This window comes from Pararhizobium sp. O133 (assembly GCF_051669845.1).
Taxonomy (GTDB): Bacteria; Pseudomonadota; Alphaproteobacteria; order Rhizobiales; family Rhizobiaceae; genus Pararhizobium.
Genome location: NZ_CP196427.1, coordinates 113,465 through 344,150, shown reverse-complemented (window position 1 = coordinate 344,150; position 230,686 = coordinate 113,465). Strand labels below are relative to the sequence as shown.

Sequence of the window (230,686 nt, the reverse complement as noted above, 5' to 3'; positions counted from 1 at the left end):
TGGAAATGCAGGGCGCATCCCTTAGCATCTTCCACCTGGATGCGGAGTTGAAGGCTTTGCTCGCCGCGCCGGCGGACTGCCCGTTCTGGAGGGTTGGCTGATGTCTATTGACGTATCCCGGATCGGTGCCGCTATCGATCGCGCGGCAGGGGCAGTGCAGTCCCTGGAGCAGGAGCTCAACCAGGCGGACGCAAAGCTCGGAGACGGCGACACGGGCTCAATGCTGGCGCGTGTCGTCGGAGCAATGGCGCAGAGCGGGGCGGCCGAAGCAACGGATGCGAGCGATGCCTTCGGCAAGCTTGCGCGAGCCGGAATGTCTGCCACCGGATCCAGTCTTGGTACCCTGATCTCGGGCGCGTTCCTGTCTCTCTCCAGGCAGACGAAGGGTCGCGCCACCGTCGATTGGAGCGATCTGTCCGGACTGCTGGCCGTTGTGCTCGATGGCATGATCGCGCGGGGCGGTGCCAGCCTCGGCGACAAGACCGTGCTAGACAGCGTCCACGCCCTCGTTCTGGCGCTGGCCGATGTCTCCGACGGCCCCCAGGCCGCGACGGCGGCGCGGGTGTCGGCGAACGACGCACTTCATCGCTACCGCGACCTGCCTTGCCGCATGGGTCGGGCGAAGTTTTTTGGCGACAAGAGTGTTGGATTGGATGACCCCGGCATGCTCGCATTTGCGAAATTGGTCAATGCGGTTGCCGGCTCTGAAGCCGGACCGGCAACATAACAACCTAACGACAATAACCAGGCGGGCTCCACTTGCTCGACAAGTCGCTATAAGACGCTGATCTTCGGGAATTTTCTTAAAAAAATTCCCAAAAGCGAGATTTATCTTGATGTTTGTTAGGTAATGAGATTGATTGTTGATGCTTCCTGTTAGGTTGGCAAATTGAACGGCAGGCCCGGAGGAGGGGTGCCGTGGAGGAGAAGTAGATGGTGGCCCATCACGTTGAGCCTGCGGGCGGCTTTGCCGTCGCGGTCGATGACAGCAATGATGTCGAGCGTCGCAACGCCTGGATAAAGTTCCAGGATCGCATCTTCGTGCCGCTGACGATCGTGCCGACAATGCTGGCCAGTGCGCTGGTTTTCGGCATTCCACTGGTATTTTCGCTGCTGCTGAGCTTTCAGGGCTGGACGATCGACAGCGCCCTGTTCGGCGGACGTTTCGTTGGTCTCTCGAACTATCAGGATCTGTTTAGTGACCCTCTGTTCCGGTCCAGCCTGATGCTGACGATTGCCTATACCCTTGCGACGGTTACCGGCGAGCTGGTCCTCGGCCTTGGTGTGGCGCTTCTTCTCAACAGTCGCGTACCCTTCGTCCGTGTCTTTCGAACGGCACTGATCATCCCCATGATGATCACGCCGATCGTGGCCGCATTGACCTGGAAGCTGCTGTTGGATCCGAGCTATGGCCTGGTCAACGCGCTGCTCGGCACGAAAACCGTCTGGCTCGGCGATCCCGATCTCGCATTGTTCGCGGTGGGCATCGTCAATGTCTGGCAAAACACGCCGTTCGTGGCCATCCTGCTGCTGGCCGGATTGCAATCCCTTCCGAGCGAACCGGTGGAGGCTGCCGCCGTTGACGGCGCCAATCGCTGGCAGACTTTCCGCCATGTCACGTTGCCGCTGTTGATGCCGTATGTGGTCGTCGCGGTGCTGTTGCGCACCATCTTCGAGTTTCGCTCCTTCGAAAATATCTGGGTGATGACCGGCGGCGGTCCGGCCAATTCGACAAAGCTTTTGTCGGTCTACACCTTCGAAGCGTCGTTCCTGTCGTTCGACCTGACGCTGGCGGCCGCCGCATCCTGGGTCATGCTGCTGATCGTGTTGATCTTCTGCGTCCTTTTCATACTCGCAACCAAGCGCAAGGAGATCCAGTAATGTCAGGTTCCTCGCTCGGAAGACGCCGCAAGGCGATCCGCTACGGTCTCACCTATGCCGGCCTCGCGGCCCTGCTCGTGATCTTCCTCTTTCCGCTGCTTTGGATCGTCGGGATATCGCTGAAGACACGTGAGGAAATCTTCACCAATCCGCCGATCTTCCTGTGGGTGCCGACCTTCGAGAACTACGCCCAGGTGCTGACTCAGTCGGATTTCCTGTCGTCGTTCTCCAACTCGCTGATCGCCACGACCTGTTCGGTCCTGTTGTCATTGATCATCGGCATTCCGGCATCATACACCTTCGCCCGCTTCAGCTTTCGCGGCCAGGGCGTCACGATGATCTTGCTGCTGATCATGCGAATGCTGCCTCCGGTCGCGATCCTGCTGCCGCTCTTCGTCCTGTTCAAGGCAGTCGGTCTGTCGAACACGCGGTTGTCGATCATCATCGCCTACACGACCTTCAGCCTGCCGCTGATCGTCTGGGTCATGAAGGATTACTTTGCCAATCTTCCGAAGGAACTGGAGGAAGCGGCCTATATCGACGGCGCCTCGCGAATGCTCGCCTTCCGCAAGATCGTCCTGCCGCTGGCCCGGCCCGGTATCGTCACAGCCGCGATCCTGTCGCTGTTGCTGGCCTGGAACGACTTCATCTTCGCGGCGATCCTGACCAACAATTCGACGCGGACCTCGCCGGTCCTGCTTGCAGCCTATGCCGGTGGGGAGACCGGCACCAATTGGGGAGCGATTACCGCCACCGGCGTACTCGTCGTCATCCCCGTCATCATCTTCTCGATGATCGTCCAGAAGCACCTTGTGCAGGGCCTGTCATCGGGAACGGTGAAATAGCGAACTTCAACGGAGGAGGAGAATACCAATGGAAAAGAACAAGGGAATTTTGAACGGACCGAAGGTTTCGCGTCGCAATTTGCTGATAGGGTCGGCGGCGACGGTGGCAGGCGTCGGCCTCATGAGCTCCACGCTTTTCACGCCGGCCCTGGCGCAGAGCAAGCCGGCAAAGCTGACCGTGCTGGGCGACAGCGCGCCCTGGAAAGGCACGATCATCGAGGACGCGATCCCGGCTTTCACCAAGGAAACCGGCATCGAGGTCGAATATATCCAGCTTCCAAACGAGCCGCTGGTCACCCGTGCCCGCGCGGAACTGACGAGCGGCAGCGCCACCAGCTTCGACGTCATGCAGATGGGCGCATCCATGATCGGCTGGATGCACCCCTACATGGCTGACGTCAACGAACTGATGAAAACGGCAGGCGGCAAATATGCAGCCGATTTCGGCATGGACGAATTCTCGCAGGCTTCCATCGATCTCGCCTCTATCGATGGCGTCCAGCGCGGTATTCCCTATCGCAGCACGACCTACATCCTGCACTACCAGCCCGAGCTTCTGGAACAGGTCGGACTGAGCGCTCCGCCCAGCAATTTCGCGGAATACCTGGATGCGGCGCACAAGCTGACCGAGGCGGGCAAACCGAACCGCTTCGGCGTGGGCTATTGCGCCCGTCAGGGCGGCGCGATCGTCGACCATTTCGGTCCCTATCTGTTGTCGTCGGGTGGTGGCTTCTACGACAGCAAGACCAAGGAAATCCTGATCAACAATGCGGAATCGGTTGCAGCCGTCGATTATTACGCAAGCCTTCTCAACAAGCACAAGGTCGTGCCGGAAGATGCGCTGACCTGGGAATGGGATGAAATCATCGCCAATGCCCAGAACGACCGCTACGCCATGGGCATCACGCTCAACGCCTCCGCGACGCCGATCAACCGCTCTGACAAGTCCAAGACCAAGGGCCGCTGGCAATGGGCGCTGGTGCCGGGTCGGGAAACCATCGCCGACAGCCGCTCGTCGCTCGGCGGCTGGAGCTTTGCCGTGCCTTCGGCCGGTGCCAACAAGGAATGGGCCTTTGAGTTCGTGCAGTTCATCACCAGTCGCGAATGGGCAAAGCGGTCCATGGAAAAGGGCAATGCCTCGGCGCGCCTGTCGGTCCTGAACGACCCGGAGGTGATTGCAAAATATGGCTTCACCAAGGTGATGGCGGATCAGCTGAAGACGGCCATCGCCAATCCGCGCGATGCCTATTGGGGCGCGGTCGAAGCTCAGCTTCGCGCCGGCCTCTCCAAGACGCTGCTGGGACAGGCGTCGCCGCAGGATGCCATGGATGAAGTGGCGGCCGGTTGGGAACGCACCATGCGGCGTGCCGGCTGACACTCGCTGCCGGGCGGTTTGCCGCCCGGCACATTTCGAACGACAGGAGAAGAGCCATGGCTTCCGTGAAGATGACGGGCATCAAGAAGAAATACGGCACGTTGGATGTCATTCACGACATCGATCTGACGATCGAAGATGGCGCGTTCGTGGCCCTGGTCGGACCGTCCGGCTGCGGAAAATCGACCCTGTTGCGGATGATCGCCGGGCTGGAGGAAATCAGCGGTGGCGAGATCGCGATCGGCGACCGGATCGTCAACGACCTGACGCCGCGCGAGCGCAATATCGCGATGGTTTTTCAGAACTACGCGCTTTATCCGCACATGACCGTGGCCGAAAACATGGGCTTCAACCTGAAGCTGGCGAAGAAATCCCCGGCCGAGATCGAGGCCCGCGTCGGCGAGGCGGCCCGCATGCTCGGTCTGACGCCGCTCCTTCATCGTCGACCCTCGCAGCTTTCGGGCGGCCAGCGTCAGCGTGTCGCGATGGGACGTGCCGTTGTCCGCAATCCCTTGGTGTTCCTGTTCGACGAACCCCTGTCGAATCTCGACGCGAAGCTGCGCGTACAGATGCGGACCGAGATCAAGGCGCTGCACCAGAAGGTGAAGACGACCTCGATCTATGTGACCCACGACCAGATCGAGGCCATGACCCTGGCCGATCATATCGTCGTGATGCATGGAGGCCGCATCGAACAACAGGGCCACCCCCTGGAGCTTTATCGCAGGCCTGCCAATCTTTTCGTCGCGGGGTTTATCGGCACGCCCGCCATGAACTTCATAGAAGCCGTTGGCGGCAACGATGACCGGGGAGCGGTTGCAACGCTCGCCGACGGCGGCACGATCCGCGTAGGTGGCATGCAGCTGGAAACGGGCAGGCCCGTGACGCTCGGCGTTCGCCCCGAACACCTCGTCGCACAGGGCGACGGATCCCGGCTGTCCGGCTCGGCGCGCTTCGTGGAGCCGACGGGAGCGCTGACCCACGTCACCTTCGATGTCGGTGGGCGTGACCTCGTCGCGGTGATCGACGGTGAACGCACGATACGCGCCGGCGAGCCTTTCGAGGTCTCCGTCGCACCCGATCTCATCCATGTTTTCGACAGTCGGTCCGGCCACAGGCTGAATGCCGCCTGACGACAAAAATTGACTTAAGGGGTCGGGTCCCAAGACCGGCCTTTCAACCAGGAGATTGAAAGTGAACAAGGCCATCAATTCGGCTGAGGCCATCGAGGCTGTGGAGAACGCCGTCCGAATCCACTCCCGTCCGTCCGACATCCGGATCACGGACGTGCGGATCGCTGTGGTGACGGGCATCTGCTACTATCCGTTGATCCGGATCGATACCAATCAGGGCATTTATGGCCTGGGCGAGGTCCGCGATGGCGGGCACCCGGAGAGCGCGTTGCGGCTGAAGCATTTCCTGCTCGGCCAGAATCCCTGCAATGTCGACATGATCTTCAATGCTCTGCGCCTTTATGGGGGAGACGGGCGGGAAGGGGGCGGCATTTCGGGGATCGAGATCGCCTTGTGGGATCTTGTCGGCAAGATCTATGGCGTGCCGTGCTACCAGTTCTTCGGCGGGAAGTACCGTGACAGCGTTCGCGTCTATGGCGATACGCCGGCGCCCGAGCAACTCACTCCGGAGGCCTATGCCAAGGCGGTACGTGCCCGGGCCGACATGGGACTTACCTTCATCAAGTTCGACCTGCCGCCCAAGCTGTTCGAAACGACCGAAGACGCGTTGGTGGGGTCTGCGACCCGACATGAATATCCGCTCGGCAAGAGCACCCGGGTTGCGGGGTCCGGCCGCGGCGCCAAGATTTCCGAAAAAGGGATCGAGACCGCCGTCGAGATTGTGCGGGCCGTTCGCGCCGAGGTCGGCAGCGAGGTGTCGCTCTGCGTCGATCATTTCGGCGAAGGCTATGTGACCGCCGATGAGGCCATCCGCATCGGCAAGGCGCTGGAGCCCTTCAATCTTGCCTGGATCGAGGATCCGGTCATCTGGCATGACATCAAGGGCCACAAAAAGGTTGCCGATGCGCTGCTGACGCCGGTGGCAGGCGGTGAGGATCTCTACCTCCTCGACGGTTTCCGCGAGGCGATCGAAACGCAGGCCTTCGATGTACTGCATCCCGATCTGTTGACGTCAGGCGGTATGCTCGAGACCAAGCGGATTGCCGATTACGGTGCCCGGCATGGCTTGGCGACGGCTCTGCATTCGTGCTGCTCGCCGATCGGCTTCATGGCCAACGTGCATTGCGGGGCAGCGATCGGCAGCCTGATGGCCGTCGAGCATCATGGCCTCGATGTGCCTTTCTGGGAGGAACTGGTAACGGGTCTCGAGCCGAACTATCTGGATGACGGTTATGTCAAGGTTCCAGACCTGCCGGGCCTGGGTCTCGACCTCAATCTGGATGCGATCAAGGCCAATCTTCGCGACCCCGACAGCTTGTTCATGCCGACGGAGGAATGGAACAAGTGCAAGGCGGGCTTCGAGAGGGTCGATCCGCCACGCTACCAGACGCAATTGCTCCGTTAGAGCGGGATGATTTTAGGCGGAATCGCAATTTGGATTCCCATTTGGTCGCAAATCAGATTCTTTCTTCTGGCCTTTAACGGGGCATTTCATGAGCAGGCGGTTTCGGATAACAGTCGCTCTGGCGCAGCAGGGGCGCCTCGGCGAAATTGGCGAAAGCGTGGAGGACCATACCGGTTGGAACGTCGAGGTTTCGGGCAATGCCGACACCCTTCAGCACACCTCCGCGTTTGTCGGGATCCCGTTCTCTGAAGGAACCACCATCACCGAGCCCGCAATACTGGGCTCGGATCGAGCCCAGTATTGCGGGCCAGTGTGAATCGCGCATTGAAAGCAATCGTTCCGCCGCCGCTCACTTCCCCGTCGACGGCGACCGCCTGACCAAGGGCGCCCGGTCCCTGACTGCTGCATAAATCCTTAGATCGGAATCGATTTAAGATAAAATCATGCAGCATATTTAAAATGTTACAGCGACCTTTGCGCGTCATATTTGACGCGCGGCAATGTAACGATGAATTGGGGCATGGCCGCGGTGATCCTCAGTTCAATCGTTTGCCGGTCTCGTCGAAGAAATGCAGGCTGTTGTGGTTTGCATGAACCGTCAGTTGCTCGTCCACAGCAATCCTTGATCGTCCCGGAACGCGAAACACGATTGGTTGCCGGTTTGGCAGGATGCCGTGTACATAGCTTTCGGCGCCCACCAGTTCGACGGCTGCGACGGTTGCGTTGATCTTAAACCCGGTTTCCGGTCGGCCCGGTTCCAGGAGATACAAGTCCTCCGGGCGCACGCCGAGCGTTACGGCCCTCGAAGGAGCCACCGCGCTTTCCGCAAGCGACCAGGATGCAGAAGCTTCTATTGGCAGGAGATTCATCGAAGGCGACCCGATGAATGTCGCGACGAACGTCGTTTCCGGTTTCTCGTAAAGTTCGATCGGTGTACCGACCTGCTCGATTAGGCCGGCATTCAGCACCACAAGTCTGTCGGCCAGGGTCATGGCTTCCATCTGGTCATGGGTGACGTACACGCTGGTCGTCGCCAGCGAGCGCTGGAGCCGCTTGATCTCGACCCGCATCTGGACGCGCAGCTTTGCATCGAGATTGGAAAGGGGCTCATCGAACAGGAAGGCAGCCGGTTCGCGTACGATGGCGCGCCCCATGGCGACGCGCTGACGCTGGCCGCCGGAAAGCTGGCGCGGTTTGCGCTCCAGAAACGGTTGGATTTCCAGGGCACTGGCGGCAGCGGCAATTCGCCGATCGATCTCGTCCTTGGGCGTATTACGGTTTTTCAGGCCATAGGCGAGGTTCTGCCGCACCGTCATATGGGGATAGAGCGCATAGTTCTGGAACACCATGGCGATATCGCGCTCCGACGGCTCCAGATCGTTGACGACCCTGGCACCGATCGAGATTTCACCGCCGGTGATACTCTCCAGTCCTGCGATCATGCGCAGTAGCGTTGATTTTCCACATCCTGACGGGCCAACCAGCACCACGAACTCGCCATCGGCGATATCCAGCGAAACACCCTTGATCGCATCGACGGAACCATATTTCTTGCGAACGTCATGAAGAACAATATCGGCCATTATTTCTCCGTCTCCACGAGACCTTTGACAAACCAGCGCTGCATCAGCACCACGACGAGGATTGGCGGAATGATGGCGAGGATCGCCGTCACCATGACATAGTTCCAGGGCGTCGATGCGTCCGTGAAATCCACCATGCGCCGAAGCCCGATGATGATCGTGTTCATCTTCGCGTCGTTGGTAACAAGCAGCGGCCACAAATACTGGGTCCATCCATAGATGAACAGGATGACGAACAGGGCGGCGATATTGGTGCTGGAGAGCGGCAACAATATATCGCGCATGAAGCGGAATGGCCCGGCATTATCGATGCGCGCGGCCTCCACCAGTTCACCGGGAATGGTCAGGAAGAATTGCCGAAACAGGAAGGTCGCCGTCGCCGACGCCATCAGGGGCAGGGTCAGTCCGGCATAGGTATCGATCAGGCCGAGATCGACGATGACCTTGTAGGTCGGCAGAATACGGACTTCCACGGGCAGCATCAGCGTGATGAAGATCATCCAGAAGAAGGCCATGCGAAAGGGAAAGCGGAAGAACACGATGGCAAACGCCGACAGGAACGAGATGACGATCTTGCCAAGGGCAATCGCGATCGCAACGACGAAGGAGTTCAGGAGCAGCCGTTCGAGACTGACGCCAACGACACGTTCGACGCCTCCCGACATCGCCTCCGTATAGTTCTCGACCAGATGGCCACCCGGAAGCAGTGACATTGGCGGGCGGATGATCGCCTCGGATGTCGTCGACGAGGCGATAAAGGTATAATAGATCGGGAATGCGACGATGATGATCCCGATGATGAGGATGAAGTGGCCAAACAGGCTGGCGATGGGACGTTTCTCGATCATTTCGCACCCTCAGCCATAGTGGACCCGTTTTTCGACGAAGCGGAACTGGAAGGCTGTCAGGGCGATCACGATGATCATCAGGATAACGGATTGCGCGGCAGAAGACCCAAGGTTGAGATTGACGAAACCGTCGTTGTAAACCTTGTAGACCAAGGTCTCCGTCGCCTTGGCCGGGCCGCCGCCAGTAACCGCATGGATGATGCCGAACGTGTCGAAGAATGCATAGACGGTGTTGACGACCAGAAGGAAAAACGTCGTCGGTGCGAGCAGGGGAAAGACGATGGTCCAGAAGCGCCGGTTGCCGCGCGCGCCATCGATTGCGGCGGCTTCGATGAGCGATTTCGGAATGGCCTGAAGTCCCGCCACGAAAAACAGGAAATTGTAGCTGATTTGCTTCCAGGCGGCCGCAACGACAACCAGCGCCATTGCCTGGTTGCCGTTCAGGAGCGGATCCCAGGCAAGGCCGTTGCGTCGAAGCAGATAGGCGAGCGTGCCCATGGCCGGATTGAACATGAAAAGCCAGAGCATGCCGGCCACGGCGGGCGCGACCGCATAGGGCCAGATCAGAAGCGTGCGATAAAAGCCTTGGCCGCGAATAACCTTGTCGGCCGCGGTCGCCAGAAGCAGAGCGACGCCCATCGAGACCACCGCGGTCAACAGGGTGAAAACGACTGTGACCTGGACCGCATGGATATAGTTCGGATCGGACAGCACGTTTTTGAAGTTGGCGAGACCGACGAAGCCGCTCTTCAGGCCAAACGGATCCTGACGCACCATGGACTGGTAGAGCGCCTGACTGGCCGGCCAGAAGAAGAAAATGAGTGTCAGCACGATCTGCGGCGCCACCAGCAGGTAGGGCAGGATCTTGTTGGGAAACGCGACAGTATGCACGGCTTCATCCTCGGACAACGGGGCGACGAACAGTGGACCGAATTGCCGCCCGTGGGTTAATCGGGCGGCATGGGATCGAATGTTGTGCCTTAGTTGCCGATGGCTTCGGCGATCGCCGCATTGCCACGTTCGACGGCCTTGTCGAGGGCTGCCTTGGCATCCTGCTTTCCGGCCAGCATCGCCTCGAACTCCTCGTTCATGATGTCGCGGACCTGCGGCAGGTTGACGAGGCGCACGCCTTTCGAATTTTCCGTCGGGGCCTTGCCCATCATCTGCAGGATCGGCGTTTCCCGGCCCGGATTCTTGTCGTAGAAGCCGGATTTCTTGGTTTCTTCATAGGCGGCGTTGGTCACCGGCATATAGCCCGACACCTGATGCAGACGTGCCTGAATCTTGGTCTGCGAGAGGAAGTTGAAGAACTGCGCGACGCCCTTGTATTCCTCGTCGCTCTTGCCGCCGAACACCCAGAGGCTGGCGCCGCCCGGAATGGTATTCTGCGGCCCATGCCCTTCATAGTAGGGCAACTGGCCAATGCCGTATTTGACGCCCGACTTGATGATGTCGCCGAGACCACCGGACGATTCCGTCAGGATCGCGCATTCGCCCGACATGAAGAGTTGCTTGGCTTCGGACGTGCGTCCGCCGTAGCGGAACGTGCCGTCCTTGGCCAGATCGGCGATTGCCTGGAAATGCTCGACGAACAGCGGCGAATTGAACTCCAGCTTGACGTCGTTGCCGCCAAGGCCGTTCTCGTTCGTTCCGTAGGCGACATTGTTCCAGGCGGCGAGATTCTCCGTCTGAATCCAGGTCAGCCATGTCGACGTGAAGCCGCAGGATGCCGCGCCGCTGGTCTTGATCTTCTTTGCAGCCTCGAACACTTCGGGCCATGTCTTCGGTGGGTTCTCCGCGTCCAGGCCTGCCTTCGCGAAGATATCCTTATTGTAATACATGATCGGCGAGGATGAATTATACGGGAATGACAGCATGGTGCCGTCAGGCTTGGAATAGTAGGCTACGATACCCGCCAGATACTGCGACTTGTCGAACGTGTAGCCGCCTTTCTGCAGCACGTCCGCCGCGGGCATGATGGCACCCTCAGCTCCCATCATGACACCGCTGCCTGCATCGAAAACCTGAATGATGGCCGGGGCCTGATTGGAGCGAAACGCCGCGATACCGGCGTTCAGGGTTTCGGGATAGGTACCCTTGAAAACGGGTGTGATCGTATAATCGCTCTGGCTCTCGTTGAATTCCTTGGCCAGTTGATTGACGACCTCGTTGTTGGCGCCGGTCATGGCGTGCCACCATTGCAGATCGGTGGCAGCGTCGGCGTCGACAGGCAGCGCCAAAGTGAATGCGAAAAGGGCCGTCGAGGCAGCCAACGAACGTTTGAACATGATTTTCCTCCACTAACGATGAAACAGAATGCAGTTGTTCTGCAATTCCCGTGGCAGTCCTCCTCGACCGACACGGAAACCTTTGGCATCAGGCTGGCACCGCCGCCATCACACGATCTCAAAATTCACATAGAAGCGAAGTGGCATTTGTCCAGGAGTTGAAGATCTGGTCGCAACGCAAGCCCCCGCGACCACCTTGAAAGGGACCTCCATCCCATTTCCTTTTGCAATCGTGTGCAAATGCTGCATCAGATGAGTCGGTGTGTCAAACTCTTTTGCTTTGGAATATTGTGGTGGGTGTTAGATAAAGTCTTGCACGCAATTGCAAAATTGCGCGAGGATCAATCGTCCGAGAAATGATCGCTGCGGGTTCGTTGCGTACGATCACAAAGCTGTCGCTCTGAATATATCGATTGATCTGGCAACCATGCTGGTGGCCGAGAGGCTTTGGCGGTGTGCCGCTTGATCGCCGTCTGTTCGAAAATGTTTCTTGAACATCTCCCGACGAATCATGACTCCATCGGAAGCTACGGGCGGCATGGAGCCGCCCGCTTCATCCGTCCGTTGATTCAAGGAGAATCACGCCGCCTTCTTCGCGCCCTTGGGATTAGCCTGGGTTTCGCCGAGCTTGGTGAGCTTGGTGAGCAGCTTGTCGGTTGCCAGCTCTTCCTGCAGGTTGGCGTCGAACAGCGCCACGGCGTCCTTGTAACCAAGCTGCGTGGCCCAGGATTTCAGCGTGCCATAGCGGGCGATTTCATAGTGCTCGACGGCCTGAGCCGAAGAAATGAGGCCTGCATCCAGTGCGACGGAATCCTTGAATTCGTCGATGATTTCCTCGCCTTCGGCAATGATCCCCTGAATTGCCTCGCAGGTCTTGCCGCGGGCCGGCTTGCCGATCATCTCGAACACCTGCTGCAGCCGCTCGATCTGCCCTTCGGTTTCATCCTTGTGCTTGAGGAAAGCGGCCTTGCCTTCTTCCGATTTCGCGGCACGCGCCATTTTCGGCAGCGTCTTCAGAATCTGTTTCTCGGCGTAGAAAATGTCCTTGAGGGTATCGAGAAACAGGTCGTTCAATGTCTTTTCTGCCATCGTGTTCTCCTTTGATGATCGGAAATGCGCGACTCAACCAAGCCAACGGCATTTGGTTCCCAAAGAGATGAACCTGAATCTCCCTCGGTCGACCGGTCAGGTGGTCTCCTTCGATACCCATCCTCAACATCAGACAGTTTTGACCGCGGAGGATGAATGGGACGGCAGGGTTGGATAGAGTTCGGCATACCGTCTTGCAGCGGTCGAGGGCAGGCTTGCCGTCATGGATGTTCAGTCCAGACGTCTTGGCAGTAGGGAAGGGCGGGATGCATTATCCCGCCCTTCCAGATCAATTCAGCTTTACCGAGGGCTCGCGCGCCCAGACCCGAAGCTTGCCGATCTCCTCGAAGAAGGTGGCAATGGTTTTCTTGTCCGTGAGTTCGATCGTTCCTTCATCGAGATCGCCGGCGATCCCGGCTTTCTCCAGAAGCGGCAGGGCATCGCCGACATAGCCGATATATTTGCAATGCGTAAACGCGTCGGCGACGAAGTCGCGCGCTGTTGCCTCCTTGAGGAGATCGGTCACGCCATCCGCCGATACAACGAGCGCCACGGCGTCATAGAACACGGACGGGCCGCCATCGATCATCTGTTGCCCATCGACCCAGCTTCCATCCGACATGGTGACACCGCCGACCTTTGGCGCGATGACCTCGAAGACAGCCTTCTGCTTCTTGAGATTATCGTGCAGTGTCTGGAACACTTGAATATCGGCGCCGTCTGTCAAAAGAATGCCGAGCTTGCGGCCTTCGAAACGCTGGGGACCGCGCTCGACGATGCTGAGCGCCGGCGAAGGTTCAAGATCCTGCCGCGTCGGGACGGCGGCGTCGGCGGGCTTTGGCATGACGTTCAACCCAAGTCCATGCGCGACCTTTCCCGCAAGCGTCTCGTCGATGTTCATCAGGTGGGACACCATGCGTTCGCGGATTACCGGTGTCTCGACCTTCGACAGTTCGAAGATCAGCGCAGCGGCGATGTGGCGCTGTTCCGGTGGTGTTTGGCTGATGAAGAACTGTCGCGCCTGGCTGTAATGATCGGCAAAGCTCTCCGGCCGCAGCCGTATTTTCGGGCCGCGTTCTTCTGCCGGGAAGTGGCGGTAGCCTTGCATCGGCGACTCTCGCGGCCCTTCGCCGAAGGAATTCGGCTGATAGTTCACCCGGCCCACGGGATTGCGCATGGCCATATGCCCATCCTGCTGGAAATGGGCGAAAGGACATTTCGGTGCGTTGATCGGCAGATGGGTAAAATTCGGGCTGCCGAGACGCTTCAACTGCGTGTCCAGATAGGAGAAGTTACGGCCCTGCAACAGCGGATCGTTGGAAAAGTCGATGCCCGGCGGCACGTTCTGGGTCATGAACGCCACCTGCTCGGTCTCGGCGAAGAAATTGTCCGGCATCCGGTCAAGGACGAGACGGCCGATCGGCTGGGGCTTGAGAATTTCTTCCGGAATGATCTTGGTCGGATCGAGCACGTCGAAGTCGAAATTGTCGGCGAAGTCCTGGTCGAAGAGCTGAACCTGCAGTTCCCATTCCGGGAAATTGCCGGACTGGATCGATTGCCAGAGATCACGCCGGTGGAAATCCGGATCCGCTCCGTTGATCTTGACCGCTTCGTTCCAGGCAACCGATTGCAGGCCCAGTTTCGGTTTCCAGTGGAATTTCACGAAAGTGGATTCATCCTTCGCGTTGACGAAGCGGAACGTGTGAACGCCAAATCCTTCCATGAACCGGAATGCGCGCGGAATGGTGCGGTCCGACATGATCCACATGACCATATTCATGCTTTCCGGGGTCAGGCTGATGAAGTCCCAGAACGTGTCATGTGCCGTCTGTGCCTGCGGAAACGCCCGGTCCGGCTCCGGCTTCGCGGCATGAACGACATCGGGAAACTTGATGGCGTCCTGGATGAAGAAGACAGGAATGTTGTTGCCGACAAGGTCCCAATTGCCCTCCTTCGTGTACATCTTCACGGCAAAGCCGCGGACATCGCGCGCAAGGTCGGCAGAACCCTTGCTGCCGGCAACCGTCGAGAAGCGCACGAAGACAGGCGTTCGTTCGCCGGCGCGCTGAAAAAGGTCGGCGCGGGTATAGGCTGCCAGGGAATCGTAGGTCTCGAAAAACCCGTGGGCGCCATAGCCGCGTGCATGCACGACCCGTTCGGGAATGCGCTCATGGTCAAAATGGAAGATCTTTTCGCGGAAATGGAAGTCGTCCATGAGAAGCGGACCGCGCGGGCCCACACGCAGTGAGTTCTGGTCATCGGAGACCGGGCCGCCCTGCGCGGTGGTGAGCACCGGCGCCCCGTCCTCGGCAAACTGGTGAAGCTCACCGCCGTCTCCTCGATGCAGTTTCTGGTCGTGAACGGTGGCGATATTGGCGGTCGCTGTCGGTGTGGATTTTTTAGCCATGGTGGAATCCCCGTCTGGAAGTGAACGGATGACAATCAGCGAAGCGGCATTTGGTTCCGGGTTCCGGCGGGAAGGGCCTGGTTGAGGTCGTCGAATATCGGGTTCAGCAATATGGACAGCCCGTTGACGTTTCAGCAGGCGGGCACACCTTCTGCCGGCCACGGTTTGCGCCACCAGCAGAACGGCTTCGTTGGACTGTGATTCTGACCGCCCAACGGATACCTTGCCAGTTTGGGGAAATATGATACGAGTACTCAACTATTTTTAAGGTTCGATGCTGTCCAATCACGTCCGTTGCGATGGCTCCCAACGGCAATCTGACCTCTCAAAGGAAGAAGTGACGGCGCATGAGCTTCTGGCATTCCATGTCCTGGAAAACCGAAGGCATCCGGGTCACGGCTCCGGTTCAATGGCGGCAATATGACGGGTTTGTCAGCGTGCTTTGGGAGGCGGAAAGCCAGGCTGGCGCCAGTGGCTACTATCTTGCTGACGATCCTCGTATCATGTTCTTTTTCAACGATGTTTCGTCCAACGTCTGCATCTCGAACGAAAACGATAATTTTGCGAGGAATTCACGCCCGATGGCGCGGGCGGTCTATGTTCCGGCCGGCGTTCCGTTGTGGACCGGCAGTCGCAAGACGCACAGCTTCAGTCATCTCAATCTGCACCTCCATCGCGATCGGGTGCTGAGGTATCTCGCTCCATCGATTGGTGCTTCCGCCGCACAGACGGCCTTGCGCCGTCCGGTGGAACTTCAGGATGTGTCGGCGATCGACGCCTTGGCGAAACTGCTGGTCGACGAGATCAAGAATCCTTCCAGACATGCAGTCTATGCGGAAAACCTTGTCGGCAGCATCGTCGCGGGGCTCCTCGATATTCCCCCGGAAAGGGAAGAGAGCGGTAGCGGAAGGCTGACGCAGGCTCAGATGAACAAGTTGCTGGCGCATATCGACGGCCTGGGCGATTGCCGGATGTCCGTCGCCGAAATGGCAGCGATCGTCGGGCTTTCCGAAAGCTGGTTTGCCAGCGTTTTCAAGCAGACCACCGGCAAGACCCCGCTGCAATGGCAGTTGACCAAACGCGTCGAACTTTCGAAGCAACTGCTCGGCGAAAGCGATCTCACCGTGGCCAGCATCGCCGCCCAGCTCGGGTTTTCCGATCAGGCGCACCTGACAAAGGTGTTTCGCCAGATCGTCGGCGAGACACCGGCCGCCTGGCGGCGCATGCGGCAATTGCGGCGGGCATAAAGCCCCGTCCGCGATGATACGGACGGGACCATTTTCTTTTACCAGGTCTGGCGCAGTGTCGCCTTGATGGCGCGGCCCGGGTTGTAATAAACCGCGCCGAAGTCCTGGCTGGCCACGTGTTTCTCATCGAACACATTGTTGACGTTCAACTGGAACGTCGTGTTTTCCTGGACCTTGTAGGTGAAGGCCGCATCGAACACCACTGCGCTTTCCGATTTCGTGGAGTTGTCGAGGTTCGTGTAATACGAGTCGGTGTACCGTGCTCCCAGCCCGAACATCATGTCGCCGCGTGCGCCCTGACCCTCCAGCGTATAGGTGCCCCACACCGAGGCCAGATGCTTGGGCACGCGCATGAGGCGGTTGCCGTCATTGGCGCCGCCGGGCTCGATGACCTTGGAATCAATGTAGCTGTAGGCGGCGATGACGTTGATATTGTTTGTCACTTCCGCCTTGGCTTCGAGTTCGAAACCACGATGCCTGACCTTATCGACCGTCTCCGGTATATAGGTGACCTGGTCGAACACGGTGATGTTGCCCTTCGTCAGGTCGTAGACGGAGGCGGTGATCAAGGCCGGGAAGGCCTCCGGCCGATATTTGATCCCGACTTCATACTGCTTTCCGGTCGTCGGCTCGGCGCCGGAGGCCGGTGGTGCGGCCGACTCGGCGTAGCTGATATAAGGAGCCAGTTCCTCGGTGATCTTGTAGCTGACACCGAACCGCGTGGTAAATTCGCTGTGGTCCCCGGCCTGAGTCGTTCCTGCCAGAAGATCGGTTTCGCTGAGGTCGAGCCAGTCGTTGCGCAGACCGGCGCTCACCGTCAGCTTGTCGAAGAAGGTCAGGTCCTGCTGCAGATAGATTGCGTTGGTCTGCTGGTCGTTGTTCGTGCTGGCGTAAGGTGACATGGAACCGGGTCCGCCTGAATAGATCGGATTTTCCCAATCGATCGAAGGCGCCGCCGTGTAGAAGTTATTGCTGTCGGACTCGTACTTGTTGTAGTCGGCTCCCAGGAGCGTGCGGCTCTCGACATCGTTAAAATTCGTTTCGTAGACCAAATTTGCATCAATGACGAACTGCTCGGTCGATTTCCCGTTTCCGAAGAAGTAGCGGCCGGCCACCGTCGAGCCGTCGGTTGGCGTGCTGCCGATATAGGCACTGCCGAAACCGTCGTTCAGGTTGCTGTAGCGCGCATTGGAACTGAAGCTCAGGCCATTGCCGAAGTCATGGTCGAACATGACGCTGTAGGTGTTGCGGTTCGTCTCGCTGAAGTAATAGTCCGGCTCGCCAAAAAACTTGTCCCTGTCAAAATCGGTCCCGAGCGGATGGCCGCCGCTACCGGGAACCCCATCCTTGTCGAGGTGATCGAAAGTGAACGTCAGGCTTGTTGCGTCGGTGGGACGCCATGTCAGGCCGCCGAGGAAGAAATTCTCGTCATCCTGGGAATAATCATATTCGGCATCCGCTCGTTGGAATTTGCCGGTCAACCGGTAGGAGAGCGTATCGTCCTCGGTGAAGTTATCGCCAAAATCGAAGCCCACTTCCTTATGCGCAAACGATCCACCGGTGCCATAGACTTCCCCGAAACGCTCGCTCTTCGGGGTCTTCGTGACATAGTTGACCGATCCGCCAGGCTCAGCCGCGCCAAAGGCCGAGGAACTGGCGCCCTTGAGCACCTCGATGCGCTCGAAGGCATAAGGCTCTTCCCGAACCCCGGCGAACGTCCTGCCAATGGCCAAGCCGTCGCGATAGGTGTACGGGGTGAAGCCACGAATGTCGAAATAATCATAGCGATCGTCCGAGCCGTAGAAGTCGCTGGTCACGCCAGCCGTATATTGCACGACCTGTTCGACGGTGTCGGCGGCGCGCTCCTCGACTTCCTTGGACGTGATAACGGAAACGGATGCGGGTGCAACCAGGATATCGGTCGGCAGCTTGCCGGCGCCCGTCGTTTCGGTGGCAACGATCGTCTTCGAATCGTTCTCCGTGTTGAGGACGGTCCCGCCGGTTCCACCCTGGACCACAAGCGTCTCCAACTGGGTCGGGCTTGCTTCCTGCGCAAACGAGAGGGCAGGCGTCAAGGCGATGAGGGCCGTGCAACCGAGAAGAAATGCGTTTCGGTAACGCATAGGCACTCGCGTCGAGCAGCGGCCGGTTTGATCGATGTCCATGTTCATGTTCCAATTGACTTAAAGACTAAAAAGCGGTCAGCTCCATCGCTGAAGCTATGTGAGACCGTCGAGCAATCCAGCGTCCGGCTCACAGCGCATGCTCCGCGCTCAATCCGCCCCGGCCTGAAGTCGTCGTCCCCAATGACCCGCTATTAACTGGAGTGGATTTGTATAGTATTGTACATTTCCCCGGTTTTGTACGATCCGCTGGCAATCTCCACGCACTTTCCGGATATAAGCCGCTTTGCCGTTGACGCCACGCAATTAAGCTGAGAACTGGGGTCAACTTATAATGTTGAATGGAGTGTGGCGATGAAGCTGTTCCGTTTCGCCGTACTGGCACTGATCGTTTCCCTCTGGATTGGCGTGCACGACACCGCGCTTGCGGCAGAGAGCGTTTCCTATCCCATCACCATCAAGCATGCGTTCGGTACCACCGTCATCGACAAGAAGCCGGAGCGGGTCGCAACCGTCGCCTGGGCGAACCATGAAGTGCCGCTGGCGCTGGGCATCGTGCCGGTCGGCATGGCGCGCGCGAATTTCGGCGATGACGACGGCGACGGCATCCTGCCTTGGGTCGCCGCACGACTGGACGAACTCAAGGCCGAAAAGCCGGTTCTGTTCGACGAGGGTGACGGGATCGATTTCGAGGCGGTCGCCGCCACCCGTCCCGACGTCATTCTCGCGGCATATTCTGGTATCAGCCAGGCGGACTACGATACGCTGAGCCAGATTGCGCCCGTTATCGCCTACCCGCAGGCGCCCTGGTCGACGGATTGGCGGGAAACGATCCGGCTGGACAGCGCGGGTCTCGGCATGGCTGGCGAAGGCGAAGCGCTGATCGCCGATATCGAGGCCGATATTGCCGGCACGCTGGCGGCGCATCCTGAGCTCAAGGGCAAATCGGCGATGTTCATCACGCATTTGAGTGCATGGGATCTCAGCATCGTCAACTTCTACACGACCAACGATACGCGGGTGAAATTCTTCGCCGATCTCGGGCTCACGTCGCCGAAGAGCGTGAACGATGCGTCTCTGCCGGGCAAGTTTTCCGGATCCGTGAGCGCAGAGCAGATCGATGCCTTCGACGATGTCGATATCCTCGTCACCTATGGCGACGGCATGCTTTTCGACGCGCTGAAGACCAATGCTTTGATGATGCATATGCCGGCGGTGACACAGGAATCGATTGTGCTGCTGGGAAACAATGCGGTCGGCACCGCCGCCAATCCGACGCCGCTGTCGATCCGGTGGATTTTGAAGGACTATGTGAAGCTCTTGAGCGAGGCGGCCAAGAAGTCGAAATGACCGCGGGTATCCTGAAGACATCCAATGGGCGATGGTTGGCCGCATCCGGCTCCAACCGGACACGAAGCCTTTGGCTGGTCGGCCTGTTCGCACTTCTGGCCGTATTTATCGTGCTCTCCGTGACGGTTGGAACGCGTAGTGTCGCCTGGGCCGATATCATCGCGGCCATTGGCGGTGCGCAGGACAATATCGGTCGGGCATCCGTCGCCCTGCGCATTCCGCGAACGCTGCTGGCGTTACTTGCAGGAGGAGCGCTGGGGTTGTCCGGTGCTGTCATGCAGGGCGTCACCCGCAACCCGCTGGCCGATCCCGGCATTCTCGGCGTCAATATGGGGGCCTCGCTCGCCGTCGTCGTCGGGGTCGCCTGGTTCGGCATGTCGTCCGCCTATGCGTATATATGGACCGCGATTCTCGGCGCCTCATGCGCCGCGATCTTCGTCTATGCCATCGGCTCGATGGGACGAGGGGGTGCCACGCCTCTGAAGCTGGCGCTCGCCGGCGCCGCGACATCGGTTGCGTTTTCATCGCTGGTGATCGCCATCGTCTTGCCGCGCGGCGATATCGCCGGTGGCATCCAGTCCTGGCAAATCGGCGGCGTCGGTGGCGCGACCTATCAGCGTATTCTGCCGGTCCTGCCGTTTCTCGCTGTCGGTTTCGCGGTCAGCCTGCTCTCGGCCAGGAAGCTGAATTCCCTTGCGCTCGGGGATGATCTGGCGGCCGGCCTTGGAGAAAATGTCGCGGTGGCCCGGGCTGTCGCGTCTCTCGGAGCCATCCTGCTCTGCGGCGCAATAACGGCCGTCTGCGGGCCGATCGGTTTCCTGGGCTTGGTCGTGCCGCATATCTGCCGGCTGTTGATCGGCGTCGATCACCGCTGGCTGTTGCCGTTTTCGGCGCTCGGCGGCGCGTGTCTGCTGCTTGCAGCGGATGTTCTCGGGCGCATCGTCGCGCGTCCAGCCGAGATCGATGTGGGCATCGTTACCGCACTGGTCGGCGCGCCATTCTTCATCTGGATCGTCAGGCGCCAGCGGGTGAGGGACCTGTGACCATGCAGACCTTCACCATCGATGTTGTCATCGCGAACCGTCGCCGCCGCGCGCGCCGGTATTTTGTTGTCCTTGCGGTGTTGCTGGCCCTCGTCGTGTCGATCTTCGCGGTCACGCTGTCGGTGGGGCAAACGATCACGCCGCCTGGTGATGTCCTGCGCGTCCTGCTTGGTGAGCCCGTTCGGGGAGCCGCCTTCAATGTCGGGCAATTGCGGCTGCCACGCGCGGTGCTGTCTGTTCTCGCCGGGCTTTGCTTCGGACTGGGTGGGGTGGCGTTTCAGGTGATGCTCCGCAATCCGCTTGCAAGCCCGGATATCATCGGTATCACCTCCGGTGCCGGGGCTGCGGCAGTCTTCGCCATTGTCGTTCTGTCGATGAGCGGGCCGATTGTGTCGGTTTTCGCCATCGTTGCCGGTCTTGGCGTTGCGCTCCTCGTCTACGGGCTTTCGTTTCGCAACGGTGTCGCCGGAACACGCCTTATCCTCGTCGGCATCGGCGTATCGGCCATGCTGCAAAGCATCATCGCCTATATCCTGCAGTCCGCGCCGGCTTGGAGCCTGCAGGAGGCAATGCGCTGGCTGACGGGCAGCGTCAACGGCGCGCAACTCGACCAGGCTCTGCCGCTGCTGCTTGCTCTTCTATTCTTCGGCGGTCTTCTCGTTAGCCGCAGTCGCGATCTGGATGCCTTGCGCCTCGGAGACGACATGGCGGCCGCCCTCGGCACCTGCGTCTCGCAAACCCGGATGCTGGTGATGATCGCAGCCGTCGGCTTGATCGCATCGGCGACCGCCGCAACAGGGCCGATCGCCTTCGTCGCCTTCCTGTCGGGCCCGATTGCTGGCCGGATCGTTCGAAACGCCGGACCGCTCCTGATCCCGTCGGCGCTGACGGGCGCCGTCCTCGTCCTTGCTGCAGATTATGTCGGGCAACACTTTCTGCCAGGCCGATACCCCGTCGGGGTCGTCACCGGCGCGTTGGGGGCACCGTACCTGATTTATCTCATCATTCGCGTCAACCGGATCGGAGGCTCGCTGTGACCGATCATCTGCTCGTCGCCAGCGGCCTGTCTGCCGGCTATGACAAAACCGAAATCCTGCATGGGCTGGACCTGACCATTCCGCCCGGCAAGATCACCGTGATCGTCGGCGCCAATGCCTGCGGCAAGTCCACATTTCTCCGCACGTTGTCGCGGCTGATTTCGCCAAGCCAGGGGCAGGTCCTTCTGGACGGCAAGTCCATCCATCGCATGCCTTCGCGAGACCTCGCACGGACATTGGGCCTTTTGCCACAGTCGCCGATCGCGCCGGAGGGCATCACCGTCGCCGATCTGGTCAGCCGCGGGCGGCATCCGCATCAGAGCCTGTTTTCCCGCTGGACCCGGCGGGACGACGAAGCGGTCGACAGCGCGCTTGCGGCCACCAAGATTTTCGAGCTCGCCGAGCGGCCGGTCGACGAACTCTCCGGTGGCCAGCGGCAGCGGGTCTGGATCGCCATGGCACTGGCGCAGCAGACGGATATCCTGCTGCTCGACGAGCCGACGACCTTTCTCGATATCAATCACCAGATCGAGGTGCTCGATCTCCTGGTGGATTTGAACGGCACGCGCGGTACGACCGTGGTCATGGTCCTGCATGACCTCAACCTTGCCGCCCGTTATGCAGATCATCTCGTCGCTCTCGCGGACGGCCGCGTGCACATGTCGGGCGCGCCGGAAGAGGTGCTGACCGAAGAGACCGTGCGGTATGTCTTTGGTCTCGACAGCCGGGTCATCAAGGATCCGACATCCGGCCGCCCCATCATGTTGCCAATTGGCCGACACCGGATGGCGGCGTCCGATGACGAGGCCAGCAGTCCGTCACAAGAGGAGAAAACCGCATGAACGAATACACGTCCTTCAAGCTGTCCGGCGTGGCCGCTCCCAGCAATGCGGTCGATATGCTCGACGAGATCTGCGAACATTTTGTCGAACATGCCGATGTGGATCGAGTAGGTGATCTGGCCGTGCTGAAAAGCGATGTCGGTATTGCGCGTATCGAGATCGACAGCGGCCGCCTTTTGATCAATCTCGATTGTCCGACGGCCGAAACCTTGCAGATGAGCCGTACGATCCTTGCGGAGCACCTTTTCTATTTCGCCGAGGATCAGCCTTTCGAGCTCACCTGGTCGGAAGCGACGTCCTTGTCGAGGCCGCCGAATCTACAGGCAATAACGGTCGTGTCGGCGGAAGACATCACCCCGCATATGCGTCGTGTTGTCTTCTCCTGCGCCGACATTACGCCATTTGTCGGCGGCGATATGCATGTTCGCCTGCTGGTGCCGCCAAAAGGCAGAGCGCCTGTCTGGCCGGGTTTTCGTGACGACGGCCGCCTTGCCTGGCCGGAAGGCGAGGACGAGCTTGTGGTTCGCGTCTACACGATCCGAGCGGTCGATACCGCGCGCGGCGAATTGTCGATCGACTTCCTGCAGCATCCGGCCCCCGGGATTTCGACGCCCGGTGCCGATTTCGCGCGTGACGCACGGCCCGGAGACGTGGCGGCTCTCATTGGGCCAGGCGGCGGCAGTCTTCCAGTGGCAAAAACCATGCTTCTGATCGGCGATGAGAGCGCCTTGCCGGCCATCGCGCGGATCGCGGCCGAAGTTCCTGCCGGAACGCGGATGCGGGCCATCGTCGAAGTTGAGGACGAGGCGGAAGAGCAGTCGCTTCCAACGGCCGGTGTGCTCGACATGCGCTGGCTGCACCGGTGCAGCTATCCTGAACACGCCACCGGGCATCTTTTGGCCGAGGCCAAAGCCGTGATCGACAGCGTCGATCGGGAGACGTTCGTCTGGGCCGCCTGTGAAAAACAGGACATCCGCGCCCTCCGATCGTTCCTCAAGGAACGGCGGCATGACCGAAAGAAAATGTATGTCGCCTGGTATTGGGAGAGAAGTTCTCCGTGAACCATCGGCGGGGCAGGGGCAGATCCAGTTGCAGTTATATCCGAGGCCGTCGTGGTCGTGCGCGAATAACGTGTCTTCCATGATTGAAGTCGAAGGTTCAGCGGCAGGCCGGAATGATGGCACAGGCATGCATTGCCGGCAATCTCAGCGAACGGAGATGTCCGAAACAGCGTTCCTGACGATCGTACCGTCCAGAGTCACCGAGACGTCAACCTGATACTGCCCTGCAGGCAATGAACGCTTTTTTCCGGCGAAAGCGGAATAGGCAGCCTTGTTCCGCTCAAGTGGCTCGCCGGTATGGTCGATAAGGGTATCGCCGTTCAGATCCTTCAGCACGAACCTGATCGCACTGCCTTTTTTCAGATTGGCAAACCACGCCCATGTGACGAACACAGTGTCCGTGGCCGAAACGACCGGCGGTGGCCCCTCCCGGACGAGCGCTTCGTAGACGACGGGTTTTCCCGCTACCCCGATGGCAAGGATATCCGGCTTCGTCGGATCCAGCTTTGCGACAATCTCCGGCGCGAACAGCGATTCCCCTGACCGAAATGTCGATGCGCAACCGTCCGAGAGTTTCCGGCCTGTCAGCGGGTCGAGCGTATCGCCGTGCCGGGTGACCGTGATGTGGACATGGGGAAACTGTGCCAGGCCGGATGCGCCGATCTCGCCGAGCCGGTCACCGGCACGGACAGTGTCTCCCGGCTTGACCGCCAGGCTGTCCTTTTGCAGGTGGCAATACTGGACTTCGTAATCATCCTGAAGCTGCAGGACCAAACCGTTGCCACACTCCCGTCCGGCGACACTGGCTCTGTCTGCTTCGGTTTCGACCAGATGGTCCGTTTCCTGGTCGCGAATCCGTAGCACCGTGCCGTCGCCGACCGCGATGACAGGAAATCCCGTTTCCATATCCTTCAGCGAAAGGATGCGCAGGTCCGTCCCGGAATGACCGTCATATGTCATGCCGCCGCAGAGCGGATCGGCCACCGCATTGCCGGCTGCCATGTCGGCATATTGTTGCATGAAGCAGGTTTTTCCGAGTTCGCACTCCGCCGGCAATCGAAGTTCGATGGCAGAAGCGGACGAGCCGAGAAGCACGGCGGTAAATATGCCGAATATCGAACGGTGTATGAGACTAAGCAACGGCCGCCCCGGCTTCAGGATGATGAGTTCGCAGCCTATCACAACTCGGAGATTAACGAGCGCTTTTCCGTTCGGCTAACCGAGGTGGGTTCAGGTCGCGACAATTTGTGTGGACAGCCAGAACGGCAATTCGCTGGAAACGAGCGGCACGTTACGGCAACCCAGGACGTGCTGCTCGAAGCCGCCAACCGGCCCCGACCTCCGTTGCCAGCCGCCGCAAACGAACTCCCGGCGCTGGCACAATGTACCAACACGCCGGGAGCCGTCACCGTCAAATCACGATGAAGTCGGAGGCGGTCAGGGACAGGCCTGTTGCCAGCGACGCGAATTTCACGGCGGTCGATGCGCTGCCCAATCCGTCGGCGTCGTAGAACAGCGAGCCGGTGTTGGAATTGTAGATGATCTTGTCATCCGCATCCCGCGGCGCCAGGAAATTGTCCTTGAAAAGCGTCGCGGCCAGCGTGCCGACCGTTGTCAGGGTGGTGAAGATCGCGTTTTCGAGCTTGATCGTATCATCAGTGACATTGAAGTCGAGGATCTTGTCGACATTGTTCGGGCCCAGCGCCGTGTTGAACACGAACGTGTCCAGGCCGCCAAGGCCCTTCAACGTATCGCTGCCGCCCTTGCCGTTCAGGATATTGTTGCCGGCATTGCCGGTGATCGCCTGGACGAATTCGTTGCCGGTGAGATCGATGCCGGATAGTCCCGCCGATCCGTTCGTCGTCATGATCTCGACGCGCACGCCGGCGCCGAGGGTATAATCGACGGCCGCCATCACCCGGTCCGCGGTGTCGCCAGCAACCGTTTCGACGATCGTCGTCGTCTTGGTATAGATCTGGTATGTATCGTTGCCAGCGAGCCCCTTCAGAAGGTCGGCGGCGCCCGCGCCGTCCCTCAGGATGTTCGCGCCATAATTGCCGGTAATCTCCTGATGGAGCGCATTGCCGGTCAGGTTGATCGCCGTGGTGGCCGTGGAGGACACCGTCGTCATCACTTCGATATCATCGTCGGCGGCCAGCACATAGCTTGCCCGCGCCGAGACCCGGTCGGCGGTGCCTTCGCCCGCGACCTCGTTGATGACATCGCCGGCATTATCGACGATATAGTGATCGTTGCCGATCCCACCCGTCATCGTGTCGATTCCAATGCCGCCGTCCAGGCGGTCATTGCCGATGCCGCCGTCGAGGGTGTCGGTGCCGGCGCCGCCGTTCAACGTGTTGTCAAAATCGTTGCCGGTTATCGTGTCGTTGCCGGAGCCGCCGATCGCGCTGTCAATTCGCGTTCCTGCGGCGATGGCGACGTTGTTGATCAGGCCGCCAACGCTGCTGAAAGCACCTCCATTCAGGTTGATCGTCGCTGCCTGGCTGTATCCGGAAACATCAAGCGTATTGCCGACGCCCAGATTGAACAGCGTCACGACCGGAGATGTGTTTTCGGTGAAATCGAAGAAGCGAGCGATCGGCCCTGCGATATTGTTATTGAAACCATAGGTCTGCCCGCCGCTCAGCGGGGAGCTATCCGAAGCGCCGTAGAGTTGCTGGATAGCCTGAACATCCAGCATCATCATCGTATGCGGCGCCTGGCGATTATAGCTGTCGATCGTCGTTCCCCAGTTTGTGCCGCCGTTGGGGTTTTCGTTGTAATACTTGCCATTGGTGTTGGCCCAGTAGATGTATGACATGATCGTATACTGGCGATCGTCGAAGGCACTGTATTGCTGAGTCGAAGGTGACACGGCCCCATTGTAGGTCCCGCCGTGACCGAGCCCCAGCAGATGGCCGACTTCATGGATGATCGTGCTGATGCCGTAACCGCCGACAGTGTCAAACGACCCCGTCAGTTCAAACCCGATCTGGCTGTTATCGATCGAAAGGAGCGAACTCACGATGGTTCCAACCGTCGAGCCGCTCCCGGTTGTGGTTGAGGAACTGACATAGGCACCACCATCGGTGCCGCGCCGGATGGTCGTCGCGCCATTGGCGTCTTCAACGAAGTGAACATCGGCGACCGATTCCCAGAGGGCGAAAACGCTCTGATAAACCGCTTTTTCACTGGCGGTCAGGTTGGAGGCAGCGTCAAACTTGTAGGTGATCGTTCCTTCGGTTCCAGCCGCACCACCACCCCATTTCTGTGCCGTCCGGCCTGTGCTGGACCAATAGGAAAGAGCCGGATCGGTAATCACCGTTCCGTTGGGATTCAAGCCCGTCAGGAACGAGACTTCCTGCGTCTGCGTCGGGCCGATCAGTGAATCGGCTTGCTCGCTCCGATCGATCGATCCGTCGAACAGTTTTCTGTCGAACGGAATCATCGAGGAACTTGGAGTGGAGAAACTTGCTCCACCGGAGAAGGGGTCATCGGAAGAAGAGTGAAACGACGACCAATCCGTCTTGTCGCTCGAACCGTCGTTCTGATCGAAAAACTTTCCGCGAAAATACTTTTTCATTAAAATCCCGCCCTTGGTTGTAAAAAACTGCGCAAGTGAATAACTTTAACTTGTAGAAGTCAATTCTGTCTTGAACGTGAATCTTTATTTGGGTCAACGTCTGTAACGCTTGATCGACAACGTGCCCGTTCTGCACCTTGGCCATGATAATGTCCAATCAAACAATCACTGCAGTCGCTGACAATCAAAAGGACGTCATCCGGAAGGGCGGCACCTTTGCCGCATGAGTACAGACTGTCGCCTCCTGCTTGAGGCAATTCTTATGCAGCTATTTATGCACCTGAGCCCAGTGCGGATAGGTGACATAAGCTGTCACAGCCCCTTCGTCTTCCGTCGCGATGGTTACGGTCTCTCCCTTTGGCATGTAGACGATATCGCCCGGACCTGCGGTCACGGTATCGCTGGCAGCCGAAACAGATAATCGCCCTTCAAGAACGATCATCACATCATCCACAGCCATGGCCTCGGTGAGGGTTTGATGGGGCGAATAGCGACCATATCCGATCGTGACCGGGCCGCCATGTCTCTCGTCGACCAGATTGCCGACATAAATATCCCCATCCTGTCCCGGGGACCGAACGAGATTCGCGTCGGTGATGCTGAATTTCTGGACCTTCATCGTTTGCTCCTTTGTACTGGGACGAGAAGTAGAGCCGTTTTGACCGTCTCCAAGAGCGTGTGGCAATGACGGAATTTGACACGCAATCCGAGTGAGGGATCTCGCTCGGATTGCCTTAATGGTGTTAGTGCGCGAGCGGACGTTTCGCTCGGCGGGAAATTTACCCCGCGGTGGCGGTGAGCCGTGTACGCCCGGCAAACCCGATCAGCATTGCACCCAAGAGGGCGGCCAATCCGGCAAAGGCGAAGACACCGGCCGGGCCGTGGGTGCCGACGATCAGGCCGCCGAACACCGCGCCACTCGAAATCGCGACCTGGAAGGTGGTGAGGGTCAAGGCACCGGCACTTTCCGCTTCATCCGAAGCAGCCTGGGTGACGAAGCTCTGGACGCTGACCGGCAGTGCACCGAAGGCAAAGCCCCAGAATGTCGTGGCAATGGTGGCGACGGCCGGCGAGGCGCCGGCGAACGCCAGTATAAAGGCGGCGATCGCGATGCCGCTGGCCGCCAGCGTCATCGACAGCGCGGTGTTCCGCTCGGAAACGAACCCTCCTGCAAAATTTCCAAGGAAGCCGCCGATGCCGAACGCCAGCAGGACCCCGGATACGCCTTCGACGCCAAAATGCGAGACATCCTCGAGAAACGGACGAATAAAGGTGAAACCGGCGAAATGGCCGGCGACGGCCAGAAGGATGGTTAGGAGACCAATTCGAATGGCGGGCCGGCGCAGGACGGTTGCCATCGTGCCGAGATTGGCCGGACCGCTTGATGGCATGGCGGGAAGCGTCAGAGCCTGCATCAGAAACGCGAAGACCCCGAGTGCAGCGGTAATGACGAAGGCGAAGCGCCAGCCCATCAGTTCGCCCACCCAGGCGCCGACCGGGGCCGCGCAGACGGTCGCGGCGGAAACGCCGCCCATGATGATGGCCATCGCCCGAGGCATCAGCCGTTCCGGCACGAGCCGCATCGCCAGAGCAAGCGACATCGCCCAGAACCCGCCAAGGCCAATCCCGAGCAGGGCGCGTGACAGCAGCAGCATCGGCATTCCGCTGGACAGGGCCGCCAGCATGCTGGAGAGGATCAGGAGGGCGGTCAGACCCAGAAGCGTATAGCGCCGATCGAAGCGGCTGGTGCCGACCACGACCGCCGGCCCAGCGAACGCGCCGACCACGGCGGTCATGGTCACGGATTGTCCGGCTGCGCCGATGCTGACGCCAAGATCATGTGACATGGGCGTCAGCAGGCTTGCAGGCAGGAATTCCGCCGTAACCAGTCCGAAGACGCCGAGGGAAAGAGAAATTACGCCCGCCCACAGAGGCTTGGTGTGTTCGTCATCGTCCCGAAAGCCAGTTGCTTGTTTGTCGTTCATCTGCTGTCTCCATAAGTGTTGGCAGAAGGCTAAACGGGATGCTCTGGTGTTTCTATGCTGAAAAATCTATAAGAGATGATCATTCGTCCAAATGAAGGAATGCGCCGTGACGCCCGATCCGTTGACCGAGATGCTGCGTGGGTTGCGCCTCGATGGCGTGGAATACGGCCGCTGCCAGCCGTCTGCTCCCTGGGCGACGGCTTATCCGGCAAAGGACGAGGCGCAGTTTCATTTTCTCGCAGCCGGAAGCGCGTTCCTGCAGTCATCATCGGGCGAGTGGACCGAATTGCACGCCGGTGACGCTATCCTCTTGCCGCGCGGGGATACGCATGTGCTGGCGAGCGAGCCGGGCCTGCCGCCCATATCGGTGGAATGCATGGCCCGCAAGCGTCTTTGCGATGGCATCGTCGATCTGCAATGCGCCGATCGGGACTCAAGCAACCTGTTGTTCTTTGCGGTGATGCGCTTCAACGTCGACAAGCGCCATCCGCTGCTCGAACTGATGCCGGAAGTCATGCGCACCAGCGATCTGGCCGTCAGCGAACCGACGATCCCGCTTCTCCTCGACGCCATGCTGCGCGAAGTCGAGATGAATCGCGTCGGGGCAGGGGGCATCCTTTCCCGTCTCGCCGATGTCCTGACCGCCACCCTCATTCGGACCTGGGTCGAGCATGGTTGCGGCGATTCGACGGGCTGGCTGGCTGCGGTCCGCAATCCGGATGTCGGCCGGGTTCTGGCGGCGATCCACCTCGATCCGTCGCATGACTGGAGCGTCGGTGAACTCGCGCGGCATATGGGGGCATCGCGCTCCGGCTTTGCCCACCGCTTCGCCACCGTGGTCGGTGAGACGCCCGCCCGCTACGTCGCCAGAATGCGCATGCATCAGGCGCACCAGTGGCTGCAGGAAGGCCAGCGCGTCGCCGTGATTGCCGAGCGCCTCGGCTACGAATCCGAAGCTTCCTTCAGCCGCGCTTTCAAACGCATCATCGGCGCGTCACCCAGTCGGTTCCGAGAGCATCGGAAGATGAACGGGATTTCGTCTGTTTGATCGGAGCGGAGTAAAGCGTTCGATCGCGCGGCTTCACGAATTGGGAGTGTCCGCTCTCCTGCGTGGACAGGGTCGAATTTCGCATGCTAGAGATTCGGCTCTCCAATCCGTCATTGTTGGCGCGGATAGGGTAAGCAGGACGACGGGCGTAGATTTCAAGACATGTCGAAACGGAACGATGTCTCCAGCGCGGGCTCAGGTTCGCATGCTTCTAGTGGAAGATTGTCCGGATGGCCTGCCCACATCCTGTGCCTGTTCGTGATCTGTCTTTCGATCCTGACGACGCTTCTGGTCGGGAATGACCCGATTGCCATGTCGGCGTTCGTATTCCTGCCGGCGCTGCTGATCATTTCGGTCATCGGTGGACTTTTCCCTACATTGGCAGCCGCCGGAATTTTTTGCGTCCTTGCGATCATCATCGATGCGCAGACGCTCGGGTTTGCTGACATGCCCTGGCCACGGCTGGGGCTGTTCATGGTTGTCGCCTGCGGGATTGCGTTCATCGGGGAAAGACTTCGCACCGCGTCCGCAAATGCCAAGCGCGCCCGAACGGCGCTCGACGTCAGTCAGGCGCATCTGAAGTCTGTTCTCGATACCGTTCTTGATGCCACGATCGTCAGTGCGCCGGACGGCACGATCGTCTCGTTCAACGCGGCGGCAGTCCGACAGTTCGGTTATACCGAGACGGAAGTCGTCGGACAGAATCTTCGCATGCTGATGCCCCAGCCTTATCGTCGGGAACACGATGGCTACATGAACCGTTACCTTGCCACAGGGGAAAAGCGGATCATTGGCGTCGATCGCGTCGTCGTCGGTCAGCGCAAGGATGGGTCTACCTTTCCGATGAAGCTTGCGGTTGGCGAGATGCGGTCGGGGGAAAAGAGATTTTTTACCGGTTTCATCCGCGATCTTACCGAGCGGGAAGAATCGGCCGCGCGCCTTGAGGAAATCCAGGCGGAGCTGGCGCGCCTTGCGCGGCTCAACGAGATGGGAGAGATGGCCTCGACCTTGGCGCATGAACTCAATCAGCCGCTTTCAGCCATTGCAAATTACGTGCATGGCTGTTCTCGCCTGCTGCGCGACATGGATACGGATGTCGCGGTGATGATGCGCGACGCCCTCACTCAGGCCGGGAACCAGTCGCTCCGGGCCGGGCAGATCATCAAGCATCTGCGCGAATTCGTGACAAAAGGCGAAACGGACAAGGCCCCGCAGAATATTCGTCAACTTGTCGAGGAAGCGGGAGCGCTGGCGCTGGTCGGCTCCCGCGAGAAAGGGGTCAGGACCGTCTTCGATTATCACCCCGGCGCCGACATGGTGATGGCCGATCGCATCCAGATCCAGCAAGTGCTGATTAACCTGATGCGAAACGCCGTTGAAGCCATGAAGGACGCGCCTGAAAAGAATCTCGTCGTGCGCATTCAGCCGGGTGAACCGGGAGAGATCACGATCACCGTCGAGGATACGGGCTTTGGCATTCCGGAGGAAATCTCGGCGCAATTGTTCAAGCCGTTCACGACGACGAAACCCGGAGGAATGGGCATCGGGCTGTCGATATCGAAGCGGATCGTCGAGGCCCATGGTGGAGTGATGACCGTGTCGCACACGGCGCGAGGCGGCGCTTGCTTCCAGTTCACCCTGCCGGCCCACGAAGAAAGAGAAGACCATGTCGAGTGATGATTTTACCGTTCACATCGTCGATGACGAGGAAGCTGTGCGGAAATCGCTTGCCTTCATGCTGACAATAAACGGATTTGCGGTTCGGGTGCACGAATCCGCCACCGCCTTCGCCCACTTTGCGCCCGGCGCGCGCGACGCCGTTCTGGTTACGGATTTGCGCATGCCGGACATGACGGGCGTAGACCTGATCCGGGTCGTGTCGAAGCTTCCGAACAAAATTCCCTCCCTTGTTGTTACGGGGCATGGGGATGTGCCGATGGCTGTGGAAGCCATGAAGGCCGGCGCCATCGACTTCATCGAGAAGCCGTTCGATGACACTGTGATCATTGAAGCCATCCGCCGGGCCGCTGACCATCTCCGTGACAGGACTGTTACGAGTGAATCGGCGGCGGATGTCCGGGACAGGCTGGCATCACTCAGCGATCGTGAACGGCAGGTTCTGTCCGCCGTTGTCGCCGGTTTGCCGAACAAGACGATTGCCTATGATCTCGACATCAGTCCACGCACCGTCGAGGTTCATCGCTCAAATGTCATGGGGAAGATGAAGGCCAAGAGCCTTCCCGAGCTTGTTCGCATGGCCCTGGCGGCGGGCCCCGTCGCCTGATTTTCGAAACCGATTGATCCAGAACAAGGTGGCGCAGCGGCTCGCACGCTACCCAGATTGTCTGCCGCACAGTTTCGGTTGCGGATAACGGACAAGAACATTGCAAACGCCTCAGTCCATCGTCGCGATCGCCAATGATGATGCCTTGCTGCGTTCATTGGCGTTTGCGCTGGGCGTGGAGGGATATGCCGTCCAACCCTGCGGCTCCTGGCAGGCCGCGCGCGACCTGATCCCGCTATCGGCTTGCGTGATCGTCGATGTCGATATCTGCCGCAAGGATGCGGATGCCAGGAATGCCTTGCTGAAGCCGGAAAATCGCATTGTCATGCTCACCGACGGCAGGCCGCAACCGGATGTCGCCGCCACCATTCGCCTGATCCCCAAACCCCTGGACGGGGGTGACATTGTCGAGGGCGTCAGGCACTTCCATCGGGCACGTACGTAAAATCCCGTAGTGGTACAACCGAATTTCCCGGATGGAATCGCAAGGCCATAGTCGCCTCAGATTCAACGGGGAAACGACAATGTTTTCAAGCGTACGCAAACCCACCCAGTCCGATACTCCAGCAGCCTTGCGCCCGCTTGCCGGCTCCTATCCGCCCTGTGTCGGGCAAATCACCCTGTTTGCCCCTGACACCGAAATCTTCGCGCAGGGTGACAGGGCCGGCTCCCTGTACCGGGTCGAATTCGGCGCTGTCCGTGTCTACAGGCTGCATGCCGATGGCCGGCGCCAGATCGTGGCGTTCCATCTTGCCGGAGAAACATTCGGACTGGAGGCCGGCGGAACGCATCGCTTCTTCGCTGAAACGACGGTTCATGCGGGTTTGTCCAAGGTCTCGCTTGTCGCCGGTGAAATGGTGTCGCAGGACCTGATGGCGCTTGCGCTTGGCAGCATGCTGCATGCACGCGAACATCTGCTGGTCGTCGGCCGCCAGAGCGCGCTGGAAAGGCTCGGGGCGTTTCTGGTGGATCTTGCCGAACGCCTGGGCGATGTCGATACGATCGATCTGCAGATGACCCGCGTCGATATCGGCGACTATCTGGGACTGACCATCGAAACGGTCTCCCGCGGTTTTTCCAAGCTCCGGGACGAAGGCATTCTCAAGTTTCATGGCGTCAAGACCATCGAAATCGTCCAGCCTGAGCGCCTTGCCCTGCTGTGCGGCTAGAGCATCGTTCCCTTAATACGGCCCATTCTGTTGGCTCAAAACGGCCGATCCACAAGAAGGATGGCGCAGAGCGATGCGACATCCATCGGTCCAGCCATCCGCCGCAGTGGGCGGCCGTTTTCAGCCGACCCGAAGGGCTGGATGAATTTTGGCCACTACCGGCGGTGGCCGTCTCAACCGCAGCTTTTGCTGCGCTTTTCGCCAGCCGCCTTGGTTCTGGCCAAAATTCCTTCCAGCAGAATGGGGCGTATTAAGGGAACGATGCTCTAAAGGTCCACGAATACCGAAACGATCGTTCTGTCTCCGTTGTTTGATCCCCATCAAAGACCCCCGCATGGCCTGCGAGCATCTTGTGATGCGCAATATGTGTGAAGGAAATGCGGCGATGGATGATCTCAACCTGCGGGCCCGGGTGCTCGAAACTCTGGAATGCCTGCCCCTCATCACACCGTCCGAGATCGGGGTTGCCGTGCATCAGGGCGTCGTGGTCCTGACCGGGCATGTCAGCGAGGCCAGTCACAAGGGAATGATCGAATTCGCTGTCCTGAATCTTCCGGATGTTCGGGGGCTGGCCCAGAAAATCCATATTGCCGCCGACCTGGAATTCCTCGATACCGATGAGGAGATCGCGCGCCGGATGTTGAGGATGGTCGAGTGGAACCTCCAGATGAAGGGGCGGGACGTGCGTGTCCGCGTCGAGGGCCGGTGGGTGACACTGACCGGCCATGTCGGTTGCAGCGACGATTTCGAAAGGGCCGAACAGTTCGCCAGGATGGTTCGCGGCTGTGCGGGATTCGACAATCATCTGGTAGTCTCGTCCTCGCGGCGGGCGGATGCGGGCGCTCTGGAGAGTGCCGGCTGATTGCGGGTATGGCGCCATCACCTGTGCCGCACATGACGGAAGCCGCGACCAAATGAAGCTTCTCGGCGGACTGGATGCTGCCCGGAAATTGATCTGGATCAAACCGCCGAAAACCCGCTCTCGCCTATACCTTTCCTATCAGCCAGAAAATGGCATGCCAGGATGGATTTGCGATGAATGACAGATGTGAGAAGCGTATGTCCGATGTTCCGGTCCTCTGTGCCGCCTGCCAGGTCCGGCAACACGGGGTCTGCGCTGCGCTCGATACGGTGCAGTTGAGTGCCCTCTCCAGGACCTCGACAAAGAAGCGGCTGGACATGGGCTCCGAACTGATCGGTGATGCAACGGTGGTCGAAGGATATGCCAACATCCTGTCCGGCGTGGTCAAGCTCGTGAAAGGGTTGCCCGATGGACGCGAGCAGATTGTTGGCCTGCAGTTTGCTCCCGATTTCCTGGGGCGGCCGTTTCAGGCCGAAAGCACGGTGACGGCGCAGGCCGCCACCAATGTGGTTCTCTGCTCCTTCCCCAGGCGATCGGTCGAAGCGTTGATCAATCAGTCGCCGCAACTCAAGCAGGGCCTTCTGAAACAGGCCTTGCGCGAACTCGACGGCGCCCGGGACTGGATGTTGACGCTGGGGCGAAAAACCGCGCTCGAAAAGGTCTCGAGCTATCTGCTTCTGATCGCCAGCGCGAGCGAACCGGCGGCGAAACCGCATGGTGAGGCCGTTGAATTCGACCTCCCGATGACACGACAGGAAATCGCCGATTTCCTTGGCCTCACCATCGAAACGGTCAGCCGTCAGTTGACGCGGCTGCGGATCGACGGCGTCATACGGATCGTGCAGACGCGCCACATTGTCGTGGACAATCCCGCTCGTTTAAGGATCTGTTCGGGGGCGTGAACGCGCTATCGCACACAAGGGGAGCGACGTGCTCTCTTTCGAAGGCCACATGGCGCCGAAGGCTGTCGAAGAAGCCGCGCAACATGAAGCCCAGGGTTTCCGGCTGTTGGACGGTGCCGCCGTGCCCGATGTCAAGCAATATCCCGGTGAGATCCGCCGCGAAGCACGCGTCGGCAATGTGCTCGCCGCGCAGCCTGTCGGTGGACGGGGCGCGACCGCTGTCCGCGACCGCCTTTTCGTAGGCCGGGAAGACCACGGTTTCTTCATAGTCATGCGCCAGCCGCAACGTCGGCAGGAGCGTCGCCGCGACCTGCAGGCATGTCAGGTGATCGATGTTGGCGGGCAGGCAATCGGCGATGGTTTCGAGTTCCGCGCAGATCGCGATCTTCCTGTGGTGGATTCGCGTCATCGCCTCGGTTACGCGGAGCCTTCCGAGCGCCTCGCTCGACAGGCAACTGGATTCACATGGCCCTAGACAGGCGGTCGCTTCGTTCCGGTTGATCCACATGCTTCTCGCTCCTGATCCCTCGACATACACACTGCTCCCGCTCGAATGCGAAATCCTTGACCTAAATCAAGGCGACCTTGGTTCGGATGGAGGAAATCTCCGGCTATCCAAAAGTCGGGGAATTTCTCATGAGGCATGCAACGTCCATCATCAGTCTGGGGATATTCAGCTTCCTCGCAATTCTTGCCGCAGCCTTCGCGCATGACAAGGCGTTCGCAAGCCATATGTGGATCCTCGCGGCCGTGCTGGTCATTTCCGTGATCGTTCTCCTGCGGCGGGAAAACTTCCAGCCCGCAGTCGCGGTCGATCCGTCCGCCTATATGGACGAGCCCATTCGCTACGGCGCCATCGCCACCATGTTCTGGGCGGTTGTCGGCCTGCTCGTCGGTGTCATCGTCGCCTTGCAGCTCACCTATCCCGCGCTCAACATCGAGCCCTGGTTCAATTTCGGGCGCATGCGGCCGCTGCACACATCGGGCGTCATCTTCGCGTTCTGCGGCAATGCATTGATCGCGACCTCCTTCTACGTTGTCCAGAGAACCTCGCGTGCGCGGCTCTTCGGCGGCGATCTGGCCTGGTTCGTCTTCTGGGGCTACCAACTCTTCATCGTCATGGCGGCGACGGGCTACCTGCTCGGCATTACCGAGTCGCGCGAATATGCCGAGCCCGAATGGTATGTCGATCTCTGGCTGACCATCGTCTGGGTTGCCTATCTCATCGTCTTCCTCGGCACGATCGTCAAGCGCAGGGAACCGCACATCTACGTGGCGAACTGGTTCTACCTGGCCTTCATCGTCACCGTCGCCATGCTCCACATCGTCAACAATCTGAGCCTGCCGGTCTCGTTCCTCGGCTCGAAGAGCTATTCGGCATTCTCCGGCGTGCAGGACGCATTGACGCAGTGGTGGTATGGCCACAATGCGGTCGGCTTCTTCCTGACCGCCGGCTTCCTCGGCATGATGTATTATTTCGTGCCCAAGCAGGCCAACCGTCCGGTCTATTCCTATCGCCTGTCGATCATCCACTTCTGGGCGCTGATCTTCCTCTACATCTGGGCCGGCCCGCATCATCTGCACTTCACGGCGCTGCCCGATTGGGCGCAGACGCTCGGCATGGTGTTCTCGATCATGCTGTGGATGCCCTCCTGGGGTGGCATGATCAACGGCCTGATGACCTTGTCGGGCGCATGGGACAAGCTGCGCACCGATCCGATCATCCGCATGATGGTGGCCGCCATCGCCTTCTACGGCATGTCGACCTTCGAAGGCCCGATGATGTCGATCAAGACGGTGAACTCCCTGTCGCACTACACGGACTGGACCATCGGTCACGTTCACTCGGGCGCCCTTGGCTGGAACGGCCTGATCGCTTTCGCCGCGATCTACTACATGGTGCCGAAACTCTGGGCGCGGGAACGTCTCTACTCTCTGCGCATGGTCAGCTGGCATCTGTGGCTGGCGAGCCTCGGAATTGTCGTCTACGCCGCCGTCATGTGGGTTTCGGGTATCCAGCAGGGCCTGATGTGGCGCGAGCACGATGAGCAGGGCTTCCTCATCTACTCGTTCGTCGAAAGTGTCGCGGCTCTCCATCCCTATTACCTGATCCGGGCGCTGGGTGGAGTTCTGTATCTGTCGGGAGCGCTGCTGATGGCCTTCAACATCACCATGACCATCCTTGGACATCAACGCGACGAAGCGCCGAGCGGCGGAAAGCTTCCCTACCCACAGCCGGCCGAATAGGAGCGCCCCATGGCCATTATGGATAAACACGCGATCATCGAGCGCAACGCCACCCTTCTGCTGATCGGTTCGCTGCTTGTGGTCACCATCGGCGGCATCGTCGAGATCGCCCCTCTCTTCTATCTGCAGAACACGATCGAGAAGGTGGAAGGGATGCGCCCCTACACGCCACTCGAGCTTGCCGGACGCAACATCTATGTCCGCGAGGGCTGCTATGTCTGTCACAGCCAGATGATCCGGCCGTTCCGCGACGAGGTCGAGCGCTACGGGCATTACAGCCTGGCGGCGGAATCGATGTACGATCATCCGTTCCAGTGGGGCTCGAAGCGGACGGGACCGGATCTCGCCCGCGTCGGCGACCGGTACTCCAACGAATGGCATGCGCAGCATCTCGTCGATCCGCAGTCCGTCGTACCGGAATCCATCATGCCGAGCTATGCCTTCCTGAAGTCGACGCCTCTCCCGATCAACGACCTGTCGGCGCATCTGTCCGCCAATGCGGGTGTCGGCGTGCCCTATTCGAAGGACATGATCGATACAGCGGTGGAGGATGCGAAGACGCAGTCCACGCCGGACGCGGATACGTCGGCCTTCGAGGCCCGCTATCCCAAGGCCAAGACCGGTGATTTCGACGGGAATCCCAGTGCCATTACCGAGATGGATGCGCTGATCGCCTACCTGCAGATGCTGGGCACGCTGGTGGACTTCAAGACCTATGACGAGACCGGCGGCGACCGCTGAGGAGGCAAGCATGGATTATCAGACAATGCGGACATTCGCCGACAGTTGGGGGCTTCTCGCGATGCTGATGTTTTTTCTGGCCGCGTCAGCCTTCGTCTTTCGTCCCGGCAGCCGCGACGTGAGCGCCGAGGCCGCCCGTATTCCCCTGAAGGATGACAGCGATGAGCGATAAGCAGGTTGACGAAATTTCCGGCGTATCGACCACCGGCCATGAATGGGACGGCATTCGAGAACTCGACAATCCGATGCCGCGCTGGTGGGTGTGGACCTTCTACGCAACGATCCTCTGGGCGCTTCTCTATGCGATTGCCTATCCGGCTTGGCCGCTCCTGACGAGCTCGACGCAGGGTCTTCTCGGCTTTTCGAGCCGCAGCGAGGTCCGAAAGGACCTTGCCGCGGCCGACACCGCGAGAAGCGGCTACACGGCGGCCATCAAGGAGAAGTCGATCGACGATATCCTCGCCGATGACCAGCTTCGCAGCGTGGCTGTCGCCGCCGGCGGCGCCGCTTTCAAGATGAACTGCGTGCAGTGCCACGGTTCCGGCGCCGAGGGCTCCCAAGGCTTCCCGAACCTTAATGACGACGACTGGCTCTGGGGTGGAACCGCCGAACAGATCAGGCAAACGGTCGCACACGGTATCCGCTTCGCCAAGGATGGCGAGACGAGGGATTCCATCATGCCGCCCTTCGCCGATGTTCTCGATGGCGAACAGATCTCTCAAGTCAGCGCCTTCGTCGCAAGCCTTTCCGCGCCGGTGAAAAATGTCGAGCTGGTCGAACCCGGCAAGGAGGTCTTCGCGCAGAACTGTGCCGCCTGCCACGGCGACGACGCCAAGGGCAACAGGGAGATGGGGGCGCCCGATCTGACCGATGCCATCTCGCTCTATGGAGCCGGAGAAGAAGCGATCGCGGCCCAGGTCCGCACGCCGAGGGCCGGTGTCATGCCTGCCTGGGAGGACCGGCTCGGAGATGCCGCTGTCAAGGAACTGGCCGCCTTTGTGTACTCGCTTGGCGGCGGCGAAAAATAGATTGCTTGATCCTGATCAAGGTCGAAAATCACCTCGGCTGGCATGGTCCAATCCATGCCAGCCATTTTTTTAACAAACCGGCTGGTCTGATGCGCATGCGAGGTCAGCGGTTATGGACAAGAGTGATGTGACGAGGCTGGATGTCGTCGCCAGCAATGCGGCCGCCAACCGTCAACCGCTTTACGCCCGCCGCAAGAAGATCTTTCCGAAGCGCGCGTCGGGCGCCTTCCGGCGGTTCAAGTGGATCGTGATGGCGATCACGCTCGGTATCTATTATCTCGTTCCGTGGATTCGCTGGGACCGGGGGCCCTTCGCCCCCGATCAGGCCGTTCTCATCGACCTGTCGAGCCGCCGCTTCTATTTCTTCTTCATCGAGATATGGCCGCAGGAGTTCATCTACATCGCCGGCCTGCTGGTGATGGCGGGGATCGGGCTTTTCCTCGTCACATCGACGGTCGGCCGCGCCTGGTGCGGCTATGCCTGTCCCCAGACCGTCTGGGTCGATCTCTTCCTGGTCATCGAGCGCTATTTCGAGGGGGATCGCAACGCGCGGATCAAGCTCGATGCCGCGCCCTGGTCCTTTGCCAAGATCCGTATCCGGTTCGTCAAGCACGCCACCTGGCTTGTCGTCGCCGTCCTGACGGGCGGGGCGTGGATTTTCTATTTCGCCGATGCCCCGGCGCTCGCCAGGGATTTCGTCACTGGCGATGCCATTCCGACGGCTTACGCGACCGTGGCCATCCTGACGGCGACGACCTACATATTCGGCGGACTGATGCGCGAACAGGTCTGCACCTATATGTGTCCCTGGCCGCGTATCCAGGCCGCCATGCTCGACGAGACGTCGCTGACCGTGACCTATAACGACTGGCGGGGCGAACCGCGCACGCGGCATGCCAAGAAGGCGGTCGCCGCCGGCGCGAGCGTCGGTGATTGTGTCGATTGCAATGCGTGCGTCGCCGTCTGTCCGATGGGAATCGACATCCGGGATGGCCAGCAGCTCGAATGCATCACCTGCGCGCTGTGCATCGATGCCTGCGACGACATCATGGACCGGATCGGCAAGGAGCGGGGCCTGATCAGCTATTCGACACTGAACGACTATAACGCGAACATGGCCGTCGCCACGGCCGGCGGGACATCCGCAGTGACGCCGGAGCTGGTCCGCAATGCCGATGGATCCTTCTCCGACAGGCTGGCGCATTTCCACATCCGTAAACTGCTGCGTCCGCGCACCTTCATCTATTTCGGGGGGTGGAGCGCCATCGGCGTGGCGATCGTCCTCGCGCTGGCAACGCGGGACCGTCTCGAGATCAATGTTCTCCACGATCGAAACCCGCAATTCGTCCGGCTGTCCGACGGGGCGATCCGCAACGGATATACGGTCAAGCTGCTCAACATGGTGCCGCAGCCGCGAACGGTTACCCTCGAACTTGGCGACGAATTCTCCGATGCATCCATGACCGTGGCCGGTCTGGACGACGCCGGCGTGCGGAAAACGGAGGTCATTCTCGAACCGGACAGGCTGAAGACGATCAAGGTGTTCGTCAAAGCCGATCCCGAGGCGCTTTCGTCCGGCGGGGCCAAAACGTTCGCCTTCGTCGTCATTGATCCATCCACTGGCGAACGCGCCGAATACACCGCCACGTTCAATTCACCGGAGACACTGCAGTGAGTATGCAAAGGCAGACCAAGGAGTTTACCGGGTGGCACATGCTGCTGATCATGGTGGCGTTCTTCGGCGTCATCATCGCCGTCAATATCACGATGGCGCGGTTCGCCGGTTCATCGTTCGGCGGGCTGGTCGTGGGAAACAGCTACGTCGCAAGCCAGGAGTTCAATGGCAAGCTGCAGCAGGGGCGCGAGCAGGTCGCGCTCGACTGGACATCCGCCTTCTCGATCACGGACGGTACGGTCCGCTACCGGCTGACGGATCGTGACGGCAAGGCGGTACCGGTCACCTCGGTCTCGGTCCGGTTCCACCATCCGTCCTACGAGGCGGCCGACTGGACGATAGACTTGCAGCTGAAGGGAGACGGAGCGTTCGAAGCCGCGCATGTCGCGCGCGACGGCACCTGGAATGTCCAGATCGACAGCGAGGTGGGCCGCAAGGTTCCCTATCGCGATATCCGCCGGATCGTGATCCGCAACGGAGAGTTTCAATGACCTGCTGCGCGCCATCCGCCGAAGTGGCGACGGATATCGAATCCCTGAAGGCGGCTGGGCCTGCCACCGATGAAATCCTGTTTGCCGCGAAAAACCTGGGCGATGGCCTGCGCCAGACGGATCTGTCCGTTCCCGCGATGCACTGTGCGGCGTGCATGTCGCTGATCGAGACGGAACTGACAGGGCTCGGAAACGTCATCTCGGCGCGCGTCCATCTTTCGACCAAAAGGGTCTCCGTCAAATGGACCGGAGCCGAGCCCCCGCCGATGATCCAAACATTGAACGCGCTCGGCTATGCGGCGCATCTGTCGGACGAGCTTGTTCCAGGAAAGGACAAGACGCTTTCGGAGTTGCTGCTGGCCGTGGCGATTTCCGGATTTGCGACCGGCAACATCATGCTGCTTTCGGTGTCGGTCTGGTCCGGTGCCGAAGGTGCGACCCGGGACCTCTTCCACTGGATTTCGGCGCTGATCGCCATTCCCGTCATCGTGTTTGCCGGACGCATCTATTTCCGGTCGGCATGGAATGCCGTACGGCATGGCCGGATGAACATGGACGTGCCGATCGCCATCGGCGTTTCTCTCGCCTACTCCACCAGTCTCTATGAAACCGCAACACATGGGGAGCATGCCTATTTCGACGCCTCCGTCTCGCTGCTCTTCTTCCTCCTGATCGGACGTACCCTCGATCATGTCATGCGCGACAAGGCGAGGGCGGCGGTGAACGGGCTGGTCCGCCTGTCGCCGCGCGGTGCCGTCCGCCTGATCGCCGGCGGCGGGCGCGACTATCTGCCGATCGGACAGATCGAGCCGGGAATGGATCTTGTGATCGCCGCAGGCGACAGGATTCCGGTCGATGCGACGGTCGTCGAAGGCGTATCCGAACTCGATTGCTCCCTGGCGACCGGTGAAAGCGCGGTGCGTGACGTCTCACCGGGCGCCGATATTCTTGCGGGAACACATAATCTTTCCGGCCTGCTCATCGTCCGTGCCACCGCGGCGGCCAAGGATTCATTCCTTGCCGAAATGGTCGGGCTCATGGAAGCCGCCGAGCAAGGACGGGGCACCTACAGGCGCTTAGCCGATCGTGCTTCTGCATTGTATTCGCCCGTCGTTCACCTGACCGCTCTTCTCAGTTTCATTGGCTGGATGTTCGCGACGGGCGATTGGCACCACGCGATTACAGTTGCAACCGCCGTCCTGATCATCACATGCCCCTGCGCTCTCGGTCTTGCTGTCCCGATCGTCCAGGTCGTTGCCGCGCGCAGGCTGTTCGACAACGGGATCATGATGAAGGATGGCGGTGCGCTCGAGCGGCTGGCCAAGATCGATACCGTCGTCTTCGACAAGACGGGGACGCTCACCAATGGCAGCCCGATCCTGCGGTCGGCTTCCGATGTGCAGGAAGAGGCGCTGGGCGTTGCGGTTGCGCTTGCACATTCATCCCTCCATCCCGTTTCCCGTGCCATTTCCAAGGCGCATAGCAATGTTTCGACCAACGTCCGGCTGCAAAATGTCCGCGAGTTCGCCGGACTTGGGGTCGAGGGACTGGCCGCTGGCCGCACCTGGCGGCTTGGCCGCGCATCCTGGGCAACCAGCGCCACGGCGCCGGACGGTTCGGTGGCTGGCACCGTGTTGTCGAAGGATGGACTGGTTGTTGCGACATTCGATTTTATCGACGTGTTGAGGCGGGAGGCGGTCAAGGCTGTGAGCATGCTTGGCAGCGATGGCCTGCGGATGGAGGTTCTGTCCGGAGACAAGCAGGCAGCCGTCGCGCACGTTGCGTCGCAACTGTCCATCCGCGATTTTTCCGCCGGAGTCCTGCCGGCCGACAAGGTGAACCGCCTTCAGGCTCTGGCGACGACGGGAGCGCGGGCGCTGATGGTGGGTGATGGTATCAATGACGCGCCGGCGATGATGGCCGCGCATGTATCGATGGCTCCATCATCGGCAGCGGATATCGGTAAAAGCGCTGCCGACTTCATCTTCCTGCACGACAGCTTGGATGCAGTACCGCTGGCCGTCAATGTCGCACGCCAGGCCGAGCGGCTGATCAAACAGAATTTCGTCATGGCGATCGGCTACAATCTGATCGCGGTCCCGATCGCGATCCTCGGACATGTCACCCCGCTCATCGCGGCGATCGCCATGTCGGGTTCGTCGCTGCTTGTCATCGGCAACGCGATGCGCCTGAGCGCGGACGAGGGCTGGCTTCGGCGTGTGTGGCGCTCGCTTCATCTTCGTCGCAAATGGGTGGAAGCCTGATGGATGTCCTTCTTTATCTCCTGCCGATTGCCCTCGTGCTGGGAGGCCTTGGCCTTGTCGCCTTTGTCTGGGCGCTGCGCTCCGGGCAGTACGAAGACATGGACGGGGCCGCGCAGCGGGTGCTCATCGACGACTGACGGGTGAGGCTTGCCGCCGCCAGCACCATCTGTTGATCACAATGAGATGATTGCCGCAGCCGTGTTCGACCACCTAATCTAACGACTGGGGACGATTTTGGGTTTAGCCGGTCGTCGAAAGAAGGTCGCTGTATCTGTCTTTGCGGTGCCAAGGCCGTGAGCATCCTGGACTATGGAGAGTGCCTTGTGGTTTGATAGCGATGGATGTCTCCGCATGGGGTGTCGCTGTCAACATCCGACCGCACCGGCTCGCCCTCCCGGAACCAAGCCTTCAAGCGCGAGTTGATATGCCAACCGGAGGGTTCCATCATGAAGACCATTGTCGCCACTCTTGTATTCGTCATCGCCGCGACGCCGGCCCTGGCGATCTCACGTTACAATCCCCTGTCGATGACGTGCGAGAAGGCGCGGGCAACCGTCCATCGGCAGGGGGCCGTGATTTTTCGCTGGACATCGCCGAGGGGCCTGCCGATCTACGACCGGTTCGTTCGCAACAGCGGTTATTGTGACGTCAACCAGTACGCGGAGTGGAAGAATATCCCGACGCGAGACGACCGAACCTGCCCGGTGCTCAATTGCCAGAGCATCGATAATCTCGATGGCACATTCATCATTCCGAACCGTCGTCTTTAGCTGTCATTGGCGACTGCGCGTTCGAAGTGCTTCGCTGGATAGGAACAGGACAATTCGGTTCAGGAAAGGGCGATAGCCTGAGCGATCGAGGCGAGCCAGACGATGACGGCAGCGAGGGCGACAAGCCGTTCCGGGTGTTTGCGAAAAAGGTGGATATGCATGGGACTTGCTCCTGAAAATGTTGCAGCCCCAATAGTCTGAAATGGGTTGGCAGCAGGTTACCAGAGGAACACCCGTTTACAGCGCCGCGCGTCAAACATGACGCGCAAAGGTCGCTGTAACACTTTAAATATGCTGCATAGTTTTGTCCTTCAATCGATTCCGATTTAACGAATTATGCAGTAGTGTGATTGCGCACATCGGGTGAATAGGCCGACTTTCTATCGCTCGAACGGCTCGCCCAGCGAGGCGACGCCGTTCAGCTTCAGCAGGCGGCGGTCGGCGGAGATAATGCCGAGCACGATGATGGTGACGAGGTAGGGTAGGCTGGAGAGGAGCTGCGAGGGCAGGTCGAGGCCGGTCGCCTGCGCGGCGAGGCTCATCAGTGACACCGCGCCGAACAGGCATGCGCCGAGGAAGATGCGGCCCGTCAGCCAGGTGCCGAAGACGACCAGCGCGATCGCAATCCAGCCGCGGCCGGCGATCATGCCGTCGGCCCAGAGCGGGGTGTAGATGACCGAAGCATAGGCGCCGGCAAAACCCGCCATCATGCCGCCGAAGGCGATGGCCGCAACGCGCACTGCGATGACAGGGTAGCCGATGGCATGGGCTGCCTTCGGGTTTTCGCCGACGGCGCGGATGACGAGGCCGGTCTTGGTGAAGGCGAAGGTCGCCCAGATTGCGAGCGTCGCGAGAAGAGAGAACCAGACGACGATATCCTGCTCGAACAGGCCGCCGATGACGGGTATGTCGGAGAGGCCGGGAATGGCGATCTTCGGCAGGCCCTTGACCGTCAGGCTTTCATAGGTCTTGCCGAACAGGGCGGAGAGGCCCTGGCCGAGAATGCCGATGGCAAGGCCGGTCGCCACCTGATTGGCGCGGAAGCCGAGCGCGACAAAGGCGAAGCCGAGCGACAACAGGGTTGCGCTCAGACCCGCGGCGATGAAGGCAAGGAAATGGCCGCCGCCGTGATAGACGACGATGAAGGCGATGACGGCGCCGAGCGCCATCAGCCCTTCGACCCCGAGATTGAGCACGCCGGCGCGCTCCGTCACCATTTCGCCGAGGGCGGCGAGCAGGAAGGGTGTGGCGGCCGCCAGCATGCCGGCAAGGATGAACTCGATGGCGTTCATGTCGGGCTCCGCTGGATCTTATGCGGCCATTCGAGGCGGTAGCGCACGAAGGCGACGGCGATGAGATAGGCGAGTAGCAGGCTGCCCTGGAAGACGCGCACGGCGGCGATCGGCAGGTTGGCCGAGACCATGGCGTTGTCGCCGCCGATATAGATGACGGCCATCACCAGCGAGGAGATGATGATGCCGATCGGATGCAAGGCGCCGAGATAAGCGACGATGATCGCGGCGTAACCATAACCGGTGGAGATCGACCGCTGCAGCTGGCCCAGCGGCCCGGCGACTTCCGCCGCCCCCGCAAGTCCGGCCGCAAAGCCGCCGATCAGCAGCGACAGCCAGATGGCCCGGCTTTCCTTGAAACCGGCATAACCGGCGGCGCGCGGGGCGAGGCCGCCGACCTGCAGCTTGTAGCCCATGAAGCTTTTTTCCATGAACACCCAGGCGGCGATGGAGAGGGCGAAGGCGATCAGCAGTGAGACATTGACGCGGGTGCCGGCAAAAAGCGTTGGCACCATCGCGTCATACTGGAACATCACCGATTGCGGAAAGTTGAAGCCGGCCGGGTCCTTCCAGGGGCCAAGCAGAAGATAATAGAGGAACTGCGCGGCAACGAGGCTCAGCATCAGCGAGACGAGGATTTCGTTGGCATTGAGTCGCACACGCCAGAAGGCGGTGAGCGAGGCCCAGAGCGCACCGCCGATGGCGCCGAGCAGCAGCATGACAGGCCAGATCCAGCCGCCCGTCGCCTGCGGAAACCAGACGGGGATGGCGGAGGCGAAGATCGCGCCGAGGATGAACTGGCCTTCCGCGCCGATGTTGAAGACTTTTGCGCGGAAGCCGATGGCGAGGCCCTGTGCGATCAAGAGTAGCGGCCCGGTCTTCAGCAAAACCTCCGAGAACGATGCCCAGGAGAGGAAGGGTTCGAGGATCATGGCGTGCAGTACGGCCAGCGGATCGCGGCCCATGATTACATAGAGGATGAGATTGAGCACGATGGCCACGGCGAGCGCGGCCGGTGGCGCGATCAGCGTGGCTTTCAACGAGGCGCGCTGGCGGCGTACGAGGGTCGGCAGGGCAAACGAACTCATGCGAGGGCTTTCTCGGGTTTCGCCCCGATCATGTAGCGGCCGATCTCTTCGGCCTTCGTATCGCGTGTTACCAGCGGCTGACTCAGGGTGCCGTGGTGCAGCACCTGGATGGTGTCGGAGAGTTCGAACAGCTCTTCCAATTCCTCGGAAATGACGAGGATCGCCATGCCTTCGTTGCGCAGCGCAATCAGCCGCTGGCGGATGGCCGAGGCTGCGCCGATATCGACGCCCCATGTCGGCTGCGCCACGAACAGCAGTTTCGGGGCCAGCATGATTTCACGGCCAACGATGAATTTCTGCAGGTTGCCGCCGGAAAGTGCGCCGGCCTCGGCTTCCGGGCCGGGGGTGCGCACGTCGTAGTCGCGGATGCAGTCATTGGCAAAGGCTGTGGCACGGGCCTTGTCGACGAGGCCACCTTTCACGAGCTTCAAAGGATGGGCGGTCAGCAGACTGTTGAGGACCAGCGACATTTCAGGCACGGCGCCGCGGCCGAGCCGGTCTTCCGGCACGAAGGCGAAGCCGAGTTTGCGGCGGGCCGCGGCGGAAAGCTGGCCGACATCCTTGCCCATCATGAAGATGCGGTCGTGCTGATCGCGGCCCAGAACGGTTTCGCCCGAGATCAGCGCTGCAAGCTCGCTCTGGCCGTTGCCGGAAATACCGGCAATGCCGATGATTTCGCCGGCGCGCACATGAAGGCTGATATCGGAGAGCGACGTGGCGAAGGGATCATCCGGTGTGTAGCTCAATCCAATGATCTCAAGCTGCTTGTCGCCGCCTCCGGTCTCCACCGCCGGCATCGGCTCGGGCATGTCGCGGCCGATCATCATGCGGGCGAGATCATGGGCGTCATGCTCGCGCGGATCGATATGGCCGGTGACGCGGCCGCCGCGCAGGATGGTGGCGCGGTCGCAGATCGCCCGGATTTCCTCCAGCTTGTGGGAAATGAAGAGAATGGAGACACCGCCGTCGCGCAGGCGCCGCAGCGTGTCGAACAGTTTCTCGACCAATTGCGGCGGCAGGACCGAGGTCGGCTCGTCAAGGATTAAGAGCTTCGGATTGGTCATCAGGCAGCGGATGATTTCCACCCGTTGCCGCTCGCCGACGGAGAGCGCATGCACATGAGCGAGCGGATCGACCTCCAGCCCGAAATCGCGGCCGAGCGCACGGATGCGCTCGGCAAGCTCGCTTTTCCGGCCCGATACAACGAGCTGGATATTCTCCACCACCGTCAGGGTCTCGAACAGCGAGAAGTGCTGGAAAACCATACCGATGCCCCGGCGTCGCGCATCGGCTGGCGAGGTGAGGTGCAGTGCTTCGCCCTGCCAGACGGCGTTTCCGCCGTCCGGCTGTTCGACGCCGTAGATGAGTTTCATCAGCGTCGATTTTCCCGCCCCGTTCTCCCCGAGGATCGCGTGGATCGAGTTTTCAGCCACATCAAGGTCAATCTCCTGATTGGCCTTGATTGGTCCGTAGCTCTTGGAAATGCCGCTGAGCGACAGGAGCGGGGCGATCATGGGCGGCTTACTTCGGCAGCGGTGTGGTCACGCCCTTGACGTGCCAGTCCATGGCGACGATCTCGGCATCGGTCATCGTTGCGCCTGATGCCACACCGTCCGAACCGTCAGCTTTAGCAATCGGACCGGTGAAGGGCGAGAAGCTGCCGTCGGCGATCTTGGCTTCGATTTCCTTGATCTTGGCCATGGTATCGGCCGGGATGGCGGGGTTCCAGTCGGTGACCTGCACGACCTTGTCGGCAACGCCGAGGAAGGCGTTGGCGCCCTTGAAGCTGCCGGCGAGATGTGCATCGACCGAAGCCTTGAAGAAAGGCGACCAGTCGGTGGCGACGCAGCCGAGATAGGTCTTTTCGGCGTACTTCTTCATCGAGGAATTGAGGTTGAAGGAATAGACACCGGCTTCTTCGCAAGCCGCGACAACGGACGGGGTATCCTGCGCGTTGGAGAAGATCACGTCGCAACTCTGCGCGATCAGCGCCTTGGCGGCCTCCTGCTCCTTGGCCGGGTCGAACCAGGAGTTCACCCAGACGACCGAGACTTCAATATCGGGGTTGACGGCCTGGGCGCCGAGCGCGAAGGCGTTGATCGAGGTGATCAGTTCCGGGATGGCGAAAGCCGAGACCGAGCCGAGCTTGCCGGTCTTGGAAAGGGCGGCTGCGGCCATGCCGAGCAGGTAGGTGCCCTGGAAATATTTGGCGGCGAAGGGCGAGAAGTTCGGCGCGACCTGGAAGCCGGAAGCGTGAAGAACTGTGACACCAGGGTCGCGGCGGGCGATCTGCAGCGCGCCGTTCTGGTAGCCGAAGGAGCCGGCGATCAAGAACTTGTTCCCGTCGGCGACGGTCTTGTTCATGATGCGGTCGGCGTCGGGGCCTTCCATGATGTTTTCGAGGATGGTGACCTTTACCTTGTCGCCATAGGCGGCCTTGATCGGCTCGAGACCGGCGGCAAGCGCGTGGCCCCAGCCGACATCGCCGATCGGCGAGGGAACGACGAGCGTGATGCCTAAAGGCTCGTCAGCTGCGAAAGCCATGCGGCCACCGAAAGCGCCTGCAAGACCGGTGGCGGCTGCAGCCTTCATCAATGTTCTGCGGGTGACGTTGGTCATGATTTTATTCCCTCTGTTGGTTTTTATCAGAATTTTACGGTGGCAAGCGCCGCTTCGGCGTCGGCTGCAAGCTTGGCTTCATCGAGCCCCGGAAACGCGCCGTCCTGCCAGACGATGCGGCCGTTGATCATGGTCATGTCGGTTGCCATGCCGATGCCGACGCGCGGGATGAGGCTCAAGGGATCGTGCCGGGTGCCGACATAATCCATGCGGCGCGTGTCGATGGCAAAGAGATCGGCCGCCATGCCAGGCGCGAGACGGCCGATATCGGTACGGCCGAGCAGGTTTGCGCCACCCGTTGTGCCGTAGCCGAGGAAATCGCCCGGCGGCGGAACCGGGTGGCTGCGCGTCGAGGCGACGAGGCATTGCAGCATATAGGCCGAATGCAGGCAGTGCATCAGGTTGGAATTGTCGTTGGAGGCTGCGCCATCGCAGCCGAGGCCGACGCGGACGCCAAGGGCTGCCATGGCCGGGATGTCGGTCACCTCAGCGCCGACCAGATAAACGGGTTCGGGGCAATGCGAAACGCCGGTTCCGCTTGCTGCCATGGTGCGCAGCTCGTCATGGGTCAGTTCCCAGCAATGGGCGTAGAAGGCGTCGGAGCCGGCAAAGCCGATTTCCTCGAGATAATCGACGGTACGCTTGCCGTGGCGGGCGAGGATGACCTGGCTTTCGCCCTCGCCGACATGGGTGTGCAGGAAGACGCCCTTGTCGCGGGCGAGTGCAACAGATTCCACGAAGGTCTCGCGGTAGCAGTTGACCGGCTGGCAGGGTGCGACGACGACCTGGCGCATGCTGAAGGGGTTGGCGTCATGGTAGGTGTCGATGAGGCGGGCGCAATCGGCGATGAACTCGTCCGTCGTTTCCAGCATCTCGTCGGGTATGGTGGAGCCTTCCGACTTCGGCAGTGTGTTGCCGCCGCGGCCGGCGTGGAAGCGCATGCCGAGCAGGTCAGCCGCTTCGAACTGGCGGTCGATCAGCCGCTTTCCGGCATGGCGGGGGAAGTTATACTGGTGATCGAAGGCGGTGGTGCAGCCGTGCTTGATCTGCTCGGCCATCGCGGTGACGGAGGAATGATAGAAGCATTCCTCGTTGAGCTGCGAGAAGATCGGGTAGATCTTGTCCAGCCATTCGATGACCGAAAGCTTGGTCCAGTCGAGATCGGCGCGGTTGCGCACGAAGCATTGGAAGAAATGGTGGTGGGTGTTGACGAGGCCGGGATAGACGAACCAGCCGGTCGCATCCTGAACCGTGGTGCCGGCGGGGGCGACGAGGTTTTCGCCGATCGCCTTGATGGCCGGGCCATCGGTCAGCAGATCGACATTGCGCCGCACCGTCGGGCCTTTGCCCTCATCGACGATCACGGCCGCGCAGTTCTTCAGGAGAGTGCCGCTCATACCTTGCTCTCCTCGACCGTCGGTTCGGCCTTCAGTTCGTGCAGCCGGTGAATGCCCGGCATTTCGATGAAGCCATCGAGTGATCGCAGCGCCCGCGACCAGAGGCGGATCGCCGGATAGGGATCGAGCGACACGCCGCCATCCGGCGCCAGCGCCACATAGGGGAAGCAGGAAATGTCCGCGACCGTCGGCCGATCTGCCGCAAGGAAGCGCATGCCGCGCAGGTTCTGCTCGACAAGACCCGCTTCGAGTTCGCGCAGCGCCGCGATGCCCTGGGCCTGCAGCGCATCGAGATCGCCGGGCCGCAGCAGCATTTCATGCAGCCGCGCGCCGCCGAGATTGGCCGTCAGGCGGCCGGAGAAGGACAGCCATTGCTGAACCCGTGCGGCCTCTTCCGGCTTCGCGCTGGCCAGCCAATCCGGCGCTGCTTGTGCCGCCAGATAGACGAGGATCGCCGAGGATTCCGTGAGGATCAGGTCGCCGTCTTCGAGGATCGGGATAGAGCCTGCGGGGTTGAGCGCCAGCAGTTCGGGACCGCGATGCTCAAGGCCGGGATGGAAATCGACGGGACGGAATTCGAGTTTCACGCCGGTCAGCGCCGCCATCAGGCGAACCTTGTAGCAGCTGGGCGAGAGGATGTAGTCGTAGAGCTTCATTATTGTGCCACCAGCTGCGCGCCATAGGTATAGTTGTGGCGTTTCAGCCAGCGGCGATAAGCGATCGAGGTGAGGTCGGCCCGTGTGGGGATTTCCATGCCGGGATCGAGCGGCAGCAGGCGCGGGATTTGGTTTTCCAGGATCGAGCGGTCCTGCAGGAAGATCGTCTGCTGGAAGTGGATGAGATCCGTCATCGACGTCTCGTCATCGAACAGCGCCATCCATGGCCAGACGTCGCAGAGTTCCTCCGTCAACGGCTGCACGAAGAGCGTGATCACATCCCATTCGCTCGGGCGTGGTGGGCAGGTCTTGTAGAGCACCGTGCAGGTCGGGGCGGCGACGCGGTACATATATTCCGTGGTGATGCCGCCGCTTGCGGATTTCGCCGCCTGCGGCTGGTAGAATTTCACCTGCGTCGCCCAGACTTCATCCACGTCCTCGCGGATTTCCACCTTGTAGTTCTGCACTTCCGTATGCGGCTCGGCGCCGAGGATATCGGTATGCACGAAGGGGAAATGGGCGACGTCGAGGAAGTTTTCGACCGCGCGCAGCGGCGAGCAGCGCACGCGCACCACGCCGACATCGACGAACCGGCGGCCGGGCTGGTCTGCCTCGGGGATAGGGAAAAGGTCTTTCTTCGGTTCGCCGAGCGAGGTCCAGACGTGACCGTAGCGTACTTTCACCGGCAGAGAGCGGCCATTGCCGCCCGTCACCCTGGCATTTCCACCGGCGTCGGCGGCAACGACGATCGGCTCGCCCATCAGCATGGTGTTGCGGCCGGCAGGGTCAAGCTGGGCGGCAATGCCCACCGGATACCATTCATCGATCATCGCCTGAATGCTCATGCCGCGATCCCCTTCTTCTGAAGATTCTCGGCCTTGCGGCGCAGACCTTCCGCCACGCGCGATGCCGCGATGCGGGCAGCCGGGCTCGTCTCGCCCTTCAGGAGGACATGGATCAGCGTCTGTCCGTCTTCCTGCGCAGAAACGAGAAGACAGAGAGTGTCGGCATTTTCCCGGGGTGATACAAGTCCTTCGACGCTTGCCTGTGTGTCTGCCACAGCCTCGATCGCGGCAATGCTCGCATCCGCCGTCATCGAACGCAGGGGCGTCAGGCCTTCGAGGGCGGGTGGCTTGGCCGTAGCTTCATCTGTTGCCACCCAGATCACGCCGTTTACTTCCTCGATGGCAAAGGTCTTGGTGCGGATCGTTTCCGGCGGCGTCAGGCCCGGATGGGCGGGAATGCGGATGCAATTTCCAGCCTGGGCGTAGCTCCAGCCATGATAGATGCAGGAAAGAGATTCACCGCGCACGAAACCGTGCGAGAGGCTCATGCCGCGATGGGGACAGCGATTGGCTGTTGCAGCAGGACGCCCGCTTTCGCTGCGCCAGAGGGCAATTGTTCCGGCGGGAATACGCGCTGGCATGACGGTTCCCGCCGGCAGATCGGCGGAAAGGGCGACTGGCGTCCAGGAGCCGGCCGTATCGGGTTGCATGGATGGTCTTTCTGAATTATTTCAATATCTTGTCAAATTTTATCCGGACGCTGTCGCATCTCTCGTCAACTTGACCGCCAACACGTTTGCATAATTTTTTCGCATTGGCAATATTGATTAAAGGACGGGCAAATTCTGGTTGAGGCGGTTAAAGAGCACGCTCCGGACGCGCGTTGTTTTCATCTCCGACGGGTGTTCGATTGATCGTTTCGATCCAGACGTCGATCGGTCCAAGCAGGCATCCGACCTCCATCATGTCGATCAGTTCCACCGCGCCGGCGACGTCGAGCTCGATCCGGTCTGGGCCGGCATGCGCGATGGCCTGGGAGAGCCCCAGTTTGGCGGCATGTCGGCGAATCCACGGAACGAAGGAGGGGCCGTCGAGATCGCCGAGGATCGTCATCCGCTCCTGTCGATGGTTCTGCTGCGGCCCCATCACCAAAATCCCGTTTCTGTCCCAAGCATATATTGGAATGAACACACGGAGCAGAATCGTCAAGACGAAGGCCATGGACTTGAGGTCGTCATGGCAAGAATTCAGGGGGGCGGCGCCTGTGGAAGACCGGCGTTCGGCCGCCGAGCCCGTTGGCGGCTGTCAGAAAAATTAGGTGTTTCTGGCTGGGATTTTGACAGCGTCGCGGAGCTATCACGCCGGCACAACACGCCAATGATTTCAATGTTTCAGGTCGACGGCTATCCCGCGGTATGACCGGCCCGGGATGGTCCGTTTACGGCCCGGTTCCCGGCCGTGGCGCCGTCTCCATGGTTTTATAGGGGTGACAAAACGACGATTTCGACTAGATTGCTCGGCGGGGCAACCGGGCTCACAGGCAAGGCGAGGAGCAATGCCTGTGAAAAATTGGGGTGCAGCACGGCGCAAGCCGTAACTGAACACAATAGTCACAGAGGAGCCTCACGATGCCGAAGCCACGTCACATTCTTGACCAATGGTGGATCAACGATCAGACCCCCGACAACCCCTACGGAAAGAGCGAGGACTACGACTCCTTTCTCGATTATCTCGGGGCGCTGCCTCGCAGCCTGACGCCGGAAATCGCGGCGGAGACGTTGAGAATCAACGTTTCCGGACTCAATGATCATCCCGAATACAAGGCCGCCGCGATCGGCGCGCTGGAGATGTGGGCATCCGTCACGCCGCTGAAATTCGAGATCGTCGATGACGCGCCGTTTGACGAGGCAACCGACTGGATTGAGGTCGTCAGCCCGGAAGTGGGCGAGGAGGATGACGGCAGCGCCTATTCGGCCAACCGCTATGTCAGCATCGGCCAGCGTTTCCACGACACCGAGCCCAACAAGACGGATGTCGGCGGCTATGTCTTCGATTCCTTCATCCACGAATTCGGCCACGAATTCGGCCTCAACCATCCCGGCCTCTACAATTACAGCGGTCCGGGCGGCGTGCAGATCAATTATCTGAACAATGCGACCTGGACCTATGACCGCCAGCAATACAGCGTCATGTCCTATTTCGACGGGATCGATGTCGGAGAAACCAGCCGCTGGTCGGCCTCGACGCCGCTCATGGCCGATATCGAGGCGGTCATCCGCCGCTTTTACTCGACGGTCGATGACAATGGCGTTCGCACCTATCAGCAGATCGACCTCAATACCGGCAACAATGTCTACGGCTTTGGCGCCCCGCAGGGCGGCTACAAGCTGACCGTCGCGGGCATGCAGCATGATATCGGCTTTGCGATCCACGATACCGGCGGCACCGACACGCTCGACTTTTCTGGCTCAACAGCCGGTACGACCCTCGACCTGCGCGCCGGGCAGTTTTCCAGCGTCAATGGTCATCACAACAACGTCTCGATCTTCGCCGGGCATAATGCCGATGGCAGCGATTACTATGTCGAGAACGGCATCGGCAGCCGGTACGATGATATCCTGATCGGCAATGACGGCAACAACGTGCTTGACGGCCGGGGCGGCGCAGACCGGATGGCCGGTAATGGTGGCGACGACGTCTATTTTGTCGATTCCATCGACGACATCGTTCGCGAGGCCGCCAATGGCGGCAACGATACCGTCGTCCTCCTGTCCACGGGGCTGCACATCAAGCACATCGCCAATGTCGAGCACATCATCTATGCCAACAAGTCGTCGCTGAAGCCGGGTTATACTGGCGGCAGCGAGCCCCAGCCTGACATCGGCGACAACACGATGACCAGCATCATCTTTGGCGACAACGGCAACAACACGCTTGATGGCGGTGGCGGCGACGATACGATCTTCGGCAAGGGCGGTGATGACCTCATCATCGGCGGTCGTGACTCGCTCGCCAGCCGCGACATCAACAACACGATCGACATCGCCGATCTGGAAGATCAGACCGAAAGCGATGACGGCAACGACACGCTGTATGGCGGTGCCGGCAACGACACCATTCTCGGTGGCCAGGGCAATGATATCCTCGATGGCGGCAGCGGAAACGATACGCTGAGCGGTCAGGACGGCATCGACATCTTCCGCGGCGGCGCCGGCGTCGATACGGTTGACTACAGCAAGGAAAGCCCCTTCCAGCTGCTCGTCAATCTCGCCACGAACACCGCCAGCGGCGGCACCGCCTCGGGCGACACGTTCTTCAGCATCGAAAACCTGATCGGCTCCGATGACCGGATCGACCGCTTCATCGGCACCAATGCCGCGAACCATTTCTGGGGCCAGGGTGGTGGCGATTATTTCAACGGCGGCGGCGGCAACGACATCCTGGATGGCGGCAATGACGGCGACATCCTGTATGGGGAAGCCGGCAACGACACCATTATCGGCGGCGCCGGTCAGGACTATCTGGACGGCGGCTCCGGCAACGATACGGTCGTCTATGCGGGCAGTTCCGACGGTGTGACGATCGATCTGGCAAACGGAACGGCCAATGGCGGCGACGGCGATGGACCGGTCCAGATTGTCGGACGCGGCACGACGATCAAGCATGACATCCTCGTCGGCTTTGAAAACGCCGTCGGCTCGTCCTTCGATGACCATATCATCGGCACTGACAAGGCCAACGACCTCTCCGGCGGCGCCGGGGACGATGTGCTGACCGGGGGGCGTGGAGCCGACCGGTTGAACGGCGGTGCCGGCAGCGACACAGCCGATTACTCCGACGCGACCAGTGGTCTCAAGCTTTCGCTTAACGGACGCGGCTCCGGCGGAGACCGATATGTCTCGATCGAGAATCTCGCCGGCTCGGGCTTCAACGACCATCTGACCGGAAACAATGCGGCCAATGTGCTGACCGGCCAGGGCGGACGCGACAAGATTGACGGCGGCGGCGGCGATGACACCCTGCTTGGCGATTTCGCCTATCAGGGCGATGCGCCGCCGCGCCCGGGCCTCGGGACGGGTTATGCCACGCTCGGCCCCGACGCGACGAACAACTCGATCGCAACTGCTTTCGACATTTCCAACAACTTCTCCCTGACCGCTGACCCCGATATTTTCGATTCGACGACAGCCCTCCACACCACCGTCAACGCTACCGGCAATGGTCAGGGCGGTTATTACAGCATCGATCTGGCGGCCGGCACGGTCATTTCGATCGACATCGACCACATTGCCGATCCGAATGTTCACGACAGCTGGGTCAGGCTGCTGGACAGCAACGGCGATATTGTTGCTGAGAATGACGATGGCGGCGGCGATCCTGGCTCCACCAGCAGCCGGGATTCCAGCACGGTCTTCGTCGTCCAGGAAACCGGTACTTATTATATCCTGGAAGGCAGTTGGTCGCCGGACGCACCGGGCGATGGCTGGGATCCGGCCGTGCCGGACGGCTCCACCTATGAGCTGAATGTCTCGGTCGAGTTTCCGCCGGCCCCGGTCGAGCCGGGTATTGCCGGAGCCGATATTCTCGACGGTGGCCGTGGCAGCGACCTGCTCGACGGCGGACTGGCCGCCGATACGCTGACCGGTGGGGCTGGGGAAGACAGCTTCCGCTTCTCAACCGCGCTCGGAAGCGGCAATGTCGATCGGATCACGGACTTCAAGGTGGCCGACGACACGATCCTGCTCGACAACCTCATCTTCGAGGCCCTGGGTAGCAACGGAGCGCTGGCTTTGGGTGCATTCTACAAGAGTGCGGCGGGTGTTGCCCACGATGCCGACGACCGCATCATCTACGACACGGACAGCGGCGCCCTGTCCTATGACGAGGATGGGGGTGGAAGTGCTGCAGCCATCCAGTTTGCCCAGATGGGCAAGAACCTGCAGCTCTCCGCATCGGACTTCATCATGATTTGATGAACAGGGTTGGGGCGCTTCCTGGCGCCCCAACCTGCGATCCTTGGGACGGACGCATGCGTTGAGTGAGGCTTGTGGCTTGCAGGCTGAATAGTCAGGTACGAGTGCTTAAAAAATATGGAACGATCACGGAGGAAGCGGAATGACACGCGAGACCGACCGCCGGACAGTCTTGATGGTTGCCGGAGCGGCTGCCGTTGCAGCGGTTACCGGACCGGCCACCGCGCAGTTGGCCGAGATCACAGGCACGATCACGTTCGAGGGCGGTTCCGCCATCCCCGAAGGCCAGATCGAAATCTATCTCGAAAATCCCGCCGCCAAGAACAAGGCACGCGCAGCGCAGACCCGCATCGGCAGCAAAGGCGGCTCGAAAATGATCAACTTCGCCTTGGCCCAGCCCGAAGCCTCCGCCGCATCGGCGCCCCTTCGGATCGTCGCGCGCCTGGAGCGTGCGGACGGCTGGCTGCTGGCGCGTGGGAGCACGCGTTATCAGCCGGGAGCGCCGGTCGCGGTGGCGCTCAAGACCGTCATGTATTGATTATCTCGTCTTCGCGTGAAGCCTATCACGCAGGCTGTCGATCGTGATGCGAAGGGTATCGAGGGTCTCCGTATCCAGCGCAGCCGTTTCGCCGATGCACTGCATCACATCATCGGACTGATCCTGCAGGGCGCGGCCTTTTTCCGTCAGATGCAGCAGGACTTCGCGTTCGTCCTGCGGGTTGCGCGTTCTGCTGATCAGCCCGGCAGCGTCCAGGCGCTTAAGCAAGGGCGTCAGTGTGCTGGAATCCAAAAAGAGCGTTTTCCCCAGTTCCTTGACGTTCTGTCCGTCGCGGTTCCAGAGCGACACCATGACCAGATATTGTGGATAGGTGAGGCCAAGCTTGTCCAGCAATGGCCGGTAAAGCTGGGTGAACGCGTGGCTTGCGGAATAAAGGGAAAAGCAGAGCATTCCGGCGACTCCGGAATTATCGTCCAACTTCGTCATGGTTATCTCCTTTCCGTCCAAAATAATTTGTGCGCGATCTGTTTGCAAGCGGTTGACATTGCGATTTCAGACGCATATGTATTGTGTACAAACTAATCGCAGGCAAATTAATAACTCCCTCATACACAACCCCGAAAGGATATTGTCATGTTCAAGTTCGCCGCCACCGTAGCTTTTGCTGCCGCTCTTCTGTCCGGAAGTGCAATCGCCCAGCCTGCCAAGCCCACGGTCGTTCTCGTCCACGGTGCTTTCGCCGACTCCTCCAGTTGGAATGGCGTCACGAAGATATTGCAGAAGGACGGCTATACGGTCGTCGCAGCCGCCAACCCGCTGCGGAGTGTTTCCGGCGATGCCGCCTATGTCTCCGATATTGTCTCAAGCATCAAAGGATCGGTCGTCCTCGTCGGCCATTCCTATGGTGGCCAAGTGATCTCGACCGCAGCCAACGGCAAGGACAATGTCAAGTCGATGGTCTATGTGGCAGCCTTCGCTCCGGAGGCAGGCGAAGCCGCCGCCGATCTCGCCGGCAAGTTCCCGGGCGGCACGCTCGGCCAGGCCCTCGCTGCTCCGGTCAAGCTGGCGGGTGGCGGGGTCGATTTGTCCATCGACCAGGCGAAGTTTCACGACCAGTTCGCCCACGACGTTTCGGTCGAGGATGCCGCATTGATGGCCGCCGGCCAGCGCCCGATCACCGAAGCCGCCCTGACTGAAAAGTCCGGTGCCCCGGCCTGGAAGGGAGTGCCTTCCTATTTCATCTACGGTGACGGCGACAAGAACATCCCGGCACAGGCGCTCGGCTTCATGGCCGAACGGGCAGGCTCCAGGCATACCGTCGTGATCAAGGGTGCTTCCCATGTCGTCATGGTCTCGCAGCCCCAGGCTGTCGCCGACCTGATCGAAGAGGCAGCGCAATAATCGCCGCATACTGGTCGTGCGCGAAGGTCGTCACCCGAAAGGGTGGCGGCCTTGTCGTGTAGGTGTTAGGGCGACGCGATCCCGTCATGGGTTTTCAGCCCATCGACGGAAGCGGCGATCGGATCCCGTCGATCCTGTTTGGCAGGTGGGACTGACTTTGATCCTTCAGCCTGTCCGGCCGATGCGGGAGAGGAAGATGACGGGAAGGATGCCGATGGCGACGATGACAAGGGCGGCGATGGAGGCTTCTTCATAGGTGCCGCGCGCCGCCTCGCCGTAGAGATGAGTCGCAAATGTTTCGATGTTGAGCGGCCTCAGCAGCAGGGTTGCCGGTAGTTCCTTGACGCAATCGACGAAGACGAGAAGCCCGGCGGCCGTGAGCGCCGCGCGCGACAGCGGCAAGTGGACACGAACGAAAGTCCCCGTGGCGGATTGACCGAGTAGACGCGATGCCTGGTCGAGCGATGCGGGGATGCGGGCGAGGCCGGAATCGATCCCGCCGGCCGAGATCGCCAGGAACCGGACGGTATAGGCATAGACCAGCGCTATTCCCGAACCCATGAAGAGCAGGCCGGTGGCAAAGCCGAGCCATGTTGCCGCCGCGCGGTCGATCGTCTGATCCAGCGTCGCGAGCGCGATGAGAACGCCGAGCGCAACGACGCTGCCCGGCGCGGCATAGCCGATGGTCGAGAGCCGATAGCTCCAGGACGACATCGATCCCGGCCGCAAGCGATTGGCATAGGCGACGGCCAGTCCTGCGGCAAGGGTGCAGAGGGTTGCAAGCAGCGCCAGCAGGATCGTGTTGAACGCTTCGTCGAAGAAACGCTCGGAAAGGCCTGCGAACCGCACCCGCTTCCAGGCTTCCGAGGCGAGGTAAGATGCTGGAGCGATGAAGCCGATCAGGATCGGCAGGACGCCGGCGGCAAACAGGATCCAGCCCTTGAGCGGGGAGGGACGATGCGGTTCGAACCGCTGATGGCGCTGTGCACCGGTCGAGTAGCGTTGCCGGCGACGGGCCCAGCGTTCCACTGCGACCAACGTGACCACGACAAGGAGCAAGGCAAGCGCGATCTGCGCCGCGCCCGGCAGGTCGTTGCGGGTGATCCAGGTCGTGTAGATCGACACTGTCAGCGTGCGCACGCCAAGGAATTCCGCGGCGCCGATATCGTTCAGCGTTTCCATCAACGCCAGGCTGACGCCGACGGCGACGGCGGGGCGCGCCAGCGGCAGTGCCAGGTTCCAGAACAGGCCACGGCGCGAAATGCCGAGCGTGCGCGCCGCGTCGAGCAGGTTGCCGGATTGCGTCAGAAACATCGCCCGGGTCGGGATGTAGACATAGGGATAGAGAACGAAGCCGAGCAGGAGGATGCAACCCGTCATCGAGCGAATGTCCGGCAGACGGAACGCGCGCGGGCTGGCATAGCCCAACAGCCACCGGATCGCGCCCTGAACGGAACCGATGGGGTGCAGGATATCGAGATAAGCATAGGCGATGATGTAGGTGGGTACCGCCAGCGGCAGCAGCAGTGCCCATTCAAGCAAGCCGCGACCTGGAAAATCATAGGCCGTGACCAGCCAGGCAAGCGATGTTCCGAGAACGGCGGTGAGAATGCCGACGCCGGTGAGAAGGATGACGGTATCCCGGAGCGCGACGGGCAGGATGGTGTCGAACAGATGCAGCCAGAGGCCGGCCGAGCCCTGGATCGCCTGAATAAAAAGAGCCGCTATCGGGAGAAGAACGAGGCAGGCTGTCGCGCAGGCACAGGTGAGCCAGAGCGCGCCGCTGCGCTGCATCCGCCTGCCTTCCCCCACGCTCCATGTCATGCGATGCAACCCATACCGTGAGCACTTCAGCGATGAAGCGTTCTGATGCCACGAGGCGCCTGTGACCGTACAGGCGCCTCGTGCTGTGTTAGTTATCGAAGCCGACCTTGTCGATCAGTTCACTCGCCTGCTTGCGGTGGCTGACGATTTCCGCGAGCGACTTGTTGTCGATCTTCAGTTCGCCGAAGGAGGCGATGATCGGATCGGCTGCGATGCCGGCTTTCACCGGGTATTCGTAGTTTGCCTCGGCGTATATCTTCTGGGCTTCGTCGGAGACGAGATATTCGAGCAGCTTGACCGCTTCCGCCTTGTTTGGCGCATGCTTGGCGATCGCCGCGCCGCTGACGTTCACCTGCGTGCCGCCATCCTTGAAGGTCGGCAGGATCACCTTGATGGCGTTACCCCAGGCGGTCTGTTCGTCACCGCCCTTGCCCGAACGCATCAGGCCGACATAGTAGGAATTGGCGATGGCAAGGTCGCAGATGCCGCCGAGGATATCCTTGGCGCCGTCGCGGTCACCCCCGGCCGGCTTGCGGGCCAGATTGTCCTTGAGACCCGTCAGCCATTTTTCCGTTGCATCAGCGCCGTGATGGGCGAGGTAGTCGGCAATCAGCGCCGTGTTGTATGGATGCTGGCCCGAGCGGATGCAGACCTTGCCCTTCCATTTGGGATCGGCGAGATCTTCGTAGTTCAAGGTCGCAAGGTCCATGTCCTTCGGCGCATAGACGACGCGGGCGCGCATCGAGAGACCGAACCAGTTGCCGTTTGCATCGCGCAGTTCCGACGGTACGGCTTCGGTCAGCACCTTGGAGTCGATCGGCTGCGTCACGCCCTTATCGACGAGATCGACCAGATTGCCGGCATCGACCATCATCAGCACGTCGGCAGGGGAGCTTGCCCCTTCGGTTGCGACGCGCTCGGCCAGTCCATCCTTGAGGAAGACGGTGTTGACCTTGGTGCCGGTCTCCTTGGTGAAGGAATCCAGCAGTGGCTGGATGAGGCCCGGCTCACGGGTCGTGTAGATGTTCAGTTCGGCGGCGGAAACGGCGCCGGCGCTCGAAAGAAATACGGCTGCCAGAAGCGTCGATGTATTGCGCATTTGTTTCATGGGGGTTCTCCAGGTGAACAGGCCACGCTGTCGAACATTAATGGATAAACGCAGTCAAGTTTTTCGGCGCCAGTTTACCGTAATCTGTCACGTCACTGTGATCGAACCGGGCTCGGGATCGGCAAACAGCAGGTAACTTTCAGGCAGAACGGAAAGGCCAATGACATCGGCACCTGCCGGCAGCCGCTGCATGGTCCGGATGCGGAGCGGTTCGTCCAGGCCATCGACATCGATCGAGATCTGCTCGATCTCTCCCATGAGAACGCGGTCCCGGACGCGCCCCGAGAAGGTGGCGCCTTCCGCACGAACTGCGATCCCCTGGGGCCGCAGGTAGACAAGCGCCTGCGTCCCGTCGGCAACATCGAGTGCGTGGGGAAGGCGGCCGAGCGGTGTTTCGACATCGCCGCCGGAAAAGCGGCCGGGCACCTTGTTGAAGGCGCAGAAGAACTCGGCGGCATAGGGTGTCAGCGGCCGATCGTGGATATCGTATCCGGAGCCCTGCTGGACGACCCGCCCGTCCTTCATCAACACGACCCTGTCGCCGGCCGACAGCGCCTCTTCCGGATCATGGGTGACCATGATGACGGTGGTCTGCGTCTGGCGCAGCAGGGACAGGGTTTCGTTGCGAACTCTTTCCCTGAGCCCCTGATCGAGGTTGGAAAACGGTTCGTCCATCAGCAGGATGGCTGGCTTCGGCGCCAAGGCCCGTGCCAGCGCGACCCGTTGCTGCTCGCCGCCGGAAAGCATGTGCGGATAGCGCTTCGAGAGATGCGGGATCCCGACCTGGGCGATCACCTCCGTCGCGCGGCGGCTGGCGTCGGCTTTCGCCATTCCCTTGAGCCCGAACAGCACGTTCTGCTCGACGGTGAGGTGGGGAAAAAGGGCATAATCCTGGAAGACGAAGCCGATATTGCGGTTTTCCGGCTCGACGAACGCGTCGGGACCGGAGGCCTGCCGACCGTTCAGAAGAATGCGTCCCCGGTCGGGAATGTCGATACCGGCAATGATGCGCAACAGGGATGATTTGCCGCAGCCGGACTGGCCCACGAGGCAGATGATCTCGCCCTTGGCGACGCTCAACGTAACATCCGTCAAAGCGGCGGTGTCGCCGAACGATCTGCTGATTCCCTGAATGTCGAGCGCGCCCATGCGTTTTCGTGTCCGTTCCGATCCGTCGGAGCGCAGGTATCACAGACAGAAGCTTTCATCGAGAACCGATTTCGCCGATCGCGTCAACGTGCGGGGTTCTCCTGGCCGATGCCCTCGCATCCCCGAATGTGATTTCATGCCTTGAACCTGGAGGCGAAAGATTGAAAATCAGGCTCCCGCAGTGAAAGGCCATCTTGATGCTCCGCTTCCTCTTCGTGCTGCTGATCGCCGTTTTTCCGGCAAGCGTTTTCGCGGGTGACGCGCCACCCGAGGGGGCATGGACAATCGCATCGGGCATCCGGTTCTCCGAGGGAGGCGCGGTCGTCGAAGTGGAGAAGAACGGCGCTTATCTTGGCAAGACGATCCGGTTTTCCGCCCATGCGGTCGATGGGCCGTCTCCTTTCGGCTGCGGTGACGCGACGTTTTCCTGGTCGGACATGCCAGCCGAAGGTTTCTTCCAGGGCTTTGCCGAAAACGCCGAGAAAGCCGCCATCAATGCCAAGCTCCTGCAGCTTCCGAACCCGGCAAGGACGCTGGATGTGACCTGCGAGACCGGGATTTTCGATTTTCACATGCGCGACGAGAACACGATGCTGATCATGCTGGATCTGGTCGTCTACACCTTTGAACGGCAGAAGTGACGGCTGGACAGAACGGTCAAGCGAGAGGTCGAAGGCACCAAGCCGATGGCGATCGAATGGGGGCAGGCACGGTATTCTCGTGAACATGATCTGCCCGACTTTCATCCGCATGCCATTGGCAGAGCAGACTTTTCCATTCCGGATCGGGTGTGGCGGATGAAGGAGAAAATCCGGCTCGGCCGCGTCGGCGCGCTTGAGGATACCATGGGAGCGGTTATTTTCCTTGCCTCCGATGCCTCTGCCATGGTTACAGGGTTTGCACTTATGGTCGACGGTGGGTGGACCGCCGATGAATTCAATTCACAGGGATGGACAGATGAAGATATCGACACCACGGGAGGTGTTTTCGGGTGAGGCGCGTGTTGCGCTGACGCCGGAGAGTGCGTTGCAGTTGAAGAAGCTCGGGCATGAATGCCTGATCGAGACGGGTGCCGGGCTTTCGGCCGGCTTTTCGGACGACGCATATCGGGCTGCCGGCGTGACGGTGGTTGCGACGCGCGAGGCTGTTTATGCCGATGGCGACGTGATCGCCAAGGTGCGGCCGCCGGAGGCGGAGGAAGTGGCGTTGCTTTCGGCGGAGAAGGCGCTGATCTCGTTCTTCTATCCGGCGCAGAACAAGGAGCTTCTGGAGCAGGCGCGTTCGACCGGCGCCAGCGTCATCGCCATGGACATGGTGCCGCGCATCAGCCGCGCCCAGAAGATGGACGCACTGTCGTCGATGGCCAATATCGCCGGCTACCGGGCGGTGATCGAGGCGGGCAGCAATTTCGGCCGGTTCTTCACCGGCCAGGTGACGGCAGCGGGCAAGGTGCCGCCGGCCAAGGTCCTGGTGATCGGCGCGGGCGTGGCGGGCCTGGCCGCGATCGGCACGGCAACGTCCTTGGGTGCGATCACCTATGCCTTCGACGTGCGGCCGGAAGTCGCCGAGCAGATCGAGAGCATGGGAGCCCAGTTCGTCTATCTCGATTTCGCCGATAGTCAGGGTGGCGGGCAGCAGGATGGCGCCGCCACCGGCGGCTATGCCGCCCCGTCCTCGCCGGAGTTTCGCGAGAAGCAGTTGGCCAAGTTCCGCGAACTGGCACCGGAGATCGATATCGTCATCACCACGGCGCTGATCCCCGGCCGCGATGCGCCGAAACTGTGGCTGGAAGACATGGTCGCGGCGATGAAGCCGGGCTCGGTGGTGATCGACCTTGCGGCCGAGCGCGGCGGCAATTGCGACCTGACGGTTCCCGACCAGAAGATCGTCTCGCCAAACGGCGTTACCATCGTCGGTTATACCGACTTCCCAAGCCGGATGGCAGCCCAGGCCTCGACGCTCTATGCGACCAATGTCCGCCACATGGTCTCCGACCTGACGCCGGGCAAGGACGGGGTCATCGTCCACAACATGGAAGACGACGTCATCCGCGGCGCCACGGTCGTCACGGCTGGCGAGATCACCTATCCGCCGCCGCCGCCAAAAATCCAGGCGATCGCCGCGCAAAAGCCCAAGGAGAAGGTGAGGGAACTCACATCTGAGGAGAAGCGGGCAAAAGAGGTCGCCGCCTTCAAGGCGCAGACCAAGAGCCAGGGTATCCTGCTGCTGGTGGCGACGGCTTTGCTGCTGGTGGTGGGCGCGGTGGCGCCGGCGAGCTTCATGAGCCATTTCGTGGTTTTCGTACTTGCCTGCTTCGTCGGCTTCCAGGTGATCTGGAATGTCTCGCATTCGTTGCACACGCCGCTGATGGCGGTGACGAATGCGGTATCGGGCATCGTCATCCTCGGCGCGCTTCTTCAGGTCGGTTCGAGCCATTGGCTCGTCGTGACGCTGGCGGCGCTGTCGGTGCTGGTCGCCACGATCAACATTGTCGGCGGCTTCCTCGTGACGCGCCGCATGCTCGCCATGTTCCAGAAGTCCTGAGGTAAAGGCCATAATCATGACCATTGGTATTGTTTCGGCCGCCTATATCTCTGCGGCTGTTCTCTTCATCCTGTCTCTCGGCGGGCTCTCTGGCCAGGAAAGCGCCAAGCGCGCCGTCTGGTACGGCATTGTCGGCATGGCGCTCGCCGTCTTTGCGACCGTTTTCGGACCCGGCGTCGGCAACTGGTTCATCATCGTCTTCATGATATCAGGCGGCTCGGTGCTCGGATATTATGTCGCAAGCCGCGTGCAGATGACCGAGATGCCGCAGCTTGTCGCGGCGCTGCATTCCTTCGTCGGCCTTGCCGCCGTCTTCATCGGCTTCAACGCCCATATCGAGGCCGGTCAGGTCGCAGGCATGGATGAGGCGGCGCGTTCGGTGCTGTCCGGCTTTGCCGGCATCCTCGCCCACAAGAGCCCGGTCGAGCTTGCGATCATGAAGGTCGAGGTCTTCCTCGGCGTGTTCATCGGCGCGGTCACCTTCACCGGCTCGGTCGTCGCCTTCGGCAAGCTGGCCGGCAAGGTCGATGGCAAGGCGAAGAAGCTGCCCGGCGGCCATTTCCTCAATGCCGCCGCGGCCATCCTGTCGCTGCTGCTGCTCCTGATGTACGCCAACGGAGCCGGCGCCTGGACGCTGATCGCCATGACGCTTCTCGCCTTCTTTATCGGCTATCACCTGATCATGGGCATCGGCGGCGCCGACATGCCGGTGGTCGTGTCGATGCTGAACAGCTATTCCGGCTGGGCGGCAGCCGCGATCGGCTTCACGCTCGGCAACGATCTCCTGATCGTTACCGGCGCCCTGGTCGGCTCCTCGGGTGCGATCCTGTCCTACATCATGTGCAAGGCGATGAACCGTTCGTTCATCTCTGTCATCCTCGGCGGCTTCGGCGGTTCGACGGGACCGGCCATGGAGATCTCGGGCGAACAGATCGCCATCGATGCCGATGGCGTCGCCTCCGCGCTCAACGATGCCGACAGTGTCATCATCGTGCCGGGCTACGGCATGGCGGTGGCGCAGGCGCAGCAGTCGGTGTCCGAACTGACCCGCAAGCTCAGGGCCGCCGGCAAGACCGTTCGCTTCGCCATCCATCCCGTCGCCGGCCGCCTGCCGGGCCACATGAACGTGCTGCTCGCCGAGGCCAGGGTGCCCTATGACATCGTCATGGAAATGGACGAGATCAACGACGATTTCCCCTCGACCGACGTCGTCATCGTCATCGGCTCGAACGACATCGTCAACCCGGCCGCCCAGGAAGACCCGAACTCCCCGATCGCTGGCATGCCCGTGCTCGAGGTCTGGAAGGCACGCCACGTCTTTGTCTCCAAGCGTGGCCAGGGCACCGGCTATTCCGGCATCGAGAACCCGCTGTTCTACAAGGACAACACCCGCATGTTCTACGGCGACGCAAAGAAGAGCATCGATCAGTTGTTGCCATTGATCGCTTGAAAAGGGCGAACGAGAACAACACGAAGCATGATGATGGGGCCATATGGCCCCATTGTCGTTTCGAGGAGGAGATAGCTGTTTTAATTGACAATCCCGGTCGATGCCGCGTCGGCATCTGCAGGCGGCTTGTTCCCCAATTCAAGCGGCCGAAATCACGTCGATGTGGTCGGGTTCCAACCCCTGCCGCGCCCGGTCCACCATCATCGTGTAGGCTTTTTCCAGGTTGCGGGTGAAGAGGATTGTGTTGAAAAGCGGCGCCGTCCGGCGATTGGCGTCGAGCTTCCCTTTCAAAACACGGACCCGTTCAGGCGCTTCCGCAAGCGCCACGCATAGATCGACATAGCTTTGAGCATCGGCCGCCACCAGTTCCTCAAGGCCGATCGCCGTCAGCAGGCTTTCGCTGACGCGGGAGGCAAAATGGCTGCCCTTGTAGGTCGGAACCGGCAGACCGGCCCAAAGCTTGTCCGATGTCGTGGTGTGGCCGTTGTAAGGGAATGTATCGAGGCCGATGTCGGCGGCCTGCAGACGGGCGAGGTGTTCCGCATACTCGACAGGCTTGGCAAAAATGATGCGCTCCCGGCTGATCCCGGCGTTCTCCATCCATTCGGTGAAATTCTCGCGCGTAAACTGATCGGCGCACATTATCCAGAGCACGCTTTGCGGAACTCTCAGAAGGATATCCGCCCAGAGCTGCGCCGTATGCGATGTGATCTTACGGGCTGCGTTGAAGGAAGCGAAGACGATGCGGTCTTCAGGCAAGCCCAGTCGCGCGCGGGAGGCGGCGGGTGGGAGCGGCCTGTGGATATCGTCATTGGCCTGATAGCTGTCGGGAAGGCTGCAGATTTTTTCATGATAAAAGGGCCGGCTGCTTTCCGGCGTCACGATCCGGTCGCCAATGACATAGTCGCAATCGATCCCCGTTCCCGATCCGGGAAAGCCAAGATAGGCCGCCTGGATCGGGGCGGCACCCAGATTGACCACGCCCAGCCGCGCACCTTTGGTATGCCCCTTCAGGTCAACGAGAATGTCGATCCCGCGCTGGCGGATGAGGTTTGCGGCATCCCGGTCCGATAGATGGCCGATCTGCATCAGGTTCGGGTAACGCGCGCGCATCCCGGAATCCTTCCGGATGGTCGCCGCGTCGGTATGGCAGAACAGCGTCACATCGAACTTCGTCCGATCATGCTGGAAAAGCACGCCCTGCAACAGCCGCATGGTTGGATGATCATCCGAGAAATCGGCGGAAAGGTAACCGATCCGAATCTTGTCGGTGAACGCATGCGGAAAGGCGCGGCGTGCGGCTCTTGTTTCAGCGGTGAAGGCTGTTGCCTGGTGGATTTTCGTTTGGCGCGCATTCAGGCTTTCATCCGCGCACCAGAGAATGTGGGTGAACGGAAAATCAGTGCCAAGATAACGTGCGTCACTGGCGCGCATCCTGTCCAGAATCCGCTGATCGTCCATCAGTGTTTCGTCCAGGCAGAGAAATTCGTGCAGATACCGGCGGTAGCTCTCTTCCGCATGAGCATCGAATTCGCCTGATCTGGCCGCCACCCGCGCACTGTTCAGCGCTGCGTGTGATTCACTGGCCTCCCGCAGCATATTTGACGCCAGGGTCCGGAGCATGGCCTGCTTGGGGCCACCCCGGTCAGCCGCCTTTCCATAGAAATCAGCCGCTGCAAGGTGCTGGTTGGTCTTGGCATAGCATTGGGCTGCAATCAGAAGGATTTCCGTGGAAAGAGCATCCGGCTTTTTGAGCAGCGGAGCCAAGGCCTGCAGCGCTGCGCTGAAATTCTGCGCCTTGTAGTTCTGAAGCGCCCTTGGCAATGCCGACATGTCTTAACCCAGTTACAATTCGATCAGGTCCAGACTAGCCAAAGCAACTGGCGCAAAGCTGGTGGCAAGACGCAAGGTTGGCGCATCCGCTACATGCCATGAGTGGCCACGCTCATCTTGGATCACGGAATGACCCAGCTCTCCATCAGCATGCCGAGCAATCGGAACCTGTATAAGTCTCGTGCGGCAATCGAATCAGCGCTGGTCTATGCAGAAAAGACCGACAGCCAGCTGATTGTCTCCGATAATTCCGGGGATCCGGCCAAAAGGGCCTATTTCGAGCATCGTTCGCCACGCCTGATCTATATTGTTCCGGAGGGCGATGACGCGGCCGTCAACATGATGAACGCGCTGTCCCGCGTCGATACCCCCTTTGTCATGCCCATGGCCGATGACGACGACGTCTATCTGCTCGACAATATCGAGCCCATCAGTCTGGCTGACCTGCCCGAGGATACCGTCGCGGTCCGCCCGCGCAGCTATGCCTGGTCGATGCCGCAAGGCGTGCGAAAGGTGGGTCGGTTCTCCCTGTCGGCGAACGACGCGGCCGGCCGCCTGATGGAATACAATTCAAAAGCCAACGGCGATAACAGCATCTTCTACAGCATCTACCGGACCAAGGTGTTTCGCGGACTTGCAGTCCTCTTTCAGGACGCGCATCCGACGCGCGGTGGTTACTGTGACTGGGCGATGTCCTATGCCTTCGCCGCAGCCGGCAAGTTCGCTTACGATCCGGCGACGATCTACCGCTACGATCTCGGCAACTGGACCGGGAAGGATGGACTGGAAGCGTCGGTTGCGCGATTGTTCAAGCAGGCCGGTCTGCCGGAGGAAGCGGAACACTTCTCGGCCCTGCTGCGCTTTGTCGATGCGCATGTTTTCCTGGTCTGGGCCGGCTTGCCGATTTCAGACCATGAACGCCTGTCCGCTCAGGTAACCAATGCCCGTATTGCCTTGGGAACGTTCATCAGGAAGGTTGAGGGCGAGCCCGACCTTTATGGTGAGGAGGTTCGGTATCTGACCCAGATGCTGCAGGAGACGCCGGACATCGCGTCCGCTTTTCAACTCGCGATCCTGATCCTCGATCGCCTGTTGCCCGGGCTGTCCGCGCGCTACATCGATTTCTACAATACGGCAACAGCCAAGACGGCTTAAGCTGCCAGTGCTCGAATGCAACGAGCGGGATGGCCTCCCGCTCGCTCATTTTCTCGGCTTGATATGTCGATCACGCAGCCTGTTTTGGCGAGGCAGCTTCCACGGCCATCTGGCGGGCGGTGACAAAATCGACCTTGCCCGAACCCAGCACCGGCACCTTGCCGATGGTCACTTCGGCGGGGACCATCATGTCCATGGCGCCGTTGGCTTTCGCAAAGGCGATGAGGTCGGCGCGACTGGCGTTCGGGGCATCGGTAAGGAGGGCGAGGCGTTCGCCCTTCTTGGCATCCGGAATCGACGAGACTACGGAGAGGGCGTCCGGCCAGAGCTTGCCCGCCAAGGCCTCGACGGCGGCCAGCGAGATCATCTCGCCGCCGATCTTGGCGAAGCGTTTGGCGCGACCGCAAATCCGGACGAAGCCGTCCTCGTCGATGGTGACGATGTCGCCCGTGTCGTGCCAGCCGTCAGTCAGTGGCTCGAGGACGCCGGGATTTTCGGCGCGCAGGTAACCGGCCATCACGTTGGCGCCACGCACATGCAGGCGTCCGCCTTCGTCAATGCCGGGAACAGGTTCGAGCTTCCAATCCATGCCCGGCAGGATTTTGCCGACCGTGCCGGATTTGTTGAACATCGGCGTGTTGATGGAGATGACCGGCGCCGTCTCGGTGACGCCGTAGCCTTCCAGGATGCGCAGACCGAATTTCTCCATATAGGTCTGCCGTGTCGAGGCCTTCACCGGCTCGGCGCCCGAGAAGATGTAGCGGATCGAGCGGAAGTCATAGGGATGGGCCGTGCGGGCATACCCGTTGAGGAACGTATCCGTGCCGAAGATGATGGTCGCGTTCGAGGCATAGATCAGCTCGGGCACGATGCGGTAATGCAGCGGCGACGGGTAGAAATAGACCGGGACGCCGGAGATCAGCGGCAGGATCGTGCCGGCGGTCAGACCGAACGAGTGGAACACCGGCAGGATGTTGAACACCTTGTCGCCCGAGTGAAAGTCGATGCGCGAGGCGGCTTGGGCGGCGTTCGACAGGATGTTGGTGTGGGTGAGGACCACACCTTTCGGGCTTCCCTCCGACCCTGAGGTGAACAGGATGACGGCGGGATCGGTCGATTTTGCCTTGGCAAGTGGGCGGCTGCGGCGCAGAAGGCCAGCGATCTTGTCCAATGTCGTGATCGAGGCGCGCAGGTCGTCGAGCCAGACGATCTTCACGTGCTTCTCCAATTCCTCAATGACCGGGCCGAGCTTTGCCTGCGCCACGAAGGCGCGGGAGGTGAGCACATGCCTGACTTCCGCCGCCTTGCAGGCCGCCAGGATATTGCTGGCGCCGGCGGTGAAATTGAGCATGGCCGGAACCTTGCCGGCGGTCATGACGCCGAGAATGGTGGCGACCGCGCCGTTGGCGTTCGGCAGCATGACGCCAACAGTCTTTTCCGGGAACATCTTCTGAAAACGGGCGCCCAGCACGGCCGCGCCGGTCAGCAGCTTGCCGTAGGAGAGCGAACCGGTGACCGGGTCTTCCGTTGCAAGCCTGCCCATGCCGCGCTCGTGCGCGGTGTCGATGACGCGTTCCAGGACGGTTGTCGCCGTATTGGTGGTGCGGAAGAGCAGCATCGACATGACCTGATAGAGGGCAGCACCGGCGGCAATGCGGCGCTTGCGGCCCTTTAGGTCCGTCGGGACGTCGAGCTTGACGGGTTCGAGAATGGTGACCTTGACCTTCGGGAACAGGCGGCGGCGGACCTGTCCACCGGACAGGTGCGAGAAATAGCTCTTTTCCAAGCCGTCGATGCGGACCGGCACGACCATCGAGCCGGTCTTGTCGGCGACCATGGCGGCGCCGTCATAGACCTTCATCAGCGTGCCGGTGACGGTCAGGCGGCCTTCCGGGAAAATGCCGATCGAATGGCCGTCCTGAACGATCTTGATCAGGGAGCGCGTGGCCATCGGCTTCGTCGGGTCGAGCGGCAGGAACTTGCACATCTTCAGGAAGGGCTTGACCCACCAGGCCTGGGCGATCTTGTAGTCGACGGCAAAGACCGGCTCCTCTTCGGTGATGGCGAGCGCCAGCGCGCCGTCGAGGAAGCTGACATGGTTGAGCGCAATGATCGGCGCCTTGCCGGCCTTCTTGACGTTTTCCAGACCCTCGACCTCAAGACGCATGAAGGCACGAAACAAGATCGAGATGAAATCGCGGAAGGGATTGGTCGGCAGGGTTATCAGCATCAGCCAGGCGATGCCGACATTGAAAACCGACAGGATGAGAATGATCATCGGAATCGACAGGCCAGCAGCCTGGAGACCGGCCACCAGCGCCAGGCCCGTGGTGATGAACACAGCCGACAGCACGTTGGCGGCGCCGATGACCCGGGCACGGCGATCCTCATTCGCCCAGGTCTGCATGGCGGCGAACGTGGGTACGGCGAGGAAGGCGCCGCCGATCGCCATGCCGGCAAGATCGATCGCCACGCGGATGGTGTTCGGGCCGGCGAAGAAGTCGGCGATCGTGTGGGCTTCTGTGGTCGATTGCAGGCCCCAGAGGTTCCAGGCGAGATGCATGCCGAAGAGGGCGATGATCAGGGTTCCGACTGGTGCAGGCAGAAGCACGACACGGCCGGCCGACATCCAGCCGGCAATGGCCGAGCCGACGGCGATCGAGATGGCGAAGACGGCGAGATAGGCCGGCACCACGATTTCCGAACCGCCGAGGATTTCGGTTACCATGATTGGCAGCATGGACATGACGAAGGCGCCGACGAACCAGAACCAGGAATTCATCAGGGCCGAGCGCCAGATGCGCGGGTCCTCGCGCAATTCGTTGACGAGCGTGAAGCTCGAGCGCAGCACGTTTTTGTCGATGACAAGGCCGGGCGCTTTGGAGCCGGTCGCCGGGATCATGCGGGCGGCGATCCAGCAGAGGACGGACAGACCCATCATCATCGGGCCGAAGACCCAGACATTGTCGCCCCTGGTGAAGGCGAGCGCGGCGACGATCGTGCCGGTGAGGATGGCAATGAACGTGCCGCCCTCGATCCAGGCATTGGCTTTGGGCAGGTCCCTGCGTTCGAGGTGATCCGGCAGGATGCCGTATTTGATCGGGCCGAACAGCGCGGAGATGATGCCGAAGCCGAACAAAGCGAGCATCAGGATCGGGATGGAGGAGAAGGCAATGCCGATGACGGCGACAGCGGCGACGCCGATCTCGGAACGCTTCAGCAATTCGGCTATCCAGGCCTTGTCATATTTGTCGGCGAGTTGCCCGGCCATGGCCGAGAGCAGCAGGAAGGGCAGGATGAAGATGCCGCCGGCGATGGTGACGAGCGAGGCGCCTTCGGCGGCCATCTGCGCCAGGATCACGAACACGAGCGTCTGTTTCAGGAAATTGTCGTTGAAGGCGGAAAGGAACTGCGTCCAGAAGAGCGGCGCAAATTTCCTTGATGTCATCAGATTGCGTTGCATGGCGGGTCCCTCTTTCGATCCGGGCAGATAGCCACAGAGATGTTGCGCAACGGTTGCGGAGCGCAACAACTCTGTGGTGGTTAAGGAAGATCAATTTTCGCCGGTACGATTGAAATTGACGAGCAGCTTTTCGGTCTTGGCGTCTTCGATCTTGCGGATCAGCTTTTCGGATTCGGCATTGTCGCGCAGCGTCTTGGTGATGTTGACCGTGGTTTGCACGAGCATCAGGATGCCCATGGCCAGATAGCCTTTGCCCCAGAGATCGAGCGGCATCATGTACAGGCCGGCGGCCAGCATGAAGGCGGCGGTACCGAAGGAAACATAGGAGAAGCTGACCCAGCTGGAGGAGTGCTTCTGGAAACTGTCGTTCATTGTCGTGATCCTTTTTTGACGGGTGCCGGTTTCGGGAGAGGGTCAGGCGGCTGAATTCATCTGGCTGCGCAGGCGGGAAAGAACATCGTCTGCCGATACGCGCAGGGGAGTCCCGCAGCCGGCATTGGCAAGCTTCTCGATGGTACGCTCGGGCGCCAATCCCTCCAGTTCCTGAAGGGTGGCGGTGGTCACTTCAGTCTGCGCCTGCCGCATCCGAAGCCGCGACAGCGTTTCCTCGGCATCGGCGAGGGTGGCGAGCCGGCGGCCGATATGAACCCTGCCGAGCTTTTGAACCTCCTCGGTCGTACGCGCCAGACGCTCGCCACGCTGCAAGTCGTGAAAGCGGGCTTCGGCGGCCCGCAACGTGCCCTTTACCTTGTCGATCGCTGTCGAGAACTGCGTCTGGGCGGCAGTCGATGCGTCACGCTCAGCCTCCAGATGAGCGATCGTTTCGGCCGCCTCCCGTGCCAGCAGCGTATCGCCTTTTTGCAGGGCGGCAAGCGTGCGGGTTTCGAGGTTGGCGATATGGCCGATGATGACGGCGTGCTGCTTCTTTTCCTGCGCGTTCTGGGCGATGGCGACCGCAATGGCCCGGCGGGTCGACTGGATCGCGAGGCTTGCGTCGCGGATCTGCTGGGCGAGCAGCGGCACGGCATTGCGGTCGGCAAAGGCCTGCTCGGCCTCATGCGCCCGGCCACGCAGCAATGTGAGAATTAAATTGAACATGTCCTTCCTCCACTATATGAACAATGTTCATGAATATACGCGAAAATGAACGACGTTCAAGATATAAAATGAACGACGTTCATAATCTGGATTGGACATGATTAATGGCTGGAAAGCGGGAAGAAAAACGCGAGGATCTGAAGGCGAGGCTGATCGAGGCCGCGCGCAATCGCATTGGCACCGATGGGCTGGCGAACCTGCGTGCCCGCGACGTCACCCAAGATGCCGGCTGCGCGCTCGGAGGCCTCTACACGGTGTTCGCCGATCTCGATGAGTTGATCATTCACGTCAATTCCGGAACGCTGAAGGCGCTGGAGGCTTCACTCACCTTGCAAGAGGTGAAGGACCGGACACCGACTGACCGGATGCGCAATCTGGCGCGCGGTTATCTCGCCTTCGCGGTCAATCACCGCCATCTGTGGAAGGCGCTGTTCGAGTATCGTCCCGTGGAGCAGTCACCGGAGTGGCATCTCCAGGAACACATGTTCCTCATGGACGTCATCGCCGAACCGCTGGCCGAATTGCAGCCTAGTCTTTCAGCGGAGGACCGGGCCAGCCGCGCCCGCACATTGTTCGGCGCGGTACACGGCGTCATCAGCATCAGCCTCGAGGCCCGCTTCGTCGGCGTCCCCATGGAACGTTTGGAACGCGAACTCGACGAATTCGTGCTGACGATCGCCGCCGGATCGAAGGCCCGGCAGGCGGAGTGAGGACGCGATTGCAACCGCGTTCCCCGTTCACACCTCACGTGATGCGTCTGCGGTAACAGCTGTTTCCGCTATTGCGTCTTGGCAGATGCAAGACTGATCGTTCAGGCATACCGCGCGGCATACCAGGCCTTGAACAGCGCATACTGGTTTTCCAGATGCTTCTGCTGCGAGGCACTGAGCTTGTCGGTTTCGTTGAAATGCAGCGCGTATTCCGCATCACCGTTCAGCACCATCAGGTGCTTGTAGTGCAGGACGAGGTCCGGGCCTTCGTCATAGGTGGAGAGCACGGTCAGTGCTTCCTCGAGTTCAAGCGCTTCACGCCGCGCCGTGGCATCGCCCTTGGCGGCTTTTTCGCAGAGCGATACCAGATGCAGAACTTCTTTCGGCAGAGCATTGCCGATGCCGGTGATGGCGCCGCCGGCGCCGCAATTGACGAAGCCGTGATAGACGCCGGTATCGACGCCGATCATCAGGGTCAGGCTGTCATCGCCCGATGTGATGTTCTCGGCCGCATAGGTCATGTCCTTCTTCCCGCCGAATTCCTTGAAGCCGACAAGGTTGGAGAAACGACCGCGCAATTCGAAGAAGAGATCGGCGCGGGTGGCAAAGCCGTAGTAGGGGCTGTTGTAGATGACCGCCGGCAGATCCGTGGCGGCGGCGAGGATGGCCGAGAAGTGCTCGCGCTGGGCCGAAACGGACGTGCCGCGCGACAGGACGCGGGGGATGACCATCAGGCCCTTGGCGCCGACGCGCGCCGCATGCGCCGCATGGCTGACGGCCGATTTTGTGTTGATCGCGCCGGTGCCGACGATGACCGGCACGCCGGCCTCGGCCAGCCTGCGTACACCTTCCTGTCGTTCTTCATCGGTCAGCAGCGGCCAGTCACCCATCGAGCCGCAATAGACGACGGCGGACATGCCGGCCGCGATCAGTTCCTTGCCCTTCCGGACGAGCGCGTCGAAATCCGGTGTGCGATCAGGCTTGCAGGGGGTCATGAGCGCGGGAATGCAGCCGCTGAATATATTCGCCGTCATCGTAATCTCCTGAATGAGGGCCGTGTTAAATTAATCTAATATCATCTGATATATCAGAATGCCTATTGTGTGTCCATGAAATATTTTTAAATCAAACAAGGCTCCTAAGCAGCTAAAAAATATGGATTTATCGATTTCTTGCAGTGATATTTCAATTGCGGGATTCGGAACTTGCTGGCTGAATGTGGTCACCGACATGTCTGGCGCATCGACATGGCCGGAGCGCGGTGAAGCGTAAGATGAAGGGCGAAGCGACCGTGGCGACCGTGCCGGACAGCTTGGAGGTCAAGAGGCTTCAGCGGCAAAGGTGGGCACGCCCGTGTCCACTTCGATATCGACTAAATTACCGATTTTTTTAGTCTTTTCCGGCCGGTAAACATATTTTTGTTCGGAACATTTCCGCAGGTCGCTGGTTTTTGGGACCGAGGATCACTGACGATCCGAACGAGGAGAACCCCAATGAAGAACCTTCTTATGGCAGCAGCGGTCGTTGCCTTTTCCGCAACATCGGTATTCGCGCAGGAGACGAAACCTGCGGCCAATCCCGACGGCGATACGCCGGCGGTTGCAACGCCGAGCGACCAGAACGCTACGGCACCTGTCGAGGGCGCAAACAGTTTCACCGAGGACCAGGCCAAGGACCGCATCGTCGAGGCCGGTTATGCGGATGTCACCGAGCTGAAGCTCGACGACCAAGGCGTCTGGCAGGCCAAGGCTACCAAGGACGGCAAACCCGTCATGGTGTCGATGGACTACCAGGGCAACGTTGTCGCCAAGTGAGCTACCAACGACCAATCACAAAGAACAACAACAACAAGGAGATAGATCATGACAAAGACGGTTACGGGACTTTTCGACAATTATTCCGATGCAAGCTCGGCTGTTGATCAACTGAAGGCGGCCGGAATTTCCGACAGCGATATCAGCATCGTTTCCAACAATTCGGATGGTCGCCACAAGACGGACGACAATGACGCTGCCGAAGATGCAGGAACGGGTGCCGGCATCGGTGCGGCCGTCGGCGGTGTCGGTGGCTTGCTGACCGGTCTCGGCATCATGGCCATTCCGGGCGTCGGCCCCGTCGTTGCCGCTGGCTGGCTCGCCGCAACGGCGGCCGGTGCCGCGGCAGGTGCGGTCGTCGGCGGCGTAACCGGCGGCATCGTCGGGGCTCTGACGGATTCCGGCGTCGATGAACGTGACGCTCATGTCTATGCCGAGGGTGTTCGCCGGGGCGGCACGCTGGTGACGGCGAAGGTCGATGATGCGCGCCGCGCGGAAGCTGAAGCGATCCTGCAGCGTTCCAACTGGGTCGATCTCCCGGCCCGCCGGACCGCCTATGAAGGGCAGGGCTGGACCGGCTTCAACGAAAAGTCTGATCCGTATTCGCAAGCCGAGATCGATGCGGAACGGGGCCGTTATGCAGGTCGGGCGTCGATTATCTGAGGATAGACAATCGAACGGTGAATGATGAACGGGGCCTTTCGAGGCCCCGTTTCTATTTGAACGCAAGTTCTCGCGTCGCAACCCGGCCAGCGAATTTACGAAAAGCGATGAGACTGTGATCGCCTCCGGTATGCGGCTGAAATAGGTCGAAACGAGGCGTGAGCCGATGGCCCAAGCCTGCACTCCGATTCTGATCGCCATACCGCTCAGCCTCATGTCATCACGAAATCGCATTGCGTCATCAATTTCTTTCATTTCTCAGGACCGCTCCGTCGCTTGACTCGCGGGCTGGTTTCACTTCTACATTATGTTGTCTGACATCTTACAAAAATGGGATCGTGGCGAAAGCCGCTTAAGGGAGGAAGGCATGAGGAAGTTTCTCACACACCTGGCGATCGGCATCGCCGCTTTGGGTGTCATTACATCGGCACATGCGGGCGAAACGCTCGACCGCGTGATGGGGAAGAAGGCAATGGTCGTTGCCACCAACAGCGGTTGGCCACCCCAGAGTTATCTCGACGACAGCAATGAAATGGTCGGCTTCGATATCGACGTGTCGCGCGAGATCGCCAAGCGCCTCGGCGTCGAGGTGAGCTTCGAAACGCCGGATTGGGCAACGCTGACCGGCGGCCGCTGGCAGGGCCGCTACGATCTCGGCGTCGGTTCCGTCACGCCCACCAAGGCGCGCGCCCAGGTCATCGATTTCGTCGGCGTCTACTACTACAGCCCCTATGTCTACGTCGTTCACAAGGACAGCACCGCCAAGTCGGTCGAAGACCTCAACGGCAAGATCATCGGCGTTGAAACGGCGACAACATCGGAGGATTTTATCCGTCGTCAGCTGGAAATCGACGCGCCGGGCCTGCCGCCGATCGAGTACAAGCTTGAGCCGGGCGAGATTCGTACCTTCGCCGATTCCATGCTGCCGTTCGATGACCTGCGCCTCGGCGCCGGTGTCCGCCTCGATGCCGTCATCGCGCCGGAGCAGACGGCCGCGAATGCCATCAAGAACGGCTATCCGCTCCGCATCCTTGAAGGCGATTATGCCTTCAAGGAGCCGCTGGTCGTCATCGCCGAGAAGGTCGACCCGGAATGGACCGCCAAGGTCAGTGCGATCGTCGCTGACATGAAGAAGGACGGCACATTGGCAACGCTGACCACCAAGTGGTACGGCAAGGACTACGCCGCCGATTGATATCATGATCGCACGGGCGGTTTTCGCCGTCCGTGCGACCCTCCATGCGCAAGCCCGCGAGCAAGAACATGTCCTATCCCGATACCTATTACCGACGCACGATGATGGAAGAAAAGGTCAGGCCTGTGCTCAAGGGCGCGGCGGACTGTGACACGGTGATCATCGGCGCGGGGCTTGCCGGTCTGACAACCGCTCTGCAACTGGCGCGTGCCGGACAGGTCGTTGTCGTATTGGAAGCCGAGAGCGTCGGCTTCGGCGCTTCCGGGCGCAACGGCGGTTTTGTCAGTCCGGGATTTGCGACGGGTGGCGAAGAGATCGCCAGTATGGCCGGCCCGGAGAATGCGCGAAAGATTCACCTTCTGTCGATCGAAGGCGTCGATTTCGTTCGCGATACGATCCACGATCTCGCAATCGAGGGCGCTCGCCCGCAACCGGGCATCATGAGCGTATTGCGTCATGATGGCGGCTCCAGCCTCAAGGCCTATGCGGATCAGGTGGCGCGCAAATATAATTATCAACTCGACTATCTCGAGCGTGATGAGGTTCGCTCCGTCCTGAAATCCAGCCGCTATTACCAGGGTCTGCGGGATGCCAAGGCGTTCCATATGCACCCACTCAATTATCTACGCGCCATTGCCGTGGAAATCGAGCGGCTGGGCGGGCGGATCTATGAAAATTCCCCGGCCACGGCGACGACGCTGGATGGACCGGAAAAAATCGTCAGCACCGCGGATGGTCGCGTCAAGGCGCGCCATGTCGTCTTCACGACCGGTGGTTATACCGGGGCGCTCAACGGGCGCTTGAAACGCGCCTTCCTGCCGATCGCCACCTATGTGATGCTGAGCGAAGAAGCGCCGGACCTGATCCGTGAAGCGATCGTGACGACCGATGCGATCGGCGACAACCGTCGCGCAGGTGACTATTATCGGCTTGTCGATGGCGGCAAGCGCATCCTGTGGGGCGGGCGGATCACGACGCGGGCGGCATCGGCTTCGGCCCTTGCCGGCGAATTGCGCCGCGAGATGACGGGGACCTATCCGCAGCTTTCCGAATTGAAGACGGAACTCGCCTGGTCCGGCTTGATGTCCTACGCTCGCCATCTCATGCCCCAGATCGGCCAGATGCAGCCGGGTGTCTGGCATTGCACGGCCTTCGGCGGGCATGGGCTCAACACCACGGCGATCGGCGGCAAAATCGTGGCCGAGGGCATTCTCGGACAGAGCGACCGCTATACCCTGTTCAAGCCATTCGGGCTCGTCTGGGCGGGCGGCCTTGCCGGGCTGGCGGTCGCGCAACTCACCTATTGGAAATTGCAGGCTCAGGATCTCTGGCGCGAGCGCGCGGCCTGACGGCGGAGGATGGACATGATTGGCCGTTTGATACTGAATTATCCCGATGCCGCGCGACGCACGGCGATTGCCTTCGTTCTCTGCCTTATCACCCTTGGCCTCTATGCAATGGGCATCAGTTCGGCCTGGCTGGGGTATTTGATCCCGGCCAGCGCCGCGTGGCTGGCGGACAACATCGCTCTCGGGCGTCTCTTCGCCGCCGGCATGATCGCCCTGATTCTCGCCGCCAACTGGATGGCGCTTCGCCAGTTGACACGACGCCAGCAAATCATCGGCGTCTGGGTCGAATTGTTCTTGCTGCTGATGCTGTTCTTCTATTCCTTCAATCTTTCCCTGCCCTTCATCGGCAAGAAGATCGGATTCATGATCTCGCAGGGCGTGGTGACGACGCTCTATATCTCCGCCATTTCCATCGTTGTGGCGACCGGCATCGCGCTGGCAGGCGCGATTGCGAAACTGTCGAAGAACGGCGTGATCTACGGACTGGCGACATTCTATACTTCGCTGTTTCGCGGTCTGCCGCTGCTGATGCAGATCTACATCATCTATCTCGGCCTGCCGCAGGTCGGCTACGTCATCGGTGCGGTTCCCGCCGGCATCCTGGCGCTGTCGCTCTGCTACGGCGCCTACATGACGGAAATCTTCCGGGCCGGTATCGAGAGCATCCCGCGCGGACAGACCGAAGGCGCAACCGCGCTGGGATTGAGTTCCAGCCAGACCATGGCGCTTGTCATCCTGCCACAGGCGATGCGGGTCATCATTCCGCCGACCGGCAATCAGTTCATCGCCATGCTGAAGGACTCGTCGCTGGTCTCCGTCGTCGGCGTCTGGGAAATCATGTATCTCGCCCGCACGCAGGGCCAGACGGAGTTCCGGCATATCGAAATGCTGATCACCGCGTCGATGATCTACTGGATTCTGTCGATCGGGCTTGAATTCCTGCAGTCTCGCATCGAGGAACGCTTCGGGCGGTTCAATGCCCGCTGACATCATCTCCGGCCGGTCTCAAGACAGACCGGCCGCCTCATCCAATCTGCGCGCCGTCCTCGTCGTCCTCTTGGCCTTCTGCGTGTTCTCGGCGACGGATGCCCTGGTCAAGCTTCTGGCCCAGCGCTTCGCCGTGCCGCAGGTAACTTTCATGGTCACGGCCGCCGCTCTCGTGCTGATCGTGGCGCAGGCCGCGATCACCCGCAACGGCAGCATTCTGTTGCCGCGCTATCCGGGGCTGGCCCTTTTGCGGGCGCTGCTCCTGGCGGCCGACACGCTGCTCATCCACTATGCCTTCGCCGTGCTTCCGCTGGCCGAGGCCTATCTTCTCGCTTTTCTGACGCCGTTGATGGTGGCTGTGCTGGCTTTCGTCCTTCTCGGAGAGCGCCTGTCGATGCTTGCCTGGTCCGGTGTCCTGATCGGCTTCGTCGGCGTGACGGTCGCCTTGCGACCGGGCGTGGAGCCGCTGAACCTCGGGCATGCCGCTGCCGTCGGCTCGGCGCTCCTCTTCGCACTGTCGCTCATTCTCCTGCGGCGCGCCAAACCGGGCGAGTCCGATGGCGCGCTCGTCGCGACGCTGTTGGCTGTGCTGACCGTGCTGGCACTGGTGATCGCGATCATCAACGGTGGGCTGACGCCGGTCACCATGACCGATGTCGGTTTTGCCAGTCTCGCCGGTGCCTTCATGTTTGCCGGGCATATGCTGCTGGTCAGGGCCTTTCGTATCGGCAAGGCTTCGATCGTCGCGCCCTTCCAGTACAGCCAGATCATCTGGGGCATGGTCTATGGCGGATTGCTGTTTGCGACGCCGATCGGGTTTCACACGCTGGCGGGCGCCGCCATCATCATTCTATCGGGCTGGCTTGTCCTGAAATAACCCTTGGAGACATCGATGAACCCTTCCATGCAGAACGCGCAAATCGTACTGCGCAGCGTCCACAAATGGTTCGGCCAGTTCCATGCGCTCGACGACATCAACCTTTCGATCGCGCCGCAGGAGAAGGTGGTGATCTGCGGACCGTCGGGCTCGGGCAAATCGACGCTGATCCGTTGCGTCAACCGGCTGGAGGCGCATCAGCAGGGCCATATTCTCGTTGGCGGCGTCGAACTCGACGACGATGAACGCAAGGCCGATATGATCCGCCGAGGCATCGGCATGGTGTTCCAGCAGTTCAACCTGTTTCCGCACCTGACCATTCTCGAAAACTGCATCCTCGCGCCGATGTGGGTGAAGAAGCTGCCGCGCAAGCATGCCGTCGATATCGCCATGACCTTCCTGGAACGTGTGCGCATTCCCGACCAGGCACACAAATATCCGGGCCAGCTCTCCGGCGGCCAGCAGCAGCGCGTCGCCATCGCTCGGGCACTGTGCATGAATCCCAAGGTCATGCTGTTCGATGAGCCGACCTCGGCGCTTGATCCGGAAATGGTCAAGGAAGTGCTCGATACGATGGTCGAGCTCGCCGGAGAGGGCATGACCATGGTCTGCGTGACGCACGAGATGGGTTTTGCTCGCCAGGTTGCCGACCGGGTGATCTTCATGGACCGCGGTCGCATCGTCGAGGAAGGCAAGCCGGAGGATTTCTTCGCCCACCCGAAGACCGATCGCGCCAGCCTCTTCCTCAGCCAGTTGCTTCACTAGACAGGCAAACTCTGACGGCGGACGCAAGGTCCGCCGTCAGAGTTCATGCTCTTCGCGTCGAGATTAAAGCGGAGCCGGATCCTGCGGGAAGCCGCCGACATGGCCGCAGGTCAGCGCGGCTCGGTCTCGCCCGGCCTCGAGGCAGGATTCCAACGATTGGCCGCCGATATGGGCCGATAGAAATCCGGCAATGAAACTGTCGCCCGCACCGGTTGTGTCGATGACCTCGACGGGCGTAACGCCGGTTGTTGCCTGGTAAGAGCTATCGCTTGCACTGGAGCCGAGCGCGCCGCGCGTGACGACGGCAAGCCGGGCGCCTTGGCTGAGAAGGTCCGCCATCATCTTATCGGCCATCCCCTCGTCTTCGCCGGCAGACCCGAAAGCGATGGTCAGCCCATCGGCGCTGCGATTTTCAGGATCGGCATTGACGGACAGGTCCTGCGAGACACTGATGCCGGCGGAGGAGAGCATGCGTTTGAGCGCTCCACCATCGTCCAGCCAGCCGATATGGACATGATCCATCGCTTTCAGGATTTCGACCTCGGAAGGAGAGGGCGCATAACCGGCGCAGACACCGAAATCCTCGAAGGTCATGATACGGTCGCCCGATTCCAGCACGGCGATGTCGGTATAGGCGGTCACGCCCGTCCGATCCTGCAGATAATCGGTCAGAAGGCCGCTTTCTCGCAGAAGCCGACGTGTCCTTGCGCCATCAGGATCGGTGCCAACGGCGCCGAAGTAAAAGCAGTCGTGCCCAAGCGCCGCCAACTGGACCGCGACATTGACGGCGTTGCCGCCGACCAGCGACTGCCCGACCGGCGGCTGGAAGCGATCGATGCAATTGTCGCCGACGGTTGCGAAGCGGAGCTTTTTCATGCGGGTTCCCCGGCAGGGTTGCGACGACGAAGGCCGCGCATGCCTCTATGACACGCGCGGCCTTAAAGCGATTTCAGATCGGCCTCAATAGGCGACGCGCTTGTAATAGCGGCGGGTCGTCAGGGGATGGTTGCGCAGCACTTCGAGATGGGCGCTGATGCGCTCCAGAACCGTTGCCAGCAGCACCGGCGAAACCAGGGCGCGGACCTCGGCGGAAATGCCCGGCAGTTCGAAGGAGGCCGTGTCCAGTACAGTCAGCTTGTCGGTATAATTCGGAACGAAATTCTCGACGCGCTCGGCGAGCGGTCGAAGTGCGTCCTCTCCCTTGAAGAGGATGACGCTGACACCCTTTTCCACCAGTTCCAGCGTGCCGTGAAAGAAGTCCGAGGCATGGACCGGGCGTGTACGGATCCACTGCATTTCTTCCAGGATGCACATGCCGTAATAGAAGGCCTGCGGCCAGGCGTTTCCGGCACCGGTAACGATGTGATAGTCCGACGCCGCCAGCGTCCGAGCGAAATCTTCCGCCTTCGGTTCATAGGCACGCTTGACCTCGAGCAGCAATGCCGGGAGTTGCACGAGTTCGCCCACCAACTGGTCGTAATTGGTGATCTCGCCACGGTGCTTCATGATCGAGAGCGCAATGATCAGGGATTGCAGATAGAAAGATTCGCAAGACGTATCGTCCTCGGCAAAATTGACGAAGACATGGTCGCCGCCCTTGCCGAGCGGGGTTTCCGCATGGCCGACGAGCGTCAGCACGGTCGCACCGATCTCCTTGAGCTTGGCGAGCAGTGCCACGCTTTCCTTCGTCGTGCCCGACAGCGACGGCATGACGACGATTGATTTTTCCGTCAGGTTGGCCGAGCCGGTGACAACCAGCTCCGCCGGCAGGCCGTGAAAGGCCGGGAAGCGTGATTTTGTCTGCAGCAGCTGTACTGCCGGCTGCATGAGGATCGCCGCGCCGCCGGTCCCGAGAAAGAATACATTCTCCGCGCCGGACGAAAGGCAGGAGCCGATCACCTGGTCGAGCCGCGCGTGCAACCCCACGGCGCCATTCTGGATCCGCAGGAAACGTTGTTCGTCGAAATTGAGCATGGCGGGTCTCGCTTGAGCTGGGCCGTGAAGCCGCGTTGACTGAGGTTTATGTTGTAAGACAACTGACATCGTAGGTTTTTGTTGTCAACGGCAAGGTCGTGCGGATTTCGCATGGATTGATGCGTTGGCGCCATGGATAGGCACTGGAGCAGCATAAGGCGATGGTTGACGTTTTCGAATTTGTCAGACAAGAACAATCGGTGTCGGCATTAATTAGCAAGAGGTTATAATTGGACGAGCCTATTCGCGATACACGCACATTGGTCATCCAGCTGCGCGATCGTATTGCCAATCTGATCAAGGACGATGGTCTGAAGCCCGGCGACAAGCTTCCGACGGAAGCGCAGCTGACGCAGCGATTCAAGATCTCTCGTCCGGCCGTGCGCGAGGCGCTGAAGCTGCTCGAACAGGACGATGTCATCTTCGTCGAGCATGGGCGCGGCCGTTTTGTCTCGGCCATGTCCGCGGTCAGCGTCGAACGCCCGATCACGGTATTCGAAAGCGTCACCGACATGGCGCAGCACTATGGCTACAAGACCGCCAACCGGGTGCTCTCCATCGCCGAGGAGGAGCCGGACGCGACCACGGCCGCGCATCTGCAGTTGGCGCCCGAAGAGCGGGTGATCCGGCTGGAGCGCCTGCGGCTCCAGAACGACGAGCCGATCATGTACTGTATCGACTACGTGCCGAGGCAGATCATTCCGGCCCGCCTGTTCGATGTGGACTGGAGCGGCTCGCTTCTGTCCTTGCTGGAACGGTATCGCCATCGCCCCCGCATGTCGTCGGCCAAGGTCTCGGCCGTCATGCTGCCCCATGATGTCGCCGAACGCCACGACCTGCGCGGCTTCGGCCCGGCGCTGCTGATCCGCGAAACCTGCTTCAACGCCGCTGGCGTCCCGGTCATCCACGCCATTGATTATCACCGTGGCACCCACTTCTCCTTCAGTCTCGTGCGGAAGTAGGCGTCGAAAAGCGCTCTGGGCGGGGTAACTGCGCCCGACCAACTGAATAAATTTTTTTTGAACGGTGTGGAACAAACCCGTCTTCAGCGTATTTTCGCGTCAGGTCGATTTCTGTCGGCACCAGCACCGTGTTAACAACGATGAGGATGTGCAGATGAAGAACCTGTTGCCTGACCTTCATGAAGGTCATGCCCCCATTACCCTGCATCAACTGTTTCGGGACGCGCTTGAAACCTATGACGACTGGGCCGGCGGCGACGATGTTCCGGTGGTCTATCATCAAGGCATGCCCGTTTCGATCGCAGCCGTCTTTGATCGCATGCGCGATTGCACGGATATTCTTCCCAACAACATGGTCAGCGCAATCACCGAGCGCCTGACCAAGCCCTGGAGCAGCGACAGCCCGCTCGACGAAATGACGTTTTCGACGGCTGCGCGTGTCATGGGTATCATGGTGCGCAAGCGGCAGATGCGGCATAGCAACGGCGATATCGACGCCTTTCTCCGGCGTTTGGAAAAACCGCGCAACAGCCATATCGCGCGGTAAAATCCGCCGAATTGGCGCCGTTCCGCTGCGCGTGGAGCGGCGATTCCAGGGGCATGCGATATAAGATACGGAAATATTTCAGAGAATTTCCTCGCGTGAAAACGACTTGAAACCGGGGCTTCTCCGTGTCTAATATGACAAAATAGATAGAGTATGCCGGATATTTGGCGTTTGCATGTGGGTGCCCAGGTTCAACCATCCAGCCGCATGATGCGGGGAGCAAATGATATGACGGTACACGGTCTTTCGCCGCCCTTCGGTCTCAGGGACGAGCCCTTGCAGATCGCCATCGTCGGTCGCGGTTTTTCCGGCCTGATGATGGCGATCGCGCTTTTGAAGACGGTCAGCCAGCCTTTCCAGCTTCGCCTGTTCGATCCGCAGCCGATCGTCAGCGGCGGCCAGGCCCTTGCCACTTCGCGTTCAACCGAAATCCTCAACAGCCGCGCCCGTGATCTTTCGGTCTCGACCGGAGAGCCGAAGGATTTCACCCGCTGGCTGCAGGCCAACGCGCCATTTCGTGAGGCGGTCTCGGCGGCGATACCGGGGTTCGGCCAGATATTCGTGCCGAAATCCACCTTCAGCGACTATGTCTATCAGCGGTTTTCCGAGGCGCTCGCCCAACGTAAGGATGTCAGTGTCCAGATGTCCAACGAAGGCATCAGCAGGCTGCGCCGCGACGACAATGGTCTGTTTACCCTCGGTCTCGACGATGGAACCGAGGCGGCTTACGACACGGTGATCCTCGCGACCGGCTACGGTATGAAGCCCCTGGCGGAAACAGTGCGTGAGGATCGGCAGATTCGCTTGCTGCAGCCGGAGGGCGTGTCGCGGCATGTCGTTGTCATGGGCAATGGCTTGCGCGCCGTCGATCAGGTTCTGCAATTGCGCGATGGTGGCTTCACTGGCCGCGTCACTATCCTGTCGCGTCGCGGTTTCCTGCCACAGCCACATACAAGAATGCCGGCCGATGCCGTCTTCCCGACCCAGCCAATGCCGTCGCAATTGCGCAGCATCGTTCGTTTCGTCCGCAAGGCCTGTGCCCAGGCGGAGGAAAACGGCTGGAGCTGGCAGGCGGCGATGAATGGCCTGCGCAAGCGCGCCCGTTCGCTGTGGGCATCGTTGCCGCCGAACGAGAAGCGGCAGTTCAACCGACACCTGCGCGCCATCTATGACAGCCACCGCAACCGCCTGCCGGCTGACGTCCATGCGCGGCTGGAGCGTGAATTCGCCGGCGGTATGACGGAACTGAGGCGCGGGACAACGCTCAAGCATTTGCCCGACGGACTGCTGATCCGCTGGGCCGGCCAGTCCGGCGAGGAAAAGCTTCTTGCCGACGAGGTGATCGATTGCCGTTGCCTGTCGCCCGATCTGAAGGATCCGGTCGTTGCCGACCTGTTGCGGGCGGGTCTTGCAACCACCGACGAGCTTGACCTCGGCCTTGCTGTCAATCCCTCCGGCGAGTTGCTGACCGAGCGAGGGCGTCCGGTCGGCCTGTTTGCCATCGGCCCGCTGGGGCTTGGCTCGCTTCCCGACATCGATCTCGTCCCGGAAATCGTTACGCAGACCTATGCGGCCGCGACCCTGATCAACGCCCGATCGCAGCTGCAATTGCAGGCAAGCTGATCGGATCGGCACATGCCTGTCGCGCCTGCATTCTGCGACAGGCAATTTCCGGCATTGAAAAACTTCGCCGATGGCGCGCTTTTGTCCGCTGTGCCGCGATTAAACCGTGACCTTCAACCGTTAACCAGCGCAGAGACCACGATCGGTCGCTGCCCATCCTCGGTTGACAAACTCCAGGCGAGTCTCAAGAGTATAACCGGTCAGAACGGCAGCGTTGGGGAGGACTTATGTCTATGCGCGCGTTTATCCGATTTTCTGCGATCATCCTGAGTATTTTGGCATTCTCGCCCGCATCGCACGCAGCCGAGACCGGCCGTCATATCGTGACGACGGAGAATGGCGATTATTTCGGCTTCGATCTTCGCACGGAGCAGGATGTGTCGCTGGCGGAATGCAAGACCGTGTGCATCGCCGACTCCTCCTGCCGTGCCTTCACCTACAATCCGAAGGTGAAATGGTGCTTTCTCAAGTCCGACTACAACAAGCTGAACACCTTTAACGGTGCGATCGCCGGCAAGATCGCCGATGCGGCCTCGGCCGAACCTGATATCGGCGCGCCGCCGGCGCTGCCTTTCGTCACGGAACAGTTGCTGAGCGACGCCCGCGCGGCCAAGGACAATCTCATGGTCCTGAAGGACCAGGATGTCCAGGGCCTCTATGGCCGCATTGCTGCGGGCAACCGCGAACTGGCAGCCGGCAATGTCGCCCCGGCGCTCAAGGCCTTCCAGGGTGCGTTGGCGATCACCCCGGACAATGGCGCGCTTTGGCTGGAAGCCGCGCAGGCGGCAAACCGCGTCTACGGCAACACAGATTTTGCGGTGCAGGCATCGCTCGCCGCGCTGAACGCCTACCAGCTATCGCGCACGACGCAGTCGCGCGCCGAAGCGTTGGCTGCATTGGCAACCGCCTACAAGAATTCGGAAAATTTCCGCCCGTCGCTCGATGCATTCAAGGCGAGCCTTGCCCTTGCCGAGTCGAAGTCCGTTCGCGCGGCCTATCTCGATCTGCGCTCGCGCCAAGGTTTTCGCGTCACCGAACATACGATCGATTCCGACGGTGCCATCCCGCGCGTCTGCGTCCAGTTCTCCGATCCGCTGGTCAAGCTCGGCGTCGATTATACGCCTTATGTGACGCTTGATGGCGCTGCTCCAAAGGCGTTGGAAGCCAAGGGCAGCGAGATCTGCGTCGAGGGCCTGAGCCATGGCCAGCGCTACAAGCTCGCCTTCCGCGAAGGCCTGCCGTCCTCGATCACGGACGATCCGCTGGCAACGACGGTCAATCTCGACGTCTATATCCCCGATCGCACGGCCATGGTCCGTTTCACCGGCGACAGCTTCGTTCTTCCGGGCACGGCGCGGCGTGGTATTCCGCTCGTCTCCGTCAACACATCGAGCGCCAATCTTAAGCTCTATCGCATCGGTGATCGCAATATTGCCTCGCTGCTCACAACCTCGCAATTCCTGACCCAGCTTGACGGTTACAGCGCCCAGCGTATCCAGGACGAGAATGGCGAACTGGTCTGGCAGGGCACGATCGACACCGCCACCGACCTCAACAAGGAAGTGGTGACCAGCTTCCCGGTCGATGAAGCACTGCCGCAGCGCAAGCCCGGCGTCTATGCGCTGACCGCAGTCTCGGCAACGGCTCCCAGCAATGAATGGGACAGCCACGCGACGCAATGGTTCGTCATTTCCGATATCGGCCTGTCGACCTTCTCAGGCACCGACGGGCTCTCGGTTTTCGCCCGCTCGCTGGCAAGCGCGAAGCAGCTTGATGGTATCGAGCTGACGCTGCTCTCCAAGAACAATGAAGTGCTCGGCACAGCGACGACCGCTGCCGACGGCCGCGCGACATTCGACGCCGGCCTGCTGCGCGGCACCGCCGCCATGGTTCCAGCCGTCATCACCGCGAAGAGCGGCAATGACGATTATGTCTTCCTCGACCTCACCCGAGCCGGCTTCGATCTGTCGGATCGCGGTGTCACAGGTCGTGCGGCTCCCGGCGCGATCGACATTCTGACCTGGACGGAACGCGGCATTTATCGCGCCGGTGAAACGGTACATGTCTCCGCGCTTGCCCGTGACAGTGCGTCGGTGGCGATCGAGAAGCTGCCTCTGACCTTCGTCTTCATGCGTCCGGATGGCGTGGAAGATCGCCGTCTCGTCAGCGACGGCGGGCAGGCGGGTGGTTATGCAATCGACCTGCCGCTGCAGCCCAATGCCATGCGCGGCACCTGGATGGTGCAGATCTTCACCGATCCCAAGGGCACGGCGATCAGCGAAAAGCAGTTCCAGGTCGATGACTTCGTGCCGGATCGGATCGAGTTCGATCTTGCCAGCACGATGAAGCAGATCGAGCCGGACCAGCCGACGCCGGTTACCGTCGATGGTCGTTTCCTCTACGGCGCACCTGCGGCAGGATTGGAGCTCGAAGGCGAGATCAATCTCAAGCCGACGCGCGAAAGCCCGGACTTCAAGGGTTACTTTTTCGGCCTTGCCGATGAGGAAGCGACGGAAGACAGCAGGACGACGCTCGAAGGCCTTGAGCCGCTGGATGAAGACGGCAAGGCGAACTTCGATGTCGATCTGACCGACATGCCTTCGACGACGCAGTTGCTCAATGCCACGATCACCGTGCGCGTGCAGGAAGCCGGCGGTCGGGCCGTCGAGCGCTCGCTCAGCCTGCCGGTCAAGCCGACCGGCGAGACGATCGGCATCAAGCCGGAATTCACCGGCGAGCTTGCTGAGAACGCCGTTGGCAAATTCCACGTCATTGCGGTCGACGCCACTGGCGCGAAAATTGCCAAAGCCGGGCTGGGTTGGAAGCTTCTGCGCGTCGAGCAGGATTACCAGTGGTACCGCGACGGAACGTCGTGGAAATACGAACCGGTGATTTCGACCAAGCAGGTCTCCACCGGTCGCCTCGACGTGACGCAGGACGGCGGTGAGATTGCCGTGTCTGCCGATTGGGGCCGCTACCGGCTCGAGGTCGAAACGGCGGATCTTGACGGGCCGACATCGAGCGTCGAGTTCGATTCCGGCTGGTATGTCGCTGCGAGCTCAACCGAAACGCCGGATGGCCTCGAGATCGCCCTCGACAAGGAACACTATGCTGTCGGCGAGGCGGCAAAACTCAGGGTTTCGCCGCGCTTTGCCGGCGAGGTTCTGGTTACCATCGGTTCTGAAAAGCTGATCGGCACGAAGACCGCGACCATTCCCGCGACCGGCGGCGAAGTCGACATTCCCATCACGGCCGATTTCGGTGCCGGCGCCTATGTCACGGCCACGCTCTATCGTCCCGGCGATGCGCAGGAAAGCCGCATGCCGATGCGCGCCATTGGCGTGAAATGGCTGGCGGTTAACCCGGCCGACCGGAAGCTGTCGGTCAAGATCGATCTTCCGGAAAAGACGCTGCCGCGCCAGACACTGAACATTCCGGTCTCGGTGGCCGGGGCAGGGGTGGGTGAAGAGGCCTATGTCACGGTTGCCGCGGTCGATGTCGGCATTCTCAATCTCACCCGCTATGAAGTGCCCGATCCCGACGGCTGGTATTTCGGCCAGCGGCAGTTGGGCCTCGAAATCCGCGATCTCTATGGACGCCTGATCGACGGTTCGCTCGGCGCCACCGGGCGGCTGCGCACCGGCGGTGACGGCGGCGAAATGCCGCTGCAGGGAAATCCGCCGACCGAGCAACTGGTGGCGTTCTTCTCCGGACCGGTCGAGCTGGATGCCAACGGCAAGGCCATCATCAGCTTCGACATTCCGCAGTTCAACGGCACGGCGCGTGTCATGGCCGTTGCCTGGTCGAAGACCGGTGTCGGACATGCAAGCACCGATATCATCATCCGCGATCCTGTCGTGGTGACCGCGAGCCTGCCGAAATTCTTAGCCCCTGGGGACAAGGCCGAACTGCGGCTCGACATTGCCAATACCGATCATCCCGCTGGCGACCTGACCCTCAAGGTGAGCAGCAGTTCCGCCGTCGTCGTGGACGCGGCCGAGGCGCAGCAGACCTTCAGCGTCAAGCCGGACGGGAAGTTCGACCTGACCCTGCCGCTCTCCGGCGTGCATCCCGGCAACGCCGCCATCTCGATCGAGCTGTCGAGCGCGGATGGCCTCGCCCTGCAGCAATCTGTCTCCGTTCCGGTTCGCCCCGCCGCATTGCCGGTGACGACGCGCCATCCCGTGACCCTTCAGCCGAATGCCAGCCTCACGGTGGATGGCGAGCTTTTGGCCGAAAGCATGCTCCAAGGCTCGGCCGTCAGCATCAGCGTGACGCGCTCGGCGGCCTTCGACATCCCGGCGCTGCTAACGTCGCTCGAACGTTATCCCTATGGCTGCGCCGAACAAACGACCAGCCGGGCACTGCCTCTGTTGTATCTGAGCGAACTGTCCAAGCAATCCGGTCTGCCGGAGGACACGGATGTGCAGAAGCGGGTGCAGGAGGCAATCTACCGCGTGCTCTCTTACCAGTCCTCGACCGGTAGCTTCGGCCTTTGGTCTCCGGGCTCTGGCGATCTCTGGCTCGATGCCTATGTCACGGACTTCCTGACTCGGGCGCGCGAGCAGAAGTACCAGGTTCCGGATCAGGCCATGGTGCAGGCGCTCGACAACCTGCAAAACTCGCTGAGCTATGACAGCGACATCAAGAGCCAGGGCAACGAAATCGCCTATTCGCTCTATGTACTCGCCCGCAACCGGAAGGCTGCGATCAGCGATCTGAGATACTACGCCGATACTAAGCTGTCGGAATTCCCCACGCCGCTGTCGAAGGGGCATCTGGCTGCGGCCCTTGCCCTCTACGGGGATGCGCAACGCTCACAGAGCATCTTCGAGCAGGCGCTGGCGATGTCGACGGCCACGACCAATGTCAGCCTCGACCGATCCGACTACGGTTCGCCGCTACGCGACGATGCCGCCGTGTTGACGCTTGCTGCCGAGGCTCGTCCAGTGCCGACGATCATCCCGCAGCTGTCGAAGATCGTCGCCCGCGAATGGGAGCATCAGTCCTATACCTCAACGCAGGAGCAGATGTGGACGCTTCTGGCCGCACGCGCCATCCAGGGCGGTGACCAGGATCTGAAGCTCGATATCAATGGGACGGCGCGCAGCGGCGGCTATTCCGCCCGCCTGACCGGCGACGAGGTCCTCGACCAGCCGATCACCATCAGCAACAAGTCGAGTGACCCGGTAACCGCCGTCGTCACCACGCTTGCGGCGCCGGCCTTCCTGCTGCCCGCCGGCGGCAACGGCTTCAGCATCCAGCGCACCTATTACACGCTTGATGGCGAGGAGGCCAATGTCACCCAGGCCAAGCAGAACGAGCGGTACGTAGTTGTCCTCAATGCGACCGAAAGCAATGCCTGGTCGTCGCGCGTGCTGATAACGGACCTGCTGCCAGCCGGTTTCGAGATCGACAATCCAACTCTGGTCGATAGCGCCAAGCTGTCGAACTTCGAGTGGATCGGCGACGTCGAGGCGGCGCATACGGAGTTCCGCAGCGATCGTTTCGTCGCTGCCTTCGATCGGACGAGCGGCGATGACCGGGCGATCACCGTCGCCTATGTCGTCCGGGCCGTCACGCCCGGCACCTACGATCATCCGGCAGCCAGCATCGAGGACATGTATCGTCCGCAATTCTCCGCGCGCACCGCCATGGGGCGCATGGAGGTCCAGGCGGTCGAATAATGTCCATCTGGTGGAAGATCCCAGCCGCACTGACAGGCTCCGCACTGATCTGCGTCGCCCTGATGGCCGGCATCAAAGCTGCGGATCGCGCCTATCCGCCGCCGCTTGCCGAGGCCAGCACAGTCTCGGCGGAGGTGCTCGATGCCGACGGGCAATTGCTGCGTGCCTTTGCGACGCCGGAAGGGCGCTGGCGGCTGCAGACGAAGACCGCCGATGTCGATCCGCAATTCGTCCGCATGCTCGTCGCGTATGAGGACCAGCGCTTCTTCGAACACAGGGGTGTCGATCCCTGGGCGCTGATGCGGGCTGCCTACCAGTTCGCCACCCACGGTCGCATCGTGTCGGGCGCATCCACCTTGTCCATGCAGGTTGCGCGGTTGATCGAGCCGCGCGAGGGGCGTTCCTTCGGTGCAAAATTGCGCCAGCTTGTTCGCGCCGCGCAGATCGAGCGTCGGCTCAGCAAGGCCGAAATCCTCGATCTCTATCTCACCCACGCGCCCTATGGCGGCAATCTGGAGGGGGTTCGTGCTGCGAGCCTTGCCTATTTCGGCAAGGAGCCGCGTCGTTTGACCGTGTCCGAAGCGGCCCTCCTCGTCGCCCTGCCGCAATTGCCGGAACGGCGCCGGCCGGACCGGTACCTGAAAGCGGCTGAGGTCGCCCGCCAGCGTGTTCTGGAGCGCATGGCTGTTTCCGCGGTCATCGGGGAAGGGGAGGCTGAGCGGGCGGCGTCTTTCGCGGTACCGACGCGTCGATTGCAACTGCCGGCCTTCGCCGCGCATCTGGCCGAAGCGGCCCTGCGCAAGGAGCCGAAGGTGATGCAGCATCGCACGACGCTGCGCCGGCCGATCCAGAAAGGCCTTGAGACCGTTGCGCGGGAGGCGGCGGCGCGGTTCGGCCGCAAGGTCTCGATCGCCATGGTCATGGCCGATGCGCGGACCGGCGAGATCGTCGGCGAGGTCGGGTCCGCGGATTATTTCGATGCCAGCCGGTCCGGCTGGATCGACATGACCCGCATGCCGCGGTCTCCCGGCTCGACCCTGAAGCCGTTCATTTATGGCCTTGCCTTCGAGGAAGGCCTCGTTTCGCAGGAAACGATCATCGAGGACCGCCCGGCCGATTTCTTCGGTTACCGCCCTCGCAATTTCGACATGACCTACCAGGGTGACGTCAGCATCCGCCAGGCACTGCAACTGTCGCTCAACGTGCCCGCCGTCCGACTGCTCCACGCCGTTGGACCGAGCCGCCTGATGATGCGTTTTCGCCGCGCGGAGGTTCGTCCGATCCTGCCGCCGAACGAAGCGCCGGGACTGGCGATCGGTCTCGGTGGTCTCGGCATCAACCTGAAGGACCTCGTTCAGCTTTATGCGGCGCTCGCCAATCGCGGCAAGCCCGTCAGGCTCGGCGATGGCATCCAGGGAGAGCCCGGCTCGGTCGAGGGTGAACCGCTTCTCGATTCCGTCGCCACCTGGCAGATCGCCGATATCCTATCGGGCGTCTTGCCGCCGAAAGGCGCCGTCCAGCGCGGCATCGCCTACAAGACCGGCACGAGCTATGGCTACCGCGATGCCTGGTCGGTCGGGTTCGACGGTCGCTATGTGCTGGGCGTCTGGGTCGGGCGGCCGGATAATGGCGCGGTTCCTGGACTGACCGGCTACGGAACCGCAGCGCCGATCCTGTTCGAAGGCTTTGCCAAATCGGGGGTCGCCATCACGCCCTTGCCACGCGCGCCTGCCGGGGCGGTTCGCATCGCCCAGTCACAATTGCCGATCAGCCAACGCCGCTTCTCGCTCAATGCCAGTGGTCTCGTTTCTGCCTCGATCCGTGAAGCCGCACCGCAGATCGTCTATCCGCCCGAAGGCGCCCGCGTCGAGCTGGGTGTCGACACGGCGGGCTCCCCCATGCCGCTGGTCTTGAAGCTGCAAGGCGGCCGTGCGCCGTTCCGGTGGCTCGCAAACGGGAAGCCGCTGGCCGAGACATCGCGGCGGCGGGTCAACCAGTGGGTTCCGGATGGCGCCGGCTTCTCGACATTGACGGTCATCGACGCCGCCGGCAGGGCTGCGACCGTCCGGGTTTTCCTCAACTGAGGACATCCGAAGGTTGGCGTTCACCCAGCAATCACACCGTAAGTTAGCAACTCCAAATTGTAACCCTTCATGAATTGGGATTCACGAACGCGGTCGCATGATTTAACAGTGGCGATGATTAGACGTGTCGTGATTCGAAAAGACGATTCGGCACCGGCGGTTTCCGGGGAATAAACGGAGTTTTTTTGGCTTTTCCAGACGTCTCATTCTCGCGATCCGCCTTCACGGGCATTGCTCTGACTCTGGTTCTCACCGGTTGCGCCGCGCGCGAAGGCGTGCGGATGACCGACAGCGCGGTCACCGTTTCCGAGGATACGGCGATTGCCATGCCGCCACCCGGTGGGCCGGCCATCGTCAATATCGTCGAACGGCGCTTCAGCAATGCGACGCAGCAGGACATCTTCCTCTTCACTTCCGCCTCGACGCCTGGCCAGAACGTCATGCGGGTGCAACTGTTCGGCCCGGTCGGGTTCGAGCGCGACAGCGACAAGACGCTGCGCTATTCGTCGATCCGCGCCACCGACATCGCCAAGGAGATGCGCCGGGAATTGCCGGGCGTGGCGCTTCGCCAGTCGCCGCTTTACCTGCAGAACAATTACGGCCCCTTCAGCTACGCCTTCGGCAAGGGGCGCCAGAACGATTCCTGCCTCTACGCCTGGCAGCAGATCCGCTCGCCGGAGGCGGCCAGAACCGTCTTCCAGAATCGCGGCACGATCCAGGTTCGCCTGCGCATCTGCGAGGAAGATGCGAGCGAAGAGAAGCTGCTGGCGATCATGTACGGATACACGATCCGGGCCGGCTTCAGTGCTCCCGGATGGAATCCCTATGGTGAACCGCCGAGCGTCGATCCGACATTGGGGCAGACCGGAAATCCGATCTATCCGAAGACCGACGCGCTACGAAACGCGCCGTCCCTCACCGAGGACGAGCCGGAGCCGCGTGTTGTCGTGCGACAGGTTCGCGCTGCGCCAACCGTCAAAAAGGTGGAGGCGGTGAAACAGCCGGTCGCTGAAGAAACCATTCCTTTACCAACAACCACGGATATAGATGCAGTCGTTGTGCCGTCTCCAGACTGTGTGACACAGTCAGGCGGCGCCACGCAGTGCAAGTAGACTCGGCATAGTGCTGACTGTCCACGGCAGTTCGAGTCGCCGCGGCATTTCAGACTACCGTCGACCAGCATGTTTTACCGGTCGGCTTCGTGAAAGGCAGCAACCATGCGCAAAGTCGGCATTATTCTGTTCTGGGGAATAACGTCCCTTTGCCTGCTGGCTCTGGTCAGTCTGCCGATCAACCTGCAGACCCAATTGATCGCCAGCATCGCCGTCGTCACCTTCATGGCGGTCATCAAGATCCTGCGGGCGGAAGGGACCTGGCGCCTGACCGCGCTTGCCTTCGGTACGGCGATCGTCATGCGTTATGTCTACTGGCGCACCACCAGCACGCTGCCGCCGCTCAACCAGCCGGAAAACTTCATTCCCGGCTTCCTGCTCTATCTAGCCGAAATGTATAGCGTCATGATGCTGGCGCTCAGTCTGTTCGTCGTCGCCATGCCTTTGCCGCCGCGCCCGTCGCGCGCCGCATCCGAGGGTAAATATCCAAGTGTGGACGTCTTCGTGCCGACCTATAACGAGGATGAAGGCCTTCTTGCCAACACGCTGGCGGCCGCCAAGGCAATGGACTATCCGGCTGACAAGCTGACGGTCTGGCTGCTCGATGACGGCGGCACGGTGCAGAAGCGCAACTCAGCCAATCTGCTCGAGGATCAGGGCGCCAAGGCGCGCCACCATGACCTGCAGGAGCTCTGCAGGGAACTCGGCGTCAATTATCTGACGCGCGAGCGCAACGAGCACGCCAAGGCGGGCAACCTCAACAACGGCATGGCGCATTCGCAGGGAGAACTGTTGGCGATCTTCGACGCCGACCATGCGCCTGCCCGCGACTTTCTCCTGGAGACCGTCGGTTATTTCGAAGACGATCCGAAGTTGTTCCTCGTCCAGACGCCGCACTTCTTTCTCAATCCCGATCCGGTGGAGCGCAACCTGCGGACTTTCGAGCGCATGCCGAGCGAGAACGAAATGTTCTACGGCATCATCCAGCGCGGTCTCGACAAGTGGAACGCGTCGTTCTTCTGTGGTTCGGCGGCCGTATTGCGCCGCAAGGCACTGGATCAGACCGGCGGCTTCAGCGGTGTCAGCATCACCGAGGACTGCGAAACCGCCATCGATCTGCATGCCAGCGGCTGGAACAGCGTCTATGTCGATCGGCCGCTGATCGCCGGGCTGCAGCCGGCGACATTTGCCAGCTTCATCGGTCAGCGCAGCCGCTGGGCGCAAGGCATGATGCAGATCCTGCGCTTCAAGTTTCCGCCGCTGAAGCGCGGCCTGTCGATACCGCAGCGGCTTTGCTACACTTCGTCGACGCTATTCTGGCTGTTTCCGTTTCCGCGTACGATCTTCCTGTTCGCGCCGCTGTTCTATTTGTTCTTCGATCTGGAAATCTTCACCGCGTCCGGTGGCGAGTTCTTGGGCTATACGCTTGCCTACATGCTCGTGAACCTGATGATGCAGAACTATCTCTATGGATCGTTCCGCTGGCCATGGATTTCCGAACTCTACGAATACGTGCAGACGATCCATCTGTTGCCGGCGGTCATCTCGGCAATCCTCAATCCACGAAAACCGAGCTTCAAGGTGACGGCAAAGGACGAGTCCGTGCTTGTCAGCCGATTGTCGGAAATTAGCCGGCCGTTCTTCATCATCTTCGGCGTCCTGCTGTTCGCGCTGGCGGTGACCGTCTATCGTGTCTACACCGAGCCCTATAAGGCCGACGTCACGCTGGTGGTCGGTGCCTGGAACCTGCTGAACCTCGTTCTGGCCGGTTGCGCGCTTGGCGTCGTGTCGGAACGTGGCGAACTGAGCGCGACGCGGCGGGTCAAGGTGACGCGCCGCTGCGAATTCGGGCTTGACGATGAATGGTATCCCGCCACGATCGACGATGTCTCCGCCAATGGCGCCCGCATCAATGTCTTTGCCAAGAACCTGTCGTCGCCGCCGGTCGATACGCGCGGGCTGATCCGCTTCAAGACCCATGGCGGCGACATCGAGGAAATACTCCCGGTGGCGATCCGCAACACCCAGGTTGCCGGCGATATCATCACCATCGGCTGCCTCTACCTGCCGGAAGTGGCGCGCCATCACAGCCTCGTCGCCGATCTTATCTTCGCGAATTCGCAGCAATGGACCCAGTTTCAGCTGTCGCGTCGCGGCAATCCCGGCCTGTTCCGGGGCACCGTCTGGTTCTTCGGCCTTGCCTTCTACCAGACCACGCGCGGCCTCATTTATTTCTTCAGCAATCCGGGCGCGCGGGACAAGGCGCGCAAGCTGACGGAGGCCAGGAAATGAGACGTCCCGTTCTCCTGGCTTTCGCCCTGCTTGCGCTTTCAGGCGCTGTGATCCATGCCCAGACGTTGCCGTTCGACATGACGCCCGAAAGGCCGGCCGACAGTCCGATGTCCGACACGCCGGCGGTGACCGTTCCGGCGGACGGCGCGGGCGCGGCTGAAACGCCGGCTGTGAGCGTGACGGAAACCCCCATCGTGCAGCCGGCGACGGCCGAGCCGTTCCGGCGGTTTATTCTTCCCAACGGCAATCTGGGGCTGGCCGGTGAGTTCGACGACCGGACCTGGTCGGTTTACCTGACGCCGCAGCAAGCCGCGACCGGCACGAAGCTGAATATCGGGTACCAGAATTCGATCGTCGTCGCGCCGGAAGTGTCGCAGCTTTCCGTCGAGGTCAACAATACAAGGATCGTCGATGAGCCCGTGCGTTCACCGGATTCTGTTTCCGACCTCAGTCTCGACCTGCCGAAAGGGCTGCTGAAGCCCGGTTCGAACTTGATCCGGCTGCGTTCCAACCAGCGCCACCGCACCGACTGCACGGTGCAATCGACGTATGAACTCTGGTCGAACATCGAGGCCGAAAGAACCTATCTGAGCTTCGCCGACAATTCCGCGCAGGCTCTGCAGAGCTTCGACGACATCCGTGCAATCGGCGTCGATGAGGGCGGCTTCACCCGCTTCAATTTCGTCGTGCCGGCACTGGAACAGCCCGGCGCGACGATTCCGTTGATGCGGCTTTCCCAAGGGCTGGCGCTGCTTGCCAACATGCCGAACCAGGCCTTTTCCTTTGACACACAGGGCCTGCCGGCCTCCAAGCCGGGGGAAATAACGGTTCTGGTCGGCACGCCCGGCGAAATCCAGCCGCTCCTCTCTTCCCTGCCGTCAGGCGCCAGTTCGGCGCCCATTGCCGGGTTCGTCCCGGATCCGAAAACCGGATCACCAATCCTCGTGCTGAGCGGTCCGACCTGGCAAGCCATCCGCACCGCGATCGAAAGCATCGTCGCGCCGATGGATGTCGATGGCACCACGCGCCGCGATTTTCTGGCGACGCAGCGTTGGCGGTTCCCGGATGCCCCGTTCCTGTTCGGCGATACGCGGCTGAGCTTTTCCCAACTTGGCGCGAAGACGGAGCAGTTTTCCGGTCGCAGGTTCCGCACGGATTTCACCGTTGGCATTCCCTCCGATTTTTATGCGGACGCCTATGGCACGGCCGTCATCCTGCTCGATGCCGCCTATTCCGAAACGGTGCTGCCGGGGAGCCATATCGACGTTTATGTCAACGGCTCGATTGCCTCCACTGTTCCAATCACATCTTCCGGCGGCGGTATTCTGCGGCATCTGCCGATCAACGTGACGATGCGGCATTTCCGCCCCGGCGTGAACACGATCGTGATCGAGGCCATCCTTGAAACCGAGGACGACGAGGTATGCGCCCCCGGCGTGACCGGCTCGGATACGCCGCGCTTCGCCCTGTTCGACACGTCCGAATTCCACATGCCGGATTTTGCCCGGATCGGACAGCTACCGAATCTCGCCGCCCTGTCGGGGACGGGCTTTCCCTACAACCGGAGCCAGGGAGCCATTCCGCTCTCCATCGACCGGATCGACGCCGACACATTGTCCGCGGCCGCGACGGTGCTCGGGCGCATGGCGGTGGCCGCCGGTCATCCCATCCAGGTCGAAACAGTCGCATCGCCGGCTCTGATCGGCAACAGAAGCGCGATCTTCATCGGCTCGCTTTCGCAGATGCCGCAAGTGGTCTTCACCCAGATGAACATCGCGGAAGCGGCCCGCAACACATGGGGACCTGACCCCGGCGGTCAAGACGGAGGCGTCGATACGCAGACCGCATTCGACGAATGGCGGGATAAGCTGCGCGGCGGCCTGTGGAGCGGTCAGATCGGCGCCTTCGAGGATTGGGTCAAGCGGAATTTCGACATCTCGTTCGCGTCGCTGCGTTTCGCGCCCACTTCCGAGAGCAGCTTCACGCCGTCGAACGAAGCCTCGCTGCTGATCGCTCAAGGGTCGAGCCCGAACGGCACGGGCACATGGTCAGTGATCGCCGCACCCAGCGGTCGGGACCTGCACGAAGGCGTCGAGGCGTTGAGCACGCTTTCCAACTGGTCGCAGCTTGCCGGCCATATCACCACCTATCAGCGCGGCAAGAAAACCGTCGGGACGGTTCCGGTCAACGCCTTCAACTTCATCCCGACCCAGCCGGCATCGTTCTCCAATTACCGGCTGATCGCGGCCAACTGGCTATCGACCAACATCCTCTCCTACGCCGTGCTGCTGTCGGCACTCGGTGTTCTGCTGGGACTTGCGACCGCTGCGTTACTGACCAATCTCGGAAGGCGGAAATGATGGGAAAACTGCTTGCAGTCCTTCTTGCAGGCATGTTCAGCTTCTGCCTGACGACCGCTCCGGCGGTGGCGCAACAGCCCGTGATCGCCGCCGAGGCATGGAGTGCCTACAAGGCGAAGTTCCTGGACCCCGCCGGCCGGATCATCGATGACGGCAATGGCGGCATCAGCCATAGTGAGGGGCAGGGCTATGGGCTGCTGTTGTCGGTCCTTGCCGGGAGCCCGTCGGATTTCGCGTTGATCTGGTCCTTCACGCAGACCGAACTGCTGCTGCGCGACGACGGCCTTGCCGCGTGGAAATGGAATCTGAGCGCGAAACCGCATGTCACCGACATCAACAACGCGACCGACGGCGATATCTTGATCGCCTATGCCCTGGGGCTCGCCGGCCAGCAATGGTCGCGGCCGGACTATATCCAGGCCGGGACCCGCATCGCCCGCGCCATCCTGGACAAGACAGTTCTCCATCAGGGCGGACGAAGCGTGCTGCTGCCGGGGGCCACCGGGTTCTCCGCCGCAGACCGAGAGGACGGCCCGGTCGTCAATCCATCCTACTGGATTTTCGAGGCATTTCCGGTCCTCGACACGCTCGCGCCGTCGCCGGAATGGGCAAAGTTGCGCGACGACGGCGTGGCACTTCTCGGTGAGTTCCGATTCGGCCCGAAACAACTGCCCGCCGATTGGGTCTCCCTGACATCGCCGCCCAAGCCTGCCGCGGGCTTTCCGGCGGAGTATGGCTACAACGCCCTGCGTATCCCGCTTTATCTCGTGCGCGCCGGTATCACCGACCGGCAATTGCTCGACCATTTTCGCCGGCAAACGGCCGGTGCAAACGGCACATTCACAACTATTGATTTAGTAAGTGGAAACGTAAAGGACAACCTTTCCGATCCGGGTTATCGAATTGTTAACCATATTCTGGCCTGTGTAGCGGACAAGACCGCGCTACCGGCAGATCTCCAGCAGTTCACGCCGACGCTTTACTATCCTTCGACGCTCCACTTGCTGGGGTTATCTTTCATCGCTGCAAGGCAGCCGGAGTGCTTATGAAGTCGACCTTCATCGCATTGTCAGCAGCGGTTATTGCCGTCGGCGTTGTCAGCATGAAGAAGCCTGACTACGTGAAGCATGTCATGAGCGTGTTTTCGTCTGCGGACGAAGCGGAGCAGACACCGCTCTTGCCGCGCGCAATCGAACAGCAGGTCGCGCAGTCCACCGAGAACAAGCCGGCACCGGTCTTCCAGGAAATCAAGCGTCCGGCCCAGCTCGCCGTTGATACCGTCGTCACCGCGGCGATGGACAAGAAAGTAGACGAGAGCGCCCTGCGCTATTTTGCAAGTCGGGGCGATACGGTGCGGCTGCAGGCCGAAATTTCTCGCCTGAAGGCGCTTTACCCAGATTGGACGCCGCCCAAGGATCCGCTGGCCATTCCTCAGAACGAGGACAAACAGCTGGAATCCATGTGGGACCTCTACGCCCAAGGCCGCTATACCGAGGTGCGCAAGGCGATCGCCGACCGGCAGGCGGCAGAACCCGCCTGGAAACCGCCGGCCGACCTGATCGACCGGCTGACGGTCGCGGAAGCCCGCACACGACTGATCAATGCCTCGGACCTGAAACAATATGAGACCGTGGTCAGGATCGGTTCGGAAACGCCGAGCCTCCTGACTTGCAGCGAAGTCGATGTACTCTGGCGCGTTGCCGAAGCATTCTATCGCACCGACAAGGCCCAGCGCGCTACCGACGCCTATACCTACATTCTCAACAATTGTCAGAACAGCGCGGAGCGCCTGGCGACAGTCCAGAAAGCCGCCGCCATTCTTCCTGCCAGGGATGTCGAAACGCTTCTGACCAAGGAAAAGACGACGCCGGATGGCACGAAGGAATTCGACGGCATCCGCGACGATCTCGCGCGCCGGTTCGTTGCCGAAGCGAATGCCGATGGCAAGCTCGTCGTTTCGCCGGAATATCTGTCGCGCGTCGAACGGCTCGCCGAAACCGGCGGACTGGCGTCCGACGCGCTGCTGCTGGGCTGGTATCACCTGCCGCGCAGCGACATGGAAGAGGCCGAGAAATGGTTCCGCCGTGCCCGTGACAAGGAGGATTCCGCCACGGCATCGCAGGGGCTTGCGCTTGTGCTGATCGATCGCGGCGTTCCGCTCGATGCGGAAGACGTGATGTACCGGTGGCGTGACACCTCCGAAGATGCAAAGTCGGTCTATCTGGCGGCGACCGCAAACCTCCTGGCGCTCGATCCTCCCGTGTCGATCAAGGCCGAGGTCTTGAAGCGCATCGCCGCCGAGACGATCAAGTCGCGGGATGCCGCGACCGCCCAGCAATTCGGCTGGTATGCGCGCGCGCTCAACCAGCCGCAGACGGCGATCCAGTGGTTCAAGACCGCGCTCGGCTGGAAGTTGGACGACGAACCTTCCGCCTATGGCCTTGCCGTCACCTATCTCCAAGTGGAGGATGCCAAAGGCCTCGCGGAAATCCAGCACCTATGGGCCGGTCGCTCTGAGCGCATCGCCAGGGTCGGCGAAGTGGAGGAGCCGGAAGAAAAGAAGACGACGTTGCAAGTGCCGGCCGTCGAGGAAACCGTCGTCCGTCGGCAAGTGCGTGCGCCCGCCCGTACCATCGTGGTCTCTGAAGAACCGCGGGAAGCCGAGATCGTCATCGAGCGCACCCGCCCGCGCAAGACGGTCAGCACCGGACGTGGTTGCAAGACCACCGTCAACCCACAAACGCTGGCTCCGGAAGCGGCGCTGGCGCGCGGCTGGTGCCTGATGGATCTAAACAGGCCCATGGAAGCGGCGGCCGCCTTCGAGGTCGGCTTGCTTGGCTCGTCCGCCAAGACTCGCGAAGATGCGGCCTATGGCCAGAGCCTCGCCTATCTGCGCGCCGGGCTGGCAAGCAAGGCCGCCGTCTCCGCCGTCAAGGCGCCGCAGAACCGCAAGCGCGCTTATGAGTTGCAGAGTGCCATCCTGGCCGATAAGGCCGTGGCGGCATTCGATGCCGGCCGCGCGCGCGAAACACTCCTGGTTCTCGATCAGTTGAAGCAGATCGGGCCGGAGCGGACGGACCTCCTGTCGCTCCGTGGCTATGCCTATCTGAAGCTGAAGCGCTATGCCGACGCGCGCACGGTGTTTGAAGCTTTGGCAGCCGTCGGCAATCGCGACGGTCAGCGTGGACTTGGCATCCTCTACCAGATATTCAACGACAAGAATTGATTGCTCCGCGCCGCTTGGCCGGATGATCGCTTGTCCTTGTTATCGCAGCGGAGTGGAAAATCGTGACATCGTCCCCCTTGGATATCCCGGTCAGGACAGTGGATGGCAGCCAGACGACGTTGGAAGCCTATCGCGGCCGCGTGATGCTGGTCGTCAACGTCGCCTCGAAATGCGGGCTGACGGTCCAATATGAAGGACTGGAAAAGCTGTTCGAAGCCAAGCGTGACGAAGGCCTTGTCATCCTGGCGTTCCCGGCCAACGACTTCATGGGGCAGGAACCGGGCACCGAGGCCGAGATCGTCGAATTCTGCACCAGCACTTATGACGTGCAGTTCCCGATCTTCGCCAAGATCTCGGTCAAGGGCGCGACCGCCCATCCGCTGTACCAGACCCTGACGCAAACGTCGCCCGAAGCGATCGGCGAGGGGCCGATGCGCGAGCGCTTGAAGGGTTATGGCGTCGTCGCCGATGATCCGGCCGACGTGCTGTGGAACTTCGAGAAATTCCTGATCGGCCGTGACGGCAAGGTCGCCGCCCGTTTTTCCCCGGATGTCACGCCGGACGATCGCCGGCTCGTCACGGCGATCGAGAAGGAACTGGCGCGCCGCACCTGACGCGCCAACAGGAATATCAACGGGCGGTGCGGGCAAGATAATTCCGCACGACACGCGCGACCATTGCCAGCGACACCGCGCCGGCGTCGGGATGGCCGATGCTTCGCTCCGCAAGCGGACGGGCGCGGCCGAGCTTCGGCGTCAGCGCCGATGTGGCGTCTGCCGCGACAGTCGCTGCGTCTGCCGCCGCCGCCCAGGCTTCCGCCAGTGATGCTCCACCGGCAGCTACCCGTTCGAGCGTGTCAACGAACGGTACAAACGCGTCGACCATCGTCTTGTCGCCGAGTTTCGCCCGACCGAGGCGGGCAACGCCATCGAGTGCGAGCCGTGCGCCTTTGACTATCGCATCCTTTTCGATGCCTTCATTGTCGCTCAGCGGATTGCTCCAGGAGCGTAGCAGCAATCCCCAGATCGCCCCGGAGGTTCCGCCGGCGCGGTCGGCCCAGGCGTCGCCGGCGACGGCGAGAACGCTCGCGGCACCCGCTCCAGCCGCGACTGCGGCATTGGCGGCCTCCAGTGCTGCCGCCGAACCACGGCGCATGCCCTGCCCGTGATCGCCGTCGCCCGCCTGTGCATCGATGCGGCCAAGCTCGTCCTCGGCGTCCTTCAAGGCTGCGGCGATCTGCGTCAGCAGACCTGCGATGCACGCGCCCGCCGTCTTCGATGCTTCGGAGGCCGGGGCAAATGTGGTTTGAGCATCCACGTCTTCCGGCATATCGATGGCGCGTTCCGTGGCAAAGGAGGCGCCCCGGCGCAGCACAGGCGTATCGCAGGGCGCGGACCAGAGCGTTTCCAGTTCATCGTCCAGCCAGAGCAGCGTCAGCGAGCAGCCCTGCATGTCGAGGCTGGTGACGAATTCTCCGGCTTCCGGCGCCACCGTCTCCAGTCCAGCCTCCGTCAGCAGGCTGGAAATTGTCGTCCAGAGCACGAACAGTTCCTCGTATTTCGTCGCCGAGGCCATTGAGGATGACGCCGACTTTCTTAGTGCCGGTGGGACGTTCGGCGAGCAGCTTTCCCGTCAGCAGCCTGGCGAGATCTGAAGCCGAAACGATCTTTTCTTCCTTGATGCCCGGCTCGCCGTGGATGCCGAGACCGAGCGCCATTTGTCCCTGCGGCACGGTAAAGAGCGGGGCGGCTGCGCCGGGAAGCGTACAACCCTTGAAAGCGACGCCGAAGGAGACCGTGCGGCTGTTGGCAAGCCGCGTGACACGCTCGACCTCATCGAGGTTCATGCCGGCTTCCGCCGCCGCACCGGCAATCTTGAAGACCACTAGAGCGTCGTTCCCTTAGTACGCCCCATTCTGCTGGAAGGAATTTTGGCCAGAACCAAGGCGGCTGGCGAAAAGCGCAGCAAAAGCTGCGGTTGAGACGGCCACCGCCGGTCGTGGCCAAAATTCATCCAGCCCTTCGGGTTGGCTGAAAACGGCCGCCCACTGCGGCGGATGGCTGGACCGATGGATGTCGCATCGCTCTGCGCCATCCTTCTTGTGGATCGGCCGTTTTGAGCCAACAGAATGGATCGTATTAAGAGAACGATGCTCTAGGTCGCCGGCAATGCCGCGCCGCTTGGAACTGTCCTCGATCGCCGCACTCGCGACATCGTCCGTCACCGGCACGATCCGCACGTCGATTCCCTCGGCCCGCAGCCGTTCGGCCGCGACGCCGAAATTCAGCACGTCGCCGGCATAGTTGCCAAAACCGAGTAGAATGCCGCCACCCCGATCCGCATGGCGGCAGACGCGCGCCACGGCGGCCGTCGAAGGGGACGCGAAGACGTCGCCGGCCACGGCGGCATCGGCAAGACCCGGGCCGACATAACCGGCAAAGGCCGGGTAATGACCGGAGCCGCCACCGACGACGACCGAGACCTTGCCGTTCGGCACCCTTGTCGAACGAACCACACCGCCCTTCACATGGCGGACATAGCGGCTGTAGATCGCCGCGAAACCGGCCAGGGCGGTGGTGGCGAAGTCCTCTGGGGCATCGAAGATCGTGGTCATGACAGTGTCCTTGGTCGCGAGGCGGGATTTGCCTCAGATAATCGCGATTTGCCGCGCCGACGGAAGCCCTCGATCGCCATAAAGTTCGCGGACGGATCGCTCGGACGCTTGCCGCACCGGGCGCAAACGGATGTGCTATAGTCCGGCGACGGCATCAGAACCGCAAAACTGACCTGTCCGTCATGCGCATGCCATCGATCTGGAACCTAAGCTCGCCCCAGCCGTTCTCATTCCGTTGGAAGGTAGTCCCGATGAAGCACAAACACGCCACCAAAGACGATCTGCACAGCATCCTGGACCGGAAGATGACCGCGCTCTTTCGCGAAATGGAGGATGCGGACTTTAGCGCGGACGAGGTCGCCGTTGCGATCGATGACATTGTCAGAAGGCGATGGCTCAATCGGGCGCAATCGCTACAGGATGCGCGCGAAGCCATGCCAAGGAATTTCGTTTCCGATGGAAACGAAGGCTAGGCGAGCTTCTCGTCCTTGTCGAAAGGAAACGCCGATGGCAGCCAGTTTTCAGGTCATTGCCCTGAGTTCCCTTGATCCGGATGGAAGCGACCGGCGCGATGAGCCGCAACTCCCTTACCCCGAGGCGCTTGCTACTGCGCAGTCGCTGAAATTCCAGGGCAAGGCTTTTCGCGTGTTTGCCGAGGATCACCCTTCGGATGACGAGATGCAGGCCTTCCGCGAGCTTGGTGCGCTGACATAACCGCTACCTGTGCGACCGCATGCAACAATCGCACCCGGATACCGACATGCCTGCTGCATAATTCCTTAAATCGGGATAAAAAATACAGCATATTTTACTTCGAACAAAAAACGGCGGACCGAAAGCCCGCCGCCTTTATGTGTCGCCAAAGTTCCTCAGTGACGCTTCGAACGCGGAGCCTGCTTTTCGCCGGCGCCTTTGCCATCCGAGCTTCGGGAGCGCTCCTCGACACGATCGGCGCCTTTTGCCAGATCCGAGCCTTTTTGGGCTTCGACCTTGCGTTCTTCCGCGGCGGTGCTGCGATGCAGACCGCGCGCTGCTTCCTTGCCTTGTTTTGTCCGGACTTGTTCGACACCCATATGATCATCCTTCGTTCGATATCACGACTTGCTAAAACGGAGATCGCTCGGAATTGTTCCTTGCGGGTGGCGGTGAGGCAAGGCTCGGGTACCAATCACGCGTCAGCGATTTTTTCGGTCGAACGGAACGACTTCGCCACGGCTCCCGAAGATCGCCTGTGCGATGATCCTGCCCAGCGCCTCCTCGGTGAAGGGCTTGCTTATGGTTTCGTAGGAAGCAATTTCGCCGGGCAGTTCGGCGTAGCCCGTTGCGATCACGATCGGCAGGTTCGGTTTCTTGACGCGAATGGCGGCAGCCAGTTGCGCGCCGGTCATGCCTGGCATCGCATAATCCGTCACCAGGCAGGAAATTTCGGGATGGCGGCCGAAAAGATCCAGGGCCTCCAGCGCCGTCGTTGCGGAAAATACGGTCGCGCCCAGTTCCTGCAGCGTGGATTCGGTGTTGATGAGGATCAGAGCCTCGTCGTCGACGACAAGAATCGTCTGGCCATCGAGCCGCGGAGTATTACGAGGGACGATACCGGACTTTCCGCTTTCGTTTCCCGGTGAACTGGCCGCCGCCACCGGCAGCCAGATGCTGATCGTCGTGCCGAGACCCTTCTGGCTGGCAATGTCGAGCGCGCCGCCCGATTGGTCGGCAAAGCCGCTGGCCATCGATAGGCCGAGCCCGGTTCCCTTGCCGACGCCCTTGGTGGTGAAAAAGGGTTCGCGCGCCCGTGACAGGGTCGCCTCATCCATGCCGGCGCCGGTGTCAGTCACCCGGAGGCATACATAGGAACCGTCGCGCAAGGTCGGGGGAGCCGGAATCGGGCCGTCCGCCGCGATGGTGATCGTGCCGACTTCCATCGCATCGCGTGCGTTGACGACAAGATTGAGCAGGACCATTTCAAGCTGGTGCGGATCGGCAAAGACCGCCGGCAGCCGCTCGGGAAATTGGGTAAGCAAGGTGATCCTCGGCCCAAGTGAACGCCCGATCAAGTCATGCATGCCATCCACGAGGCCGCGGATCTGAACGGCTTGCGGGCTGAGGCTCTGGCGTCGGGAAAAGGACAGCATGCGCTGGGTGAGAGCCGCGCCGCGCTGCGCGCCCTCGATGGCATTCTCGACCATGCGAATCGCCCGGTCTTCCTCCGGAATGCGTTTGCGGATCATTTCGAGATTGCCGAGAATGATCGCCAGGATGTTGTTGAAGTCGTGCGCGACGCCTCCGGTCAACTGGCCGACGGCTTCCATCTTCTGGGATTGCCGGAGTGCTTCCTCCGCCCGCCGCCGCGCCGTCACGTCAACGAGGCCTCCGACCGCCCGGATGAAGACGCCATCGGCATCCCGCTCGATCCGAGACGTGGAAAGGACGTCGATGAAATCCCCTTTGCGAGTGACGAGCCGGTATTCCCGCTCGCGCATTTCGCCTTCGGCAAGGAGCCGTTGCCAGTCGCCAATCCTCTGCCGCGCCGATTCCTCCGTCATGAAATTGATGAGCGGGCGACCGATCACCATGTCGCGTTCGTAGCCAAGCATGGTGAGCCAGGCATCGCTGACATCCTCGATACGGCCGTCCGCGTCCAGCGAATGGAGAGGCAGCGGTGTGCGCCGGTAGAGCGAGCGGAACTGTTCGGCGCTTTCCTTCAGCGCCCGCGCCTCCTTCGATGCCAACGCCGCGAACCTCCGGTCGAAGATGGCGGCGACGATCGCGGCGACCAGGATCAGGAAGGTGATTCCGGAAATCGCCAGGGCCAGGCTGTTCTGGTTGACGCTGCCGCCGATCTCCGCCCCCATGTCGCCGTGCATGGTGAACGTCGCAGCCTTCATGCCGGCGAAATGCATGCCGGAGATCGCCAATCCCATGGCAAAGGCGGAAATGATCTTCTCGATAAAACGTGCGCCGCGAAAGGCGAGCCACAGCGCCGTGATAGAGGCGGCCATGGCGATGACGACGGAAATGAGGACCCAGACCGGATCATATTGCAGGCTGGCATGCATCCGCATCGCGGCCATGCCGACATAGTGCATGGCCAGGATGCCTGTGCCCATGAAAAGTCCGCTGAAAACCAGGGCCATCGGGCCGGTATCGGCGCGCGCCACGACCGCAAACCCGACCCCGGTGAAGACGATCGCGGTCAGGAGCGAGAGAACGGTCAGCCACAGATCATACGCGACCTCCATGCCCGGCAGGACATAGGACAGCATGGCGACGAAATGCATCGCCCAGATGCCGCCCCCCAGACAGATCGTTGCGGTTGCCAACCAGGCCAGCGAGGCGAGACGGGTGGCGGCCACGCTCATGCGGGACGCGAGATCAAGCGCGGTATAGGACGCCGCCATGGCGATCATGACGGCAAGGATCACAAGAGAAACGTCATGTGATCCGATCATTCCAGTACCTCCTGTTCATATCGACACCGCAGGCAACGGACTGCGCCACGCGCGATCAGACGGGCAAGTCTTGACGCTGAGCAGCCCGATTGCTTCCGATTCTGTCACGTGTGGTTGTTTTTGCCCATAGGCTTCATGTGAAGGTTCCTGCAAAAATGGACGACCATGGTGCCGGAGGGGCGCCCGTCTTCAGGTGGCTGGAACCGTAAGAAGCGGCAACCGGCCTGCCTGGTTGAGCCAACCGGTTTCGATGTTGTCGGTCTTTTCCGCAGATTTCGCGCGTGCATGCCGTCCAGGTCTTCTGCAGAGGGCGCTCTTCGAAAGGATCGAGCGCCCTTCGTGTTCTTGAGCCGGGCGGAGCATCGTGGCGACCTTGTTTTGGAAACGGCGCGTACATATTTCACAATCATCTGAACGACGAAATCGAGACGAGACAATGGATAAAACTGCCTTTGCGCGATCAATTGTTGCCGTGCGCGCGACCATTCCGGAAGATGCTTTCACCGCCGGTTCCCTCGGCACCCTGCGTGAGGGAAGTGGCGTCGTGATCCGCGCGGATGGTCTCGTGCTGACCATCGGATACCTGATGGTCGAGGCGGAAGAGGTCTGGCTGATGGGGCAGGATGGCAAGGTGGTGGCCGGCCACGCCCTGGCCTACGATCAGGAAAGCGGCTTCGGCCTTATCCAGGCGATGGGGCCGCTGAACTTCCCGGCTTTGGTGCTTGGTGACAGCGCCACGGCAAAGCGTGGCGATCCGGTCGTCGTGATCGATGGACACGGTCAGATGCAGGAGGCCGCGATCGTCGCCAAGCAGGAGTTCGCGGGCTACTGGGAATATCTTCTGGACGAGGCGATCTTCACTGCGCCTGCCCATCACTCCTGGGGCGGTGCCGCCTTGATCGATCAGGATGGCAGGCTGCTCGGGATCGGGTCCCTCAAGTTGGAAATGAGCCGCGGTGGACAGTCATCCGATATCAACATGATCGTCCCCATCAACCTGCTGCGTCCGATCCTGGACGATCTTCTGACCCGCGGAAGGGTGGACAAGCCGCCGCGTCCCTGGCTCGGCGCGATGGCCGCCGAAAGCAATGGCGATGTCGTGGTCATCAGCGTTTCGCCCGAAGGTCCGGCGGCTCAGGCCGGCTTGCAGGGTGGTGACGTGATTTCGGAAGTGCGCGACGAGGAGGTTGGCGGACTGGCCGACTTCTATCGACAGGTCTGGAAAAGCGGTCCGGCGGGCGCCGAGATCCCGGTGAGGGTGCTGCGCAACGGCCGTGAAACGTGGCTCAGAGTCAAATCCGCCGACCGCGACAGCTTCTTGAAACGACCCCAGCTTCAATAGGGCAGGGATGGCGGGTCTCATCTTCAGCAAGTCGCCTCGCTGATCTCCATGCCACGCCGAAGTCCTCCACCTTGTTTGAGCCCGCACAAAGATCAATGCCGCACAAAGCGGCATGATGGCGGCGAAGGAAAGGAGGGTTGATGATGGACGAGACCCTTGCCGCTGTCGACATCGCCCGGCTGGAAAAGCTTCAGGGTGAAGTGCTTGATCTCTGCCTGCGGCTCGAAGAGGCGGCGGCCGAGCCCGGCAGCGCGGAAGACCTGGTCGAGCTTGCCGAAGCGATCCTGCCGTTGCTGACAGTCGTTCACGATCTGGAGGAACGGCTGCTCTTCCCCGATTTCGACCGCCATGCCGGCTCCCATTTTGCCGCCGTGACCATCGAACGCCTGAAGGCGGAGCACCGCTGCGACCGACTTCAGGCGGAAGAACTGTCACGCACGATGAAGGCCATCGCGGACGGCCGCAGCAGGCTCTCGCCCGAGACCGTCTGGCGCATGCTCGGCGGCTTTCAGGAAAGCCTGCGCCGCCATGTCTTTTCCGAGAGGATGATTCTTGAAAGCCTGCTTGCCGCGAAGTCCGAGGTGCGCAGCATCTTCGGCTGATCCGGCTTTCACCCCTGCGCCACAGCGACACCGCGCCCGCGCGCCACCCATGCGGCGCCTTCTCGCTGATGCAGGAAGCCGTTGGAGAAACGCACACCTGGATAGACGGTCGCAAGCTCGGTTAGCGCCTCGTCTCCATCGATACGACCATCGAGCACCGCCCGGTAGATGGCGGCGACACGCACCATGTCGCAATCCTGCGGCGAGAGCCGGACACGGGCAAGGCCTGCAGCGACAAAGGGCGCGAGATCATCGAGCAGCACGGCGCAACTGTTGGACATGGTCTGCACACCGTTGAGCACAAGGAAGGATTGCCGGTCGAGCGTGCGCAGCGCCAGGCCATCCGGATCCTCTCCGCAGATGAACTGGCAATTGTCCTTGGTCAGCCCCTTCGAGCGCGCATGGGCGCAACGCGCGGAAATGGCGAGTGGCATGCGGCCGAAGGCGAAGAGTTCGAAGGAGAATCCCGGCATCTCCTTCAGCATCCGCTCAATGGAGGCGGCCGGCAGCTCCGGCGGCAGACAGATCGTGTTTGCCCCGCGCGCGGCGAGCGTACGTGCGGTCGCGGCATTGTAGACATTGACCAGCGGGCCGATCGAATGCGGCTGCCCTGCGAGCAGGCCGAGCGCCGAGAGGTCGTTCGCTTCCACCCGGTGGTCGCTGTCGCGGATGAGGTCGCGCATATGCCGGCTTTCACGCTCCAGCGTCACCATGGCGAGCGTCGAGAGCGTCACCTGCTTGCCAGCCGCCTCAAGCCGTTCGATGACATCGGCGACATGCGGCTCGCTGAAATGCTGGCGCTTGGAGCAGACGGTCTCTCCGAGCGTGACACATTCGATATCGGCCTCGTCGGCGATGCGGAAATAAAAATCCCGCCATTTCGGCCCGTCCCAGAGATAATAGACCGGTCCAAGGCTCAGCGCCGCTCGCTTGTTTTCCATCTGTCGTCTCCTATCGCCAGCGCTTGTCATAGGCGCCGGAGGTCGTGCGCTGCCCCTCGCTCATTGCCCGAAGCCGGGAAACGAGGACGGCGCGTTCGGCTGGGGTCGCTCGGAGCGCCTTCTTCAGCGAGGAAACCACTTCGGCGACATAGGCCTTGCCGCGCTGGCGTCCCTCGATCTTCAGCGCGGAAACGCCGGCCGCCCTCAAAGCGTCGATCTCGTCGATCACGTCGAGCGAGACCGGATCCTCAAAGGCATAGCCCTCCGTTCCGCCGACATCGAAACGCCCCTTGCAGAGTGTCGGGTAACCGGAGGCCTCGCCGGGCGCGAAGCGGTTGATCGTATAGGCGCCAAGCTCGGAAACGAGCGACCCGCCCTCGTCGCGGTAACGCACATGGCTTGCCGGCGAGCAGACGCCGTTCATGTTCGGCGATTTGCCCGTCGCATAGGAGGAGAGCGAGCAGCGCCCTTCCGCCATGACGCAGAGGCCGCCGAAGGCGAAGACCTCCACCTCGCAATCGACCTGCCGCGTCAGGCGGGCGATGTCCTGCACCGTCAGCACGCGCGGAAGCACCACGCGTTTGGCGCCGAAGGCCTCGACGAGGAAACGGATCGCATCCGGGTTGGAGGCGGAAGCCTGGACGGAGACATGCAGGCGCTGATCCGGATAGCGTTCGGCGACATAGGCCATCAGCCCGAAATCGGCGAGGATCAGGGCATCCGCCCCAAGGGCCACCGCATCATCGGCGGCACGGTACCAGAGCGCCTCATCTCCAGCCCGCATGAAGGTGTTGAGGGCGACGAAAGTCTGCACGTTCTTGCGGCGGGCAAGAGCGATCGACTGGCGCAGTTCCTCGCGGCTGAAGTTGAGGCCGGGAAAGTTGCGGGCATTGGTCTCGTCGCGAAAACCGCAATAGACGGCATCGGCACCGGCTTCCACCGCTTCGCGGAAGGCGGCCGGCGTGCCGGCGGGGCAGATCAGTTCCATGCGGTTTCCCTTCCTTCGAGCGCACGTTCCCGGATATGGCGTGCGACGCCGCGAACGAGCGGTGAAAACAGGCCGGCCAACGCGCCGAGTTCTCGCGGCAGGTCGATGGCGCTGTCATCGAGCGCATTGCGCAGCGCCAGCATCGCCTCCATGTCGCCGGTAACGGCCAGATCACGGGAGAAGAACAGCGCGTCGGCATCGCAGCGCCCTTCGAGCAGACCGAGGAGCAGCACCAGCGGCCCTTCGATGCGCGCGTCCGCTTGTGGTGGGACACCGCGGAAGACCGAGATTGCCTGCGCGGCCGGAACGACGCGGAAATGCAGCGGCAGGTCGGTGGGCGAGAAGCAGTAGCGGCTTTGCCGGTAGTCGCCGAGCCGGTCGAAGAGAGCGGAATGAGATTTCAGGACACCGGAAAAGATCGTCCGCGCCACGCGCTGGACAAGCCAGAGCGGTGCGATCTCGACGGGTTTCACCAGAAGCGGAGGAAGGTTGGGCATGAGCGGGCCTTGAAGGATCGATGCCACAACCTAGGCAGCGTCGCGCCTCAAGTGTTTGCGCCAGCACAAAGAACGCGCCGTTTTTTCCCGGCAAGGGTTCGCCATGAAAGCCGATATCCCCGTTCCGCGCCGCTATGACAGCCTCCAGGATTTCGTCGCCCTGCTGGAGCGGCGGGCGCGGCTGAAGCGCATTCGCGAACCTGTTTCGCTGGTCCATGAGATCACCGAAATCCACCGTCGTGTCCTGGCGCAAGAGGGACCGGCGCTGCTGTTCGAACGGCCGGTCGATGTGGACGGCAATGTCCAGCCGATTCCGCTTCTCGCCAATCTTTTCGGCACGCGCGAGCGGATCGAATGGGGTTTCGGGCTGGAGGCCGGCGGCCTGCCGCGCCTTGCCGCCTTCCTTTCGGACCTGCGCGATCCGAGGCCGCCGCGTTCGATGCGCGATGCCCTGCGAAAGCTGCCGCACCTGAAGGCCGCGCTGTCGATGAACCCGCGTCCTGTTTCCCGCATGCCTTGCCAGCAGACGATCTGGCAGGGCGATGCCATCGATCTCGACCGGTTGCCGATTCAGACCTGCTGGCCCGGCGAACCCGCGCCTCTCATCAGCTGGCCGCTGGTGATCACGCAGGCACCGGACGATCCATCTGATATCAATGTCGGCATCTATCGCATGCAGAAGCTTGGGAAAAACCGGCTGATCATCCGTTGGCTGGCCCATCGGGGCGGCGCGCGCCATCACCGGCTCTGGCAGGCGCAGGGCAAGGCGATGCCGGTCGCGGTGGTGATCGGCGCCGATCCGGCCACAATCCTGTCCGCCGTCATGCCTCTGCCGGACGGCATGAGCGAACTTGCCTTTGCCGGCGTGCTGAGTGGCCGGCGGCAGCAGACGGCGCGGGGGGTGACCGTTCCCTTGCCGATTCCCGCAGGAGCGGAAATCGTGCTCGAAGGCCAGGTCTCCGCCATGGAAACGGCGCAGGAGGGGCCTTACGGCGACCATACCGGCTATTACAACTCCGTCGAAGCCTTTCCGGTGATGACGCTGTCGGCGATCACCATGCGCCAAGATCCGATCTATCTCTCCACCTATACCGGCCGTCCGCCGGACGAACCGTCACGGCTCGGTGAGGCGATGAACGATCTCTTCGTGCCGCTGGTGAAGCGGCAGTTCCCTGAAATCCGCGACCTCTGGTTGCCGCCCGAAGCCTGTTCCTACCGCGCCATGGTCGTTTCCATCGACAAGCGCTATCCCGGCCAGGCGCGGCGGGTGATGATGGGCCTGTGGTCCATGCTGCCTCAGTTCAGCTATACCAAGCTGATCATCGCCGTGGATGGCGATATCGATGTCAGGAACTGGGCGGATGTCATCTGGGCGCTTTCCACCCGCTTCGATGCCAGCCGCGACCTGATGGTCGTCGACAGGACGCCGATCGACTATCTCGATTTCGCTTCGCCCCAATCCGGCCTCGGAGGCAAGCTCGGCCTGGATGCCACCACGAAGATCGGCACGGAGACTGATCGCGAATGGGGACGCCCCCTTGCCATGGCGCCGGAGGTGGTCGCGCGGGTCGACAGTCTCTGGCACTTTCTCGGTCTTGATGAGGTGACGGCGTGACGGTGCAGCGCGTCATTCTCGGTATTTCCGGGGCATCGGGCGCGGTCTTGGGCGTGCGTATCCTCGAGCGGCTCGCAACGCTTGCGGATGTCGAAACCCATCTCGTGATTTCCGAGGCGGCCCGGCGAACGCTCGCGCTGGAATGTGACCTCGATACGTTGGAAAGCCTCACAGCACTCGCCCATCATCATCACCCGATCGGCGATGTCGGCGCTTCCATTGCCAGTGGTTCGTTTCGTGCCCATGGCATGATCGTCGCGCCATGCTCGATGCAGACGTTGTCCGCCATTGCCACTGGCCGCGCCGATACGCTGCTGTCCCGCGCCGCCGACGTGCAGCTCAAGGAGCGTCGCCGCCTAGTGCTGCTGGCGCGAGAAACCCCGCTGCATCTTGGCCATCTGCGCAGCATGGTCGCGGCCACGGAAATGGGCGCCATCATCATGCCGCCGGTGCCGGCCTTCTATCATCGTCCGGCCTCCGTCGCCGATATCGTCGATCATCTCGCCTGCCGGGCAATCGATCTCCTGGCATTGCCGCAACCAACCCTGGCGAAGCAGTGGGAGGGGCCGAAACCGGACTGATGTTGTCGCCCGCTTTCATGGAAGAGGGAACGTCAGCCTCCAGGAGAGCAGCGACAAGGCATGAAACACGGGCATGAAAGGCGATGCCAATGAATTTTCTGAAGACGATATTCCTTCGCTTGCGCGGGAACTCGCGTGACACCTCGTCTTCGCCGCGGGAGGACGGGAAATCCCATTCCTACGCCAGAGACTATGAAATCTACTATTGGACGCCGACAGATGGCGGCTGGTATCATTGGTAACGCTCGATGATCGGCCTGTAGATTCGCCCTGAGGGTGAGGGTGACCTGAAAGCGGATATCACGCAGGTGATCGACGCGATGAGATGGTCGTCTTCATGGCGTGAGCGCGTGAACCCGCAGGCTTATTCCTGCGCTGAGGCTCTCACCGTCTTTTAAGGAGATGAGCCCGCCGTCAGTCGGCTCGGCATGCGCATTTGGATGATGAGTCATCGGCTCAAGACAGAAGAACGCGGCGCCGGAAGAGGGGGCATAGATGACGATGTGGCCAAAGGCCGGGTCGGCTTCGAGGGACAATGCCAAGCTGTGTTCCGGCCATTCGATCCGCGCCGTGCCGTCCCAGCCGTCAAAGGCATTGTTCAGCCAGTGCTCCGGCAGGGTTGCGCTGGTCGAGATATCGAAATCCGGCGGGAGTGGGCCGGCTTCGCCCGGCAGGTGACCTTCCCGTTCCGTCCAGAAGCGCCGCACATTCGCCTGGATGCGCGTCGCCGGTGTCCGGGGGAAATAAGGGTGGAAGCCAAGTCCGTAAGGCAGTGTCTGCTTTGCCCGATTGGTGACGCCAAGCGACAGGGACAGGCTGTCGTCGCCGAGCGCGATGGTTTCCATTGCCTCATAGGCAAAAGGCGAAGCGGTATCCGCTTCGTGGTGGTAGTGGAAGACGATCCGGTGCGGTTCCTGCTCCACGATCGTCCATCGCCGGAGCCAGCCGTCACCGTGCAGGACGAGCGGGTCGGCGGTATTGGCTGCGAGATCGTAGTCCCGCCCATCGAACCGGAACGCATTGTTTTCGATGCGATTGCCGAAGGGCACGAGGGGAAAGCAGGCCTCTATGCCGAGCACCTGCGAGGCAAGGCCCGGAGAGCGCGTCGACGCCAGAATGGGGATGCCGCGCCAGTGGGCCGAGAGGATGGCGCCACCGAGCGGGCTCACATCGACCGTGAGCCCGTCCTTTTCGAGGCGGATGACATCCTCGGCCGTCACGTCAACCGCGCCGGCCGGCAGCGGCCGAACGCAGGTTGTCGAGCAGGACCGCGAGCAACAGGATCAGGCCGCGCACGACATATTGGTAGAAGGCCTGGATATTGAGGAGGTTCATGACATTCTCGGCAATGCCCATGATCAGCACGCCGACGACGACGCCGGTCATGGCCGCCCGACCGCCGGCAAGCGAGACGCCGCCGAGCACGCAGGCCGAGATGACAGAGAGTTCCAGTCCCGTCGCGGCATTCGGCTGGCCCGACGTGATGCGCGAGGCGAGCAGCACGCCGGCAACGGCGCAGACAAGGCCCTGTAGCGCGAAGATCCATATCCGCATATTGGAGACGTTGACGCCGGCAAGGCGGGAGGCTTCCGGATTGCCGCCGATCGCCAGCGTGTTCTTGCCGAACACCGTTCGGTTCAAAATGAAGCCGAAGATGATGAAGAATACCGCCATGACCCAGATCGGCGTGGGTATGCCGAGGAATTTCGACAGCGACAGCTGGTAGAAGCCGGGATCGTTGATGCCGACGGCGCGGCCATCCGAGGCGATCAGCGCGAAGCCGCGCACGATCTGCATGGTGGCGAGCGTCGTGATCAGCGCGTTGATGCGGAAGCGGGCAATGACCACGCCGTTAATCAGGCCGACGCCACCGCCGCACAGGAGTGCGGCAAGAAGACCAACGATGATCGAGCCCGAGGCATTCGAGGCCATGACCGCGATCATGCCGGAAAAGGCGACGGTCGAACCGACCGACAGGTCGAAATCACGCGAGGCGAGGCAGAACATCATCGTGCAGGCGACGATGCCGATGGTGACGACCGATTGCAGCAGGCCGAGCATGTTGCGCTCGGTCAGGAAGTTCGGAACCGTCAGCGCCACGATGGCAAAGGCGATGGCGAAGATGACGACGAGGCCTTGCTCGCCGAGGAGGAGTTTTTTGAGAGACGTCATCGCGACTGGACCTGTTGTGTTTGGAGTTCGCTGGCATTTGCCACGTCCGGAAGGGCGGCGGCCAGGATGCGGCGCTCGTCGAAATCGGGGCGCGCGATATCGGCCGCGACCTTGCCCTGGCACATGACCAGGATGCGGTCGGTAATGCCCATCACCTCCGGCAATTCGCTGGAAATGACGACGATCGCCATGCCCTGACCGGCGAGTTCATAGAGGATTTCATAAATTTCCGACTTGGCGCCGACATCGATGCCACGGGTCGGCTCGTCGATGATCAGAACCTTGACGCCCTGCTCGGACAGCCAGCGGCCGAGGATGACCTTCTGCTGGTTGCCGCCGGAGAGGTTGACGATGTCCTGCTTGCGCGACGGGGTGCGCACGCGCAGCTTGGCGATAAACCTTTCCGCCAGTTCCGCCTCCTTTTTCGGCTGGAGAATGCCGAAGGGGGAAAAGTGGCGGCGCGAGGAGATCGCCATGTTTTCCTCGATATTGCGGCCCTGCACGATGCCGTCGAACTTGCGATCCTCGGGGCAGAGCACGATGCCGGAGCGGATCGATTGCGGCGGGCTGTCGGGCGCAACGACAGTGCCATCGACGCTAACCGTCCCCTGCGAACGATCGTCGGCGCCATAGACGAGGCGGGTCATCTCGCTGCGGCCGGCGCCGATCAGCCCGAAGAAACCGAGAATTTCACCCTGACGGACGGAAAAGCTGATCGGCGTGCGCAGCTTGCGGCCGGCAATATCCTTGACTTCGAGCCGCACCGCGCCCTGTTCTCGCGGGCGAAAGCCCCAGATGTTGGCAATCTCGCGACCGACCATTTCGGCAATGATCTGCTCGCGGGTCGTCACGGAAACATCCGGATGGTGGGCGGCAAGCTTGCCGTCGCGCAACACGGTCAGGCTGTCGCAGAGTCGGAAGATTTCGTCCAGCCGGTGAGAGACGTAGAGGATGACCTTGCCCTGCGCCCGCAGCCGGTCGATCAATGCAAATAGGATTTCGCTTTCGCGCGAGGAGAGCGACGAGGTCGGCTCATCAAGCGCAATCACGCGGGCATCGGCCATCACGGCCTTGGCGATCTCAACCATCTGCCGTTCGCCGATGGAAAGCGAGGCGACCTTGGCGGCGGGATCGATATCGATGCCAATTTCCCTGAGCTTTTCCTTCACCACGCCGGTAAGGCGGCTGCGGTCGATGACACCGGCCTTGCCGGGAAAGCGGCCAAGCCAGAGATTTTCGGCGACCGTCAGTTCCGGCACGAGTTGGAGTTCCTGATGGATGACGATGACGCCTGCTTCGAAGGCGTCGCGCACCGAGCGATAATGCTGGGTCTTGCCATCGATCCGAATCTCGCCGGTATCGGCCGACTGGTCGCCGGACAATACGCGGATAAGGGTCGATTTACCGGCGCCGTTTTCGCCCATCAGGCCATGCACGGCACCCTTCCTGACCGAGAAGGAAACGTCGGCGAGCGCCTGCACGCCGGGATATCCCTTGGATATCGACTGGAATTCAAGAAAGTCCGTCATGTCAGCATCCCGAAAGAAGCCCGGCGGCGAAAGGCCGCCGGGCTGAGATCATTTCTCGGAGAATGATTATTCGATACCGAGGTCCTTGCGAACCGTCTCGTAGTTGTCGCGCAGGGCGATCTGGCCGGCCGTCAGGATCAGCTTTTCCGGTTCCTTACCGTTGGCAACCCAATCATACATATTGAGTGCGGTCTCATAGCCATGACGCTTCGGCGAGATGATGACGGTGCCGAAGAAACCGGTGGCAGCCGGCTTCTTGAACTCGTTGATCGCCGAATCCGCGCCGCCGATGCCGACGCCGATCATGCTGTCAGCGGCAATGCCGACGGTTTCGGTTGCGCGGACAGCGCCGAGCACGGCTTCGTCGTTCAGGCCGACGGCGATCCACTTCTTGATGCCTGCATTCTTGTTGAGGACAACGGTCGCGGCGTTGAGGGCAGCTTCCGTATCGGTCTTGGCCTGCGGGGCGTCGAAGATATTGGCTTCCGGGAAGCCTGCGGCCTTCAGCACCGAGAGGGCGCCCTCGACGCGATCGACGGCGGTCGGCAACTGGTCGTAGGAAACGCGGATCGCGCCGACGTCCTTCATGTCCCAGCCGCGCTTCTTGATCTCGTCGACAAGCGTCTGGCCAACGGCTTCGCCGATCTTGGTGGCCGAAATGCCCATGTGGGGCACGTCTTCGATCGGGCTGCCATCCGCATTGACGAGGCGGTCGTCGACGGTCATCACCTTAAGGTCATTGGCGGCAGCCTTGGCGACGATGCCGGGGCCAAGCTTGACGTCCGGCGTGCAGATGATGAAACCCTGAGCGCCCTGCGCGCCGAGATTATCGATGGCTGACTGAACCTTCTCGCCATCTTCCGCGCCGATCTTGACCAGTGTGAAGCCTTTTTCCTTGGCGGCGACTTCGGCGAACTTCCATTCGTCCTGGAACCACGGCTCTTCCGCCTGCTTCACGATGAACCCGATCTTGACATCGGCGGCGAAGGTGGAGGTTGCTGCGAATACGGCGACGGTACCAGCCAGGATGGCTGTCTTGATAAAGCCCATTATCTCTCTCCCAAAAATAACTGCGCTTGCAGTGAGGCCTATTTATCGGCTTTCATCATATTCGTCAATTGCGTTTGTATGATGAATTATATATCTAGGTATGACATTGGTGGTGCTGTGATATGAATCTGGCGTCGCCTTTGTAAGCGAAACCGGTTATGGGTCGCTACAGGTGCTTTGGCGCGGGAGTGGGATGGAGAATGGCCGGAGAAAAACACGGTGAGGCCCCGGATGTGCGGAATGGCGAGGGCAGCGTGCGCCGGCCACGCGTACAGAAGAACACCACGCGGGCGATTGCGTCGGATATCTTTGCCGAGGTCTTTCCTATTGGAGGGTTTCTTCCAACGGAAAACGAACTCTGCCTTCGTTATGGCGTCAGCCGGACCGTCATCCGCGAATCCTTGAAAATCCTCGAATCCAAGGGCCTGGTGCTTGGGCGTTCGCGTGTCGGCACAATCGTCTGCGCCAAGGAGGAATGGAACATTCTCGACCAGCAGGTGCTCGAATGGATCGGGCCGCGTATCTTCGAACTGGACCTGCTGTCCTGCGTGCTCGATGCACGCCGCGCCATCGAACCCTTCGCGGCAGAATTTGCCGCTGAACGGGCAACGGCCCAGGAGGTCGGTGAGATCGAGCGGGCGTGGGAGATGATGCGCGACGCCGAAGGCGATCTCGAAGCCTTTACCCAGGCCGATGTCGCCTTCCATGCCGCGCTGTTGAAGGCGAGCCACAATCAGGTTTTCATGCAACTCGCCAGCATCATCCGCGCAGCGCTGGAATTCTCTCTTCATGCCTCGAACGAAGTCGTGGACAGGCGGGACGAAGCTGTCGAAGTGCATCGCCAACTGGTTGAGGCTCTGCGCATGCGTGACAAGGTGGCGGCACGCGACTGTTCCGACCGCATGCTCAACGTTGCCGCCCGCGACATCGCGATAGCCTCGCAAAAACACCCCGCGCCAGCAGGCGAATGAACCGGCCGGAAGCCCGGCACACTCTTTTCGAACACGAGCCCCATTATGAAAATCACCAAGCTGACCACCTATATCGTCCCGCCGCGCTGGATGTTCCTGAAGATCGAGACCGACGAAGGCATTGTCGGCTGGGGCGAGCCGGTCGTCGAGGGTCGCGCGCTGACGGTGCAGGCGGCGGTGCACGAGCTTGAGGACTACCTGATAGGCAAGGATCCGTTCCTGATCGAGGATCACTGGCAGGTCATGTACCGCGCCGGTTTCTATCGCGGCGGTGCGATCCATATGTCGGCCATCGCCGGCATCGACCAGGCCCTGTGGGACATCAAGGGCAAGGCACTCGGACAGCCGATCCATTCGCTGCTCGGCGGGCAGGTGCGTGACAGGATCAAGGTCTATAGCTGGATCGGCGGCGATCGCCCGAGCGATGTCGCCAACAATGCGCGCGAGGTAGTCGCCAACGGCTTCAAGGCGATCAAGCTGAACGGCTGCGAAGAACTTCAGATCGTCGATACCAACGAGAAGCTGGACAAGGCTATTGAGACCATCGGCCTCATCCGCGATGCGATTGGCCCGCATATCGGCATCGGCGTCGATTTCCACGGCCGCGTGCATCGGCCGATGGCCAAGGTGCTCGCCAAGGAACTAGAACAGTTCAAGCTGATGTTCATCGAGGAGCCGGTGCTTTCGGAAAACCGCGAGGCGCTGAAGGAGATCGCCAATCATTGCTCGACGCCGATCGCGCTCGGCGAGCGGCTCTATTCGCGCTGGGATTTCAAGTCGGTGCTTTCGGACGGCTATGTCGATATCCTGCAGCCCGACCTTTCCCATGCCGGCGGCATTACCGAATGCCGCAAGATCGCGGCGATGGCGGAAGCCTATGACGTGGCGCTTGCCCCGCATTGCCCGCTCGGCCCGATCGCGCTTGCAGCCTGCTTGCAGGTCGATGCCGTCAGCCACAATGCCTTCATCCAGGAACAGAGCCTCGGCATCCACTACAACAAGGGCAACGACATCCTCGACTACATCTCCAACAAGGAAGTGTTCCACTACGAGGACGGGTTCGTTTCCATCCCGCAGGGACCCGGCCTCGGCATCGAGGTCAACGAGGCCTATGTCATCGAGCGGGCCAAGGAAGGTCACCGCTGGCGCAACCCCGTCTGGCGTCATGAAGATGGTAGCGTCGCCGAGTGGTGAGGGCAGTAGCATGGTTGGACGGCTGAACGGAAAACGCATCGTTATTACCGGTGCCGCACAGGGTATCGGTCTTGCCATCGCCGAGGTTTCGCTCGCCGAAGGGGCGTCGATCTTCCTCATTGACCGGGACAGTGACCTTTTGGCCGAGCAGGCGGAACGACTGCGCGCGGCCGGCGGACTTGTCGGTCATGCGCCTGCCGACATTGCCGATGCGGCGGCCATCGATGCCGCGATCGCGCAAGCGGCTGCGCAAATCGGCCAGCCCAGCACGCTCGTCAACAATGCCGGGGTCAACGTCTTCTCCGAAGCTTTGAAACTGTCCGATGCCGATTGGCAGCGTTGCTTCGACATCAATCTGAAGGGCGCCTGGAACTGCTGCAAGGCGGTGCTGCCCGGCATGATCGAGGGCGGCGGCGGCGTTATCCTCAATATCGCCTCGACCCATGCCTTCACCATCATTCCGCACACCTTCCCCTATCCGGTCGCCAAGCACGCACTTCTCGGCATGACAAAGGCATTGGGTCTCGAATATGCAGCGCAGGGTGTGCGGGTGAATGCGCTCGCCCCCGGCTATGTGCGCACGCAGAAGGTCGTCGATTACTGGAACAGCTTCCCTGATCCCGTTGCCGCCGAGGCGGCAACGATGAAGCTTCATCCGGGTGGCCGGATCGCCGAGCCGGAGGAAATCGCCAAGGCCGCCCTCTTCCTGATTTCGGACGAGTGCCCGTTCATCAATGCGACCTGCCTGACCGCCGACGGTGGCGTCAGCGTTTTGCACCACCCGTGAGGCACCATTTCCGCGATCATGCGGCGGTCACGCGATGATATCGAAGTCCGCCGCGGTCATCTTCAAAACCTTGTCCAGCAGCGCGAACTGCACCGCCACGCCGCTATTGCTGCCGTCCGCATCGTACCAGAGCTTGCCTGTCGTCTGGTCGTAGATGATCCGGTCATTGGTATCGTGCGCTTTCGCGCCAATGTAGAACGCGGCGGTAGCGAGATCGCCCACGCTGCCGACCTTGGTGAAGATGTCGTCATCCAGCACCATCCGGTCGTCGACCACGACGAAATCGTCTATCACGTCGATATTGGTCGATCCGAGCTTGGTATTGAAAACGAATGTGTCATCGCCAGTGCCGCCGATCAACCTGTCGATCCCGAGACCACCCGACAGCGTGTCGTTGCCCGCGCCGCCGGACAGGGTGTTCTTTCCGGTGTTGCCGGTGATCGTGTTCCCCAGCCCGTTTCCGGTCCCGTTGATCGCACCTCCCCCAAGCAAGGTCAGCTTCTCGATCGTCGCATAACCGGAAAGCGAGCGAGTGACAGTCGAGGTGATGGTATCGACGCCGGAACTGTCGGTAATACCGTCAGTCTCCGCCCAGAGCACATAGATGTCGTTGCCGCCGCCGCCGTTCAGCGTATCCTTGCCCTTGCCGCCATCGAGGATATTAGACGAGGAATTGCCGATCAGTCGGTCTTCATAGTCGGAGCCGATCAGGTTTTCGATCGATGTGTAGATATCGCCAAGGGCATCGTTGGTGTTGGTCGACGGCTTCACCAGGCTGGCGGTGACGCCCATAGTCGCGCCGGCATAGGAGGCCGTGTCGGTTCCCGATCCGCCATCGAGCAGGTCGCCGCCGGCGCCGCCGTCAAGCACGTCACTGCCCGCGGCTCCCTTGAGCGTGTCGGCCCCGCCCATGCCCCAAAGGTTGTTATCCGCAGCGTTACCGGTCAGGCCATCAGTCCCGAAACCACCCCGGGCATTTTCGAAATTGGAGATTTGATCGGTTTCGGTGCCGCTTGTCGCCGAGGTGACGGTCGTCCCCGCAAGCGTGAGCATGACGCCGAGATAGTGGTCGGAATAATCGACCGTATCGATCCCGGCCCCGCCGTTCAGCGTGTCGTTGCCGCCCGCGCCAACGATGGTATTGGCCTCGGCATCGCCGGTGAACTTGTCGGCTCCACCCGCGCCCCAGATATCCTCGATGCCGACGAGCTTGTCGCTGGCAATGCCGCCGACGGTGACAATCGCCGCGCCACTTACCAGCGTTACCGTGATCGAGACGGAGCCGAGATCCGAGAAGACCGCCATGTCGCGGCCGGCGCCGCCATCGAGCGTGTCGGTTCCGACGCCGCCATAAAGCTTGTCGTTGCCACCGTAACCGTAAATCTTGTCGTTACCCACCCAGCCATATAGCCGGTCGTCACCGCCGCCGCCGATGATCTTGTCGGCAAAATCCGAACCGGAAACGGTGAAGGACTCGACATTGACGATGGTGGCGCGAAGGGATGTGCCTTGCCGGACTTCCGTGGCGGCGCCGTTCAGCGTCATGGTTATGCCGGTCGTCGCGGCATAGTCGATGTAGAGGTTGGCCGTGTCGTTACCGGCTCCGCCATCGATCGAATCCTTGCCCGAGTCGATCGTGACGCCCAGCATGTCGTCACCCGCCAGCCCCTTCAAGGTATCAGAACCCCTATTCCCGTTGAGATCGTCATTGCCGGCAGTCCCTGAAAGCACGTCGTTGCCGTCAGCACCACTCAGCCGTACGGCCTCGATGCCGGTGATATTCGCTGCCACGACGCCGCCGACCTTGATTACGGTCGAGGTCAGGAAGTTGCCGGTGACGACCACGGCGAGATTGCCCGTTGCATAGCCACGGAAGTAATCCGTGCCGGATCCGCCATCGATCGTGTCGGCCTTTGCGTCGAGCCCAATGGTGATGTCGTCATCGCCAGCCCCGGTCTTGACGCTGTTTTTCCCGCTGCCGGCACTCAGTACATCGTTTCCCGCGCCGCCAATCAGGGTATCGTCGGCGTCGCCGGTATAAAGCGAAAGGGCTTCGACATTCTTGAGGGTAGCGACAATGGTGGTGCCGCTCTTGATCGTCGCTCCGGTCGCCAGCGAGCCGGTCATGGTCACCTTCTGGCTGAACAGCGTTGAATCCAGAGTCAGGCTGACCTTGTCTGTTCCGGTACCACCATCGATCATGTCCGATGCGACGTCGGCGATTGCGTTGATCGTGTCGTCACCCGCCCCGCCAACGGCCGCATCCTTGCCGGCGCCGGTGGACAGGGTGTCGTTACCGTCGCCACCGTCCAGCTTGTCGTCGCCGCCGTTGCCGTTGATCGTGTCGTCGCCCGCCTTGCCCGAAAGGGTATCGTTGCCGCTCGATCCGGTAATGGTGTCGTTGCCCGCCCCGCCGCTGAAATTCAGCGGGTTTGTCCCGGTTAGCGTGACGTTGATCTTTTCGAAGCCGGTGAATGTGCCCAGCAGCTTGCCGGCAGCCGTGAGCTTGGTGCCGTCGAACTTGATGCCGGTGAGGTTGGTATAAGAGAAGTTGAGGGTGAGTGTGTCGATGCCGCTGCCGCCATCATAGGCGCCGGCGCCAACCGGTGCGCTGTAGAACGTGTTGGGCGAATAGGTCGTCATCGTCAGGCTGTCGCTGCCTGCTCCGAGTGTCACCTTGTCCGTGCCGGCGACCACCATCGAGACATTGTCGTTTCCGTTGCCCGTGTCGACCAGGTCAATCCCGTTGTCGGCGCTGACAGTGTCGTCACCATCGCCCGTACGGATCGTGTCGTTTCCCTGGCCGGTCCGCACCGTGTCGGCAAGCGCACCGCCGGTGATCTTCTGGTTGCCGTCGCCATAAGCCGAGATGTTGAGGCGTTCGATATTGCGTGCCTGAGCGACCGTCGCGCCGTTAATCTTGATGTTGGTGACCGAAGCGAGCACCACTTCGACGGTGCCATGGTCGTAGAAGGAGAACGGAAAAACCTCGAGACTGTCGATTCCCGTTCCGCCATCGAGTTGATCGACCGCCTGATCGATCGTCCCGTTTGCCTGAACGCCGACGCTCAACGTGTCGTCGCCCGCCTCGCCATAGAGTTTGTCCGCGCCGATACCGGCAACGAGATAGTCATTGCCATTGCCACCATAGAGAATGTCTGCATCGACCGGATTGGTGTCGGTATAGGCATCATGATCACTCGCGATCATATCATTGCCATCGCCGCCATAGAGGATATCGGCACCGGCCTCGCCATTCAACTCGTCATCGCCGGTGCCACCCTTGACGGTGTCGCTGCCGGCGCCTGAATAGATCGTGTCGTCGCCGGTGCCGCCGTCGATCTTGTCGGCGCCGGCAGCGGTGTAGATTTCATCATCGCCGCCTTCGCCGAAGACGGTGTCGGCGCCGGTCGAGAGGCGATTGTTGACGCCGCTGTCCCAGTCGTAATAGCTGAGTTCGTCGTTGCCCGCGCCGAGATAGACCGTGTCGTCACCGTCGCCGGGATTGACCTCATCGGCCTGTGATCCGGTGTGGATGAGATCGCTGCCGCCGCCCGACTTGATCTCCGCCGAACCTACGGTCGTGATCGTATCGCCGCCCGCGCCGGTGGTCAGCGTGACCCCCTCCGCCTGGGTCAGCGTGACCTTGTTGCCGCCGCTGCCGAGGACAACGGCGTCGTAGATCTCGACATTCCTGATCTTGCCGAAACTGCCGAGGCTGACACTGGCGCCATTGGTCAGGGTGACGGCGTTGGTGGCGCTGGAAATATCGAAGGATGCGGTATCGATCCCCGTGCCGCCATCGATATCCTGTATCCCGGTGCCGCCATCAAGGGAGTCGTTGCCGCCCATGCCGCGCAGCGTGTCATTGCCGCCGGCACCGACGAGCGCGTCGTCGAGCGCGCCGCCCGTCAGGAAATCGTTGCCACCGCCGGCGCGGAAGATCACCCGCTCGATATTGCTGATCGCGACCGTCAGCGCCTCATCGACTTTGACGTTGGTGGTCGGGCCGAGGGCGAAGACGATGTTGTTGTTGATGATCGCGGAATAGTCGATCCGCAGGAGATCGATGCCGGCGCCACCATCGGCGATGTCGCCGGTATCGGGAGACTGGAAGCGCAACTCGTCGTCGCCGTTGCCGCCACGAAGCGTGTCATGGCCGATCAACCCGACGAACCCCCAGGGAATGCTCTGGACGTCGGTCAGGATATCGTTGCCATCGCCGCCGTCGATGTCGTCGCTGCCGACACCGCCATCGATATAGTCGTTGCCCTTGCCGCCCTTGAGATTGTCGTCACCCTCGTTGCCGAAGATCGTCTCGTCACCGCTGCCGCCCACGACGATGTCGTTGGTATTGTCGCCGATATATTGGAGACCATTCCATTTGCCGGCCATCGTGTTGCTCCCCAATAAAATAGGTCATCGAATGCACTGCCATAAAGAGATTGTCCGAAATCATTTTGGCGCACCGTCGTGCAGCCCAATCAGCCGTCGAAACGATGGCGGATAGGCCATTGATGCGCAACTCTCGAAACTCACAGTTCCCTTTGATTTTCGGTGCTCTGTGGTATCATTTCGGCACATTTTCCTGGCAAACCTCGGCTTGCGGCGAACGATCGGACACAGGGCATCATGAGTGGGAGCGTGGTCAGCCAGGCATTGCAACTTGTCGATGATGCGCTGACGGCTACGACCCCGCATGACGCGAGTGTCCGCTTCTTTCGGGCCGCGAGCCGGATGGGCGCGACCTATCTGCAGACCCGCCTCTACCGGCGGCCGATGGCGCGATTGACCTCCGAGGCGCATTGGGCCGCCGGCGGCGTCCTTGCCCGCATTTCGCCGGAACGATGGCCGGGAAGCACGGCCTTCAACTACATCTGTTTCGACTGCAATCCGCTCGTCTCCGCCATTCGCGAGAACCGGACGCGTTACCGCTTTTCCGATTTCGCGCCCCATGAAGACCCTGCCTACGGTGCTTATTGGGAAGCCCTGAGCGAAGCCGATATCGCCGACGCCCATTGCGCGACATCTTATGGCAGTCGTGGCGTGATCGCCTCGCTGCATCTCGGCTTCGGTGAACGCAATATCGGTGCCGACATGGAGCGGGCCGTGCAGATGGGAGGCCTGATCCTGACGGAACGGCTGATGGATTTTTCCGGCAGCATCAAGGATGACTGCCCGCATCTCAGCGACCGCGAGCGGGATTGCCTCGCCTTCCTCGCCGATGGCCGGCGGGACCGCGAAATCGCCGACCTGCTCGGGATTACCGAGACGACGGTGCGGTTTCATGTCGACAATGCCCGCAAAAAGCTTGGCGCCCGAAACCGAACCCAGGCCATCGCGCGGGTCGCCAATCTTCGGATACTTTAAGGACACCAAGCCGACATTGTCGGCGACGCTCATATCTGGCCGGAGCGCCTGTGAAAGCCGCCGAAAAACAGCCCATTCATCACGGGATCGCAGACATCGGAGCTTACCGCTCGGCCTCGAGCGAGCGGAGGATGTCGATCAGCTTGGGCGCCATTTCGCGGATTTCCGTAAGATGGGTTGCGGAGAGCTGTTCGAGGATGTCGTCGGCCTTTTCGGTAAGGGCCAGCGTCTGGCGTCGGCCATCCGCCGGGTCGGAATTGCGCGTCACGTAGCCGGCGGACACAAGGCGGTTCACCAGTTCCGTTGCCGTGTGCGGCGCGATCAGCAGCCGCTCGGCCAACTTGCCGACGGCCATGGATTCCTCGTCGCGATGCCCGCGGATGGCAAGCAGAGCCTGATGCTGCTGGGCCGGCAGACCCTTGGCCTGGGCGGCTGAGGTGCTGAAATCCGTGAAGCGGCGCAACGTATAGCGCAGGTTGGACAGGGCCTCGTAATCGGCGTCGCTGAGCCTGCTTTTCGCCATTCTCCGTTCTCCCGCGATTGGCATTCCGGCCACGCCGCATCGTCCGGCGTCCCACCTTCCGTTCAATATGTCTTTGCCCGGCTTACCGCAGGTTCGTCTGGCAGGCCACCCTTCGCGGCAAATTGTCTTCGTCCCATGTGTTGATTTATATCGTAATACGATGTAATTGCGGCCATCGCAACGCTGCACCAATGGAAGACCGATGCCGCACAAGACGACCGAATACCCACCGCACGATTTCACCGGCGGTCTCGCCCGGCGCGAGGCCGGAGATTTCACGACGGATAGACGCGTTCTCGCCCTGATCGGCATGGCGCTCATCGTCGGAACGGGCGGCGCGTTTGCCGCCAGACTGTTGGTCAGCCTGATTTCACTCGTCACCAACCTCGCATGGTTCGGACAAGTCAGCCTTGCGGTCACGTCGCCTGCGACGGCTCCGCGTTCTGTCTGGATGGTCGCTGTCCCCGTCATCGGCGGCCTGATCATCGGCTTGATGGCCCGTTTTGGATCGGAAAAAATCCGCGGCCATGGCATTCCGGAGGCGATCGAGGCGATCCTGATCGGCGGAAGCCGGATGTCGCCGAAGGTCGCCATCCTGAAGCCCCTGTCTTCGGCGATCTCCATCGGCACCGGCGGTCCGTTCGGCGCCGAGGGGCCGATCATCATGACCGGCGGAGCGATCGGCTCTCTGTTCGCCCAGTGTTTCCATATGAGTGCCGCCGAACGCAAGACGCTTCTTGTGGCCGGGGCTGCGGCGGGCATGACGGCAATCTTCGGTTCACCCATCGCGGCCGTGCTGCTTGCCGTCGAACTGCTGCTGTTCGAATGGAAGCCGAGAAGCTTCATTCCCGTTGCGCTTTCCGCCTGCATCTCTGCCTGCTGGCGTCCTTTCCTGTTCGAGGCGGGCGCGCTTTTCCCGCGACAGTTCCACATGGACCTGCCGTGGTGGGGGATCGGGCTCTGCGCGCTCGTCGGTATCATCGCCGGCCTGCAATCCGGGTTGCTGACAACGCTGCTCTACCGCATCGAGGATGCCTTCGAGGCGCTGCCGATCCACTGGATGTGGTGTCCGGCCATCGGCGGCCTCGTCGTTGGCCTCGGCGGCCTGATCGAACCGCGCGCGCTTGGCGTCGGCTATGACATCATCGACGGTGTCCTCAACAACCGCCTTCTGCCGCAGGCCGTGCTGACGATCCTGTTGGTCAAGGCCGTCATCTGGCTGGTGTCGCTGTCATCCGGCACGTCGGGCGGTGTGCTGGCGCCGCTCCTCATTCTCGGCGGGACGCTCGGCTGGCTGGTCGGGCTGCTGCTTCCCGGCGATCCCGGCTTCTGGGCTTTGCTAGGCATGGCGGCGATGATGGGCGGAACGATGCGCGCGCCGCTGACCGGCACCTTTTTCGCTGTCGAACTGACGGGCGATGTTTCGAGCCTGCTGCCGCTGCTGGTCGCCACGATCTCCGCTTACGCCGTGACGGTGCTGCTTCTCCGCCGGTCGATCCTGACGGAAAAGATCGCCCGCAGGGGTCAGCATATCACCCGCGAATACGGCATCGACCCCTTCGAATATACCCGCGCCCGCGATATCATGATCACTGATGTCGATACGCTTCCGGCCGCGATGCGCGTCGGTGAGGCCTCGGCCTTCTTCGCAAACACCGAGCGAACGCACCGGATCTATCCGGTCGTTGATGCGGCGGGAGAGTTGAAGGGCGTGGTGTCGCGCGGCGACGCCTTGCGCTGGCAGCGCGATCCCGCGCTGGCCGACCAGAGTCTCGACGAGCGGGTCTCGGACACATCGGTTCCGGTCGCAAATCCCGACGATACGATCGGCTATGTCGCCGATCTGATGCTGGCGACCGATGTCGGCCGCATTCCGGTTGTCGATCCGCAAACGGGCCGGTTGCTCGGATTGGTGGCGCGCAAGGACCTCCTGCGCATCCGCCACGCCGCCAACACGCTCGAAAACGAGCGCCAGCCCTATCTCGGGCTGCGGAAGACCGCCCCCGTAAAGACCGGTCAGGCCTGAACTCGTCTCGACACCAGGTCCGTTCCGGAAGGATATTCGGTTATTTGGACCTGGTGTTGTAGCTGCGGTCGATATTGGCCATCCAGCCGCGGACCTGGTCGAACAGCAGCGCGAAGTCGTAACGCCATTCCAGCGGCAGGATCCGCCAGCCGCTGGCCCTCGGCAATGCGAGGCGCTCGTCCAGCTGTTGTTTCAGCAGGCTCAACCGGCTGGCGTCTTCCGTTTGCGAAGGCTCCGAATGCGATGATGATCTGTCCGTGGACATGGGCAATTCTCCTTTGATGGGATCTCTTAATATATCGTATTGCGATATAAATTCAAGATCGTCCGGCCTGCGACGGAATGCCTGTCGTCTTTCGACCCCTTTTGGTGGCGCAGGTTCCCGACGATGCCTATATGGAAGGTCAGCGGTCCGTTGGTGCGGACGATATGGATGACCCATGGACGAGAACCTACAGGCGCGCGCCTTCAACAGCGCGGCAATCCGCGAGCGGGCGGAAAAGGAAATGAACGAGATCGGCATCGATGATGCGTTGATCGATGCGCTGGTCGATGCGTTTTACGGGCGCGTGAAATCGCATCCGCAGCTCGGTCCGGTCTTTGACGCACGGCTGGCGGGGCGCTGGCCCGAGCATATGGAAAAGATGAAAAGTTTCTGGTCGTCCGTCGCCTTGCGTAGCGGCGCCTATGGCGGCAAACCGGTCCAGGCCCATCTCGGCGTTGCGAACATGACGCCGGACCTCTTTCCGCAATGGCTCGCATTGTTTTCCGCGACGCTCGACGACGTCGTTTCATCGCCGCAGGCCAAGGCCTGGTTCATGGAAACCGCGGAGCGGATCGCCCGCAGCCTGTCTCTCTCGCTGTTCTATAATCCGGCGCTCGACGATCCCGCCTTGAAACGTTAGATATAGGGCGAGACGCAGGACCGGATTTCGCCGCTATAGGCGCGATAGGTGTTATCGACCGGATCGAAGGAGCGGTAGCGGGCGAAGCACCATTGCAGATGGGCGTCCTGCGTATCGGCATTTTCGACGGTGTTCGACGCGTGCTGGGGAAGATCGTCGGGCAGCGGCTCCGGCTCCATCGTGGCCTCCTGCGCCTCCGTCGTCACGGGCGGTTCACACACCCGGCGTGCGCCGCTATAGGGCTGATAGGTATTGTCTGAAGCGCGGTAAGACCGATATCGCTCGCTGCACCATTCGATCCGGGCCATATCGATACTCTCGGTCGGCAGGCCAGCAGTTTCCTGATCATAATCATCAAAGCCGGCGGGCGCGCTCCGCATCATTTCGGACGAAACGGCACTGGTGACGATCCTGTCCAGCACGGGAAGCGCGTCAGCCGTTTCCTGTTGCGGCACAGGCCGGGCCGGCAGGCGTTCGAAATGCTGACTGCTCGGATCGATCTTCATCGGCCGCGCTGTCCACAGCGAAGAGATATCCGTGCTGTTCAGCGTGCTCGGTTCCGCATCTGGCAGAACGGCCGGAATGGCCAGAACACTGCCGGCAGCGACGGTGAGCGAGAGGGTTATGCCCAGGATGGGCAGAAGATTGCCTTGCATGACCTGCTCCTTGCATTTCAAACACCTTCCATCGCGCCTTGATCCGGAACAGCGCGTATAAGTCTCAAATGCGCGCCGTGGATCCACGATCGGTGTTCGGCAGTGAAACGCAAGGGGGTGAATCCGGGTTCCCGAAGGAAGGGCCGATATCGTACGCGCAGGTCCTTTTCCCGGAGCGAACAGGACCAAAGTCCAGGATGGGCTTCGCGTGAGTTTAATTATCGACGCGTTGGACAATCCTGTATGGACGCCGCAACGGACCCCTGGCTGCCGGATTTCGTGGGCCACAAGCCGCCCGCATGCGCCCTCAGTCCGGCTCCGTCGCGGCGACGGCACTTCCGTCTTGCTGGGTAGGCGAAATGGCAATCCTGACCACAGTGGGCCCGTCGCCAAGCTCCATCGATGTCTCTTGCGGCAGGGGCTTGTCGGAGATGACGGTGTCGAAATCGCCGAGATCGGCAAAGACGTGCAGCGCGGTGTGGCCGAAGCGGCGGCTGTTGATCAGGAGGCAACTCTGGCGGGAAGAGGCAATCATGGCGCGCTTGGTGCGGACCACCGCTTCATCCATGTGATAGGCAAGCCGGCCGGAGACGGCTGGCGCCGAGACGAATGCGATGTCGGCGCGCAGTCGCGACAGGGCCTCTTCCGTGACGATGCCGATAAAGGCGTTGAATTTCGGGGAATAGACCCCGCCAAGCCCGATCAGCGTGACGCCGTTCTCACCCTTGTTGCGCTCCATGATGGCGGCATTGTTGGTGATGATGGTGACCGGCTTCTTGCGGGCAAGGACATCGCCGAGCACGGCGGCCATCGAGCCGTCGTTGATCATCACCGTCATGCCGGGCTCGACCAGTTCCGCGGCGGCTTCGGCGATCGATCGCTTGACGTCGGCTTCCTGCAATTCGCGGAAGCGAAAGTCGCTCTCGAACTGGGTGCCGGCGTCGATCGTCGCGCCGCCCCGCACCTTGCGCAACACGCCGGCCTGTTCGAGATCGTCCAGATCGCGATGGATCGTCATCTTCGAAACCGCGAAACGTGCCGCGAGATCGTCGAGATCGACCGCTCGGCTCTCAACCAGAAGATTGATGATACCCTGCCTGCGTTCGTCGCGCTTCACTGTCATCCTCCCGGTCGATCGTCGGCCGTGGGGAATCTATATCGTCAATCGCGGGAAATTATAACATGCAAAGTGTGATTTTGTGATTCCGGTCACGAATCGTGCAACAGGAGTTCGCGAGCCGTCCGTTCGTCGGTGATCAGGCCGTGAAGCTTGTTGCTGTGGAGAACGGCGCGGATAGCCTCCGTCTTCATCGGCCCGCCGGCGATGGCGACGATCCGATCGGGACCCTTGTCCGAGAAGGAAGCAGCGAGTGTGCGCGCCGTGACCGACGTCTGCAGGATGCGGCCCTTGCGGTCGAAGAAATGGCCGAGCAACTCGCCGACCCCTCCGAGTGCGGCGATTTCCTCCAGCTCATCCGGCTGCAACATGCCGGACTGGACGAGATGCGCCTGGCTATCGACCGTGCCGATGCCGACGAGCTTCAGGTCGGCGCGTGCAGCAAGGTCGAAGATTTCGTTGACGCCGCGCTGCGACAGCAGCACTTCGCGATCCTCCTCGGTGTTGGCGAAAAAAGGTACCGGCATCACATAGGCCTGCGTTCCGGTTTTCTCCGCCAGCCGATGGATGACGTCATAGGGGTTGGCGGCATAGTTGCGCGTCAGGCCGCCGAGCAGCGACACGAAGCGGGTGCCGCTGGCATTGATGCGCGGCAATTGCCGGACAGCGGCCGAGAGCGTGCGGCCATGGCCGATCCCGACGACGCGGACATCGTCGCGCTCGACTTCACGGCGCAGGAAATCGGCGCCGGCATGGCCGAGCGTGGTCAGCGCCAGCCCGTCATCATCGACATCAGGCGCAACTTCGCAATAGTGCAACCCGTAGCGGGTGGCGAGATCGACCTCGAATTTGGCGCAGTCGGCAATCTCGCCGTCGATCGTCACCTTCACGACACCGTCGGCGACCGCTCGTGAAATCAGCCGGTGCGCCTTGACCGAGGGAATGCCGAGCCGCTTCGCCACGGCAGATTGGGTAAATCCGCCGATATAGTGCAGCCAGGCCGCCCGAATGGCGAGGGATTCTTCATTGTCAGCCATCGATGACGTCCTGCTCGATTATGGAGATGCAATCGATAGCCGCCAGACCGGCGCTTGTACAAGCCTTGGATTTGTCCGGCGACCCGTTAGGTCAACGTCGGATGCAGGCAGGTCAGCCGATCTTGAGATCGGCCGCGCCCGTATCGATATGCGGCGCCCAGAAAGCGACGCTTTCGGCGATCTGCGGAATGACCTGCCGATCGTTAGGTTCGCGCTCCTTGAAGGACAGCTCCAGACAGATTTCGTTATCCACCGCACCACCCTCGGCGAAAGCCTTGAGCAGCGGTTCGGGATGGATACGGCCCTTGGCGTTGAACTCGGCGGTGAAGGGGCGATGTCCGCCCTTGTCCATCAGGCTCTGCTTGATGTGGATGATCGGCGAGACCGTCGGCACCGCGCGCGCCCAGGCATAGGGCTCGAAATCGTCGGGATTGCTGGAGGTGACGTCGCCATGATCGATATCGGCCATCATCCACATGGGAACGGCCATTTTCGCCGCCGTGAGGCGGTCCTGGAGCGCGATGCATTCCTTGATCGTCTCGCCGAATTCGCGGCCGATGCTCATCGGCTCCCAGAAGACATAGGAGAGGCCGGCCTGCTTGGCATGCTCGGCCACTGCGGCCCAGCAGTCGATGGCGATCTTGATCAGGTCCTCGCGCCGGACCGGATCGTCGTAGTCCTTGTAGGTGAAGATCGCGAACTGCGTGCCGACGGAGGCACCGCCGAGATCGCCGATAATGTCGGCGAAGGTCTTGAACCAGTCGATATAGTAACGCCGGACATCGGCATCCGGGTGGCCGAAATGGTTGAGGCGGCCGTAGGGGCCCGTCATCCCCGAGGTCACCCGCACGCCAGTCCGCTGCAGGGCGGTATCCATCTGGCGCGTCAGGCGACGAATGGTCGGCGCGCTCCAGCTCGGATTGATGAATTCATGCGTCAGTTGCAGGTCGCGTAGTTTGAGGTCGCGAGCCACGGTTTCGATGAGATCATCCGGGTCGGCAAAGCGGTTGACCAGAGGATTGGTGTTGAGTGAGAGCGTCAGTGGCATTTAACAACCTCAGGCGGCGGCAAGGCGGGCGGTGTTGAACCAGTCGGCGAAAGCAGCGCGTTCCGTGTCCGACAAGTGAATGTAGTGCTTGGTGCGACGGTAAAGGATGTCATCGGCTTTTTGTACCCATTCGCTGGCGATGAGGTAGCGCGCTTCCGCCTCGTAGAACTGGCCACCGAAATGCCGGCCAAGTCCTTCGAGGCTGTTGGCATTGCCGATGATGGTTTTCGCGCGGGTACCGTAGAGGCGGCCGTAGTGCTGCACCAGCCTGCGCGGCATCCAGGGATAGGTGTCGCGCAGGCTGTTGGCAAAGGTCTCGTAATCGGCGTTCGGCATGTCGCCGCCCGGAAGCGGGGCCTTTTCCGTCCAGTCGCCGCCCATGTTCGGGAAAATGTGCTTGAGCCGGTGCATGCCGCGCTCGGCAAGCTCGCGGAAGGTGGTGATCTTGCCGCCGAACACATTGAGCAGCGGCGCGCCGCCGGTTTCGTCGAGGTCGAAGACATAGTCGCGCGTGACGGCGGACGGGTTGCCCTTGCCGTCGTCGAACAGCGGCCGCACGCCGGAGAAGGAATGCAGCACGTCCTGGCGGCGCAGCTTCTCCTTGAAATAGCGGTTCACGGCCTTCAGCAGGTAGTCGATTTCGCTCTCGTCGGCCGACACATCCTCGGCGCGACCTTCATAGGCGATATCGGTCGTGCCGATCAGCGCCTTGTCGCCTTCATAGGGGTTGATGAAGATGACGCGCTTGTCGTGGTTCTGCACGAGATAGGCGTTCGCGCCCGCCCAGAATTTCGGCACGATGATGTGGCTGCCCTTGACGAGGCGCACATTGCGCGCCGAGTTCGAGCCGGCAACGCGGTTGATGACATCGGAAACCCAGAGGCCGGCACAGTTGACCAGACATTTGGCGCGAAAGGTACGGGTCTCGCCGGTCGTGGTATTCCGGGTCTGGACCGTCCATCCGCCGTTTTCGCGGCGGGCGGAGACGGCGGGCGAACGGGTCAGGACCACGGCACCTTTTTCGGCGGCGGCGATGGCGTTCAGCGTGACGAGACGGGCGTCATCCACCCAGCAGTCGGAATATTCGAAGCCACGGGTATACTGGTCGAGGATCGGGATGCCCTCGGGATCGCGCTTCAGGTCCAGCGTGCGGGTGCCCGGCAGCTTTTTGCGGCCGCCGAGATGGTCATAGAGGAAGAGGCCGAGGCGGACGAGCCAGGCGGGACGATCCTCGGGGCTGTGCGGCAGCACGAAGCGCATGGGCCAGATGATGTGCGGGGCGGCGTTGAGAAGCACCTCGCGCTCGATCAGCGCTTCGCGCACCAGGCGGAATTCGTAATATTCAAGGTAGCGCAAGCCGCCATGAACGAGCTTGCCGGAGCGCGAGGATGTGCCCTCGGCCAGGTCGTCCTTTTCGCACAAAACGACCTTCAGGCCTCGACCGGCCGCGTCGCGGGCAATGCCGGCGCCGTTGATGCCGCCGCCGATGACGAAGAGGTCATAGGTCTCGGATTCGCTCATGTCTTGCTCCTTCCCTGCGCCGTCGGTCACCGTCGAGGACAGTGGCGGCGCGCTATCGCGTGAATTCAACGGGCCGCCAGAATGTCCCAGGCCGGCGTAATGCCGGCAAGGACATCGCGGTAGGCGGCGTAAAGGCGTGTCATGCGTTCGGTACTGCTGGCCTGCGGCTGTTCGGCGGCGCCAAGCTGCGGGGTCACCCAATCTTCGATGCAATCATCCATGGTGCGATAAGCGCCGATCGCGACGGTCGCCATCATCGAGGCACCCGCCGCACCGGCCTCCTCGCGGGCGCTGACACGAACCGGGGCGCCGACGGCAGCTCCCAGCGTGCCGCGCAGGGCAGCGGATCGGGCAGCGCCGCCGCTGACGCGCAGTTCGGTCGGCAGTGTGCCCATGGCGGCATAACAATCGCGTGCCGCCATGCCGAGGCCCTCGACGACGGCGCGAACGAGATCGGGATATCGGTGCCGGCTCGACAGGCCGGTGAAGTTTGCCCGCGCCCGTGCATTGACGAAAGGACCGCGCTCGCCGGCTTCGGAAATATAGGGGTGATAGAGAATGTTGCCCGGCTTGCTGTTGGCAAACCAGCCATCGACCCGGCCGATCATCTCGTTTAGCCCGACGGTCTCGCCGAATTCGCCCAGGAGATCGGCGCCGAGCTGCAGCAGCCAGTCGAGATTGATCGTCGCGCCCATATTGGTCTGGACCTGGGTGACGATGCCGGGAATGGGCAGGGTGATGACGTAACCGGTCCGCTGGGCATTGAGCACGACGTCAGATACCGGCTTCGCCTGCATGTGAACGCCGGTGGAGCCGATCGCCGAACAGGCGGCGTTACGGCCTTCGCTGCGTACGCCGGCACCGAGCGCCGTCATGATCATATCGACATAGCCGAGGCAAACCGGCGTACCGGCTTTGAAGCCACAGGCTTGAGCCGCTTCGGCGGTCAGCGGATGGGTGGTTTCTGTGCCCTCGATGACGTCCGGCAGCAGCGAGCGGCGATGGGAGAGGCCAAGCGCGGCGAGCACGTCGTCGTCATACCGGCGGGTGCGGAAATTGCCGAAGGTGAAGCTCACTTCCGACGGGTCGGTGGCGCGCACGCCGGTCAGGTTGAGATAGAGCCAGTCCTTGCAATGCATCGCGGTTTCGGCGCGATCGAGCAGGTCCGGGAAGTGACGGTCCATATGGGCGAGTTGCGCGCCCTGCTGGCAGGTGTTCAGGCCGGTGCCGGTGGCTTCGAAACGCGCCCTGTCACTTTGCGAGCCTGACAGCCGTTCCACCGTGGGGGCCGCGCGGGCGTCGAGCCAGAGCCAGGCGTCGGACGTCGCCTGATTGCCGCTGCCGACGAGCCAGGTGCCATCGCCCTGTGCGGTCACGGCGATCGCGGCGGTACGATCCGCCAGATGTTCGATCTTGTCGGAGAGGCCGCGCAAGGCGCGCGTGCAATCGAGCCAGGTCTGCGGCAGCGACTGGGTCACCGCGCCGTCCTCGCCCGTGTGATAGGTGTTACGCACCGAAGCACTGGCGATCTGCTGCCCGGAGAGCGTGAACGCCACGGCCTTCATCACCGAAGTGCCAGCATCAATGCCGATGATCAGGTCCGCTCGCTCAGTCATCCCGAGCCCTTTACGGTCATCTCCATCGTTTCGATTAGCTCGAAACCACGCATGTGTTTCCTCCTGAAACCTCTCCCGAAGGATGGTGCTGTCCATGAGGCTTATGATGCCTTCGAACGGACCTGACGCGATCCTCCCGTGCCTTTAAAGTAAACATAACACAAACATATCATATGTCGCGCAAAATTTTACTGCTGCAGAATTTTATTTCATATAAACTCCATTGTGAGAGGAGCGTGCGTTCGCGGCAGGTGGAGCTGTGCGCGCATCTCCCATGTGTTGATCGCGGTCGGGTTCGTCGCAGAATAAGAATGGATGTCGAAAACGGCTGTGACAATTTTAATTATTAAATTTCATATTGTTATACATAAAGATGACAGTAATTTTCTTGCTCCTTGAGAACGAGTGAACGCCTTTCGTTCGCTGGGTGGTCCGCGTAGGAAGGCAAAATGAATCGCCGGAAAATGATTAAAGCGGCGTTGTCTGCTTCTCTGGTTGCCAAAATAGTCAATGAAGTGTCATTGACAGCCAGTGATAATCTAACATATATAATGCGACATATAACACATATCTATCGCAACTGCGATAGATATGTTGCAATGCAGCACGGCGGATGGGGAGATCTTGCTGGTGCCGTCCCTTGGGAGGATGTCATGATGTTTTTTGGATCAAGGACTGCGCCGCATCTCGTTGGCGCCATATCGCCTGCGCCCCATTCTTCGATGGGAAGGGGATCGCTGCCCGCGTTCCCTCCTTGCCCGGAGGCGCGCGGCTCCTTTGGGAAAATCTGACTGCCACAGCCAAGGTCGCCTGATATGACAATGAACGCGAAATCAAAATCTCAGCCCGTGTGGAAATCCCGTTGGGCCGGCATTGCCGCCGCGGTCGTGTTGCTCGGCGCCATGGCACTCGACACCAAGGTCGTCGGCATCGGTTCGGAACATGATGTTCAGGAGCAGAAGTTCTCGCCGGTGGCGTTCGGCGCCGAACAGTTCCCGATCATCAAGCAGGACGTCGAGAAGCGCGCCGTCGATGGTGTCGCGCTTTCCAAGGCGATCGCCGCCGACAAGAAGGCCGCCGGCGAAAAATACGGTGTTGCGACCTCGACCGGTCCGGTGATCCCGGTGTCCTTCACCGGTATCGTTGGCGAGCGCAAGTCCAACTACAATATCGTCGCCGTCGAGGGCCTGCCGCCGGAGTTGACCGTTCGCGTCCAGACCGGCCCGGCGCTTAACGGAACCGACCTTCGCGATGCCACCGGCAAGATCGAGTTTGGCCAGTTCACCAACCAGATCGAATTCCAGGATGCGGGCTCTGCCATCAACAACGAGGTCAAGAAGGTGGTTCTGGGCGGCATCGATCCGAATGTGCTGGCCGGCAAGACGATCTCGGTCACCGGCGTCTTCAAGCTGGTCAATCCGAAGAGCTGGATCGTTACCCCCGTGAGGCTCGACGTCAAATGAGCGAAGTCGGTGCGTCCAGTCACAAGGATGAGGTCGTTCTTGCCGCGCGCAACGTGGCGAAGGCCTATGGCAATATCCATGCCCTGAAGGGCGTGAATTTCGATATCCATCGCGGTCAGGTGACGACGCTGTTCGGCGAGAACGGCGCCGGCAAGTCGACCCTGATGAAAATCCTGTCCGGTGTCATCCCTCCGACATCGGGCGAAATCATTCTTGATGGGCAGCCGATCTCTTTCGCGTCATCCTCCCAAGCACGCGACCACGGCATCTCCATCATCCATCAGGAGCTCAGTCTCGCGCCGAATATGAATGTCCGCGACAACATCTTCATGGGTCGCGAAATCATGATGGCGACAGGCGTCGATTTTGCCGAGGAAGAACGGCAGACGCGCCTGCTGATGCAGGATCTCGAGGAAGACATCGACCCGCTGACCCCGGTCGAGGAGCTTCGTCTCGGCCAGCAGCAGATCGTCGAAATTGCCCGCGCCCTGTCGGTCAATTCGCGCATCCTGATCATGGACGAGCCGACCTCGGCGCTGTCGGCCTCGGAAGTCGAGGTGCTGTTCAAGGTCATCCGCGACCTCAATAGCCGCGGCGTTTCGATCGTTTATATCTCGCATCACCTGGAAGAAGCCCTGCAGATCACCAATCACGCGGTGGTTCTGCGCGACGGCGCGATGACCGCCTATGCCGAGCGCAAGGAAATCGACCTCGAATGGATCGTCCGTCACATGGTGGGCGACAATTTCGACCTCGGCTCGCCGCCGACCGGTTATGACAAGGGCGGTGTGGCGCTCTCGATCGAGGGGATCACCGTGCCGGATCCGGCCGGTGCGGGCTATTCGGTCGTCGATGGATTGTCTCTCTCGGTACGTGAGGGCGAGATCGTCTGCATCTACGGCTTGATGGGTGCCGGGCGTACCGAACTCCTGGAATGCGTGGCCGGACGGCTGCGTTCGACCGCGGGCAAGGTCGTGCTGAAGGGCAGGGACGTCACCGGCCAGTCGATCTCCGAATGCATTCGCGATGGCCTCGTCCTGGTGCCGGAAGACCGCCAGCGCGACGGCCTGGTCCAGACCATGACGGTCGGCCGTAACCTGTCGCTGGCCAGCATCGGCGCTTTTACGAAGGGTCTGTTCACGTCCTTCTCGCGGGAGGCAGGCCTCGTCACGGACTCCATTCGCAAGGTTCACATCAAGACCGATGGCGCCGGTGCCGCGATTGGCTCGCTGTCCGGCGGCAACCAGCAGAAGGTCGTGATCGGCAAGATGCTGGCGACGCAGCCGGACGTGATCCTGCTCGATGAGCCGAGCCGCGGCATCGACATCGGGGCCAAGGCGGAAGTGTTCAAGCTCCTGGCCGAGCGCGCCAAACAGGGTCTTGCAGTGATCTACACGACATCGGAAGTCGGCGAATGCCTGAGCATTGCCCATCGCATCATCGTCATGCGGCGCGGTCGCATTTCGGCGGAATTCGGTCCCGACGTGACCAAGGAACAAATTATGGCCGCCTCGGGCGAGGCTGTGGTTGCCCACTAGGAGCACGAACATGTCAGTCACAAGTACCATTGACAGCAAGCCCGCGCCCGGTGCCGGCAAACGCAGGAAGAGCCTTGTCGAGCTTTTGTTCGAGGGACGTGCCTTCTTTGCGCTGATCGCGATCGTCATCGTCTTTTCGTTGATGTCGCCCAATTATTTCACGGTCAGCAATTTCCTGATCATGGCCTCTCACGTTGCCATCTTCGGCCTGCTCGCCATCGGCATGCTGCTGGTCATCCTGAACGGCGGCATCGACCTTTCGGTCGGCTCGTCGCTTGGACTTGCCGGTGTCGTTGCCGGCTTCCTGATGCAGGGCGTGACGATCCCGCAACTCGGCGTGATCCTCTATCCGTCGGTGTGGATCGTCGTCCTGTTGACCTGCCTTCTGGGGGCCGTCGTCGGTGCGGTGAACGGCGTGCTGATCGCTTATCTGCGCGTACCGGCCTTCGTCGCCACGCTCGGCGTGCTCTATGTCGCTCGCGGCGTGGCGCTTCTGATGACCAACGGCCTGACCTACAACAATCTTGGCGGCCGCCCGGAGCTCGGCAATACCGGTTTCGACTGGCTCGGCTTCAATCGCCTGGGCGGCGTGCCGATCGGCGTTCTTGTGCTGCTGGCCTTCGCCGTTATCTGCCATATCCTGCTGTCGCGCACGGCCTTCGGTCGCTGGCTTTATTCATCCGGTGGCAACGAGCGCGCTGCGGAGCTTTCAGGCGTCCCGGTCAAGCGCGTCAAGATCACGGTCTATGTGCTTTCCGGCATCTGCGCCGCCGTCGCGGGCCTGGTTCTTTCCTCGCAGCTGACCTCCGCAGGCCCGACCGCCGGAACCACCTATGAACTGACGGCGATCGCCGCTGTCGTCATTGGCGGTGCGGCGCTGACGGGTGGCCGCGGCACAGTCATCGGCACCATGCTCGGCGCCTTCGTCATCGGCTTCCTCTCGGATGGCCTCGTCATCATCGGCGTCTCTGCCTATTGGCAGACGGTTTTCACCGGCGCTGTCATCGTCACCGCGGTTCTTCTGAACAGCGTCAAATACGGTCGCCGCTGAGAACAGCGACGGCTGACACCAACTGACCGCTGCCGGGAGAGGCGGACCACCCGAGTGGCCCGGCAGCGGAAAGTATTGCCGAAAATCGGCGTAACCAGACTCAACAAAGGGAGTGAGATCATGTTTAAAAAAGGTATGCGTGTACTCTTTGCAGCAACTGCGGTCATGCCGTTGCTGTTCAGCTCTGCCTGGGCCGATGGCCTGATCACCGTCATCGTCAACGATCCGTCGAACCCCTACTGGTTCACGGAAGGCGAAGTCGCCAAGAAGACCGCCGAAGGCCTTGGCTACACCGCCAATGTCGGCGCCCATAAGGGTGACACCAACACCGAAAGCAACCTGATCGACACGGCGATCACCAACAAGTCGGTCGCGATCATCCTCGATCCGGCCAATGCTGACGGCTCGGTCGGCGCGGTCAAGAAGGCCGTTGCAGCCGGCATCCCGGTTATCCTGGTCAACGCCGAGATCAACCAGGAAGGCCTTGCCAAGGCTCAGCTCGTCTCGAACAACGCCCAGGGTGCCGCCCTCGGTGCACAGCAGTGGGTCGAGGCTGTCGGCGAGAAGGGCAAGTATGTCGAACTCTTCGGCGCTCCCTCCGACAACAATGCCGCGACGCGTTCGAACGGCTACGAAACCGTCCTGACGCAGTATCCGGACCTGGAAAAGGCTGCCAAGGAAGTTGCCGACTGGGATCGCACCAAGGGCCACGACAAGATGCAGTCGATGCTCCAGGCAAATCCGGACATTATCGGCGTGATCAGCGGCAACGATGAAATGGCCCTTGGCGCCATCGCTGCGCTGAAGGAAGCCGGCAAGCTCGACCAGGTCAAGGTCGGCGGCTTCGACGGTTCGCCGGACGCGGTTGCCGCCATCAAGGCCGGCGAACTGCAGTACACCGTCCTCCAGCCGGTCGCCGTATTCTCGGAAGCTGCCGTCAAGCAGGCCGACAGCGTGATCAAGAACGGTTCCACCGGTGTCGATACCGAAAAGCAGCTGTTCGATTGCCTCCTGATCACCAAGGACAATATCGACAAGTACACGGCCCCGTTCGTCCTGAGCGAATAAGCGACCATCGGGAAGCGTCCGCAAGGGCGCTTCCCTTTCCGTTTCCGGCCTCGCGCCCGTCGCGAGGATTTTCTGACCGCGCTTGGCATTTTCCTTGCCGCCCGATACGAGATACGAACCTCTATCCTCGAAGTCATGGCAGGGCTCCCCGTGAACAAGAAAGTCGACGTCAAGGAATTGCTTTCGGAAGAGTTGCCCAGCGACAGCCGGCATGCGCGCCAACTCGTCCGGCGCCAGCTCATCGCCGAAGCCGTGATCGCCGAGGGCTCGCTTCGCATCGAGGATCTGACGGAACGTTTCGGTATCAGCCTGATGACCGCGCACCGCGATGTCGATGAGCTCGTCAGCCGGGGCCTGTTCCGCAAGACGCGCGGCATCGTGTCCGCCGCTCCGACAAGCCTGATCGAATCCAGCGACGCCTATCGCGCCACGCGCCAGGCCAGGGAGAAAAAATCCATTGCCCGCGCTGCTATGAGCTTCGTCGAACCGGGCCAGGCGATTTTCCTTGATGACGCGACAACGGTGCATGAAATGGCTTCGCTGTTGCCGGCCAAGGTGCCGTTGACGGTGATCACCAATTCGCTCGTGCTGATCAACGAGCTCAAGGATGTGAACGACCTCAATCTCATCGGTCTCGGCGGCCAGTTCTATCACTGGTGCAATGCCTTCATGGGCCACATCACGGTGAACGAGATCCGTCGTCTGCGGGCCGATACCGTCTTCATGTCGTTGTCGGCGATCGTCGACGACGTCGTGTTCCACCAGTCGCCGGAGACGGTCGAGACCAAGCGGGCCATGTTCGAAAGTGCGGCCAAGCGCGTGCTTCTGGCCGACCATACGAAGTTCGAGCGGCGCGCGCTGCATCATTTCGCGGCGCTCAATGAATTCGATGCCGTCATCGTCGATGAGGATACGCCGATTTCCCATCTGTCGCGCATGCGATCAAAGGGCATCAATGTCGTGGTGGCGGACGCGGAACGGTAGGACGCGGCGGTCCGTTCGCGGACCTTGCCCGGTTGCCGATGCGTTTCGCCGCTCGTTTGGAGAATGGAGAAACGCATGCCCTGCATCATGGGTATAGACAGCGGCCTGACCGTCACCAAGGCCGTGATTTTCGATGAAAACGGAACTGCGCTTGCCACCGCGCGCCGGCGCGTTCCGCAACTGATCCCGGAGCCGCAGCATGTCGAGCGCGACATGGACGGGCTCTGGGCGGCGACGGCTGACGCGATCCGCGAGGCTGTGGCCTCCTGCGGCCGTCCGGCCTCCGACATCGTCGCGATCGCAGCGACCGCGCATGGTGATGGTATCTACCTGCTCGGCGACGACCTGCGTCCGCTCGGACCGGCAATCGTCTCGCTCGATACCCGTGCCGCGGAACTCGCCGACGACTGGAACCGTGGCGAGGTGGGAAATCGCTCGTTGCAGTTGACCGGCCAGAAGCCGCATGCCTCCGCCCCATCGGCGCTTCTCGCCTGGATCCGCGACCGCCAGCCCGAACGTTATGCCCGGATCGCCCATTTCTTCGCCGCCAAGGACTGGCTGCGTTTCTGTCTCTGCGGCATCATCGGCACAGACCGCAGCGAGGCCAGCACCTCCTTTACCGACGTGCGGACGCAGGACTATTCCAGCAAAGCCTTTGCCCTGTTCGGCTTGCAGGGCCTCTCCGGCAAGCAGCCGCCCATGGCCGGCTCGACCGAAATTGTCGGCGGCGTGACGGCGGGGACCGCGCGGCTGACCGGACTGTTGGAAGGTACACCGGTCGTTGCCGGCCTCCACGATGTCACGGCATCCGCGCTCGGCATGGGTGGTTATGGCGAGGGCGTGATCGCCGTCATTGCCGGCACCTATTCGATCAACGAGACGGTATCGCGCGCGCCGAAGGTGGATGCGCGCTGGTTCTGCCGCAACGGCATTCTGCCGGGCGAGTGGAACAACATGTCGATCTCGCCGGCCTCAACTGCCAATTACGACTGGTTCATCGACCAGTTCTGCGCCGCCGACGCTGCGAAGGCGGCAGCGGCGGGCGGCAGCATCCATGCGATCCTCGGCAAGGAGTTCGAGGCCGCGCGTGACCGTCCATCCAGCATCTTCTTCCATCCCTATCTGTTCGGATCGCCCTTCGGCGGGGCGTCGAGCGCCGGCTTCTACGGCATGAACGCCTGGCATGATCGTGGCGATCTGGTCAGGGCGGTGCTGGAAGGCATCGCCTTCAACCATCGCATCCATGTCGATGCCTTAAGGGATGGTTTTGCGCCGAAGACGGCGCGGCTGACGGGCGGCATTTCCCGCAATCCGGCCATGGCCGGGCTGTTCGCCGATATTCTCGGTATGCCGGTCACCGCGACGAAAACGGAAGAAGCGGCCGCCTGGGGTGCGGCGCTCTGCGCCGGCGCCGGCGTCGGGCTGTTTTCCGCGCCGACCGCCGATCCACGCGATCTCGCCTCCATCGAGACGGTCTATCAACCGGATCCCGATCGTAACCAAGCCTATAGCGAGAAATACCAGCTGTTCCTCGATCTCGCCGACGCCATGAAGCCGCTCTGGCCAAGGTTGCGACGCCTCGGTGGTTCCGGACAGTGAACAGGATGCATGCCATGACTGACATGAATGAAAACCAGATGAGAGCCGCTGCGGAGACTGTCGAAAAATTCGACGTGATCATCCTCGGCGCCGGTATCAACGGGGCGGGACTGTTTCGGGATCTTTGCCTGCAGGGCATCAAATGCCTGATCATCGACAAGGCCGATTTTGGGTCCGGCACCAGCGCCGCCCCGTCGCGGCTCATCCATGGCGGGATCAAATATCTCGAAACCGGCGAGCTTGGTCTCGTCGCCCAATCGACGCTGGAACGCAATCTGTTGCTGCGCAACGCGCCGCATTGCGTCGAGCCGTTGGCCACCTTCATCCCGTCCTTCTCGCTGATGAAGGGTGCTTTCGCGGCCTTGCGGACCCTGTTCGGCTCGACGACCGCGCCGCGCAGCCGGGGCGCGCTCCTGATCAAGATCGGCCTTGCGCTTTATGATCTCTACGGCGCCCGCCACCGGGTGATGCCGAAGCACCAGTTCATGTTCCGGAAACGGGCGCTTGCCGAAATGCCCGAAGTGACGCCGCGCATCGTCGCCGGCGGTATTTATTATGATGCCAAGATCTGCCGGCCAGAACGGCTCGTCTGGGAACTGGTCAGGGATGGCCTCGATGCCTGCCCGGGCGCGCGCGCCGCCAATTTCACCACGCTGCTCGGCCAAAAGGACGGCGTGCTGACGTTCCGCGATCCCGAAGGTGCGGAATGGCAGGCGAGTGGCGATCTGGTGGCCAATGCCGCCGGCCCATGGATCGATCACGTCAATGCGATGCTTGGTGCAGAAAGCAAGCTGATCAGCGGCACCAAGGGGTCGCATATCCTGCTTAGTCATCCCGACCTCGTCCGCAGCCTCAAGGGGCGGATGATCTATTTCGAGGCCGACGATGGCCGCATCTGCCTTGTCTACGAATATCTGGGGCTTGCATTGGTGGGCTCGACCGACATCAAGGCGGCCGATCCGGAAAACGTGCGCTGCGAGGATGATGAGATCGACTATTTCATCGCCAGCCTGCGCTCGCTGCTTCCACGACTGCATTTCGACCGCGATCAGATCGTCTATGCCTATAGCGGCATCCGGCCCTTGCCGGCCTCCGATGCCAGTCAGCCCGGCCTGATCAGTCGCGACCATTCCGCCCCGATTCTGGAGCCGGTGGCCAACCGGCCATTCCCGATCATTTCGCTCGTCGGCGGCAAGTGGACGACGTTTCGCGGTTTTGCCGAGGAAGTGGCCGATACGATTCTCGCCCGGATCGGTAAGGCGCGGGCAACGAGTACCCAGATGCTGGCGATCGGCGGCGGCCGGGATTTTCCGGTCGATGACGCGGCGCGCAAGGCCTGGATCGCCGCTCGTGCCACGAAGACCGGCCTTGCTCCGCAACGCGTCGCCATGCTGCTCGCCCGCTACGGCACGACCGCCGATCTGGTCATGAAAGACGCTGCCGGTGGGGCAGGGCAGACGGAACTCACACATGTGAGTGGTTACAGCGCTGCCGAGATCGACTGGATCGCCCGCCACGAAATGGTGGAGCATCTGGCTGACATCGTCATGCGCCGCACGACGCTGGCGATCGAGGGGCGTTTAAGCGCCGAGGCCCTGGATGAGATTTCGCGCATTGCCGCGACGTCACTCGGATGGAGCGAGGAGAGACGGTCAGAGGAAGTGGCTATGGTTTGCGCGCATCTGCAACGGTTCAACCGCGTTCATCTGTGATCCGCTGGGCCATCACTTCAAATCTCGCCGGACAATAATAGTTCCTGGCGTTGGCCTGCGTGCTCTTGCCGCGGCGGTTGGTGGCCATATCTACGGATAGGAATTCCATCCTGCCTAGTGGGTAAAGTTATGCGTTTCCTGAAAGATAACGGCCTCACCATCGTGCTGGCAATCCTGTCGATGGCGACTATCGGAGGCATGCTGCTGACAGGCTGGTCCGTGTACAATCACGAGCTCGCGGAGCACGGCGCAGCGCAGATCGGCCTTAGTGCATACGCCTCTTCCGGGCACTTCCTCTCTTCCCTGTTCGAGAACTGGGAATCCGAGTTCCTGCAAATGTCTGCCTATGTGATGCTCACCGCGTTCCTGTTCCAGCGCGGGTCGGCGGAGTCGAAGGATCCGGATAGCCCGTCCGAGGTGGACGAAGATCCGGCAGGAAAGGCAGACGACCCCAATGCCCCATGGCCGGTTCGTGCTGGGGGATGGGCGCGGACGGCATATTCCTATTCGCTGGGCATCGCGCTTGCGTCGCTGTTCGTTCTGACATTTGTCCTGCACCTCGGTTACAGCGCCGAGGCGGAAAACGCCGAAGCCCTTATGCACGGACAGCCTGCGACATCCCTGATAGCTCATCTGGGCAGCGCCCAATTCTGGTTTGAGTCGTTCCAGAATTGGCAGAGCGAGTTCCTCTCGACCGCTGTTATCATCGTGTTGTCGATCTTCCTTCGATTCAAGGGATCGCCTGAGTCCAAACCGGTCGCGGCTCCTCACAGCGAGACAGGCAGTTGATGGAACAGTCCGCCGGAACCAGCCTGAACCCGATCTTCGTGCCGCCGCGCCTCGACATCTGCAAGGCCTCACTCTGCAAAACCGCGCGAAGATCGGGAAGGTGACGGGGCTCGACGCTTCTTCAGGGGCTGATGTCGTCACTGAGCCGGAAGTTGATCCGTTCCGACCGGCTGCGGACTGACACTGCCGTCCGCGGCGCTCACGCGCCAGACCGTGTTACCGGCATCGTCCGCCACAAGCAGGGCACCGGTTCCGTCGATGCCGACACCGACCGGACGGCCGCGCGCTTGGTCGCCCTTGATGAAACCGGTCACGACATCCTGCGCTTTCCCGGAGGGGCGACCGTTTTCGAACGGGATGAAGACGACCTTGTAGCCGTTGAACGCATTGCGGTTCCAGCTGCCATGCTCGCCGACGAAGGCTCCATTGGCGAACTGTTGCGGCAGGGCGGCGTCCGCAGAGAACGTCAGGCCGAGGGCCGCCACGTGGCTCGAGAGCGCATAGTCGGGCCTGATCGCCTTCTCGACCATGTCTGGCCGCGGCGGATGAACACGGGCATCGACATGATCGCCGTAGTAGCTCCAGGGCCAGCCATAGAAGCCGCGGTCCTTCACCGATGTCGCATAGTCGGGAACGAGGTTCGGGCCCAGTTCGTCGCGCTCGTTGACGACCGTCCAGAGCTCGCGGCTTTCCGGATTGAACGAAAGGCCGTTCGGATTGCGCAGACCGGAGGCGAAGATGCGCGACGCTCCCGTCTGACGGTCCACCTGCCAGATGGCTGCCCGGTTCTTTTCCGCCTCGAGGCCGTTTTCGACGATATTGGAATTGGAGCCGACGGACGCGTAGAGGAAGCGTCCATCCGGGCTGAGCGCCAGGTCCTTGGTCCAGTGATGATTGATCGGGCCGCCGGGGAGTGGCGTCAAGGTTTTCGGCTGCGCGGTGATCTCGGTCTGGCCGAGCGCGTAGGGATAAGCGAGGATGGCGTCCGTCGCCGCGACGTACAGCGTGTCATCGATCCAGGCGAGGCCGAACGGCGAATTGAGCTTTGTCAGGAGGTCATGGCGTTCATCGACCGTACCGTCGCGATTAGTGTCGCGCAGCAGGGTGACGATGTTGCTTTCCTTCTGCTCGCCACCGCTGCCATGGGCGATCGACATGATCCATCCGCGGATCATGTCTTTCGGGCGAGAGATCGGCTCGCCCTTCGGCGGCTTGGATTGGACAACGAGCACGTCGCCATTCGGCAGCGTATGCACGGTACGGGGATTGGAAAGATCGTTTGCATAGACCGCGATCTTCAACCCATCGGGAACCGACGGTGCCTCGCCATCCTTCCAGCCGATGACTTCGGCCACCTTCAGATCCGGAAAAAGTTCGGAGGAAGGGTCCGGCAGGACGGGATCGGGGCCGATCTGCTGGGCCGTATCGAACGTGTCCGAAGCATCCTTGCAGCCGGCAAGTGCGAGAAGGGAAATGCCGGCAAGGAGGATGCCGGACGAGTGGAGGAAACAACGGCTCATGGCGTGCTCCAGTTCAAGGCGTGATTTGAGCGCGCTGAAAAGGCCAGCGTTAACAGAATGACGAGGAACGTCGCGGCCGATAGCGCAAGTCCCGTCGGCACCACGGCGGTCCATCCGTCGCCGGCGTGGACGAAGCTGTTGACGAAGGCCAGAAGAAGCATGACGGCAAATCCCACGACTCCGACCAGCGGTGGGCGCAAAGGGCGAGTCGAGGAGCGCAGAAGGTCGATGCCAGCCGCGACGATGGCAAAGGCGCCGAAAACCAGCCCCGCGAACAGAAGCCAGGACGAGAAATTCTGCCACATCAGATTAACCGTCTGCCAGAAGGCAATGTCCGTCGCCAACGCCAGGATGAAGCAGACGAAGGGTAAGGGGATAAACAATCTCTGGAGAGGGTAACCGGGGCGATAGCTTTGCGGGGTTTGCATGGCATGATCCTGCGCATCTGGTGTCTACCATGCCATACGAACGAAAAGCACTTTTGTTCCGGGGGATGTCTCAATCCATGGATATCGCGCTGTAATAGTCCGCCAGCGCGCGGATATCGTCGTCCGTAAGCCCTGATGCCACCCTCGTCATGATCGGGGCATAATCACCGCCTCCGCGTATCCCGGCCCGGAAAAGGTGGAGCTGGCTTTCTAGATAGGCGGCTGGCTGGCCGGCGAGACGCGGATAGGCTTGGTTGGCATCAGCCGTATCATGGCAGGCCGCACAGGCCGCCAGACCACGCGCCTTGTCGCCGTGTTGGGCGAGCGTCTCACCCCGGCCGCCGGCCTTGGAAACGACACCCGTCGGCGTGGATGTCTTCTCATTGGCGAAATGCCTTGCAAGTCGTTCACGATCGACATTCGACAGCCGTGACAGCGCCGCGGCCATGACGCCGCTCGGGCGCTTTCCGGCCGCATAGGCTGCCAGACTGTTGCGAAGATAGGTCTCCGATTGACCTGCCAAATGCGGTATGAGGCTTTCGTCATAGAGACGGGTCGGCGAATGACAACCCGCGCAAGTGGTCACGACCTGCGAAAAGTCCTGGGACTGGGTGGCCGAAAAACCGGCCAGACGTCGATAGGTCGCCTGGTCCAGCTTCGGATAGGCCCGCAGGAACGCTACCATGGCCCAGACCTCGTCGTCCCGTTCGACGGCCGGCCAGGCCGGCATGCCGGTGTAGCGAATGCCATGCCTGACGATCTCGTAAAGTTGCGCGTCGCTCCATGTCGAAACGACAGCCTTTAGGTCCGGCGGTGGCGGCAACATGTTTTGGACGGCGACCGGGCGTGGCATGGCGGGCGAGCCGTGGCAGCCGGCGCATCCGGTCTCGTAATGCCCGGCGGCAAGCGTCAGCATGCCCGGCGTAAACGCGGGCGGCTGCACGCCAAGCGCTGCCGTGCGCACGGACGAGCGCATCACCCAGTGCAGGAACCAGTCGGTGACGCGCCAGTGGCCGGTGCTCGCCCGGATGTGGATGATGCCCGACCAGGCGACGATCAGGCCGGCCGCCGCAAGCGTCACGACGCCGGCAAACAGTCGTTTCCAGGTAATCTTCATCGGCTTGTCTCCGATGCTGCGGGCTTGAGAATATCCGACAGCAGCATGATCGCACCGAGCAGATAGGCCGCCGCACCGATCATCAGCATGACGACGCCGCCGAGTTGCTGATCGGCGTCCCGGCTAAGGACGAAGCCGAGGCAGGTGACGTCTCCGACGCCATAGAGCGGGCGGGGGGCAAGCGTCAGCAGCACGCCGAGAAGGGTCATGTGGATCGAGGTGAACAGAAGACCGATAGCCCCGGCTAACCGTCCTGCGGCTTGCGCTTGCGGCCGAAAACACGCCGTCCACAGCACTATGCCGGCGAGCAGGAAACTTGCCTGTTCGAGAAGCATCGCATCGAGCCGCGTTTCCGAAAGCCGCCTGAGTGCCGGCGTGTGCCAGAGCCAGACCACAAGAAGCTCAACGACCGAGGCAAGGATCGGCCCCGGCCAGCGAAAGCGCAGAACCGGGTCGATTGGCGTCCCGGTAATCGCGGCGGCAAGCAGCGGTGCCGCAATGGCGACCGTCGTCATGTGGACGAGCATATGTGCCGTCAGCGATCCGCTATTCCAACTCACGGCCAGAAACACCAGCGCCAGGAAGAGGATGAACATGCCGACGGCAAATGAACGCATCTTCATCGGACGCAAGCCTCGATCAACAGGAGCGGGATCGACACGAAGATGACCGCGATGAAACTGAGGCCCGACAGCAGCAGGGTGGCGAACCCTTGGAAGAGTTGTCGGTCCTCTCGCGTCGGCTCGTCATGGGGCGGATCGCCGCTGCCGAAACCCCATTGCCGCCAGGCGAGCCATCCCGCGGCCAGAATGGCGCCGAGCGCCAGGATCGTCACCATCGCCAAGGTCAGGCGCAGCATGCCGAACGAAAACGTTGCTTGCGACCCTTTGGCGCAATGGATCGCGGCTGCGGCATAACAGGCAAGGAAATGCAAAGCCCAGACAACCGGCCCGGTAAACAGCGTCCACAGCGTTTCCAGCTCTTTCGGGATCAGCCGCATGCTCTCACCTCAATTCCGGAAACAGGCCAAGCACGCCGAACGAAGTAAGGGCGGTGACGGTGAGGAAATGCCAGTAAAGCACGACATTGCGCAGGTCGGCGTCATAGACCGCCGTCAGCCGGCCTGCGAAACTCGCGGCCAGGCAATAGGCCTGCATGATGATGGCAACCACCCCATGACTGACGGTCCAAAGCGTGATCACCCAGACGATGGCCGGGTAGACATGAGCGGTCGGCTGCATGTCGTGCAGATATGGTCCGGCCAGTCCCGCGGCGCAGGCGGTGAGCGTCAGGATCATCGAGGCAACGAGGCACAGGCGGGCTGAGGATAATCGGCCTTTCGTGTTGACATATCGCGCCATCTGCATGGCAAGCCAGGCGAGGATGAAGAGTGCCACCGCCGTCAACGGCAAAAGACTGCCCGGACCCGGCAGGCCTGCCGTAAAATCCGGATGAATGGTCCAGTAGAAGAAATAGCCGAACATCAGGCTGGCAAAGGCGGTGCCGTCTCCGGCCATGGTGATGAACATCGCCCACCAGCCAACGGAAGCCGGGCCGGAGGCATAGAGCGGCATCTGCTTGCCAAGCCCGATATCCCTCATCGTCTGCCGGGGTATCTCGCTCGTACCGGTCCACAGCCAGATCAGGATGGTTGCAAGCGTGACGACCGCGCACAGCACTGTCAGGATCCACCAGTGGAAGGTCAAGGCGATGAACACCCCGCCAAGCGCGAAGGCGGCGATGATGGTGAGCACAGACGTGCCTGCGACCCGCAGGCATTGCAGCGGTTCGGCGTCCAGCACCGAGGTGACCAGCGTTTCACGCCGGCCTTCAACTGCGTCCGGCAAATAGAAGCGACCCGCATTGATGCCATCGATCAGGCCCGGCTGATCCCACAGCGGATAGCGGCTCTTGATGATGGGAATGGAGCGGACGCCCCAGTTTTCCTCGGGCTCGCTGATCCATTCCAGCGTTCCGGCATTCCATGGGTTGGTTTTCGTTTTCGGTTCGCGATGTTTTGGCCGCAGGATATCGAAGACGATGATCGCGACGCCGCTGGCAAAGACGAAGGCCCCTATGGTGGAGATGAGATTGAGCAGATCCCAGCCGATATCGGCCGGATAGGTGAACACCCGCCGCGGCATGCCGTGCAGCCCTGTCAGATGCATGGGGAAAAAGGCGATGTTGAAGCCGACGAACATCAACCAGAAAGCGATCTTGCCAAGGCGGTCGGAGAGTTTTCGCGCATTGATCAGCGGGTAATAATAGTAGATCCCCGCCACCACCGGAAACAGCATGCCGCCGATCAGCACATAATGCAGATGCGCGACGACGAAATAGGTATCATGCGCCTGCCAGTCGAACGGCGCGAGCGCCACCATCACGCCGGTCAGTCCCCCGATGACGAAGATCGCCACGCCGCCCGTGCCAAACAGCATGGGAATGGAAAAGATCACGCGGCCTGCCAGCATGGTGGCGATGAAGACGAAAATCTGCACCCCGGTCGGGATGGCGACAGCCTCCGATGCAGCCGAGAAAAAGGCAAGCGAGATCTGCGGCAGTCCTGTGGTGAACATGTGGTGTACCCACAAGCCGAAGCTCAGAAAGCCGGTGCCGACAGCGGCGAGAACGATCCAGGAATAGCCGACGATCGGACGCTGGGCAAAGGTCGGCACGATCATTGCCATGATCGCGATCGCCGGCAGGAAGATGATGTAGACCTCCGGATGCCCGAAAATCCAGAACAGATGCTGCCAGAGCAGCGGATCGCCGCCGCGCGCCGCGTCGAAGAACGGCCAGTCGAACATCCGCTCCATCTCGAACAGGATATCCCCGGCGATCAACGGCGGGAAGGCAAAGAGGATCATGCCGGCGACGATCAGCAGATACCAGGCAAACAGTGGCATCATGTTGATCCGCATGCCCGGCGCCCGGCATTTCATGATGCCGACGATCAGCTCGACTGCGGCGGCGATGGAGGCGACCTCGATGAAGGAAAGCCCGAGCAGCCAGATGTCGGCGCCAATGCCGGAATATTGCTTGTCGGTGGCAAGCGGCGGATACATGAACCAGCCGGAATTCGGGGCAGCCCCGAAAAAGATCGACCCGCAGACGAAGACACCGCCGAGCGCAAAACTCCAGAAGCCGAAAGCCGACAGTCGCGGAAAAGGCAGTTCGCGCGCGCCGAGCATGGAGGGAAGCAGGAAGATCGCCACCGCCTCGAAGATCGGCACGGCAAACAGGAACATCATTACCGTGCCGTGCAGCGTAAAGGCCTGGTTGAACAGGTCGGCGGAGAGAAAATCATTGTCGGGGACGGCAAGCTGCAGGCGCATGATAAGTGCCAGAACGCCGGCAAACAGCATGAAGATGAAGGCCGCCGATCCGTACCAGAGGCCGATCTGGGTGTTGTTGACCGAGGTCCAGTAACGCCACCCCTTGGGGTTGGACCAGACCCGCCGCAGTTCAGCCTCCTGGGCGGCCGCGGTTTCCTCCGGGGTGGGGTGGATGACATCAGTCATTCGAGCCCCCCGAGGTAGCGGGCCATGGCCTCGATATCGGCGGCTGAAAGCATATCGAAATCCGGCATCCTGGCGCCGGGCTTGACGGATGAAGGCGAGCGGATGAAGCGGGCGATGGTCTCCGGCGTATTGGCAAGCGCGCCTGCGCCGATCGACTGGCGCGCGCCGAGCAGCGTGAGGTCGGGGGCGATTCCCCCGGCAACCTCTAGCCCGCGCAGCGAATGACAACCGAGACAGCCGTGACGTTTCATCAGCCGCGCACCTTCGGTCCCGGCATCGGGGTGACCCTCGATCTGGCGGCGGCGCCATTTGTCGAAGTCGTTTTGCTCCATGACCACGACGGAAAAGGCCATGTACGTATGTGAACTGCCGCAAAACTCGGCACAGGGTCCTCGGTAGAGGCCGACCCGTGTCGGTTTCAGCGTCAGACGATTGGTGCGACCGGGGATCATGTCCATCTTGCCGCCGAGGGATGGAATCCAGAAGGAATGAATGACGTCGGTCGCCGTCAGCGAGAAAGTCGCCGGTCGACCGACCGGCAGACGGATTTCATTGGCCGTTTCGAAGGCAGGAGAGTCCTCCGATTCCGGATAGCGGATGCGCCACCAGAATTGCTCGCCAGTCACCTCAATCGCGTTCCCGTTTGCAGCAACCGGATTCCATGGCCGCATGGCGGGCATCAGCCAGACGGCGTAGCCGAGCAGCGCCAGCAGGATGACGGCGGGAACGGCAACACCGCCCCAGGCGATCAACGCGCCGGCATGTTCCGCTGTCCAGGACGCGCGTCGATGGCGCGCCGCGTGCATGAAGAGGACGATGACGGTGAGCCAGATGGCACAGCCGCCCACCACCATGACCACGAACAGGCGGTAAACCGTCTCCGATTCCTCTCCGGCCGGATCGAGCGCGGATTGCTGTCCGCTGCAACCGGTGAGAACCAGTCCAATGACGAGAAGAAGACATCGAAGGATGGTCCGGCCTCCCTTTGCTCATCGCTCAAACTGTCAATATGGAGCGATGTCTCAGGGCGGCAAGGCTGTTGGGCTTTGGAAGGCCTGGGTCTGAACCAATGGTGCCAATCCGCGTTGAATGCCCATGGCAAACGATCGCGACGAACAGGTGCAAGGAGAGAGCCAACGCGTCGGCGCGATCGCGGAGGTTCCGTTCGATCGCCTGACGGTCGAGCGTTTTCGCGAGGCATTCCCGCGGGCTCGGTGGAGCGATGCGACCAAGGCCTGGTTCGTTCCCGGCAAGACCGCCTCCCGCCGCATCGGCAGTTGGCTCGCCCTTATGGAGGCGGAGGCCGATGCACATGCCGACGAGAAGGGCCGAGACGCCTACGACTTCGAGCCGATCGTCAGCCCCTATCTCGAGATCGGCAAGGCCGGCTTTCGCATCCGCACGCCTTATTCCCGCACTGTCGTCGACGAATTACGACAAGTGTCCTTCGCCAGATGGGACGGTGACCTGAGGATATGGCATGTTCCGTTCCGGTCGTTCGAAGATTTGCGCCGCCGCTGGCCGACCATCGAGGCGGCGGCCATGCGCAACGAACCCGATGCGAGGAAGGCACACCGCGAAACGGCGCGGGGAAGCGAAGAGGAAAAACTGGCTAAGGCACGGTCCGCCGAGCGCCGCAAGCGTCGGCACCCGGTGCCAGCCGACGATCCGCCCCCCTTCGACCGCCCGATAGCAACCTCGAACGGTATCGTGGTCTTTACCGGGACTCATGGCGAATTCGTTGAGCCTGTTATCCGATCGACATTCTATCCGGCTGTCGCGTCGAACGATCTTATTTTCGCGGATTGGCGACGGGCCACCCTCGAGGAGTTGGTCGCGACTTGGCCTGCGCGCACGACAACGAGTGAATCCGAGCATGCTCGCGGCTGGTGGTTTCCCGTTCTTGATGAACTGCGTCCGGCTCGTCGTGAAGCAAGACGGCGCGAGCGACGTGCGTCTACCCTCTGAATTCGCCATCCTCTATGCTGCTGTCGCTGCTGTCGCCGTCCCAAATCCTTTTCGCAAGGCTTCTTTCCGGACGGTAAGCGTCGAGTCGTCGGATCCGGTGATAACGCTCGCCTTGTTTGCGGTCCGACCCGGCGGTGAGCGGAAACAGGTTTTTTAACGGTTTGCATTTGGCCCGGAACAAAGCCGGAGCGAGCCGGTTGGTGAAGCAGATTCCAACCAACCGGGCGGCCAGTGTCGCGCTGATGGCAAAAGGAGATGAAGACCAAGCAGCCTGTCCACCAACTTCTGGTCTATCCCGTCGCCGGCAATGACATGAATACGCCGCCCTACAAGGAAAACCCCACGTCAAGCCGCTGGTTAAAGACCGGTCATGCGGCCGGCCTTTCGTTTGATTCCAGTGCTCAAGGCGATGGAAGGCCACGTGCTCGCGGAGGGCCAGATCATTGGGACATTCGAACGCAAGATGGCAACGAAATAGGAGACGCGACATGAAAGCACTCACCTGGCACGGCAAGCACGACATCCGCTGCGAGAGCGTTCCCGACCCGACGATCGAGGATGGACGCGACGCCATCATCAAGGTGACGGCCTGCGCGATCTGCGGCTCCGACCTTCACCTCTATAACGGCGTCATGCCCGATATGCACAGCGGCGATATCATGGGCCACGAAACCATGGGCGAGGTTGTCGAAGTCGGCAAGGACAACAAGAAGCTCAAGGTCGGCGACAGGGTGGTCGTGCCGTTCACGATCGCCTGTGGCGAGTGCTTCTTCTGCAAACGCGGCTTTTTCTCCGGCTGCGAACGGTCAAACCCCAAGCCCGAAAAAGTTACGAAGATGTGGGGCAACTCGCCAGCCGGTCTGTTTGGCTACACCCATCTCCTCGGCGGCTTCAGCGGCGGCCAGGCGGAATATCTCCGCGTCCCCTACGCCGATGTCGGGCCGATCAAGGTTCCCGACGGTCTGAGCGACGAACAGGTGCTGTTCCTGTCCGACATTTTCCCAACGGGCTACATGGCCGCCGATTTCTGCAATATCCAGCCGGGCGATACGATCGCGATTTGGGGCTGCGGTCCGGTCGGGCAGATGGCCATCAAGTCGGCCTTCATCCTCGGAGCTGAACGTGTCATCGCGATCGACACCGTCCCCGAGCGGCTGGCGCTCGCCGAGAAGTCGGGAGCCATCACGCTCGATTATATGGACAAGGACATCTACGATCGGATCATGGAACTAACCAATGGTCGCGGTGCGGATGCCTGCATCGACGCTGTTGGTACTGAATCCGACCCGTCCGCCAGTTGGGATGCTCGGCTCGACCGCATCAAGGTCGCGACCTTCATGGGCACGGACCGGCCTCACGTTCTGCGCCAGGCCATTCACTGCTGCCGCAACTTCGGGACGGTGTCGATCGTCGGTGTCTATGGCGGCTTTCTCGACAAGATCCCGATGGGTTCCGCGATCAATCGTGGCCTGACCTTCAAGATGGCCCAGACACCCGTTCAGCATTACCTGCCGATCCTGATGGAGCGCATCCAGAACGGCGAGATCGACCCGTCGTTCATCATCACCCATACCGGAAGTCTGGAAGACGGGCCGGATCTCTACAAGACGTTCCTCGACAAGAAGGATGGCTGCGTCAAAGTCGTCCTCAAGCCATGAGATAATCGGAGACCATCATGCAAAGCACGCAAAATCCACTCGCCGTCGTCACCGGGGCATCCTCCGGCATTGGCCTCGAACTCGCAAAGATCGCAGCTGAGAAAGGGTATGATCTCATTATCGCCGCCGACGAGGGTGACATCGACATTGCGGCCGACAGCCTGCGCTCGATCGGCGTTTCGGTCGACACCATGCAGGTCGATCTATCGACCAAGGAGGGGGCGGCCGATTTCGCGCAGTTCATCATCGACAAGCGGCGTCCTGTCGAACTCCTGCTTGCCAATGCGGGGAGGGGGCTCGGAAAGGGTTTCCTCGACCAGGACCTCAACGAGGCGCTTCATGTCGTCGATACCAACGTGACGGGAACCATCGCGCTCATCCATATCCTCGGCAACGAGATGCGCGCGCGCCGCGCCGGCCGTATCCTGATCACCGGTTCCATTGCCGGCTTCATTCCCGGCACCTATCAGGCGGTCTACAACGGCACCAAGGCATTCCTGAATTCCTTTTCCTTTGCCTTGCGTCATGAACTGAAGGATGCGGGCGTTACCGTGACCTGCCTGATGCCCGGCGCAACCGAGACACGGTTCTTCGAGCGTGCCCATATGCTCGATACCGACGTGGGACAATCCGAAAAGGACGATCCGGCCGATGTCGCAAAGGTCGGGTTCGATGCATTGATGAAGGGTGAGGGCGATGTCGTTGCCGGCTGGAAAAACAAGCTCCAGACCCTGATGGCCAACGTGACGCCTGCCGGAATGCTGGCCGAGCAGCATGCCAAGATGGCGGCCCCCGGAACCGCCAACAGTTGAATAAATGGCCTGGCGCCGGCGCGCTAGGCCGCTTTCGAAGGCGGGAACGGAAAGCTTAAGCCGAGGAGCTGTCCGAGTGTTCTCTCGTATCGAGGGCTTCAAGAGCGACACCGATTTTGCTCCAGGAGCGTTCGGCCTTTATCGGGTTATCCCTGCATTGCCAGCGGCCTCCGGCTCCTCGTTTACGGCATCTGCAAACCTTCGCATGAGCCGGATGAGCTCATTGATGTCGTGCTGTTCCCAATTTTTGAAAATCGAACGAGCGATATTTTCTCGCGCGGCGTCGATCTTGTCCGTCATCGCCCTGCCTTTCAGCGTGACGACAACCTCATTGACCCGCTTGTCGGTGGCGCTCTGTCTGCGCTCCACCAGCTCAAGGCTTTCAAGCTTTGTCACTTGCCGGCTAACGGTGCTGTAATCGCGGCCCGTTCCGTCGGCAAGTTCCACTATGCCGATCGGCCCCCGCCGTTCGATGCCGACGAGGAGCGGAAATAGCGCTCTGTCCAGCGCGATACCCGCCTCCCGCACCATCTGCTCGTCACGCTGAGGCCGGTTCATGAGGGTGACGATCCCGATCATCGCTTCATGGAGTTCGCGTATCTGATGACTCTCGATATGTGTATTTTGCACATTTATCATTGACGGTATCCCAAAACTCTTTTATGTGAGTATTACACATAAGGAGACCAACATGACAAATGATTTTGCGGCAGATGTGCTCATCTGCGGCGCGGGAGCGGCTGGCCTGACGCTCGGTATCGAACTAGCGCGGCGGGGTCTATCCTTCCGGCTGGTCGAGAAGATGGAAGCGCCGTTTCCCGGCTCGCGCGGCAAGGGCATTCAGCCGAGAACGCAGGAGATCTTCGAGGACCTCGGCATAATCGACAAGGTCGTTGCAGCCGGCGGTGTTTATCCGCCGTTGCGGAAATATCGTGAGAACGGGTCCTATTCCGAGAATAATCCGATCGAAGAATCCGATCCGACTCCGGCGGAACCGTATCATATTCCACTGATGATTCCGCAGTTTCTCACCGAGAGGATTATGCGAGAGCGATTGTGTGAGTTGGGGCACATGGTCGAATTCGGCTCCCAGTTACGCAAGTTCGAACAAGATAACGGCGGCGTTTTGGCCTGGATTGCGGGTCCGGGCGGCGAGGAGACGGTTCGTACCCGGTATCTGATCGGAGCGGACGGTGGTCGAAGCTTCGTGCGTGGCGCTCTGAACATTGATTTTCCGGGCAAGACCCTGGACGCGCGTGCGGTGGTGGCGGATATCGTGCTGACGGGCCTGAATCGTGAGGCCTGGCATCAGTTCAATCACGGCGATATGGAGAAAATGGTTCATGTGTGCCCGCTTGCCGGAACCGATCTTTTCCAGATCCAGGCACCTATTCCACTTGACGGAGACTTCGATCTCTCGGCGGACGGGCTTCAAAGGATGATCCGCGAAAGAACGGGCCGGCTCGATGTGCAAGTGCATTCGGTAAGCTGGGCATCGGCTTATATGATGAACGCCCGGCTTGCGGATCGGTACCGGGTTGGCCGCGTGCTCCTCGTCGGCGATGCTGCACACATCCATCCGCCTACGGGGGGACAAGGGCTGAACACCAGCGTCCAGGATGCCTATAACCTCGGCTGGAAACTGGCTGCGGTTCTCGACGGTGCGTCGGATCACCTCCTTGACAGCTACGAGGAAGAACGCCGCCCTGTCGCAGAAGCGGTCCTCGGCCTTTCCAGTCGTCTGCTCGATGCACAAAAACAAGGTGAGATGCGACGCGACCGAGACGTGCACCAGCTCGATATCAGGTACCCAGGAACCCTTCTTTGTAACGAGATCAGCGCGCGAAACGAAAGCTTGTGCGCGGGGGCGCGGGCTCCGGATGCCCCATTCAAGGGTGCGGCGGGCCGACCGGCGCGGTTGTTTCAACTCTTCCGGGGAGTCCATTGGACACTGCTTGTCGACGGTTCCGGACCTCAGACCGTCACTCCACGTCCAGGACTTCGTATCCATCACGTTGGCTCTCAAGGAGACGTCATCGACCAGTGGGGACATATCCGCGATGCCTATGCGATGGGCGCAGGGGAGTGCGTGCTGGTCCGTCCTGACGGCTACATTGGCGCTACCTTCGACGCCACCCAGACCGCGAGAATGGAGCTTTATCTGGATCGGATCGGACTTGCTCGTCTTGAGGTGGCACCGAGATGAGTGCGGGAGCGGATGTTGAAGGAAAAAGTGGCGAGCGGGAGAGGCTGGACTGGCGGTTGATGCTGCCGCTGTCCGTGATCGTAACCCTTTATGCGGCGGGCGTCGGGGCTGTTTTGCCCGTCTTGCCGTTCTATCTGCGGGAGATGGGCGCGAGCCCCTTCGTCTTCGGACTGGTGCTTTCCACCGAGGCGCTCAGCCAGTCGGCGGCGTCGCCGCTGCTCGGCCAGCTTTCCGATCGCTTTGGCCGCAAGCGGGTTCTTCTGGCAAGCCAGACCGTGGCAATCGTCAGCCTGCTGTTGCTCGCGCTGGCGCAGAGCATCTTCGCCGTCGTTCTGGCCCGCTTCCTGTTCGGTTTCACCTCGGGCAATTTTTCAGCGGCGGCGGCCTATGCAGCGGACAACAGCACGGTGGAGACGCGGCGACAGGCGATCGGCATCGTGAGCGCCAGCCTCGGTCTCGGTGCGATCGTCGGTGCAGGCGCTTCGAGTTTTTTGGCGAATATCTCTTTGCTCGCCCCGATCTATCTGGCCTTAACGCTCGCAGCTTCCGGATTGATCGTGACGACCGCCTGCCTCAAGGAAGGCAAGGTGGTGGCACGGGGCACGACAAAGGCGGGCAAGGAAACTGTCTCGCTGCGTGCCATCACGAGTTCGCCGGTGATGCGCGTGCTCATTGTGATCATGCTGTGCCATTTCTTCGCTTACGGAATGTATGTTTCGCAGCTCCCGAATTTTCTCGCCGACAGGTTTGTCTGGAATGGCCATCCTCTCGGAGCGCGGGAGTTCAGCTATCTTATCGCTGCTGACGGTGCGATCAACATCCTCGTCCAGCTCTTCCTGCTCGGATGGCTCGGCCGCTCGCTATCCGAACGCCAACTGATTGTCCTGATTTTCGGGCTCATCGGCATCGGTGTCGTCGTCGCCGGGTCGGCCAGCACCATTCCGGCTCTGGCCTTTGCCGTGCTGTGCGTCAGCATCGGCGACGCTCTTGCAAAACCGACCTATCTTGGGGCTCTTTCCGTTCACGTTCCTCCCGAACGGCAAGGAATTGTCATGGGTTCCGGCCAGGCACTGGTGGCGCTAACGGATGTCGTCTCGCCGGCTTTCGCCGGGCTGATTCTCGGTTGGGGCTTCTATGGTGCATGGATAGGAGCGGTGGTCGCCGTCGCGATAACCGGGGCGCTGGTCGCCGCTACCCGCCTTCCGCGCTGAATGGAGCCCGAGAAGTTCGGACAGCCACTTTGACCTCAATGCCGGCCTTCATGAGCTCACTCCCCGTGTCGTCAAGGGGCCAAAGCTGCAAGCCACAGCCCCAATCGGAGATTTTCGAAACGACGAAGGCGAATGCCCAACCGCTGTCGAAATTCGCGTGCGAAGGCAGCAGATGCGTCGTAGCCGGCATCCACGACCCTATCTGTGGCGCTTGGCTGCGGAGATAAACCGATGAAGCGCGCTTCATGCTTCAGTATCCCCGAGCAGCCCCGGAAGCCGCCCGGCTGTCCATCGCGCCATTGTAGCGAGCACCGCCTCCTTCGGCGATTTCCGCCAGATTCTTCCCGCCGACCAGGATGCCGGCGGCCTGGCCCCAGATGGTCCAGCTGGGATCGACGGCGACGTCATGGCCCATTTCCGTCAACAGTTTCAACGTGTCCGACGACAGTGCATAGGGCTCCATATAGACCTTGTCCGGTAGCCATTGATGGTGGATGCGCGGGGCGTCGATGGCTTCCTGGATGCTCATCCCGTGGTCGATGACGTTGATGATCGCTTCCAGAGTGATGGTGATAATGCGGGCACCGCCGGGGCTGCCGATGACCATGAACGGCTTGCCGTCCTTTGAGATGATCGTCGGGCTCATCGAGGAGAGCGGCGTCTTCTTCGGCTCGATCGCATTGGCCTCGCCCTGGACCAGGCCATAGAGATTGGGCGAGCCGGGTTTCGAGGTGAAATCGTCCATCTCGTTGTTGAGCAGGATGCCGGTACCATCGGCGACGACGCCCGCGCCAAACGAGCCGTTCAGCGTATAGGTGACGGCCACCGCGTTGCCGTCATTGTCGATGATCGAATAATGCGTCGTCTCGGTGCTTTCGCCCATGCCCTTCGGCATCAGGTCCTTCGAAATCCCGGCCTTGAACGGGTTGATTTTGGCGTGGATTTCCGCGGCATAGGCCTTGTCGGTGAGCTTTTCGACCGGGTTTTCGACGAAATCCGGATCGCCGAGCGCCGAGTTGCGATCGACATAGGCATGGCGCATCGCCTCGATCATGACATGCACGGTGTCAGTCGAGCCGTAGCCGAGATAGGAGAGCGGGTAGCCTTCCAGCACGTTGAGGATTTCGCAGATGATGACGCCGCCCGAACTTGGCGGCGGCGAGGAGGCGATCTCGTAGCCGCGATAATTGCAGGTCACGGGTTTCAGTTCGCGGACCGTATATTGCTCGAAATCGGCCTTGGTAAGAATGCCGCCGGTGGCAGCGCTCGCCTTGACGATGGCGTCGGCGATAGCACCCTTGTAGAAGGCGTCGGGGCCTTTTTCCGAGATGCTGGTCAGGCTTGCGGCGAGGTCCGGCTGGACCAGCGTTTCACCGATTGCAAACGTCTTGCCATCGGGTTTCAGGAAAATCGTTGCGGCGGCCTTATCCTTAGCCAGCTTTTTGGCGCCATTGCCCAACGAAGCGACATCGCCCTGATCGAGCACGAAGCCGTCCTTGGCGAAGCGGATGGCGGGCGCCAGCAGGTCCTGGCGCGACAGCGTGCCGTATTTCTCTCGCGCCGTCTCAAGCCCCAGCACGGAACCGGGCACGCCGACGGCCAGATAGCCGGCGGTGCTCGCCCCTTTCACGATCTCGCCCTTGTCGTCGAGATACATGGTCTTGGTCGCGGCGATCGGCGCGCGTTCGCGGAAATCGAGGAAGGTGGTCTTGCCGTCCTTCAGCCGGATGGTCATGAAGCCGCCGCCGCCGATATTGCCGGCGGTGGGATAGACCACCGCCAGCGCATAACCGACCGCCACCGCCGCATCGACGGCATTGCCGCCCTTCTTCAGCACTTCGACGCCGACATCGGTGGCGAGATGCTGGGCGGTGACGACCATGCCATGCTCGGCCTTGACCGGCTCGGGTGAGGCGGCGAAGGCGGGCGGCAGGCTGAGGGAAACGATAAGCGCGGCGATCGCGGCGGTACGGGGCAGAGGCAGCATGGTGTTCTCCCGGTTCCGGTTTTCGGATGTGGCATCTTCGCCGAGTTCGGATGCGATTGCCAGCCTTTCCGACGGCGAGTGCGTCGGGATCGCTCCTCGCCGTTGTCTTGCCGGGCGCCGTTGTCGAGGTTCGCGCAATCCTGTCCCGTTATGTGACCCCCAAGTATCACCTGACGCCAAATATCACCCGACGGAGTTCCTGTGCCCTTTCTGACCCTCAAATTTTTCGTTGCCGTCCTGCCCTTGCTTGTTCTGGGTTATATTTTCGGCACATTCGTCAGTGCGGCAATTCAGGGCATGCATGTCAATCTAGTTTTCGTGGCGCTCAACGCGTTTGGCATTGCTTTCGCGCTCTGGGATTTCGAGTCTCGCTGTCGAGGAAGATGAGGCCGCGCCTGCACGAACGATCAGATATCTGCTTCAGCATTTCGGTCCACGCGCGATGTCTCGCCGTGGTTTGACTGGCATCTTCGGACGTGGCGCTGAAAGCTGCCTCGTTTGAAGAGTAAAAAGTGACACCTCTCAGCGCCCCGTTCGGCGGTTTTTGCCCACGCACTTTTTCCGCTACGGCCTTGTCAGCCCTCTGTGCATCGCACGCCCGCAGCAGCAACAGCCTGCGGAGGGGAAATTTCGCCTGGACCCCGAATCTGGAGACTTCCGTCCTTTCCCCAAACCCGGCGCCGACCCCGCCTCGCTGCCACGGCTGGCAGTGTATCCGTGGCGGGACGAGGGGTATCGTAGACTGGATTTTCCGGGCGGGGATTTTCTTTCGCTGCGCAGATCCCCTCACCAACAAAATCCAGCACTTCGCCTTGGCTAAGGTGTTGATTTTGTGTCATCTCTCACTGGGGGAGAGATAGGGATGCCGCATCTTCGCAGCCCGCTCTTTTCCCCGGCTTGGGCAGAGGTTGGCTGGGTGTAGCCTCTCCCTTGTGGGCAGGGCTATCGCATATGGAAAAGACCCCCTCTGGCCTGTCGGCCATCTCCCCCACAAGGGGGGAGAGACCCAGCCGCCGGCCTTCGTTTCCGATGACAGACGGGGCGGCGGGTTAAGCCCTCCCCCTTGTGGGGAGGGGTTGGGGAGGGGACCGTTCCGTGCTCCCATGCCTACCCCCTCTCTTGCAATTTCTAGCACTTAGCTGCGCTAAGAGCTGAAATTGCTTTCTCCCCCGCCAAGGGGGAGATAAATTTGCCGCGCTTTTGTGCCTGAAATTCAGGCGTGAAGCCCGAGGACGCCGTAGGGCGGCAGGGAAAGCGGCGTTGCGACGGATGGATCCGACAGTGCGAAGGCATCGACATTTTGCTCCTCGGCGGTCAGGTTGACGATCCAGAGGGCAGGGCCGGTTTGTCCCTCTACGGCGAAGGCGAGTACCCTGGCCGGATCCGATGAGGTGACGGCATGCCAGGGACGGCCGGCGAGGTCGGCCAGGGCCTTGACGACAGCATGGAGGGCGCGGTTTCCGCCCGGTGCCACAGGCTCGCTTTCTCCGGCATATAGGCCGAAGGGGCCGGTGAGGGCCGAGAGCGTCAGGGTTTCCAACCGCGCATCCAGCACCGACGCGACATAGCCCGTAGCGAAGGCGGCGGCGAACTGGCCGTTGTGACGGGGGTCGCGGTTGGCCATCGGGATGCGGCCGCCGTTGGGGTTGTCCATCGTCTGGCTGCCATAGGGGTTCTGGCGCATGGGGATCGTGGATGGGCCAATGCGGTAGGGCTTGTCGCCATAGATGGCGCGGACGGAGCGGGTGATGAAGGGCAGGGCCTCCAGCGTCTGCATGACGCTGACATCATCGGCGGCATGGACGATCGGATTGGTGCAATGGCTGACGAAGGCGAGGGTTTTCGCCGGCACGCGCTTGCGGTTGAGTTCGGTGAAATAGGACAGCATGCCGCCGCCCAGCCGAATGCCGGGAAAGGCGCTTGCCGCTGCCGCATAGACGTCTTCGAGTGGCGGGCAGTCCGGCCATTGGCTACCGGGCGGCGTCGATTGTCGATCGACAGCGAGGCAGACCATGATGGCGTCCGGCCGGAAGTTCGCGGCCTGCATCCAGCCGGCAATCTCGTTCATTTCTTCTGTCAGTGATCGCTTACATGGAACGGCGATCTCCAGCGTCGTCGTGCCGGCATGAATGGCGGCGATTGCTGCGAAATCCGTGAAGGCATCGGCACCATGGCCGGCCAGCGGATCGAAATGAAACAACAGGTCCTGCGCCTTCGGGGCGTCGGATTGCCGAAGGGCGGCAAGGCTCGCCCTGGCTTCCTCAGGCGTGATCAGCAGGCCTATGGCGGGCATCGTGCCGGAGGCTTCGCCGGGCGTCAGGCGGATGGCGGCCTTGCCGGTGGTGGATATGGCGGGCGTAGCGGATGCCGGACGGCTGTCGGTGATCACGAGCGTGATCTGCTGGCTGACGGGCTCATTGGCTGGAATCCGGTAGGGCCAGGGCAGGGCCAGCGGGCGGACATAGGTCTTGTAGGAGGCGTCGGACCAGTTGCGCTGGTCTTCCATCTCGAAGGTGTCGCCTTCCATGCGGCACTCGACGCTGACGCCGGGAAGGGCGGTATGGGTGATGGCGCGCATGTCCTTGAACGGCTGCCAGGGCTCGATCAGATCGGGCATGTCGGTGGCTTCGATCGTTCCATCGACATGTTCGACGGTGACCGGGGTGCCGGCGACATCGACGATCGGGTGCAGGATGCAGAAGCCGCAGCGATTGGTCTCGAAACCGGTCGAGGAACGGGCTTCGCCCCTGAAGGTCAGCCTGCCATCGGTGCGGCCTTCAATCGTGGCGGATATGTCGAGGGCGGTGTTGTCAGGCCCGTTGCAGCGGGCGCTGTAGGCGACGGTGAAACCGGCGGCGGTTTCGGTGACGGCGATATCCGAGAGGGTGGGATCGTAGGTGCCCCAGTCGCGATCCCGCACCAGATAGGAAGTGGCCCGCAGCACCTCGACGCCGTCATAGGCGATCATGCGCAGATTACCGCCGGACAGTTGCGCCGTCAGCTTTCCGGCCTTCAGCAGGCGCGGAGCGGGCTCGGCCTGTGTGGTTCCGGTAAGCGCGAAAGCCGTTGCCGCATCGGTCATTTGAGCAGGGTTCCGATATCGATGGTGGCCTTCGATGCGGCACTTTCATAAGCTGCTTCGACGAGGGCGAAGGTTTTCAGGTTGTCGGCGCCGGAGGTGGAGGTTTCCGTACCGGCCTTCAGGCTGTCGGCCCAGTGCTGTTGGATGGCGAAGACGCTTTCCTGAATATTGTGCCATGGGCGGGAGGCCCAGGAGAGCAGCGTTGGGGCAACATCGGTGTTGACAGTGCCATCGGCGTTGAAGACCTGCAGTTCGTAGCCCTGCGACAGACGCAGCGAGCCCTCGGTGCCGTCAAGCTCTATCAGCGTCTCTGGGAAGGGCTCGACAGACTGCTTGGTGGCATAGCTGACATCGACGATCGAGGTCGCGCCGTTCTCGTGGTCCATCAGGATGGTCGCGACGTCCTCGCCCTTGATTTTTAGGTTGACGCGCCTGGTGCGGGCCGAAAGAGACGTGACGTCGCCGAGGATGTAGCGGGCGATATCCAGCGTGTGGATGCCGAGATCCTCGATGATGAAGCGCTTGCCTTCCGCAAGATAGGGCTGGCCGGAAAAAACGTCGTAGCCGGAACGGAACGAGAAGCGGCCCCAGAAAGGCGTGCCGATCGCGCCGGAATCCAGCACCTTGCGGACGGCCTGGATTGGCGTCTGCCAGCGGAAATTCTCGTGGATCATCAGCGGAATGCCGGCGGCGTCGCAGGCGGCGACCATGGCCTTGGCATCGGCCAGCGTTGGCGCGAAAGGCTTCTGGCAGATGGCAGGGATCCTGTTCGCAGCGGCGAGTTCGACCAGAGCGCGGTGGCTGTTCACGGTCGTGGCGATATCGACGAAATCGAAGCCGCCATCGGCGAACATCTGGCTCGCATCGGTGTAACGGCGTTCAATGCCGAACTGGTCGCCGACAATCTTCAGGCGCTCCGGATCGCGGTCGCAGATGGCGACGATCCCGGCGCCATCGACATCCTTCCAGCCGTGCATCTGATTGACGGCGAAGAAGCCGCAGCCGATGAGAGCGCCCTTGAGATCGGTCATGTCAATTCTCCATATCGGATGCGAAGACCCCTCCCCAACCCCTCCCCACAAGGGGGAGGGGCTTAACCTGCCGCGCCTTCACTTCAACCAAAAAGGCCTCGCATGTGAGAGAGGTCTTGGTTTGTCGCGTTTGGTGCGGCATCCGAGCCCCTCCCCCTTGTGGGGAGGGGTTGGGGAGGGGTTTTTCTAAACTTAGCCCTTCTTCGCCAGCTGCATCAGCGTTACCCGCTGCTGCAGGCGTCTTTGGGCCTGGTCTACCACCACGGCGACGATGATGACGATACCCTTGATGACCATCTGCCAGAAGGAGGAGACGCCCATCATGACGAGGCCGTCGGACAGGATGCCGATGACGAAGGCGCCAATGATGGTGCCGCCGATCGTGCCGCGGCCGCCCGACATCGAGGTGCCGCCGAGCACCGCCGCGGCGATGGCGTTGAGTTCGAGGTTGGTGCCGTTCAGCGGATGCGAGGCCATCAGTTCGGACGAGATGATCAGGCCGACGATAGCAGCGCAGAAACCGGAGAACATGTAGACGAACATCTTGACGCGGTTGACGCGGATGCCGGACATGCGGGCGGCGCGCTCATTGCCGCCGACGGCGAAGATCTGGCGGCCGAGCGGCACGAAGCGGGCGAAATAGGCGGCGGCGAGCGCGACGATAATCAGGATACAGACCGAGACCGGCAGTCCAAAGATGGTGCCCGAGCCGAGATAGCTGAAGCCCTGGTTGCCAAGCTCGGGACGGCCGGTGAGGTTGGGCAATGTCTGGCCGTTGGAAAAAAGCAGCGCCATGCCGCGCGCCACATAGAGCGTGCCGAGCGTCGCGATGAAGGGGGCGACGTTGAGCTTGGTGATCAGGAGGCCGTTGATCGCACCGATGACCACGCCGACGAACATTGTCAGGATGGCGACCTCGAAGATGTTGAAATACATCGTATAGCCGATCTGCAGGTCGATGCCGTGCAGGATCAGGCCGCCGGCCACCATGCCGCAGAGGCCGACGATCGACCCCACGGAAAGATCGATGCCGCCGGTGATGATGACGAAGGTCATGCCGATGGCAAGGAAGGCGTTCTGTGCCGCATGTTTCGACATGAGGATCATGTTCGACGTCGACAGGAAGTTCGGGGCGAAGATCGAGAAGAAGATGATGACGGCGAACAGCGCAATGAATGTGCGCGCCTTCATCAGTGTCAGGAGAACGGAGCCGCCATCAGCCGACGGCACTTTTGCGGTAGCGGTTGCTGATGTCATCACGCGAGTTCCTTCGAAAGGGTTGTTTCAGCCGTCTTGTGGCCCACGGAGGCGGCCTTGACGATCGCTTCTTCCGTTGCGGTCTCGCGATCGAGAATGGTGGTGATCCTGCCGTTGCTCATCACGGCAATGCGGTCGGACAGAGCCATGACCTCTTCGAGGTCGGAGGTGGAAAACAGGATCGCGAGGCCCTCGCCCGCCAACCGGCGCATGGTGCGGAACACGTCCGCCTTGGCGCCGACATCGATGCCGCGGCTCGGCTCGTCCATCAGCAAAACCTTCGGATTGGTCATCAGTGCCTTGCCGATGACGACCTTCTGCTGGTTGCCGCCGGACATGGAGGTGACGTCGAATTCCGGGTTCGGCGCCTTGATCGAAAGGTTGCTGATGGCATCCTTGATGGCGGACTGTTCGCGGTCGCCGGCGATATGGAAGCCGAACTTGACGAATTTTTCGAGGCTCGCCAGCGTCAGGTTGGAGGCGATCGACAGGACCTGCACGAGCCCTTCGCGCTGGCGGTCCTCCGGGATCAGGGCCAGACCCTTCTTGATGCGGGTGGAGGTGTCCCTGGCGACGATCTCTTCACCGGCGACGAAAATCTTGCCGGTCGAGTGCGCATGCTGGCCAATGACGCATTCGAAGAATTCGCTGCGCCCGGCGCCCATCAGGCCGTAGATCCCCAGCACTTCGCCCGCCTTGACCGAGATCGACAGGTGATCGACGGCGAGACCGCCGGTCTTGCGTGGCAGGCAGATATCCTCGGCGCGGAAGGCTTCCTCGCCCAACTTGTGATCGACGGACTTGGCGAAATCCTTGGCATCGGAGCCGATCATCGAGCGGACGATCCATTTGGTGTCGATGTCGCGCACCATGGCCTGGCCGGTGATCTGGCCGTCGCGCAGCACGGTGATATAGTCGCCGATGCGCATCAGTTCTTCGAGGCGGTGCGAGATGTAGACGATGGCAACGCCCTGTGCCTTCAACTCGCTGATCACCTTGAACAGGATATCGACCTCGGCGGCAGACAGGGCCGAGGTCGGTTCGTCGAGAATGAGGATGCGGGTGTCGAGCGAGATCGCCTTGGCGATTTCGACGAGCTGCTGCTGGCCGATCGGCAGGTCCTCGACCATGGTTTCGGCGCTGATGCCGGCGTCGAGCTTGTCGAGGAAATGATTGGCTTTTTCAACCTGGGCCTTGTGATCGATGCCGCGCAGGCCGCGGGTGAGCTCGCGGGTGGCGAAGATGTTTTCGGCGACCGAGAGATTGCCGAACAGGTTGAGTTCCTGGAACACCATGCCGATGCCGTGCTTCTGGGCGTCGGCCGGCGAGTTGAACTCGACCTCCTTGCCTTCGAGCAGGATACGGCCGAGCGAGGGCCTCTCGACGCCGGCGATCATGCGCATCAGCGTCGATTTGCCGGCGCCGTTTTCGCCGACGAGCACATTGACGGCGCCGCGCTTCAGCTCGAGGCTGGCATGCTTGACGGCGACGATGCCGGAATAGACCTTGGTGACGTCATCGAGCTTGAGAATAGTGTCGTGTGTTGCGGCCGTCATATCAGCCGCCGATCGTGATTGTGACGGGAGTCAACAGCGCCGGTTGGCCGCTTGAGGGAGCGGGGTAGGCACCGAGTGCTTCCACATGTCTGCCTTCGAGGCCGTCGCGCGCGAGTTTGTCGAGAACCTTGGCATTCAGGTGATTGTTGAACGCCTTGCCGAACTCAGCCCATTGGATCTGGTTCTTGAATTCGCTGAAATTCACGAAGTCGAGGCTGTCGCGGATGGCGGTGCCCTTGACGACGGGACCGATCTGGATGCGGACATCGGCCTTGCCGTCGCCATCGATATCGGTGTCGAGATAGCCGGCGCGGGATTTCGTCTCCGCCTTGACGACCGTGCCGGATACCTTCGCGGCATAGGTCCATGGCGCGGTGCCATTCTTTTCCTTGTGGCCGTATTTGGCGGCTGCAGCGGTTGCATCCGAAGCGATGAGCCCGGAGACCTCCTGGTATGTGCCTGCCCGCTGCTGGAGGAAGGGAATGACCTTTGCGTCCCACAGGTCGGCAACCTGCTTGTCGGGGTCGAAACCACCGCTCGCGGCGACGGCCGCTTCTTCAGCGGTCGGTGTCTTGATGATCTTGCAGCCGGGCAACACCAGCGCAATGGCGAGCGAAATTGCGGCTGCGGCCCGGAAATTCGGCATGAAAGTCACTCCGTCGTCGTACACAAAAACGCACAGGGCAGAGATGCTCCGCCCTGTGCGTGTCCTTTGGGAGGATCAGTCCTTGAGCGCGAAGGTTTCGAGCTTGGCGGCATTGTCGGCGTTGATGAGAACGCAATCCATCAGCTGCTTTTCCTCAGCCGGGCCCTTGCCCGTCTTGATGTAGGTGTCAGCCTGCTCGACAGCCATCTGGGCCTGGGCGTAAGCCGGCTGCAGAACGGTTGCCTTGATGCCGCCGGAGGTGATCGAATCGCGGACGTCGTTGGAGCCGTCGAAGCCGACGACGATCACGTCCTTGCGGCCGGCCGCCTGGAGAGCTGCGATCGCGCCCATGGCCATCGTGTCGTTGCCGGAGATGACGCCCTTGATGTCCGGGTTTGCCTGCAGGATGGTTTCCATTTTGGAATAGCCTTCCGTCTGGCTCCAGTTGGCCGACTGCTGGGCGACCATCTTCATCTCCGGATATTCGTCGATGATGTCGTGATAGCCCTTCGAGCGGATGCCGGCGTTGAGGTCGGCTTCACGGCCGAGAAGCTCGACATAGTTGCCGCTTTCGCCCATCAGCTTGACGAACTCTTCCGCACCGAGCTGCGCACCCTGATAGTTGTTGGAAACGATCTGCGACACGGCGACGCCGGTGGCGTTGATTTCGCGGTCGATCAGGAAGGAGGGAACGCCTGCATCCTTGGCCTTCTGGACGGCGGCGATCGAGGCTTCCGAGCCGGCATTGTCGAGGATGATGGCATTGGCGCCGCGGCCGATAGCGGTATCGATCAGCTGGCTCTGCTTGTTGGCATCGTCATCGTGAACCAGGACGAGGGTCTCGTAGCCGAGTTCCTTGGCTTTGGCTTCCGCGCCGACAGCTTCCGCCTTGAAGAAGGGGTTGTCATGCGACGGCGTGATGATGGCGATGAGGTCGGCGGCGAAAGCCGGCATGGCAACGCTCATCGAAAGAACGCCGGCGAGGGCGGCAAGGGTCAGTCTGCGTGTCAGTTTCATGTGTTTCCTCCCAGGTGCGAATTGAACGGCCCCGTTCCCGGCGGGGCCGAAGGGGTTGCGGGCGCTGGGCCCGCTTGTCAGGTGATGCGCCGGATGCTTGCGGCGATCTCCTCGGGTTCGAAGACTTTCTTCCAGTCGTCCTTCATCAGGACGGGGATGCCGAATTCGATCGCCTTGTTGCAGGCATCGGAAAAGACGCCGGGCGTCTCTTCAAAGATGACGGCGCCGAGCACGTTCATGTGGCCGAGCAGGAAGTCGCGCGCGGCTTCCTTCGGCACGCCGCGGGCGACGCATTCGTCCATCGCCTGGCGCATGACGACCAGCAGCGACGCACAGACGGTTTCCGAGAGGCCCGGCTCCAGAAGCGCGATCTGCTCGACGCTGACGCGGTGCGAGCGCATGACCGGCGCCCAGATGACCTTGGCCACTTCCTCGCCCAGCGCATAGTGCTCCTCCGGACCCTGCATCAGGGCGGAGACGATGTGCTGCTTGGCGGCGACGCCACCGAAGAAGTCGCGCTTGGCGGCCGGGTCGGTCTCGTCGTTGAAGATCGGCGGATGGCAGGGATGGGTGACGAAATAGGTGAGGTCGTCACGAACAGGCAAATGGCCGGCGGCAGGAGCCGCTGCGTCGAGCACAATGACGATGGTGCCGGCGGCAAGCTTGTCGACGATACCGGCCGCAACCTGGCCGATGACGGTATCCGGCACGGCGAGCACGACCACTTCGGCACCCGAGAGTGCCGCGTCGGCATCGACGCAGGAGAGGCCGAGGTCGGCTTGCAGACGTGCCTTTCCTGCGTCGCTCAGCTCGACATGGCGCACGTCGAAGCGCGAGCCTTTGAGGTTCTTGGCAAGCCGGTAGCCCATTTTGCCACCAGCACCGAAGAGTGCGATCGAAGTCATGTTTCCTCACCTGCGCGTTTGTTTTGCGATGGTGTAGGCCAACTGGTATGATGAGTCAATCAGTATGTCAGATGGTGAGATGATTTTTTAACGAAGCTGGTGTCAAATGCTTGAAAGGGGACAGAGGAGGACAGCGGCAAGGCAATCGGGACGTCAGAGTCATGTCTGACACTGGGGAGCCGTGGCTTCCCACCTCATAACTCTAGGTTGAGATGTTAACGCGGATTAAAGATATTATATTTTATTAAGCTGTGGTTTGAGATGTAAAAAGCTTCAGGATTGAGTATATTTGCAGTGAAGGCCCCGGATTTGGGGGTGAAGTTCACGTTTTTTGTCGTCGCATAGTATGCATCGGGTTGAGTGGTAATGGCATTGTAGTTTTCGGCTGTCGATCAGCGCTTGGGATGGAAAAGATCGCAGGGCATGCTCAAACGGATCAAGAGACACCAAGTGCTTGTGGGGATGTTCGTTACCGACATCGAAGATCCGTTGCGGGACGAAGCCATGCGGGTTCGCAGCTTTCTCCTGAAGAACGAAGCCGCGGTCGCGAAGGTCAAGGCCAGCAACATCATCAGCCTGGTCATCGATACCAGCCGGGGTGTGGATGTCGGTAGCTCCGCGCCGTCGCTATCCCCCAAGGCCGCAAATCCTGCTCCACGAGCCTTTTCCGAAGCAGAAATCAAGCAGGCGATGCAGACGATCGAGCTGACGAAGCCGCTGCTCGAAAACCTTTTTTCCGACATCAGGCTAAGCGGCACGGCAAGCTTCGCGCACGCCGATCTCGCCGTGGAACAGGTCGCGCGATCGATGGAGGGCAATCCGGCTGCCCTGATCGGCATCACCCGGCTGAAGAGCAAGGACGAATATACCTTTCTCCACTCGATCTCGGTCAGTGCGCTGATGGTGCATTTCGGCCGGTGGCTGCGGCTGGACAAGCAGACAGTCCGCGAACTGGGGATTGCCGGGCTGCTGCATGATATCGGCAAGATGATGATGCCGGACACGCTCTTGTCGAAAGAAGGCGCCCTCAGCACGGCGGAAATGGCCGTCATCCGCACGCATCCCGTCCGGGGCTATGAACTCTTGGCCCGCCAGGGCGACATGCCTGAACTCGTTCTGGACGTCTGCCTGCATCACCATGAGCGCATGGACGGCAAGGGCTATCCGAACGGTCTTTCCGACAAGCAGCTCAGCCTTCCCGTCCGGATCGCCGCCATCTGCGACGTCTATGACGCGATGACCTCGGCCAGACCCTACAAGCGGGCCTGGTCGCCGGCCGAAACCGTGAAGATGATGTTGAAATCGGAAGGTCATTTCGACCGGCATCTGCTCGGCCAGTTCATCTCCAGCATGCGCGGCTCGCCGAAACTTCCGCCCGGGATCGATCGGCGGAATGCCGATCGACTGAACGCCTGAGAGTTCCTGCCGCTATTCCTGCAGTCCGTCGCGGATCTGCGAAAAGTATCCGTCCGATCCGACCTGGCCGCCCTTGAGGGCGATCTGCAGACCATTGGTCGGCGCATGGGCGCCGTGGGCTGTGCAGAGCGGTGAACCGGGTGTCTGAGGCAAAGGCAGGAGCGTGGTCAGCGCCTGGACATGCAGTTCGCGCAAGGCGTGGCTGGACGTATCGCCACCGGCGATCACGGCGCGGCTGAGCTGCTGGTCCTCGACCAGACGGCGCAGGATGGTGCCGAGCAGGCGGCCGAGACGGTGGCGGCTGCCGGGGATTCGGTCGATATCGCCGCCGCGATCGGCGGAAGGCCCGAGCGCCGTGTTGAGGATGACGCTGCGGCCGGCCTTCAAACCATCGATGCCGGCGGCGATCGCCTTTTCCAGGGCGGCCGACCCGTTTTCGCCGAGCAGTTCCAGCGGATCGAGATCGATGCCGACAAAGCCGTTGGCGGTGGCGTGGCGGATCTGCCGTTCGGTGGTCGGCGAGACACTGCCGGACACGACGGCGATGCGATCGGCCTTTCCGGGCAGAGGGAAGGTCTTTCGGCCCTCCGTCAGCCCGGCATCGGCCCAAGCCGCGAGCAGCGCATATTCGACGCCGGACGAGCCGGTGACGAACCAGCCGTTGTCGCGCTTCAGGCGCCAGAGCTGGTGGCCGGCGCGCGCTTGGCTTTCTGGGCTATCGACATCGAACAGCACCATGCCATCGGCGGTATCGCAAAGCGCGCCGATCCGCGCATCGGCGTCAGCGGCGGCCAGCATGGAAAGATCGGCAAGCCGGGTTTCGAGCAGCGTCTGGGCTTTGAGGTGCAGGCGAAGATCGGCCTCGGCCATCGGGGTGACGGGGTGACGGCTCATCACGGGATGGCGGTCGATGCGGTAGACGTCGCCCTGATAGGCGGCGAAGAGGTGACCGAAGGCCGTGTAGCGCTTCAATTGCGGCGCACCGACCAGAACCGGCACATAGGCTTGGTCGAACAGCGCCTTGCCGATCTCGACCGCCTTGCCGATATTGCCGACCGTCGGGCTGGAATCGAAGGTCGAGCAGACCTTGTAATGGCAGATGGCGGCCCGGAGGCTCTTCAGCCAGCCGAAGGCGGGCGTCAGGTTTTCATCCATCCAGGCGATCGTTTCGCTTCGGCTGGTGCCGGCAAGGCCGATCGCGCGGCAATGGGCAAAGCGCTTCAACAACGCATCATTCGGCACGTCCATGAACAGCACGGTCTCGACGCCGTTGGAGGCCAGCGCCTCCATCACGTCGGTGGAGCCGGTGAGGTCGTCGCCGTAATAGGAGAGGAGGAGATTGCTCTGATCGGACATGGGCATCACTCGCTTCCGCCGCCGAATTTCTTGATGGACGCGGCCAGTTCCGGGTGGCCTTTCGCATAGGTTTCAAGCGGGATGTCCGCGACCGCCGCAGCCCAGGCTTGCTGTACGGCGCGTACGCCGGCCGCAGGTCCCCCCGGATGGCTGACAATGCCGCCGCCGCACAGATAGAGAAGATCGGTGGTGCGGCCGGTGCGGCGATAGGTTTCCGGCGCCTGCCCGCCCCACTGGCCGGACCCTGCGACGGGAAGGGCGCAGTCGGAGGCATCAAACAATGGCGTCGTCACCGCCTTGAAACTTTCGACGAAACTGTCGTCGGGCTCCCAGTATTTGACGCCGATGCCGTTGATCTGGAACTGATCGACGCCGAGCAGACGCCAGAACTGCTGCCAGACCTTGAAATCGAAGCCGATGCCGGGATGGCGCGTCAGCACGTCCCAGCCGTTGCGATGGGCATGCAGGACGAGGCCCGAGCGCTTGCGCAGATACGCCATGCCGCCCATGCCGATCGAGTTGATGTTGACGACGGCGCAATTGCCGCCGGCTTCCAGCACGAGATCATGGTTGCGCATCATCTCGTCCGGATCGGTCGCCGAAATGCCGAAGGCGTACATGACCTTCTTGCCGGTCTTCTGCTCATGGTCGAGGATCAGCGGCATGATGGCGGCGACGCGTTCCTTGAGCGGCGAATAGGCCGGGCTCATCAGCTTCTCGTCGTCCTTGATGAAATCGACACCGGACTCGATCAGTTCCCCGACCAGTTCCGCCGTCTCGTGCGGGCGCAGACCGAGCGCCGGCTTGACGATGGTGCCGATCATCGGGCGGCCGGTGACACCGGTGAGCCTGCGGCTGCCGGGCAGGCCGAATTGCGGGCCGGGATAGGCGTCGCGGAATTCCTGCGGCAGCTTCAGGTCGACGACGCGCAGGCCGGTCATGCCGCGAATGGAAAAGATGCCGCCCACCGCGATCGTCATCAGGGCGGAGAGGTCGGTGCCGACAGCATCGAGCGGAAAGGCGATATCGACATCGGCGCGGCGGATCGGGCCATGGCCGGCGGCGGCTTCCGGCCAGCTTGGGTGATCTGCATCGGGGAGGGGACGGACTTCCAGGACGCGGGCGGCGACGCGGGCCTTCAGTTCCGGCGTTTCACCGGGGACAGGTACGAAGGTGCCGGTCGATTGGTCGCTGGCGATTTTTTCCGCCATCGCTTCGATGCTGCCCGAGGTCTCTATCCTGTAGGTGACGACGATCATGAAGAATTCCTCCCGTATCACCGGTTGGCTATCGGTTCCGGCTGGCACGTTTCCGGCAACTGGTATAATGAGTATATCAATTGCGCAAGAGGGTGCTTGCATCCGCAATGGTGAATGTGGACTGTGGCCGGTAGAAGCCATCCGTCCATTTCCTTTGCAGGCGCGGCGGTGCATAACGATTGTGACGACGAGACAGCAGGAAAATATGGCCCAGCAGACAGAACAGATCGTTCGCCGCAAACTGTCCGACGAGGTTTTCGCGCGGCTGAAAGGCATGATCACATCAGGCGAACTTCAGCCGGGTGACGAAATGCCGTCCGAGCGCGAACTGATGGAGCGCTTCGGCGTCGGCCGCCCGGCGATCCGCGAGGCGATGCAGGCCCTAGCCGGCATGGGGCTGGTGGTGATCTCGCATGGCGAACGCGCCAAGGTGCTGGAACTGACCGCGCAATCGATCTTCCGCCAGATGGACATGACGGCCAAGATCATGCTGGCGAAATCCTCGGATTCGCTGGAACATCTGAAAAACGCCCGGATTTTCTTCGAGCGCGGCATGGCGCGCGAGGCGGCGCAGAAGAGCAATGCCGCCGATATCGCCAGCCTGCGCGCCATTCTCGACCACCAGCGCAATTCGCTCGGCGATGCAGACGCCTTCATTTCCGCCGACATGGAGTTCCACACCCGCATCGCCCGCATTTCCGGCAACCCGATCTATGTCGCCGTCAGCGAGGCGATGCTGGCCTGGCTGCAGGAATACCATACCGAAATGCTGATCTGGACCGGCAAGGAGAAATTCACGCTGGCCGAACACGAGGAAATCATCGCCTGCCTCGAAGCTCGTGACCCCGATGCGGCCGAAGAGGCGGTGCTGAAGCATCTGGAACGCTCGCGGGCGCTTTATACGGCGAAGTAATCCGGTTCAGACCGCAGGCGGGATCACCTTGCCCGGGTTGAGGATACCGTTCGGATCCAGCGCCGCCTTGATGCGGCGCATCACGTCGATTTCGGCGGGGCTGCGGGAATGATCGAGGAAATCGCGCTTGAGCATGCCGATGCCGTGTTCCGCCGATATGGAGCCCTTGTACTTCCGGACAAGATCATAGGCGATGGCGTCGATCTCGTGCAGGTCGTGTTTGCTCGGGTGTTCGATCCAGACGGCCACATGCAGGTTGCTGTCGCCGACATGGCCGAAGAAGGACACATGCGCAGCGGGATAGCGGGCGAGTAGCGCCGTCTCGCAATCGCCGGCGAAATCGTCGAGCTGTCCGATCGGCAGGCTGACATCGAGATTGATGAGGCCCGGCAGCAACTGGTCCATCAGGTGGCCTTCGCGTACCGACCAGAAGGCGCGGGCCTCCTTTTCCGACTGGGCGACCAGCGCATCGGTGATCAGGCCATCCTCGAAGGCCTTGCCGAGGAAGGCCTCGAAACGCTCCCTGTCCTCGTCGCTGCCGCCGACATCCTGTTCGATGATGACGGTGAACGGATGCGGGGCGTCGAAGAAGGTGAGATTGAGCGCATCCGCGTTGAAGCGGAAATAGGTCCGCCACATGGCCTCGAAGGCGGAGAGGTCGGACAGTTCGCGCTCGGCAGCTTTCAGCAGCGCGACGACATTGCCATAGGTTTCGAGCGCGCAGAGCGCGGTCAGACGCGCGACCGGCAGGGGCCGCAGCCGCAGCACGGCGCGGGTGATGATGCCCAGCGTCCCTTCCGAGCCGATAAACAACTGGCGCAGGTCATAGCCGGTGTTGTTCTTGGTCATGCGGTTGAGCGAGGAGAGCACGGTGCCGTCGGCCAGCACGGCTTCGAGACCGAGAACGTTGTCGCGGGTCACGCCATGGCGGATGACGCGGATGCCGCCGGCATTGGTGGAAAGATTGCCGCCGATCTGGCAGGACCCACGGGCGCCGAGATCGATCGGCAGCAGGAAGCCGGCGGTCTCGGCCGCCATTTGCGCCACTTCGAGTGGCGTGCCGGCAAGCACCGTCATCGTGCCGGCGGCCGTGTCGATCTCCTCGACGCCGGACATGCGTTCCAGCGACAGGGCGATGTCGCCGCTGCGCGCGTTGGCGCCGCCGGCAAGGCCGGTGAGACCACCCTGCGGCACGACAGACTGGCCGTGGCGGTCGCAAATTTTGAGCGCAACCGCGACGTGCTCGGTATGGGTGGGCCGAAGCACGGCGAGCGGCAGGGACTGCCCGGTCGTGCTGGCATCGCTGCGATACCGTTCGCCGATCGCAGCGCCGGTGAGAACGACCTCCGCACCGAGGGCTTCGAGCAGGTCGTCGATGACGGTCACGGTGGAATTCCTTCAGTTGGCGCGCGGGGCATGCAGGAAAGACGGCAGGTCGGCAACGGTGCGGCAGCCAAGCTGGGCCATCGCGCCGGACAATTCGGCCTTGAGAATGGTCATGAGATGACCGCCGCCTTCTGCCCCCACGGCGGCGCTGGCAAAGACGAAGGGACGGCCGATCAACACGAAATCGGCGCCGAGCGCCAGGTAACGCGCCACGTCGAGACCGGAGCGGACACCGCCATCCGCGGCAATCAGCACGTCCGGCCCAAGCGCATGACGGATGCCCGGCAGGACGGAGACAGCGGTCGGGGCGGCATCGAGTTGCCGGCCGCCATGATTGGAGACGATCAGACCGTCGGCACCGAGCGCCATGTAGGCCTGTGCTTCTGAGACATCGAGCACGCCCTTGACCAGCATCCGGCCGTTCCAGGCGTCGCGAATGCGGCGGACGCGGGTCTCGCCGAGATGGCCAGTCATCGTCCGGCCGACGAATGCGGCTGACTCTTGAAGAGATGAGCCTTTCGGATAATAGGGCGACAGGTTCTCGAAGTCGGGGATGCCGTTGCGGAGAACGTGGCGCGCCCAATGCGGGTGCGTGGCGATCTGGAACATGGTCTTGAGGTCAAGGACCGGTGGCACGGACATGCCGTTGCGGATGTCACGCTCGCGGCGGGTTGGTGCGGGGATATCGACCGTCAGGACCAGCGTTTCATAACCGGCGCGGGCAGCGCGGCCGATCATGTCTTCCTCCATCGCCGGATCGTTCGGCGGATAGAACTGGAACCAGCCATTGTCCCCGACGATCGGCCCGATCGTTTCCATGGCGCGATTGGCAAAGGTCGACAAGACATGCGGAATGTTGTGCGCCCTGGCGGCCTTGGCCAGCGGCACCTCGCAACCGGGCCAGAGCAGGCCGGCAAGGCCGAGGGGTGCTACGCCGAACGGTGCATCGAAGCGTTTTCCGAACAGGGTTATGCCCATGTCCGGCGCGGGCGCTTCCGACAGGTAACGCGGCATCAGTTCGATCGTATCAAGGCTCGCGACATTGCGCCGGACACTGCTTTCGCGGCCGAGACCGCCGATCAGATAGTCATGCACGAATTTCGGCATGCGTCGCTTGGCGGCGGCTTCCATGTCGACAACGCAGGGAAAACGTCTGTGCAGGCTCGTCATGCGGGCTCCTCGAATCGGTCGCCGACATTAGCGCCCGTGTCGCCGCCGCAGAAAGCCCCAATGACGATCAACATGGATAGATTCGAACAAACCGCATCTCGCCTTTGGGAAAAAATGTATTATCTGCTGTAAGCGATCATTCAGAGCAGAGAGGGGCCGGATCACCCGGACCCAGCGGCCTCGATAACAGGAGATATCCATGGCTTTCAAACCCTTCATCCTGGCTGCGGCTGCGGCGATTCTCACGCTGTCGGGATGCGCCAGCACCGGCGGCGCCGGCAACACGACCTATGCACAATACCAGGGCTATCGCCCCGTGCCGGACTTCGGCGCCTCCGAACCGGGTGGCGTGCGGGTGGGGATCGGCGACTGACCGAAACGCGCAGCGGGCTGAAGGTCCGGTTGGCGCGCGGGGCCGCCTCTTGAAGGCGAACCCGCGATGTAATACCTTCGGAAAAATAATCCTTACCGAGGTGGGCGATGAGCGCGACCGTAACGAGCAAGGGGCAGGTCACTATTCCCAAGCCTGTGCGCGACCTGCTGGGCATTGTGCCGGGTACGCGGGTGGATTTTCATCGTGCCGCAGATGGCACAGTCGTGTTGACGCGCGCCGACGAGAAGCGTCCGACGAGCCGCTTCAGCAAGTTGCGTGGGCATGCGGGTGAGGGGATGAGCACGGATGCCATCATGGCGCTGACCCGTGGTGACGGATGATCCTGATCGATACGAACGTTCTTCTGGACGTGGTGACGGATAATCCAGACTGGGCCGACTGGTCGATCGAACAACTGGAGGCGGCGGCTTTGCGCGGACCGCTTCTCATCAACGACGTTGTCTATGCCGAACTCAGCGTGCGCTATGATCTGATCGAGCGGCTGGACGCCTTTCTGTCGGAAGCGGGATTGGACATGGTCACCATGCCGCGCCCGGCTCTGTTCCTGGCCGGCAAGGTGTTTCAGGCCTACCGCAAAGCCGGAGGCACCCGCTCCGGCGTCCTGCCGGACTTCTTCATTGGCGCGCATGCGGCCGTCGAGCGTATTCCGCTGCTGACGCGCGATACCGCACGCTACCGGACGTATTTTCCGACAGTGCCGCTGGTGGCGCCGGATCGGTGGTAATGGCAGGGAAGGCTCGGGATCGGGAAGGCGGCATGCAAGTCTCGCTCCCCGGTGAAAGAGGCGATCCAGCCCATGAACATGGCCCAGACGTGCCAGCCCAGGCTGGCGGTCATGCCGCCATCCCGCAAGGCCTCAGACGAGGCCGCCGTTGGCGCGCAGGGTCTGGCCGTTGATCCAGCCACCGTCGGCGCTGGCCAGCATCGAAACCACGGCCGCAATGTCATCCGGCGTACCCAGGCGCTCCATCGGGCTCATCTTGGCCATGCGGGCGATCAGTTCCTCGGACTTGCCATTGAGGAACAGGTCGGTCGCGACCGGACCGGGGGCGACGGCGTTGACGGTGATGTTCCGGCCGCGCATTTCCTTGGCCATGATCGCCGTCAGCGTTTCGACGGCCGCCTTGGTGGCGGCGTAGATGCCATAGGTCTCCAGCTTCAGGCCGACGACGCTGGTGGAGAAGTTGATGATCCGGCCGCCGTTGCGAAGGCGCTTGGCCGCTTCCCGCATGGTGTTGAACGTGCCCTTCAGGTTGACGCCGATCTGGCGATCGAAGCTGGCATCGTCGGCATCTCCGATCGGCGACAGCGTCATGATCCCGGCATTGTTTATGAGCACGTCGATGCCGCCGAACGCGGTTTCAGCCGCATCGAACAGGCCGCGCACGGCCTCGGTATTGCTGACATCGGCTTTCGCGGTCCGCGCCTTGCCGCCCGCCTGCTCGATCGTCCGGGCCAGTTCCTCGGCCGGTTCGGCATTGCCGGAATAGTTGATGACGACGGTGAAGCCGTCGTTTGCGAGACGCCCGGCGATCGCGGCGCCGATACCGCGGGATGCACCGGTCACCAGGGCGACCTTGTTTTCGGTGATAGCCATTGTGGTTCTCCTTCAGTCTTCTGCGCCTCAGCGCGTTTTCGATGGGGAGAAGATGCGTCTTTCCTTTGGGCGGATAATCAGCCAATAGTCGGCATCACTATCCGGCAAAGGCGAACAATACTCATGGATAGGTTCGATGCGATGCGGGTCTTTACCCGCGTGGTGGAGCGGCGCAGCTTTACCTTGGCCGCCGAGGATACCGGACTGCCGCGCTCGACGGTGACCGATGCGGTCAAGCAATTGGAAACGCGGCTCGGCGTCCGCCTGCTGCAGCGCACGACGCGGCATGTCAGCCCGACGCTCGACGGCGAGGCCTATTACCGGCGGTGCCTGACCATCCTCTCGGATATCGAGGACGCCGAGGGCGCTTTTGCAGGCGCCAAGCCGAAGGGACTGCTCCGGGTGGATGTACACGGAAAGATGGCCCGGCATTTCGTCCTTCCGGGCTTGCCGGCCTTCCTGTCGGACTATCCCGATATCCAACTCTATATGAGCGAGGGCGATCGGTTCGTCGATCTGGTCCGCGAGGGAATCGACTGCGTGCTCCGGGCCGGCGAACTGCAGGACAGCGACATGATCGCGCGGCGTGTCGGTTTGCTGGAGGAGATCACCTGCGTCGCGCCCGCCTATATCGAGCGTTTCGGTATCCCGCAAAGTTTAGACGATCTCGCCGGCCACCAGATGATCGGTTTCTGGTCGACGGCGACAGGCGGCCTGTTGCCGCTCGAATTCACCGTCGGGGGAGCCATTCGCAATATTTCTCTGCCGGCAACCATATCGGTCAATGGCGCCGATACGCTGACGGCAGCGGCGCGGCTGGGGCTGGGGATCATGCAGGCGCCGCGCTATTCGCTGGAGGAGGACCTGCGGCAGGGCATTCTGGTCGAAATCCTGGCCGACACGCCGCCGACCCCGACTCCGGTTTCGCTGCTTTATCCGCGCAGCCGTCAGCTTTCGCCCCGCGTGCGGGTCTTCATCGACTGGGTGTCGCGGGAGTTCGCGGCATGGCAGGCGGCGCGATAGAAAATTTCGGGTAGCCGCTTGTCTTTCACAAGCCGGTTTCCCATATCCCGCGTCCAGCCTTCCGTCCGCTTGCCGGACATCTCCGCACGAAACATCCCGAGCCGACCGCATGCCCTCAAATCCGTTCCGGACAAGAGGTCTATGCGATAGATATGTGAAGACCCCGGGAATCAGGACAACGACATGAACGCAAACGACATCGGAGAGATTTCCGCCTGGTTGACGACGCAGGGTCTGAAGGGCACGGACGAGATGGATATCGTCAACGGCTTCTGTCAGCGCGCCCGCGCCATCGGCATGCGGCTCGATCGCGGCCTGGCGCTGATCGACACGCTGCATCCGGTCTATGAGGGGCGGGCTTTCCAGTGGGACAGCCAGGAACCGGTGAAGACGGCGTTCGAATACGGGCCGACGAATGAAGGGGTTTCGGCCGAAAATTGGGAACGCTCTGCCTTCTTCCATCTGCGCGAGAACAACGCGAACGAAATCCGCCGCCGCATCGGCTTCGGCGATCCCGCCGACTTCTTCGCGCTCGATACGCTGGTCGCTGCCGGTCACCAGGACTTTGTCGCGATGATCCATCGCTTCGCGCAGGACAGCCATATCGGCGACATGGATTGTTTCTACTCCCACTGGACGACCATGGACGCGGGTGGTTTTCGCGATGACGACATCGCAGCGCTTCGCCAACTCGTTCCGGTGCTGGCGTTGGCGATCAAGTCCGGCTCGCTGACGCGGATTTCGCGCACCATCGCGGAAGTCTATCTCGGCGAGGACGCCGCAAAACAGGTGCTGGAAGGCCGCATCTCGCGCGGCAAGGCGGAGCGAATCTCGGCAGTCCTGTGGTTTTCCGACCTGCAGAACTATACCCGCATTTCCGACAATCTCGCGCCGGACGAGATCATTCCCTTCCTCAACGATTACGCCGACGCGGTGATCTCCTCGATCCACGAGGCCGGCGGCAATGTGCTGAAGCTGATCGGCGATGGGACGCTGGCGATCTTCAAGGCCGAGGAGCGCGAGGACGCCTGCGCCCGCGCGCTGATCGCCGAGAAGAGCCTGCGCGAGAAACTGAAAGGCCTGAACGAGCGGCGCATGCTCGAAGGGCGGCCGGTGACGGAGGTCTATCTCGGCCTGCATATCGGCGATGTCTTCTACGGCAATATCGGTTCCAGCGACCGCCTCGACTTCACGGTCATCGGCCCGGCCGTCAACGAGGTTAGCCGCATCGCCTCGATGTGCCGCTTCGTCGACCGCAGCGTCATCATGTCCTCGCAATTCGTTGCCGCAGCCCCACCGCCGCGCGGCTCCGAGGTCGTCTCCATCGGCCGCTACGCCCTGCGCGGCGTGAAGCGGGCGCAGGAATTGTTCACGCTGTTGCCGCTGGAGAAGGTGGAAGGATAGAGGTGCCGTTCAGGAGCGACTGCTTTGGCTTGTGCCGAAGAAGTATCCGGCTGCAAGGGACGCAACAGCGCCAAGGGTGGCGACCACGTTTTGCTTCAAGGGATTTTCGCTCGTCAGACCGATGCACGACAACACCACGAGCAATCCAAGGAATACGATACCGCTCAGAACCGGTTTCGATGAAATCTTGTCGAACCAGGTTCTGTTGCATTGTTTTTGAAGGAAGTATGCCAGTTCTTCCGTCGTCGAAAACACCTTAACCTGATGGGAGGGTGTGACGAAAACGATCTCCTCGTGGGCAACCTTGTTGTCAGATCGGACGACGACAATCGTTCCGGAAAACAGGTTTTCTGCGATGTCGGTCACTTCTGGATTCTGGAGATCCGGATACCGTGATTTGATGACTGGAATGACCAAGTCCCTATATGCAGCAATATCCATTGTCCTGCTCCACCAACGGAATTTCAGCAAGATCGAATGTATAGCGATATGCACGCTTTAGTCAACGATTAAACCTTTTGCAACCTTTGATTTATGTGCGCGTTAAACTTTCCGGCCTTCCTCGTTGAAGAAATGCAGGTGCTGCACCGGCAGCTTTACGCTGACTTCGCCATGCATGCCGAGGAAGCGGCGATCGAGGGTGAAGGCCTTGAAGCTGGCTGGGCCGAGTTTCAGGTGGACGATAATGCCGAAGCCGGTGGGCTCGACCAGTTCGACGGTCGCCTTCATCGCATCGGGGCCTTCCGCGCCAAGGATGACATGTTCCGGCCGGATGCCGAGTGTCGCGCGGCTGCCATCGGTGAGGTTGGCTGTGCCGCCAAGCGGCAGGACGCCACCACCGGTGAGCGCGAAGTTCGCGATGTCTCCGGTCGCCATGTAGCGGCCTTCGAAGAAGTTCATGCCCGGTGAACCGATGAAGCCGGCGACGAAGAGGTTGGCGGGATTGTCGTAGAGTTCGAGCGGGCTGCCGACCTGCTGGATGACACCGCCATGCATGGCAACGATTCGGTCGGCAAGCGTCATCGCCTCGATCTGGTCGTGGGTGACATAGATCGAGGTGGCGCCGAGATCCTGGTGCAGCTTCTTGATTTCGGCGCGCATCTGCTCGCGCAGGCGGGCGTCGAGGTTCGACAGCGGCTCGTCGAACAGGAAGGCCTTCGGCTCGCGCACGATGGCGCGGCCCATGGCGACGCGCTGGCGTTGGCCGCCGGAGAGTGCCTTCGGGCGGCGCTCCATCAGCGGATCGAGGCCGAGCTTGGCGGCAGCGCTGGTCACCACTGCGGCGATCTTCTCCTTGGCGATCTTTCTCAGCCGCAGGCTGTAGCTCATGTTCTTGGCCACGCTCATATGCGGATAGAGCGCATAGGACTGGAACACCATGGCGATGTCGCGATCCTTCGGGGCAAGGTCGTTGACGCGTTTGCCGTCAATGCGGATCTCGCCGTCGGTGACGGCCTCAAGGCCCGCAATCATCCGCAGCAGCGTGGACTTACCGCAGCCGGAAGGGCCAACGAGCACGACGAACTCGCCGTCCCTGATATCGAGGTCGACGCCATGCAGCACCGGATGGATGCCGTAGGACTTGTGGATGTTGGAAATATCGATCGATGCCATGGGATCAGCCTTTCACGGCGCCGGCCGTCAGGCCCTGCACGAGGTAACGTTGGATCAACAGGAAAAACAGGCAGGCCGGGATCAGCGCGAGCACGCCCGCCGCCATCATCTGTCCGAAATCGACCGAGAATTTGGAGACAAAGGACAGGAGCCCGACCGGGAAGGTCGCGGCGTCGTTTCCGGAGATCAGCATCAGCGAAAACAGGAGTTCGCTCCAGGCGGCCGTGAAGACGAAGCCGAGCGTCGCGGCGATACCGGGCAGCGTCAGCGGCAGGATGATCTGCCGGAAGGCGACGAACTGGGTGGCGCCGTCGATCATCGCGGCCTCTTCCAGATCCTTCGGAATGCCGTCGAAGAAGGACTGCATCAGGAAGGTGGCAAACGGCACGTTGAAGGCGGTGTAGACGATGACGAGGCCGGTCAGACTGTTGGTCAGGCCGAGCGGCGATAGCATCTTAAAGATCGGCGCGACCAGCATCACCAGCGGGAACATCTGGGTCAGCAGCATCAGCGTCACGATCCAGTATTTGCCGCGGAAATTGAAACGCGACATGGCGTAGCCGGCAAGCGAGGCAAGAATTGTAACGATGATGGCGGTCGAGCCGGACACGATCAGGCTGTTCTTGAAGAAGGTCGGAAATTCGCTGTGTTTCAGCACGAAGTCGAAATGTTCGAAACTGGTCCGCGACGGCCACATCTTGATGCCCTCGGAATAAAGCAGCTTGTTGGGCGTGACCGAAACCTTCAGCAGCCAATAAAGCGGAAACAGCGCGAAGACCACATACGCGAGGATGGCCAGCCGATGGGCTATGACGGAGAGGATGCGTTTTCCGGTCATGGTTTCAATCCTTGCTCAGGAGCCATTGCCGCAGGATCACGATCAGCATGGAATAGGTGATGAGCAGCACCAGCAGAACGAGCGCGATGGCCGAGGCATAACCGAAGTCCAGCCGCTTGAAGGCCTGGGTGAAGATGTAGCTGGCGACGATCTGGCTGCGGTCGGCCGGTCCGCCATTGGTCATGACGATGATCAGGTCGGCGAAATTGGAGATCCAGACGGTGCGCAACAGGACCGTGATGGCGATGGTCGGCGCAAGGAACGGCAGGGTGATCGAGATGAAGCGCTGGACTGGCCCGGCGCCGTCGATGCTGGCAGCCTCATAGAGATCGCGCGGGATCGCCTGCAGCGCCGCCAGAAGCGTGATGGCGAAGAAGGGGATGCCCCACCAGACATTGGCAATGATCGGTCCCCACATGGAAAGCTGCGGGTCGGACAGGATGTTGGACGGCTCGCTCATGATGCCCAGCGCAAACATCCAGTGCGGCAGCGGGCCGACGACGGGATTGAACAGCCAGGACCAGTTGAGACCGGCAAGGAAACTCGGTACGGCCCAGGGAAGGAAGACCAGCGCCTGGACGATGCCGCGACCATGGAAGGGCTTGTCGAGCAGCAGCGCCAGGATCAGGCCGAAGACGAACTGCAGCAGCACGGACCAGCCGGTCCACCACAGCGTGTTCTTCAGTGCCCGATAGAAATTCTGGTCCTGCGACAGCGTCTTGAAATGATCGATGCCGATGAAGCCACCGGAGAAGGGATTGAGCAATTGGATGTCGCGGAAGGCATAGGAAATGCCCAGTACCAGCGGCACCAGCATGACGGTGACGATCAGGATGAGCGCCGGGGCGCTGTAGAGATAGGGCGCGGACGCATCGGCCAGGCGCTTTGTCAGCGGCCGCTGGTCTCGTCTGGCGCTGCCGTTGCGGGCTGCAGGTGAAGCCATCGTCAAATATTTCCGTTTCGCAATCGTTCAAGACAGACCGGGAAAGACCCACTCTGGCCTGTCGGCCATCTCCCCCACAAGGGGGAGAGACCCGGCCGCGGCCTCCGGTTTTCGCCTCGGACTGAGCGGCAGGTTAAGCCCCTCCCCCTTGTGGGGAGGGGTTGGGGAGGGGACTTTGTCCTTCGAGTACGGACTACTTGCTCGCCAGGAACTTCTGCTGGGCCTTGGTCATGTATTCAGCCCATTGCTTGGCCATGTCCTCGGGCGTGATATCGCCGAGCATGGCTTCCTGGCTGGTCTTGATCGCCATCGAATCCTTGAAGAAGGCGAATTCTTCGAGATAGGTCGGCATGACCGTCGGGATGGCGTCCTTGTCCGCCAGTTCCTCGAACCAGCCCTTGAACTGCTCGGTGGCGAAGAAGGGGTCCTTCTCGGCGGATTTCAGCGCCGGCAGCGCGCCGATCTTCTTGTTCCACTCGACGTTGCCTTCCGGGCCTTCAAGCGTGGCAATCAGCTTCCAGGCCAGGTCCTTGTTCTCGCTGGCCGACATCATCGACCAGCCGGCAAAGCCGATCGTCGGGAAGGTCTTGCCGGACGGGCCCTTCGGCATGGTGGTGACGCCGTAATCGGCCGCGTCCATGCGTTCCGCAATGGCGATCAGTGCGTCCGGATCCTGGTCGAGCATGGCGCAGGTTCCGGTATAGAAGCCGGCGACGATCTCGTTGAAACCCCAGTTGACGCTGTCCTTCGGCGCATAACCGTTCTTGTAAAGGTCGGTCAGCCAGGTGAAGCCCTTGACCCAGCCCTCTTCCGAAAACTTCGACGTGCCGTCGGCGTTGAAATAAGTGTTGTCGCCAGCCATCGTGGCGCCCATCATCATCCAGCCGTTGAGGCCGCCCGGACCGCCGCGCATGCAATAGGCATATTTGCCCGGCAGCTTCTTGATCTTCTCGGCGGCGGCGACGAAGTCGTCCATCGTCTTTGGCGGGCCATCGACGCCGGCCTCGGCGAAGATTTTCTTGTTGTAGAACATGGCGCGCAGATAGAAGCCGTAGGGCAGCATATAGGCCGTGTCCTTGACGTCGCGGCCGAGTTCGAGCGCACGATCGGTCAGCTCGGACGTGTGTTCCCAGTCCTTGAGGTAGGGCTCGAGGCTTTCGAGCATGCCATTGTTGGCGTAAAGCGACAGCCAGGTGTCCGGCATTTCCATGACGTCGGGGATTTCGCCGGCAGAGGCCATGGTCGCGAACTTCTGGAATGCTTCTCCCCAAGGCAGCGAGATCACCTCGACGGTCGTGCCCGGATTGGCCGCTTCGAACTTGGCGACAATGGACTTCAGGGTTTCGGTGCGCTCCGGGCTGGTGATGACTTCCACCAGCTTGAGCTTGGTATCGGCAAGGGCGGTGCCTGCCATCAGCGTGGCGAACATCGTCGCCGCAATCAGTGTCCTCATGGTCGTTTCCCCTTTTTGTGTGGAGTGGTTGCTTCTTGTCGTCAGCCTACTGATGCGGCAGCGATTGCCGCTTCGATATCGCTCCAGAGGGCCTCCGTTCCCTCCAGGCCGACATGGAGCCGTACTGACCGCGGGCTGATGCCGAAGGCGACCGCGGAATTCGGTTGTGCTTTCTGTGACAGGACCACTTCGCCCGGCACGATCAGGCTCTCATGTCCGCCCCAGCTGACACCCAGCTTGAACAGGTCGAGGTGATCGGAGAAGGTTCGGACGTTGATGCCCTCCTTGAAGATGAAGGAGAACAGGCCGGACGTGCCCTTGAGACCCGGCGGCAGGTGGTTGGCGAGGCCGGGATAGTTGACGGATTCGACGGCGTCATGCGCCTGCAGCCGCTTGGCGATTGTCGTCGCGGACTGCTCGTGCGCCTTCATGCGGATCGGCAGGGTGCGCAGGCCACGGATGAGAAGCCAGGCGTCGAAGGGCGAAAGCTTGCCGCCGAGATAGGGATAGGTTTCGGCGCGGATGCGGCCGATCAGTTCCTTCGATCCGGCAACGACGCCGGCGACGACGTCGCTGTGGCCACCGAGATATTTCGAGGCCGAATGGATGACGAGGTCGACGCCGAGCGAAATCGGCTGCTGAAAGATCGGGCTTGCCCAGCTGTTGTCGATGGTGGTGATGACGCCGTGCTTCCTGGCCAGGGCCGCGAGTGCCGCGACGTCGTGCGTTTCCATCACCCAACTGGTCGGACTTTCCAGATAGAGCAGCTTGGCGCCCGAGAGGGCTTTGGCGACCTCGTCCTCGTCGCGGCCATCGACATAGGTGACGTCGATGTTCATGCGCTTGAAGAAGGTGCCGAACAGGCGGAAGGCATCCGGATAGAGATGCTTGACGGCGACGATGCGGTCGCCCGGCTGCACGAAGGAAAGGACCGTGGACGAGATCGCCGACATGCCGCTGGCAAAGCCCATCGCGTCTTCGGCGCCTTCGAGCCGGGCCAACATCTCCTCGAACATACGCACGGTCGGGTTCAGGCCGCGCGTATAGATCGGCCGGATTTTTTCGCCGCGATAGGACGAGACCATGTCGTCATAGTCGGTAAAGGTGAAGAGCGAGGTCTGCACGATCGGCGGCACGACGGCATCGTAGGCATTGCTCATGTCGTGGGCGACGATGAGGGAGGCTTCCTCGAACGGATCGAACCCGTTGCTCATTTGGACATTTCCTTGATGTCTTCCTCGACGATGGCGAGGATTTTCAGTGTCTCGGCACGCGCCCCTTCCGGATCGCCCGCGGTGATGGCGTTGAAGAGGGTGCGGTGGAACGGAAAGGAGCGGCGGGCGAAATCCGGCCGGTCGAACGGCTTTTCCCAGAACTGCTCGAACGCGCCGCGCATCTGTTCGAGCAATTGCTTGAACAGCGGATTATGGGTGGCGTCGTAGATGGCGAGGTGAAAGGCAAGGTCTTCCGGGCCGGACGTGCCCTTGGACAGGTGCACCCGTTCCATCTCGTCCAGTTTCTGCTCGATGGTGACGAGATCGCTTTCCGCGCGCATGCGGGCGGCGACCATGCCGGCCTCGCATTCGATACCGCGCCGGACCTCAAGCGTTTTCAACAGCACGTCGCGCAGGTGGCTGGTGTCAAGCGACAGCGGCATGTGGATGGTCGCGCCGGAAATGGGTTTCAGCAAATAGGTGCCGCTGCCCTTGCGCGCTTCCATAACGCCGAGCGCCTGGAAATGGCGGATGACCTCGCGGATGGTCGAACGGCCAACGGCAAGGTCCGCCATCAGTTCCCGCTCGGCCGGAAGCCGGTCACCGGGAATGAGATTGGAGTGCTGGATATAGTCCGCGACAGCAGCGGTCACCTGCTGTACCCGATCGGCGGGGGGCAGGGGGGCAAGTGCTGCTCGTGCATCGCCGTGCTTCATCGTTCGCTTTCCAGCTGAAACCAAAATTGGTCTGACATCTGAGCAATAGTGCAAATCGTAGCGCATGCGTCAAGTCGCGGACGAGGCGTTCCATCGAAATTTCCGCGCAAACGAAAACGCCGGACCTCTCGGCCCGGCGCAGTCAGTTCTGTTTGCGTGTCAGTCTGTCCGGATGAAGCCGGGTTTGGCGGTCAGAATTCTTCCCAGCTGTCGGTGGCAACGGCGGCCGAACCAAACGATTTGGCGACCCGCGCCGTCATCTTGTGGACGGGCGATGCTGCGGGAGCGGGGGTGGTTCTGGCTTGCGGATAGGATGACGTGGAACGCAAGACCGCAACCGGCGCATTTGCGTTGTCCGCCAGTGCGAACCGGCCGATCAAATCGCGAAGACGTCCGGCCTCCGTTGCAAGCGTTGCACCGGCGGCATTGGCTTCCTCGACCATCGCAGCGTTCTGCTGCGTCACCTGGTCCATCTGGTTGACGGCAGTGTTGACTTCCGACAGGCCGACCGACTGTTCGCGCGCGGATGTGGTGATCGCATCCATGTGCTGGTTGATGGAGACGATGAAGTCCTCGATCGTCTTCAACGACTGGCCCGTCTGGCTGACGAGCTTGACGCCGTTTTCAACTTCCGTGGTTGAGTTACGGATAAGGTCCTTGATCTCCTTGGCGGCCTTCGCGGACCGCTGGGCCAGTTCACGCACTTCCTGCGCGACGACGGCAAAACCCTTGCCGGCATCGCCCGCACGGGCGGCCTCGACCCCGGCGTTCAGGGCGAGCAGGTTCGTCTGGAAGGCGATTTCGTCGATGACGCTGATAATGTTGGAAATCTGCGCCGAGGAATTCTCGATCTTGCCCATGGCATCGACCGCATTGGCGACGACATCGCCGGAGCGGCGCGCGCTTTCGTTTGCCTGGATGGCGACGCCACGCGCTTCCTCGGCGCGCTTGGATGAGTTGGAAACGTTGGCAGTGATCTCGTCCAGGGCCGCGGCGGTTTCTTCAAGTGAGGCGGCCTGCTGTTCCGTGCGTCGCGAAAGATCATCGGCGCTCTGGCTGATTTCACGCGATCCGCTGTCGATCGAGTTCGTTGCCTGGGAAACGGAGGTCAGGGTTTCGCGCAACTGATCGACGGCCTGGTTGAAGTCGGTGCGCAGGGCCTCGAAATCCGGGGCAAAAGGCTCGCGCAGTCTGTACGACAAATCGCCCGCGGCAAGATGTTTCAGGCCGTCGGCAAGTCCACCGGTCGCCTGCGCCATCGCGGCGGCAATTTCGCGTTCCTTGTCGGCGCTCTGGCGGCGCTGCTCTTCGGTCTGGTTGCGATGGTAGTCCGCGTCCTGTTCCAGCTCGCGTGCCTTCAGGCCGTTCTGCTTGAACACTTCGACGGCCTGCGCCATTGCGCCGATCTCGTCGCTCCGGTCCTGTCCCTTGATCTCGGACTGCAGATCGCCGGCCGCGAGCTTTGCCATGGTGGCGGTGATGCGCGACAGGGTGCCGGCCAGCGACCTGGCAAACAACAGGAAACCAACAAGGGAAAGCCCGGAAACCAGCATAGTGCCGATAACCGTTGTCCAGATGGCCTCGTTGCCGCTGTCGACGATTTCGGTGACGTTGGAGGCGATTTCCAGCACGCCGATGGTCTTGCCGGAATAGTTGCTGAACGGAACGGCATCGACGAAATAGTGCTTGCCATCCTGGAAGATGCTCTGCTGCATCGACTTGCCGTCGAGAACGGCTTTCAGCTGCTCGTCGGTGAGAAGGGATTTTTCGCCCAGGGTCGCGGCCTGAAGCTGCAGCTTGTCCTCGACCATGATATGGACGGCGATGGCGCCGCCGATCTTGTCGGCCAGTGGAGCGAAATATTTGTTGGTGAGCGCGGTGCCGACATCGACAACGCCGACGGTCTTGCCATCGCGCACCACCGGAGCGGAGGCGAACATGCTGACGGCGGCACGGCCCGGTTCCGTCCCGGCAACGAGCTTGCCGGTCGCAAGCGCTTCGACGACGGTCTTGCGGCGTCCCGTCATGTCATCGCCGAACTTCTCAGGCGTGTGAATGCGTGCGACGGCTTCACCCTTGGGGTTGATGAAGGTCATCAGCGACAGGCCGCCATCGTTGACGATGGCGGGCAGGCTGCCGGCATATTTGGCGACAATGGCGTCCCGCTCGCTCTTCTCGATCAATTGACTTGTTTCGGGTTCTCCGGCAATGGCCAGCGCCAATGCGGAGGCCGCTTTTTTCTGCGCATCCATATCGTTCTGGACCAGGGCAAGATCGTTGTCCGCTTTGCTCTGGGCTGCTTCGCTCGCCATCTGCGACTGCTGGTACCAGGCGGAACCACCGATGGCCGCGCTGGAAAACAGCACCGCCGCAAACCCGTAGGCGGTTATCTTGATCCACAACGGGCGTTTAATCTTAACCTCGGACATGTCCATCTCCAGAAAGAGGTTGTTCCCCGACAACCGTGTCTGGGCGGAGACGTAACGATGAATGTTCAATTTTAAGTAAATCTTTCGTACTCTTAACGCCGAAAAATGGGGCCTCGTGCCGGCTTTCCCAATCGCAATGACGGGCCTATTCCGCTGCCGGCATGGCCATGACAAGTCCTTGGGGATAGGTTCGTTCCGAAAGCGGCGCGGCTTCGATAGCGGCAGCCAAGCGATCGGGCAGCAGGGTTTCGACCCGGCTGCCGCGGCTCACGCGCTTCGTGACCAGATAGACGTCGGCCGCCGGCGGGTTTTCATAGGGCGGCAACTGCCAGAGCTGGCGGGCCTCGATATCAGCCGTTACGACGTGGATCGGCAGTGGGCCGAAACCGAAGCCCGCCTTGATCAGCCGCCGCACCTCTTCGAGGTTGGAGAACAGCCCGAGTATCTGGCCGGTGAAATTCTCCCGTTGCCGCAGGCGGGCGACCGGTGCCAGCGCGCCGCCGAGATGATCCGTCTTGAAGGACACGTAATCGAGGCTGGCGAGGTCACGCGTCTCGAGACCGGTCTTGCCGAAGAGAGGATGGCCGGGCGCGCAGAAAAAGCCGAAATGCTCGCGGTACAGCACGGTATAGTCGAGATCCGGATGCCGTTCATGGGCAAGGCAGATGCCGAGGCAGGCCTGGCCGCTGAGGACGGCGTTGATCACGTCCTGGCTGGCGGAGACGGTTGTCGAGAAGGTGACGCGCGGAAAGGTCTTGTGGAAATCGGCGAGGTAGCGGTCTAGAAACGGGCACTCGATATGGCTGGCAAAAGCCATTTCGACATGGCCGGCCACGAGGTCCGGATCATCCTTGATGAGATCGGGAAGGCCGGTGACGATGTTCAGCATGGCCAGGCATTCGGCATAGAGCCGTTCGCCGGCCGGCGTCATGCGGAAATGATTGGCGGAACGGTCGATCAACCGGCATGCCATATGGCTTTCGAGGCGGCGCAAAGCGTTGCTGATGGTCGGCTGCTTGAGCAGCAACCGATGGCCGGCCGCCGTCAGGCTTTGCTCCTCGACGATCACCGTGAAAGTGCGCAGAAGGTTCCAGTCGATCTCCCAGACGAACCGGCGTCTGGGGCTGGGCGGGGAACCGGGCACGGGCGACCTCATTCATTTCGTGAATGCTGGGGCTTCACCTAATGTATTTGTCTGCCCAAGTCCATTATGGTTTGATCGGCCCGACCGGCAGACCAACGAGGCATCAGGTGACGGACAGAGGCGATGTTTTTCCCGATTTCGGACTGAGCGTCGAACAGCGCCGCGAGGCCGTGCGTGGTCATTATTACGAAACGCCAGGCATGGATGGCGCGCGCGGCGAAATCTGGTGCTACACCCGCTGTTACACTTATGCGCCGGGCGCCATGGTCGATCTGCACATCAGTTCGACGGCCGCCGCCTGTCGGCTGGAGATCGTCCGCGACGGTGGTGTCGAGACGAGCGTCTACGGTGTCGAAGGAATTGGCACCCGGTGGCAGGAGACGCCGGACCAGGTCTCCGTCCTCGGCTGCGGCTGGGAACCGACTTTTTCGTTCCGGGTCCATGAAAGCTGGCCGTCCGGCGCCTACCGGATCATGCTGACGGCCGATGGCCGCGACGGAAAGCCGATTACCTGCCATCACCTCATCATCGTCCTGCCGAAACCGGGCCGCAAGCCGGGCCGCATCCTGCAGGTCGCCGCGACCGGAACCTGGGCTGCCTACAATACCTGGGGCGGATCGAACCATTATCAGGGGATCACCGGCCCGAACCGCGACCAGTTCGCCACCACCGTCAGCATGGAGCGGCCGCTCTGCCGTGGCTTCGTCGTCCTGCCGCAGGATGCACCGCGCGTGCCGCTGGAGGTCTCGCTGCCGCCGGGCATGGTGCCGCGCTATCCGCATATGGAATGGGCCTACGCCAACGGCTATTCGAAGAAATATGCCTCTTCCGGCTGGGCAAGCTATGACAGTCTGTTTTTCCGCTGGGCCGAACGGCAGGGCTATGGCGTCGATCTCGCCAGCCAGCATCAACTGCATTTCAACTCGAGCATTCTCGAGGATTATGACTGCGTGGTCCTCGTCGGCCATGACGAATACTGGACCTGGGAGATGCGCGACGCCGTCGATGCCTATGTCGACAAGGGCGGGCATGTGGCGCGCTTTGCCGGCAATTTCATGTGGCAGACCCGGCTCGAGGACGAGGGGCGCCGACAGGTCTGCTACAAATATGTCGCGCGGGCGCAGGACCCCGTCTACCAAACCGGCGACATCACCCGGGCCACCAATTCCTGGGAAGCGCCGGAGATCGGCCGGCCCGGCGCGCTGACTTTCGGGCTCAATGCCACCAACGGCGTCTATGCCGGCTGGGGCGGATGCGCGCCGCGCGGCGTGCGTGGTTTTCCGGTCTACCGGCCCGGCCACTGGGCTTTTGCCGGAACCGGCCTGTTTTATGGCGATCTCCTCGGCGCCGACAGCCATATTTATGGTTACGAGGTCGACGGTCTTTCCTACGAGATTCGTCACGGATTGCCCTATCCTGCGGCGGACAGCGGTGCCCCCGAAGGACTGGAAATTCTGGCCTTGGGCATGGCGAGTCAGGTGGAGGAAAGCGATATCCTGACCATCGAGGACCAGTTCTTCGGCGACGAGGACGGACGCTTCATCGCCGAGACGCTTTATGGCGACGCCAGCGACGAAAACATGGAAAAGGTTCGCTACAGCAACGGCATGATCGTCAATTTCAAGCGCGGCAATGGCGAGGTTTTTCACGCCGGAACCTGCGAATGGGTCGCGGGCCTCTTGCGCGGCGACGCCATGGTCGAGCGCGTGACCGCCAATGTGCTGAACCGCTATCTCAACCGACAGAACGACCAGAGCAGAGCATCATGAACATCCAGACCGAGCGGCCCGCATCCCATCTCTTCTACGTCACGCGCCTGCGCCGGCCGCTGGTCGATCGCGCCGAGGGCATCTATTTCTGGGCCGAGGACGGGAAGCGGTTCATCGACGGGTCGAGCGGCCCGATGGTCAGCAATATCGGCCATGGCAACCGCCATGTGATCGAGGCGATGAAGCGGCAGATGGACAAGACCAGCTTTGCCTATCGCCTGCATTTCGAAAACCAGCCGGCGGAGGATCTTGCCCGTCAGCTTGCGGCGAAGATGCCCGGCGACCTCGACCGCATCTTCTTCGTTTCGGGCGGTTCCGAGGCGGTGGAATCGGCGATCAAGCTAGCGCGGCAATGGGCCGTGGCGACCAACCAACTGAGCCGCTGGAAGGTGATCTGCCGGTTTCCGTCCTATCATGGCGGCACGATGGGTGCGCTCGGCATTACCGGCGACCTGGCGCTGACCGAGACCTTCGCGCCGCAGATCCAGCCGATGCCGGCGATTGCGGCTCCGACGGCCTATCGCGATCGGGACAACCTGACCATGGAACAGCGCGGCCTGCGCTATGCCGACATGCTGGAGGAGAAGATCCTGGCCGAGGGACCGGAAAGCGTCGTCGCCTTCATCATGGAACCGATCGGCGGCGCGGCAACGGCGGCGCTGGTGCCGCCGGATAGCTATTTCCCGCGCATCCGCGAGATCTGCGACAAATATGGCATCCTTCTGATCCACGACGAGGTGATGAGCGGCGCGGCCCGCACCGGCCGCTATCTCGGCGGCGACCACTGGAACTGCAAGCCTGATATCATCACCCTGTCGAAGGGCATCGGCTCCGGTTATGCCGCGCTCGGGGCCATGGCGGCCTCGGCGAAGCTGGTGAAGCCGGTGCTCGACATGGGCGGCTTCCAGCACGGTTATACCTATGCCGGCAATCCGCTCGCCTGCGCCGCCGGTCTGGCGGTGCTGGAGGAGATGGACCGGCTCGGCGTCGAGGCCAATGCGGCGGCGATGGGCGAGCTGTTGAAATCCGAGCTGGAAAACCTGTCCAAGCGGTTTCCCTTCATTGCCGGTGTGCGTGGCAAGGGGCTGCTGATCGGCGCCGATCTCGTTGCCGATCCCGTCAATTTCACGCCTTTCCCGAAGAGCCAGGCAACCAACCAGCGGCTGCTCGATATTGCTTATGACAGGGGCCTCATCCTCTATTCCCGCCGCATCCGTGGCGATGGCTACGAGGTCGACAACCTCATTCTCGCACCGCCGCTGATCATCACGCGTGATGAGGTGATGGAGATGGTCGGCATTCTCGGCGACAGTTTCGAGCAACTGGCCCGCGAACTTAACCTGCCGGTCAACGGGTGAGGCCATGAAGAACAAGGTCATCATCACCTGCGCCGTCACCGGGTCCGTCCACACCCCGTCTATGAGCCCCCACCTGCCGGTGACGCCCGATGAGATCGCCGAACAGGCGATCGCGGCGGCGGAAGCGGGGGCATCGATCCTGCACCTGCATGCCCGCAATCCTGCGGACGGCCGGCCGACGGCCGATCCCGCCGTGTTCATGCAGTTCCTGCCGCGCATCAGCCGAGCGACCGACGCCGTCATCAACATTTCCACCGGCGGCAGTTCGCTGATGACGCTTGACGACCGGCTGGCGGCAGCACTTCAAGCCCAGCCGGAAATGTGCTCGCTCAATATGGGCTCGATGAATTTCGGCATCTTTCCGCTGGCGAAGCCCGGCATGGAATGGCAGCACGACTGGGAGCCGCAATTGCTGGAGGCGACGCGCGGGACGATCTTCAAGAACACATTCGCCGATATAGAGGACATATTGAAACGGCTGGGCGAAGGCTGCGGCACGCGCTTCGAATTCGAATGCTACGACGTCGGCCATCTCTATACGCTGAAGCATTTTTATGATCGCGGGCTGGTGAAAGGACCGCTGTTCATCCAGTTCGTGCTCGGCATTCTCGGCGGCATCGGCGCCGATCCCGACAATCTCAGCCATATGAAGCGGATCGCCGACAAGCTATTCGGCGATGACTATCGTTTCTCGGTACTGGCCGCCGGCCGCCAGCAGATGCCGCTGATCACCATGGGCGCCGCGAAGGGCGGCAATGTCCGTGTCGGCCTGGAGGACAGCCTTTATCTGGGGCGCGGGGAGCTGGCGAAATCGAATGCCGACCAGGTAAGCCGTATCCGCACCATTCTCGAAGCGCTGTCGCTGGAGATCGCGACACCCGACGAGGCGCGCGCCATGCTGGCGCTCAAGGGCGGCGATCGGGTGGCGTTCTGATGGTGGAAGAGATGGAAATGCCTGTTGCCATCAGGCTTGCGGGAGAAGAGGATGCGGAAATCATCCATGCCGGTCTGCTGATGATCGCCCGGCATCTGAAGGCGGAAGGCAAGGTGACGTCCACCGTCGAGGATATTCGGCGGCATGGTTTTGGGGCACGGCCGGCTTTTGAGGTTTTGATCGCAGAGGCGGGGCTTGCTGCTCCCTTAGTCGCTGAGGCAAAAGACCCCTCCCCAACCCCTTCCCACAAGGGGGAGGGGCTTAACCCAGCCATCCGCTCTTCGCACAAAACCGATAGATTACTCTCGGTCATCGATGGTCACAGAGATCGGCGGCAAGTTAATCCCTCCCCCTTGTGGGAAGGGGTTGGGGAGGGGGCTTCAGCTTCATCCGTATTCGCCGGCATGTGCCTGTTCTTCCCGAGTTTCTCCACATGGCGCGGCCAGAAGGGCGCCTATATCCAGGACATCGTCGTCGACGAACGGTTTCGCGGTTCCGGCGTGGGTGTCGCCCTTGTGCGCCGAACCGCAGCGCATGTGCGGGCACAGGGCGGCACCTATCTGCGCCTGTCCGTCGATGCCGAGAATGTCTCCGCCCAGCATTTCTACGAGCGGCTGGGCCTTTCCTGGTCGCGGGACGAGCGCATTCACGCCGCCTATGGCGATGCGTTCCAGTTACTGGCGGGACTGCATGAAAGCGGGGTTTGAGCGATGAAGACGTTTTTTGCCGACGAGCAGCGGAAACACGACCCGAAAATGTTCCTGTCCAGTGGCGCGGCGCAGCCGAACCCGGAAAAACCGGAGCGGATCGAGCGGCTGCTGGCCGGGGCAAAGGCCGCGGGGTCGGAGATCGTCCGGCCGCGCGATCATGGCCTGAAACCGATCGCGGCCATCCATACGCCGGAATATATCGAATTCCTGCAGAACATCTTCCTGCGCTGGCAGCGGATCGAAGGCGCCTCGGAAGAGGTCGTCCCGAATATCCATCCGCTGGCGCGCGGCGGCCGTTACCCGGCTTCGGCGGTGGGGCAGGCGGGCTACCATATGGCCGATACGGCCTGCCCGATCTCGGCGGATACCTGGGGCAGTGCCTGCTGGAGCGCCTGGAGCGCGGTGGAGGCGGCCGAAGCCGTCCTTTCCGGCGCGCGGTCGGCCTATGCCCTCTGCCGTCCTCCCGGTCACCACGCCTTTGCCGATGTCGCCGGCGGCTTCTGCTTCCTCAACAATTCCGCCATCGCCGCCCAGCATCTGCTCGGATCGTCTAAGCGTGTCGCGATCCTCGATGTCGATCTGCACCATGGCAACGGAACGCAGGGCATCTTCTATGGCCGCAGCGATGTGCTGACGGTCTCGCTGCATGCCGATCCCGTGCGCTTCTATCCGTTCTTCTGGGGCCATGCCGACGAGCGCGGCGAGGGGGCCGGCCTCGGCTACAACCTCAACCTGCCACTGGCGCGCAAGACGGCTGACGAGGGTTTCCTCGAAGCGCTCGAAGTCGCCAACCGGCGGATCGAAGCCTTCGCGCCGGATGCACTCGTCATTGCGCTTGGCCTCGACGCTTTCGAAGGCGATCCGTTCGGCGGGCTGTCGGTCTCGACGCCGGGCTTTGCCCGCATCGCCGAGGCCATTGCCCTGCTTGGCCTGCCGACCGTCATCGTGCAGGAGGGCGGTTATCTGTGCGACGAACTCGGCGCCAACCTGATATCCTTCCTCACCGGGTTCAAATAGTGCTGGGCCGTGTTGCGGTGCTGGCGATTAAAGTCTAACGCTTGCCACCCCGATCCGCAGCCAGTTGGACAGTGCCGTGCCGCAGCCCATTTTTCCCGCCACGGCATCCGCCTCCCGCAACAGGCTCGCCTTGACTGCGCTGCTTTTGGGCGGGATCGCCATCGGCGGTTCGCCGATCTTCGTCAGGCTTTCGGAGCTCGGGCCGATGGCAACCGCCTTCTGGCGGGTGGCGCTGGCCTTCCTTCCACTGTTCATCGTTTTCCGTGCGACCAGGCAGGATCAAACGAAAAGGCCGGAGGGTCTGCGCGATATGCTCGCCCTGACTTTGCCGGGTGTGTTCCTGGCGGCCGATCTGATCGCCTGGCACGCCTCGATCCACGTGACAACAGTCGCCAATGCTACGCTTCTCGCCAATCTGGCACCGGTCTTCGTGACTGCGGCCGCCTGGATGTTCTTCGGTGCGTCCATCACACGCGCCTTCCTGGTTGGCCTGTCCGTCGCGATTGCGGGTATCGTCGTGTTGAAGGGGGGCTTGAGCGGCCTTGCGGCGGGAGACCGGTCGGGCGATGCGTTGGCCGTTCTCGCCGCCGTCTTCTATGCCGGTTACATGCTGAGCGTCGCGCGGCTGCGCGGGCGCTTCGATACGGTGCGCGTCATGGTGTGGAGCACGCTGTCGGCAGCGCTCTGCCTTTTGCCTGTCGTGCTGGTCACCGAGAGCCAGTTCTTTCCGGTCACGATCTTTGGCTGGACAATGTTGCTCGGACTTGCGCTGATCAGTCACGCGGGCGGACAGGTGGCGATCACCTATGCGCTCGCCTATCTGCCGACCGCGTTCTCTTCCCTGACCCTGCTTCTGCAGCCCGTTGTCGCCGCCTTCCTTGGCGTGATCGTGCTCAATGAAGGCGTCACCGTCCTGCAGGTCATGGGCGGCGCGATCGTCCTTTGCGGCATTCTCCAAGCGCGACGAAAATAGGACGCAGTTTCAACCAGCCGCATCGTGACCGCAGGCAAGGGCATAGGTCCGCAGCACTCTTGTGACAGCAGCCTGCGCCAGTGCGGTTGCAGTGGGTCTAGTCCGGCCGGCCATGACCTCGGGCCAGGCGGTGGCGAGATGCTGGCTGATCAGCGTTTCCGGCAGCGTCCTGTCGCCAAGCCGGGCAAGGAGTTCGCCGACGGCTTTCTGCGCGATCGGATGGGTCCAGTAGTAACGAATGCGGTCGGAATAGCTGAAATGCCGCTGGAGGCGCTGCTCGTCCGGTGTACCGGGATAGTAGTTCGCCCAATAGCCGGGCTCCGCTTGCATCAGCGCTTCCATCGCGGGCTTCAGCCGTGGGGGCGTGTTGTCGAGTTCGGCGGCAATCAGGTCCAGCCCGTAAAGCGCCTCGCGCAGGGCGAAGGTCAGTCCTGGGCCGACTTTCAGGATGGAGAAGCCATCGCGCACGAGAGCGCTGAGCGCACCCAGCGTCTGGTAATCGGTCGAATGAGCCTCGAAAACAAGGTTGGACATCCGTGCCAGGCTTGCCGAGAGTGCCTGGGCAGCGTCCGGCACGTAGCCGACGACATTCTGGTTGCCGAACTCGACGCCCGGCTGCACGACGAGCCCGACGACACGGTCGAAGGCGGCCTGCAAGTTTCGGGCGGCAAAGGCTTGGCGGTGGATTTCGACTGTTGTCAAGGCAGCCTCGGATGAGGTGACCTGCAGGTGCTCCACCTCCTCGAGCGCGCCGCCGGGAACAGGGACTTCCGTGCCGATGATATAGACCGGTTCCGTCGGACTATGGGTTTCGGCGATACTGCAGAGGTCGGCGGCGCGGGCGGCGGTTGCCTCGTCGTCCAGCGCCAGCGGCTCGCCCTGGCAGCCCATCGAGCAATCGAGATGGATTTTTTCGAAACCCGCCTGCGCATAGGCGGCGACCATCTTGCGCGCCTTGTCGAGGGCCTGTTCGGCAGGGAGGTTTTTCCAGGGATTGGGCCCGAGATGGTCGCCGCCGAGGATCAGGCCGGATCGGTTGAAACCTGTCTCGTCGGCAATTCCCTCGACGAACGCGCGGAAGCCAGCCGGTGTCATGCCAGTGTATCCGCCGTCCTGATTGACCTGGTTGCAGGTTGCCTCGATCAGCACCGGCTGCCCCATGTCGCGTGCCAGCGACAGGGCCGCGCGGATCACTTCCGGATGGGCGGAGCAGACCGAAGTGATGCCGATGGAGGTGCCGTCTCGATGAAGTGCGGACAGGGACCGAAGCAGTTGCGTGGACATGAAGCTCTCCCGACGTGAATACTAAAACGATCAATAACGATCAAAAATATGATTGACAATGATTCTTTTGTCGTCAATCTTGGTGACAGGTTGAACGAAAAGATTGTCCGCCATGAAGAACGACCGCGCCCAGGCCATCCGCCAATATCTGTTTTCCAACGGCTCCTCGCCGATTGTATCGATCGCACAGGCGGTCGGCGCGTCGGTGCCGACACTGCGTCGCGATCTTGCTGAACTCGAAGAACAGGGCGTCATTCTGCGCACCCATGGCGGCGCCCGGCTGGCTGAGGAATTTCAAGTCGAAGTGGCGTTCGAGCAGCGCGAGGCGCAGTCGCTGGCCGCCAAGCGGGCGATCGGCGATCTCGCCTATGAGATGCTGCAGCCCGGCTCCTCGATCTTCCTCGATTCCGGAACGACCGTACTGCAGCTCGCGCGGCGTATTCGGGTCAACCCGATCCCACTGAATGTCTTCACCAATTGCCTGCCGGCGGCGCAGATGCTGATCGATGTCGAGGGCGTCAAGGTGACGGTACTCGGCGGACAGTTGCGCAAGGAAAATTCCTCGATGGTCGGGCCGCTGGCCGAGGAAATGCTGCAGCACCTCTGGTTCCGCCAGCTGTTTCTCGGCGCCGGCGCCATTGCAGAGGATGGTTATCTCAGTTCGCTCGACGAAAACGAGGCGCGTCTCAACTCGGTGATGCTGGCGCGCTCCGAACAACGCATCCTGCTTGCCGATTGCAGCAAGTTCGGCCAGCGACTGACCTACCGCGTCGCGCCGATCAGCGACTTGCACACCGTGGTCACCGATGACGGCATGTCGCCGGAATGGGTCGAACGCATCGAGGCGATGGGCGTCTCGGTGCGGCAGGCCGAACAGCCGGGCGGCGCGCGATGACCGTCGTTCTGGGGCTCGATTCCGGTGGCACCAAGACGCTGGCCGCGATCGCGGATCAGAGCGGGCAGGTGCTGCGCCGGTGGGCCGGTCCCGGTTTCGATCCGATGGCTGGCGATCAGTGGGTCGAGCATATGCGCACTGTCGCAAACATTCTGGGTGAGGGGCAGTCGATCGCGTCCGTGGTTCTGGGCCTGCCTCTGCATGGCGAAATCGAGGCGATCAGCGAGCGGCAGCGGGCTGTCGCAGCTTCGGTGTTCGATTGCGCGCATCTCGTGCTGAACGATGTTGAAGTCGCCTGTGATGGCGCCTTTGCCGGTGAGGACGGCGTGCTCGTGCTTGCCGGGACGGGCAGCATGAGTTGGGCCAAGGTTGACGGCAAGAGTTTCCGCAGCGGCGGCTGGGGCGATGTTTTCGGGGATGAAGGATCGGCCTACTGGATTGGCCGGCAGGCTTTGTCGATGGCGACGCAGGCGCTCGATGGCCGTCGCGATGCGCCGGAGTTTGCGGCCGCAGTCCTCGTCGCCTGCGGGGTCGATGAGAAACAACTGATCGCCTGGGCCTATGGCCAGGACAATGCACGGGCCGGATTTGCCGATCTGGCGCGCACGGTCGATGCACTGGCCGATGCCGGAGATGCGACGGCGATCGAGATTCTGAAGGAGGCCGCCCGCTTTTTGGCGGATCTCGGGCTTGCCGCCCGGCGCGCCTTCGATCAGCCGTTGCTCGCCTGGTCCCATGCCGGCAGCGTCTTTCGCTCGCGGCTGATCCGGCGGGAATTGGCACAGCGGCTGGGGCAGCCGGCCGCGCCGAGACTTCCACCTGTCGGAGGGGCGCTCTGGCGAGCCGCCGAACTGGCCGGATGGCCGGCCGATCCCGGGTTCATCCAGTCCATCGCCGCAGACTTGAAAAATCAATAAGCAAAAACAGGAGAACAGCTGAAATGAAACGTCGCACCTTGCTTTCCGCCGCGCTTGCGCTCGGCCTCACCACTGCATTCACCCCCATCATGGCCGTTGCCGCCGAAGCGCTTCCCGTGCTGCTGCCGCCATGGGTCACGCTCCCGAAGGAGATGACCGACAAATATACCGCCAAGACCGGCGGCGCGCTCGATATCCAGACGCTTGGCTGGGACGAGATCCGCACCAAGATCGTCACCTCGATGATGGCGAGCAAGGCACCGGCTTCGGCGACGGAAATGGACTGGTCCTGGGTCGGCCAGTTCGGCAGCGCCGGCTGGTATGACGATCTTTCGGGCATCCTGAGCGACGAGATGAAGGCCGATCTCCCGACCACCTCGATCTTCACCTTCGACGGCACGTTGATCGGCGTTCCCTACAACAACGATTTCCGCGTCATGATCTACAACAAGGCGCATCTGGAAAAAGCCGGCATTGCGGCTGCTCCGACCACGCCGGATGAATTGCTGGCCGCTGCCAAGGCGATCAAGGAAAAGGGGATTGCCGAACATCCGATCGGTTTGCCGCTTTCGGCCACGGAAGGCTCGGCGACCGCCTGGTACCTGCTGACCAAGGCCTTCGGTGGCGACCTGTTCGATGCGGACCTGAAGCCGCTGTTCGTCGATCCCGAAAGTGCCGGCTACAAGGCGATGGCCTTCGAGGTCGCCGCGGTGAAGGGCGGCCTGATCGATCCGGCCGCGACCTCGCTGAAGGATGTCGAAATCCAGGAACTGTTCAAGTCCGGCAAGATCACCTTCGATATCGCCGGCTGGGCGGGCAACCTCGCCGTCTACACCGACGCCTCGAAATCGCAGGTTTCCGCCGAGGCGGCGGCTGCCCTCGTTCCGAATGTGAATGGCAAGTCGCGGACCATCGGTCTGCCGGGTGCGCTCGGCGTTCCGGTTTCGGCCGACGACAAGGAAACGGCGCATGCCTTCATCAACTGGATGCTGGACGCCGACACCATGATCGACAACTACACCAAGCTCGGCAACCTGCCGACGCGCCTTTCGGTGCTCAAGCAGCTGAACGACGAAGGCAAGCTCAAGCAGGGCGACGTGCTGATCGAGCAGGCCGGTGTCGTCGAGCCGCTGTTCGCCGGCGGCACGCCTGGTTGGTATCCGGAATTTTCGAGCGCCGTCGCGACCAACCTGAATGCCGCCGCCAAGGGTCAGATCTCTGTTGACGACGCCGTCAAGGCGATCGCTACCGCGGCCGAAGAGGCGCAGCAGTAACATGACATCCAGCTTCGTATCGAAGCGCGCCTTCCTGGGACGGGAGGCGCGGCTGGGGCTGTGGCTTTCCGCCCCGATCATCCTGATCATGGGTGGGCTGGTTATCCTGCCCCTGATCCTCACCGTCATCGACAGCTTCTTCCGCATCGAGCCGATGAAGATGGGAACGCCGTTTGTCGGCCTTCGCAACTACATCGCCCTGATGACCGACCCCAAGGTGCTGCAAAGCTGGACCAACACGCTGGTCTATGTGGTGATTTCCGTCGCCATCGAGACGCTGGGCGGACTGGCGGCGGCCCTGCTGCTTAACCGTTCGGGCAATGCGCGGCGCTGGCTGCTCGCCATCGTCATTCTGCCCTGGTGCCTGCCGCCGGTCGTCAACGCGATCATCTGGCTATGGATTTATAATCCCAGCTACGGGCTTCTCAACGGTCTCCTGCAGTCCGTCGGATTGATCACGGAAAACCAGGTCTGGTTCAACGACCGGTTTACCGGCCTGCTGCTGATCTCGATCGTGCATGCCTGGCGCATGATGCCGCTGACCGCGATCATCCTGCTTGCCGCACTGCAATCCATTCCATCCACCCTCTACGAGGCCGCAAGGCTCGACGGGGCGACGGCGTGGCGGCAGTTCTCGCTGATCACCCTGCCGCTGATTTCCGGTGGCCTCGCCATCGCGCTCAGCCAGTCCACCGTCTTCGCCTTCAATCTGTTCGATGAGGCCTGGATTCTCAATGGAAGCTCGATGGATACTCGCAGCATCATGGTTCAGGTCTACATGTTGGCCTTCCAGAACCTGAAATTCTCGCTCGGCATGGCCCTGTCGATCCTCGCGATGATCGCATCGCTGGCGGTCTCGGCTCTCTACGTCCTGCGCGTCTACAAAGAGACGAGGTTCGACTGATGCGGCGGCTTGGTTTCTATCTCGGTTGCGTTCTTCTCATCCTCTGGTCGCTCGGTCCGGTCTACTGGTCGCTGGTAACGTCTTTGACGCCGCCGAATGCGCTGGTCAGCGATCAGTTGCACCTCTGGCCGCAGCAGATCACGCTGGAACATTACGGCAAACTGTTCGGCGCGACGTCGACCAGCCAGGGCAATGAAGTCCAGTCTGTCTGGCCGCAATTCTCGCGCGCCCTGTTCAACAGCGTGCTGACCTCGCTGCTGGCCACAGTGGTGACGGTGGCGATAGCGGCCTTCGGCGCCTGGGCTTTCGTGCGGCTTCGCTTTCCCGGTCGCGATGCGATGTTCGTGCTGATCGTCGCGACGCTTGGCGTGCCGGCCTATACGGTGATGATCCCGCTTTACCGGATCATGATCGGGGCAGGGCTGGTGGATACCTATCTCGGCGTGACGCTGATCTATGTCTCCGCGTTCCTGCCGCTGGCGCTGTGGCTGATGCGCAGTGTCTATCAGGCCATGCCGCTATCGCTCGAAGAAGCGGCCTGGCTCGACGGCGCATCGAAGCTCTACACGCTGGTGCGCATCGTCCTGCCGCTTGCCGGCCCCGGCCTGATGGCGACGGCGATCCTGACGTTTCTCTCGGCCTGGGGCCAGTTCATGGTGCCGCTGGTTTTCTCGCCGACGCTCAGCACCAAGCCGCTGACGGTGCTCATCCCCGAATTCGTAACCCGCAACTACGTGGATTACGGCCTCATGAACGCGGCCGGGATCGTGGCGATCGTGCCGCCCGCCCTGCTGGTGCTCTTTCTCAATCGCTTCCTCGTGCAGGGCTTGATGGCCGGTGCGAGCAAATAAAGGACTGCAGACATGAATCTGACCGAAAAAGTCATCAAGGAACAGTTTCCCTTCTGGGAAAAGGCGCTGGCCCAGTCGCTGCCGGAAGTCTCGGCCAAAACCGTCGTCGTGACGGGCTGCGGCACGTCCTTCTATCTCGCCCAGACGATCGCGGTCGCCTTCAATCAGAACGGCCAGTCGGCCGTCGCTGTGCCGGGTGCGGAATGGGCGGTGCGCCCGGGTGACTACGTCGTCGATCTCTCGGATGTCTGCGTCATCGGCATTTCCCGCTCCGGCACCACGACCGAAACCGTCCAGGCGATCGAGGCTTCGCGCAAGGCCGGTATGAAGACCATCGCCATTTCCTGCGAGCCGGACACGACGATCCTCAAGGCCGCCGATATCGCCGTCTACCTTGCGACACACGGCGAGGAGGGCATCGTCATGACGGTGTCGGCGTCGCTGATGCTGCTCGCAGGACTGCGCATGGCCAGCGTCAAGCTCGGTTCGGTGGCTGAGGCACAGGCAGCGCTTGCTGCCGCCGAAGCCGCCGTGCCGTTGATCAAGGACCGCACCCATTACGTCTATCTCGGCGCCGGTCCGCTCTACGGCATGGCCACGGAGGGTTGCCTGAAGCTGCAGGAAATGTCGATCACCTTCAGCCAGGCCTTCCACCCGCTGGAATATCGCCACGGCCCGATCAGCCTGATCGACAGCCAGTCCGTCGTCGTCATCCTCTACTCGCCGGAAACTCTGGAAGACGAGGCGAAGGTCGCCCGTGAAGTGCAGGCCTTGGGCGCGCATGTCATAGGTCTTGGCGGCCCCGGCGACCTGTCGATCCCGTTGTCGCAGACCGGCCCGGCCCGCGCGCTCGAACTTCTGCCGGCGCTGCAGATCATCGGCGAGCGCGTCGCTAACCAGAAGAACATGGACACGGCCCAGCCGCGCAACCTCAGCAAAGTCGTCGTTCTCCAGTAAGAGGAACCGGCCCATGGCCAAGATCTGCCTGATCGGTGCCGGCAGCACCGTTTTTGCCCAGAACATCCTGTCCGATGTGCTGTCGAACCCCGATCTCGCCGACAGCGAGATCGCCCTGATGGATATCGATGCCGAGCGGCTGTCGACATCGGAAATCATGGCGCGGCGGATCGGCGATACGCTGGGATTGAAGGATTTGAAGATCGCCTCCTTCACCGATCGCCGCGCGGCGTTGAAGGACGCGGACTTCGTTATCCTGATGATGCAGGTCGGCGGTTACAAGCCGGCTACGGTGACGGATTTCGAGGTGCCGAAGCAATTCGGCCTGCGCCAGACGATCGCCGACACGCTCGGCATCGGCGGCATCTTCCGGGCGCTGCGCACCATTCCGGTGATCTTCGACATTGCCAGCGACATGCGCGATGTCTGCCCGGATGCGCTGATGATGAACTACGTCAACCCGATGGCGATGAACTCCTGGGCCATGGCGGAGGCCTTTCCGGATATCCGCTATGTCGGCCTCTGCCATTCGGTGCAGGACACGTCGGCCTATCTCGCCCGGTCTCTGGGCGAGGATATCGCCGATATCGATTTCCGCTGCGCCGGCCTCAACCATGTGGCCTTCTTCACCAAGTTCGAGAAGCGCCACAAGGACGGGCGCCGCGAGGATCTCTATCCCCGGCTGCGCGCCAAGGCGGAGAGCGGCGATTATGACAGGGACGACGCCGTCCGCTGGGAGACGATGAAGCATTTCGGCCATTTCGTCACCGAAAGCTCGATCCATTTCAGCGAATATACCCCCTGGTTCATCAAGCGCGGCCGCGAGGACCTGCTGGCGAAATACCAGCTGCCGCTCGACGAATATATCACCCGCTGCGAGGAGCAGATCGCCGACTGGCATGTGTTGCGCAAGGAATTGGAGGATGCCGGCAAGCCGCTTGAGGTCTGCCGATCCAACGAATACGCCTCCGCTATTATTTACGGCATGGTGACCGGCACGAACCACCTGATCTACGGCAATGTCCGTAACAACGGCCTGATCGACAACCTGCCGGCCAATGCGGCGGTCGAAGTGCCCTGCCATGTCGATCGAAACGGCATCCAGCCGGTGCGCGTGGGTTCCGTGCCGCCGCAGCTTGCCGGCATCATGCGCATGTCGCTCAACGTCCAGGAACTCACCGTGCAGGCGGCGCTCACCGGTCGGCGCGATCACATCTATCACGCCGCAGCGCTTGATCCGCATACAGGCGCGGAACTCTCGCTCGATGAAATCCGCGCCCTCTGCGACACGCTGATTGAAGCGCACGGCAATTACTTGCCCGCCTATCGATGAGGGGTGTGATGAACGGTTTCACGACAATCGACAACGCATCTCCTGGGCATCGACGCAGCCCCACTCACCCTCATTGCCGGGACAAGCCCGGCATTGAGGGTGAGTGGGTTGCCGTTCTCTACCCCATACCGCATCCGCCGCAGCCTCGTGCCGCCGACATGCACTGAAAGGAATTCCATGGCTCAGGTATCACTCGACAATCTGGTCAAGGCTTATGCCACCGTGCAGGTGATGCATGGTGTCAGCTTCGATGTCGCCGATGGCGAGTTCGTTGCGCTGGTCGGCCCGTCAGGCTGCGGCAAGTCGACCCTCCTGCGGATGATCGCGGGGCTGGAGGAAATCTCCGGCGGCACGATTTCCATCTCCGGCCGCGTCGTCAACGACGTCGAGCCGAAGGAACGCGATCTGGCGATGGTGTTCCAGAACTACGCGCTCTATCCGCACATGACCGTGCGCGACAATATGGGCTTCTCGCTGAAACTGCGCAACGCACCGAAAGCCGAGATCGAAACGCGGGTTCGCGAGGCGGCCGGCATTCTCGGTCTCGTCGACTATCTCGACCGGATGCCGAAGCAGCTTTCGGGCGGCCAGCGCCAGCGTGTGGCGATGGGCCGCGCGATCGTGCGCCAACCCGCCGTCTTCCTGTTCGATGAACCGCTATCCAACCTCGATGCCTCGTTGCGGGTGCAGATGCGGGCGGAAATCCGGGCACTGCATGACCGGCTTGGCTCGACCTCGATCTTCGTGACCCATGACCAGGTGGAGGCCATGACCATGGCCGACCGGATCGTGGTTCTGCGATCGGGACGGCTGGAGCAGGCCGGTGCGCCGCTGAAACTCTACGACAGGCCGGCCAATGCCTTCGTCGCCGGCTTCATCGGCTCGCCGGCGATGAACCTGATCAAGGGCGAGGCAGCGAATGGCTCGATCCGGCTGTCGCAGAACCGGTCGGTCCCGGCGCCGGTTGCGGCAGCGGGTCCGGTCATCTGGGGCGTGCGACCGGAGCATCTCGATCTCGTCCCGGCAGAAGCTCTGGGCGCCATCGAGCTGAGGGTCACCGCCGTCGAAAGCACCGGCCATGCGACCTTCGTGATGGGCGAGAGCGACGGGATTGCCATGACGGCGCTGTTCACCGATCGGCCACGCCTCGTGCGTGGCGATGTCATCCATCTCAAGCCGCGTGTGGACAAACAGCATCTGTTCGAGGCGGAAAGCGGCGCCCGCATCGGCTGACACGAGATTGCGGGTTCAAGCCACAAAAACAGGCGAACCGGCAGAACACAGGAACGATCAACATCCCGGCCACAGCCCAGAGGAAAAGGGTCGTTGCACGGGGCCAAGAAGAGGGTAACACAATGAAATTGTTGTATGGAACCGTCCTTTCCCTGCTGTTGTCGGCGCCCGCAAGCTGGGCCGATACCGAGATCACCTATCAGTTTTGGGGCAGCCCGCAGGAGGTCGAGGCGTGGAATGCCGTCGCCCGTTCCTTCGAGGCCGAGCATCCGGGCATCAAGGTCAATGTCGAGGCCTCAGACTGGGACAGCTATTGGGAAAAGCTCAAGGTGAAGATGGCGGGCGGTACGCCGCCGGATGTCTTCGCCATGGATGCGCCACTCTACAAGGATTGGCAGTCGCGCGGCGTGTTGCTCAACCTGCAGCCTTATCTCGACAAGGAAAAGGGCATTCTCGACGGCGTCTATCCGATCACGCTGAAGGCCTACGAGACGCCCGAAGGCTATTTCGGCCTGCCGCGCGACTTCCAGACCATCGTGCTCTACTACAACAAGGACATGTTCGACGCGGCCGGCGTCGCCTATCCCACCGATAGCTGGACCTGGGATGATTTGAGGGCCAACGCCGCCAAGCTGACGCTCGACAAGAGCGGCGACGGCAAGACAGACCAGTGGGGTTTCTGGGCGGAAGCCTATGACATGGAGCCGCTCTGGGGCGCGCTGGTCTGGGCCTTCGGTGGCGATGTCGTCGATCCGCCGGCCGGCAAGACGCTGATTTCCTCGCCGGAAGCGACGGCCGCTTTCCAGTTCCTCTCCGACATGTGGCTGACCGACAAGTCGCTGCCGACACAATTGCAACTGCAGCAATATGGCACCGACGGCTTCTATGCCGGGATCGCCGCCATGGGGGTTTCCGGCCACTGGACGGTGCCGGACTACAGCCCGCTCGGCTTCAAGTGGGACATCGCGCCCATGCCGAAGGGGCCTGCGGGACGCGCCACCTCGGTCAATTCGGCCGGGTTCGTCATTGCCAAGGGCAGCAAGCACCCCGACGAGGCCTGGGCTTTCGCCAAATATGCCTTCGGCGAAAAGGGCCAGACGGAGCTTGCCAAGATCGGGCTGGCGATCCCGGTGCGCCAGGCGATTGCCGAAAGTCCCGCCTATCTGCAGCAGGCGACGAAGATCGACCACTCCCTCTTCGTCAAGGCGCTCGATTATGCCAAGCCGAAGCCTGTCTTCAAGGGATATGAGGAATGGTCGAGCGCGGTCGGCGATGCGCTGACGATGATCTGGTCGGGTGAGATGGAGGTCGCCGACGGGCTTGCCGAGGCGGTCGCCAATGGCGACGACGTGCTCGCCCGGAACAAGTAGCATGGGGTCGCTGAGGCCCATGGGATCGGAACGCTGGTGGGTGCTGGCGTTCCTGATGCCGACGCTTGCCGGGCTCTTGCTGGCAAGTTTCGGCTCGATCCTGGCGACGCTCGGCTTGAGTTTTACCGATTGGGACCTCCTGACGCCGCCGGTCTCGGCCGGCCTGAGCAATTACGCCGACCTGCCGTCCGATCGCCTATTCATGAAGGCGCTGTGGAACACGCTTGCTTTCGCGGCGCTCTACGTGCCGCTGACGGTGATCCTGTCGATGCTGATCGCGATGGGGCTCAACCGTCCGATCAAGGGCATCGGCTGGTTCCGGGTCATGTTCTTCCTGCCGGCCGTCTGCTCGCCAACGGCCACGGGCCTTCTCTGGCAATGGATATATGCGCCTGATAGTGGCGTGCTGAATGCCGGCTTGTCGATGGTCGGCGTCGAATCCGTCAACTGGCTGGGGCCACGCATGGCGCTCTATTCCGTCGTCATCGTCAATGTCTGGGGCGCGATCGGCAGCGGCATGATCATCTTCCTCGCCGGTCTGCAGGCGATCCCGAAAGAGTTCTATGAGGTGACGCGGCTCGATGGCGCGACGGCCTGGCAACGGCTCCGGTTCGTGACGCTGCCGGCACTGGCGCCCAGCATCTTCTTCCAGGGCGTGCTGACGACCATCAACGCCTTCCAGGCCTTCGACTATATCTTCGTGCTGACCCGCAGCGGCAACGGCAATTCCACCATGCCGACGCTGGTCTTTTCGATCTATCGCAACGGTTTCCGCTTCTTCCGCATGGGCGATGCCGCGGCACAGGCGATCCTTTTGACGGCGATGATTCTACTTTTGACCCTCATCTATTTCCGCATCGAGAAGAAATGGGGCGAGCAATGACGCGCATGCGCCGCAACGATTGGGTCGCGTTCCTCGCCCTTTGCCTCGGAGCGGTTGCCATGTTCGGGCCGTTCATCTGGCTGCTGTCGACCAGCCTGAAGCCGATGGCGGAACAGTTCGACATGCGTCTCTTGCCGCAGCAGCCGACGCTTGGCAATTACACCCGCTTGTTCGAGATCATGCCGTTTCATCTGCTGATCTGGAACAGCCTGAAAATATCGCTGATCTCGACGCTCGGCCAGTTGCTGACATGCTCCATGGCGGCCTTCATGTTCGCCATCGTCCGTTTTCCGGGGCGCAATCTGCTGTTCGCACTGCTGATCGTGACGCTGATGGTGCCGGCCCAGGTGACCGCGATCCCGCAATTCATCATTTTCAAGACGCTCGGCCTCTACGGCACGCAGGCGCCGCTCTATATTCCATCCTTCCTCGGCGGCGCGTTCGGAACATTCCTGATGCGGCAGTATTTTCGCACCATTCCTCTGGAACTGGCGGAGGCGGCACGGATGGACGGCGCGTCGCTGGCGCGCATCTTCTTCACGATCTATCTGCCGCTGGCAAAACCGGCGCTCGCGGCTTTCGCCATCATCGCCTTCATGGTGTCGTGGAACGACCTGTTTTCCGCGTTGATCTATCTGCCGTCGGATGTCGACAAGACAACGCTGACGGTCGGGCTGGCGCTGTTTCAGCAGCAATATTCCGGCCACTGGACCCTGATGATGGCCGCCTCGGTGATCTCGATGGCGCCGGTGGTGATCGCCTTCTTCATGGCGCAGAAGCAGTTCGTGGCGGGAATGGCAATGACCGGCTTGAAATGACGGGGCAATATTCCCGTCGGCATGTTCAATGCCGGCGGCCCGATCGCCGCCTCCGGGGAAACAATGCAGTGTCGCGCCAGCGCCGCTGAGAAGCCGCCCGCTCAGGCGGCCGGCTGCTTGGTCTTGCGCAGGTAGGGCAGGACGGTCTCGTAAGCGCCGAAGCGCGTGATGGCGTCCTCGTTCGAGACGGCGGCGGTGATGATCACATCGTCGCCCTGCTGCCAGTCGGCCGGCGTCGCCACCTGGTGCTTGCTCGTCAGCTGGATGGAATCGATGGCGCGCAGGATTTCCGCGAAGTTGCGGCCGGTCGTCATCGGATAGGTGAGGATCAGCTTGATTTTCTTGTCCGGGCCGATGACGAAGACGGAGCGGACCGTGGCGTTGTCGGCGGGCGTACGGTCTTCGGATGTATCGCCGGCGGCGGCCGGCAGCATGTCATAGAGCTTGGCGACCTTCAGTTCCTTGTCTCCGATCAGCGGATAATCGACGTCGAAGCCGGTGGCGACCTTGATGTCCTGCTTCCACTTCGAATGACTTTCGACCGGATCGACGGAAATGCCGATGACCTTGGCGCCGCGCTTCAGGAATTCCTGTTCGAGACCGGCCATGGCGCCGAGTTCGGTCGTGCAGACCGGCGTGAAGTTCTTCGGATGCGAAAACAAAACGGCCCAGCCAGTGCCGATCCAGTCGTGGAAGCTGACCTCGCCGATCGTCGTGTCGGCGGTGAAATCCGGGGCAATATCATTGATGCGAAGGCTCATGGTCTCATCCACTTTTCTGTTGCCGATGCCGGGATCACGGGCGGGTAATTCCGGCATCATTTTGAAATCCGGTCAAAAAATAACCGCTGACTTGCCGATGTCAATTTCTATTATTTTTGTAGAGATCGAGCGATCCGCCGCATGAAAGCGGCAAAGACCATTGATGTTCAGCACAAGGTACCGGGTGCCGTTCCATGGCGCACCTCAAGACCGTGACGAAATGGACGTTCCGAAAAATCCGGTCTCGAAAGCAATGGAGTTTAGAGGCATCGTGGCGCTTTTCGGAGACGAATTTTTACGCGCCGCTGACCAGTTTCGGCTTGGCGGGTTCCCAGCTTCGCACGAGATCGCGGCCGGACGTCTTGGCAAGATAAAGTGCCTCGTCGGCGCGGATGACCAGCCGCCCGGCGTCGGGTCCCATCGTATGGTTGGCAAGCGTTGCCACGCCGATGCTCGCCGTGACGATGCCTTTTTCGCTGCCGGTGTGAGCGATCTGGAGGGCGCGGATGCGGTTGCGCAGCTCGTGCGCCAAGGCGACGGCGCCTTCCTCCGGCGTATTGGGCAGGATCAGCACCATTTCCTCGCCGCCATAGCGGGCGGCGCGGTCGCCGGGACGCCGTGCCACGGCGCGCATGCATTCGGCGATGGCCCGCAGGCAGTCATCGCCGGCGGTATGGCCATAGGTATCGTTGAAGGCCTTGAAGCGATCGACGTCGAGCAAGAGAAGGCTTAGCGCCCCTTCGCCGCGTCCCACACCGGCGACCTCCTCCGTCAACGCGGCATCGAAGGCGCGCCGGTTGAGAAGGCCGGTCAGGCCATCCGTTTCGGCCAGTTCCGCAAGGCGCATATTCAGGTCGCGCAGGGCCTGCTCGCTCTGTTTGCCCCTGGTGATGTCGGAACACACGACGAAGCAGGTGCCATCGGCCGCCGGGCTGGTGCGGGATTCGATCCAGCGCCCGTCGAACAATGGAAACTGGACGGTGCCGGGCTGGCGCAGCCTCGAACAGGCGGCATTCACCCAGTCGGTGACGTTGTCGGCGGGAATGTTGACCAGTTCGCCGCGCGCGATCGAGGCATAGAGGATCGATGCGGCAGGCGTCCCCGGCACACGCAGGTTCGCCGTCAGCGGAAACATCGCGCGATATTGTTCATTGCAGAAGACGACGCGGAGATCCTTGTCGAACATGATGACGCCGTCGGCCATGTTGGTCAGTGCGGCGGTGGCCCTGCGTTCGCTTTCGGCGAGCGCTGCTTCCAGCTTGACCTTGGCCGTCACGTCGCGATTGTGGGTGATAAGCCCCGTCACGCGGCCTGAACTGTCGCGAACCGGCGATTTGAGCGTGGAGAGGGTTGCGGTCGAACCGTCGCGGTGTGTCACCTGCTGTTCGATCACCTCGGACGTTCCGTGCAGCAGGGTGCCTTGTTCATCCGCCCGGAAACCCTCCGCGATGTCGAACGGGTAGAAATCGAAATCGGTCTTGCCGAGCAAGGCATCGGAGTTCGCGACCTTCATCAGCACCGCGGTGGCTGGATTGGCGACGATGAACCGGCCTTCCGTATCCTTGACGTTCAGGCAATCCGGAAGGCTGTCGATGACCGTCTTGTAGATATGGTTTTTCATGACCGCGTCACGCCGGCGCATCTCGTTGGCGACGGCGAGGGAGACGAGCAGCGTTGCCATAAAGGCGATAACCGCGATCGGCGCGACCGTGCTACTAGACAGGAGCATCGACAGGCTCGCCTGCGGCATGACGAGAAAGCTCAAGGGGCGGCCGGCGGCGACGCAGGCTGAGAATATGATAATACCCAGTGTGGAGGGACGCTCGTTCTTCTTGAGGGCATGGGCGAGAACACCGATTGCAGCGGCAATGCCGATCCCCGTTAGCCCCGCAAAAACGCCCGCGCCACCGAGATAGACCCGAAAAGCCGAGGCGCAGAAGGCGGTGACAACCAAGGCCACTGGCCCGCCGAACAGGCCCGAGACCGCAACCAGCGTTGCCCGCGAGTCGATGAAAACGCCCTTTTCCATCTCGAAGGGGCGCGTCATGACAATAATGGCGCCCAGCCCAAGCAGCAATCCGAAGGCGAGCTGGCGGATGATCTGCGGGCAATCGACATGCGGCAGCCGCGCGTTGCTCCAGATCAGCACGAGCATCGACAGGATCGCCAGATTGGCGAGAAGTTCATACCAGGCGCTACTCAAACAAGGCCTCCCCGGCACAAACCTGAAAACCGGCCGAACGGTGCGGCATACCATCGCCCGGCAGGGAAAAGTTTCCGTTAACGAAGTGGCGGAAAGCCCGAGGATGAAGGCTTTCGGCGTTGCGCCAGCGAGGGTAATCTGGGGATGATCGGTTCAAGAATTATTTAAGCTTATTATGAAGCGCTGTTTGATGCCGTTCTCGCGCCTCTTTCCAGTGGGCCAGCGTCGCAACGCCAACCCCAGGCCAGACGTTTTTTACGTCTCCGCCATTCCGTTCGAAGACGTGCCGCTTTATTCGAACAGTTCGCGGTTGTCCGATTCGATCTGCGGCAGGTCGTTCAGAATGCCGTTCAGATGTGCTCGCATGGCATCGGCCGCCGCTTCGGCGTTTCGTGAATCGATGGCGGCGACGATCTTTTCGTGCTGCTCGATAAGGTTGTTCATCGAGGTTGGGTTGCGGAGTTGTAGATTGCAGACCCGGTCCATATGCGCCTTGATGTCCGAAATCGCATTCCAGGCGAGACCGCAGCCGGCGCCTTCGGCAATGGCGATGTGGAACTGCTCGTCCTCGCGGCGGAAGGCATTATGATCGTGCTGGCTCATCGCCGCCCGCTGCCGATCAAGGATGCCGTCGACCTTGCGCCGCGTCCACGTATCGAAGCTCTCGCTGGCGCGTCGCGCAACGGCCACCTCGATCGCCTCGCGCACGAAGCGTGCTTCCATCATCTGGCGTGCCGAGATGCGGACCACGACCGTTCCACGATTGGGGCGGATTTCAACAAGCTTTGATTTTCCAAGCGCGATCAGCGCCTCGCGGACCGGTTGGCGCGAGACGCCGAGACGGGAGGCGATTTCCTGCTCGGATAACCGCGAACCCGGCGCCAGTTCGAGGCGGATGATCGCCTCTCGCAGATCGCGCTCGACCTGGGCCGCCGTCGTTTCCCCGGTCTCGATCTTCAACGGGTCGATCTTCAAAGTTTCAAGGTTCATGCTTTTCGCCGCCACGGTCTCGTTGACATTCGTTTTTAACCACCATACAGTACCATACAACTTGACGACAGCACAAGCGCGGCGCTTCAAACGCCAAGCCAGGATGGAGGAGCCGGGACGTGAAAATCCCGGTCAGTTGATGACGATACATTCCAATTTCATAAGCCCGGATTCTAGTGATCCACGTCTGCAGAGTAAATCCCGCTACAAGATGCTTGTCGATGGCAAGTCGGTCGATGCGGCATCGGGAAAAACAATCGACCGCGTGAGCCCCGGCCATGCCGGCGTGGTCGTTGGCACCTGGCCGGAGGCGTCGGCCGACGACGTGCGTGCCGCTATCGCCGCCGCCCGTCGTGCCTTCGATACCGGTCCATGGCCGCGCATGTCGGGCGCCGAGCGCTCACGCCTGATGTTCAAGACGGCGGAACTCATTCTGGCCAAGGTTGACGAACTCGCCCTGATCGAAAGCCTGGAGGTTGGAAAGCCGATCGCCCAGGCGCGAGGCGAAATCACCTTCTGCGCCGATCTCTGGTCCTATGCGGCGGGACAAGCCCGCGCGCTCGAAGGTCAGACGCATAACAATATCGGCGATAATCGCCTTGGCCTTGTCCTGCGTGAGCCCGTCGGCGTCGTCGGCATCATCACGCCGTGGAACTTCCCCTTCATCATCGCGTCCGAGCGAGTGCCGTGGGCGATCGGCGGCGGTTGCACGGTCGTGCTGAAGCCATCCGAGTTCACCTCCGGCACGTCGATCCGCATGGCGGAACTGGCCCGCGAGGCCGGCATTCCCGACGGCGTCTTCAACGTCGTCACCGGTTACGGTGATCCGGCCGGTCAGGTCCTCGCCGAGGATCCGGGCACGGACATGATCGCCTTTACCGGCTCCGGCCGTGTCGGCGTGAAGCTCGGCGAAATCGCTGCCCGCAGCGTCAAGCGCGTCGGTCTCGAACTCGGCGGCAAGGGGCCACAGATCGTTTTCGCCGATGCGGATCTGGAAGCGGCGGCCGACGGGATCGCTTACGGCGTCTATCACAATGCCGGCCAGTGCTGCATTTCGGGAAGCCGTCTGCTGGTGCAGGAGGGCATCCGCGACGCGCTGCTCGAGCGCCTGCTCGACATTTCCCGCAAGGTCACCTTCGGCGATCCGTTGAACGAGCGCACGAAGATCGGCGCGATGATCTCGGAAGCACATGCCGCCAAGGTTCATTCCTATGTCGAGGCGGGGCAGTCGGCCGGTGCCGAACTGCTGCTCGGCGGATCGCGGGTCGGCGAAGGCTCCGGGCTCTATTATGCGCCGACGGTCTTTTCCGGGGTCACCGCCGACATGTCGATCGCGCGCGAGGAAATCTTTGGGCCGGTTCTGTCGACACTGACGTTCAAGACGGCTGACGAGGCGGTCGCAATGGCAAACGCATCGGAATACGGCCTTTCGGCCAGCGTCTGGTCCAGCAATCTCGAAAACGCGCTGCAGAGCATCCGCCGCATCCGGGCCGGGCGCTGCTGGATCAACAGCGTCATCGACGGTGCGCCGGAGCTGCCGATCGGCGGCTACAAGAAGAGCGGTCTCGGTCGGGAACTCGGCCGCTACGGCTTCGACGAATATTCGCAGTTCAAGGGCATTCACGTGACCTTGGGACGACCGGATCCTTGGTTCGGGTGAGGGTGCTCACCGGATACTGAGGCAGAGGAGGAAAATCTCGGCTGGCGCGATCTTTGGTCGGAGCTCGCCAGCCGAGACATGGGTCTTTCGACCCCGATTGCACATCCAAAGGGAGGATACGCAAAATGAAATTGACCAGACTGAAAACCGCAATGCTTGCGGCGTGCGCAGCTATGGCTTTCACAACGTCCGCCGTGGCGGCCGATGTCAAGGCGACGATGATCATCTACCTCGATCCAAGTGTCCAGTTCTTTAACCCCGTCGTGAAGGGCGCACAAGATGCCGCGGCACAGTTCGGCGTCGATCTCGACGTGCAATATGCCAATAACGATCCGGTGCGCCAGAACGACCTGATCGAGAGCGCCACGGCAACGGGTGTCGATGGCATCGCCGTTGCCATTTCCTCGTCGGATGCCTTCGACGACAGCATCTGCAAGGCGGTCAAGGCCGGCATCATCGTCATCGGTTTCAACAATGACGACCTGGAAGGCGCCAAGGGCAATTGCCGCCAGGCCTATGTCGGCATGGACGAATTCGCTTCCGGCTATGAACTCGGCAATCGCATGATCGAGCAGTTCGGCCTGAAAGAAGGCGACATGGTCTTCAATCCGCGCGAAATTCCGGAAGCCAGCTTCGCCGTGGCGCGTGGCGGCGGCATTGAAAAGTCGATGAAGGAACATGGCATCAAGGTGGAGACGGTCAAGTCTGGTCTCGATCCGGCCGAAGCCCAGAACATTCTCGCCCAGTTCCTCATCGCCAACCCCAATACAAAGGCTCTGTTCGGCACGGGCTCGGTCACCTCGACCGTGGGAGCAGGCGCCATCAAGGATGCCGGCGTGAACATCCCGTTCGGCGGCTTCGATCTTGCGGTCGAAATCGTCAACGCGGTGGAATCCGGCGCGATGTTCGCGACGATGGACCAGCAACCCTACCTGCAGGGTTACTATCCGATCGCCCAGATCGCACTGGCGAAGAAATACGGCCTGACACCGACCGACGTCGATACCGGTCAGGGCGCCTTCCTCGACAAATCGCGCATCTCGTCCGTCAAGCCGCTGATCGGCAGCTACCGGTAAGCGAGACGCCTGAAGACCTTCCGGCATCTTGCCGGAAGGTCCCCGCGATCCCCTGAACAGAGTAACGACAGTGACCTATGCCATGACCGACACAGCCGTGCTGAAATCGCGCACGAAAAAACAATCGCTGCTGAAGCAGATCATGACCATGCCGGCCGGAGCCATTCTCCTGGTTTTCGCCACCCTGCAGATCGTCTGCATCGCTGGCGCGCTCGCCTATCCCGACGATTTCCGCTACCTGTCGCCGCAGAACCTGACGATCCTGATGAAGGCCATTCCGGTGCTCGGCTGCCTGGCGCTCGGCGCGGGCATCCTGATGATTGCCGGTGAATTCGACCTGTCGATCGGCTCGGTCTATACGTTGACGGCCGTCCTGATGGCGAGCCTTGTCGATGGCGGCATGAGCGCCTTCATTGCCGCGCCGCTCGGCATTCTGCTCGGCGTGATGATCGGCCTTCTCAACGGCACGATCACGCTACGCTTCGGCCTGCCATCCTTCATCGTGACGCTCGGCGGCCTTTTGTTCTGGCGCGGCGCCGTGCTGCTCTATAATGGCGCCGTCCAGGTGCGTTTCGATCCCGAGCCCGCCTTTTCCAGCCTGTTTGCCGGCACGCTGTTCGGCATCAACGCCGCCTTCATCTGGATTGTCCTGTTTGTCATCGGCTTCTATCTGCTGCTGCACCGTCACAAGTTCGGCAACCATGTCTTCGCCACCGGTGGCAATCCGGCGGCGGCGACCGCCATCGGCATCAATACCGACCGCGTCAAGATGATCGCCTTCGCCATTGCCGGCGGCATGGCGGCGGTCGCCGGCATCATCGCCACGGCCCGTGTCGGCAGCGTCCAGCCGGGGCAGGGCGCCGGTCTCGAACTCCAGGCGATCGCTGCCTGCGTCATCGGCGGGCTCTCTCTTCGTGGCGGCCGTGGCTCGATCATCGGCATCTTTCTCGGCGTCATGCTGATCCACACCATCACCGACGTGCTTCTGCTCCTCCGCGCGCCCGGCTTCTACCTCGACATGTTTATCGCAACCCTGATCGTCGTCGCTGCCGCCTTCAACCATCTCATCGAACGCCGGGGGGCTGCATGATGTCCGCGTCCAATCTTCTGGAACTGCACAATATTTCGAAAAGCTTCGGCGCACTGACGGCGCTTCGCGATCTTTCCTTCCATGTCGGCCCCAGCGAAGTCGTCGGTCTTCTCGGCGACAACGGCGCCGGCAAGTCGACCACGGTCAACCTGATCTCCGGCATCCACAAGCCGACCTCCGGCCATCTGAGCGTGGACGGACAGAAGACGCTGTTCACCTGCCGCTCCGATTCCGCCGATGCCGGCATCGAGACCATCTATCAGAACACCGCTCTGGTGGATTCGCTCTCGATCACCCGCAATATCTTCATGGGCCGCGAACGCACCAATGCCTTCGGTTTCCTGAAGCAGGCGGAAATGCGCGATATCGCCATGGAAGTGCTGGAGAAGGCCGTCCATATCTCCGGCATCGATTCCCCCGACAAGCTGGTGGGCGATCTCTCCGGCGGGCAGAAGCAGGCCGTTGCGATTGCGCGTGCGGTCTTCTTCAAGCGGCGTGTGCTGCTGCTCGACGAACCGACATCCGCTCTCTCCGTTCGCGAAACCGAGGCACTGCTGTCGCAGGTTCTGAAGCTCAAGGCAGAGGGTGTTTCCAGCGTACTCGTCACGCACAATCTCTATCACGCCTACCAGGTTTGCGACCGGTTTGTGATCATGAGCCATGGAACCAAGGTTTTCGACGTGAAGAAGGCCGATACGACGATCAGTCAGTTGACTGAATACGTCGTCCTCACCTGATAATCCCATCAAACGCCAAGAGGCAAATCCGTGACAATTTCCGTAAATGTGCGCCAAGTCGTTGGCCCCGAAGATGCTGCGAAGCGCGATACGAGCGGCCTGCGCGACGGCTTCCTGATCGAAGGACTGTTCTCAAAGGGCCGCATCAATCTCACCTACAGTCATCTCGATCGGATGATCGTCGGCGGCGTCGTCCCGACGGGCGAGGACCTGACGATCGGCCAGGTCAAGGAAACCGGCACCGACCGGTTTCTCGAAAGACGCGAGGCCGCCATCCTGAACATCGGCGGGAGCGGCAAGGTTCTCGTCGGAGACACCGAATATGCGCTCGGTTTCCAAGAAGCGCTCTATGTCGGCATGGGTGAGGGGGACCTGACGTTCAGAAGTGACGATCCCGCCAAGCCGGCCGAATTCTACGTCCTGAGCGCGCCTGCCCATCGCACCTGCCCGACCGTGCTCATCACGCTCGATATGGCCAAGAAGGTGCGCACCGGCTCGGCGGAAGAGGCCAATGCCCGCACGATCAACCAGTATGTCCATCCGGATGTCTGCGAAAGCTGCCAGCTTCTGGTCGGGCTGACCATGTTCGAGCCGGGCTCCGTCTGGAACACCATGCCGGCGCATGTCCACGACCGGCGCATGGAAGTCTATCTCTATTTCGGCATGGAAGAATCGACGCGAATCTTCCATTTCATGGGGGAGCCGCATGAAACCCGGCACCTCGTGCTGAAAAGCCATGATGCGGTGCTGTCGCCGGGGTGGTCCATCCACTCCGGTGCCGGCACCGGTCGGTACTCTTTCATCTGGGCGATGGCCGGCGACAACATGAGCTTCACCGATATGGACAAGGTGCCGATGGACAGCCTGCGATGAACCCATTTGATCTTTCCGGCCGCTGCGCCATCGTCACCGGCGCCAATACCGGCATCGGCCAGGCGATCGCGGTCGGCCTTGCGGCGGCGGGGGCCGACATTATCGGTGTCGGCCGCTCATCGATGGACGAAACCGCGACGCTTGTTGAAGCCAGCGGCCGGTCGTTTCATCCTCTCCTGGCCGACCTCTCCAAAATGGATGAGGTACGCGCCGTCATCGATCGCGCTGGCGCCATTCGGCAGCGCCCGGACATTCTGGTCAACAATGCCGGGATCATCCGCCGGGCCGATACGATCGATTTCACGGAAGAGGATTGGGATGCAGTCATGGACACCAATCTGAAGTCGGTGTTCTTTCTCTGCCAGTCCTTCGCCAAGATGGCGATCGCGGAAGAGATGCCCGCCAAGATCATCAACATTGCCTCGCTCCTGTCCTTCCAAGGCGGCATTCGCGTGCCGTCCTATACGGCGGCGAAGAGCGGTCTGGCCGGATTGACGCGTCTGATGGCCAATGAATGGGCGGCGCGGGGCATCAATGTCAACGCGATTGCCCCCGGCTATGTCGAAACCAACAACACCACGGCCCTGCGCGCGGATACCGAACGCAATGCCGACATCCTGAAACGCATTCCGGCCGGCCGCTGGGCGCGCGCGGACGATATGGCGGGGGCTGCCGTCTTCCTTGCATCCCGTGCGTCCGATTATGTGCATGGCACGATCCTGCCCGTCGATGGCGGATGGCTGGCGAGATAGAGGAGTTATGATGCCTGATTTCTACAGCTTGCCCGAAGGTCTGAACTGGACGGAAACGTCGCCAGGTAACCGCCGCGCCGTGCTGTCGCAACGTCCGGAAATGATGCTGGTCGCCTTCAGCTTCGACAAGGGCGCGATTGGTGCGCTCCATTCCCACCCGCATACGCAGGTGAGCTATGTGGCCAAGGGGAGCTTCGAGGTCACCGTCGATGGCGTGACGACGACGCTGCCCACGGGCAGCAGCTTCATCGTCGCTCCCAATCTGGTTCATGGTGTCGTGGCGCTGGAAGAGGGACTGCTGATCGATACGTTCACGCCACGCCGGGATGATTTCCTGTAGCGGAAATCGTCAGCCGCGTTTTCCCTGCTCAGGTATCGTGGGCAGCGAACAGACCAGGCCGCTCTGTTTCTCGCCTCACCCGCAGCCCAATCATCATCGGCGTGATGCTACCGGTCGATCGCGGTCGTCATTCGGACGGATTGTCGCAGGCGGGTGACGCTACTGGAAGCTGCTTGAGCGAGGGTCGTGATTTCTGTATGGAGAACGAAATGACATCATCATTCAGGAATCGAGATACTTTCGTTGGACCTTTCGTCGATTGACATATTCCTTGCCGTGGCACGCGACCGTAGCGTCACCAAGGCGGCAAGGGCAGTCGGGCGCGTGCCCTCGAATGTGACGACGCGCATCCAGCAGCTGGAGGAAAATCTGGGCGTCGTCCTGTTCTGCCGCGATGGCAAGAAGATGACGCTGACGCGCGAGGGCGAGACCTTTCTCTCCTACGGTCAGCGGCTGGTCGCACTGGCGCTGGAGGCGCGCCAGGCGATAAAGCCGCTTGCCCCGACCGGCACCTTGCGAGTCGGGACGATGGAAAGTACGGCAGCCAGCCGTCTGCCGGCGGCGCTGACGCAATTCAACCGGATGTGGCCGGATGTCTCTCTGCGCCTGACCATGGGCGCCTCCCGCAGCTTGACGCATGATGTGCTGACCGATGTGCTCGACTGTGCCTTGATCGCCCGTCCGCCGCGCCCTCTATTGGAAGAGGACGAGCAGTTCGACACGGAACTTGATCTTCTGGATACCGAGACGGTCTTCGTCGAGGACCTGCTGATCGTCCTGCCATCGGGACATCCGCAGATCAACTCCGCCGCCGATCTTCGCGTGGGATCGCTGGCCGCTCTTGAGCCGGGCTGCACCTATCGCCGGATCGCCGAGCATTGGGCGAGACAGTCAAGCGGTCCCGAAACCAGAGAGTTCGGGTCCTATCACGCGATCCTCGCCAGCGTGGCGACGGGCGAGACGGCCGGCGTTATGCCGAAATCGGTTCTCGACCTCATGCACTGGCCGACGAAT

The 230,686-nt window shown here is 61.5% G+C and carries 196 protein-coding genes and 4 pseudogenes (2 of these 200 cut by a window edge); 114 read left to right on the top strand and 86 right to left on the bottom strand.

What is annotated here, in order from left to right:
- The 7 genes from ACST81_RS24020 to ACST81_RS23990 form a co-directional block, all read left to right on the top strand.
- Positions 1–101 carry the final stretch of a dihydroxyacetone kinase subunit DhaK gene (locus ACST81_RS24020; protein ID WP_438753915.1) on the top strand. 898 nt of this gene lie to the left of the window's left edge, so 101 of the gene's 999 nt are visible here — the last part of the coding sequence; the start codon falls outside the window, past its left edge; its stop codon occupies positions 99–101.
- Positions 101–727 (top strand): dihydroxyacetone kinase subunit L, encoded by a 627-nt coding sequence (locus ACST81_RS24015; RefSeq protein ID WP_438753913.1) that lies wholly within the window; start codon positions 101–103, stop codon positions 725–727. Before ACST81_RS24020 ends, ACST81_RS24015 begins: the two co-directional genes overlap by 1 nt.
- 206 nt (positions 728–933) lie before the next feature.
- Positions 934–1,881, top strand: coding sequence for a carbohydrate ABC transporter permease (locus ACST81_RS24010; RefSeq protein ID WP_438753911.1), 948 nt, complete (start codon positions 934–936; stop codon positions 1,879–1,881).
- Positions 1,881–2,726: a carbohydrate ABC transporter permease gene (locus ACST81_RS24005; RefSeq protein WP_438753909.1), complete on the top strand. Its 846-nt coding sequence runs from the start codon at positions 1,881–1,883 to the stop codon at positions 2,724–2,726. The genes ACST81_RS24010 and ACST81_RS24005 overlap by 1 nt, the downstream gene beginning before the upstream one ends.
- Before the next feature lie 121 nt (positions 2,727–2,847).
- Positions 2,848–4,101, top strand: coding sequence for an ABC transporter substrate-binding protein (locus ACST81_RS24000; RefSeq protein WP_438753907.1), 1,254 nt, complete (start codon positions 2,848–2,850; stop codon positions 4,099–4,101).
- 56 nt (positions 4,102–4,157) lie between these two features.
- On the top strand, positions 4,158–5,234 hold the full coding sequence (locus ACST81_RS23995) for an ABC transporter ATP-binding protein (RefSeq protein WP_438753905.1): 1,077 nt from the start codon (positions 4,158–4,160) through the stop codon (positions 5,232–5,234).
- A gap of 61 nt (positions 5,235–5,295) precedes the next feature.
- Positions 5,296–6,639, top strand: a complete 1,344-nt coding sequence (locus ACST81_RS23990; RefSeq protein ID WP_438753903.1) for a mandelate racemase/muconate lactonizing enzyme family protein — start codon at positions 5,296–5,298, stop codon at positions 6,637–6,639.
- Between the two features lie 536 nt (positions 6,640–7,175).
- On the opposite strand, the gene ACST81_RS23985 is transcribed toward ACST81_RS23990, so the two are convergent.
- The 6 genes from ACST81_RS23985 to catE form a co-directional block, all read right to left on the bottom strand.
- On the bottom strand, positions 7,176–8,222 hold the full coding sequence (locus ACST81_RS23985; protein ID WP_438753902.1) for a sn-glycerol-3-phosphate import ATP-binding protein UgpC: 1,047 nt from the start codon (positions 8,220–8,222) through the stop codon (positions 7,176–7,178).
- The gene (gene ugpE / locus ACST81_RS23980; protein WP_438753900.1) at positions 8,222–9,070 is read right to left on the bottom strand and encodes a sn-glycerol-3-phosphate ABC transporter permease UgpE; all 849 of its coding nucleotides are present in this window, start codon (positions 9,068–9,070) and stop codon (positions 8,222–8,224) included. The genes ACST81_RS23985 and ugpE overlap by 1 nt, the downstream gene beginning before the upstream one ends.
- 9 nt (positions 9,071–9,079) lie before the next feature.
- The gene (ugpA, locus tag ACST81_RS23975; protein ID WP_438753899.1) at positions 9,080–9,961 is read right to left on the bottom strand and encodes a sn-glycerol-3-phosphate ABC transporter permease UgpA; all 882 of its coding nucleotides are present in this window, start codon (positions 9,959–9,961) and stop codon (positions 9,080–9,082) included.
- 89 nt (positions 9,962–10,050) lie between these two features.
- Entirely contained in the window at positions 10,051–11,358 is a 1,308-nt protein-coding gene (ugpB, locus tag ACST81_RS23970) for a sn-glycerol-3-phosphate ABC transporter substrate-binding protein UgpB (protein ID WP_438753897.1), read from the bottom strand.
- 579 nt (positions 11,359–11,937) lie between these two features.
- Positions 11,938–12,447: a YciE/YciF ferroxidase family protein gene (locus ACST81_RS23965; RefSeq protein ID WP_438753895.1), complete on the bottom strand. Its 510-nt coding sequence runs from the start codon at positions 12,445–12,447 to the stop codon at positions 11,938–11,940.
- 289 nt (positions 12,448–12,736) lie between these two features.
- Positions 12,737–14,854, bottom strand: coding sequence for a catalase C (gene catE, locus ACST81_RS23960; RefSeq protein ID WP_438753893.1), 2,118 nt, complete (start codon positions 14,852–14,854; stop codon positions 12,737–12,739).
- A 347-nt stretch (positions 14,855–15,201) separates the two neighbouring features.
- On the opposite strand from catE, the gene ACST81_RS23955 reads away from it, so the two are divergent.
- A complete protein-coding gene (locus ACST81_RS23955; RefSeq protein ID WP_438753892.1) occupies positions 15,202–16,101 on the top strand; it encodes a helix-turn-helix domain-containing protein in 900 nt (299 codons plus the stop codon).
- 38 nt (positions 16,102–16,139) lie between these two features.
- Here ACST81_RS23955 and ACST81_RS23950 read toward each other — a convergent pair whose 3' ends face one another.
- Positions 16,140–18,266 carry a TonB-dependent siderophore receptor gene (locus tag ACST81_RS23950; RefSeq protein ID WP_438753891.1) on the bottom strand — a complete coding sequence of 709 codons (2,127 nt, stop codon included), beginning with the start codon at positions 18,264–18,266 and terminating at the stop codon, positions 16,140–16,142.
- A gap of 312 nt (positions 18,267–18,578) precedes the next feature.
- Here ACST81_RS23950 and ACST81_RS23945 point away from each other — a divergent pair, with 312 nt between their 5' ends.
- From ACST81_RS23945 to ACST81_RS23925, 5 genes are read left to right on the top strand one after another with little or no spacing between them, the layout of a single operon-like run.
- Entirely contained in the window at positions 18,579–19,574 is a 996-nt protein-coding gene (locus ACST81_RS23945; protein WP_438753889.1) for an iron-siderophore ABC transporter substrate-binding protein, read from the top strand.
- On the top strand, positions 19,571–20,617 hold the full coding sequence (locus ACST81_RS23940) for a FecCD family ABC transporter permease (RefSeq protein WP_438753887.1): 1,047 nt from the start codon (positions 19,571–19,573) through the stop codon (positions 20,615–20,617). The genes ACST81_RS23945 and ACST81_RS23940 overlap by 4 nt, the downstream gene beginning before the upstream one ends.
- Before the next feature lie 2 nt (positions 20,618–20,619).
- Positions 20,620–21,654 carry a FecCD family ABC transporter permease gene (locus ACST81_RS23935; protein WP_438753886.1) on the top strand — a complete coding sequence of 345 codons (1,035 nt, stop codon included), beginning with the start codon at positions 20,620–20,622 and terminating at the stop codon, positions 21,652–21,654.
- Complete coding sequence (locus ACST81_RS23930) at positions 21,651–22,496, top strand: ABC transporter ATP-binding protein (RefSeq protein ID WP_438753885.1); 846 nt, start codon at positions 21,651–21,653, stop codon at positions 22,494–22,496. Before ACST81_RS23935 ends, ACST81_RS23930 begins: the two co-directional genes overlap by 4 nt.
- Positions 22,493–23,557 (top strand): DUF2218 domain-containing protein, encoded by a 1,065-nt coding sequence (locus ACST81_RS23925; protein WP_438753883.1) that lies wholly within the window; start codon positions 22,493–22,495, stop codon positions 23,555–23,557. Before ACST81_RS23930 ends, ACST81_RS23925 begins: the two co-directional genes overlap by 4 nt.
- Positions 23,558–23,701: 144 nt before the next feature.
- On the opposite strand, the gene ACST81_RS23920 is transcribed toward ACST81_RS23925, so the two are convergent.
- From ACST81_RS23920 to ACST81_RS23905, 4 genes are all read right to left on the bottom strand, one after another.
- Positions 23,702–24,577, bottom strand: coding sequence for a M23 family metallopeptidase (locus ACST81_RS23920; RefSeq protein ID WP_438753881.1), 876 nt, complete (start codon positions 24,575–24,577; stop codon positions 23,702–23,704).
- A gap of 391 nt (positions 24,578–24,968) precedes the next feature.
- Complete coding sequence (locus tag ACST81_RS23915) at positions 24,969–27,140, bottom strand: M10 family metallopeptidase C-terminal domain-containing protein (protein WP_438753880.1); 2,172 nt, start codon at positions 27,138–27,140, stop codon at positions 24,969–24,971.
- Positions 27,141–27,408: 268 nt separating this feature from the next.
- Positions 27,409–27,759, bottom strand: coding sequence for a cupin domain-containing protein (locus ACST81_RS23910; protein WP_438753878.1), 351 nt, complete (start codon positions 27,757–27,759; stop codon positions 27,409–27,411).
- Positions 27,760–27,919: 160 nt separating this feature from the next.
- On the bottom strand, positions 27,920–29,125 hold the full coding sequence (locus ACST81_RS23905) for an MFS transporter (protein WP_438753876.1): 1,206 nt from the start codon (positions 29,123–29,125) through the stop codon (positions 27,920–27,922).
- Positions 29,126–29,255: 130 nt separating this feature from the next.
- Between ACST81_RS23905 and ACST81_RS23900 the strand changes: the two genes are divergently transcribed.
- The 7 genes from ACST81_RS23900 to ACST81_RS23870 all read left to right on the top strand — a co-directional run bounded on the left by ACST81_RS23900 (position 29,256) and on the right by ACST81_RS23870 (position 35,390).
- Positions 29,256–30,173 carry an AraC family transcriptional regulator gene (locus ACST81_RS23900; RefSeq protein WP_438754625.1) on the top strand — a complete coding sequence of 306 codons (918 nt, stop codon included), beginning with the start codon at positions 29,256–29,258 and terminating at the stop codon, positions 30,171–30,173.
- A gap of 162 nt (positions 30,174–30,335) precedes the next feature.
- Positions 30,336–31,850: a PAS domain S-box protein gene (locus ACST81_RS23895; protein ID WP_438753874.1), complete on the top strand. Its 1,515-nt coding sequence runs from the start codon at positions 30,336–30,338 to the stop codon at positions 31,848–31,850.
- The gene (gene fixJ, locus ACST81_RS23890; RefSeq protein ID WP_438753873.1) at positions 31,840–32,457 is read left to right on the top strand and encodes a response regulator FixJ; all 618 of its coding nucleotides are present in this window, start codon (positions 31,840–31,842) and stop codon (positions 32,455–32,457) included. The genes ACST81_RS23895 and fixJ overlap by 11 nt, the downstream gene beginning before the upstream one ends.
- A 100-nt stretch (positions 32,458–32,557) precedes the next feature.
- The gene (locus tag ACST81_RS23885) at positions 32,558–32,902 is read left to right on the top strand and encodes a hypothetical protein (protein ID WP_438753871.1); all 345 of its coding nucleotides are present in this window, start codon (positions 32,558–32,560) and stop codon (positions 32,900–32,902) included.
- Between the two features lie 79 nt (positions 32,903–32,981).
- Positions 32,982–33,626, top strand: coding sequence for a helix-turn-helix domain-containing protein (locus tag ACST81_RS23880; RefSeq protein WP_438753869.1), 645 nt, complete (start codon positions 32,982–32,984; stop codon positions 33,624–33,626).
- A gap of 385 nt (positions 33,627–34,011) precedes the next feature.
- The gene (locus ACST81_RS23875; protein ID WP_438753867.1) at positions 34,012–34,488 is read left to right on the top strand and encodes a BON domain-containing protein; all 477 of its coding nucleotides are present in this window, start codon (positions 34,012–34,014) and stop codon (positions 34,486–34,488) included.
- Positions 34,489–34,661: 173 nt separating this feature from the next.
- Positions 34,662–35,390, top strand: coding sequence for a Crp/Fnr family transcriptional regulator (locus tag ACST81_RS23870; protein ID WP_438753865.1), 729 nt, complete (start codon positions 34,662–34,664; stop codon positions 35,388–35,390).
- Here ACST81_RS23870 and ACST81_RS23865 read toward each other — a convergent pair.
- Positions 35,317–35,799: a hemerythrin domain-containing protein gene (locus ACST81_RS23865; protein WP_438754623.1), complete on the bottom strand. Its 483-nt coding sequence runs from the start codon at positions 35,797–35,799 to the stop codon at positions 35,317–35,319. The two genes, ACST81_RS23870 and ACST81_RS23865, sit on opposite strands and share 74 nt — an antisense overlap.
- A gap of 227 nt (positions 35,800–36,026) precedes the next feature.
- Here ACST81_RS23865 and ccoN point away from each other — a divergent pair, with 227 nt between their 5' ends.
- From ccoN to ACST81_RS23820, 9 genes are all read left to right on the top strand, one after another.
- On the top strand, positions 36,027–37,637 hold the full coding sequence (gene ccoN, locus ACST81_RS23860; RefSeq protein WP_438753863.1) for a cytochrome-c oxidase, cbb3-type subunit I: 1,611 nt from the start codon (positions 36,027–36,029) through the stop codon (positions 37,635–37,637).
- A 9-nt stretch (positions 37,638–37,646) separates the two neighbouring features.
- The gene (gene ccoO / locus ACST81_RS23855) at positions 37,647–38,378 is read left to right on the top strand and encodes a cytochrome-c oxidase, cbb3-type subunit II (protein WP_438753862.1); all 732 of its coding nucleotides are present in this window, start codon (positions 37,647–37,649) and stop codon (positions 38,376–38,378) included.
- Positions 38,379–38,388: 10 nt separating this feature from the next.
- Complete coding sequence (locus ACST81_RS23850; protein ID WP_438753861.1) at positions 38,389–38,550, top strand: cbb3-type cytochrome c oxidase subunit 3; 162 nt, start codon at positions 38,389–38,391, stop codon at positions 38,548–38,550.
- A complete protein-coding gene (gene ccoP / locus ACST81_RS23845) occupies positions 38,540–39,406 on the top strand; it encodes a cytochrome-c oxidase, cbb3-type subunit III (RefSeq protein WP_438753860.1) in 867 nt (288 codons plus the stop codon). Before ACST81_RS23850 ends, ccoP begins: the two co-directional genes overlap by 11 nt.
- A 112-nt stretch (positions 39,407–39,518) precedes the next feature.
- Positions 39,519–41,081, top strand: a complete 1,563-nt coding sequence (gene ccoG, locus ACST81_RS23840) for a cytochrome c oxidase accessory protein CcoG (RefSeq protein WP_438753859.1) — start codon at positions 39,519–39,521, stop codon at positions 41,079–41,081.
- A 2-nt stretch (positions 41,082–41,083) separates the two neighbouring features.
- Positions 41,084–41,572: a FixH family protein gene (locus tag ACST81_RS23835; RefSeq protein ID WP_438754621.1), complete on the top strand. Its 489-nt coding sequence runs from the start codon at positions 41,084–41,086 to the stop codon at positions 41,570–41,572.
- Positions 41,569–43,836 carry a cation-translocating P-type ATPase gene (locus tag ACST81_RS23830; RefSeq protein ID WP_438753857.1) on the top strand — a complete coding sequence of 756 codons (2,268 nt, stop codon included), beginning with the start codon at positions 41,569–41,571 and terminating at the stop codon, positions 43,834–43,836. The genes ACST81_RS23835 and ACST81_RS23830 overlap by 4 nt, the downstream gene beginning before the upstream one ends.
- Positions 43,836–43,973 (top strand): cbb3-type cytochrome oxidase assembly protein CcoS, encoded by a 138-nt coding sequence (ccoS, locus tag ACST81_RS23825; RefSeq protein ID WP_438753856.1) that lies wholly within the window; start codon positions 43,836–43,838, stop codon positions 43,971–43,973. Before ACST81_RS23830 ends, ccoS begins: the two co-directional genes overlap by 1 nt.
- A 309-nt stretch (positions 43,974–44,282) precedes the next feature.
- Entirely contained in the window at positions 44,283–44,606 is a 324-nt protein-coding gene (locus tag ACST81_RS23820) for a hypothetical protein (protein ID WP_438753855.1), read from the top strand.
- A gap of 380 nt (positions 44,607–44,986) precedes the next feature.
- On the opposite strand, the gene ACST81_RS23815 is transcribed toward ACST81_RS23820, so the two are convergent.
- From ACST81_RS23815 to ACST81_RS23775, 9 genes are all read right to left on the bottom strand, one after another.
- Positions 44,987–45,898, bottom strand: coding sequence for an ABC transporter permease (locus tag ACST81_RS23815; protein WP_438753853.1), 912 nt, complete (start codon positions 45,896–45,898; stop codon positions 44,987–44,989).
- Positions 45,895–46,986 carry an ABC transporter permease gene (locus ACST81_RS23810; RefSeq protein ID WP_438753852.1) on the bottom strand — a complete coding sequence of 364 codons (1,092 nt, stop codon included), beginning with the start codon at positions 46,984–46,986 and terminating at the stop codon, positions 45,895–45,897. Before ACST81_RS23810 ends, ACST81_RS23815 begins: the two co-directional genes overlap by 4 nt.
- A complete protein-coding gene (locus ACST81_RS23805; RefSeq protein ID WP_438753851.1) occupies positions 46,983–48,500 on the bottom strand; it encodes an ABC transporter ATP-binding protein in 1,518 nt (505 codons plus the stop codon). Before ACST81_RS23805 ends, ACST81_RS23810 begins: the two co-directional genes overlap by 4 nt.
- A 7-nt stretch (positions 48,501–48,507) precedes the next feature.
- A complete protein-coding gene (locus tag ACST81_RS23800) occupies positions 48,508–49,605 on the bottom strand; it encodes a BMP family ABC transporter substrate-binding protein (protein WP_438753850.1) in 1,098 nt (365 codons plus the stop codon).
- Between the two features lie 26 nt (positions 49,606–49,631).
- Positions 49,632–51,002, bottom strand: coding sequence for an amidohydrolase (locus ACST81_RS23795; protein ID WP_438753848.1), 1,371 nt, complete (start codon positions 51,000–51,002; stop codon positions 49,632–49,634).
- Positions 50,999–51,658 (bottom strand): glutathione S-transferase family protein, encoded by a 660-nt coding sequence (locus ACST81_RS23790; RefSeq protein ID WP_438753847.1) that lies wholly within the window; start codon positions 51,656–51,658, stop codon positions 50,999–51,001. Before ACST81_RS23790 ends, ACST81_RS23795 begins: the two co-directional genes overlap by 4 nt.
- Positions 51,658–52,503, bottom strand: a complete 846-nt coding sequence (locus ACST81_RS23785) for an aromatic ring-hydroxylating dioxygenase subunit alpha (RefSeq protein WP_438753845.1) — start codon at positions 52,501–52,503, stop codon at positions 51,658–51,660. Before ACST81_RS23785 ends, ACST81_RS23790 begins: the two co-directional genes overlap by 1 nt.
- The gene (locus ACST81_RS23780) at positions 52,500–53,153 is read right to left on the bottom strand and encodes a Rieske 2Fe-2S domain-containing protein (RefSeq protein WP_438753843.1); all 654 of its coding nucleotides are present in this window, start codon (positions 53,151–53,153) and stop codon (positions 52,500–52,502) included. The genes ACST81_RS23785 and ACST81_RS23780 overlap by 4 nt, the downstream gene beginning before the upstream one ends.
- A 148-nt stretch (positions 53,154–53,301) precedes the next feature.
- Positions 53,302–53,589: an acylphosphatase gene (locus ACST81_RS23775; protein WP_438753842.1), complete on the bottom strand. Its 288-nt coding sequence runs from the start codon at positions 53,587–53,589 to the stop codon at positions 53,302–53,304.
- A gap of 482 nt (positions 53,590–54,071) precedes the next feature.
- On the opposite strand from ACST81_RS23775, the gene ACST81_RS23770 reads away from it, so the two are divergent.
- Together ACST81_RS23770 and ACST81_RS23765 are read left to right on the top strand one after the other, a co-directional pair.
- Positions 54,072–57,416: a M10 family metallopeptidase C-terminal domain-containing protein gene (locus ACST81_RS23770; protein ID WP_438753840.1), complete on the top strand. Its 3,345-nt coding sequence runs from the start codon at positions 54,072–54,074 to the stop codon at positions 57,414–57,416.
- Positions 57,417–57,558: 142 nt separating this feature from the next.
- Positions 57,559–57,954, top strand: a complete 396-nt coding sequence (locus ACST81_RS23765; RefSeq protein ID WP_438753838.1) for a hypothetical protein — start codon at positions 57,559–57,561, stop codon at positions 57,952–57,954.
- On the opposite strand, the gene ACST81_RS23760 is transcribed toward ACST81_RS23765, so the two are convergent.
- Positions 57,955–58,401 (bottom strand): MarR family winged helix-turn-helix transcriptional regulator, encoded by a 447-nt coding sequence (locus ACST81_RS23760; RefSeq protein ID WP_438753836.1) that lies wholly within the window; start codon positions 58,399–58,401, stop codon positions 57,955–57,957.
- A gap of 147 nt (positions 58,402–58,548) precedes the next feature.
- Here ACST81_RS23760 and ACST81_RS23755 point away from each other — a divergent pair, with 147 nt between their 5' ends.
- On the top strand, positions 58,549–59,316 hold the full coding sequence (locus ACST81_RS23755) for an alpha/beta fold hydrolase (RefSeq protein WP_438753835.1): 768 nt from the start codon (positions 58,549–58,551) through the stop codon (positions 59,314–59,316).
- Positions 59,317–59,481: 165 nt separating this feature from the next.
- On the opposite strand, the gene ACST81_RS23750 is transcribed toward ACST81_RS23755, so the two are convergent.
- The 3 genes from ACST81_RS23750 to ACST81_RS23740 all read right to left on the bottom strand — a co-directional run bounded on the left by ACST81_RS23750 (position 59,482) and on the right by ACST81_RS23740 (position 63,397).
- Positions 59,482–61,110: an ABC transporter permease gene (locus tag ACST81_RS23750; RefSeq protein WP_438754619.1), complete on the bottom strand. Its 1,629-nt coding sequence runs from the start codon at positions 61,108–61,110 to the stop codon at positions 59,482–59,484.
- A 118-nt stretch (positions 61,111–61,228) separates the two neighbouring features.
- On the bottom strand, positions 61,229–62,239 hold the full coding sequence (locus ACST81_RS23745; RefSeq protein WP_438754617.1) for a Fe(3+) ABC transporter substrate-binding protein: 1,011 nt from the start codon (positions 62,237–62,239) through the stop codon (positions 61,229–61,231).
- 96 nt (positions 62,240–62,335) lie between these two features.
- The gene (locus ACST81_RS23740) at positions 62,336–63,397 is read right to left on the bottom strand and encodes an ABC transporter ATP-binding protein (RefSeq protein ID WP_438753832.1); all 1,062 of its coding nucleotides are present in this window, start codon (positions 63,395–63,397) and stop codon (positions 62,336–62,338) included.
- A gap of 197 nt (positions 63,398–63,594) precedes the next feature.
- Here ACST81_RS23740 and ACST81_RS23735 point away from each other — a divergent pair, with 197 nt between their 5' ends.
- The 4 genes and pseudogenes from ACST81_RS23735 (at position 63,595) to ACST81_RS23720 (ending at position 67,391) form a co-directional block, all read left to right on the top strand.
- Complete coding sequence (locus ACST81_RS23735) at positions 63,595–64,038, top strand: hypothetical protein (RefSeq protein WP_438753830.1); 444 nt, start codon at positions 63,595–63,597, stop codon at positions 64,036–64,038.
- A 3-nt stretch (positions 64,039–64,041) separates the two neighbouring features.
- Positions 64,042–64,329, top strand: a pseudogene (locus ACST81_RS23730) (SDR family oxidoreductase); the annotation flags it as partial.
- A gap of 25 nt (positions 64,330–64,354) precedes the next feature.
- Positions 64,355–65,941, top strand: coding sequence for a Re/Si-specific NAD(P)(+) transhydrogenase subunit alpha (locus tag ACST81_RS23725; RefSeq protein WP_438753828.1), 1,587 nt, complete (start codon positions 64,355–64,357; stop codon positions 65,939–65,941).
- A 16-nt stretch (positions 65,942–65,957) separates the two neighbouring features.
- Positions 65,958–67,391, top strand: coding sequence for an NAD(P)(+) transhydrogenase (Re/Si-specific) subunit beta (locus ACST81_RS23720; RefSeq protein ID WP_438753826.1), 1,434 nt, complete (start codon positions 65,958–65,960; stop codon positions 67,389–67,391).
- A 138-nt stretch (positions 67,392–67,529) separates the two neighbouring features.
- Here the strand turns inward: ACST81_RS23720 and ACST81_RS23715 are convergent, their stop codons facing one another.
- The gene (locus ACST81_RS23715) at positions 67,530–69,224 is read right to left on the bottom strand and encodes an O-linked N-acetylglucosamine transferase family protein (protein WP_438753824.1); all 1,695 of its coding nucleotides are present in this window, start codon (positions 69,222–69,224) and stop codon (positions 67,530–67,532) included.
- Between the two features lie 129 nt (positions 69,225–69,353).
- On the opposite strand from ACST81_RS23715, the gene ACST81_RS23710 reads away from it, so the two are divergent.
- The gene (locus ACST81_RS23710) at positions 69,354–70,379 is read left to right on the top strand and encodes a hypothetical protein (RefSeq protein WP_438753822.1); all 1,026 of its coding nucleotides are present in this window, start codon (positions 69,354–69,356) and stop codon (positions 70,377–70,379) included.
- Positions 70,380–70,449: 70 nt separating this feature from the next.
- On the opposite strand, the gene ACST81_RS23705 is transcribed toward ACST81_RS23710, so the two are convergent.
- The 3 genes from ACST81_RS23705 to ACST81_RS23695 form a co-directional block, all read right to left on the bottom strand.
- Positions 70,450–73,842, bottom strand: a complete 3,393-nt coding sequence (locus ACST81_RS23705) for an acyl-[ACP]--phospholipid O-acyltransferase (protein ID WP_438753820.1) — start codon at positions 73,840–73,842, stop codon at positions 70,450–70,452.
- Positions 73,843–73,932: 90 nt separating this feature from the next.
- A complete protein-coding gene (locus ACST81_RS23700) occupies positions 73,933–74,214 on the bottom strand; it encodes a YiaA/YiaB family inner membrane protein (RefSeq protein ID WP_438753816.1) in 282 nt (93 codons plus the stop codon).
- Between the two features lie 42 nt (positions 74,215–74,256).
- Positions 74,257–74,940 (bottom strand): PspA/IM30 family protein, encoded by a 684-nt coding sequence (locus ACST81_RS23695; RefSeq protein WP_438753814.1) that lies wholly within the window; start codon positions 74,938–74,940, stop codon positions 74,257–74,259.
- A gap of 104 nt (positions 74,941–75,044) precedes the next feature.
- Between ACST81_RS23695 and ACST81_RS23690 the strand changes: the two genes are divergently transcribed.
- Positions 75,045–75,650 carry a TetR/AcrR family transcriptional regulator gene (locus ACST81_RS23690; RefSeq protein WP_438753813.1) on the top strand — a complete coding sequence of 202 codons (606 nt, stop codon included), beginning with the start codon at positions 75,045–75,047 and terminating at the stop codon, positions 75,648–75,650.
- 101 nt (positions 75,651–75,751) lie between these two features.
- Here the strand turns inward: ACST81_RS23690 and ACST81_RS23685 are convergent, their stop codons facing one another.
- Entirely contained in the window at positions 75,752–76,684 is a 933-nt protein-coding gene (locus ACST81_RS23685) for a dihydrodipicolinate synthase family protein (protein WP_438754585.1), read from the bottom strand.
- Positions 76,685–77,143: 459 nt separating this feature from the next.
- Between ACST81_RS23685 and ACST81_RS23680 the strand changes: the two genes are divergently transcribed.
- The 7 genes from ACST81_RS23680 (at position 77,144) to ACST81_RS23650 (ending at position 83,300) form a co-directional block, all read left to right on the top strand.
- A complete protein-coding gene (locus ACST81_RS23680) occupies positions 77,144–77,464 on the top strand; it encodes a PepSY domain-containing protein (protein ID WP_438754583.1) in 321 nt (106 codons plus the stop codon).
- A 48-nt stretch (positions 77,465–77,512) separates the two neighbouring features.
- Entirely contained in the window at positions 77,513–78,127 is a 615-nt protein-coding gene (locus tag ACST81_RS23675; protein WP_438754582.1) for a general stress protein, read from the top strand.
- A 367-nt stretch (positions 78,128–78,494) separates the two neighbouring features.
- Positions 78,495–79,322, top strand: coding sequence for a transporter substrate-binding domain-containing protein (locus ACST81_RS23670; protein ID WP_438754581.1), 828 nt, complete (start codon positions 78,495–78,497; stop codon positions 79,320–79,322).
- Positions 79,323–79,390: 68 nt separating this feature from the next.
- A complete protein-coding gene (locus tag ACST81_RS23665) occupies positions 79,391–80,671 on the top strand; it encodes an NAD(P)/FAD-dependent oxidoreductase (RefSeq protein ID WP_438754615.1) in 1,281 nt (426 codons plus the stop codon).
- Positions 80,672–80,686: 15 nt separating this feature from the next.
- The gene (locus tag ACST81_RS23660) at positions 80,687–81,658 is read left to right on the top strand and encodes an amino acid ABC transporter permease (RefSeq protein WP_438754579.1); all 972 of its coding nucleotides are present in this window, start codon (positions 80,687–80,689) and stop codon (positions 81,656–81,658) included.
- Entirely contained in the window at positions 81,648–82,535 is an 888-nt protein-coding gene (locus ACST81_RS23655) for a DMT family transporter (RefSeq protein WP_438754578.1), read from the top strand. The genes ACST81_RS23660 and ACST81_RS23655 overlap by 11 nt, the downstream gene beginning before the upstream one ends.
- 15 nt (positions 82,536–82,550) lie before the next feature.
- Entirely contained in the window at positions 82,551–83,300 is a 750-nt protein-coding gene (locus ACST81_RS23650) for an amino acid ABC transporter ATP-binding protein (protein WP_438754576.1), read from the top strand.
- A 63-nt stretch (positions 83,301–83,363) separates the two neighbouring features.
- On the opposite strand, the gene ACST81_RS23645 is transcribed toward ACST81_RS23650, so the two are convergent.
- Together ACST81_RS23645 and ACST81_RS23640 are read right to left on the bottom strand one after the other, a co-directional pair.
- On the bottom strand, positions 83,364–84,176 hold the full coding sequence (locus tag ACST81_RS23645) for a PfkB family carbohydrate kinase (protein ID WP_438754575.1): 813 nt from the start codon (positions 84,174–84,176) through the stop codon (positions 83,364–83,366).
- An 84-nt stretch (positions 84,177–84,260) separates the two neighbouring features.
- Complete coding sequence (locus ACST81_RS23640; RefSeq protein WP_438754573.1) at positions 84,261–85,274, bottom strand: SIS domain-containing protein; 1,014 nt, start codon at positions 85,272–85,274, stop codon at positions 84,261–84,263.
- A gap of 230 nt (positions 85,275–85,504) precedes the next feature.
- Between ACST81_RS23640 and ACST81_RS23635 the strand changes: the two genes are divergently transcribed.
- The 11 genes from ACST81_RS23635 to ACST81_RS23585 all read left to right on the top strand — a co-directional run bounded on the left by ACST81_RS23635 (position 85,505) and on the right by ACST81_RS23585 (position 105,781).
- Complete coding sequence (locus ACST81_RS23635; RefSeq protein WP_438754571.1) at positions 85,505–86,236, top strand: GntR family transcriptional regulator; 732 nt, start codon at positions 85,505–85,507, stop codon at positions 86,234–86,236.
- Between the two features lie 154 nt (positions 86,237–86,390).
- A complete protein-coding gene (locus ACST81_RS23630; protein WP_438754569.1) occupies positions 86,391–86,783 on the top strand; it encodes a hypothetical protein in 393 nt (130 codons plus the stop codon).
- A gap of 228 nt (positions 86,784–87,011) precedes the next feature.
- Positions 87,012–88,406 carry an FAD/NAD(P)-binding protein gene (locus ACST81_RS23625; RefSeq protein WP_438754568.1) on the top strand — a complete coding sequence of 465 codons (1,395 nt, stop codon included), beginning with the start codon at positions 87,012–87,014 and terminating at the stop codon, positions 88,404–88,406.
- Between the two features lie 233 nt (positions 88,407–88,639).
- Positions 88,640–94,093, top strand: a complete 5,454-nt coding sequence (locus tag ACST81_RS23620; RefSeq protein ID WP_438754566.1) for an alpha-2-macroglobulin family protein — start codon at positions 88,640–88,642, stop codon at positions 94,091–94,093.
- Between the two features lie 62 nt (positions 94,094–94,155).
- On the top strand, positions 94,156–96,177 hold the full coding sequence (pbpC, locus tag ACST81_RS23615; RefSeq protein ID WP_438754613.1) for a penicillin-binding protein 1C: 2,022 nt from the start codon (positions 94,156–94,158) through the stop codon (positions 96,175–96,177).
- Between the two features lie 185 nt (positions 96,178–96,362).
- A complete protein-coding gene (gene bcsN / locus ACST81_RS23610; protein ID WP_438754564.1) occupies positions 96,363–97,289 on the top strand; it encodes a cellulose biosynthesis protein BcsN in 927 nt (308 codons plus the stop codon).
- 105 nt (positions 97,290–97,394) lie between these two features.
- A complete protein-coding gene (bcsA, locus tag ACST81_RS23605) occupies positions 97,395–99,581 on the top strand; it encodes a UDP-forming cellulose synthase catalytic subunit (RefSeq protein ID WP_438754562.1) in 2,187 nt (728 codons plus the stop codon).
- A complete protein-coding gene (locus ACST81_RS23600; RefSeq protein ID WP_438754561.1) occupies positions 99,578–101,941 on the top strand; it encodes a cellulose biosynthesis cyclic di-GMP-binding regulatory protein BcsB in 2,364 nt (787 codons plus the stop codon). Before bcsA ends, ACST81_RS23600 begins: the two co-directional genes overlap by 4 nt.
- Complete coding sequence (locus ACST81_RS23595; protein ID WP_438754611.1) at positions 101,941–102,990, top strand: glycosyl hydrolase family 8; 1,050 nt, start codon at positions 101,941–101,943, stop codon at positions 102,988–102,990. Before ACST81_RS23600 ends, ACST81_RS23595 begins: the two co-directional genes overlap by 1 nt.
- Entirely contained in the window at positions 102,987–105,167 is a 2,181-nt protein-coding gene (locus ACST81_RS23590; protein WP_438754559.1) for a cellulose synthase, read from the top strand. Before ACST81_RS23595 ends, ACST81_RS23590 begins: the two co-directional genes overlap by 4 nt.
- A gap of 62 nt (positions 105,168–105,229) precedes the next feature.
- Positions 105,230–105,781, top strand: coding sequence for a glutathione peroxidase (locus ACST81_RS23585; RefSeq protein ID WP_438754558.1), 552 nt, complete (start codon positions 105,230–105,232; stop codon positions 105,779–105,781).
- Positions 105,782–105,797: 16 nt separating this feature from the next.
- Here ACST81_RS23585 and ACST81_RS23580 read toward each other — a convergent pair.
- Positions 105,798–107,055: pseudogene (locus ACST81_RS23580) on the bottom strand (dihydroxyacetone kinase family protein); the annotation flags it as partial.
- A 270-nt stretch (positions 107,056–107,325) separates the two neighbouring features.
- Positions 107,326–107,781, bottom strand: a pseudogene (locus ACST81_RS23575) (dihydroxyacetone kinase subunit DhaK); the annotation flags it as partial.
- A 251-nt stretch (positions 107,782–108,032) separates the two neighbouring features.
- Between ACST81_RS23575 and ACST81_RS23570 the strand changes: the two are divergent.
- Positions 108,033–108,254, top strand: a complete 222-nt coding sequence (locus ACST81_RS23570; RefSeq protein ID WP_438754556.1) for a hypothetical protein — start codon at positions 108,033–108,035, stop codon at positions 108,252–108,254.
- A 34-nt stretch (positions 108,255–108,288) separates the two neighbouring features.
- Entirely contained in the window at positions 108,289–108,495 is a 207-nt protein-coding gene (locus tag ACST81_RS23565; RefSeq protein WP_438754555.1) for a hypothetical protein, read from the top strand.
- A gap of 155 nt (positions 108,496–108,650) precedes the next feature.
- Here ACST81_RS23565 and ACST81_RS23560 read toward each other — a convergent pair whose 3' ends face one another.
- Both ACST81_RS23560 and ACST81_RS23555 read right to left on the bottom strand, forming a co-directional pair.
- Positions 108,651–108,854, bottom strand: coding sequence for a hypothetical protein (locus tag ACST81_RS23560; protein ID WP_438754554.1), 204 nt, complete (start codon positions 108,852–108,854; stop codon positions 108,651–108,653).
- Positions 108,855–108,956: 102 nt separating this feature from the next.
- Positions 108,957–111,227 (bottom strand): MHYT domain-containing protein, encoded by a 2,271-nt coding sequence (locus ACST81_RS23555; protein ID WP_438754552.1) that lies wholly within the window; start codon positions 111,225–111,227, stop codon positions 108,957–108,959.
- Positions 111,228–111,663: 436 nt separating this feature from the next.
- Here ACST81_RS23555 and ACST81_RS23550 point away from each other — a divergent pair, with 436 nt between their 5' ends.
- Together ACST81_RS23550 and ACST81_RS23545 are read left to right on the top strand one after the other, a co-directional pair.
- Positions 111,664–112,569 (top strand): S1C family serine protease, encoded by a 906-nt coding sequence (locus ACST81_RS23550; RefSeq protein WP_438754609.1) that lies wholly within the window; start codon positions 111,664–111,666, stop codon positions 112,567–112,569.
- A 140-nt stretch (positions 112,570–112,709) separates the two neighbouring features.
- Positions 112,710–113,171 carry a hemerythrin domain-containing protein gene (locus ACST81_RS23545; protein WP_438754550.1) on the top strand — a complete coding sequence of 154 codons (462 nt, stop codon included), beginning with the start codon at positions 112,710–112,712 and terminating at the stop codon, positions 113,169–113,171.
- 8 nt (positions 113,172–113,179) lie between these two features.
- Here the strand turns inward: ACST81_RS23545 and ubiV are convergent, their stop codons facing one another.
- Genes ubiV through ubiT form a run of 3 tightly spaced genes read right to left on the bottom strand, consistent with a single transcriptional unit; the run spans position 113,180 to position 115,597 of the window.
- On the bottom strand, positions 113,180–114,112 hold the full coding sequence (gene ubiV / locus ACST81_RS23540; RefSeq protein ID WP_438754549.1) for a ubiquinone anaerobic biosynthesis protein UbiV: 933 nt from the start codon (positions 114,110–114,112) through the stop codon (positions 113,180–113,182).
- Positions 114,113–114,122: 10 nt separating this feature from the next.
- Complete coding sequence (ubiU, locus tag ACST81_RS23535) at positions 114,123–115,100, bottom strand: ubiquinone anaerobic biosynthesis protein UbiU (RefSeq protein ID WP_438754547.1); 978 nt, start codon at positions 115,098–115,100, stop codon at positions 114,123–114,125.
- Positions 115,091–115,597, bottom strand: a complete 507-nt coding sequence (gene ubiT / locus ACST81_RS23530; RefSeq protein ID WP_438754546.1) for a ubiquinone anaerobic biosynthesis accessory factor UbiT — start codon at positions 115,595–115,597, stop codon at positions 115,091–115,093. The genes ubiU and ubiT overlap by 10 nt, the downstream gene beginning before the upstream one ends.
- Before the next feature lie 103 nt (positions 115,598–115,700).
- On the opposite strand from ubiT, the gene ACST81_RS23525 reads away from it, so the two are divergent.
- The gene (locus tag ACST81_RS23525) at positions 115,701–117,212 is read left to right on the top strand and encodes a UbiD family decarboxylase (RefSeq protein ID WP_438754544.1); all 1,512 of its coding nucleotides are present in this window, start codon (positions 115,701–115,703) and stop codon (positions 117,210–117,212) included.
- Positions 117,209–117,793: a UbiX family flavin prenyltransferase gene (locus ACST81_RS23520; RefSeq protein WP_438754542.1), complete on the top strand. Its 585-nt coding sequence runs from the start codon at positions 117,209–117,211 to the stop codon at positions 117,791–117,793. Before ACST81_RS23525 ends, ACST81_RS23520 begins: the two co-directional genes overlap by 4 nt.
- A 335-nt stretch (positions 117,794–118,128) precedes the next feature.
- Here the strand turns inward: ACST81_RS23520 and ACST81_RS23515 are convergent, their stop codons facing one another.
- The 4 genes from ACST81_RS23515 to ACST81_RS23500 form a co-directional block, all read right to left on the bottom strand.
- On the bottom strand, positions 118,129–119,013 hold the full coding sequence (locus ACST81_RS23515) for an aldose 1-epimerase (protein ID WP_438754541.1): 885 nt from the start codon (positions 119,011–119,013) through the stop codon (positions 118,129–118,131).
- A gap of 1 nt (position 119,014) precedes the next feature.
- Complete coding sequence (gene araH, locus ACST81_RS23510; protein WP_438754539.1) at positions 119,015–119,965, bottom strand: L-arabinose ABC transporter permease AraH; 951 nt, start codon at positions 119,963–119,965, stop codon at positions 119,015–119,017.
- Entirely contained in the window at positions 119,962–121,494 is a 1,533-nt protein-coding gene (gene araG / locus ACST81_RS23505; RefSeq protein WP_438754538.1) for an L-arabinose ABC transporter ATP-binding protein AraG, read from the bottom strand. Before araG ends, araH begins: the two co-directional genes overlap by 4 nt.
- Before the next feature lie 66 nt (positions 121,495–121,560).
- Positions 121,561–122,544, bottom strand: a complete 984-nt coding sequence (locus tag ACST81_RS23500; protein WP_438754536.1) for an arabinose ABC transporter substrate-binding protein — start codon at positions 122,542–122,544, stop codon at positions 121,561–121,563.
- A gap of 200 nt (positions 122,545–122,744) precedes the next feature.
- Here ACST81_RS23500 and ACST81_RS23495 point away from each other — a divergent pair, with 200 nt between their 5' ends.
- The 3 genes from ACST81_RS23495 to ACST81_RS23485 are packed head-to-tail and all read left to right on the top strand — an operon-like array spanning position 122,745 to position 125,496.
- Positions 122,745–123,515, top strand: coding sequence for a FadR/GntR family transcriptional regulator (locus ACST81_RS23495; RefSeq protein WP_438754534.1), 771 nt, complete (start codon positions 122,745–122,747; stop codon positions 123,513–123,515).
- A gap of 45 nt (positions 123,516–123,560) precedes the next feature.
- Entirely contained in the window at positions 123,561–124,709 is a 1,149-nt protein-coding gene (gene dgoD / locus ACST81_RS23490; RefSeq protein WP_438754532.1) for a galactonate dehydratase, read from the top strand.
- 10 nt (positions 124,710–124,719) lie between these two features.
- Positions 124,720–125,496, top strand: a complete 777-nt coding sequence (locus ACST81_RS23485) for an SDR family oxidoreductase (RefSeq protein ID WP_438754531.1) — start codon at positions 124,720–124,722, stop codon at positions 125,494–125,496.
- Positions 125,497–125,523: 27 nt separating this feature from the next.
- On the opposite strand, the gene ACST81_RS23480 is transcribed toward ACST81_RS23485, so the two are convergent.
- Positions 125,524–129,891, bottom strand: coding sequence for a beta strand repeat-containing protein (locus ACST81_RS23480; protein ID WP_438754529.1), 4,368 nt, complete (start codon positions 129,889–129,891; stop codon positions 125,524–125,526).
- 237 nt (positions 129,892–130,128) lie between these two features.
- Between ACST81_RS23480 and ACST81_RS23475 the strand changes: the two genes are divergently transcribed.
- Positions 130,129–130,866, top strand: a complete 738-nt coding sequence (locus tag ACST81_RS23475; protein WP_438754527.1) for a helix-turn-helix transcriptional regulator — start codon at positions 130,129–130,131, stop codon at positions 130,864–130,866.
- Between the two features lie 103 nt (positions 130,867–130,969).
- Here ACST81_RS23475 and ACST81_RS23470 read toward each other — a convergent pair whose 3' ends face one another.
- Positions 130,970–131,389, bottom strand: coding sequence for a MarR family winged helix-turn-helix transcriptional regulator (locus ACST81_RS23470; protein WP_438754525.1), 420 nt, complete (start codon positions 131,387–131,389; stop codon positions 130,970–130,972).
- A gap of 202 nt (positions 131,390–131,591) precedes the next feature.
- Here ACST81_RS23470 and ACST81_RS23465 point away from each other — a divergent pair, with 202 nt between their 5' ends.
- Positions 131,592–133,415, top strand: coding sequence for a chloride channel protein (locus ACST81_RS23465; protein WP_438754524.1), 1,824 nt, complete (start codon positions 131,592–131,594; stop codon positions 133,413–133,415).
- Between the two features lie 40 nt (positions 133,416–133,455).
- On the opposite strand, the gene ACST81_RS23460 is transcribed toward ACST81_RS23465, so the two are convergent.
- Positions 133,456–133,680 (bottom strand): hypothetical protein, encoded by a 225-nt coding sequence (locus ACST81_RS23460; RefSeq protein ID WP_438754522.1) that lies wholly within the window; start codon positions 133,678–133,680, stop codon positions 133,456–133,458.
- 175 nt (positions 133,681–133,855) lie between these two features.
- Between ACST81_RS23460 and ACST81_RS23455 the strand changes: the two genes are divergently transcribed.
- Positions 133,856–134,320, top strand: a complete 465-nt coding sequence (locus tag ACST81_RS23455; protein WP_438754520.1) for a group III truncated hemoglobin — start codon at positions 133,856–133,858, stop codon at positions 134,318–134,320.
- Here ACST81_RS23455 and ACST81_RS23450 read toward each other — a convergent pair.
- The 6 genes from ACST81_RS23450 to ACST81_RS23425 form a co-directional block, all read right to left on the bottom strand.
- Positions 134,317–134,976 carry a BA14K family protein gene (locus ACST81_RS23450; RefSeq protein ID WP_438754518.1) on the bottom strand — a complete coding sequence of 220 codons (660 nt, stop codon included), beginning with the start codon at positions 134,974–134,976 and terminating at the stop codon, positions 134,317–134,319. The two genes, ACST81_RS23455 and ACST81_RS23450, sit on opposite strands and share 4 nt — an antisense overlap.
- Positions 134,977–135,283: 307 nt before the next feature.
- Positions 135,284–136,093, bottom strand: a complete 810-nt coding sequence (locus tag ACST81_RS23445; protein WP_438754517.1) for a DeoR/GlpR family DNA-binding transcription regulator — start codon at positions 136,091–136,093, stop codon at positions 135,284–135,286.
- A gap of 92 nt (positions 136,094–136,185) precedes the next feature.
- A complete protein-coding gene (locus tag ACST81_RS23440) occupies positions 136,186–137,130 on the bottom strand; it encodes a sugar-binding transcriptional regulator (protein WP_438754515.1) in 945 nt (314 codons plus the stop codon).
- Positions 137,131–137,242: 112 nt separating this feature from the next.
- The gene (locus ACST81_RS23435; protein ID WP_438754513.1) at positions 137,243–138,178 is read right to left on the bottom strand and encodes a TIM barrel protein; all 936 of its coding nucleotides are present in this window, start codon (positions 138,176–138,178) and stop codon (positions 137,243–137,245) included.
- 9 nt (positions 138,179–138,187) lie between these two features.
- Positions 138,188–139,699, bottom strand: coding sequence for a glycerol-3-phosphate dehydrogenase (locus ACST81_RS23430; protein ID WP_438754511.1), 1,512 nt, complete (start codon positions 139,697–139,699; stop codon positions 138,188–138,190).
- Positions 139,700–139,764: 65 nt separating this feature from the next.
- Positions 139,765–141,315: an FGGY-family carbohydrate kinase gene (locus ACST81_RS23425; protein WP_438754509.1), complete on the bottom strand. Its 1,551-nt coding sequence runs from the start codon at positions 141,313–141,315 to the stop codon at positions 139,765–139,767.
- An 821-nt stretch (positions 141,316–142,136) separates the two neighbouring features.
- Here ACST81_RS23425 and ACST81_RS23420 point away from each other — a divergent pair.
- From ACST81_RS23420 to ACST81_RS23385, 8 genes are all read left to right on the top strand, one after another.
- The gene (locus ACST81_RS23420; RefSeq protein ID WP_438754507.1) at positions 142,137–142,778 is read left to right on the top strand and encodes a DUF2291 family protein; all 642 of its coding nucleotides are present in this window, start codon (positions 142,137–142,139) and stop codon (positions 142,776–142,778) included.
- A complete protein-coding gene (locus tag ACST81_RS23415; RefSeq protein ID WP_438754505.1) occupies positions 142,775–144,316 on the top strand; it encodes a sugar ABC transporter ATP-binding protein in 1,542 nt (513 codons plus the stop codon). The genes ACST81_RS23420 and ACST81_RS23415 overlap by 4 nt, the downstream gene beginning before the upstream one ends.
- 10 nt (positions 144,317–144,326) lie before the next feature.
- A complete protein-coding gene (locus ACST81_RS23410) occupies positions 144,327–145,367 on the top strand; it encodes an ABC transporter permease (protein WP_438754503.1) in 1,041 nt (346 codons plus the stop codon).
- A gap of 120 nt (positions 145,368–145,487) precedes the next feature.
- The gene (locus ACST81_RS23405) at positions 145,488–146,435 is read left to right on the top strand and encodes a D-ribose ABC transporter substrate-binding protein (RefSeq protein ID WP_438754501.1); all 948 of its coding nucleotides are present in this window, start codon (positions 145,488–145,490) and stop codon (positions 146,433–146,435) included.
- Positions 146,436–146,585: 150 nt separating this feature from the next.
- On the top strand, positions 146,586–147,419 hold the full coding sequence (locus tag ACST81_RS23400; RefSeq protein ID WP_438754499.1) for a DeoR/GlpR family DNA-binding transcription regulator: 834 nt from the start codon (positions 146,586–146,588) through the stop codon (positions 147,417–147,419).
- A 75-nt stretch (positions 147,420–147,494) separates the two neighbouring features.
- Positions 147,495–149,018 (top strand): FGGY-family carbohydrate kinase, encoded by a 1,524-nt coding sequence (locus ACST81_RS23395; RefSeq protein WP_438754496.1) that lies wholly within the window; start codon positions 147,495–147,497, stop codon positions 149,016–149,018.
- A gap of 14 nt (positions 149,019–149,032) precedes the next feature.
- Positions 149,033–150,730 (top strand): glycerol-3-phosphate dehydrogenase/oxidase, encoded by a 1,698-nt coding sequence (locus ACST81_RS23390; RefSeq protein WP_438754494.1) that lies wholly within the window; start codon positions 149,033–149,035, stop codon positions 150,728–150,730.
- Positions 150,731–150,859: 129 nt separating this feature from the next.
- Complete coding sequence (locus tag ACST81_RS23385; RefSeq protein ID WP_438754492.1) at positions 150,860–151,519, top strand: DUF6766 family protein; 660 nt, start codon at positions 150,860–150,862, stop codon at positions 151,517–151,519.
- A gap of 155 nt (positions 151,520–151,674) precedes the next feature.
- On the opposite strand, the pseudogene ACST81_RS23380 reads toward ACST81_RS23385, so the two are convergent.
- The 7 genes and pseudogenes from ACST81_RS23380 to coxB all read right to left on the bottom strand — a co-directional run.
- Positions 151,675–153,039 (bottom strand): annotated as a pseudogene (locus ACST81_RS23380) (PQQ-dependent sugar dehydrogenase); the annotation flags it as partial.
- A complete protein-coding gene (locus ACST81_RS23375; RefSeq protein WP_438754490.1) occupies positions 153,036–153,467 on the bottom strand; it encodes a DUF2231 domain-containing protein in 432 nt (143 codons plus the stop codon). The pseudogene ACST81_RS23380 and the gene ACST81_RS23375, both read right to left, overlap by 4 nt.
- A 70-nt stretch (positions 153,468–153,537) precedes the next feature.
- Positions 153,538–154,584, bottom strand: coding sequence for a c-type cytochrome (locus tag ACST81_RS23370; RefSeq protein WP_438754488.1), 1,047 nt, complete (start codon positions 154,582–154,584; stop codon positions 153,538–153,540).
- A complete protein-coding gene (locus tag ACST81_RS23365; RefSeq protein ID WP_438754486.1) occupies positions 154,581–155,207 on the bottom strand; it encodes a cytochrome c oxidase assembly protein in 627 nt (208 codons plus the stop codon). The genes ACST81_RS23370 and ACST81_RS23365 overlap by 4 nt, the downstream gene beginning before the upstream one ends.
- Entirely contained in the window at positions 155,204–155,584 is a 381-nt protein-coding gene (locus ACST81_RS23360) for a hypothetical protein (RefSeq protein ID WP_438754484.1), read from the bottom strand. Before ACST81_RS23360 ends, ACST81_RS23365 begins: the two co-directional genes overlap by 4 nt.
- Before the next feature lie 4 nt (positions 155,585–155,588).
- A complete protein-coding gene (gene ctaD / locus ACST81_RS23355) occupies positions 155,589–158,105 on the bottom strand; it encodes a cytochrome c oxidase subunit I (RefSeq protein ID WP_438754482.1) in 2,517 nt (838 codons plus the stop codon).
- Positions 158,102–158,959: a cytochrome c oxidase subunit II gene (gene coxB, locus ACST81_RS23350; RefSeq protein WP_438754607.1), complete on the bottom strand. Its 858-nt coding sequence runs from the start codon at positions 158,957–158,959 to the stop codon at positions 158,102–158,104. Before coxB ends, ctaD begins: the two co-directional genes overlap by 4 nt.
- A 241-nt stretch (positions 158,960–159,200) precedes the next feature.
- Between coxB and ACST81_RS23345 the strand changes: the two genes are divergently transcribed.
- From ACST81_RS23345 to ACST81_RS23335, 3 genes are all read left to right on the top strand, one after another.
- Positions 159,201–160,073 (top strand): hypothetical protein, encoded by an 873-nt coding sequence (locus ACST81_RS23345; RefSeq protein WP_438754480.1) that lies wholly within the window; start codon positions 159,201–159,203, stop codon positions 160,071–160,073.
- Positions 160,074–160,561: 488 nt separating this feature from the next.
- Positions 160,562–161,731 carry a zinc-dependent alcohol dehydrogenase gene (locus ACST81_RS23340; RefSeq protein ID WP_438754478.1) on the top strand — a complete coding sequence of 390 codons (1,170 nt, stop codon included), beginning with the start codon at positions 160,562–160,564 and terminating at the stop codon, positions 161,729–161,731.
- A 17-nt stretch (positions 161,732–161,748) separates the two neighbouring features.
- A complete protein-coding gene (locus tag ACST81_RS23335) occupies positions 161,749–162,543 on the top strand; it encodes an SDR family NAD(P)-dependent oxidoreductase (RefSeq protein WP_438754476.1) in 795 nt (264 codons plus the stop codon).
- 138 nt (positions 162,544–162,681) lie between these two features.
- Here the strand turns inward: ACST81_RS23335 and ACST81_RS23330 are convergent, their stop codons facing one another.
- Entirely contained in the window at positions 162,682–163,191 is a 510-nt protein-coding gene (locus ACST81_RS23330) for a MarR family winged helix-turn-helix transcriptional regulator (RefSeq protein WP_438754606.1), read from the bottom strand.
- Positions 163,192–163,234: 43 nt separating this feature from the next.
- On the opposite strand from ACST81_RS23330, the gene ACST81_RS23325 reads away from it, so the two are divergent.
- On the top strand, positions 163,235–164,749 hold the full coding sequence (locus tag ACST81_RS23325; protein ID WP_438754474.1) for an FAD-dependent oxidoreductase: 1,515 nt from the start codon (positions 163,235–163,237) through the stop codon (positions 164,747–164,749).
- Positions 164,746–165,960 carry an MFS transporter gene (locus tag ACST81_RS23320; protein WP_438754472.1) on the top strand — a complete coding sequence of 405 codons (1,215 nt, stop codon included), beginning with the start codon at positions 164,746–164,748 and terminating at the stop codon, positions 165,958–165,960. The genes ACST81_RS23325 and ACST81_RS23320 overlap by 4 nt, the downstream gene beginning before the upstream one ends.
- 250 nt (positions 165,961–166,210) lie before the next feature.
- Here ACST81_RS23320 and ggt read toward each other — a convergent pair whose 3' ends face one another.
- Positions 166,211–167,947 carry a gamma-glutamyltransferase gene (gene ggt, locus ACST81_RS23315; RefSeq protein ID WP_438754470.1) on the bottom strand — a complete coding sequence of 579 codons (1,737 nt, stop codon included), beginning with the start codon at positions 167,945–167,947 and terminating at the stop codon, positions 166,211–166,213.
- Between the two features lie 201 nt (positions 167,948–168,148).
- On the opposite strand from ggt, the gene ACST81_RS23310 reads away from it, so the two are divergent.
- Entirely contained in the window at positions 168,149–168,334 is a 186-nt protein-coding gene (locus ACST81_RS23310; RefSeq protein WP_438754468.1) for a hypothetical protein, read from the top strand.
- Positions 168,335–169,160: 826 nt separating this feature from the next.
- Here the strand turns inward: ACST81_RS23310 and apnL are convergent.
- From apnL to ACST81_RS23275, 7 genes are all read right to left on the bottom strand, one after another.
- Complete coding sequence (gene apnL, locus ACST81_RS23305; RefSeq protein ID WP_438754467.1) at positions 169,161–171,029, bottom strand: D-apionate lactonase; 1,869 nt, start codon at positions 171,027–171,029, stop codon at positions 169,161–169,163.
- Entirely contained in the window at positions 171,026–172,060 is a 1,035-nt protein-coding gene (locus ACST81_RS23300; protein WP_438754465.1) for a Gfo/Idh/MocA family protein, read from the bottom strand. The genes apnL and ACST81_RS23300 overlap by 4 nt, the downstream gene beginning before the upstream one ends.
- Positions 172,061–172,252: 192 nt before the next feature.
- Positions 172,253–173,317: an ABC transporter permease gene (locus ACST81_RS23295; RefSeq protein ID WP_438754463.1), complete on the bottom strand. Its 1,065-nt coding sequence runs from the start codon at positions 173,315–173,317 to the stop codon at positions 172,253–172,255.
- Positions 173,317–174,873, bottom strand: coding sequence for a sugar ABC transporter ATP-binding protein (locus ACST81_RS23290; protein ID WP_438754461.1), 1,557 nt, complete (start codon positions 174,871–174,873; stop codon positions 173,317–173,319). Before ACST81_RS23290 ends, ACST81_RS23295 begins: the two co-directional genes overlap by 1 nt.
- Before the next feature lies 1 nt (position 174,874).
- Positions 174,875–175,519, bottom strand: a complete 645-nt coding sequence (locus ACST81_RS23285) for a DUF2291 family protein (protein WP_438754459.1) — start codon at positions 175,517–175,519, stop codon at positions 174,875–174,877.
- Positions 175,520–175,594: 75 nt separating this feature from the next.
- A complete protein-coding gene (locus tag ACST81_RS23280; RefSeq protein WP_438754457.1) occupies positions 175,595–176,536 on the bottom strand; it encodes a D-ribose ABC transporter substrate-binding protein in 942 nt (313 codons plus the stop codon).
- 77 nt (positions 176,537–176,613) lie between these two features.
- A complete protein-coding gene (locus ACST81_RS23275) occupies positions 176,614–177,441 on the bottom strand; it encodes a phosphogluconate dehydrogenase C-terminal domain-containing protein (protein WP_438754455.1) in 828 nt (275 codons plus the stop codon).
- A gap of 450 nt (positions 177,442–177,891) precedes the next feature.
- Between ACST81_RS23275 and ACST81_RS23270 the strand changes: the two genes are divergently transcribed.
- Positions 177,892–178,857, top strand: coding sequence for an HD-GYP domain-containing protein (locus ACST81_RS23270; protein ID WP_438754453.1), 966 nt, complete (start codon positions 177,892–177,894; stop codon positions 178,855–178,857).
- Between the two features lie 12 nt (positions 178,858–178,869).
- Here ACST81_RS23270 and ACST81_RS23265 read toward each other — a convergent pair whose 3' ends face one another.
- Positions 178,870–180,213 carry a four-carbon acid sugar kinase family protein gene (locus ACST81_RS23265; protein ID WP_438754604.1) on the bottom strand — a complete coding sequence of 448 codons (1,344 nt, stop codon included), beginning with the start codon at positions 180,211–180,213 and terminating at the stop codon, positions 178,870–178,872.
- A 5-nt stretch (positions 180,214–180,218) separates the two neighbouring features.
- Positions 180,219–181,472 carry a 3-oxo-isoapionate-4-phosphate decarboxylase OiaX gene (oiaX, locus tag ACST81_RS23260; RefSeq protein WP_438754452.1) on the bottom strand — a complete coding sequence of 418 codons (1,254 nt, stop codon included), beginning with the start codon at positions 181,470–181,472 and terminating at the stop codon, positions 180,219–180,221.
- A gap of 205 nt (positions 181,473–181,677) precedes the next feature.
- On the opposite strand from oiaX, the gene ACST81_RS23255 reads away from it, so the two are divergent.
- Complete coding sequence (locus tag ACST81_RS23255; RefSeq protein ID WP_438754450.1) at positions 181,678–182,385, top strand: transcriptional regulator NanR; 708 nt, start codon at positions 181,678–181,680, stop codon at positions 182,383–182,385.
- Between the two features lie 6 nt (positions 182,386–182,391).
- Here ACST81_RS23255 and ACST81_RS23250 read toward each other — a convergent pair whose 3' ends face one another.
- Both ACST81_RS23250 and ACST81_RS23245 read right to left on the bottom strand, forming a co-directional pair.
- Entirely contained in the window at positions 182,392–183,771 is a 1,380-nt protein-coding gene (locus tag ACST81_RS23250; protein ID WP_438754448.1) for an FAD-binding oxidoreductase, read from the bottom strand.
- Positions 183,772–183,783: 12 nt separating this feature from the next.
- A complete protein-coding gene (locus ACST81_RS23245) occupies positions 183,784–184,941 on the bottom strand; it encodes an alpha-hydroxy acid oxidase (RefSeq protein ID WP_438754446.1) in 1,158 nt (385 codons plus the stop codon).
- A 199-nt stretch (positions 184,942–185,140) separates the two neighbouring features.
- Here ACST81_RS23245 and ACST81_RS23240 point away from each other — a divergent pair, with 199 nt between their 5' ends.
- From ACST81_RS23240 to ACST81_RS23230, 3 genes are all read left to right on the top strand, one after another.
- The gene (locus ACST81_RS23240; RefSeq protein WP_438754444.1) at positions 185,141–185,314 is read left to right on the top strand and encodes a hypothetical protein; all 174 of its coding nucleotides are present in this window, start codon (positions 185,141–185,143) and stop codon (positions 185,312–185,314) included.
- A 107-nt stretch (positions 185,315–185,421) separates the two neighbouring features.
- Positions 185,422–185,655: an AbrB/MazE/SpoVT family DNA-binding domain-containing protein gene (locus ACST81_RS23235; RefSeq protein WP_438754442.1), complete on the top strand. Its 234-nt coding sequence runs from the start codon at positions 185,422–185,424 to the stop codon at positions 185,653–185,655.
- The gene (locus tag ACST81_RS23230; protein ID WP_438754440.1) at positions 185,652–186,059 is read left to right on the top strand and encodes a type II toxin-antitoxin system VapC family toxin; all 408 of its coding nucleotides are present in this window, start codon (positions 185,652–185,654) and stop codon (positions 186,057–186,059) included. Before ACST81_RS23235 ends, ACST81_RS23230 begins: the two co-directional genes overlap by 4 nt.
- A gap of 132 nt (positions 186,060–186,191) precedes the next feature.
- On the opposite strand, the gene ACST81_RS23225 is transcribed toward ACST81_RS23230, so the two are convergent.
- On the bottom strand, positions 186,192–186,932 hold the full coding sequence (locus ACST81_RS23225) for an SDR family oxidoreductase (protein WP_438754437.1): 741 nt from the start codon (positions 186,930–186,932) through the stop codon (positions 186,192–186,194).
- Between the two features lie 123 nt (positions 186,933–187,055).
- Between ACST81_RS23225 and ACST81_RS23220 the strand changes: the two genes are divergently transcribed.
- Both ACST81_RS23220 and ACST81_RS23215 read left to right on the top strand, forming a co-directional pair.
- Positions 187,056–187,955, top strand: coding sequence for a LysR family transcriptional regulator (locus ACST81_RS23220; RefSeq protein ID WP_438754435.1), 900 nt, complete (start codon positions 187,056–187,058; stop codon positions 187,953–187,955).
- Between the two features lie 183 nt (positions 187,956–188,138).
- Entirely contained in the window at positions 188,139–189,359 is a 1,221-nt protein-coding gene (locus ACST81_RS23215; protein ID WP_438754434.1) for an adenylate/guanylate cyclase domain-containing protein, read from the top strand.
- 9 nt (positions 189,360–189,368) lie between these two features.
- On the opposite strand, the gene ACST81_RS23210 is transcribed toward ACST81_RS23215, so the two are convergent.
- From ACST81_RS23210 to ACST81_RS23170, 9 genes are all read right to left on the bottom strand, one after another.
- On the bottom strand, positions 189,369–189,800 hold the full coding sequence (locus ACST81_RS23210; RefSeq protein ID WP_438754432.1) for a hypothetical protein: 432 nt from the start codon (positions 189,798–189,800) through the stop codon (positions 189,369–189,371).
- Positions 189,801–189,902: 102 nt separating this feature from the next.
- Positions 189,903–190,973, bottom strand: a complete 1,071-nt coding sequence (locus ACST81_RS23205) for an ABC transporter ATP-binding protein (RefSeq protein WP_438754430.1) — start codon at positions 190,971–190,973, stop codon at positions 189,903–189,905.
- Positions 190,974–190,977: 4 nt separating this feature from the next.
- Positions 190,978–191,811: a carbohydrate ABC transporter permease gene (locus ACST81_RS23200; protein ID WP_438754428.1), complete on the bottom strand. Its 834-nt coding sequence runs from the start codon at positions 191,809–191,811 to the stop codon at positions 190,978–190,980.
- A gap of 4 nt (positions 191,812–191,815) precedes the next feature.
- Complete coding sequence (locus ACST81_RS23195; RefSeq protein WP_438754426.1) at positions 191,816–192,754, bottom strand: carbohydrate ABC transporter permease; 939 nt, start codon at positions 192,752–192,754, stop codon at positions 191,816–191,818.
- 193 nt (positions 192,755–192,947) lie between these two features.
- Positions 192,948–194,207: an ABC transporter substrate-binding protein gene (locus ACST81_RS23190; RefSeq protein ID WP_438754424.1), complete on the bottom strand. Its 1,260-nt coding sequence runs from the start codon at positions 194,205–194,207 to the stop codon at positions 192,948–192,950.
- Positions 194,208–194,248: 41 nt separating this feature from the next.
- On the bottom strand, positions 194,249–195,421 hold the full coding sequence (locus ACST81_RS23185; RefSeq protein WP_438754422.1) for a PLP-dependent transferase: 1,173 nt from the start codon (positions 195,419–195,421) through the stop codon (positions 194,249–194,251).
- On the bottom strand, positions 195,418–196,137 hold the full coding sequence (locus tag ACST81_RS23180; protein WP_438754420.1) for a FadR/GntR family transcriptional regulator: 720 nt from the start codon (positions 196,135–196,137) through the stop codon (positions 195,418–195,420). The genes ACST81_RS23185 and ACST81_RS23180 overlap by 4 nt, the downstream gene beginning before the upstream one ends.
- A 191-nt stretch (positions 196,138–196,328) precedes the next feature.
- Positions 196,329–198,566 (bottom strand): methyl-accepting chemotaxis protein, encoded by a 2,238-nt coding sequence (locus tag ACST81_RS23175; RefSeq protein ID WP_438754419.1) that lies wholly within the window; start codon positions 198,564–198,566, stop codon positions 196,329–196,331.
- A 145-nt stretch (positions 198,567–198,711) separates the two neighbouring features.
- A complete protein-coding gene (locus ACST81_RS23170; RefSeq protein WP_438754417.1) occupies positions 198,712–199,710 on the bottom strand; it encodes a LysR family transcriptional regulator in 999 nt (332 codons plus the stop codon).
- Between the two features lie 107 nt (positions 199,711–199,817).
- Between ACST81_RS23170 and ACST81_RS23165 the strand changes: the two genes are divergently transcribed.
- The 6 genes from ACST81_RS23165 (at position 199,818) to ACST81_RS23140 (ending at position 206,471) form a co-directional block, all read left to right on the top strand.
- Entirely contained in the window at positions 199,818–201,479 is a 1,662-nt protein-coding gene (locus tag ACST81_RS23165; RefSeq protein ID WP_438754415.1) for a N,N-dimethylformamidase beta subunit family domain-containing protein, read from the top strand.
- A complete protein-coding gene (locus ACST81_RS23160; RefSeq protein ID WP_438754413.1) occupies positions 201,476–202,837 on the top strand; it encodes an aminotransferase family protein in 1,362 nt (453 codons plus the stop codon). The genes ACST81_RS23165 and ACST81_RS23160 overlap by 4 nt, the downstream gene beginning before the upstream one ends.
- A gap of 4 nt (positions 202,838–202,841) precedes the next feature.
- Positions 202,842–203,771 (top strand): 3-keto-5-aminohexanoate cleavage protein, encoded by a 930-nt coding sequence (locus tag ACST81_RS23155; RefSeq protein ID WP_438754412.1) that lies wholly within the window; start codon positions 202,842–202,844, stop codon positions 203,769–203,771.
- A 17-nt stretch (positions 203,772–203,788) separates the two neighbouring features.
- Entirely contained in the window at positions 203,789–204,478 is a 690-nt protein-coding gene (locus tag ACST81_RS23150; RefSeq protein ID WP_438754411.1) for a GNAT family N-acetyltransferase, read from the top strand.
- Between the two features lie 3 nt (positions 204,479–204,481).
- Positions 204,482–205,498 carry a histone deacetylase family protein gene (locus tag ACST81_RS23145; RefSeq protein ID WP_438754410.1) on the top strand — a complete coding sequence of 339 codons (1,017 nt, stop codon included), beginning with the start codon at positions 204,482–204,484 and terminating at the stop codon, positions 205,496–205,498.
- A gap of 76 nt (positions 205,499–205,574) precedes the next feature.
- Positions 205,575–206,471, top strand: coding sequence for a DMT family transporter (locus ACST81_RS23140; protein ID WP_438754409.1), 897 nt, complete (start codon positions 205,575–205,577; stop codon positions 206,469–206,471).
- A 9-nt stretch (positions 206,472–206,480) separates the two neighbouring features.
- Here the strand turns inward: ACST81_RS23140 and ACST81_RS23135 are convergent, their stop codons facing one another.
- Positions 206,481–207,755, bottom strand: a complete 1,275-nt coding sequence (locus tag ACST81_RS23135) for a D-tagatose-bisphosphate aldolase, class II, non-catalytic subunit (protein WP_438754407.1) — start codon at positions 207,753–207,755, stop codon at positions 206,481–206,483.
- Between the two features lie 112 nt (positions 207,756–207,867).
- On the opposite strand from ACST81_RS23135, the gene ACST81_RS23130 reads away from it, so the two are divergent.
- From ACST81_RS23130 to ACST81_RS23080, 11 genes are all read left to right on the top strand, one after another.
- Positions 207,868–208,650 carry a DeoR/GlpR family DNA-binding transcription regulator gene (locus ACST81_RS23130; RefSeq protein ID WP_438754405.1) on the top strand — a complete coding sequence of 261 codons (783 nt, stop codon included), beginning with the start codon at positions 207,868–207,870 and terminating at the stop codon, positions 208,648–208,650.
- Positions 208,647–209,567, top strand: coding sequence for an N-acetylglucosamine kinase (locus ACST81_RS23125; protein ID WP_438754403.1), 921 nt, complete (start codon positions 208,647–208,649; stop codon positions 209,565–209,567). Before ACST81_RS23130 ends, ACST81_RS23125 begins: the two co-directional genes overlap by 4 nt.
- A gap of 23 nt (positions 209,568–209,590) precedes the next feature.
- A complete protein-coding gene (locus tag ACST81_RS23120; protein ID WP_438754402.1) occupies positions 209,591–210,841 on the top strand; it encodes an extracellular solute-binding protein in 1,251 nt (416 codons plus the stop codon).
- Position 210,842: 1 nt separating this feature from the next.
- Positions 210,843–211,745 (top strand): carbohydrate ABC transporter permease, encoded by a 903-nt coding sequence (locus tag ACST81_RS23115; protein WP_438754399.1) that lies wholly within the window; start codon positions 210,843–210,845, stop codon positions 211,743–211,745.
- Positions 211,745–212,596 (top strand): carbohydrate ABC transporter permease, encoded by an 852-nt coding sequence (locus tag ACST81_RS23110; protein WP_438754398.1) that lies wholly within the window; start codon positions 211,745–211,747, stop codon positions 212,594–212,596. Before ACST81_RS23115 ends, ACST81_RS23110 begins: the two co-directional genes overlap by 1 nt.
- A gap of 12 nt (positions 212,597–212,608) precedes the next feature.
- Positions 212,609–213,553, top strand: a complete 945-nt coding sequence (locus ACST81_RS23105) for an SIS domain-containing protein (protein ID WP_438754396.1) — start codon at positions 212,609–212,611, stop codon at positions 213,551–213,553.
- Between the two features lie 13 nt (positions 213,554–213,566).
- Complete coding sequence (locus tag ACST81_RS23100; RefSeq protein ID WP_438754394.1) at positions 213,567–214,886, top strand: alpha-glucosidase/alpha-galactosidase; 1,320 nt, start codon at positions 213,567–213,569, stop codon at positions 214,884–214,886.
- A gap of 177 nt (positions 214,887–215,063) precedes the next feature.
- Positions 215,064–216,119, top strand: coding sequence for an ABC transporter ATP-binding protein (locus tag ACST81_RS23095; RefSeq protein WP_438754392.1), 1,056 nt, complete (start codon positions 215,064–215,066; stop codon positions 216,117–216,119).
- A gap of 122 nt (positions 216,120–216,241) precedes the next feature.
- Positions 216,242–217,489: an ABC transporter substrate-binding protein gene (locus ACST81_RS23090; RefSeq protein ID WP_438754390.1), complete on the top strand. Its 1,248-nt coding sequence runs from the start codon at positions 216,242–216,244 to the stop codon at positions 217,487–217,489.
- A 1-nt stretch (position 217,490) separates the two neighbouring features.
- Entirely contained in the window at positions 217,491–218,372 is an 882-nt protein-coding gene (locus ACST81_RS23085) for a carbohydrate ABC transporter permease (protein WP_438754388.1), read from the top strand.
- Positions 218,369–219,190 (top strand): carbohydrate ABC transporter permease, encoded by an 822-nt coding sequence (locus ACST81_RS23080; protein WP_438754386.1) that lies wholly within the window; start codon positions 218,369–218,371, stop codon positions 219,188–219,190. Before ACST81_RS23085 ends, ACST81_RS23080 begins: the two co-directional genes overlap by 4 nt.
- A 101-nt stretch (positions 219,191–219,291) precedes the next feature.
- Here ACST81_RS23080 and ACST81_RS23075 read toward each other — a convergent pair whose 3' ends face one another.
- The 3 genes from ACST81_RS23075 to ACST81_RS23065 all read right to left on the bottom strand — a co-directional run bounded on the left by ACST81_RS23075 (position 219,292) and on the right by ACST81_RS23065 (position 223,144).
- Complete coding sequence (locus ACST81_RS23075) at positions 219,292–219,951, bottom strand: peroxiredoxin (RefSeq protein WP_438754384.1); 660 nt, start codon at positions 219,949–219,951, stop codon at positions 219,292–219,294.
- 295 nt (positions 219,952–220,246) lie between these two features.
- The gene (locus ACST81_RS23070) at positions 220,247–222,154 is read right to left on the bottom strand and encodes a diguanylate cyclase (RefSeq protein ID WP_438754382.1); all 1,908 of its coding nucleotides are present in this window, start codon (positions 222,152–222,154) and stop codon (positions 220,247–220,249) included.
- Positions 222,155–222,445: 291 nt separating this feature from the next.
- Positions 222,446–223,144 carry a GntR family transcriptional regulator gene (locus tag ACST81_RS23065; RefSeq protein ID WP_438754380.1) on the bottom strand — a complete coding sequence of 233 codons (699 nt, stop codon included), beginning with the start codon at positions 223,142–223,144 and terminating at the stop codon, positions 222,446–222,448.
- Between the two features lie 139 nt (positions 223,145–223,283).
- On the opposite strand from ACST81_RS23065, the gene ACST81_RS23060 reads away from it, so the two are divergent.
- The 8 genes from ACST81_RS23060 to ACST81_RS23025 form a co-directional block, all read left to right on the top strand.
- On the top strand, positions 223,284–224,804 hold the full coding sequence (locus ACST81_RS23060; RefSeq protein ID WP_438754378.1) for an aldehyde dehydrogenase family protein: 1,521 nt from the start codon (positions 223,284–223,286) through the stop codon (positions 224,802–224,804).
- 125 nt (positions 224,805–224,929) lie between these two features.
- Complete coding sequence (locus ACST81_RS23055; RefSeq protein ID WP_438754376.1) at positions 224,930–225,880, top strand: sugar ABC transporter substrate-binding protein; 951 nt, start codon at positions 224,930–224,932, stop codon at positions 225,878–225,880.
- A gap of 82 nt (positions 225,881–225,962) precedes the next feature.
- Positions 225,963–226,970: an ABC transporter permease gene (locus ACST81_RS23050; RefSeq protein WP_438754374.1), complete on the top strand. Its 1,008-nt coding sequence runs from the start codon at positions 225,963–225,965 to the stop codon at positions 226,968–226,970.
- Complete coding sequence (locus ACST81_RS23045; protein WP_438754603.1) at positions 226,970–227,707, top strand: ATP-binding cassette domain-containing protein; 738 nt, start codon at positions 226,970–226,972, stop codon at positions 227,705–227,707. Before ACST81_RS23050 ends, ACST81_RS23045 begins: the two co-directional genes overlap by 1 nt.
- 30 nt (positions 227,708–227,737) lie before the next feature.
- Positions 227,738–228,580 (top strand): 5-dehydro-4-deoxy-D-glucuronate isomerase, encoded by an 843-nt coding sequence (gene kduI, locus ACST81_RS23040; protein ID WP_438754371.1) that lies wholly within the window; start codon positions 227,738–227,740, stop codon positions 228,578–228,580.
- Positions 228,577–229,332 carry a 2-dehydro-3-deoxy-D-gluconate 5-dehydrogenase KduD gene (gene kduD / locus ACST81_RS23035; protein ID WP_438754369.1) on the top strand — a complete coding sequence of 252 codons (756 nt, stop codon included), beginning with the start codon at positions 228,577–228,579 and terminating at the stop codon, positions 229,330–229,332. The genes kduI and kduD overlap by 4 nt, the downstream gene beginning before the upstream one ends.
- Before the next feature lie 7 nt (positions 229,333–229,339).
- The gene (locus ACST81_RS23030; protein WP_438754367.1) at positions 229,340–229,672 is read left to right on the top strand and encodes a cupin domain-containing protein; all 333 of its coding nucleotides are present in this window, start codon (positions 229,340–229,342) and stop codon (positions 229,670–229,672) included.
- Between the two features lie 243 nt (positions 229,673–229,915).
- A protein-coding gene (locus ACST81_RS23025; protein ID WP_438754365.1) for a LysR substrate-binding domain-containing protein crosses the window boundary here: on the top strand, positions 229,916–230,686 show its 5' portion. 135 nt of this gene lie beyond the right edge of the window; the window shows 771 of its 906 coding nt (coding positions 1–771); it begins with the start codon at positions 229,916–229,918; the stop codon falls past the right edge of the window.

Coding starts and splice junctions, on each gene's coding strand:
- ACST81_RS23640 (WP_438754573.1), bottom strand. CDS start 85,274: ATGCTCAATTTCGACGAACAACGTTTCCTGCGGATCCAGAATGGCGCC.
- ACST81_RS23565 (WP_438754555.1), top strand. CDS start 108,289: ATGGCAGCCAGTTTTCAGGTCATTGCCCTGAGTTCCCTTGATCCGGAT.
- ACST81_RS23720 (WP_438753826.1), top strand. CDS start 65,958: ATGACCATTGGTATTGTTTCGGCCGCCTATATCTCTGCGGCTGTTCTC.
- ACST81_RS23075 (WP_438754384.1), bottom strand. CDS start 219,951: ATGAGCCTTCGCATCAATGATATTGCCCCGGATTTCACCGCCGACACG.
- ACST81_RS23185 (WP_438754422.1), bottom strand. CDS start 195,421: ATGAGCAACGGGTTCGATCCGTTCGAGGAAGCCTCCCTCATCGTCGCC.
- ACST81_RS23555 (WP_438754552.1), bottom strand. CDS start 111,227: ATGATCGGATCACATGACGTTTCTCTTGTGATCCTTGCCGTCATGATC.
- ACST81_RS23955 (WP_438753892.1), top strand. CDS start 15,202: ATGAGCTTCTGGCATTCCATGTCCTGGAAAACCGAAGGCATCCGGGTC.
- ACST81_RS23770 (WP_438753840.1), top strand. CDS start 54,072: ATGCCGAAGCCACGTCACATTCTTGACCAATGGTGGATCAACGATCAG.
- ACST81_RS23685 (WP_438754585.1), bottom strand. CDS start 76,684: ATGACGGCGAATATATTCAGCGGCTGCATTCCCGCGCTCATGACCCCC.
- ACST81_RS23865 (WP_438754623.1), bottom strand. CDS start 35,799: ATGACGCGAATCCACCACAGGAAGATCGCGATCTGCGCGGAACTCGAA.
- ACST81_RS23945 (WP_438753889.1), top strand. CDS start 18,579: ATGAAGCTGTTCCGTTTCGCCGTACTGGCACTGATCGTTTCCCTCTGG.
- ACST81_RS23180 (WP_438754420.1), bottom strand. CDS start 196,137: ATGAAGCACGGCGATGCACGAGCAGCACTTGCCCCCCTGCCCCCCGCC.
- ACST81_RS23290 (WP_438754461.1), bottom strand. CDS start 174,873: ATGACGGCCGCAACACACGACACTATTCTCAAGCTCGATGACGTCACC.
- ACST81_RS23805 (WP_438753851.1), bottom strand. CDS start 48,500: ATGATCGCCCCGCTCCTGTCGCTCAGCGGCATTTCCAAGAGCTACGGA.
- ACST81_RS23085 (WP_438754388.1), top strand. CDS start 217,491: ATGGGGTCGCTGAGGCCCATGGGATCGGAACGCTGGTGGGTGCTGGCG.
- ACST81_RS23320 (WP_438754472.1), top strand. CDS start 164,746: ATGAGTGCGGGAGCGGATGTTGAAGGAAAAAGTGGCGAGCGGGAGAGG.
- ACST81_RS23045 (WP_438754603.1), top strand. CDS start 226,970: ATGTCCGCGTCCAATCTTCTGGAACTGCACAATATTTCGAAAAGCTTC.
- ACST81_RS23590 (WP_438754559.1), top strand. CDS start 102,987: ATGAAGTCGACCTTCATCGCATTGTCAGCAGCGGTTATTGCCGTCGGC.
- ACST81_RS23620 (WP_438754566.1), top strand. CDS start 88,640: ATGCGCGCGTTTATCCGATTTTCTGCGATCATCCTGAGTATTTTGGCA.
- ACST81_RS23895 (WP_438753874.1), top strand. CDS start 30,336: ATGTCGAAACGGAACGATGTCTCCAGCGCGGGCTCAGGTTCGCATGCT.
- ACST81_RS23110 (WP_438754398.1), top strand. CDS start 211,745: ATGCGGCGGCTTGGTTTCTATCTCGGTTGCGTTCTTCTCATCCTCTGG.
- ugpB (WP_438753897.1), bottom strand. CDS start 11,358: ATGTTCAAACGTTCGTTGGCTGCCTCGACGGCCCTTTTCGCATTCACT.
- ACST81_RS23450 (WP_438754518.1), bottom strand. CDS start 134,976: ATGCAAGGCAATCTTCTGCCCATCCTGGGCATAACCCTCTCGCTCACC.
- ACST81_RS23995 (WP_438753905.1), top strand. CDS start 4,158: ATGGCTTCCGTGAAGATGACGGGCATCAAGAAGAAATACGGCACGTTG.
- ACST81_RS24015 (WP_438753913.1), top strand. CDS start 101: ATGTCTATTGACGTATCCCGGATCGGTGCCGCTATCGATCGCGCGGCA.
- ACST81_RS23440 (WP_438754515.1), bottom strand. CDS start 137,130: ATGGCTGACAATGAAGAATCCCTCGCCATTCGGGCGGCCTGGCTGCAC.
- ACST81_RS23725 (WP_438753828.1), top strand. CDS start 64,355: ATGAAGATATCGACACCACGGGAGGTGTTTTCGGGTGAGGCGCGTGTT.
- ACST81_RS23700 (WP_438753816.1), bottom strand. CDS start 74,214: ATGAACGACAGTTTCCAGAAGCACTCCTCCAGCTGGGTCAGCTTCTCC.
- ACST81_RS23715 (WP_438753824.1), bottom strand. CDS start 69,224: ATGTCGGCATTGCCAAGGGCGCTTCAGAACTACAAGGCGCAGAATTTC.
- ACST81_RS23815 (WP_438753853.1), bottom strand. CDS start 45,898: ATGAACGCCATCGAGTTCATCCTTGCCGGCATGCTGGCGGCCGCCACA.
- ugpE (WP_438753900.1), bottom strand. CDS start 9,070: ATGATCGAGAAACGTCCCATCGCCAGCCTGTTTGGCCACTTCATCCTC.
- apnL (WP_438754467.1), bottom strand. CDS start 171,029: ATGACCGATGCGGCAACGGCTTTCGCGCTTACCGGAACCACACAGGCC.
- dgoD (WP_438754532.1), top strand. CDS start 123,561: ATGAAAATCACCAAGCTGACCACCTATATCGTCCCGCCGCGCTGGATG.
- bcsA (WP_438754562.1), top strand. CDS start 97,395: ATGCGCAAAGTCGGCATTATTCTGTTCTGGGGAATAACGTCCCTTTGC.
- ACST81_RS24010 (WP_438753911.1), top strand. CDS start 934: ATGGTGGCCCATCACGTTGAGCCTGCGGGCGGCTTTGCCGTCGCGGTC.
- ACST81_RS23145 (WP_438754410.1), top strand. CDS start 204,482: ATGAAGACGTTTTTTGCCGACGAGCAGCGGAAACACGACCCGAAAATG.
- ACST81_RS23215 (WP_438754434.1), top strand. CDS start 188,139: ATGAACGCAAACGACATCGGAGAGATTTCCGCCTGGTTGACGACGCAG.
- ACST81_RS23280 (WP_438754457.1), bottom strand. CDS start 176,536: ATGAAACTGACACGCAGACTGACCCTTGCCGCCCTCGCCGGCGTTCTT.
- ACST81_RS23030 (WP_438754367.1), top strand. CDS start 229,340: ATGATGCCTGATTTCTACAGCTTGCCCGAAGGTCTGAACTGGACGGAA.
- ACST81_RS23785 (WP_438753845.1), bottom strand. CDS start 52,503: ATGAGCATTCAGGCGATGATCGATGAATGGTATCCGGTGGGCATTGCC.
- ACST81_RS23105 (WP_438754396.1), top strand. CDS start 212,609: ATGAATCTGACCGAAAAAGTCATCAAGGAACAGTTTCCCTTCTGGGAA.
- ACST81_RS23285 (WP_438754459.1), bottom strand. CDS start 175,519: ATGCCGAATTTCCGGGCCGCAGCCGCAATTTCGCTCGCCATTGCGCTG.
- ACST81_RS23245 (WP_438754446.1), bottom strand. CDS start 184,941: ATGACGAGCCTGCACAGACGTTTTCCCTGCGTTGTCGACATGGAAGCC.
- ACST81_RS23295 (WP_438754463.1), bottom strand. CDS start 173,317: ATGACATCAGCAACCGCTACCGCAAAAGTGCCGTCGGCTGATGGCGGC.
- ACST81_RS23220 (WP_438754435.1), top strand. CDS start 187,056: ATGGATAGGTTCGATGCGATGCGGGTCTTTACCCGCGTGGTGGAGCGG.
- ACST81_RS23900 (WP_438754625.1), top strand. CDS start 29,256: ATGCTGCGTGGGTTGCGCCTCGATGGCGTGGAATACGGCCGCTGCCAG.
- ACST81_RS23915 (WP_438753880.1), bottom strand. CDS start 27,140: ATGAAAAAGTATTTTCGCGGAAAGTTTTTCGATCAGAACGACGGTTCG.
- ACST81_RS23255 (WP_438754450.1), top strand. CDS start 181,678: ATGGCCCAGCAGACAGAACAGATCGTTCGCCGCAAACTGTCCGACGAG.
- ACST81_RS23695 (WP_438753814.1), bottom strand. CDS start 74,940: ATGTTCAATTTAATTCTCACATTGCTGCGTGGCCGGGCGCATGAGGCC.
- ACST81_RS23645 (WP_438754575.1), bottom strand. CDS start 84,176: ATGAAAAAGCTCCGCTTCGCAACCGTCGGCGACAATTGCATCGATCGC.
- ACST81_RS24000 (WP_438753907.1), top strand. CDS start 2,848: ATGAGCTCCACGCTTTTCACGCCGGCCCTGGCGCAGAGCAAGCCGGCA.
- ACST81_RS23325 (WP_438754474.1), top strand. CDS start 163,235: ATGACAAATGATTTTGCGGCAGATGTGCTCATCTGCGGCGCGGGAGCG.
- ACST81_RS23940 (WP_438753887.1), top strand. CDS start 19,571: ATGACCGCGGGTATCCTGAAGACATCCAATGGGCGATGGTTGGCCGCA.
- ACST81_RS23830 (WP_438753857.1), top strand. CDS start 41,569: ATGACCTGCTGCGCGCCATCCGCCGAAGTGGCGACGGATATCGAATCC.
- ACST81_RS23705 (WP_438753820.1), bottom strand. CDS start 73,842: ATGCAACGCAATCTGATGACATCAAGGAAATTTGCGCCGCTCTTCTGG.
- ACST81_RS23560 (WP_438754554.1), bottom strand. CDS start 108,854: ATGGGTGTCGAACAAGTCCGGACAAAACAAGGCAAGGAAGCAGCGCGC.
- ACST81_RS23680 (WP_438754583.1), top strand. CDS start 77,144: ATGAAGAACCTTCTTATGGCAGCAGCGGTCGTTGCCTTTTCCGCAACA.
- ACST81_RS23475 (WP_438754527.1), top strand. CDS start 130,129: ATGAGTGGGAGCGTGGTCAGCCAGGCATTGCAACTTGTCGATGATGCG.
- ACST81_RS23760 (WP_438753836.1), bottom strand. CDS start 58,401: ATGACGAAGTTGGACGATAATTCCGGAGTCGCCGGAATGCTCTGCTTT.
- ACST81_RS23395 (WP_438754496.1), top strand. CDS start 147,495: ATGCCCTGCATCATGGGTATAGACAGCGGCCTGACCGTCACCAAGGCC.
- ccoS (WP_438753856.1), top strand. CDS start 43,836: ATGGATGTCCTTCTTTATCTCCTGCCGATTGCCCTCGTGCTGGGAGGC.
- kduD (WP_438754369.1), top strand. CDS start 228,577: ATGAACCCATTTGATCTTTCCGGCCGCTGCGCCATCGTCACCGGCGCC.
- ACST81_RS23790 (WP_438753847.1), bottom strand. CDS start 51,658: ATGAAGCTCTACGACTACATCCTCTCGCCCAGCTGCTACAAGGTTCGC.
- ACST81_RS23415 (WP_438754505.1), top strand. CDS start 142,775: ATGAGCGAAGTCGGTGCGTCCAGTCACAAGGATGAGGTCGTTCTTGCC.
- ACST81_RS23495 (WP_438754534.1), top strand. CDS start 122,745: ATGGCCGGAGAAAAACACGGTGAGGCCCCGGATGTGCGGAATGGCGAG.
- ACST81_RS23570 (WP_438754556.1), top strand. CDS start 108,033: ATGAAGCACAAACACGCCACCAAAGACGATCTGCACAGCATCCTGGAC.
- ACST81_RS23240 (WP_438754444.1), top strand. CDS start 185,141: ATGGCTTTCAAACCCTTCATCCTGGCTGCGGCTGCGGCGATTCTCACG.
- ACST81_RS23455 (WP_438754520.1), top strand. CDS start 133,856: ATGGACGAGAACCTACAGGCGCGCGCCTTCAACAGCGCGGCAATCCGC.
- ACST81_RS23190 (WP_438754424.1), bottom strand. CDS start 194,207: ATGAGGACACTGATTGCGGCGACGATGTTCGCCACGCTGATGGCAGGC.
- ACST81_RS24005 (WP_438753909.1), top strand. CDS start 1,881: ATGTCAGGTTCCTCGCTCGGAAGACGCCGCAAGGCGATCCGCTACGGT.
- pbpC (WP_438754613.1), top strand. CDS start 94,156: ATGGCCGGCATCAAAGCTGCGGATCGCGCCTATCCGCCGCCGCTTGCC.
- ACST81_RS23780 (WP_438753843.1), bottom strand. CDS start 53,153: ATGCAACCCGATACGGCCGGCTCCTGGACGCCAGTCGCCCTTTCCGCC.
- ACST81_RS23385 (WP_438754492.1), top strand. CDS start 150,860: ATGCGTTTCCTGAAAGATAACGGCCTCACCATCGTGCTGGCAATCCTG.
- ACST81_RS23150 (WP_438754411.1), top strand. CDS start 203,789: ATGCCTGTTGCCATCAGGCTTGCGGGAGAAGAGGATGCGGAAATCATC.
- ACST81_RS23870 (WP_438753865.1), top strand. CDS start 34,662: ATGAATGACAGATGTGAGAAGCGTATGTCCGATGTTCCGGTCCTCTGT.
- ACST81_RS23545 (WP_438754550.1), top strand. CDS start 112,710: ATGATGGACGAGACCCTTGCCGCTGTCGACATCGCCCGGCTGGAAAAG.
- ACST81_RS23625 (WP_438754568.1), top strand. CDS start 87,012: ATGACGGTACACGGTCTTTCGCCGCCCTTCGGTCTCAGGGACGAGCCC.
- ACST81_RS23745 (WP_438754617.1), bottom strand. CDS start 62,239: ATGCGCAATACATCGACGCTTCTGGCAGCCGTATTTCTTTCGAGCGCC.
- ACST81_RS23595 (WP_438754611.1), top strand. CDS start 101,941: ATGGGAAAACTGCTTGCAGTCCTTCTTGCAGGCATGTTCAGCTTCTGC.
- ACST81_RS23795 (WP_438753848.1), bottom strand. CDS start 51,002: ATGAGCGGCACTCTCCTGAAGAACTGCGCGGCCGTGATCGTCGATGAG.
- ACST81_RS23375 (WP_438754490.1), bottom strand. CDS start 153,467: ATGCAAACCCCGCAAAGCTATCGCCCCGGTTACCCTCTCCAGAGATTG.
- ACST81_RS23910 (WP_438753878.1), bottom strand. CDS start 27,759: ATGAAGGTCCAGAAATTCAGCATCACCGACGCGAATCTCGTTCGGTCC.
- ACST81_RS23420 (WP_438754507.1), top strand. CDS start 142,137: ATGAACGCGAAATCAAAATCTCAGCCCGTGTGGAAATCCCGTTGGGCC.
- ACST81_RS23500 (WP_438754536.1), bottom strand. CDS start 122,544: ATGGGCTTTATCAAGACAGCCATCCTGGCTGGTACCGTCGCCGTATTC.
- ACST81_RS23090 (WP_438754390.1), top strand. CDS start 216,242: ATGAAATTGTTGTATGGAACCGTCCTTTCCCTGCTGTTGTCGGCGCCC.
- ACST81_RS23965 (WP_438753895.1), bottom strand. CDS start 12,447: ATGGCAGAAAAGACATTGAACGACCTGTTTCTCGATACCCTCAAGGAC.
- ACST81_RS23800 (WP_438753850.1), bottom strand. CDS start 49,605: ATGACCAACGTCACCCGCAGAACATTGATGAAGGCTGCAGCCGCCACC.
- fixJ (WP_438753873.1), top strand. CDS start 31,840: ATGTCGAGTGATGATTTTACCGTTCACATCGTCGATGACGAGGAAGCT.
- ubiV (WP_438754549.1), bottom strand. CDS start 114,112: ATGGAAAACAAGCGAGCGGCGCTGAGCCTTGGACCGGTCTATTATCTC.
- ACST81_RS23195 (WP_438754426.1), bottom strand. CDS start 192,754: ATGGCTTCACCTGCAGCCCGCAACGGCAGCGCCAGACGAGACCAGCGG.
- ACST81_RS23550 (WP_438754609.1), top strand. CDS start 111,664: ATGGATAAAACTGCCTTTGCGCGATCAATTGTTGCCGTGCGCGCGACC.
- ACST81_RS23425 (WP_438754509.1), bottom strand. CDS start 141,315: ATGACTGAGCGAGCGGACCTGATCATCGGCATTGATGCTGGCACTTCG.
- ACST81_RS23480 (WP_438754529.1), bottom strand. CDS start 129,891: ATGGCCGGCAAATGGAATGGTCTCCAATATATCGGCGACAATACCAAC.
- ACST81_RS23675 (WP_438754582.1), top strand. CDS start 77,513: ATGACAAAGACGGTTACGGGACTTTTCGACAATTATTCCGATGCAAGC.
- ggt (WP_438754470.1), bottom strand. CDS start 167,947: ATGCTGCCTCTGCCCCGTACCGCCGCGATCGCCGCGCTTATCGTTTCC.
- ACST81_RS23880 (WP_438753869.1), top strand. CDS start 32,982: ATGTTTTCAAGCGTACGCAAACCCACCCAGTCCGATACTCCAGCAGCC.
- ccoO (WP_438753862.1), top strand. CDS start 37,647: ATGGCCATTATGGATAAACACGCGATCATCGAGCGCAACGCCACCCTT.
- ACST81_RS23155 (WP_438754412.1), top strand. CDS start 202,842: ATGAAGAACAAGGTCATCATCACCTGCGCCGTCACCGGGTCCGTCCAC.
- ACST81_RS23130 (WP_438754405.1), top strand. CDS start 207,868: ATGAAGAACGACCGCGCCCAGGCCATCCGCCAATATCTGTTTTCCAAC.
- ACST81_RS23100 (WP_438754394.1), top strand. CDS start 213,567: ATGGCCAAGATCTGCCTGATCGGTGCCGGCAGCACCGTTTTTGCCCAG.
- ACST81_RS23755 (WP_438753835.1), top strand. CDS start 58,549: ATGTTCAAGTTCGCCGCCACCGTAGCTTTTGCTGCCGCTCTTCTGTCC.
- ACST81_RS23125 (WP_438754403.1), top strand. CDS start 208,647: ATGACCGTCGTTCTGGGGCTCGATTCCGGTGGCACCAAGACGCTGGCC.
- coxB (WP_438754607.1), bottom strand. CDS start 158,959: ATGGTGGTGGGCGGCTGTGCCATCTGGCTCACCGTCATCGTCCTCTTC.
- ACST81_RS23650 (WP_438754576.1), top strand. CDS start 82,551: ATGAACCCTTCCATGCAGAACGCGCAAATCGTACTGCGCAGCGTCCAC.
- ACST81_RS23405 (WP_438754501.1), top strand. CDS start 145,488: ATGTTTAAAAAAGGTATGCGTGTACTCTTTGCAGCAACTGCGGTCATG.
- ACST81_RS23335 (WP_438754476.1), top strand. CDS start 161,749: ATGCAAAGCACGCAAAATCCACTCGCCGTCGTCACCGGGGCATCCTCC.
- ctaD (WP_438754482.1), bottom strand. CDS start 158,105: ATGACTGATGTCATCCACCCCACCCCGGAGGAAACCGCGGCCGCCCAG.
- ccoN (WP_438753863.1), top strand. CDS start 36,027: ATGAGGCATGCAACGTCCATCATCAGTCTGGGGATATTCAGCTTCCTC.
- ACST81_RS23875 (WP_438753867.1), top strand. CDS start 34,012: ATGGATGATCTCAACCTGCGGGCCCGGGTGCTCGAAACTCTGGAATGC.
- ACST81_RS23120 (WP_438754402.1), top strand. CDS start 209,591: ATGAAACGTCGCACCTTGCTTTCCGCCGCGCTTGCGCTCGGCCTCACC.
- ACST81_RS23300 (WP_438754465.1), bottom strand. CDS start 172,060: ATGACCGATCTCAAGGGCGCTCTCATCGGCTGCGGCTTCTTCGCCGTC.
- ACST81_RS23735 (WP_438753830.1), top strand. CDS start 63,595: ATGCTCCGCTTCCTCTTCGTGCTGCTGATCGCCGTTTTTCCGGCAAGC.
- oiaX (WP_438754452.1), bottom strand. CDS start 181,472: ATGATCGTCGTCACCTACAGGATAGAGACCTCGGGCAGCATCGAAGCG.
- ACST81_RS23810 (WP_438753852.1), bottom strand. CDS start 46,986: ATGAGTTCGTTTGCCCTGCCGACCCTCGTACGCCGCCAGCGCGCCTCG.
- ACST81_RS23340 (WP_438754478.1), top strand. CDS start 160,562: ATGAAAGCACTCACCTGGCACGGCAAGCACGACATCCGCTGCGAGAGC.
- ACST81_RS23750 (WP_438754619.1), bottom strand. CDS start 61,110: ATGCAGCGCAGCGGCGCGCTCTGGCTCACCTGTGCCTGCGCGACAGCC.
- ccoP (WP_438753860.1), top strand. CDS start 38,540: ATGAGCGATAAGCAGGTTGACGAAATTTCCGGCGTATCGACCACCGGC.
- ACST81_RS23820 (WP_438753855.1), top strand. CDS start 44,283: ATGAAGACCATTGTCGCCACTCTTGTATTCGTCATCGCCGCGACGCCG.
- ACST81_RS23920 (WP_438753881.1), bottom strand. CDS start 24,577: ATGCAACAATATGCCGACATGGCAGCCGGCAATGCGGTGGCCGATCCG.
- ACST81_RS23850 (WP_438753861.1), top strand. CDS start 38,389: ATGGATTATCAGACAATGCGGACATTCGCCGACAGTTGGGGGCTTCTC.
- ACST81_RS23740 (WP_438753832.1), bottom strand. CDS start 63,397: ATGGGCGCGCTCGACATTCAGGGAATCAGCAGATCGTTCGGCGACACC.
- ACST81_RS23360 (WP_438754484.1), bottom strand. CDS start 155,584: ATGCGGCTGATCCCGAAAGAGCTGGAAACGCTGTGGACGCTGTTTACC.
- ACST81_RS23710 (WP_438753822.1), top strand. CDS start 69,354: ATGACCCAGCTCTCCATCAGCATGCCGAGCAATCGGAACCTGTATAAG.
- ACST81_RS23470 (WP_438754525.1), bottom strand. CDS start 131,389: ATGGCGAAAAGCAGGCTCAGCGACGCCGATTACGAGGCCCTGTCCAAC.
- ACST81_RS23095 (WP_438754392.1), top strand. CDS start 215,064: ATGGCTCAGGTATCACTCGACAATCTGGTCAAGGCTTATGCCACCGTG.
- araG (WP_438754538.1), bottom strand. CDS start 121,494: ATGACGGACTTTCTTGAATTCCAGTCGATATCCAAGGGATATCCCGGC.
- ACST81_RS23525 (WP_438754544.1), top strand. CDS start 115,701: ATGAAAGCCGATATCCCCGTTCCGCGCCGCTATGACAGCCTCCAGGAT.
- ACST81_RS23690 (WP_438753813.1), top strand. CDS start 75,045: ATGGCTGGAAAGCGGGAAGAAAAACGCGAGGATCTGAAGGCGAGGCTG.
- araH (WP_438754539.1), bottom strand. CDS start 119,965: ATGACGTCTCTCAAAAAACTCCTCCTCGGCGAGCAAGGCCTCGTCGTC.
- ACST81_RS23925 (WP_438753883.1), top strand. CDS start 22,493: ATGAACGAATACACGTCCTTCAAGCTGTCCGGCGTGGCCGCTCCCAGC.
- ACST81_RS23050 (WP_438754374.1), top strand. CDS start 225,963: ATGACCGACACAGCCGTGCTGAAATCGCGCACGAAAAAACAATCGCTG.
- ACST81_RS23135 (WP_438754407.1), bottom strand. CDS start 207,755: ATGTCCACGCAACTGCTTCGGTCCCTGTCCGCACTTCATCGAGACGGC.
- ACST81_RS23160 (WP_438754413.1), top strand. CDS start 201,476: ATGAACATCCAGACCGAGCGGCCCGCATCCCATCTCTTCTACGTCACG.
- ubiU (WP_438754547.1), bottom strand. CDS start 115,100: ATGGAACTGATCTGCCCCGCCGGCACGCCGGCCGCCTTCCGCGAAGCG.
- ACST81_RS23465 (WP_438754524.1), top strand. CDS start 131,592: ATGCCGCACAAGACGACCGAATACCCACCGCACGATTTCACCGGCGGT.
- ubiT (WP_438754546.1), bottom strand. CDS start 115,597: ATGCCCAACCTTCCTCCGCTTCTGGTGAAACCCGTCGAGATCGCACCG.
- ACST81_RS23665 (WP_438754615.1), top strand. CDS start 79,391: ATGTCCTATCCCGATACCTATTACCGACGCACGATGATGGAAGAAAAG.
- ACST81_RS23225 (WP_438754437.1), bottom strand. CDS start 186,932: ATGGCTATCACCGAAAACAAGGTCGCCCTGGTGACCGGTGCATCCCGC.
- ACST81_RS23765 (WP_438753838.1), top strand. CDS start 57,559: ATGACACGCGAGACCGACCGCCGGACAGTCTTGATGGTTGCCGGAGCG.
- ACST81_RS23435 (WP_438754513.1), bottom strand. CDS start 138,178: ATGCCACTGACGCTCTCACTCAACACCAATCCTCTGGTCAACCGCTTT.
- catE (WP_438753893.1), bottom strand. CDS start 14,854: ATGGCTAAAAAATCCACACCGACAGCGACCGCCAATATCGCCACCGTT.
- ACST81_RS23210 (WP_438754432.1), bottom strand. CDS start 189,800: ATGGATATTGCTGCATATAGGGACTTGGTCATTCCAGTCATCAAATCA.
- ACST81_RS23660 (WP_438754579.1), top strand. CDS start 80,687: ATGATTGGCCGTTTGATACTGAATTATCCCGATGCCGCGCGACGCACG.
- ACST81_RS23060 (WP_438754378.1), top strand. CDS start 223,284: ATGACGATACATTCCAATTTCATAAGCCCGGATTCTAGTGATCCACGT.
- ACST81_RS23235 (WP_438754442.1), top strand. CDS start 185,422: ATGAGCGCGACCGTAACGAGCAAGGGGCAGGTCACTATTCCCAAGCCT.
- ACST81_RS23370 (WP_438754488.1), bottom strand. CDS start 154,584: ATGAAGATTACCTGGAAACGACTGTTTGCCGGCGTCGTGACGCTTGCG.
- ACST81_RS23655 (WP_438754578.1), top strand. CDS start 81,648: ATGCCCGCTGACATCATCTCCGGCCGGTCTCAAGACAGACCGGCCGCC.
- ACST81_RS23390 (WP_438754494.1), top strand. CDS start 149,033: ATGACTGACATGAATGAAAACCAGATGAGAGCCGCTGCGGAGACTGTC.
- ACST81_RS23275 (WP_438754455.1), bottom strand. CDS start 177,441: ATGACTTCGATCGCACTCTTCGGTGCTGGTGGCAAAATGGGCTACCGG.
- ACST81_RS23055 (WP_438754376.1), top strand. CDS start 224,930: ATGAAATTGACCAGACTGAAAACCGCAATGCTTGCGGCGTGCGCAGCT.
- ACST81_RS23835 (WP_438754621.1), top strand. CDS start 41,084: ATGCAAAGGCAGACCAAGGAGTTTACCGGGTGGCACATGCTGCTGATC.
- ccoG (WP_438753859.1), top strand. CDS start 39,519: ATGGACAAGAGTGATGTGACGAGGCTGGATGTCGTCGCCAGCAATGCG.
- ACST81_RS23630 (WP_438754569.1), top strand. CDS start 86,391: ATGAAGAACCTGTTGCCTGACCTTCATGAAGGTCATGCCCCCATTACC.
- ACST81_RS23230 (WP_438754440.1), top strand. CDS start 185,652: ATGATCCTGATCGATACGAACGTTCTTCTGGACGTGGTGACGGATAAT.
- ACST81_RS23200 (WP_438754428.1), bottom strand. CDS start 191,811: ATGACCGGAAAACGCATCCTCTCCGTCATAGCCCATCGGCTGGCCATC.
- ACST81_RS23775 (WP_438753842.1), bottom strand. CDS start 53,589: ATGGGGCCGCAGCAGAACCATCGACAGGAGCGGATGACGATCCTCGGC.
- ACST81_RS23950 (WP_438753891.1), bottom strand. CDS start 18,266: ATGGACATCGATCAAACCGGCCGCTGCTCGACGCGAGTGCCTATGCGT.
- ACST81_RS23460 (WP_438754522.1), bottom strand. CDS start 133,680: ATGTCCACGGACAGATCATCATCGCATTCGGAGCCTTCGCAAACGGAA.
- ACST81_RS23485 (WP_438754531.1), top strand. CDS start 124,720: ATGGTTGGACGGCTGAACGGAAAACGCATCGTTATTACCGGTGCCGCA.
- ACST81_RS23600 (WP_438754561.1), top strand. CDS start 99,578: ATGAGACGTCCCGTTCTCCTGGCTTTCGCCCTGCTTGCGCTTTCAGGC.
- ACST81_RS23985 (WP_438753902.1), bottom strand. CDS start 8,222: ATGGCCGATATTGTTCTTCATGACGTTCGCAAGAAATATGGTTCCGTC.
- ACST81_RS23080 (WP_438754386.1), top strand. CDS start 218,369: ATGACGCGCATGCGCCGCAACGATTGGGTCGCGTTCCTCGCCCTTTGC.
- ACST81_RS23345 (WP_438754480.1), top strand. CDS start 159,201: ATGGCAAACGATCGCGACGAACAGGTGCAAGGAGAGAGCCAACGCGTC.
- ACST81_RS23430 (WP_438754511.1), bottom strand. CDS start 139,699: ATGAGCGAATCCGAGACCTATGACCTCTTCGTCATCGGCGGCGGCATC.
- ACST81_RS23115 (WP_438754399.1), top strand. CDS start 210,843: ATGACATCCAGCTTCGTATCGAAGCGCGCCTTCCTGGGACGGGAGGCG.
- ACST81_RS23265 (WP_438754604.1), bottom strand. CDS start 180,213: ATGTCCGATCAGAGCAATCTCCTCCTCTCCTATTACGGCGACGACCTC.
- ACST81_RS23935 (WP_438753886.1), top strand. CDS start 20,620: ATGCAGACCTTCACCATCGATGTTGTCATCGCGAACCGTCGCCGCCGC.
- ACST81_RS23905 (WP_438753876.1), bottom strand. CDS start 29,125: ATGAACGACAAACAAGCAACTGGCTTTCGGGACGATGACGAACACACC.
- ACST81_RS23365 (WP_438754486.1), bottom strand. CDS start 155,207: ATGAAGATGCGTTCATTTGCCGTCGGCATGTTCATCCTCTTCCTGGCG.
- ACST81_RS23205 (WP_438754430.1), bottom strand. CDS start 190,973: ATGGCATCGATCGATATTTCCAACATCCACAAGTCCTACGGCATCCAT.
- ACST81_RS23175 (WP_438754419.1), bottom strand. CDS start 198,566: ATGTCCGAGGTTAAGATTAAACGCCCGTTGTGGATCAAGATAACCGCC.
- ACST81_RS23410 (WP_438754503.1), top strand. CDS start 144,327: ATGTCAGTCACAAGTACCATTGACAGCAAGCCCGCGCCCGGTGCCGGC.
- ACST81_RS23670 (WP_438754581.1), top strand. CDS start 78,495: ATGAGGAAGTTTCTCACACACCTGGCGATCGGCATCGCCGCTTTGGGT.
- ACST81_RS23065 (WP_438754380.1), bottom strand. CDS start 223,144: ATGAACCTTGAAACTTTGAAGATCGACCCGTTGAAGATCGAGACCGGG.